This window comes from Klebsiella sp. R390 (genome assembly GCF_051131745.1).
Classification (GTDB): Bacteria; Pseudomonadota; Gammaproteobacteria; order Enterobacterales; family Enterobacteriaceae; genus Klebsiella.
Genome location: NZ_CP180445.1, coordinates 2,808,675 through 3,039,360, shown reverse-complemented (window position 1 = coordinate 3,039,360; position 230,686 = coordinate 2,808,675). Strand labels below are relative to the sequence as shown.

General features: G+C 56.6%; 207 protein-coding genes, 1 tRNA gene, 2 pseudogenes and 1 riboswitch (1 of these 211 running past the window's edge). Of the genes and pseudogenes, 121 read left to right on the top strand and 89 right to left on the bottom strand.

Annotated elements, in window-relative coordinates; genetic code table 11:
- Positions 1-259: 259 nt before the first annotated feature.
- From ACMYSP_RS14085 to acpT, 17 genes are read left to right on the top strand one after another with little or no spacing between them, the layout of a single operon-like run.
- On the top strand, positions 260-982 hold the full coding sequence (locus ACMYSP_RS14085) for a beta-ketoacyl synthase chain length factor (RefSeq protein WP_434582668.1): 723 nt from the start codon (positions 260-262) through the stop codon (positions 980-982).
- On the top strand, positions 979-1,794 hold the full coding sequence (locus ACMYSP_RS14080) for a lysophospholipid acyltransferase family protein (protein WP_434582667.1): 816 nt from the start codon (positions 979-981) through the stop codon (positions 1,792-1,794). The genes ACMYSP_RS14085 and ACMYSP_RS14080 overlap by 4 nt, the downstream gene beginning before the upstream one ends.
- On the top strand, positions 1,775-2,032 hold the full coding sequence (locus tag ACMYSP_RS14075) for a phosphopantetheine-binding protein (protein ID WP_123757266.1): 258 nt from the start codon (positions 1,775-1,777) through the stop codon (positions 2,030-2,032). Before ACMYSP_RS14080 ends, ACMYSP_RS14075 begins: the two co-directional genes overlap by 20 nt.
- 10 nt (positions 2,033-2,042) lie before the next feature.
- Entirely contained in the window at positions 2,043-2,294 is a 252-nt protein-coding gene (locus ACMYSP_RS14070) for an acyl carrier protein (protein ID WP_434582666.1), read from the top strand.
- A gap of 5 nt (positions 2,295-2,299) precedes the next feature.
- Positions 2,300-2,881: a hypothetical protein gene (locus ACMYSP_RS14065; protein WP_434582665.1), complete on the top strand. Its 582-nt coding sequence runs from the start codon at positions 2,300-2,302 to the stop codon at positions 2,879-2,881.
- Positions 2,878-4,236 (top strand): AMP-dependent synthetase, encoded by a 1,359-nt coding sequence (locus tag ACMYSP_RS14060; protein WP_434582663.1) that lies wholly within the window; start codon positions 2,878-2,880, stop codon positions 4,234-4,236. The genes ACMYSP_RS14065 and ACMYSP_RS14060 overlap by 4 nt, the downstream gene beginning before the upstream one ends.
- A complete protein-coding gene (locus tag ACMYSP_RS14055; protein WP_434582662.1) occupies positions 4,223-4,576 on the top strand; it encodes an ApeI family dehydratase in 354 nt (117 codons plus the stop codon). The genes ACMYSP_RS14060 and ACMYSP_RS14055 overlap by 14 nt, the downstream gene beginning before the upstream one ends.
- Entirely contained in the window at positions 4,567-6,258 is a 1,692-nt protein-coding gene (locus ACMYSP_RS14050; protein ID WP_434582661.1) for a glycosyltransferase family 2 protein, read from the top strand. Before ACMYSP_RS14055 ends, ACMYSP_RS14050 begins: the two co-directional genes overlap by 10 nt.
- A 3-nt stretch (positions 6,259-6,261) precedes the next feature.
- Positions 6,262-6,684: an acyl-CoA thioesterase gene (locus ACMYSP_RS14045; protein WP_434582660.1), complete on the top strand. Its 423-nt coding sequence runs from the start codon at positions 6,262-6,264 to the stop codon at positions 6,682-6,684.
- Positions 6,681-7,286 (top strand): LolA family protein, encoded by a 606-nt coding sequence (locus tag ACMYSP_RS14040; protein WP_434582659.1) that lies wholly within the window; start codon positions 6,681-6,683, stop codon positions 7,284-7,286. The genes ACMYSP_RS14045 and ACMYSP_RS14040 overlap by 4 nt, the downstream gene beginning before the upstream one ends.
- The gene (locus ACMYSP_RS14035; protein ID WP_434582658.1) at positions 7,255-9,579 is read left to right on the top strand and encodes an MMPL family transporter; all 2,325 of its coding nucleotides are present in this window, start codon (positions 7,255-7,257) and stop codon (positions 9,577-9,579) included. The genes ACMYSP_RS14040 and ACMYSP_RS14035 overlap by 32 nt, the downstream gene beginning before the upstream one ends.
- Positions 9,576-10,160, top strand: coding sequence for a DUF3261 domain-containing protein (locus ACMYSP_RS14030; protein WP_434582656.1), 585 nt, complete (start codon positions 9,576-9,578; stop codon positions 10,158-10,160). Before ACMYSP_RS14035 ends, ACMYSP_RS14030 begins: the two co-directional genes overlap by 4 nt.
- A gap of 1 nt (position 10,161) precedes the next feature.
- Positions 10,162-11,331: a beta-ketoacyl-[acyl-carrier-protein] synthase family protein gene (locus ACMYSP_RS14025; RefSeq protein ID WP_434582655.1), complete on the top strand. Its 1,170-nt coding sequence runs from the start codon at positions 10,162-10,164 to the stop codon at positions 11,329-11,331.
- A complete protein-coding gene (locus ACMYSP_RS14020) occupies positions 11,328-11,804 on the top strand; it encodes an ApeP family dehydratase (protein WP_434582653.1) in 477 nt (158 codons plus the stop codon). Before ACMYSP_RS14025 ends, ACMYSP_RS14020 begins: the two co-directional genes overlap by 4 nt.
- Positions 11,801-12,532: a 3-ketoacyl-ACP reductase FabG2 gene (locus tag ACMYSP_RS14015; RefSeq protein WP_434582652.1), complete on the top strand. Its 732-nt coding sequence runs from the start codon at positions 11,801-11,803 to the stop codon at positions 12,530-12,532. The genes ACMYSP_RS14020 and ACMYSP_RS14015 overlap by 4 nt, the downstream gene beginning before the upstream one ends.
- Positions 12,529-13,758 (top strand): beta-ketoacyl-ACP synthase, encoded by a 1,230-nt coding sequence (locus tag ACMYSP_RS14010; RefSeq protein WP_123757253.1) that lies wholly within the window; start codon positions 12,529-12,531, stop codon positions 13,756-13,758. The genes ACMYSP_RS14015 and ACMYSP_RS14010 overlap by 4 nt, the downstream gene beginning before the upstream one ends.
- A gap of 1 nt (position 13,759) precedes the next feature.
- Positions 13,760-14,329 (top strand): 4'-phosphopantetheinyl transferase AcpT, encoded by a 570-nt coding sequence (gene acpT, locus ACMYSP_RS14005; RefSeq protein ID WP_434582651.1) that lies wholly within the window; start codon positions 13,760-13,762, stop codon positions 14,327-14,329.
- Here the strand turns inward: acpT and arnF are convergent.
- The 8 genes from arnF to ACMYSP_RS13965 form a co-directional block, all read right to left on the bottom strand.
- On the bottom strand, positions 14,319-14,714 hold the full coding sequence (gene arnF, locus ACMYSP_RS14000) for a 4-amino-4-deoxy-L-arabinose-phosphoundecaprenol flippase subunit ArnF (protein ID WP_434582650.1): 396 nt from the start codon (positions 14,712-14,714) through the stop codon (positions 14,319-14,321). The two genes, acpT and arnF, sit on opposite strands and share 11 nt — an antisense overlap.
- Positions 14,714-15,052, bottom strand: coding sequence for a 4-amino-4-deoxy-L-arabinose-phosphoundecaprenol flippase subunit ArnE (gene arnE / locus ACMYSP_RS13995; RefSeq protein ID WP_434582649.1), 339 nt, complete (start codon positions 15,050-15,052; stop codon positions 14,714-14,716). The genes arnF and arnE overlap by 1 nt, the downstream gene beginning before the upstream one ends.
- Positions 15,049-16,704: a lipid IV(A) 4-amino-4-deoxy-L-arabinosyltransferase gene (arnT, locus tag ACMYSP_RS13990; RefSeq protein WP_434582648.1), complete on the bottom strand. Its 1,656-nt coding sequence runs from the start codon at positions 16,702-16,704 to the stop codon at positions 15,049-15,051. Before arnT ends, arnE begins: the two co-directional genes overlap by 4 nt.
- Entirely contained in the window at positions 16,701-17,603 is a 903-nt protein-coding gene (gene arnD, locus ACMYSP_RS13985) for a 4-deoxy-4-formamido-L-arabinose-phosphoundecaprenol deformylase (protein ID WP_434582647.1), read from the bottom strand. Before arnD ends, arnT begins: the two co-directional genes overlap by 4 nt.
- Positions 17,600-19,585, bottom strand: a complete 1,986-nt coding sequence (gene arnA / locus ACMYSP_RS13980; RefSeq protein WP_434582646.1) for a bifunctional UDP-4-amino-4-deoxy-L-arabinose formyltransferase/UDP-glucuronic acid oxidase ArnA — start codon at positions 19,583-19,585, stop codon at positions 17,600-17,602. The genes arnD and arnA overlap by 4 nt, the downstream gene beginning before the upstream one ends.
- Positions 19,582-20,565: an undecaprenyl-phosphate 4-deoxy-4-formamido-L-arabinose transferase gene (gene arnC, locus ACMYSP_RS13975; RefSeq protein WP_434582645.1), complete on the bottom strand. Its 984-nt coding sequence runs from the start codon at positions 20,563-20,565 to the stop codon at positions 19,582-19,584. Before arnC ends, arnA begins: the two co-directional genes overlap by 4 nt.
- Before the next feature lies 1 nt (position 20,566).
- Positions 20,567-21,706 (bottom strand): UDP-4-amino-4-deoxy-L-arabinose aminotransferase, encoded by a 1,140-nt coding sequence (gene arnB, locus ACMYSP_RS13970; RefSeq protein WP_434587098.1) that lies wholly within the window; start codon positions 21,704-21,706, stop codon positions 20,567-20,569.
- A gap of 393 nt (positions 21,707-22,099) precedes the next feature.
- Positions 22,100-22,606, bottom strand: a complete 507-nt coding sequence (locus tag ACMYSP_RS13965) for a phenolic acid decarboxylase (protein WP_174510213.1) — start codon at positions 22,604-22,606, stop codon at positions 22,100-22,102.
- A 96-nt stretch (positions 22,607-22,702) separates the two neighbouring features.
- On the opposite strand from ACMYSP_RS13965, the gene ACMYSP_RS13960 reads away from it, so the two are divergent.
- The 8 genes from ACMYSP_RS13960 to ACMYSP_RS13925 all read left to right on the top strand — a co-directional run bounded on the left by ACMYSP_RS13960 (position 22,703) and on the right by ACMYSP_RS13925 (position 30,425).
- Complete coding sequence (locus ACMYSP_RS13960; protein WP_434582644.1) at positions 22,703-23,563, top strand: LysR family transcriptional regulator; 861 nt, start codon at positions 22,703-22,705, stop codon at positions 23,561-23,563.
- A gap of 165 nt (positions 23,564-23,728) precedes the next feature.
- Positions 23,729-25,303: a nickel ABC transporter substrate-binding protein gene (nikA, locus tag ACMYSP_RS13955; RefSeq protein ID WP_434582643.1), complete on the top strand. Its 1,575-nt coding sequence runs from the start codon at positions 23,729-23,731 to the stop codon at positions 25,301-25,303.
- Positions 25,303-26,247, top strand: a complete 945-nt coding sequence (gene nikB, locus ACMYSP_RS13950) for a nickel ABC transporter permease subunit NikB (RefSeq protein WP_123757241.1) — start codon at positions 25,303-25,305, stop codon at positions 26,245-26,247. Before nikA ends, nikB begins: the two co-directional genes overlap by 1 nt.
- Positions 26,244-27,077 carry a nickel ABC transporter permease subunit NikC gene (gene nikC / locus ACMYSP_RS13945; RefSeq protein WP_434582642.1) on the top strand — a complete coding sequence of 278 codons (834 nt, stop codon included), beginning with the start codon at positions 26,244-26,246 and terminating at the stop codon, positions 27,075-27,077. The genes nikB and nikC overlap by 4 nt, the downstream gene beginning before the upstream one ends.
- A complete protein-coding gene (nikD, locus tag ACMYSP_RS13940; RefSeq protein WP_434582641.1) occupies positions 27,077-27,841 on the top strand; it encodes a nickel import ATP-binding protein NikD in 765 nt (254 codons plus the stop codon). Before nikC ends, nikD begins: the two co-directional genes overlap by 1 nt.
- Positions 27,838-28,629, top strand: coding sequence for a nickel import ATP-binding protein NikE (nikE, locus tag ACMYSP_RS13935; protein ID WP_434582640.1), 792 nt, complete (start codon positions 27,838-27,840; stop codon positions 28,627-28,629). Before nikD ends, nikE begins: the two co-directional genes overlap by 4 nt.
- A complete protein-coding gene (gene nikR, locus ACMYSP_RS13930; RefSeq protein ID WP_434582639.1) occupies positions 28,617-29,039 on the top strand; it encodes a nickel-responsive transcriptional regulator NikR in 423 nt (140 codons plus the stop codon). Before nikE ends, nikR begins: the two co-directional genes overlap by 13 nt.
- A 135-nt stretch (positions 29,040-29,174) precedes the next feature.
- A riboswitch (M-box (ykoK) riboswitch) is annotated at positions 29,175-29,356 on the top strand.
- Positions 29,357-29,411: 55 nt separating this feature from the next.
- A complete protein-coding gene (locus tag ACMYSP_RS13925; protein ID WP_434582638.1) occupies positions 29,412-30,425 on the top strand; it encodes a magnesium transporter in 1,014 nt (337 codons plus the stop codon).
- 33 nt (positions 30,426-30,458) lie between these two features.
- On the opposite strand, the pseudogene ACMYSP_RS13920 reads toward ACMYSP_RS13925, so the two are convergent.
- Positions 30,459-30,848 (bottom strand): annotated as a pseudogene (locus tag ACMYSP_RS13920) (nuclear transport factor 2 family protein); the annotation flags it as partial.
- Position 30,849: 1 nt separating this feature from the next.
- On the opposite strand from ACMYSP_RS13920, the gene ACMYSP_RS13915 reads away from it, so the two are divergent.
- A complete protein-coding gene (locus ACMYSP_RS13915) occupies positions 30,850-31,578 on the top strand; it encodes a LysR family substrate-binding domain-containing protein (protein WP_434582637.1) in 729 nt (242 codons plus the stop codon).
- Positions 31,579-31,598: 20 nt separating this feature from the next.
- Here the strand turns inward: ACMYSP_RS13915 and ACMYSP_RS13910 are convergent, their stop codons facing one another.
- Positions 31,599-32,792 carry an NAD(P)/FAD-dependent oxidoreductase gene (locus ACMYSP_RS13910; RefSeq protein ID WP_434582636.1) on the bottom strand — a complete coding sequence of 398 codons (1,194 nt, stop codon included), beginning with the start codon at positions 32,790-32,792 and terminating at the stop codon, positions 31,599-31,601.
- Between the two features lie 230 nt (positions 32,793-33,022).
- Between ACMYSP_RS13910 and pitA the strand changes: the two genes are divergently transcribed.
- From pitA to ACMYSP_RS13895, 3 genes are all read left to right on the top strand, one after another.
- Positions 33,023-34,522 (top strand): inorganic phosphate transporter PitA, encoded by a 1,500-nt coding sequence (pitA, locus tag ACMYSP_RS13905; RefSeq protein ID WP_434582635.1) that lies wholly within the window; start codon positions 33,023-33,025, stop codon positions 34,520-34,522.
- Between the two features lie 175 nt (positions 34,523-34,697).
- Positions 34,698-35,042: a polymorphic toxin type 44 domain-containing protein gene (locus tag ACMYSP_RS13900; RefSeq protein ID WP_434582634.1), complete on the top strand. Its 345-nt coding sequence runs from the start codon at positions 34,698-34,700 to the stop codon at positions 35,040-35,042.
- Positions 35,043-35,045: 3 nt separating this feature from the next.
- The gene (locus tag ACMYSP_RS13895; RefSeq protein WP_434582632.1) at positions 35,046-35,453 is read left to right on the top strand and encodes a hypothetical protein; all 408 of its coding nucleotides are present in this window, start codon (positions 35,046-35,048) and stop codon (positions 35,451-35,453) included.
- Between the two features lie 43 nt (positions 35,454-35,496).
- Here the strand turns inward: ACMYSP_RS13895 and uspB are convergent, their stop codons facing one another.
- Positions 35,497-35,832 (bottom strand): universal stress protein UspB, encoded by a 336-nt coding sequence (gene uspB, locus ACMYSP_RS13890; protein ID WP_123757229.1) that lies wholly within the window; start codon positions 35,830-35,832, stop codon positions 35,497-35,499.
- Between the two features lie 379 nt (positions 35,833-36,211).
- Here uspB and uspA point away from each other — a divergent pair, with 379 nt between their 5' ends.
- The gene (uspA, locus tag ACMYSP_RS13885) at positions 36,212-36,649 is read left to right on the top strand and encodes a universal stress protein UspA (RefSeq protein ID WP_004126268.1); all 438 of its coding nucleotides are present in this window, start codon (positions 36,212-36,214) and stop codon (positions 36,647-36,649) included.
- A gap of 335 nt (positions 36,650-36,984) precedes the next feature.
- The gene (gene dtpB / locus ACMYSP_RS13880; protein ID WP_434587096.1) at positions 36,985-38,433 is read left to right on the top strand and encodes a dipeptide/tripeptide permease DtpB; all 1,449 of its coding nucleotides are present in this window, start codon (positions 36,985-36,987) and stop codon (positions 38,431-38,433) included.
- Between the two features lie 36 nt (positions 38,434-38,469).
- Here dtpB and ACMYSP_RS13875 read toward each other — a convergent pair whose 3' ends face one another.
- On the bottom strand, positions 38,470-38,973 hold the full coding sequence (locus ACMYSP_RS13875) for an RrF2 family transcriptional regulator (protein ID WP_123757227.1): 504 nt from the start codon (positions 38,971-38,973) through the stop codon (positions 38,470-38,472).
- Between the two features lie 232 nt (positions 38,974-39,205).
- Here ACMYSP_RS13875 and ACMYSP_RS13870 point away from each other — a divergent pair, with 232 nt between their 5' ends.
- On the top strand, positions 39,206-40,408 hold the full coding sequence (locus tag ACMYSP_RS13870; protein ID WP_434582631.1) for an NAD(P)/FAD-dependent oxidoreductase: 1,203 nt from the start codon (positions 39,206-39,208) through the stop codon (positions 40,406-40,408).
- 177 nt (positions 40,409-40,585) lie between these two features.
- Here ACMYSP_RS13870 and rsmJ read toward each other — a convergent pair whose 3' ends face one another.
- The 3 genes from rsmJ to ACMYSP_RS13855 form a co-directional block, all read right to left on the bottom strand.
- Positions 40,586-41,335, bottom strand: coding sequence for a 16S rRNA (guanine(1516)-N(2))-methyltransferase RsmJ (gene rsmJ / locus ACMYSP_RS13865; RefSeq protein WP_434582630.1), 750 nt, complete (start codon positions 41,333-41,335; stop codon positions 40,586-40,588).
- Between the two features lie 139 nt (positions 41,336-41,474).
- Positions 41,475-43,517 (bottom strand): oligopeptidase A, encoded by a 2,043-nt coding sequence (gene prlC / locus ACMYSP_RS13860; RefSeq protein ID WP_434582629.1) that lies wholly within the window; start codon positions 43,515-43,517, stop codon positions 41,475-41,477.
- Positions 43,518-43,702: 185 nt separating this feature from the next.
- Positions 43,703-44,974 carry an acid phosphatase gene (locus ACMYSP_RS13855; protein ID WP_434582628.1) on the bottom strand — a complete coding sequence of 424 codons (1,272 nt, stop codon included), beginning with the start codon at positions 44,972-44,974 and terminating at the stop codon, positions 43,703-43,705.
- Between the two features lie 193 nt (positions 44,975-45,167).
- Between ACMYSP_RS13855 and ACMYSP_RS13850 the strand changes: the two genes are divergently transcribed.
- Positions 45,168-46,010, top strand: coding sequence for a 23S rRNA (adenine(2030)-N(6))-methyltransferase RlmJ (locus ACMYSP_RS13850; RefSeq protein ID WP_434582627.1), 843 nt, complete (start codon positions 45,168-45,170; stop codon positions 46,008-46,010).
- Positions 46,011-46,108: 98 nt separating this feature from the next.
- Positions 46,109-47,461, top strand: a complete 1,353-nt coding sequence (gorA, locus tag ACMYSP_RS13845; protein WP_434582626.1) for a glutathione-disulfide reductase — start codon at positions 46,109-46,111, stop codon at positions 47,459-47,461.
- 19 nt (positions 47,462-47,480) lie between these two features.
- Here gorA and ACMYSP_RS13840 read toward each other — a convergent pair whose 3' ends face one another.
- Both ACMYSP_RS13840 and ACMYSP_RS13835 read right to left on the bottom strand, forming a co-directional pair.
- Positions 47,481-48,614 (bottom strand): serine hydrolase domain-containing protein, encoded by a 1,134-nt coding sequence (locus ACMYSP_RS13840; protein WP_434582625.1) that lies wholly within the window; start codon positions 48,612-48,614, stop codon positions 47,481-47,483.
- A gap of 199 nt (positions 48,615-48,813) precedes the next feature.
- On the bottom strand, positions 48,814-49,437 hold the full coding sequence (locus ACMYSP_RS13835; RefSeq protein WP_434582623.1) for a glutathione S-transferase family protein: 624 nt from the start codon (positions 49,435-49,437) through the stop codon (positions 48,814-48,816).
- A 110-nt stretch (positions 49,438-49,547) separates the two neighbouring features.
- Here ACMYSP_RS13835 and ACMYSP_RS13830 point away from each other — a divergent pair, with 110 nt between their 5' ends.
- The 3 genes from ACMYSP_RS13830 (at position 49,548) to ACMYSP_RS13820 (ending at position 53,212) form a co-directional block, all read left to right on the top strand.
- Positions 49,548-50,696 (top strand): iron-containing alcohol dehydrogenase, encoded by a 1,149-nt coding sequence (locus ACMYSP_RS13830; RefSeq protein WP_434582622.1) that lies wholly within the window; start codon positions 49,548-49,550, stop codon positions 50,694-50,696.
- A gap of 259 nt (positions 50,697-50,955) precedes the next feature.
- Positions 50,956-52,608: an alpha,alpha-trehalase gene (locus ACMYSP_RS13825; RefSeq protein ID WP_434582621.1), complete on the top strand. Its 1,653-nt coding sequence runs from the start codon at positions 50,956-50,958 to the stop codon at positions 52,606-52,608.
- Between the two features lie 67 nt (positions 52,609-52,675).
- The gene (locus ACMYSP_RS13820) at positions 52,676-53,212 is read left to right on the top strand and encodes a GNAT family N-acetyltransferase (RefSeq protein WP_434582620.1); all 537 of its coding nucleotides are present in this window, start codon (positions 52,676-52,678) and stop codon (positions 53,210-53,212) included.
- Between the two features lie 61 nt (positions 53,213-53,273).
- On the opposite strand, the gene ACMYSP_RS13815 is transcribed toward ACMYSP_RS13820, so the two are convergent.
- Entirely contained in the window at positions 53,274-54,032 is a 759-nt protein-coding gene (locus tag ACMYSP_RS13815) for an SDR family NAD(P)-dependent oxidoreductase (protein WP_434582619.1), read from the bottom strand.
- Positions 54,033-54,151: 119 nt separating this feature from the next.
- On the opposite strand from ACMYSP_RS13815, the gene ACMYSP_RS13810 reads away from it, so the two are divergent.
- From ACMYSP_RS13810 to ACMYSP_RS13795, 4 genes are all read left to right on the top strand, one after another.
- Positions 54,152-55,051: a LysR family transcriptional regulator gene (locus ACMYSP_RS13810; RefSeq protein ID WP_434582618.1), complete on the top strand. Its 900-nt coding sequence runs from the start codon at positions 54,152-54,154 to the stop codon at positions 55,049-55,051.
- A gap of 321 nt (positions 55,052-55,372) precedes the next feature.
- Complete coding sequence (yhjD, locus tag ACMYSP_RS13805) at positions 55,373-56,404, top strand: inner membrane protein YhjD (protein WP_434582617.1); 1,032 nt, start codon at positions 55,373-55,375, stop codon at positions 56,402-56,404.
- A 270-nt stretch (positions 56,405-56,674) separates the two neighbouring features.
- Complete coding sequence (locus tag ACMYSP_RS13800; RefSeq protein ID WP_434582616.1) at positions 56,675-57,997, top strand: MFS transporter; 1,323 nt, start codon at positions 56,675-56,677, stop codon at positions 57,995-57,997.
- Between the two features lie 271 nt (positions 57,998-58,268).
- A complete protein-coding gene (locus tag ACMYSP_RS13795) occupies positions 58,269-59,198 on the top strand; it encodes a sugar kinase (RefSeq protein WP_434582615.1) in 930 nt (309 codons plus the stop codon).
- A 128-nt stretch (positions 59,199-59,326) separates the two neighbouring features.
- Here the strand turns inward: ACMYSP_RS13795 and ACMYSP_RS13790 are convergent, their stop codons facing one another.
- From ACMYSP_RS13790 to bcsR, 9 genes are all read right to left on the bottom strand, one after another.
- Positions 59,327-60,823, bottom strand: coding sequence for a M16 family metallopeptidase (locus ACMYSP_RS13790; protein ID WP_434582614.1), 1,497 nt, complete (start codon positions 60,821-60,823; stop codon positions 59,327-59,329).
- Positions 60,824-61,042: 219 nt separating this feature from the next.
- Entirely contained in the window at positions 61,043-62,329 is a 1,287-nt protein-coding gene (locus tag ACMYSP_RS13785) for a dicarboxylate/amino acid:cation symporter (RefSeq protein ID WP_154144294.1), read from the bottom strand.
- 155 nt (positions 62,330-62,484) lie between these two features.
- Complete coding sequence (locus tag ACMYSP_RS13780; protein ID WP_434587095.1) at positions 62,485-64,491, bottom strand: sensor domain-containing phosphodiesterase; 2,007 nt, start codon at positions 64,489-64,491, stop codon at positions 62,485-62,487.
- Between the two features lie 229 nt (positions 64,492-64,720).
- Positions 64,721-68,200: a cellulose synthase complex outer membrane protein BcsC gene (gene bcsC / locus ACMYSP_RS13775; protein WP_434582613.1), complete on the bottom strand. Its 3,480-nt coding sequence runs from the start codon at positions 68,198-68,200 to the stop codon at positions 64,721-64,723.
- Positions 68,182-69,291, bottom strand: coding sequence for a cellulose synthase complex periplasmic endoglucanase BcsZ (gene bcsZ / locus ACMYSP_RS13770; protein ID WP_434582612.1), 1,110 nt, complete (start codon positions 69,289-69,291; stop codon positions 68,182-68,184). The genes bcsC and bcsZ overlap by 19 nt, the downstream gene beginning before the upstream one ends.
- Before the next feature lie 3 nt (positions 69,292-69,294).
- A complete protein-coding gene (gene bcsB, locus ACMYSP_RS13765; protein WP_434582611.1) occupies positions 69,295-71,688 on the bottom strand; it encodes a cellulose biosynthesis cyclic di-GMP-binding regulatory protein BcsB in 2,394 nt (797 codons plus the stop codon).
- Positions 71,689-71,698: 10 nt separating this feature from the next.
- Positions 71,699-74,317 carry a UDP-forming cellulose synthase catalytic subunit gene (gene bcsA / locus ACMYSP_RS13760; RefSeq protein WP_434582610.1) on the bottom strand — a complete coding sequence of 873 codons (2,619 nt, stop codon included), beginning with the start codon at positions 74,315-74,317 and terminating at the stop codon, positions 71,699-71,701.
- Positions 74,314-75,051 carry a cellulose biosynthesis protein BcsQ gene (gene bcsQ, locus ACMYSP_RS13755; protein ID WP_434582609.1) on the bottom strand — a complete coding sequence of 246 codons (738 nt, stop codon included), beginning with the start codon at positions 75,049-75,051 and terminating at the stop codon, positions 74,314-74,316. The genes bcsA (ACMYSP_RS13760) and bcsQ overlap by 4 nt, the downstream gene beginning before the upstream one ends.
- Positions 75,052-75,062: 11 nt before the next feature.
- Complete coding sequence (gene bcsR / locus ACMYSP_RS13750) at positions 75,063-75,251, bottom strand: cellulose biosynthesis protein BcsR (protein WP_434582608.1); 189 nt, start codon at positions 75,249-75,251, stop codon at positions 75,063-75,065.
- A gap of 296 nt (positions 75,252-75,547) precedes the next feature.
- Between bcsR and bcsE the strand changes: the two genes are divergently transcribed.
- The 5 genes from bcsE to map all read left to right on the top strand — a co-directional run bounded on the left by bcsE (position 75,548) and on the right by map (position 80,154).
- A complete protein-coding gene (bcsE, locus tag ACMYSP_RS13745; protein ID WP_434582607.1) occupies positions 75,548-77,104 on the top strand; it encodes a cellulose biosynthesis protein BcsE in 1,557 nt (518 codons plus the stop codon).
- Positions 77,101-77,298, top strand: coding sequence for a cellulose biosynthesis protein BcsF (bcsF, locus tag ACMYSP_RS13740; protein ID WP_123757202.1), 198 nt, complete (start codon positions 77,101-77,103; stop codon positions 77,296-77,298). Before bcsE ends, bcsF begins: the two co-directional genes overlap by 4 nt.
- Positions 77,295-78,971 carry a cellulose biosynthesis protein BcsG gene (gene bcsG, locus ACMYSP_RS13735; protein WP_434582606.1) on the top strand — a complete coding sequence of 559 codons (1,677 nt, stop codon included), beginning with the start codon at positions 77,295-77,297 and terminating at the stop codon, positions 78,969-78,971. The genes bcsF and bcsG overlap by 4 nt, the downstream gene beginning before the upstream one ends.
- A 204-nt stretch (positions 78,972-79,175) precedes the next feature.
- Positions 79,176-79,394, top strand: coding sequence for a ParD-like family protein (locus ACMYSP_RS13730; RefSeq protein ID WP_123757200.1), 219 nt, complete (start codon positions 79,176-79,178; stop codon positions 79,392-79,394).
- Positions 79,375-80,154 carry a type I methionyl aminopeptidase gene (gene map / locus ACMYSP_RS13725; protein WP_434582605.1) on the top strand — a complete coding sequence of 260 codons (780 nt, stop codon included), beginning with the start codon at positions 79,375-79,377 and terminating at the stop codon, positions 80,152-80,154. Before ACMYSP_RS13730 ends, map begins: the two co-directional genes overlap by 20 nt.
- 21 nt (positions 80,155-80,175) lie before the next feature.
- Here the strand turns inward: map and ACMYSP_RS13720 are convergent, their stop codons facing one another.
- From ACMYSP_RS13720 to dppA, 12 genes and pseudogenes are all read right to left on the bottom strand, one after another.
- Positions 80,176-81,174 carry a glycosyl hydrolase family 8 gene (locus ACMYSP_RS13720; protein WP_434582604.1) on the bottom strand — a complete coding sequence of 333 codons (999 nt, stop codon included), beginning with the start codon at positions 81,172-81,174 and terminating at the stop codon, positions 80,176-80,178.
- Positions 81,175-81,185: 11 nt separating this feature from the next.
- Complete coding sequence (gene bcsD / locus ACMYSP_RS13715) at positions 81,186-81,662, bottom strand: cellulose biosynthesis protein BcsD (RefSeq protein ID WP_434587093.1); 477 nt, start codon at positions 81,660-81,662, stop codon at positions 81,186-81,188.
- Positions 81,662-85,714, bottom strand: a complete 4,053-nt coding sequence (locus tag ACMYSP_RS13710) for a cellulose synthase subunit BcsC-related outer membrane protein (protein ID WP_434582603.1) — start codon at positions 85,712-85,714, stop codon at positions 81,662-81,664. Before ACMYSP_RS13710 ends, bcsD begins: the two co-directional genes overlap by 1 nt.
- Entirely contained in the window at positions 85,711-88,182 is a 2,472-nt protein-coding gene (gene bcsB, locus ACMYSP_RS13705) for a cellulose biosynthesis cyclic di-GMP-binding regulatory protein BcsB (protein WP_434582602.1), read from the bottom strand. The genes ACMYSP_RS13710 and bcsB (ACMYSP_RS13705) overlap by 4 nt, the downstream gene beginning before the upstream one ends.
- On the bottom strand, positions 88,179-90,290 hold the full coding sequence (bcsA, locus tag ACMYSP_RS13700; RefSeq protein WP_434582600.1) for a UDP-forming cellulose synthase catalytic subunit: 2,112 nt from the start codon (positions 90,288-90,290) through the stop codon (positions 88,179-88,181). Before bcsA (ACMYSP_RS13700) ends, bcsB (ACMYSP_RS13705) begins: the two co-directional genes overlap by 4 nt.
- A gap of 19 nt (positions 90,291-90,309) precedes the next feature.
- Positions 90,310-91,102: pseudogene (locus ACMYSP_RS13695) on the bottom strand (cellulose synthase operon protein YhjQ/BcsQ).
- Position 91,103: 1 nt separating this feature from the next.
- On the bottom strand, positions 91,104-91,676 hold the full coding sequence (locus ACMYSP_RS13690) for a cellulose biosynthesis protein BcsO (protein WP_434582599.1): 573 nt from the start codon (positions 91,674-91,676) through the stop codon (positions 91,104-91,106).
- Positions 91,677-92,126: 450 nt separating this feature from the next.
- The gene (gene dppF, locus ACMYSP_RS13685) at positions 92,127-93,140 is read right to left on the bottom strand and encodes a dipeptide ABC transporter ATP-binding subunit DppF (RefSeq protein ID WP_123757191.1); all 1,014 of its coding nucleotides are present in this window, start codon (positions 93,138-93,140) and stop codon (positions 92,127-92,129) included.
- Positions 93,137-94,120 carry a dipeptide ABC transporter ATP-binding protein gene (gene dppD, locus ACMYSP_RS13680; protein WP_434582598.1) on the bottom strand — a complete coding sequence of 328 codons (984 nt, stop codon included), beginning with the start codon at positions 94,118-94,120 and terminating at the stop codon, positions 93,137-93,139. Before dppD ends, dppF begins: the two co-directional genes overlap by 4 nt.
- A gap of 10 nt (positions 94,121-94,130) precedes the next feature.
- Complete coding sequence (dppC, locus tag ACMYSP_RS13675) at positions 94,131-95,033, bottom strand: dipeptide ABC transporter permease DppC (RefSeq protein ID WP_434582597.1); 903 nt, start codon at positions 95,031-95,033, stop codon at positions 94,131-94,133.
- A gap of 9 nt (positions 95,034-95,042) precedes the next feature.
- Positions 95,043-96,062, bottom strand: a complete 1,020-nt coding sequence (gene dppB, locus ACMYSP_RS13670) for a dipeptide ABC transporter permease DppB (RefSeq protein ID WP_174510211.1) — start codon at positions 96,060-96,062, stop codon at positions 95,043-95,045.
- A gap of 107 nt (positions 96,063-96,169) precedes the next feature.
- A complete protein-coding gene (gene dppA, locus ACMYSP_RS13665; protein WP_123757187.1) occupies positions 96,170-97,777 on the bottom strand; it encodes a dipeptide ABC transporter periplasmic-binding protein DppA in 1,608 nt (535 codons plus the stop codon).
- A 672-nt stretch (positions 97,778-98,449) separates the two neighbouring features.
- Between dppA and ACMYSP_RS13660 the strand changes: the two genes are divergently transcribed.
- Positions 98,450-98,587, top strand: coding sequence for a hypothetical protein (locus tag ACMYSP_RS13660; RefSeq protein ID WP_434582596.1), 138 nt, complete (start codon positions 98,450-98,452; stop codon positions 98,585-98,587).
- Between the two features lie 3 nt (positions 98,588-98,590).
- On the opposite strand, the gene ACMYSP_RS13655 is transcribed toward ACMYSP_RS13660, so the two are convergent.
- The 4 genes from ACMYSP_RS13655 to ACMYSP_RS13640 form a co-directional block, all read right to left on the bottom strand.
- Positions 98,591-98,667 (bottom strand) — tRNA-Pro (locus ACMYSP_RS13655).
- 90 nt (positions 98,668-98,757) lie between these two features.
- Entirely contained in the window at positions 98,758-100,449 is a 1,692-nt protein-coding gene (eptB, locus tag ACMYSP_RS13650; RefSeq protein ID WP_434582595.1) for a kdo(2)-lipid A phosphoethanolamine 7''-transferase, read from the bottom strand.
- Between the two features lie 364 nt (positions 100,450-100,813).
- Positions 100,814-102,016, bottom strand: coding sequence for an L-lactate MFS transporter (locus tag ACMYSP_RS13645; RefSeq protein ID WP_434582594.1), 1,203 nt, complete (start codon positions 102,014-102,016; stop codon positions 100,814-100,816).
- A gap of 240 nt (positions 102,017-102,256) precedes the next feature.
- Positions 102,257-102,901, bottom strand: a complete 645-nt coding sequence (locus tag ACMYSP_RS13640) for an autotransporter outer membrane beta-barrel domain-containing protein (protein WP_434582593.1) — start codon at positions 102,899-102,901, stop codon at positions 102,257-102,259.
- A 229-nt stretch (positions 102,902-103,130) separates the two neighbouring features.
- Here ACMYSP_RS13640 and tag point away from each other — a divergent pair, with 229 nt between their 5' ends.
- Both tag and ACMYSP_RS13630 read left to right on the top strand, forming a co-directional pair.
- Positions 103,131-103,712: a DNA-3-methyladenine glycosylase I gene (gene tag, locus ACMYSP_RS13635; RefSeq protein WP_434582592.1), complete on the top strand. Its 582-nt coding sequence runs from the start codon at positions 103,131-103,133 to the stop codon at positions 103,710-103,712.
- Positions 103,690-104,130 carry an N-acetyltransferase gene (locus tag ACMYSP_RS13630; protein WP_434587091.1) on the top strand — a complete coding sequence of 147 codons (441 nt, stop codon included), beginning with the start codon at positions 103,690-103,692 and terminating at the stop codon, positions 104,128-104,130. Before tag ends, ACMYSP_RS13630 begins: the two co-directional genes overlap by 23 nt.
- Here the strand turns inward: ACMYSP_RS13630 and ACMYSP_RS13625 are convergent.
- Positions 104,099-106,429 carry a molybdopterin guanine dinucleotide-containing S/N-oxide reductase gene (locus tag ACMYSP_RS13625; protein ID WP_434582591.1) on the bottom strand — a complete coding sequence of 777 codons (2,331 nt, stop codon included), beginning with the start codon at positions 106,427-106,429 and terminating at the stop codon, positions 104,099-104,101. The two genes, ACMYSP_RS13630 and ACMYSP_RS13625, sit on opposite strands and share 32 nt — an antisense overlap.
- Before the next feature lie 167 nt (positions 106,430-106,596).
- On the opposite strand from ACMYSP_RS13625, the gene ACMYSP_RS13620 reads away from it, so the two are divergent.
- From ACMYSP_RS13620 to ghrB, 6 genes are all read left to right on the top strand, one after another.
- Positions 106,597-107,259: an OmpA family lipoprotein gene (locus ACMYSP_RS13620; RefSeq protein ID WP_154144305.1), complete on the top strand. Its 663-nt coding sequence runs from the start codon at positions 106,597-106,599 to the stop codon at positions 107,257-107,259.
- A gap of 125 nt (positions 107,260-107,384) precedes the next feature.
- Entirely contained in the window at positions 107,385-108,401 is a 1,017-nt protein-coding gene (locus ACMYSP_RS13615) for a LacI family DNA-binding transcriptional regulator (RefSeq protein ID WP_434582590.1), read from the top strand.
- A gap of 110 nt (positions 108,402-108,511) precedes the next feature.
- Entirely contained in the window at positions 108,512-109,261 is a 750-nt protein-coding gene (locus ACMYSP_RS13610) for a sugar phosphate isomerase/epimerase family protein (protein ID WP_434582589.1), read from the top strand.
- 3 nt (positions 109,262-109,264) lie between these two features.
- Positions 109,265-110,233, top strand: coding sequence for a sugar kinase (locus tag ACMYSP_RS13605; protein WP_434582588.1), 969 nt, complete (start codon positions 109,265-109,267; stop codon positions 110,231-110,233).
- 83 nt (positions 110,234-110,316) lie between these two features.
- Positions 110,317-111,597 (top strand): MFS transporter, encoded by a 1,281-nt coding sequence (locus ACMYSP_RS13600; RefSeq protein ID WP_123757176.1) that lies wholly within the window; start codon positions 110,317-110,319, stop codon positions 111,595-111,597.
- Between the two features lie 23 nt (positions 111,598-111,620).
- A complete protein-coding gene (gene ghrB, locus ACMYSP_RS13595) occupies positions 111,621-112,592 on the top strand; it encodes a glyoxylate/hydroxypyruvate reductase GhrB (RefSeq protein WP_434582587.1) in 972 nt (323 codons plus the stop codon).
- Positions 112,593-112,677: 85 nt separating this feature from the next.
- Here the strand turns inward: ghrB and ACMYSP_RS13590 are convergent, their stop codons facing one another.
- Positions 112,678-113,388 (bottom strand): DUF3053 domain-containing protein, encoded by a 711-nt coding sequence (locus ACMYSP_RS13590; protein ID WP_434582585.1) that lies wholly within the window; start codon positions 113,386-113,388, stop codon positions 112,678-112,680.
- A gap of 431 nt (positions 113,389-113,819) precedes the next feature.
- Here ACMYSP_RS13590 and ACMYSP_RS13585 point away from each other — a divergent pair, with 431 nt between their 5' ends.
- The 3 genes from ACMYSP_RS13585 to cspE all read left to right on the top strand — a co-directional run bounded on the left by ACMYSP_RS13585 (position 113,820) and on the right by cspE (position 116,185).
- Entirely contained in the window at positions 113,820-115,178 is a 1,359-nt protein-coding gene (locus ACMYSP_RS13585) for an MFS transporter (protein ID WP_154144310.1), read from the top strand.
- 242 nt (positions 115,179-115,420) lie between these two features.
- Positions 115,421-115,711 (top strand): HTH-type transcriptional regulator, encoded by a 291-nt coding sequence (locus tag ACMYSP_RS13580; protein ID WP_434582584.1) that lies wholly within the window; start codon positions 115,421-115,423, stop codon positions 115,709-115,711.
- Between the two features lie 261 nt (positions 115,712-115,972).
- On the top strand, positions 115,973-116,185 hold the full coding sequence (gene cspE / locus ACMYSP_RS13575) for a transcription antiterminator/RNA stability regulator CspE (protein ID WP_004868803.1): 213 nt from the start codon (positions 115,973-115,975) through the stop codon (positions 116,183-116,185).
- A 102-nt stretch (positions 116,186-116,287) separates the two neighbouring features.
- Here cspE and ACMYSP_RS13570 read toward each other — a convergent pair whose 3' ends face one another.
- The gene (locus ACMYSP_RS13570; RefSeq protein ID WP_434582583.1) at positions 116,288-117,907 is read right to left on the bottom strand and encodes an ABC-F family ATP-binding cassette domain-containing protein; all 1,620 of its coding nucleotides are present in this window, start codon (positions 117,905-117,907) and stop codon (positions 116,288-116,290) included.
- Positions 117,908-118,286: 379 nt separating this feature from the next.
- On the opposite strand from ACMYSP_RS13570, the gene ACMYSP_RS13565 reads away from it, so the two are divergent.
- Both ACMYSP_RS13565 and ACMYSP_RS13560 read left to right on the top strand, forming a co-directional pair.
- A complete protein-coding gene (locus ACMYSP_RS13565; protein ID WP_123757170.1) occupies positions 118,287-118,496 on the top strand; it encodes a YdgH/BhsA/McbA-like domain containing protein in 210 nt (69 codons plus the stop codon).
- A gap of 78 nt (positions 118,497-118,574) precedes the next feature.
- A complete protein-coding gene (locus ACMYSP_RS13560; protein ID WP_434582582.1) occupies positions 118,575-118,763 on the top strand; it encodes a hypothetical protein in 189 nt (62 codons plus the stop codon).
- Positions 118,764-118,860: 97 nt separating this feature from the next.
- Here the strand turns inward: ACMYSP_RS13560 and glyS are convergent, their stop codons facing one another.
- The 3 genes from glyS to ACMYSP_RS13545 form a co-directional block, all read right to left on the bottom strand.
- Entirely contained in the window at positions 118,861-120,930 is a 2,070-nt protein-coding gene (glyS, locus tag ACMYSP_RS13555) for a glycine--tRNA ligase subunit beta (RefSeq protein WP_434582581.1), read from the bottom strand.
- A 9-nt stretch (positions 120,931-120,939) separates the two neighbouring features.
- Positions 120,940-121,851 (bottom strand): glycine--tRNA ligase subunit alpha, encoded by a 912-nt coding sequence (gene glyQ, locus ACMYSP_RS13550; protein ID WP_004126458.1) that lies wholly within the window; start codon positions 121,849-121,851, stop codon positions 120,940-120,942.
- Between the two features lie 137 nt (positions 121,852-121,988).
- Positions 121,989-122,294 (bottom strand): YsaB family lipoprotein, encoded by a 306-nt coding sequence (locus tag ACMYSP_RS13545; protein WP_434582580.1) that lies wholly within the window; start codon positions 122,292-122,294, stop codon positions 121,989-121,991.
- Between the two features lie 179 nt (positions 122,295-122,473).
- Between ACMYSP_RS13545 and ACMYSP_RS13540 the strand changes: the two genes are divergently transcribed.
- Positions 122,474-123,469 (top strand): acyltransferase, encoded by a 996-nt coding sequence (locus ACMYSP_RS13540; protein ID WP_434582579.1) that lies wholly within the window; start codon positions 122,474-122,476, stop codon positions 123,467-123,469.
- A gap of 10 nt (positions 123,470-123,479) precedes the next feature.
- On the opposite strand, the gene xylB is transcribed toward ACMYSP_RS13540, so the two are convergent.
- Both xylB and xylA read right to left on the bottom strand, forming a co-directional pair.
- Positions 123,480-124,937 carry a xylulokinase gene (xylB, locus tag ACMYSP_RS13535; RefSeq protein ID WP_434582578.1) on the bottom strand — a complete coding sequence of 486 codons (1,458 nt, stop codon included), beginning with the start codon at positions 124,935-124,937 and terminating at the stop codon, positions 123,480-123,482.
- Between the two features lie 86 nt (positions 124,938-125,023).
- Positions 125,024-126,346, bottom strand: coding sequence for a xylose isomerase (gene xylA / locus ACMYSP_RS13530; protein WP_123757165.1), 1,323 nt, complete (start codon positions 126,344-126,346; stop codon positions 125,024-125,026).
- A gap of 375 nt (positions 126,347-126,721) precedes the next feature.
- Between xylA and xylF the strand changes: the two genes are divergently transcribed.
- The 4 genes from xylF (at position 126,722) to xylR (ending at position 131,781) form a co-directional block, all read left to right on the top strand.
- On the top strand, positions 126,722-127,714 hold the full coding sequence (gene xylF, locus ACMYSP_RS13525; RefSeq protein ID WP_434582577.1) for a D-xylose ABC transporter substrate-binding protein: 993 nt from the start codon (positions 126,722-126,724) through the stop codon (positions 127,712-127,714).
- A gap of 63 nt (positions 127,715-127,777) precedes the next feature.
- Complete coding sequence (locus ACMYSP_RS13520) at positions 127,778-129,319, top strand: xylose ABC transporter ATP-binding protein (protein ID WP_434582576.1); 1,542 nt, start codon at positions 127,778-127,780, stop codon at positions 129,317-129,319.
- Positions 129,297-130,478 carry a xylose ABC transporter permease XylH gene (xylH, locus tag ACMYSP_RS13515; RefSeq protein ID WP_434582575.1) on the top strand — a complete coding sequence of 394 codons (1,182 nt, stop codon included), beginning with the start codon at positions 129,297-129,299 and terminating at the stop codon, positions 130,476-130,478. The genes ACMYSP_RS13520 and xylH overlap by 23 nt, the downstream gene beginning before the upstream one ends.
- 124 nt (positions 130,479-130,602) lie before the next feature.
- A complete protein-coding gene (xylR, locus tag ACMYSP_RS13510) occupies positions 130,603-131,781 on the top strand; it encodes a D-xylose utilization transcriptional activator XylR (RefSeq protein WP_434582574.1) in 1,179 nt (392 codons plus the stop codon).
- A gap of 62 nt (positions 131,782-131,843) precedes the next feature.
- On the opposite strand, the gene ACMYSP_RS13505 is transcribed toward xylR, so the two are convergent.
- Positions 131,844-132,662, bottom strand: coding sequence for a protein bax (locus tag ACMYSP_RS13505; RefSeq protein WP_434582573.1), 819 nt, complete (start codon positions 132,660-132,662; stop codon positions 131,844-131,846).
- Positions 132,663-132,976: 314 nt separating this feature from the next.
- Between ACMYSP_RS13505 and ACMYSP_RS13500 the strand changes: the two genes are divergently transcribed.
- Positions 132,977-135,010, top strand: a complete 2,034-nt coding sequence (locus tag ACMYSP_RS13500; protein ID WP_434582572.1) for an alpha-amylase — start codon at positions 132,977-132,979, stop codon at positions 135,008-135,010.
- A gap of 173 nt (positions 135,011-135,183) precedes the next feature.
- Positions 135,184-136,443: a valine--pyruvate transaminase gene (gene avtA / locus ACMYSP_RS13495; RefSeq protein WP_434582571.1), complete on the top strand. Its 1,260-nt coding sequence runs from the start codon at positions 135,184-135,186 to the stop codon at positions 136,441-136,443.
- Positions 136,444-136,525: 82 nt separating this feature from the next.
- Here the strand turns inward: avtA and ACMYSP_RS13490 are convergent, their stop codons facing one another.
- Together ACMYSP_RS13490 and yiaJ are read right to left on the bottom strand one after the other, a co-directional pair.
- Positions 136,526-137,014, bottom strand: coding sequence for a 4Fe-4S binding protein (locus tag ACMYSP_RS13490; protein ID WP_434582570.1), 489 nt, complete (start codon positions 137,012-137,014; stop codon positions 136,526-136,528).
- 118 nt (positions 137,015-137,132) lie between these two features.
- A complete protein-coding gene (gene yiaJ, locus ACMYSP_RS13485) occupies positions 137,133-137,951 on the bottom strand; it encodes an IclR family transcriptional regulator YiaJ (protein ID WP_434582569.1) in 819 nt (272 codons plus the stop codon).
- Positions 137,952-138,174: 223 nt separating this feature from the next.
- Between yiaJ and ACMYSP_RS13480 the strand changes: the two genes are divergently transcribed.
- The 12 genes from ACMYSP_RS13480 (at position 138,175) to araD (ending at position 150,476) form a co-directional block, all read left to right on the top strand.
- Complete coding sequence (locus ACMYSP_RS13480; RefSeq protein ID WP_064359696.1) at positions 138,175-139,695, top strand: sugar ABC transporter ATP-binding protein; 1,521 nt, start codon at positions 138,175-138,177, stop codon at positions 139,693-139,695.
- A gap of 13 nt (positions 139,696-139,708) precedes the next feature.
- The gene (locus tag ACMYSP_RS13475; protein WP_044023579.1) at positions 139,709-140,779 is read left to right on the top strand and encodes an ABC transporter permease; all 1,071 of its coding nucleotides are present in this window, start codon (positions 139,709-139,711) and stop codon (positions 140,777-140,779) included.
- A gap of 63 nt (positions 140,780-140,842) precedes the next feature.
- A complete protein-coding gene (locus ACMYSP_RS13470; RefSeq protein ID WP_434587089.1) occupies positions 140,843-141,910 on the top strand; it encodes an ABC transporter substrate-binding protein in 1,068 nt (355 codons plus the stop codon).
- A 1-nt stretch (position 141,911) separates the two neighbouring features.
- On the top strand, positions 141,912-142,775 hold the full coding sequence (locus tag ACMYSP_RS13465; RefSeq protein WP_434582568.1) for an SMP-30/gluconolactonase/LRE family protein: 864 nt from the start codon (positions 141,912-141,914) through the stop codon (positions 142,773-142,775).
- 112 nt (positions 142,776-142,887) lie between these two features.
- Positions 142,888-143,886 carry a 3-dehydro-L-gulonate 2-dehydrogenase gene (gene yiaK, locus ACMYSP_RS13460; RefSeq protein ID WP_434582567.1) on the top strand — a complete coding sequence of 333 codons (999 nt, stop codon included), beginning with the start codon at positions 142,888-142,890 and terminating at the stop codon, positions 143,884-143,886.
- Between the two features lie 11 nt (positions 143,887-143,897).
- Complete coding sequence (locus tag ACMYSP_RS13455) at positions 143,898-144,365, top strand: YhcH/YjgK/YiaL family protein (RefSeq protein WP_434587086.1); 468 nt, start codon at positions 143,898-143,900, stop codon at positions 144,363-144,365.
- Between the two features lie 45 nt (positions 144,366-144,410).
- Positions 144,411-145,346 (top strand): DUF4862 family protein, encoded by a 936-nt coding sequence (locus ACMYSP_RS13450; RefSeq protein ID WP_434582566.1) that lies wholly within the window; start codon positions 144,411-144,413, stop codon positions 145,344-145,346.
- 53 nt (positions 145,347-145,399) lie between these two features.
- Positions 145,400-146,719, top strand: coding sequence for an MFS transporter (locus tag ACMYSP_RS13445; protein WP_434582565.1), 1,320 nt, complete (start codon positions 145,400-145,402; stop codon positions 146,717-146,719).
- Between the two features lie 47 nt (positions 146,720-146,766).
- Positions 146,767-148,272: an FGGY-family carbohydrate kinase gene (locus ACMYSP_RS13440; protein WP_434582564.1), complete on the top strand. Its 1,506-nt coding sequence runs from the start codon at positions 146,767-146,769 to the stop codon at positions 148,270-148,272.
- On the top strand, positions 148,269-148,931 hold the full coding sequence (ulaD, locus tag ACMYSP_RS13435; RefSeq protein WP_071359838.1) for a 3-keto-L-gulonate-6-phosphate decarboxylase UlaD: 663 nt from the start codon (positions 148,269-148,271) through the stop codon (positions 148,929-148,931). Before ACMYSP_RS13440 ends, ulaD begins: the two co-directional genes overlap by 4 nt.
- Positions 148,924-149,784 carry an L-ribulose-5-phosphate 3-epimerase gene (locus ACMYSP_RS13430; protein ID WP_004868862.1) on the top strand — a complete coding sequence of 287 codons (861 nt, stop codon included), beginning with the start codon at positions 148,924-148,926 and terminating at the stop codon, positions 149,782-149,784. Before ulaD ends, ACMYSP_RS13430 begins: the two co-directional genes overlap by 8 nt.
- Entirely contained in the window at positions 149,778-150,476 is a 699-nt protein-coding gene (gene araD / locus ACMYSP_RS13425) for an L-ribulose-5-phosphate 4-epimerase (protein ID WP_004868864.1), read from the top strand. Before ACMYSP_RS13430 ends, araD begins: the two co-directional genes overlap by 7 nt.
- 39 nt (positions 150,477-150,515) lie before the next feature.
- Here araD and ACMYSP_RS13420 read toward each other — a convergent pair whose 3' ends face one another.
- Positions 150,516-151,331, bottom strand: a complete 816-nt coding sequence (locus ACMYSP_RS13420; RefSeq protein WP_434582563.1) for a helix-turn-helix domain-containing protein — start codon at positions 151,329-151,331, stop codon at positions 150,516-150,518.
- Positions 151,332-151,583: 252 nt separating this feature from the next.
- Here ACMYSP_RS13420 and ACMYSP_RS13415 point away from each other — a divergent pair, with 252 nt between their 5' ends.
- Both ACMYSP_RS13415 and ACMYSP_RS13410 read left to right on the top strand, forming a co-directional pair.
- Positions 151,584-152,984, top strand: coding sequence for an MFS transporter (locus tag ACMYSP_RS13415; RefSeq protein WP_004868866.1), 1,401 nt, complete (start codon positions 151,584-151,586; stop codon positions 152,982-152,984).
- A 10-nt stretch (positions 152,985-152,994) separates the two neighbouring features.
- Positions 152,995-154,956, top strand: a complete 1,962-nt coding sequence (locus ACMYSP_RS13410; protein WP_434582562.1) for a glycoside hydrolase family 127 protein — start codon at positions 152,995-152,997, stop codon at positions 154,954-154,956.
- 177 nt (positions 154,957-155,133) lie between these two features.
- Here the strand turns inward: ACMYSP_RS13410 and selB are convergent, their stop codons facing one another.
- The 5 genes from selB to ACMYSP_RS13385 all read right to left on the bottom strand — a co-directional run bounded on the left by selB (position 155,134) and on the right by ACMYSP_RS13385 (position 160,881).
- A complete protein-coding gene (gene selB, locus ACMYSP_RS13405; RefSeq protein ID WP_434582560.1) occupies positions 155,134-156,975 on the bottom strand; it encodes a selenocysteine-specific translation elongation factor in 1,842 nt (613 codons plus the stop codon).
- Complete coding sequence (selA, locus tag ACMYSP_RS13400) at positions 156,972-158,360, bottom strand: L-seryl-tRNA(Sec) selenium transferase (RefSeq protein ID WP_434582559.1); 1,389 nt, start codon at positions 158,358-158,360, stop codon at positions 156,972-156,974. The genes selB and selA overlap by 4 nt, the downstream gene beginning before the upstream one ends.
- A 106-nt stretch (positions 158,361-158,466) precedes the next feature.
- Positions 158,467-159,075, bottom strand: coding sequence for a glutathione S-transferase (locus ACMYSP_RS13395; protein ID WP_434582558.1), 609 nt, complete (start codon positions 159,073-159,075; stop codon positions 158,467-158,469).
- A 310-nt stretch (positions 159,076-159,385) separates the two neighbouring features.
- A complete protein-coding gene (locus ACMYSP_RS13390) occupies positions 159,386-160,522 on the bottom strand; it encodes an HlyD family secretion protein (RefSeq protein WP_434582557.1) in 1,137 nt (378 codons plus the stop codon).
- 2 nt (positions 160,523-160,524) lie between these two features.
- Entirely contained in the window at positions 160,525-160,881 is a 357-nt protein-coding gene (locus ACMYSP_RS13385; protein ID WP_434582556.1) for a DUF3302 domain-containing protein, read from the bottom strand.
- A gap of 665 nt (positions 160,882-161,546) precedes the next feature.
- Between ACMYSP_RS13385 and ACMYSP_RS13380 the strand changes: the two genes are divergently transcribed.
- The 3 genes from ACMYSP_RS13380 (at position 161,547) to mtlR (ending at position 165,313) form a co-directional block, all read left to right on the top strand.
- Positions 161,547-163,466 carry a PTS mannitol transporter subunit IICBA gene (locus ACMYSP_RS13380; protein ID WP_434582555.1) on the top strand — a complete coding sequence of 640 codons (1,920 nt, stop codon included), beginning with the start codon at positions 161,547-161,549 and terminating at the stop codon, positions 163,464-163,466.
- A 102-nt stretch (positions 163,467-163,568) separates the two neighbouring features.
- Positions 163,569-164,717: a mannitol-1-phosphate 5-dehydrogenase gene (mtlD, locus tag ACMYSP_RS13375; RefSeq protein ID WP_434582554.1), complete on the top strand. Its 1,149-nt coding sequence runs from the start codon at positions 163,569-163,571 to the stop codon at positions 164,715-164,717.
- A complete protein-coding gene (gene mtlR / locus ACMYSP_RS13370) occupies positions 164,717-165,313 on the top strand; it encodes a mannitol operon repressor MtlR (RefSeq protein ID WP_434587085.1) in 597 nt (198 codons plus the stop codon). Before mtlD ends, mtlR begins: the two co-directional genes overlap by 1 nt.
- On the opposite strand, the gene ACMYSP_RS13365 is transcribed toward mtlR, so the two are convergent.
- The gene (locus ACMYSP_RS13365) at positions 165,302-165,526 is read right to left on the bottom strand and encodes a hypothetical protein (protein WP_434587084.1); all 225 of its coding nucleotides are present in this window, start codon (positions 165,524-165,526) and stop codon (positions 165,302-165,304) included. The genes mtlR and ACMYSP_RS13365 overlap by 12 nt on opposite strands.
- Positions 165,527-165,802: 276 nt before the next feature.
- On the opposite strand from ACMYSP_RS13365, the gene ACMYSP_RS13360 reads away from it, so the two are divergent.
- From ACMYSP_RS13360 to trmL, 5 genes are all read left to right on the top strand, one after another.
- Positions 165,803-166,165 carry a YibL family ribosome-associated protein gene (locus ACMYSP_RS13360; protein WP_434582553.1) on the top strand — a complete coding sequence of 121 codons (363 nt, stop codon included), beginning with the start codon at positions 165,803-165,805 and terminating at the stop codon, positions 166,163-166,165.
- A gap of 279 nt (positions 166,166-166,444) precedes the next feature.
- Positions 166,445-168,100, top strand: a complete 1,656-nt coding sequence (lldP, locus tag ACMYSP_RS13355; protein ID WP_434582552.1) for an L-lactate permease — start codon at positions 166,445-166,447, stop codon at positions 168,098-168,100.
- Positions 168,097-168,870, top strand: a complete 774-nt coding sequence (gene lldR, locus ACMYSP_RS13350) for a transcriptional regulator LldR (RefSeq protein WP_434582551.1) — start codon at positions 168,097-168,099, stop codon at positions 168,868-168,870. Before lldP ends, lldR begins: the two co-directional genes overlap by 4 nt.
- Positions 168,870-170,054, top strand: a complete 1,185-nt coding sequence (gene lldD / locus ACMYSP_RS13345; RefSeq protein WP_123757131.1) for an FMN-dependent L-lactate dehydrogenase LldD — start codon at positions 168,870-168,872, stop codon at positions 170,052-170,054. Before lldR ends, lldD begins: the two co-directional genes overlap by 1 nt.
- A 94-nt stretch (positions 170,055-170,148) precedes the next feature.
- Positions 170,149-170,622 carry a tRNA (uridine(34)/cytosine(34)/5-carboxymethylaminomethyluridine(34)-2'-O)-methyltransferase TrmL gene (gene trmL / locus ACMYSP_RS13340; protein WP_123757130.1) on the top strand — a complete coding sequence of 158 codons (474 nt, stop codon included), beginning with the start codon at positions 170,149-170,151 and terminating at the stop codon, positions 170,620-170,622.
- Positions 170,623-170,734: 112 nt separating this feature from the next.
- On the opposite strand, the gene cysE is transcribed toward trmL, so the two are convergent.
- The 5 genes from cysE to ACMYSP_RS13315 all read right to left on the bottom strand — a co-directional run bounded on the left by cysE (position 170,735) and on the right by ACMYSP_RS13315 (position 173,969).
- A complete protein-coding gene (gene cysE, locus ACMYSP_RS13335) occupies positions 170,735-171,556 on the bottom strand; it encodes a serine O-acetyltransferase (protein WP_094326422.1) in 822 nt (273 codons plus the stop codon).
- 80 nt (positions 171,557-171,636) lie between these two features.
- A complete protein-coding gene (gpsA, locus tag ACMYSP_RS13330; RefSeq protein ID WP_174509562.1) occupies positions 171,637-172,653 on the bottom strand; it encodes an NAD(P)H-dependent glycerol-3-phosphate dehydrogenase in 1,017 nt (338 codons plus the stop codon).
- Positions 172,653-173,120 (bottom strand): protein-export chaperone SecB, encoded by a 468-nt coding sequence (secB, locus tag ACMYSP_RS13325; protein WP_041143201.1) that lies wholly within the window; start codon positions 173,118-173,120, stop codon positions 172,653-172,655. Before secB ends, gpsA begins: the two co-directional genes overlap by 1 nt.
- A gap of 58 nt (positions 173,121-173,178) precedes the next feature.
- Positions 173,179-173,430: a glutaredoxin 3 gene (gene grxC, locus ACMYSP_RS13320; RefSeq protein WP_123757127.1), complete on the bottom strand. Its 252-nt coding sequence runs from the start codon at positions 173,428-173,430 to the stop codon at positions 173,179-173,181.
- 107 nt (positions 173,431-173,537) lie between these two features.
- Positions 173,538-173,969 (bottom strand): rhodanese-like domain-containing protein, encoded by a 432-nt coding sequence (locus ACMYSP_RS13315; protein ID WP_123757126.1) that lies wholly within the window; start codon positions 173,967-173,969, stop codon positions 173,538-173,540.
- 245 nt (positions 173,970-174,214) lie between these two features.
- Here ACMYSP_RS13315 and gpmM point away from each other — a divergent pair, with 245 nt between their 5' ends.
- The 3 genes from gpmM to ACMYSP_RS13300 are packed head-to-tail and all read left to right on the top strand — an operon-like array spanning position 174,215 to position 177,985.
- On the top strand, positions 174,215-175,759 hold the full coding sequence (gene gpmM, locus ACMYSP_RS13310; RefSeq protein WP_434582550.1) for a 2,3-bisphosphoglycerate-independent phosphoglycerate mutase: 1,545 nt from the start codon (positions 174,215-174,217) through the stop codon (positions 175,757-175,759).
- Between the two features lie 9 nt (positions 175,760-175,768).
- Positions 175,769-177,040, top strand: coding sequence for a murein hydrolase activator EnvC (gene envC / locus ACMYSP_RS13305; protein ID WP_434582548.1), 1,272 nt, complete (start codon positions 175,769-175,771; stop codon positions 177,038-177,040).
- A gap of 3 nt (positions 177,041-177,043) precedes the next feature.
- The gene (locus ACMYSP_RS13300) at positions 177,044-177,985 is read left to right on the top strand and encodes a divergent polysaccharide deacetylase family protein (protein ID WP_434582547.1); all 942 of its coding nucleotides are present in this window, start codon (positions 177,044-177,046) and stop codon (positions 177,983-177,985) included.
- On the opposite strand, the gene ACMYSP_RS13295 is transcribed toward ACMYSP_RS13300, so the two are convergent.
- From ACMYSP_RS13295 to kbl, 3 genes are all read right to left on the bottom strand, one after another.
- On the bottom strand, positions 177,982-178,791 hold the full coding sequence (locus ACMYSP_RS13295) for a glycosyltransferase family 2 protein (RefSeq protein WP_434582546.1): 810 nt from the start codon (positions 178,789-178,791) through the stop codon (positions 177,982-177,984). The genes ACMYSP_RS13300 and ACMYSP_RS13295 overlap by 4 nt on opposite strands.
- Positions 178,792-178,980: 189 nt before the next feature.
- The gene (gene tdh, locus ACMYSP_RS13290; protein WP_434582544.1) at positions 178,981-180,006 is read right to left on the bottom strand and encodes an L-threonine 3-dehydrogenase; all 1,026 of its coding nucleotides are present in this window, start codon (positions 180,004-180,006) and stop codon (positions 178,981-178,983) included.
- 9 nt (positions 180,007-180,015) lie between these two features.
- Positions 180,016-181,209: a glycine C-acetyltransferase gene (gene kbl, locus ACMYSP_RS13285; RefSeq protein ID WP_434582543.1), complete on the bottom strand. Its 1,194-nt coding sequence runs from the start codon at positions 181,207-181,209 to the stop codon at positions 180,016-180,018.
- A 212-nt stretch (positions 181,210-181,421) separates the two neighbouring features.
- Here kbl and rfaD point away from each other — a divergent pair, with 212 nt between their 5' ends.
- From rfaD to ACMYSP_RS13265, 4 genes are all read left to right on the top strand, one after another.
- Entirely contained in the window at positions 181,422-182,402 is a 981-nt protein-coding gene (gene rfaD / locus ACMYSP_RS13280) for an ADP-glyceromanno-heptose 6-epimerase (protein ID WP_434582542.1), read from the top strand.
- Positions 182,403-182,481: 79 nt separating this feature from the next.
- Complete coding sequence (rfaF, locus tag ACMYSP_RS13275; protein WP_434582541.1) at positions 182,482-183,540, top strand: ADP-heptose--LPS heptosyltransferase RfaF; 1,059 nt, start codon at positions 182,482-182,484, stop codon at positions 183,538-183,540.
- Positions 183,541-183,543: 3 nt separating this feature from the next.
- Positions 183,544-184,515 (top strand): lipopolysaccharide heptosyltransferase RfaC, encoded by a 972-nt coding sequence (gene rfaC, locus ACMYSP_RS13270; RefSeq protein WP_434582539.1) that lies wholly within the window; start codon positions 183,544-183,546, stop codon positions 184,513-184,515.
- A complete protein-coding gene (locus ACMYSP_RS13265) occupies positions 184,515-185,432 on the top strand; it encodes a sugar glycosyltransferase (protein WP_434582538.1) in 918 nt (305 codons plus the stop codon). The genes rfaC and ACMYSP_RS13265 overlap by 1 nt, the downstream gene beginning before the upstream one ends.
- Positions 185,433-185,450: 18 nt before the next feature.
- On the opposite strand, the gene ACMYSP_RS13260 is transcribed toward ACMYSP_RS13265, so the two are convergent.
- The 3 genes from ACMYSP_RS13260 to ACMYSP_RS13250 form a co-directional block, all read right to left on the bottom strand.
- Positions 185,451-186,677, bottom strand: coding sequence for an O-antigen ligase family protein (locus tag ACMYSP_RS13260; RefSeq protein WP_434582537.1), 1,227 nt, complete (start codon positions 186,675-186,677; stop codon positions 185,451-185,453).
- Between the two features lie 6 nt (positions 186,678-186,683).
- Positions 186,684-187,325, bottom strand: coding sequence for a hypothetical protein (locus ACMYSP_RS13255; protein ID WP_154144337.1), 642 nt, complete (start codon positions 187,323-187,325; stop codon positions 186,684-186,686).
- A 116-nt stretch (positions 187,326-187,441) separates the two neighbouring features.
- Positions 187,442-188,404, bottom strand: a complete 963-nt coding sequence (locus ACMYSP_RS13250) for a polysaccharide deacetylase family protein (RefSeq protein WP_434582536.1) — start codon at positions 188,402-188,404, stop codon at positions 187,442-187,444.
- Positions 188,405-188,515: 111 nt separating this feature from the next.
- On the opposite strand from ACMYSP_RS13250, the gene rfaQ reads away from it, so the two are divergent.
- The 7 genes from rfaQ to coaD all read left to right on the top strand — a co-directional run bounded on the left by rfaQ (position 188,516) and on the right by coaD (position 195,448).
- On the top strand, positions 188,516-189,592 hold the full coding sequence (gene rfaQ / locus ACMYSP_RS13245; RefSeq protein ID WP_434582535.1) for a putative lipopolysaccharide heptosyltransferase III: 1,077 nt from the start codon (positions 188,516-188,518) through the stop codon (positions 189,590-189,592).
- On the top strand, positions 189,589-190,716 hold the full coding sequence (locus ACMYSP_RS13240; protein WP_434582533.1) for a glycosyltransferase family 4 protein: 1,128 nt from the start codon (positions 189,589-189,591) through the stop codon (positions 190,714-190,716). Before rfaQ ends, ACMYSP_RS13240 begins: the two co-directional genes overlap by 4 nt.
- Positions 190,717-190,718: 2 nt before the next feature.
- Complete coding sequence (locus tag ACMYSP_RS13235; RefSeq protein ID WP_434582532.1) at positions 190,719-191,813, top strand: glycosyltransferase; 1,095 nt, start codon at positions 190,719-190,721, stop codon at positions 191,811-191,813.
- Positions 191,814-191,843: 30 nt separating this feature from the next.
- A complete protein-coding gene (locus ACMYSP_RS13230) occupies positions 191,844-192,833 on the top strand; it encodes a glycosyltransferase (RefSeq protein WP_434582531.1) in 990 nt (329 codons plus the stop codon).
- Between the two features lie 91 nt (positions 192,834-192,924).
- A complete protein-coding gene (waaA, locus tag ACMYSP_RS13225) occupies positions 192,925-194,199 on the top strand; it encodes a lipid IV(A) 3-deoxy-D-manno-octulosonic acid transferase (RefSeq protein WP_434582530.1) in 1,275 nt (424 codons plus the stop codon).
- Complete coding sequence (locus tag ACMYSP_RS13220; RefSeq protein ID WP_434582528.1) at positions 194,199-194,969, top strand: glycosyltransferase family 2 protein; 771 nt, start codon at positions 194,199-194,201, stop codon at positions 194,967-194,969. The genes waaA and ACMYSP_RS13220 overlap by 1 nt, the downstream gene beginning before the upstream one ends.
- A 2-nt stretch (positions 194,970-194,971) precedes the next feature.
- Positions 194,972-195,448, top strand: coding sequence for a pantetheine-phosphate adenylyltransferase (gene coaD, locus ACMYSP_RS13215; RefSeq protein WP_100682896.1), 477 nt, complete (start codon positions 194,972-194,974; stop codon positions 195,446-195,448).
- Positions 195,449-195,519: 71 nt separating this feature from the next.
- Here coaD and mutM read toward each other — a convergent pair whose 3' ends face one another.
- The 4 genes from mutM to radC all read right to left on the bottom strand — a co-directional run bounded on the left by mutM (position 195,520) and on the right by radC (position 197,898).
- Positions 195,520-196,329, bottom strand: a complete 810-nt coding sequence (gene mutM, locus ACMYSP_RS13210) for a bifunctional DNA-formamidopyrimidine glycosylase/DNA-(apurinic or apyrimidinic site) lyase (RefSeq protein WP_434582526.1) — start codon at positions 196,327-196,329, stop codon at positions 195,520-195,522.
- A gap of 149 nt (positions 196,330-196,478) precedes the next feature.
- The gene (gene rpmG, locus ACMYSP_RS13205; RefSeq protein WP_003024094.1) at positions 196,479-196,646 is read right to left on the bottom strand and encodes a 50S ribosomal protein L33; all 168 of its coding nucleotides are present in this window, start codon (positions 196,644-196,646) and stop codon (positions 196,479-196,481) included.
- A 20-nt stretch (positions 196,647-196,666) separates the two neighbouring features.
- Positions 196,667-196,903, bottom strand: coding sequence for a 50S ribosomal protein L28 (rpmB, locus tag ACMYSP_RS13200; RefSeq protein WP_002436699.1), 237 nt, complete (start codon positions 196,901-196,903; stop codon positions 196,667-196,669).
- 329 nt (positions 196,904-197,232) lie between these two features.
- Positions 197,233-197,898, bottom strand: coding sequence for a RadC family protein (gene radC / locus ACMYSP_RS13195; RefSeq protein ID WP_123757105.1), 666 nt, complete (start codon positions 197,896-197,898; stop codon positions 197,233-197,235).
- 174 nt (positions 197,899-198,072) lie between these two features.
- Between radC and coaBC the strand changes: the two genes are divergently transcribed.
- From coaBC to ACMYSP_RS13175, 4 genes are all read left to right on the top strand, one after another.
- Positions 198,073-199,284 carry a bifunctional phosphopantothenoylcysteine decarboxylase/phosphopantothenate--cysteine ligase CoaBC gene (gene coaBC / locus ACMYSP_RS13190; RefSeq protein ID WP_434587083.1) on the top strand — a complete coding sequence of 404 codons (1,212 nt, stop codon included), beginning with the start codon at positions 198,073-198,075 and terminating at the stop codon, positions 199,282-199,284.
- Entirely contained in the window at positions 199,262-199,720 is a 459-nt protein-coding gene (gene dut / locus ACMYSP_RS13185) for a dUTP diphosphatase (protein ID WP_434582525.1), read from the top strand. The genes coaBC and dut overlap by 23 nt, the downstream gene beginning before the upstream one ends.
- A gap of 125 nt (positions 199,721-199,845) precedes the next feature.
- Positions 199,846-200,442, top strand: coding sequence for a nucleoid occlusion factor SlmA (gene slmA, locus ACMYSP_RS13180; RefSeq protein ID WP_434582523.1), 597 nt, complete (start codon positions 199,846-199,848; stop codon positions 200,440-200,442).
- Positions 200,443-200,602: 160 nt separating this feature from the next.
- Positions 200,603-201,619, top strand: a complete 1,017-nt coding sequence (locus ACMYSP_RS13175) for an SMP-30/gluconolactonase/LRE family protein (protein ID WP_434582521.1) — start codon at positions 200,603-200,605, stop codon at positions 201,617-201,619.
- 37 nt (positions 201,620-201,656) lie between these two features.
- Here the strand turns inward: ACMYSP_RS13175 and pyrE are convergent, their stop codons facing one another.
- The 6 genes from pyrE to ACMYSP_RS13145 form a co-directional block, all read right to left on the bottom strand.
- A complete protein-coding gene (pyrE, locus tag ACMYSP_RS13170; RefSeq protein WP_123757102.1) occupies positions 201,657-202,298 on the bottom strand; it encodes an orotate phosphoribosyltransferase in 642 nt (213 codons plus the stop codon).
- A 59-nt stretch (positions 202,299-202,357) separates the two neighbouring features.
- Positions 202,358-203,074 carry a ribonuclease PH gene (gene rph, locus ACMYSP_RS13165; protein ID WP_004868954.1) on the bottom strand — a complete coding sequence of 239 codons (717 nt, stop codon included), beginning with the start codon at positions 203,072-203,074 and terminating at the stop codon, positions 202,358-202,360.
- Positions 203,075-203,240: 166 nt separating this feature from the next.
- Positions 203,241-204,380 carry an ABC transporter permease gene (locus ACMYSP_RS13160; protein ID WP_434582520.1) on the bottom strand — a complete coding sequence of 380 codons (1,140 nt, stop codon included), beginning with the start codon at positions 204,378-204,380 and terminating at the stop codon, positions 203,241-203,243.
- Entirely contained in the window at positions 204,361-205,284 is a 924-nt protein-coding gene (locus ACMYSP_RS13155) for an ABC transporter ATP-binding protein (RefSeq protein ID WP_434582519.1), read from the bottom strand. The genes ACMYSP_RS13160 and ACMYSP_RS13155 overlap by 20 nt, the downstream gene beginning before the upstream one ends.
- Positions 205,277-206,242, bottom strand: a complete 966-nt coding sequence (locus ACMYSP_RS13150; RefSeq protein ID WP_434582518.1) for an HlyD family secretion protein — start codon at positions 206,240-206,242, stop codon at positions 205,277-205,279. The genes ACMYSP_RS13155 and ACMYSP_RS13150 overlap by 8 nt, the downstream gene beginning before the upstream one ends.
- A gap of 70 nt (positions 206,243-206,312) precedes the next feature.
- Positions 206,313-208,016: a lysophospholipid acyltransferase family protein gene (locus tag ACMYSP_RS13145; protein WP_434587082.1), complete on the bottom strand. Its 1,704-nt coding sequence runs from the start codon at positions 208,014-208,016 to the stop codon at positions 206,313-206,315.
- Positions 208,017-208,253: 237 nt separating this feature from the next.
- Here ACMYSP_RS13145 and ACMYSP_RS13140 point away from each other — a divergent pair, with 237 nt between their 5' ends.
- On the top strand, positions 208,254-209,117 hold the full coding sequence (locus tag ACMYSP_RS13140; protein ID WP_434582517.1) for a YicC/YloC family endoribonuclease: 864 nt from the start codon (positions 208,254-208,256) through the stop codon (positions 209,115-209,117).
- A gap of 205 nt (positions 209,118-209,322) precedes the next feature.
- The gene (locus tag ACMYSP_RS13135) at positions 209,323-209,940 is read left to right on the top strand and encodes a trimeric intracellular cation channel family protein (RefSeq protein ID WP_434582516.1); all 618 of its coding nucleotides are present in this window, start codon (positions 209,323-209,325) and stop codon (positions 209,938-209,940) included.
- A 5-nt stretch (positions 209,941-209,945) separates the two neighbouring features.
- On the opposite strand, the gene ligB is transcribed toward ACMYSP_RS13135, so the two are convergent.
- Positions 209,946-211,622 carry an NAD-dependent DNA ligase LigB gene (gene ligB, locus ACMYSP_RS13130; RefSeq protein ID WP_434582515.1) on the bottom strand — a complete coding sequence of 559 codons (1,677 nt, stop codon included), beginning with the start codon at positions 211,620-211,622 and terminating at the stop codon, positions 209,946-209,948.
- A 258-nt stretch (positions 211,623-211,880) separates the two neighbouring features.
- On the opposite strand from ligB, the gene gmk reads away from it, so the two are divergent.
- From gmk to fpr, 7 genes are all read left to right on the top strand, one after another.
- Positions 211,881-212,504 carry a guanylate kinase gene (gene gmk / locus ACMYSP_RS13125; RefSeq protein ID WP_123757098.1) on the top strand — a complete coding sequence of 208 codons (624 nt, stop codon included), beginning with the start codon at positions 211,881-211,883 and terminating at the stop codon, positions 212,502-212,504.
- A 54-nt stretch (positions 212,505-212,558) separates the two neighbouring features.
- On the top strand, positions 212,559-212,834 hold the full coding sequence (gene rpoZ, locus ACMYSP_RS13120; protein WP_004868966.1) for a DNA-directed RNA polymerase subunit omega: 276 nt from the start codon (positions 212,559-212,561) through the stop codon (positions 212,832-212,834).
- 18 nt (positions 212,835-212,852) lie between these two features.
- A complete protein-coding gene (gene spoT / locus ACMYSP_RS13115; RefSeq protein WP_123757097.1) occupies positions 212,853-214,976 on the top strand; it encodes a bifunctional GTP diphosphokinase/guanosine-3',5'-bis pyrophosphate 3'-pyrophosphohydrolase in 2,124 nt (707 codons plus the stop codon).
- Positions 214,977-214,986: 10 nt separating this feature from the next.
- On the top strand, positions 214,987-215,760 hold the full coding sequence (trmH, locus tag ACMYSP_RS13110; protein WP_434582513.1) for a tRNA (guanosine(18)-2'-O)-methyltransferase TrmH: 774 nt from the start codon (positions 214,987-214,989) through the stop codon (positions 215,758-215,760).
- Position 215,761: 1 nt separating this feature from the next.
- Positions 215,762-217,843, top strand: a complete 2,082-nt coding sequence (gene recG, locus ACMYSP_RS13105; protein WP_434582512.1) for an ATP-dependent DNA helicase RecG — start codon at positions 215,762-215,764, stop codon at positions 217,841-217,843.
- Between the two features lie 68 nt (positions 217,844-217,911).
- Positions 217,912-218,922, top strand: coding sequence for a class II fructose-bisphosphatase (glpX, locus tag ACMYSP_RS13100; protein ID WP_434582511.1), 1,011 nt, complete (start codon positions 217,912-217,914; stop codon positions 218,920-218,922).
- 153 nt (positions 218,923-219,075) lie between these two features.
- Positions 219,076-219,822, top strand: a complete 747-nt coding sequence (gene fpr / locus ACMYSP_RS13095) for a ferredoxin--NADP(+) reductase (RefSeq protein ID WP_434582510.1) — start codon at positions 219,076-219,078, stop codon at positions 219,820-219,822.
- Here fpr and ACMYSP_RS13090 read toward each other — a convergent pair whose 3' ends face one another.
- Positions 219,823-220,251: a DUF805 domain-containing protein gene (locus ACMYSP_RS13090; RefSeq protein ID WP_434582509.1), complete on the bottom strand. Its 429-nt coding sequence runs from the start codon at positions 220,249-220,251 to the stop codon at positions 219,823-219,825.
- 112 nt (positions 220,252-220,363) lie between these two features.
- Here ACMYSP_RS13090 and ACMYSP_RS13085 point away from each other — a divergent pair, with 112 nt between their 5' ends.
- Entirely contained in the window at positions 220,364-220,963 is a 600-nt protein-coding gene (locus ACMYSP_RS13085; protein ID WP_434582507.1) for a DUF1454 family protein, read from the top strand.
- Between the two features lie 109 nt (positions 220,964-221,072).
- Positions 221,073-221,840 carry a triose-phosphate isomerase gene (tpiA, locus tag ACMYSP_RS13080; RefSeq protein ID WP_434582506.1) on the top strand — a complete coding sequence of 256 codons (768 nt, stop codon included), beginning with the start codon at positions 221,073-221,075 and terminating at the stop codon, positions 221,838-221,840.
- A 67-nt stretch (positions 221,841-221,907) separates the two neighbouring features.
- On the opposite strand, the gene ACMYSP_RS13075 is transcribed toward tpiA, so the two are convergent.
- The 4 genes from ACMYSP_RS13075 to zapB all read right to left on the bottom strand — a co-directional run bounded on the left by ACMYSP_RS13075 (position 221,908) and on the right by zapB (position 225,527).
- Positions 221,908-223,212 (bottom strand): SLC13 family permease, encoded by a 1,305-nt coding sequence (locus ACMYSP_RS13075; RefSeq protein WP_434582505.1) that lies wholly within the window; start codon positions 223,210-223,212, stop codon positions 221,908-221,910.
- Between the two features lie 73 nt (positions 223,213-223,285).
- Complete coding sequence (locus ACMYSP_RS13070; protein WP_434582504.1) at positions 223,286-224,041, bottom strand: CDP-diacylglycerol diphosphatase; 756 nt, start codon at positions 224,039-224,041, stop codon at positions 223,286-223,288.
- Between the two features lie 92 nt (positions 224,042-224,133).
- Complete coding sequence (locus ACMYSP_RS13065) at positions 224,134-225,123, bottom strand: sulfate ABC transporter substrate-binding protein (protein ID WP_434582503.1); 990 nt, start codon at positions 225,121-225,123, stop codon at positions 224,134-224,136.
- 158 nt (positions 225,124-225,281) lie between these two features.
- Positions 225,282-225,527, bottom strand: a complete 246-nt coding sequence (gene zapB / locus ACMYSP_RS13060) for a septal ring assembly protein ZapB (RefSeq protein WP_095102595.1) — start codon at positions 225,525-225,527, stop codon at positions 225,282-225,284.
- A gap of 558 nt (positions 225,528-226,085) precedes the next feature.
- Between zapB and ACMYSP_RS13055 the strand changes: the two genes are divergently transcribed.
- Entirely contained in the window at positions 226,086-226,931 is an 846-nt protein-coding gene (locus ACMYSP_RS13055; protein ID WP_434582502.1) for an MIP/aquaporin family protein, read from the top strand.
- 21 nt (positions 226,932-226,952) lie between these two features.
- Entirely contained in the window at positions 226,953-228,461 is a 1,509-nt protein-coding gene (gene glpK / locus ACMYSP_RS13050; RefSeq protein WP_434582501.1) for a glycerol kinase GlpK, read from the top strand.
- Between the two features lie 433 nt (positions 228,462-228,894).
- Here the strand turns inward: glpK and gltS are convergent, their stop codons facing one another.
- Positions 228,895-230,097, bottom strand: coding sequence for a sodium/glutamate symporter (gene gltS, locus ACMYSP_RS13045; protein WP_123757085.1), 1,203 nt, complete (start codon positions 230,095-230,097; stop codon positions 228,895-228,897).
- A gap of 287 nt (positions 230,098-230,384) precedes the next feature.
- On the opposite strand from gltS, the gene ACMYSP_RS13040 reads away from it, so the two are divergent.
- On the top strand, positions 230,385-230,686 hold the start of the coding sequence (locus ACMYSP_RS13040) for a nucleobase:cation symporter-2 family protein (protein WP_434582500.1). The gene runs 1,090 nt beyond the window's last position; only the first 302 of its 1,392 coding nucleotides appear in the window; its start codon is at positions 230,385-230,387; its stop codon lies off the right edge, out of view.

Below are 230,686 nucleotides of genomic sequence, written 5' to 3'. Positions count from 1 at the left end.
GGCATGCGAAAATAATGAAAATACGCGCTGACTTCACCACCTAATTTGCCAGGCGGTGAATATGCTTGCCAGTATGCCCTCACTCTGCACTGAGCAGCAGATACCCGTTCGGCAGAAAAAGCCGAGCGCTAAAAATCCTGGCTGGTAACACGCCGTTGGTTCAGACGTTAGCCATACTGTATTCGCGGGCCAGAAGAAAATACAAAGCGGCGTTCAAAAAACGTAGCTGGAATCACCGGTTTATCGCGGATGCGCGTTGATGAAATTCTCACTAAACATAGTTGACTGGCAGGGCAGAGCCCCTGGGCTTAGCGAAACGGCGCAGTGGCAGCAATGGTCACGGCAGCCGCACGCCATCGATCCGGCAGCGCCGCAGGCAAAATTAAGTGAATTACCGATGATGGCCGCCAGACGGCTCAGCTCGGGGAGTAAGCTCGCCGTGGAGTGTGGGCTGGCGATGCTGCGCCGCCATCATATCGACGCCGTGCTGTACACCAGCCGCCACGGTGAGCTGGAGCGCAACTATCGCCTGCTCCACGCCCTGGCGACGGGGCAGGATATCTCCCCTACCGACTTCGCGCTTTCGGTACACAACTCGGCGGTGGGCAATCTGACCATTACCGCTCAACAGCCGATAACCTCCTCTTCACTCTCTGCCGGGCGGGACTCCTTCCAGCAAGGGTTATGTGAAGTAATGTGCCTGCTGAGTGCCGGCTATCAACGGGTGCTGATGGTCGATTTCGATGGCCACCTGCCAGAGTTTTATCATCCTCAGTTGGCTCCCACCATGCCCACCTGGCCCTACGCGCTGGCGCTGGTGATCGAGGCCGGCGATGCGTGGCGCTGTACCACGGTAGGGGCCGCGCGCGACGATGAGCCAGAACTTCCGCAAAGCCTGCTGTTTTTACAGCACTACTTGCAAGACCACACCGACTTCACCCTCCCGGGCGAACGCCTGCAGTGGCGCTGGAGTCGCGCATGAGCGGCATTATGCAGGGCGTAAACCGGGTCTGGCGAGGCGCCATGACCGGCGTCTGTTTCGCCCTGTTTGGTCTCGGTGGATTAGTGCTGTCTCTTATCTGGTTCAACCTGCTACTGGTGGTGGTGAGGAATAAAACCCGCCGTCGTCGCCTGGCACGACGCAGCATCGGGGCCAGCTTCCGCCTCTTTTTAACGGTGGTCCGAACCGTCGGCGTGCTGGACTACCGTATTGAGGGCGAAGCAGTTCTGCGTCAGGAACGCGGGTGCCTGGTCGTCGCCAACCATCCCAGCCTGATTGATTATGTGATGCTGGCGTCAATCATGCCCGAGACCGACTGCCTGGTGAAAAGCGCCTTACTCAACAACCCTTTCGTCAGCGGCGTGATCCGCGCGGCGGACTATTTGATCAACGACCAGGCTGATTCACTACTGCCCGCCAGCCAGCAGCGACTGCAGCAGGGCGATACTATCCTGATCTTTCCTGAGGGCACCCGTACCCGCCCCGGCGAGAAAATGACATTACAACGCGGCGCGGCCAATATTGCCGTGCGTTGTGCCAGCGATGTACGGATCGTGACGATCCGCTGCAGCGAGCACATGCTTGGTAAGCAGTGCAAATGGTACGATGCGCCGCCAACTAAACCCCTGTTTACCATTGAGGTACGCGAGCGGGTAGATATAAGCCAGTTTTACGATGCCAACCTGCATGAACCGTCCCTGGCGGCCAGGCAGCTCAACCGGCATCTTTTGCTCCAGTTACAATCAGGTACTACGCCTGGCTCAGGAATTAATGATGCAAGCGCTCTATCTTGAAATTAAAAAACTCATAATAACTACGCTGAATCTGGACGAACTGTCGCCTGACGACATCGATACCGATGCGGCACTCTTTGGTGATGGACTCGGTCTGGATTCGATTGATGCCCTGGAGCTGGGGCTGGCGGTGAAAAACCAGTATGGCGTCGTGCTCTCAGCCGAAAGCGACGAGATGCGCCAACACTTTTTCTCCGTTGCTACCCTGGCCGCTTTTATCCACGCTCAACGAACCTGAGGCACGTACCATGACTGAACCACAAGATATTTACGCAGAAGTCTCGGCACTGCTGGTCAAACTGTTTGAGATCGATCCCCAGGACATCACGCCGCAGGCGCGCCTGTACGAAGATCTCGAGCTGGACAGCATTGACGCGGTCGACATGATCGTCCACCTGCAAAAGAAAACCAGCAAGAAGATTAAGGCCGAAGAGTTTAAAGCCGTGCGCACCGTGCAGGATGTCGTTGATGCGCTAGAACGTCTCTCCCGAGAAGCCTGATCCGCATGTCGGAGGCCTTTTCGCGTCGGGGGATACCGCTGCTGACGAATCTGCTGCTGCTCGCCTGGCCCGTGTTAATCTGGCTGGGTCTGGCGCATAACAGTCTGCACTGGCTGCTTCCGCTGATGGCGCTGCTGCTGTTTTTACGCTTCTATCAGACCCGGCGCCAGGCCGGGCCTCTGCGCATCGTCACCCAGGTCGTAGCGCTGGCCGGTATCACGCTGTGCGCGGCCAGCTATGTGCTGAAAACGCACCAGCTACTGCTATTTTACCCGGTGGTGGTCAACGCCGTGATGCTGACTATTTTCGGCGGTTCGCTGTGGTCGGCGATGCCGATCGTTGAACGCCTGGCACGTATTCAGGACCCTCAGCTTCCCGCCGCGGCTATCTGCTATACCCGGCGGGTCACCCAGATCTGGTGTCTGTTTTTTATCGGTAACGGCAGTATCGCCCTGTTCACCGCACTGCATGGCGATATGGCGCTGTGGACCGCCTGGAATGGCATGATTGCCTACCTGCTGATGGGGACGCTGATGGCCGGAGAGTGGCTGGTACGCCGCCGGGTCATAAAGCGGGACGCCACATGAACGCGCCTCTGCCCATCTCCCGCTGGCTGAGCGCCCCGCGTCCGGCCGATACCCTCATCGCCTGGCAAGGCCAGCAACGCTGGACGGTCAACCATCTGCGCCACGATGTCGCGCGCTGGGTAACTTACCTGGACCAGCAGCAGGGCCAGCGCTGGGCGCTGTGCTTCGACGACAGCTACCTGTTTCTGGTGGCGCTGCTGGCCACCCTGCACGCTGGAAAAACGCCGGTGATGCCGGGGCACAGCCGGGTTTCGCTGCTGAATGAACAGCGAGCACTGTTTGATGGTCTGCTCAGCGATAAAACTCTCGGCTGGAACGGCCCTGCGCTGACCATCAGCAGTTCGCCGCAGGACCCAACACAATCCATCGCGCTACGCGATATCGCCGATGACGCCCGCGTGGAGCTGTTCACCTCCGGGTCAACAGGACAACCGAAGCGGGTGATCAAGCCGCTGGTGTGCCTCGACCGCGAAGCCGCTCTGCTGGCCGCGCACTTTGGCGAACGGCTGGCCGGCTGCCGCATTATCGCCTCGGTGGCGCCCCAGCACCTGTACGGCCTGACGTTCCGTCTGTTTTTACCGATGGCGCTTGGTCTGCCGCTGCACGCCACCACGCTGAACTACGCCGAGCAGCTCAGCGCCCTGAATCCGCAACATCGCTATGCGTTTATCAGCAGTCCGGCCCTATTAAAACGCCTGGACGCCCGGCTGACGCCGCCGCCGGTCGGGCTCATTATCTCCGCCGGGGGCCTGCTCGCCTGGCAGGATGTCACCCGCACGTTTGGCTGGCTTAAACGTTGGCCGGATGAGATATACGGCAGCACCGAAACCGGCGTTCTGGCCTGGCGTTTTCGCGATCGGCCAGACGGCGACTGGCAGCCGCTGCCCGGCGTCAGATTTATGCCACAAAACCAGGCATTTCGCGTTTTTTCACCGCTGATAGCCGAAGAAGACGGCCTGTTGCTCGATGACAGCCTGCAGTTCACCGCCAACGGTCATTTCCAGCTGGCAGGCCGCCGTGGACGGGTCGTGAAAATTGAAGAAAAGCGCATTTCGCTCAGCGACATTGAACAGCGCCTTCTGGCGCTGGAGGGCATTCGCGACGCCGTCGCGCTGCCCGTGACCCGCGGTGGTCGCCAGAATATCGGTGTCCTGCTGGTGCTGGATGAACACACCCGGCAGAAGTGGCAACACGCCAGCAAAGCCCTTGAGCAAACGTGGCGACGGGCGCTGCGCCCGACGCTGGAGCCGGTCGCCATCCCCCGCTACTGGCGCGTTATCGACGACATTCCGGTCAACAGCATGAACAAGCGTGTCTATGCGCAGTTACAGGAGTTGTTTCTTGAAACCCCGTGAGATTGAACGCCATCAGGCACAACCCCAACAGGTGGAGATTGTTCTGCATCTCGACCCGGACCTGCCGTGGTTTCGCGGTCATTTTGCCGTCCAGCCGCTGCTGCCCGGCGTCGCGCAACTGGACTGGGTGATGCATTATGCCACCACGCTGCTGGCGCCAGGCTGGCGGTTCCAGGGCATTCAAAACGTTAAATTTCAGGCGCCGCTGCTGCCGGAGACCACCGTCACCCTCAGCCTCAGCTGGCAGCCCGAACGCCAGATTCTGGCCTTCAGCTATCAACGCCACGATGGTGAGGCGCGCCATACCGCCAGCAGCGGGAAGATCCGCCTATGTCGCTAATCGTCAATCCCTGTGTGGTGATCCCTTGCTACAACCACGGCGCCATGATGGCGCAGGTCATTGCCCGCCTGCGGCCTTTCGCGCTGCCCTGCATCGTCGTCGATGATGGCAGCGACGCGGCAACCCGCGAGGTCCTGGCGCAGCTGGACTTGCAGGAACCTGACCTGATGCTGATCCGCCTGGCGGAGAACGCCGGCAAAGGTTGCGCCGTGATCCGCGGACTTCAGGCCGCCGCGGATGCCGGGTTCAGCCATGCCGTGCAGGTAGATGCCGACGGCCAGCACGCCATTGAGGATATTCCCCGGCTGCTCGCGCTGGCACAGGCGCACCCCACCGCGCTGATTTCCGGCCAGCCCATTTACGACGATTCCATTCCTCGCTCGCGGCTGTATGGCCGCTGGATAACCCACATCTGGGTATGGATTGAAACCCTCTCGCTGCAGCTGAAAGACAGCATGTGCGGCTTTCGCGTCTACCCGATTGGCCCGACGTTGCAGCTGGCGCAGCGCGTGGCGCTGGGTAAGCGAATGGATTTCGATACCGAAGTCATGGTGCGCCTCTACTGGCAGGGCCATGACAGCTATTTTGTCCCGACCCGGGTCACCTATCCCACCGACGGGCTGTCTCATTTCGACGCCCTGAAGGACAACTGCCGCATCTCGTGGATGCACACCCGCCTGTTCCTTGGCATGTTGCCGCGTATCCCTTCCCTGTTGCTGCGTCGCCGGGCGACCCACTGGGCGCGCCAGGATGAGGTCAGGGGATTATGGGGAATGCGTCTGATGCTGCTGGTGTGGCGTCTCCTGGGCCGCAACGTATTTTCATGGTTGCTCTACCCGGTGGTCGGCGTTTACTGGCTGACGGCGCATCGTGCCCGTCGCGCCTCACAGAACTGGCTGGCCCGGGTGCGAACGCAGTTGGCCGCCTGCCAGCAGCCGCTGCCGGCGCAGCTCACCAGCTACCGCCATTTCCTGCGTTTTGGCGACGCAATGCTCGATAAAATCGCCAGCTGGCGCGGGGAGCTACGTTTCGATCGCGATGTTGTGTTCGCTCCCGGAGCCGAAGCCGCGCTCAATAGCGGCGCCCCTACCGGCAAACTGCTACTGGCCTCGCACCTCGGCGATGTCGAAGCCTGTCGGGCGCTGGCGCAGCTGCAGGGCGGTCAGGTCATTAACGCGCTGGTGTTTAGCGAGAACGCCCGCCGCTTTAAGCAGATCATGGAAGAGATGGCGCCGCAGGCCGGGGTGAACCTGATACCGGTCAACGATATCGGCCCGGATACCGCCATGTTGCTGCAAGAGAAGCTGGAGCGTAACGAATGGGTGGCTATCGTCGGCGATCGCATTGCCGTGACGCCCCAGCGCGGCGGCGAATGGCGCGTCTGCTGGAGCGAATTTATGGGCCAGCCGGCCCCCTTCCCGCAGGGGCCGTTTATTCTGGCCGCCATTCTGCGTTGTCCGGTACAGCTTATTTTTGCACTGCGCCAGCAGGGCAAGCTGCGTATTCACTGCGAACCCTTTGCCGATCCGCTGGTGCTGCCCCGGGCTGAACGCCAGGCGGCCCTGCAGGAGGCGGTCGATCGCTACGCGCAGCGCCTGGAACACTATGCGCTCCAGTCACCATTGGACTGGTTCAATTTTTTCGATTTCTGGCAGTTGCCGGATGCCAAAGAGAAGGAGTAAAGGGTGCTTAACGATCCCCGTTTTACTACCGAAGTAGAGCTGACCATCCCGTTTCACGACGTCGATATGATGGGTGTGGTGTGGCACGGCAACTACTTTCGCTACTTCGAGATTGCCCGCGAGGCGCTGCTCAACCAGTTTAACTACGGCTACCGCCAGATGAAGGCGTCCGGCTACGTCTGGCCGGTGGTGGACACCCGCGTGAAGTACCGCGATGTGCTGACCTTTGAACAGCGTATCCGCGTGCGTGCGCGGCTCGAAGAGTACGAAAACCGGCTGCGCATCGGCTATGAGATTTTCGCCGCCGACAGCGGGAAACGCACCACCACAGGCTACACCATTCAGGTGGCGGTCCATGAGCAGAGCCGCGAGATGAGCTTTGTCAGCCCGGATATTCTGTTTGAGCGCATGGGGGTGAAGCCATGAGATGGTGGCCTCTGCTGGCGCTGCTGCTCAGCCCGCTGGTCAGCGCCCTGACGCTGGACGATCTTCAGCAGCGCTTTACCGAACAGCCGGTGATCCGCGCCCACTTCGATCAAACCCGCACCATCAAGGATCTGCCGCAGCCGCTGCGATCCCAGGGCTCGATGTTGATCGCCCGCGACACCGGCCTGCTGTGGGATCAAACCGCGCCGTTCCCGATGCAGCTGCTGCTGGATGATAAACGGATGGTCCAGATGATCAACGGCCAGCCGCCGCAAACCATCACCGCCGAAAACAACCCACAGATGTTCCAGTTCAACCACCTGCTGCGCGCCCTGTTCCAGGCCGACCGCCGCGTGCTGGAGCAGAATTTCCGCGTCGAATTTAGCGATAAAGGCCAGGGACGCTGGACCCTGAGCCTGACGCCGCTCACCACGCCGCTGGATAAAATCTTCGCCACCATCGATCTGGCCGGGCAGACCTATCTCGACCACATCCAGCTCAATGATAAACAGGGCGATCGCACCGACATCACGCTATCGCAACATCAACAGACTCCCGCGCACTTGACCGATGACGAACGCCAACGATTTACCGCACCGTAACCGTCGAAGCATTGCGCTGCTGTGGGGACTGGTCTGCCTGCTGATGCTGGGCGTATTGTTGACGCTGCTGCCGCAGTCACGCATCAACAGCAGCGTGCTGGCTATGCTGCCGAAACAGACCCTCGGCGCCATTCCACCGGCCCTCAACGAGGGCTTTACCCAGCGCCTTGACCGGCAGCTGGTCTGGCTGGTGAGCTCCGGCAAGCAGGCCGATCCTCAGGTGGCGCAAGCGTGGCTCAGCCTGCTGCAACAGTCCCACGCGCTGGCAGAGGTCAAAGGCCCGATGGATGCCGCCAGCCAGCAGGCCTGGGGCAGCTTCTTCTGGCAACACCGCAACGGGATGATCGATCCCGAGACCCGCGCCCGCCTGCAAAACGGCGGCAGCGCGCAGGCGCAGTGGGTTCTCTCCCAGCTCTATTCCGCCTTCTCCGGCGTCAGCGGCAAAGAGCTGCACAGCGATCCGCTGATGCTGATGCGCGGCTCGCAGCTGGCGATGGCGAAAAGCGGCCAGCGCCTGCAGCTAAAAGAGGGCTGGCTGGTCACCCAGGACCCCCAGGGAAATCACTGGTACCTGATCCACGGCGAACTGGCCGGATCCTCTTTCGATATGCAGCAGACGCACCACCTGGTGACCACTCTCTCCGGGCTGGAACAGACCTTCAAAGCACGCTACCCGCAAGCGCAGCTGCTGTCGCGCGGGACGGTCTTTTACAGCGACTACGCCAGCCAGCAGGCGAAGCAGGATATTTCCACGCTCGGCATCGCCACGATACTCGGCGTGATGCTGTTAATTATCGTGACCTTCCGCTCGCTGCGGCCACTGGTGCTGTGTCTGATTTCCGTAGGCATTGGCGGGCTGGCGGGTACCGTCGCCACGTTGCTGCTGTTCGGCGAGCTACATTTGATGACGCTGGTGATGAGCATGAGCATTATCGGCATCTCCGCCGACTATACGCTCTACTATCTGACGGAACGGATGGTCCACGGCCACGAGAGCACGCCGTGGCAAAGCCTGACCAAAGTACGCAGCGCGCTGCTGCTGGCCCTGCTGACCGCGGTGGTGGCCTATCTTATTATGATGCTCGCCCCGTTCCCCGGTATTCGCCAGATGTCGGTGTTTGCCGCCGTCGGCCTGAGCGCCTCCTGCCTGACGGTCATTTTCTGGCACCCGCTGCTGTCCCGCGGGTTGCCGGTTCGCCCGGTTCCGGCAATGGTGCCGATGCTGCGCTGGCTGGCGGCATGGCGGCGCAGTAAAAAACTGTACCTCGGCCTGCCGCTGGCGCTGGCGATGGTATCGCTGGCCGGGATCGCCACGCTGCGTATCGATGACGATATCTCTCAGCTGCAGGCGCTGCCGCCGCAGATCCTGGCCCAGGAAAAGGCCATCGTGGCCTTAACCGGCCAGAGCGTCGACCAGAAATGGTTCGTTGTCTACGGGGCGACCCCACAGCAAACCCTGGAACGGCTGGAGACCTTTGTCCCGGTACTAGAACAGGCCAAAAAACAGGGAACGATCGCCGGGTATCGCCCGCTGCCGCTTAATTCGCTGGCCCGCCAGCACCAGGACCTGGCGCTGTTAAAATCAGCAGTACCGACGGTCAGCCAGGCGCTGCAGCAGGCCGGCGTGCAGACGGTTAATGTCGATCTTAACGCCATGCCGGTCACGGTTGAGGAGTGGCTTGCCAGCCCGGCCAGTGAAGGCTGGCGCCTGCTGTGGCTGACCCTGAAAGGCGGGGAAAGCGGCGTTCTGATCCCGGTTGACGGCGTAAAAGATAGCGCGGCATTGCAGGCGCTGAGCGAACAACAGCCCGGCGTGGCGTGGGTTGACCGAAAAAGTACCTTTGACGGCCTGTTCGCCCTTTATCGCCATATTCTGACGGGGCTACTGGCGGTGGCGCTGGCGGTGATCGCCTGCGGCGCGATGCTGCGCCTCGGCTGGCGTAGCGGGTTGAAAAGCCTCGTGCCGTCGGTGCTGTCGTTAGGCTGCGGGCTGGCGGCGCTCAGCCTGAGCGGCCATTCTGTGAATCTGTTTTCCCTGCTGGCGCTGGTGCTGGTGTTAGGGATAGGCATCAACTACACCTTGTTTTTCAGTAACCCTCGCGGTACGCCGCTGACGTCGCTGTTGGCGATTATTCTGGCCATGATGACCACCCTGCTGACCCTGGGCATGCTGGTCTTCAGCGCCACTCAGGCCATCAGCAGTTTTGGCATTGTGCTGGTCAGCGGTATTTTCACCGCCTTCCTGCTGTCACCGATGGCGATGCCCGGTAAAAAAGAGAAAAAAAGACGATGATCACGCACAGACTGTGGCGCGCCGCCGCGCTGGTTGCCACCCTAATCCTTGCCGGGTGCAGCCACTCACAAAAACCGCAGGACGGCCGCCCCCAGGCCTGGCTGGAGCCGGGGACCCGCGTCACCTTGCCGCCGCCGGGGATCGCGCCGCCGCTGAGCGCGCAGCAGCTGCTGACCGGGCGTTTTCACGGCCAGACCCAGTCGCTGCTGGTGATGCTCAATGCCGACGACCAAAAAATCACCCTCGCCGGTCTCTCGTCGGTGGGGATCCGTCTGTTTCTCGTCACCTACGATCATCGCGGGCTGCGCGCCGAACAATCCATCGTGGTGCCGCAGTTGCCGCCCGCCAGCCAGGTGCTGGCGGATGTGATGCTCAGCCACTGGCCGATCGCCGTCTGGCAGAAACAGCTGCCGGCCGGCTGGACCCTGACCGACAGCGGCGATCGCCGGGAACTACGCAATGCGCAGGGCAAGCTGGTCACGGCTATCGTCTATCTGAACCGCCAGGGGAAACGCATGCCCATCAGCATCGAGCAGCTGGCCTTCAAATACCACATCACCATTCAATATCTGGGTGACTGAGATGATCTATATTTCTGCAGTCGGCATGATCAATGCGCTCGGCAACGATGCCAATGAGATCGCTGCCAACCTGACGCGTGGCGTGGCTCCCGGGATGCAACCGCGCGCCGGCTGGCTACGGGGAGTCCCCGAGGCCGTGCTCGGCGGCGTTGATGCCACCCTGCCAACGATCCCCGACCGCTTTGCCGCCCATCGCTCGCGCAACAACCAGCTGCTGCTGGCGGCACTGGCGCAGATTCGTCCCCAGGTTGACGAAGCCATCACGCGTTTCGGCCACGACAGAGTGGCGGTGGTGCTCGGGACCAGTACCTCCGGGCTCGACGAGGGGGATATTCACGTTGATCGCACCCTCAACGGCCACGCCAGCACCGACTGGCAATACCCACAGCAGGAGCTGGGCGATCCTTCGCGCTTCCTGAGCCACTGGCTGGCGTTAGACGGCCCGGCATTTACCCTCTCCACCGCCTGTTCTTCCAGCGCCAGGGCATTGATCAGCGGACGCCGGCTGATTGACGCCGGGCTCGCCGACGTTGCTATCGTCGGCGGCGCCGATACCCTGAGCAGAATGCCGGTGAATGGTTTTCACAGCCTCGAGTCGCTCTCCCCCACGCGGTGTCAGCCCTTCGCCCGCGACCGCAGCGGGATCACCATCGGTGAAGGGGCGGCGTTGATGCTGCTCACCCGCGAGCCGCAGTCCATCGCGCTACTGGGGGTCGGCGAATCAAGCGACGCTTACCATATTTCGGCCCCGCATCCACAGGGCGAGGGGGCGATCCGTGCAATTACCATGGCCCTCGACGATGCCGGTATCCGCGCGGATGACGTGGGCTATATCAACCTGCACGGCACCGCGACTCCGCTAAACGATCGGGTGGAGTCGCAGGTCGTCCAGGCGCTGTTCGGGGATCGCGTACCGTGCAGCTCCACCAAACACCTTACCGGGCACACCCTCGGCGCCGCCGGGATTACCGAAGCGGCAATCGCCATGCTGATTTTGCAGCGCGACCTGCCGTTACCGCCCCAGGACTTCACGCTGTCGCCGCGCGACCCGGCGCTGGCAGACTGTGGTCTGATGACCACCGCGCAGCGCCTTGAACGCCCGGTGATCCTCTCCAACTCATTTGCCTTTGGCGGCAATAACGCCAGCATTCTGCTCGGGAGATGTTCATGAGCCACTATCTGCCCCCCGGCAACTATCTGCCCCATGACGCGCCGATGCTGCTGCTCGAAGAGGTGCTGGACGTCACCGAAGAGACGGCGACCTGCCGCGTCGGGGTTAACACCTCAGGCGTGCTGGCGCCGTTTCTCGATAGCGACGGCAACCTGCCCGGCTGGTTTGCGCTGGAGCTGATGGCACAGACCGTCGGCGTCTGGTCGGGCTGGCATCGCCATCAACACCAGCAGGAGAGCATCGCCCTCGGGATGGTGCTCGGTGCCCGGGAGCTGGTCTGCGCCGCCGGTATTTTCCCCGCCGGACACACGCTGACGATCGCCGTCACGCTGTTAATGCAGGATGACCGTTTTGGCAGTTTCGACTGCGTCATCGCTAGCGGGGATAACCCCCTGGCGACGGGCCGCGTCAACACCTTCCAGCCCACGCCAGACGAGCTAAAGACGTTATTTAATCAGGGAGAGAAACCATGAGCCGTTCCGTATTAGTGACCGGTGCCAGCAAGGGTATCGGCCGCGCTATCGCCTGCCAGCTGGCGGCTGACGGCTTTGTCGTCGGCGTCCATTACCATCGCGATGCCCAGGGGGCGCAGGAGACGCTGGAGACGATCCTCGCCGCCGGCGGCAAGGGCCGACTGTTAAGCTTTGATGTCGCCGAGCGCGAGCAGTGCCGCGAGGTGCTCGAGCAGGATATCGCCGTCCACAGCCCGTGGTATGGCGTGGTGAGCAACGCCGGTATCACCCGCGACGGTGCCTTCCCCGCGCTGAGCGACAACGACTGGGATGCGGTGATCCACACCAATCTCGACAGCTTTTATAACGTCATTCAGCCCTGCATTATGCCGATGATTGGCGCCCGTCAGGGTGGGCGGATCATCACGCTGTCATCGGTATCCGGGGTGATGGGCAACCGCGGTCAGGTAAACTACAGCGCCGCAAAAGCGGGCATTATCGGTGCCACCAAAGCGCTGGCTATTGAGCTGGCAAAACGCAAAATTACCGTCAACTGCATTGCCCCAGGCCTGATTGACACCGGCATGATCGCCATGGAAGAGACCGCCCTCAAAGAGGCGATGTCGATCATCCCCATGAAACGTATGGGCCAGGCCGCAGAAGTGGCCGGACTCGCCAGCTATTTAATGTCGGATATTGCAGGCTATGTTACCCGCCAGGTGATTTCCATCAACGGAGGCATGCTATGACTCGCCGCGTCGTGATTACCGGTATGGGAGGCGTAACCGCCTTTGGTGAAAGCTGGCAGGCGGTGTCTGCCCGGCTACGTGCCTACAAGAACGCCGTACGCGCCATGCCGGAGTGGAAAATCTATGACGGCCTGCATACCTTGCTCGGGGCGCCAATCGACGATTTCAGCCTGCCGGAGCACTATACCCGCAAGCGGATCCGCGCCATGGGCCGCGTGTCGTTGATGTCCACCCGCGCTAGCGAACTGGCGCTGGAGCAGGCCGGGCTGATTGGCGATGCGGTGCTCACCAACGGCGAAACCGGCATTGCCTACGGTTCCTCCACCGGCAGCACCGGCCCGGTCAGCGAGTTCGCCACCATGCTGACGGAAAAGCACACCAATAACATCACCGGCACCACCTACGTGCAGATGATGCCGCACACCACCGCGGTCAACACCGGCCTGTTCTTCGGCCTGCGCGGCAGGGTGATCCCGACCTCCAGCGCCTGCACCTCCGGCAGCCAGGCGATTGGCTACGCCTGGGAAGCAATTCGCCACGGCTATCAGACAGTGATGGTCGCCGGCGGCGCGGAAGAGCTGTGCCCGTCTGAAGCCGCGATCTTCGATACTCTGTTCGCCACCAGCCAACGCAACGACGCCCCGGCCACCACGCCGTCGCCGTTCGATGAACAACGCGACGGGCTGGTGATTGGCGAAGGGGCCGGCACGCTGATTCTCGAAGAGCTCGAGCATGCCAAAGCCCGGGGAGCAACCATTTACGGTGAAATCGTCGGCTTCGCCACCAACTGCGATGCCGCGCATATTACCCAGCCACAGCAGGAGACCATGCAAATTTGCATGGAGCAATCGCTCAGGATGGCCGGTTTAGACGCCCGGGATATCGGCTACGTCTCCGCGCACGGTACGGCAACCGATCGCGGCGATATCGCCGAAAGCCAGGCCAGCGCCGCGGTGTTTGGCAACAACGTGCCGATCTCGTCGCTGAAAAGCTATTTTGGCCATACCCTCGGGGCCTGCGGGGCGCTGGAGGCATGGATGAGTCTGCAAATGATGCGCGAAGGCTGGTTTGCCCCGACGCTCAACCTGCGCCAGCCGGATCCGCAGTGCGGCGAGCTGGATTACATCATGGGAGAAGCCCGTCCGCTGGACTGCGAGTTCCTGCAGAGCAATAACTTCGCCTTTGGCGGGATCAATACCTCCATCATCATTAAGCGCTGGCCCTGATATGTATCAACTGTACCTGCGGAAAATCTCGCAGCTCAGCGCCTGCCCCCTGCCGCCTGAGATCGTGGCTCAGGCGCCACAGGGTGTGCGCCGCGCAAGCTGGCTGGCCGGTCGCGTCCTGCTGGCGCAGGCGGTCACTCCGCTGCCAGAAATCATCTACTCCGCGCAGGGTAAACCGGGCTTCGCCGGCACTGTCACGCGCTGGTTTAACCTCAGCCACAGCGGCGATGAGATTGCGCTATTGATTAGCGACGAAGGAGAAGTGGGCTGCGATATCGAAGTGATTCGCCCGCGCCAGAACTGGCGTCGGCTGGCGAATGCGGTTTTTAGCACCGATGAGCATGCGGAGGTGGCAGCAGAACCGCCGGCGCAGCAGCTCAACGCATTCTGGCGGATCTGGACGCGGAAAGAGGCCATGGTGAAGCAACGCGGCGGTAGCGCCTGGCAAATCGCCAGCGTCGACAGCACTCGCCACGCGACGCTGTCGGTCAGCCAGATTCAGTTGGGCAACCTGAGCCTTGCGGTCTGCACGCCGACGCCGTTTGTGGTGGATGCCGCGCTTATTCGCTGAGAGATCCCGGGCGTTTAAGCGGCCAGAAGATGGTCAGTACCCCGGCGATGATCAATAGCACCCCCGCCAGCGCCCGCCAGTGGAACGGTTCATCCCAGCCGGGCAGCCAGATGGCGGCGGCCCACACGACAATGTAGCTGAGGCTGAGCAGCGCGTAGGCTTTGGCGAGCGGCAGTCGGTGCAGGGCAAAGTACCAGCAGACCATCGACAGTAAATAGCCGCTCAGCCCGAGCAGCAGGCTCCACGTACCGCTACACAGATGGAAAAGATGGCTGAGAAACGCCATCAGGTCGTTCAGCGGCGGCAGTTCGACCATGGCGCCGCGCAGCAGCAGCTGCGCTACGCTGACCAGCCCAACGCTGAATAGTGCCCAGATTAACCCCATCAGACGCTGCTCCCCAGGATCACAATGCCGACGACAATTAATCCCACGCCTACCCAGTGGCGCCGGGCCACCGGCTCACGCCAGAGTCCCCAGGCCGCTAACGTCACCCAGACAAAATTGAGGCTCAACATGGGATAGGCCACGCTCACCGGAATAGCTTGCAGGACGCTCAGCCACAGCAGCATACCGCCACCGAGCGCCAGCAGCGCAAGGCCAAGCCAGCCGAGAATATGGCGACCGCGCCGCCGGGATTTCGACGGACGCGTCGCCTGTTTCTGGCACAGTTGCCCGGCGCAGCTTAACAGGCTCGCCAGCGCCAGACAGATCCAGATGCTCATTGCGGCAAATACTGAAGAAACACAACCCGCTCTAACACATATACATTGTCAGGTTTCGGGAGGGGTAAATCAGCCATGTTTTCTCCTTTATCCATCAACAGCACCAGAGACACCGGGCCTTCCTGACGGTGCGTCGCCAGCCAGCCGGCAAACTCACTCTGGCTCACAAAGCTATTTTTGGCATCCGGCCAGTTCAGGCCGTACTTCAGCTCACCCTGCTTATCAAACATGATGATATCGTTACGCTTGAGCTCCCACGCCAGACCGGCAGCAATCCCGACGTTATTACTCAGCACGTAGCGGCTGGGCGCCAGCGATTCACCAATAATATCAACCATGAACTGCGGCTGTTTACTATCAATCACCCGGTCAGGAATCGCAAAGCCTATCAGCAGCGCCAGCCCTAGCGGGCAGCAGGCGGCTAAGGTCCAGCGACGACCGTTATCTTTCATCGCCAGCCAGCCCATCAGCGCCCAGACCGCAAACGCGACCGCCGCCAGCAGGCATTTATACAGCTCAATCTGGCTCCAGACCGGCTTATGCATGACGCCCCACGGCGACACCACCAGCACCGCCACCAGACCCGTCAGGCCGAAAATCAGGTTGATGAGGCCGTTGATCCGTAGCGCTTTGGCCCCGGCTTTCGCCGCATCCAGCGCATAGCGCGCCATCAGTATCGACAGCGGTGCGAAACACGGCAGGATATAGGTTGGCAACTTGCCTTTCGCAATGCTGAAAAACAGGAACGGCATCGCCACCCAACCGAGTAAGTACAGCGCCCCACGCGCATCATCGCGCTCGGTCCAGCCGCGCTTCAGCGCACCGGGCAGCAGCGCCAGCCACGGCAGGCTACCGGCAATCAGGAACGGAAGGTAATACCAGAAAGGTGCCTTATGCTGGGCATCTTTCTCGGCAAAGCGTTGAATATGCTCTACCCAGAAGAAGTAGCGCCAGAAATCCGGCTCGCGGTTAGCGATAGCCAGGCCCCACGGCAGCACCATCAGTATGCACACGCCCACCGCCAGCCAGCCGTAGAGAAGCACTTCACGCCAGCGTTTCTGGGCAATCACCCACGGCAGAACCCCGATAACCGGCACCGCCAGCGCAAGAAAGCCTTTGGTCATTACCCCCATGCCGCAGGCCACCCCCAGCAGCGCATAGCCGGCGATTTTGCCGCCTCGGGTCTGCGCCTGAGTTGCGCCCCAGAAACTGCACATCGCCAGCGCCATCCACAAGGTGATCATTGGATCCAGCACCGCATAGGTGCCAATGCTGTACACCAGCAGCGCGGTCAGGAAGATAACGCCAGACAGAATCGCAACCCGCTTATCCCGCCAGATGCGCCACGCCAGCCACGCCACCAGCAACGCGGTGACGCTAATCGAAAATACCGACCCAAAGCGTACGCCAAAGTTATTGTGACCAAACAACCACTGCCCGATGCTGTTCATCCAGTATCCGGCAATGGGTTTTTCAAAATAGCGCAGCCCGAGAAAATGCGGCACCACCCAGTCGCCGGAGGCCAGCATTTCACGACTGATCTCCGCATAGCGCGTTTCATCAGGCTGCCAGAGCAGCCGGAAATTCAACGGCAGTAAATAATACAGCGCAAATAACACCACTAAAGAGACGCTATAACGAATGCTTTTCATACGTCCTGACTCAATAATTGTTCACGCCCAAGCCAGCCTTCCCGGCCAGCCAATTCACCGCGAACCACTTTACCCAGCGGCAGCTCGCTAAAGTCAGCGGGCAGCAGTTGGCTCAGCGGGCAAAACTGGATTTCCTCTTGCGCAGCCATGGTCAGCAGTTCATCAAACTGCTGTGCAAAGGCAATGCCTTCGACTTCTGCATGAATGGTGTAGACCGGCGTGCCGCTATCCTGGTGAATCCTGTCCAGCAGATAGCGATTGAAGCCACCGGCATCGACGCGGCTGCCGACCACTTCATCCCAGGTAGGCAGCGTCACCGGGATCTGCACGGTACCCGGCGCCTTGTCGCCTAACAGCGGCAGGAAGGGACGCGTGCCCCGGCAGTCGCTGTTGTAGAGGAAATTGAAAGACTCTTTGGCTTTAATCACCCGCTGATCTGCGCGCCAGCCCGCCACGGCGGAACAGGTGACCGAACGACCGATGATCCGTTCCAGCTCCAGCAGGCCACGTTCGACCTCCAGCGCCAGTCGCTCCTGTGGCCAGACGCCGCTCCATGCCTGCCAGCTGTAATGATCCCAGGCGTGCAGACCCACTTCATGGGTCTGCGCCGTCGCCCGGATAACCTCTTCATTACCCGCGCCAATCCGCCGCCCGGGCCAGGCAGTACCGGCCAGCAAGATATCCCAGCCGTATAGCGAAGCCGCGTTTGAACGCAGCATCTTCCACAGAAACTTCGGTTTTATCAGGCGCCATAAATGGCGCCCCATATTGTCCGGCCCCACGCTGAAAAAGAAGCTTGCCTGAACTCCATGCTGGCCCAGCAGGCTCAGCAGGCGCGGCACCCCGTCCCGGGTACCGCGAAAGGTATCGACATCTATGCGTAAGCCGACCTGTTTCATGATGTCTTGTCGTCCACCAGCTCAACCGTGCGCAGGAAGAAGTCGAGCGTATGTTCTACGGTTTCTTCCATCGGAACCGTCGGCGCCCAGTTCAGGCAGCGCTTCGCGTTGCGAATGCTTGGCTTACGATGCTCCACATCCTGATAGCCTTTACCATAGTAATCGCTGCTCTCAACGTCGCGGAAACCGGCGAACGGCGGGAAGTTGCCGCGCAGCGGATGGCGTTCGAAACAGTCCAGCAGCATCTCCGCCAGCTCTTTGATACTGGCTTCGTTGTCCGGGTTACCAATGTTGATAATCTGCCCGTCGCAGTGGCCGTCTTTGTTCTCGATAATGCGGAACAGCGCTTCGATACCATCGCTAATGTCGGTGAAGCAACGCTTCTGCTTACCGCCTTCGATAAGCTTAATCGGCGAGCCTTCAACCAGGTTGAGGATCAGCTGAGTAATCGCACGGGAGCTGCCGATACGCGCAGCATTCAGGTTATCGAGACGCGGCCCCATCCAGTTGAACGGACGGAACAGCGTAAAGCGCAGACCGGACTTGTCGCCGTAGGCCCAGATAACGCGGTCAAGCAGCTGCTTCGAGACCGAGTAAATCCAGCGCTGTTTATTGATCGGGCCAACCACCAGATTGGAGGTGTCTTCGTCGAAGTTTTTGTCGGTGCACATGCCGTACACTTCGGAAGTCGACGGGAAGATGATGCGTTTATCGTATTTCACGCAATCGCGAATAATCTTCAGGTTCTCTTCGAAGTCCAGTTCGAACACGCGCAGCGGGTTACGGGTGTATTCAATCGGCGTCGCGATAGCCACCAGCGGCAGTACCACGTCGCATTTCTTAATGTGATATTCGATCCACTCGGAGTGAATGCTGATATCGCCTTCAACGAAGTGGAAACGCGGGTTGCCGAGGAAACGGCTGATGGCATCAGACCCGATATCCAGGCCGTAGATTTCATAGTTGTCGTCGGCGAGCAGGCGTTCGGTCAGGTGGTTACCGATAAACCCGTTCACGCCGAGGATCAGCACGCGGGTACGGCGTTTAATCGCCACCACCGGTTTGCTACTCAGCACCGCACCGGCTACCAGGCCCAGCGCCTGCGCCAGCTGCGTACCCTGCATGTAAACGCCGCGCTCGGTTTGACCGGTAACGATCTCCAGCGCACCATCCTGACAGGCTACCACCAGCGGAGAGGTGGAAATCACCGTCCCCGGCTTCGCCGCCGCCAGATCGTGGCGCACGCGGGATTTCCAGACGATAAATTTGTTTGCCCCGGCGTAGCCGAAGGCACCCGGCCACGGGTCGGAGACGGCACGCACCAGGTTATGCAGCGTCAGCGCGGGTTTATCCCAATCGAGACGGCCATCTTCCGGCGTGCGGCGACCAACATAGGTGGCCTCGCTCTCGTCCTGCGCGCGGTCCTGAGTTTTACCATCACGAATCGCCGGTAGCGCCTGCCCCAGCAGGTCTGACGCGGCGGTGCACAGTTTGCGGTGCAGGGTCAGCGCAGCGTCATCGGCGCCAATCGCCACCGTCTGCTGCGCCACGATATCGCCGGCATCCGCACGGCTGACCATGCGGTGCAAGGTCACGCCAGTTTCCGTTTCCCCGTTCACCAGCACCCAGTTCAACGGTGCGCGGCCGCGGTATTTCGGCAGCAGAGAACCGTGCAGATTAAAGCCGCCTTTTGGCGCCAGGCTGAGGATTTCGTCGCCCAGAAGATTGCGATAATAGAAAGAGAACAGCACGTCCGGCTTCATGTCGCGAATGCGTTCAATCCACAGGGGGTGGTTAACATCTTCAGGTGCCCACACCGGGATACCTTGCTCAGCCGCAATACGCGCCACCGAGCCAAAGAAGTGGTTTTCGCCAGGGTTATCCGGATGGGTAAAAATAGCGGCGATGTCATAGCCAGAATCCAGCAGCGACTGAATACCTGCACACCCCATATCGTGATAAGCGAAGACTACAGCTTTCATGAACGATCTTCCTCTTGAGACGCCGTTTCCGGCTGACGAACAACACGTTGAATAAAATAGCGGGGACGGGCGCGGACATCGTTATAGATGCGGCCGATATACTCCCCGAGCAGGCCCATGCCGACAAACTGTGCGCCAATAAACATAAACAGGACGGCAAACAGCATGAACACCCCTTCCGCTGCCCACTGCGGGCCGAAGACCAGTCGCAGGAGAACCAACAGGAAGGCAAACGCAAAGCCCAGCAGGGCAATCACGCTGCCAAAGACGCTGAGCAGACGCAGCGGCGTGGTGGTTAAACAGGTCACCAGGTCGTACATCAGGTTAATCAGGCGCATAAAGCTGTATTTCGAATCGCCAAATTCACGTTCCGCGTGCATCACCGGGATTTCGACCGCCCGGCGCGCAAAGGTATTGGCCAGAATCGGGATAAAGGTACTGCGCTCATGGCAGTTGAGCATCGCGTCGATAATGTGGCGGCGATAGGCGCGTAGCATGCAGCCATAGTCGCCCATCGCTTTACCAGTAGTGCGCTGAATCAGGCGGTTAATCATCTTCGACGCGCTTTTGCGGAAGAAGGTGTCCTGGCGGTTCTGCCGAACGGTACCGACGACGTCGTAGCCTTCATCAGCCTTCGCCACCAGCCGCGGGATCTCTTCCGGCGGGTTTTGCAGATCGGCATCAAGGGTAATAATCAGGTCGCCGGTCACATGGCTGAAACCAGCCATAATCGCCGAGTGCTGGCCGTAGTTGCGGTTAAGCAACACCGCCACCACGTGGCTGCCTTCAGCTTCGGCGGCGTCGGTCAACATGCGGGCAGACTCATCGCTGCTGCCATCGTCTACCAGTAAAATTTCATACTGGCGGCCCAGCGTCGCGCAGGCGGTATCCGTACGGCGAATCAGTTCGGGCAGGCTTTCCTGTTCGTTATAAACCGGAATGACGACCGAGACTTTTTTCACGGGAGGGTAAGTAAACATATCAACATCCTGACAGCTGGTGCAGCGCGGAAATGACGCGGGTGACATCGTCATCGGTCATATCCGGGAACAAAGGGAGTGAACAGATGCGCGCGCTGTTCCATTCCGTATTCGGTAAGGACAGCGTCGGGAAACGCTCGCGGTAGTATTTTTGGGTATGCGCGGCGCGAAAGTGCAGCCCGGTACCGATGCCCATGGCCTTCAGTTTTTCCATTAACGCATCGCGGCCGATCCCGCAGGTGGCTTCATCCACGCGGATAATAAACAGATGCCAGGCGTGCTGGTGTTGCCACTCAGGTACCGTCAACGGCTTAAATGGCGTATCGGCCAGCTCGCGCAGGTAGCGTTGGGCAATCTCGGTACGACGCTGGTTGGCATGGGCCAGTTTATCCAGCTGCACCAACGCCAGCGCGGCATTGATATCGGCCAGGTTGTATTTAAAACCGGGGGAAATGACCTCAGCCTGCGGCGCCCGACCATGAGTCTGGCGGTCATAGGCATCGACGCCAAGACCGTGGAATTTCAGGCTACGAATACGCGCGGCCAGTTGCTCATCATCGGTGACGATCAGCCCGCCTTCGGCGCAGGTCATGTTCTTAATGGCATGGAAGGAGAAGATCGCGCAGCCGCTCGCGCCCACATGGCGACCTTTGTAGTAGGTCCCCGCCGCGTGCGCAGCATCTTCAATCACCGGAATGCCGTGACGTTCTGCCACGGCGCGAATCGCGTCGATATCCGCAGGAGCGCCCGCATAATGCACGGGAATAATCGCTTTGGTGAGCGGGGTAATCGCCGCTTCAACCGCGTCTGCGGAAATCATCAGATTGTCGCGATCGACGTCAATCATCACCGGGGTCGCCCCCAGCAAACAAATCATGTTCAGCGTGGAAACCCAGGTCTGTGACGGGGTGATCACTTCATCACCCGGGCCAATACCCAACGCCATCAGCGTGACGTGCATACCGCCGGTCGCTGAACTGACCGCTACCGCATGCTGGTTACCGGTCAACGCACAGAAAGCCTCTTCCAGAGCCTGATTTTTCGGCCCGGTAGTGATCCAGCCCGATTGCAAAACTTCACGCAGCGCAGCCAGCTCTGCGTCACCCATTGACGGGCGCGAAAACGGCAAAAATTCGCTCATCATTTTCCTGTTAGGTATATGACCCATTGCTGATTGCGGGTCTGATAGAAAAAATATCCTGCGCCAGCGGACTTAAACAAAATGAAAATGGACGCACTGCAATGTCACATTTCATTCCAGGGTATTTGACGCTATTAAATTTAGACGGGGTTGCTTAGGATAATATTAAGAAATTAATATTATTTAACGGGGTGTGATTAACATCATGTTTATAAAGTATATTTATAAATTAAGCAGATGCAAAGGAACGAAAAAATGCCCCCATTCACATCTAAAACAGGGGCATGCTGGTATAAAGTAAACAAACATTAAACGACAAAACAATCGTTGCCATTTACTCTGCAAGCGATAAAGAATAAATCCGACTCAGATCACAAATTTATTTCCAGAAGATTACAAGTTTGCAGGAAAATCAGCAGGTAATTCACTCGCCGGGCAATTAATCACGCTGTCATTATCTGCACCGCAGTCGCGTACAAAGGTAATGGTGGCGAACTCATCAATCACTTCGGTCGGGTAGGCCGGGCCGGCGGCGCGATATGATTCCATCAGTGGAATGTGATCGTTCTGGAAGCAGACGGTTTTTTCCGGGTTGTTGATCACCCAACGTGGGAAAAAGATGGTGCCGTGGAACAGTTTATCACCGAGGTTAACAATCAGACTGACGTCGGTACCGGTCGGCTCGGTCCACGAAATTTTATAAATGCTCGCCCCCACCCGCACGATGTACGCCTGCTGGTCTTTTACCCAACGATTCGCGACGATACCGCTGTGAATACGGTAATCCAGAGTGTGGCCGTTTTTGACATAAATCTCGTAGTTCCAGCCATTATCGTAGGTATAAACCAGATGTTTGCCGATAAAGCCGCTCAGGTCGTGTTTATCAAATGTGTTCATAATGTCTTCTCCTTTGCTGTTGAGACTCAGCATACGGCTTTAAAAAATGAATGAATAACGCTATGTTTGGATAAAATACATTCATTTTTTAGATGAGTTATGCACAAAACAACGCTGGAACAATGGGCCTTGCTGGAGAGAGTGACCGCGCTGGGCAGCTTCGCCAAAGCGGCGGAAGAGACGCACCGTAGCCAGTCGTCGGTCAGCTATAACCTCGCCCTGCTGCAGGAAAGGCTCGGCGTCGCGCTGCTGCAACCCGCAGGCCGCCGCGCGGTTCTGACGCCTGCCGGAGAGCTGCTGCTAAGCCAGGTAAAACCGCTGCTGCAGGCGTTTTCTTATGTGGAAACCCGCGCCGCCACGCTGCATAACGGCGCGCGCACCCGGCTGGATCTGGTGGTGGACAGCATTTTTCCCCGCGAACGACTGTTTGCCATTCTGCGTCAGTTCCAGCAACAGCATCCTCAGACCCAGGTCCGGCTGACCGAAGTGCTGGAGAACAGAAAAGAGGAGAGCGAGACCCTCAGCGAAGCCGATGTGATGGTCTTAACTCGCCGTCAGGATATTACCGGACGCGGCGAGTGGCTGATGAACATTGATTTTGTCGCGGTCGCCCATCAGCATCATCCGCTTGCCGCACTGGACGGCCCGCTGGATGACAGCGCGCTGGCCCCCTGGCCCCTCGTCCGCATCGCCGATCGCAGCGACGACCCGCAGGCCAACCGGGATGCCTGGACCTTCTCCACCATCGATGCGGCCATAGACGCGGTGCTGTACCAGGTTGGTTTCGGCTGGCTCCCGGAAGAACGCATCCGCGACCGGCTGCAACAGGGGACGTTGAAGATTCTGCCTCTCGCCCATGGCACCCGCCGCGCCACGCCGCTGCACCTGATCGTCAAACGCGATCTGGCCCCCATTGATAAGCCGCTCGCAACATTACTGGCGCTGTTCAGAACGCCGTGATCGCCCGTACGTGACTCGCTGCGCGGGCGCAGCCAACGCCTGTGCCGCTTGAAACAGCACGGTTATATAGGATTTTCTTATACTTTCCAGCCCTACATTGATCCAGATTACTCCTTAAGTATGATGAATTATTAAAATCATCATACTTTCCTGTCCGTTGAGATAATGACCTTGTCTATTTTCCGCTCCACGCTGCTGGCGGTGCTCGCCTGTGTTCCTCTGCTGGCCCCCGCAGCCTCACATACCATCACAACCGCCTGGCCGGTGAATGTTGGTCCTCTGAATCCCCATCTGTACACGCCGAACCAGATGTTTGCCCAAAGCATGGTGTATGAACCGCTGGTGAAATATCAGACTGATGGCTCGGTCAAACCGTGGCTGGCAACCCACTGGAGCCACTCCGCGGACGGAAAAGTCTGGACCTTTACCCTGCGTGACGATGTGCAGTTTTCTAACGGTGAGCCGTTTAACGCCCAGGCGGCGGTCGCCAACTTTCAGGCGGTGCTGGCAAATCGCCAACGCCACGCCTGGCTGGAGCTGACCAACCAGATCACCGACGTTCGCGCCCTGAGCGATACCCAACTGCAAATTACCCTCAAAGGCGCCTACTACCCTTTCCTGCAGGAGCTGGCCCTGCCGCGGCCGTTCCGGTTTATCGCCCCGTCGCAGTTTGTCGAGGGAGGCACGCTGCACGGCATCAAAGCGCCGATCGGCACCGGGCCGTGGGTGTTAAAAACGTCGAAGCTTAATCAGTACGATGTGCTGGTGCGCAATGAGCACTACTGGGGAGAGAAGCCGACGATCGACCAGATCACGGTGAAAGTTATTCCGGACCCGATGACCCGCGCCGTCGCCTTTGAGACCGGGGATATCGATCTGCTGTATGGCAACGAGGGCCTGCTACCGCTGGATACCTTCGCCCGGTTCAGCCACAACCCGGCTTACCGCACCCAGCTTTCGCAACCGATTGAGACGGTGATGCTGGCGCTGAACTCCGCCAAAGCCCCGACCAACGAACTGGCGGTGCGCGAGGCGCTGAACCACGCGGTCAACAAAAAATCGCTGATCGACAATGTATTATACGGCACCCAGCAGGTTGCCGACACGCTGTTTGCCCCGAGCGTTCCCTACGCCAACATTGGCCTGACGCCTCGTCAGTACGATCCGCAGCAGGCCAACCAACTGCTGGAAAAAGCCGGCTGGATCCATCCGGCGGGCAAAGAGATTCGCGAGAAGAATGGCCAGCCGCTGCGCATTGAACTGTCGTTTATCGGTACCGATGCCCTGAGCAAATCGATGGCGGAAATTATTCAGGCGGATATGCATCAGGTCGGCGTCGATGTGACGCTGGTCGGTGAAGAAGAGAGCAGTATTTATGCCCGCCAGCGCGATGGCCGTTTTGGCATGATCTTCAACCGTACCTGGGGCGCACCGTACGACCCGCATGCGTTTATGAGTTCCATGCGCGTGCCCTCCCACGCCGATTACCAGGCGCAGCAAGGGCTGTCAGACAAGCCGCTGATTGATAAGGAGATTGGTCAGGTACTGGAGACCAGCGACGAGACCCGGCGCCAGGCGCTGTATCGCGATATTTTAACCCGTCTGCATAATGACGCGGTTTATCTGCCGATTAGCTACATCTCGATGATGGTGGTGGCGAAACCTGAGCTGGGGGTCATCCCCTACGCCCCGGTCGCCGCAGAAATCCCGTTCGAACAGATCCAGCCGGTGAAACCCTGATGCGACGTTATCTGCTACGACGCATTTTGCTGCTGATCCCGATGATTTTTGCCGCCTCGGTGATTATCTTTTTGATGCTTCGCCTCGGCACCGGCGATCCGGCGCTCGACTACCTGCGGCTCTCGAACCTGCCGCCGACGCCGGAGATGGTGGCGTCCACCCGGATCATGCTCGGCCTCGATCAGCCGCTGCTGGTCCAGTACGGCAGCTGGTTGTGGAAGGCGCTGCACCTGGATTTTGGCCTCTCATTTGCCACCCAGCGCCCGGTACTGGATGACGTACTGCACTTTCTGCCGGCGACGCTGCAGCTGGCTGGTGCGGCGCTGGTACTGATCCTGCTGACCTCCGTGCCGTTGGGGATCTGGGCCGCCCGCCATCGCGAGCAACTGCCGGATTTCATCGTGCGCTTGATTGCGTTTCTTGGCGTATCGATGCCGAACTTCTGGCTCGCCTTCCTGCTGGTGCTGTTTTTTTCAGTCTATTTGCAGTGGCTACCCGCGCTGGGCTACGGCGGCTGGCAGCATATCGTTCTGCCCGCCGTCTCGATTGCGTTTATGTCGCTGGCTATTAATGCCCGCCTGCTGCGTGCCAGCATGCTGGACGTTGCCGGGCAGCGCCATGTCACCTGGGCGCGCCTGCGCGGCCTGAACGACAAGCAGACCGAGCGTCGCCACATTCTGCGCAATGCCTCTCTGCCGATGATCACCGCCGTGGGGATGCATATTGGCGAGCTGATCGGCGGCACGATGATTATCGAAAATATCTTCGCGTGGCCGGGCATCGGACGCTATGCCGTCTCCGCCATTTTTAACCGTGATTACCCGGTGATTCAGTGCTTTACGCTGATCATGGTGGTGGTGTTCGCCCTCTGTAATCTGGCGGTTGATCTGCTTAACGCCGCGCTGGACCCCCGTATTCGTCGCCACGAAGGAGCGCATTCATGAACCTCTTCTGCTCCGCTCGCGGGTCGGTGCGTGTGGCGATGGTCATTATCGGTCTACTGATGCTGATCGCCCTCACCAACCCGTGGTGGCTGCCGTACGATCCGCAGGCCATTAATTTGCCCGCCCGCCTGCTGTCGCCGGACGCACAGCACTGGCTGGGCACCGACCACCTGGGGCGCGATATTTTCTCCCGCTTGTTGGCGGCGACGCGAGTTTCGCTGGGGGCAGTGATGGCCTGTTTACTGCTGGTGTTGGCGATGGGAATTATCGTCGGCGGCTGCGCCGGATTGCTTGGTGGACGTGTCGACCAGTTCACAATGCGGGTGGCCGATATGTTTATGACCTTCCCCACCTCGATCCTGTCATTCTTTATGGTCGGCGTGCTGGGTACCGGATTGACCAACGTTATTATCGCCATCGCCCTGTCACACTGGGCATGGTATGCCCGAATGGTCCGCAGTCTGGTGGTGTCGCTACGCCAGCGCGAGTTTATTCTCGCCGCCCGACTCAGCGGAGCCAGCCGCTGGCGGCTGTTTGTCGATCATCTGGCCGGGGCGGTGATGCCATCGTTGCTGGTCCTCGCGACGCTCGATATCGGGCACATGATGCTGCACGTCGCCGGGATGTCGTTCCTGGGCCTTGGCGTCAGCGCGCCGACGGCAGAATGGGGCGTGATGATAAACGATGCGCGCCAGTATATCTGGACCCAGCCTCTGCAGATGCTGTGGCCTGGCCTGGCGCTGTTTATCAGCGTGATGGCCTTTAATCTGGTGGGCGATGCGCTACGCGATCGTCTCGATCCACACCTGATCGCGGAGCACAACCACTGATGCCTCAGAAGATCCAGTTAGAGCAGTTAACCCTGTGCGCCGGGCAGCCACTGGTCACGGACCTGTCGTTAACCTTACGCCGTGGGCAGGTGCTGGCGCTGCTGGGCAGCAGCGGCTGCGGCAAGTCGCTGACCTGCGCGGCGGCCCTCGGCGTGCTGCCGCCTGGCGTGCGGCAAACCGCCGGCCGTCTGCTGCTGGACGGTATTCCGGTACATGGCGAGCAGCTGCGCGGCGGCACCGTCGCCACCATCATGCAGAATCCACGTAGCGCCTTTAATCCGCTGTACACCATGGCCACCCACGCGCGGGAGACCTGCCGCGCCAGCGGCCAGCCTACGGACGAGGCGACGCTTATTAACGCCATGAAAGCCGTGGGGCTGGACAATCCCTCACAGTTGCTCAAGCGCTACCCCTTCGAGATGAGCGGCGGCATGCTGCAGCGCATGATGATCGCCCTCGCCCTGCTGAGCAAAGCACCGTTTATTTTTGCCGATGAACCCACCACCGATCTCGATGCCGTCGCTCAGGGCCGTATCCTTGACCTGCTGGAAGAGATTGTCGCCACCCGCGGCCAGGGTTTGCTGCTGGTGACGCACGATATGGGGGTGGTTGCGCGGCTGGCACATGAAGTGGCGGTGATGGACGGCGGGCGCATTGTCGAGCGTTGTGACGTCGACACCCTGTTCAGCGCGCCGCAGCATCCCGTCAGCCAGCGGTTACTGGCAGCGCATCTGGCGCTGTATGGCATGGAGTCCCCAGTATGAATCTTCTGAACGTCACTAACGTCAGCCACGATTATCCACATCACTCAGGCGTGCTGCGCGAGGTCAGTTTCAGTATCCAGGCCGGCGAGACCATGGCGCTGCTTGGCCGCAGCGGCTGCGGTAAAAGCACCCTGGCACGCATGCTGGCCGGTCTGGAAACCCCTGTTCGCGGCGACATCCGCTGGCAGCAGACCCCGCTGAACGCCTTAAAAGGCGAGGCACTGCGGGCGTTTCGCCGCGATATTCAACTGGTGTTTCAGGATGCGCACAGCGCCGTGAACCCACGAAAAACGGTGAACGAGATTATCAGCGAGCCGCTCCGCCATCTGTTTCGCTACTCGCGCGACGAACGCCAGGCCCAGGTAGAGACGATGATGCAGGCGGTGGACCTTTCCCCGACATTGCGCGATAAGCGCCCGGTGCAGCTCAGCGGCGGGCAGCTTCAGCGCGTGTGCCTGGCGCGGGCGCTGGTGGTGCAACCGCAGCTGTTAATTCTCGATGAAGCGGTGTCGAACCTTGACCTCGTGCTGCAGGCAGAGATCGTTGCGCTACTCAAGCGTCTGCAGGTACAGTTTTCTACCGCCTGCCTGTTTATCACCCATGACCTGCGGCTGGTCGAGCGTTTTTGCCAGCAGGTTATGGTGATGGAGAACGGGCAGATTATCGAGACGACGCCGGTCCACGCACCGTTGCGTCTTCAGTCAACGGCGGGCCGGGCGCTGCAGCGCGCGGTGCTTCCCGCTTTTCCGGCCTCCCTTGCTAAAGAGAAACGACCATGCAGCGCGTAACCCTGACTCTTGATGACGATCTTCTGGCGACCCTCGACGCGTTAAGCGCCCAACGTGGCTATCACAACCGCTCAGAGGCGGTACGCGATATCCTGCGTAACACCTTGATGCATGAACATACCCAGCAGGGTGGGCAGCACGGCTACGCGGTGCTCTCCTACGTGTACGAACATGAAAAACGTGAGCTGGCAAGCCGGCTGATCGCCACCCAGCACCACCATCACGACCTGTCCGTCGCCACGCTGCATGTGCATATCAGTCATGACGACTGCCTGGAGATCGCGGTGCTGAAAGGTGAAATGGGCGAGGTGCAGCATTTCGCCGATGAGGTGATTGCCCAGCGCGGAGTCCGCCACGGCCATCTGCACTGTTTAACGGCACAGGAAGGGGACGATCACCACCATGCGTGACGCTCGCCCGATGCCATAGCCTCCGCTTAAACCCGCTTATCTGCCGTGGTTTATCAATCGTTTATCAACGATTGATAAACCACGTAAATGATACGCTTTCACAACAATTTCACCTCCCTATAATGGCCGCTCATTTAACGATCTCGTTATGGCGAGGCTCCTGCATAAACATAAGTTACCGCCCTGCTGGTATCGAGAGAGACCACTCAGGGAAATACAGGCATCCATCGAATCAAGGTGTTGCCAAGGTAACTTCTGGCGGTATTTTCCGTTCAGATACGTTGTGCAGTGCTAAAACCAGGACGTAGGGATCTGCCTGTGCGCACCCTGTCTTGTTCGCCCCTATGAGTGATTTTTTATAGGGTATACCTCATGTCAACTATTCAGCACTGCACCGCGCACCTGCCCGCTGCCAATTTTGACGGCGACGCTATCGCGCAATACATGCGTACCGATTTTATCACCCTGCCTGAGCACCTCAGCGTCTCTGAGGCACGGGAACTGTTTATCTCCCGACTCACCAGCGATGAGATCCCCGGCCAGGTCTTTGTGATGGCCGGCAAGAAACTGCGCGGGAGTTTATCGATTAAAAAACTGCTCCAGGAGAACGAAACGGCGCAGCCCATTCGCTACCTGATGGACAGCTGTCTGTTTCGCGTCAGGCCCGATGACGAGCGCCAGCAGGTGGTGGCGGAGTTGACCGAACGCGGGCTCGATCTGGTGCCAGTGGTCGACAAGGGCGAGCTGGTGGGCTGCCTGATGGAAAAAGAGATTGCCCATCTGCTGGAGGATGACGTCACCGAAGATGTTCATCGCCAGGGGGCAACGCTGCCGCTGGATCAGCCCTATCTGGAGATCAGCCCGTGGACGCTGTGGAAGAAGCGAGCGGTATGGCTGCTGCTGCTGTTCGTGGCGGAGGCCTATACCAGCAGCGTGCTGCAACACTTTGGCGAGGCGCTGGAGTCCGCCATCGCGCTGGCCTTTTTCATCCCGCTGCTGATTGGCACCGGCGGCAACAGCGGTACGCAGATCACCTCCACGCTGGTGCGCGCCATGGCGCTGGGGGAAGTCCGACTGCGTGATATGGGACGGGTGATTCGCAAAGAGGTGACCACATCGCTACTGATTGCCATTACTCTTGGGCTGGCGGGATGCATCCGCGCCTGGATGATGGGCATCGGCATGGAAATCACGATGATCGTCAGCCTGACGCTGGTGTGCATTACCCTGTGGAGCGCGGTGGTGTCGTCGGTGATCCCGATGGTGCTCAAACGCGTCGGGATTGACCCGGCGGTGGTCTCCGCACCGTTTATCGCCACGCTGATTGACGGTACCGGGCTGATTATTTACTTCAAAATCGCCCAGCACTTTCTTGGCCTGAATTAATCACCTCGGGGGGGCGCCAGCGCGATGCGACAACTATGCCGAGAGCCAGCGCATTCCTGCGGCTTTCATCTCTCGCTCCTGGTCGCTGCCCCGGGTAGCAAACACGCGTTGTACCGGAAAACCACTCTGCTCTAGCAGATAACCAAGCGCGGCGTATTCACGCGGGTATTTTGCGACCAACGAGGCGTCAATCTCCGTGGGTCCCTGCGGGAAAGTGAAGGTCCCCATATCGTAGATACTCTGACGATGGAACAACCGCCACACGCCGTCGCGCTTTTCAGCCATATCATAAAAACGGTTATGGCACTCACAGCCGATATTCAGCCGGGTGTTTTCAGCAATAATCACCGCGCAGGTTTCGAGAATGGCCCGGCTGCCGTCATCGCTAAACTGCACGACGGGGGAAGCGATAAGGTGACGGGTGATGCTGACTGAAGCCGGGAAACTGCTGCAGATTCAGGCGCAAAATATCCTCGCCCAGACTGAGCATAGTCGCTTAATGGTAGAACGCTCTCTCAAAGGGGAGATGGGTCGGGTACGAGTCGGTTTTGCCGGCAATGCGGTGCTCAGTGGCCTGCTAATTGCCGATATGCGGCTTTTTCACCAGCGTTATCCGCTGGCCGAACTGACGGTGCAAGAGCTGGAACCGCATCAGCAAATTGATGCGATTCTTCATGACCAGTTGGATATTGGCTATTTGCCGGACTTTCAGGGAGCAAACCACCCGGCGCTGCACTGCGAAGCCGTCGGCAGCTGGCAACGGTTTGTGGCAATGAGACAGGATAACCCGCTGGCCGTGTACCCGCAGCTGACCGTGGCGATGCTGGCGGAGGAGCCGCTGATCCTCTATGCCAGCCACGATGCGGATGCGCAGCTGACGTCTGTTCTGCAGACGCTCAACGGAGGGAATGCCCAGCGTATATCCCGCGCGTCAGGAACGCTGAGCGTGCTGGCGATGGCCGGCGCCGGACTGGGCGTGGCACTGGTCCCCGAACCGGTAGTGCAGGTCGGCATTCCGGGGATTGTCTATCGTCCCCTGAATGACCCGGCGCTTTGCGCCAGTCTGCTCCGGGTGAGCCGTAAAGAGGAGATTAACGGCGCTGCGCGTGCCTGGCAGGCGCTATTCCGCCACGATTCAGAGGCAGAAAGCTAACCCGACAGACGGCGTGATTGTCACTCGCCCGCCAGCGCCTGTGCGCAGGCCCAGGCGGAAGACCACGCCCACTGGAAGTTATAGCCGCCCAGCCAGCCGGTCACATCCATCACTTCACCGATAAAGTAGAGTCCCGGCGCCTTCCGGGCTTCCATCGTGCGCGACGACAGTTCGTTGGTATCCACGCCGCCGAGGGTCACTTCTGCGGTACGGTAGCCTTCAGTGCCGTTCGGCTGGACGCGCCAGGCGGTCAGCGTTTCCACCAGCAACTCCTGATCGCGCAGGTTCAGTTGTTTCAACGTGACGTCCGGTATCTGTCCCAGCAGCTGCAGGCACTCCACCAGGCGCTTCGGTAACTGCATAGCGAGAGTGTTTTTCAGGCTCTGGTTCGGGTGCTCGCGGCGCTGCTCGTTGAGAAAATCATCAAGATGGCAATCCGGCAGCAGATTGATACTGACAAACTCACCCGGCTGCCAGTAGCTGGAAATTTGCAACACCGCTGGCCCGGAGAGGCCACGGTGGGTAAACAGCAGATTTTCACGGAACAGCGTGCCGTCCTGCGCCGTGATGGTCGATGGTACCGAGACGCCGGAAAGAACCTGCAGCTGTTCCAGCAGCGGTTTGTGCAGAGTGAAGGGCACCAGGCCCGCACGAGTGGGCAGCACCTTGAGGCCAAACTGCTCGGCAAGCTTATAGCCGAACGGCGAGGCGCCCAGCCCCGGCATCGACAGGCCTCCCGAGGCCACCACCAGTTTTTTCGCCGCTACCGCGTCGCCATTCAGCTGCAGGGTGTAGCCCTCATCATCGCGCTCAACGCTGATAATCTCGCTGCGCAGGCGGATCTGCACCGCCCCTTTTTCGCATTCGGCCAGCAGCAGGTCGACAATTTGCCCGGCGGAGTCATCGCAAAACAGCTGGCCGAGGGTCTTCTCGTGCCAGGCAATGCCGTGTTTGCCGACCAGCTCGATAAAATCCCACTGGGTGTAGCGCGCCAGCGCAGATTTGCAAAAATGCGGATTTCGGCTCAGATAAGCCGCCGGCTCAATATACATATTGGTAAAGTTGCAGCGCCCGCCGCCGGACATCAGGATCTTACGCCCCGGCTTTTTGCCATTATCCAGCAGCAGCACACGTTGCCCTGCCTGGCCCGCCAGTGCTGCACAAAACATTCCCGCCGCACCGGCGCCGATTACAATGGCATCAAACCTTTCCACACAACTTTCCTCATATCCCGATTGTCGGGAATTGTAAATTTTTCACTCTGGTCGCACCAGCACGAAAATCCATGTATTTAGATACATCATTGAAAGATATAAGATTAATCTCAAGCGAGTGAAAAACAGACAGGAAGAAAATCAAAAAAAGTCTATATTTCACTTTGCCCGCGCCGCTAAAGTCCCTGATAATGCGCCGCGTTCATGTCCTCAAAATGGCGTAACGTCCTATGCTACATTTATTTGCCGGTCTGGATTTACATACCGGGCTATTACTATTGCTTGCTTTAGCTTTCGTGCTGTTTTACGAAGCGATTAACGGCTTTCATGATACCGCAAACGCGGTTGCAACTGTGATTTACACACGCGCAATGCGGTCGCAACTTGCTGTTGCGATGGCGGCCCTCTTCAACTTCTTCGGCGTGCTGTTAGGTGGCCTTAGCGTCGCTTATGCCATCGTGCATATGCTGCCGACCGACCTGCTGCTTAATATGGGTTCCGCACATGGCCTCGCCATGGTGTTCTCTATGTTGCTAGCCGCGATTATCTGGAACCTCGGCACCTGGTATTTTGGTCTGCCAGCCTCCAGTTCACATACGCTGATCGGCGCTATCATCGGTATTGGTTTAACCAATGCGCTGATGACGGGCACCTCAGTGGTTGACGCGCTGAATATCCCGAAAGTGCTCGGCATTTTCGGTTCGCTTATCATCTCGCCGATCGTCGGCCTGGTGGTAGCAGGCGGGCTGATTTTCATTCTGCGTCGCTACTGGAGCGGTACTAAAAAACGCGCCCGTATCCACCTGACCCCGGCTGAACGTGAAAAGAAAGACGGTAAGAAAAAGCCGCCATTCTGGACCCGTATTGCGCTGATTCTGTCGGCTATTGGCGTATCGTTTTCGCACGGTGCCAACGATGGTCAGAAAGGCATTGGTCTGGTCATGCTGGTACTTATCGGCGTCGCTCCGGCGGGCTTCGTGGTCAACATGAATGCCTCCGGTTACGAAATCACCCGGACTCGTGATGCGGTCAACAACGTGGAAACCTTCTTCCAGCAGCGCCCTGAGCTGTTGAAGAAAGTCACCGGCGTTGACCAACTGGTACCGTCTCCGGATGCCAGCGCGACGCCAAACGGCGGTGAATTCCATTGCCACCCGGCGAACACCATCAACGCCCTGGACCGTGTGAAGACCGCGTTGACCGGTATCGAAAGCTATGACGCCCTTTCGGTCGATCAGCGTGCTCAGCTGCGCCGCATTATGCTGTGCATCTCCGATACCACCGACAAAGTCGCGAAGCTTCCGGAAGTGAATGCAGACGATCAGCGCCTGCTGAAGAAACTGAAAACCGATATGCTGAGCACCATCGAGTACGCGCCAATCTGGATCATTATGGCGGTTGCGCTGGCGCTGGGTATCGGCACCATGATCGGCTGGCGCCGCGTGGCGACCACTATCGGTGAGAAAATTGGTAAGAAAGGCATGACCTACGCACAAGGTATGTCAGCCCAGATGACCGCCGCCGTATCGATTGGTCTCGCGAGCTATACCGGTATGCCGGTTTCTACCACTCACGTGCTCTCCTCCTCTGTTGCGGGGACGATGCTCGTCGATGGCGGTGGCCTGCAGAGAAAAACCGTCACCAGCATTCTGATGGCGTGGGTTCTCACCTTACCGGCCGCGATTCTGCTCTCCGGCGGATTGTACTGGCTCTCGCTGAAGCTTATCTAATCGGTTGAGTGCGACAAAAAAGCGGGTCAGGAAACTGACCCGCTTTTTTTATGGTTGCTATTTGCCATGAGGTATTTGATAACATGAGGATTTTCTGAACATTTTTTGTTCAACGTCAAAACACAGAAAAAACTATCTTGGCGGCCAGAAGAAAAATCCAAACAAAGGAGAATGTATGGCTTCTGTCCCGATTCCAGGACCGGGTTCAACCGTTATAGCGAACAATATGCGTGAGGCACGCCTTAACGGAATGTCACGCAATATGGCCACGCCCTCAACGTATTATTGGTTCTACCAAAAAGTCCGAAATGGCGGTCCCTGGGATTATAAAAAATTCGACCCATATTTTGCTGCATTTGGTAACTTCAACTTCGGATCCGCTGGTACTGCGGCAGGTATCCCTGCAAACATCCTTCTTATGGGTGCAGGCTGGGCTCAAGGCCGGCATGGGGAAAATGGTACGAAAAGCCGCCTTACGGAGATGACCCGACGGATCAACGTAACATCAGAGAAGGAATAGAGTATGCCATTCAAAACGGCTATTAAATGGATTCATCGCCTTGTTACCGTTTCGCTTCTGGCTGTAGTCATTGGATTCCTCTGGTTAAACCATCAGCCCAATCAGCGAAATAGCGATGAGCTACAGCGCGTTTATAAATTATCCGATAGCGTCTGGCTCTATATGACCGTGAACAATCAGGGTGGTACAACCGTACCCACAATCTACCGTTACTATCTCTCAGAGTCGATCGCAGGGAAAGATACCGACATTATCCATCAGCTTGCTATGAAGCATCCTGTCATTGAGGGTACCGGCACGATTACCTCGGCTAGTCTTGATACAAACGGAGAAGTGAAAATTGCCTATAGCGGGAAGGTTACTTCGATTGAGAACAATATCTCCAGTCTCCGGTTCTCAGTTAAACCCTGAGCCAGATGAAAGAAGGCGGGGCTTTCCCCGCCTGCTGTGATGCTCAGTGCCAGATTAACAGCGCAATCAGACTCACCACCACCAGGCCACAGAGCGCGCTGGTCAGAATAAATTGCCGCCGTACCCGCTCGCAGCGACGAATAAACTCATCATCATGATGATCGCGATAACGTTGGCCGTAGATATACCAAACCAGACGCATCTGTTTACCCGGCTGCCCATGCGAGGTGAAAAAGCCGCCACCATCGACATATTGATAAAGCAAGGGATCGCAACCACGTAGCACAACCAATAACGCACGCAGTGAAGAGAAGTAGCGTGCCATATTCACCACACAAACGATACACAGGGCCCAAAACAGCGCAATAGTGCTGATCATACGTCCTCCCCGGCGACCCACCCTCGGAGACGTCTCCGGGGCTAGCGCTCCCCAATACCCAACCCAACATACAATACAAGAGTGCGATACCGATCACGTTTATTTATCCGATCGGCTCATTAAATAGTGTAGGAGATCAGTCAATTTTTTTACCACAAGGTTAATCGTTATCAATACGTAAGACGGATATATTTGTTTAACTTTTGGTGGACCAGGTGCATTGACGGAGCGCGAGGGGCGCTATAAGGTAGAAATATCTTCTACAATTAAGTCCTTAACAAGCTGAACCCCCGCGGATTAGCGCGCAGGACGCGGGCGAAGCGACAGCACCAGCTGTCTGGTCCAATGGTCATCGACAACTTATGGAAGGAGTAACACTATGGCTTACAAACATATTCTTATTGCAGTAGACCTCTCCCCGGAAAGCAAAGTGCTGGTAGAAAAAGCCGTTTCAATGGCGCGACCTTACAATGCCAAGGTTTCTCTGATTCACGTAGATGTGAATTACTCCGACCTCTACACCGGTCTGATCGATGTCAATCTGGGTGACATGCAGAAACGCATTTCCGAAGAGACCCACCACGCGCTGAGCGAACTGTCCACCAATGCGGGCTATCCGATTACCGAAACCCTGAGCGGCAGCGGCGATCTCGGTCAGGTGCTGGTTGATGCGATTAAAAAATACGATATGGACCTGGTGGTCTGCGGTCACCATCAGGATTTCTGGAGCAAGCTGATGTCCTCCGCACGCCAGCTGATCAACACCGTTCATGTCGATATGCTGATTGTTCCGCTGCGCGACGAAGAAGACGAATAACCGTCGCTCTGTAGACCAGCAGAATGCCAACGCCCGCGATTGCGGGCGTTGTTGTTTTTACGGGGTGTGAATCGCCCTGAACGTTATTTCTCATGGTATCCCTCCCTTGCCTCCCCTCACAATTACTCCAGAACATCAATCCATAAAATTATTAATGATTAGTGTGATAAACCAATTATAAGAAATATAATTCGTATAATAATCTACAAACACAGCAAATGACCGAATCATTGCGCTTAAGAATACTTTTTCAGCGCGTTCTGGCATACGCGTTCATACTTTTTTGGGATAGAACTTTAAGGCGAAGGAATATGAAAACTACTGCACCTACTGGGTTGTTGCAGCAACCACGGCCGTTCTTCATGATTTTTTTTGTGGAGTTATGGGAGCGATTTGGCTATTACGGCGTCCAGGGGATTCTGGCCGTCTTCTTTGTTAAACAGCTTGGATTTTCTCAGGAACAGGCGTTTATTACCTTTGGTGCCTTTGCGGCGCTGGTGTATGGCCTGATCTCTATCGGCGGGTATGTCGGCGACCATCTGCTCGGCACCAAACGCACGCTGGTTCTCGGTGCAGTGGTGCTGGCGCTGGGCTACTTTATGACCGGGATGTCGCTGCTCAAGCCCGACCTGATTTTTATCGCTCTGGGGACTATCGCCGTCGGCAACGGCCTGTTTAAAGCCAACCCCGCCAGCCTGCTGTCAAAATGCTACCCGCCCAAAGACGCGCGTCTTGATGGGGCCTTCACCCTGTTTTATATGTCGATTAATATCGGCTCGCTGCTGTCGCTGTCGCTGGCCCCGGTGATCGCCGAAAAGTTTGGCTATGCCGTCACCTATAACCTGTGCGGCGCGGGGCTGATTATCGCGCTACTGGTCTATTTCGCCTGTCGGGGAATGGTCAAAGATATCGGTTCTGAGCCGGACCATCGTCCCTTAGTGCTGCGTAACCTGCTGTATGTCCTGGTGGGTACGGTGGCGATGGTGTTCCTCTGCGCCTGGCTGCTGCATAACGTCAAAATTGCCAACCTGGTGCTGATTGTGCTCTCCATTGTGGTGATCATTTTCTTCTTCCGCGAGGCCTTCAAACTCGATAAGACCGGGCGCAATAAAATGTTTGTCGCCTTTATCCTGATGCTGGAGGCGGTGCTGTTTTACATTCTGTACGCGCAGATGCCGACCTCGCTCAACTTCTTCGCCATTAATAACGTCCATCACGACATTCTCGGCATCACCATTAACCCGGTGAGCTTCCAGGCGCTGAACCCATTCTGGGTAGTGGTAGCCAGCCCGGTACTGGCGGCGATATACACGCGCCTGGGCAATAAAGGCAAAGACCTGACCATGCCGATGAAGTTTACCCTCGGGATGTTTTTATGTTCGCTGGGATTCCTGACCGCGGCGGCGGCAGGGATTTGGTTTGCCGATGCCCAGGGGCTGACGTCACCGTGGTTTATCGTGCTGGTGTACCTGTTCCAGAGCCTCGGTGAATTGCTGATTAGCGCCCTCGGGCTGGCGATGGTCGCCGCGCTGGTGCCGCAGCATTTGATGGGCTTTATTCTGGGGATGTGGTTCCTGACTCAGGCGGCCGCTTTCCTGATGGGCGGCTATGTTGCGACCTTCACCGCCGTGCCGGAAAACATCACCGACCCGCTGCAAACCCTACCGATCTACACCAACGTCTTCGGCAAAATTGGCCTGGTGACGCTGGGAGTGACAATAGTGATGGCAATTCTGGTGCCGTGGCTCAACCGGATGATCAATACGCCGACCAGCGACCAGTAACGCTATGGTTAACCTCAGCGGGCAACACGGCTGGGGTTAACCTTTGCGCGCGGCAATCCAGTCCTGTACTTCGATAACAAACTCGTCCGGCGCTTTGCGGTACATCTTACGCGCCAGGTCCAGAATCGTATGCTGTCCCAGGGCCTCTTCCATGCGCTGCTGGGCCATATCCATCACCGATCGCACGCCGCAGATCCCTTCGCAGGCCCATTCCGGCGGACGTTCGTCAAACACCGCCAGCCGCTGGCGAATTTCCCGACACTCAAAAATGCGCTTATCGCCATCAATGGCGTTCACCACATCGAGTACCGTGATGTGTTCCGCCGGCTTCGCCAGCTGGAATCCGCCGCCCTTACCTTCCGTGCTGCGCACCAGGCCGGCCTTCGAGAGGCGGGTAAAGATTTTGGCCAGGTAATCGTAGGGCACGCTTTGCAGATCGGCGATTTCGCGCACGCTCATATCGCGGGCGTCGCCTTTGCTGTCCACCATACACATCAGGCTATGAATGCCGTACTCAACACCGGAACTGTAGAATGCCATGCTCTTATCTCAGCCAAAATAAATCTGAGTTATTGTAGCTTTTTCGCCATAGCCTTGCCACAAGGATAAAAGTTCCCGCCGGCCATAAAATTTTTAAACTTTTTATTATCAATTAGATAAATACAAATACCCCCACCCAAACCGCTTCGCGTCACAAATCAGATTGCAATCACATACTACGACAAATAAAATCCGAGTAAACATATCGTCGTTAACAGTGAGTGAAACCATCATGGGTAAACAAATTCTGGTTGTCGGTGCCGGCTTTGCAGGAATGTGGGCCGCGCTTAGCGCCGCTCGCCTGGCCGATCAACATCAATCACAGGCCGTAGAGGTAACGGTGATTGCGCCGCAGCCTGAACTGCGGGTGCGTCCGCGCTTTTATGAAAATGCCGTCGAGACCCTGGTGGCGCCGCTGCAGTCGTTGTTTGATGTAACCGGCGTGCGCTTCCTGCGCGGGACGGTTTCCCGGATCCTTCCGGCCAGCAAAACCGTGACCTGGACCGATGCCAACGGCGTCACGCAGCAGCAGAGCTACGACCGGTTAGTTCTGGCCAGCGGCAGCCACGTCAACCGTTCACTGGTGGCCGGCGCCGATACCCACGCCTTCGATCTCGATCAGCTGGAGAGCGCCAGCGTGCTGGAATCGCACCTGAAATCCCTCGCCCATGAGGCTGACAGTGAGTCACGCAATACCGTGGTCGTGTGCGGCGGCGGCTTCACCGGTATCGAGATGGCGCTGGAGCTACCCGGCAAATTGCGGGCGATCCTCGGCTCGAATGCTAAGACCAGAGTAGTCGTAGTTGAGCGCGGCCCGCAGCCGGGTTCACGCTACAGCGAAGCATTGCGCGAGGTTATCGTCCAGGCCTCTGCAGAGCTTGGCGTTGAGTGGCGGGTGAACACTGAAGTAGAGCGTGTCGATGCCGACGGCGTGATGCTGAAAGACGGCCAGAGAATCGCCTCCCGGACTGTTATCTGGACCGTTGGCGTCGAGGCTAACGGCCTGACGGCGCAGATTGATGCCCCGCGCGATCGCCTGGGCCGCCTGCATGTGAATACGGCGCTTCAGGTGGTGGGTTATGACGATATCTATGCGACCGGTGACGTGGCCTATGCCGCCACCGATGACAAAGGTAACCATGCGTTGATGACCTGCCAGCACGCGATCTTGCTGGGTAAGTTTGCCGGGAATAACGCGGCTGCCAGCCTGCTCGACGTAATGCCGCTGCCCTATCGTCAGGAAAACTATGTGACCTGTCTCGACCTCGGCGCGTGGGGGGCGGTTTATACCGAAGGCTGGGATCAGCAGGTGAAGCTGACCCGGGAAGAGGCGAAAAAGCTGAAGATGTCCATTACCCAGGAGTTGATCTATCCGCCAAAGGCCGAGAAAACCGCCGCCTTTGAGATGGCCGACCCGCTGGCACCGTTTGTTTAATCCGTACCCCTCAGGGGATCTCCCGGAGGCGGTGCTACGCACCTGTCCGGGCTACAACATCTCAAACCGCATGGACCCGTAGCCCGGTCAGCGCAGCGCCACCGGGGAGTTTCCCGCAGGCGGTGCTACGCCCCGTCCGGGCGACAACATACTAAACCGCACGGACCCGTGGCCCGGTCACGCCGTTCCAGCGTAGATATCGAAACGGTGGCCTTTGGTGACCACCGCGTTCGGCGTGGCGACCTCGGCCAGCGGCGGTGCGTAATCCGGGCGTTTCACCACCACCCGCTTGGTCGCCAGCAGTCGTGCCGGCGCCAGCAGCCCGTCGGCGTCCAGGTCCGGCCCCACCAGCGACTGAAACACGCGCATCTCTTTCTTCACCAGCGCACTTTTCTGCTTGTGCGGGAACATCGGGTCCAGATAGACCACCTGCGGACGCGGCGTAATATCCGTCAGCGCCGTCAGGCTGGAAGCATGAATCAACTGCAAACGCTCGCGTAACCACGGGCCGATTTCCGGGTCGGCATAGCCGCGTGTCAGCCCGTCATCGAGCAGGGCCGCCACCACCGGATTGCGCTCCAGCATCCGCACCCGGCAGCCGACTGCCGCCAGCACGAAGGCATCTCGCCCCAGCCCCGCAGTCGCATCCACCACCTCTGGCAGGTAGTCGCCTTTCACGCCAACGGCCTTCGCCACCGCTTCACCGCGACCGCCGCCAAATTTACGCCGGTGGGCCATGGCCCCGCCGACAAAATCAACGAAGATCCCGCTGAGCTTCGGCTCATCGCGTTTGCGCAGTTCCAGATGCTCCGGAGTCATCACCAGCGCCATCGGGTTGCCATCATCCTGTTCCAGCCCCCAGCGGGCTGCAAGAACAGATAAGGCGCCGTCTCCGGCGCCTGTTTCATCTACTAAGCAGATTTTCACGTCCACTTTACCCTAAGTAATTCAAGTTGCATCGAGACAACAAAGGAATGAATCCCTGGGAACGTACAGCACGTACGCGACCAGGGTGAGTGAGTGTCGTTGCCGAAGAGGCAGCTTTACTTTAAGAAGGACGGGGAAATTAGCCCTTGATCCCGTAATGATCGAGCATGGCGTCCAGCTGCGGCTCGCGCCCACGGAAGCGTTTGAACAGCACCATTGGCTCTTCGGAGCCGCCGCGGCTCAGGATGTTATCGAGGAACGACTGACCGGTTTCGCGGTTGAAAACCCCCTCTTCTTCAAAGCGAGAGAAGGCGTCTGCCGCCAGTACGTCGGCCCACAGATAGCTGTAGTAACCTGCCGCATAACCACCGGCAAAGATATGGCTGAAGGCGTGCGGGAAGCGGCCCCATGACGGTCCCGGCACCACGGCCACCTGCTTTTTGATTTCCGCGAGGGTCTCGAGAATTTTCGCCCCTTGCTCCGGCTGGTATTCCGCATGCAGACGGAAGTCGAACAGGCCGAACTCCAGCTGACGCAGGATGAACAGCGCCGCCTGGTAGTTTTTCGCGGCCAGCATTTTGTCCAGCAGCGCCTGCGGCAGCGGCTCACCGGTTTCATAGTGGCCGGAGATAAACGCCAACGCTTCCGGCTCCCAGCACCAGTTTTCCATAAACTGGCTCGGCAGTTCGACCGCATCCCACGGCACCCCGCTGATGCCGGAGACCCCGGCGGTATCAATGCGGGTCAGCATATGGTGCAGACCGTGACCGAACTCGTGGAACAGGGTGATCACTTCGTCGTGGGTAAACAGCGCCGGCTTGCCGTTCACCGGGCGGTTGAAGTTACAGGTCAGATAGGCAACCGGTTTTTGCAGCGAACCGTCGAGTTTACGCATCTGGCCAACGCAGTCATCCATCCACGCCCCGCCGCGCTTGTGTTCACGCGCGTACAGGTCGAGATAGAAGCTACCGCGCAGCTCGTTGCTCTCGTCATACAGTTCGAAGAAACGAACCTCAGGGTGCCATACGTCAATGTCCGTGCGCTCTTTGGCAGTGATCCCGTAAATGCGCTTAACCACTTCGAACAGGCCATTAACGGCTTTGTTTTCCGGGAAGTACGGACGCAGTTGCTCATCGCTGATGCTGTAGAGATGCTGCTTCTGTTTTTCGCTGTAGTAAGCAATATCCCACGGCTGCAGCTCGTCAACGCCATATTCGGCTTTGGCGAAGGCACGCAGCTGGGCCAGCTCTTTCTCGCCCTGCGGACGTGCGCGTTTTGCCAGGTCGGTCAGGAAGTCGAGCACCTGCTGCGGGTTTTCGGCCATTTTGGTCGACAGCGATTTAAAGGCGTAGCTTTCAAAGCCCAGCAGCTGGGCCAGTTCGTGGCGCAGCGCGAGGATTTCCGCCATCACAGGGCTGTTATCCCATTTACCGGCATTCGGGCCCTGGTCTGACGCACGGGTAGAATAAGCCCGGTACAGCTCTTCGCGCAGTGACTGGTTGTCGCAGTAGGTCATCACCGGCAGATAGCTCGGGATATCCAGGGTCAGCAGATAGCCTTCCTGCTCTTTCGCCTGGGCCTGGGCCTGAGCCGCCGCTAGCGCGCTTTCCGGCATCCCGGCCAGCTCGGCTTCGTCGGTCACCAGCTTGCTCCAGCCCATGGTGGCGTCGAGGACGTTGTTACTGTACTGGTTGCCAAGCTCAGACAGACGCGCAGCAATCTCGCCGTAACGTTGCTGTTGCTCTTTGGCAAGACCAATACCGGACAGTTCGAAATCACGCAGCGCGTTATCGACCGCTTTCTTCTGGGCAGTATTCAGGGTGGCGTAATGGTCGCCATCACGCAGATCGCGGTAGGCTTTGTACAGGCCTTCGTGCTGGCCGACCCAGGTGCTGTATTCCGACAGCAGCGGCAGGGTTTGCTCGTAGGCTTCACGCAGTTCAGGGCTGTTTTTCACCGAGTTCAGGTGGCTGACCGGGGAGAAGATACGTCCCAGTACGTCGTCCACTTCAGCCAGCGGCTGGCAGAGGGTTTCCCAGCTGTACGGCGCGCCTTGCGCCACCACGCTTTCTACCGATGCCCGGCAGTCGTCCAGCGCTTTGCTGACCGCAGGGACCACATGTTCCGGCTTGATCGCAGAAAAAGGCGGCAAAGAAAAAGGCGTCAGTAATGGATTGGTCATAAGCGCAGTCCTGTTGAAAAGGGTAAATGAAGCGCGCGTTCCGGCGCTTTAGCATGAGATCTAGAATGGGGGATAGTTGGGTGAATTTCAATGTCGTGCAATGCTCAGCGCCGGGTATTGCTGTAATAAGCCCGGCCGTTGAGCAAATTCCCGGCTGGCGCGATGCTTCGCCGGGCTGTGTGAGATCAATGCGCTTTCTGCGCCATCTGATACGCCGCCGGTAGATTCAGGCGTTGCCAGAACTGCTGGTCGGCGGTCTCGCCCGACAGCGGGTAGCCCGCCGGAAGCGCGGTTTTCACCATCAGCGCCCGACGCTGTGCCCCTGAAAGATGCGGCAGCGCAGTCTCCAGCAGCACCTCCGCCCCTTCAGGCACTGCCAGCCCTGGCTTTTCGCCCTTCTGCTGCGCCAGGTTATAGGTCATGGTGAACAGGTAAAAGGCGTTCATGGCCGGGTCGCGATAGGGATCGTCTTTCCCGGCGGATTTGGCGCACTCGGCAAGCGACGTGCCGCACTCTTTTTCCAGCGCCGCGCGCAGCTGATCGCGCGCCTCATTGAATAGCGCGTGATACTTCGCGTCGTTGAGGTAGTGTGCGACGTTACGTTGCGCCACCATCCGCGACCCCATCACATCCAGCGGGTAGTGTACGCCAAGCACAATGCGGGAGTAGCCGTAGCGCGCACCGCGCGTCACCAGGGCATCAAAGCGCTCGGGGATCATCTCGGCCATCAGCAGGGCATCGGTATAGCCGGTGTTGGTATGTCCGCTGGGGAACGAGCCACCGTCGGCGGTATAGGGCTGGTTATCCTTGACCACCACGTCGTCCGGCACCAGATGAATAGTATTGCCCTGAATCAGGAACGGGCGCGGATTGTTAAAATGCTTTTTCGCCGCCCCGGTGCTGACTTCACTGGCCTTAATCAACGCCGCCGCTTTGCCCAGCTCGCCTTTATCGTAGGCGGTGAGGAAGGCTTTCCCCAGCCGCGGGCCCAGCGCATCGCTGAGGAAGTAGAGATAGCTAATCCCTTCCGCGTCCGCCAGCGCCTGATGACGGGCCGACTGAGTGGCATCGCGGTTAATGGCGGTGACGGTAGCAAGGTTATCTTTCACCACCGAATCAGGGAGTTTGCTGAACGCCGAGAGCAGCTCAATCCCCGCCTGCTGGTTCGCTTTAGCCTGAAAATCGTAGCCGCTGGCCTTCAGCCAGGCCTTGTCTGCCTGAGTTTTACTCTGTTTCGCGTGCTCCAGTTGGTCGCGGGTGAGCGTGGCGGCATCCCCTTTCAGCGCCGCGCGTAGCCGGGTCAACGTCTGACTTTCGAGGTCGTCAAAGGCCGGGCTGGCAGCCGCGGGGGTGACGCTGCTGGCGATCGCCGCCGCCTGGTTCAACGGAATCTCTTTTGCCAGTGCCGGTAGTGCCAGGATCAGTGCTGATGTCAAAAGTGTGATTTGCAGTTTCATTATTTTTCCTTTTATTCAAACAATTACCTTGCCTGCAGGCGACGCTAGCGCGGATTTTTGACACTTTTATGACCCATTCACGTTTTGCAACCCTTTCATCACGATTGAAACAGCGTGGCGCCGCAGCGGTAATCTGGGCGGATCTGCGGTAAACTATCGGTTATCTTGTTCAATTCCCGGAATCTCTGCATCCATGCTCAGTTATCGCCACAGCTTTCACGCAGGCAACCACGCCGACGTCCTTAAACACACCGTTCAGAGTCTGATCATTGAATCACTGAAAGAGAAAGAAAAACCGTTTCTCTATCTGGACACCCACGCTGGCGCGGGTCGCTATCAGCTGAGCGGCGAGCACGCCGAACGCACCGGTGAATACCTCGAAGGGATCGCGCGTATCTGGCAGCAGGACGATCTGCCGGCCGAAATGGAAGCCTATATTTCCGTGGTCCAGCATTTCAACCGCAGCGGTCAACTGCGCTACTACCCGGGCTCTCCGCTGATTGCCCGCCAGCTGCTGCGCGAGCACGACAGCCTGCAGATGACCGAACTGCACCCGAGCGACTTCCCACTGCTGCGTTCTGAATTCCAGAAAGATGCCCGCGCGCGAGTGGAAAAAGCTGATGGCTATCAGCAGCTGAAGGCGAAGCTCCCGCCGGTATCGCGTCGTGGTCTGGTGCTTATCGACCCGCCATACGAAATTAAAAGCGATTACCAGGCCGTGGTGGCCGGGATCCATGAAGGCTATAAACGCTTTGCCACCGGCACCTACGCGCTGTGGTATCCGGTGGTCCTGCGTGCACAAATTAAACGCATGATCAAAGAGCTGGAAGCCACCGGGATTCGCAAAATCATGCAAATTGAACTCGCCGTGCGCCCGGATAGCGACCAGCGCGGCATGACCGCTTCCGGGATGATCGTTATCAACCCGCCGTGGAAGCTGGAACAGCAGATGAACAACGTGCTGCCGTGGCTGCATAAGAAGCTGTCGCCGACGGGAAATGGCCATGCCACCGTCAGCTGGATCGTCCCTGAGTAATCGCAACCATCGGTGGAACCTTTTACGCCTCGCGCTACAATCGCGGTCAATCAACGATTAAGGGCCTGCTCGGACAGGCTCTTCTAAGGATATACGCTATGAGCAAACATTATGACTACATCGCTATCGGCGGCGGCAGCGGCGGTATCGCCTCCATTAACCGTGCGGCAATGTATGGCCAAAAGTGCGCGCTGATTGAAGCTAAAGATCTGGGCGGCACCTGCGTGAACGTCGGCTGTGTACCGAAGAAAGTGATGTGGCATGCGGCGCAGATTCGCGAAGCGATTCATCTGTACGGTCCGGATTACGGTTTCGACGCCACCATCAATCACTTCGACTGGGATAAGCTGGTCGCCAGCCGCAGCGCGTATATCGATCGTATTCATACTTCCTACGACAACGTGCTGGGCAAAAACAAGGTCGATGTGATCAAAGGCTTTGCCCGGTTTGTCGACGCGCATACCGTGGAAGTGAACGGCGAGACCATCACCGCCGATCATATCCTGATTGCTACCGGTGGCCGTCCGAGCCATCCGTCGATTCCGGGCGCTGAGTATGGCATCGACTCCGACGGTTTCTTCGAGCTGCCGGCACTGCCGAAGCGCGTTGCTGTGGTCGGCGCGGGCTACATCGCCGTTGAGCTGGCGGGCGTAATCAATGGTCTGGGTGCCGAAACCCACCTGTTCGTACGTAAACACGCGCCGCTGCGCAGCTTCGATCCGCTGATCGTCGACACGCTGGTTGAAGTCATGAACGCCGAAGGGCCGCAGCTGCACACGGCTTCAATCCCGAAAGCGGTAGTGAAAAACGCGGACGGCAGCCTGACGCTGACGCTGGAAGATGGCCGTAGCCAGACCGTCGATTGCCTGATCTGGGCCATCGGTCGTGAACCGGCGAACGACAATATCAACCTGGCAGCCGCTGGCGTAAAAACCAACGACAAAGGCTATATCGCGGTAGATAAATTCCAGAATACCAACGTGGCAGGTATCTACGCCGTGGGCGATAACACCGGTGCGGTCGAGCTGACGCCGGTGGCGGTAGCCGCGGGTCGTCGCCTGTCCGAACGTCTGTTCAACAACAAACCGGACGAGCATCTGGACTACAGCAATATCCCAACCGTAGTCTTCAGCCACCCGCCGATCGGCACCGTCGGTTTAACCGAACCGCAGGCGCGCGAGCAGTATGGCGATGACGCCGTGAAGGTCTATAAATCCTCCTTCACCGCCATGTACACCGCCGTGACTTCACACCGCCAGCCGTGCCGCATGAAGCTGGTTTGCGTCGGCCCGGAAGAGAAGATTGTCGGCATTCACGGCATCGGTTTCGGCATGGATGAAATGCTGCAAGGCTTCGCGGTAGCGCTGAAAATGGGCGCAACCAAGAAGGACTTCGACAACACCGTGGCGATTCACCCGACCGCAGCGGAAGAGTTCGTCACCATGCGTTAATCCTCCCGGCCCCGTGTTCTCACGGGGCTTTTTTTATGGTCGTCGGCGGCACCTGATACGCCGGGGTCGGCGCCTGGTTTTGCAGGATCGCGTGGCCGATGTAGTTACTCCAGTTAAAGCTGTTTTGCAGCACTACCACCGCATTCTGATGCGCTTTATCGAAACCGATATAGCTGGCATAGCCACCGATATACCCCACCTGATAGGTAATTTTCTGCTCGCCAAGGGTATCGGTCACCCAGGCGATATTGGCCGCCTCTTTCTCCCGCGGATAGTACACGGCGCTGACGTCGGCGAAAGCGTTATCCAACGCAGCGTGATGGGTCGGTGAAAAATGGGCGCGGGCGTATTCAATCAGGTCGCGGGCGTTGCTGTACAGGCTCGCTGCCCCCACCATGTTGTTGCTGAATTGCCAGTCCGGGGTCAGCGCGCCGCGAGATTTAAACTTCGGCTGGTCGCCCGCATGGCCAAGCGCCCGCTGCGGATAGCCGCGCAGCGTCTGCGGCGCATAGCTGGTATTGCGCATTGCCAGCGGCTGAAAAATCATCCGCGACGCCAGGGTTTCCACCGACTCTCCGGTCTGATAGTTGAGGATGTAGCCGAGGATCGCGTAGCCCAGATTGGAGTATTCGGGTTCACGGGTCGCAGGAGCGTTAAAGGTGCGCAGATAGCTCAGCACCTTGTTGCTATCCAGTTCATGGTAGAAGTTTTCGCCGTCGCTCAGGTAGGCCAGCAGATGTTCCAGCGATAGCAGGTTCATTGGCTGACGCGGCAGGCCGGAAGTGTGGGTCACCAGCTGTAACAGGGTGATTTTTTTAGCGTCATTGCTCAGCGGCGTTCCCGGAGGCAGCAACGTGAGCAGCGTATCATCCCAGTGCAGCCGCCCCTCGTTCACCAGCAAGGTTATCACTTCGGCGGTGGTCCCTTTGCTCAGGGAGCCCAGCGCAAACAGCGTGTCCGGGGTAATTGGGTTCTGGCTTTTGCTGTCGGTTACCCCATAGCAGTGAAATTCTGCCGGGCCATTGTGATGGATAATTGCCACCACCACGCCGCTGACCTGCTTTTGCTGCATATAGCGGGTGACGAAGGCATCGACGGGCATCGGTTGTCCGTTTTGCGCAACCAGGGTGGTCGCATCAGAAGGAACGCTCATTTGCGAGAGCGTTCCGGAGCATCCTACAAGCAGCAGTGACGCCAATAACACAGGGCTCAGCTGCCTGTTCAAACCACACCTTCCTGCCGTACTGAAACCAATGGGGAGAAGCCAAGAGGCCTGGATCGTAACGGCTGTCAACGCTCATTGCAAAGCGAACAGGCTGAAAATATCGCCGTTTTTATCCAATTATGGATAATCACGCCGTACCATTATTGCCATGACGCATAAATGCCGGACGTTGGTTCAGCGCCATATACCAGTGCTCCACTGCCGGCATCTCCGGATGGGCAAACGGGGTCATTTTCCAGCGATGCACCGACAGGCCAAGCACAATATCCGCGAGCGTAAAATGCGCCCCCGTGACCCAGCCACCGGTATGCTGAAGCTGAGACTCAACGATCTGTACGCAGCGGGTCCACGCCGCAATGCTCTCTTTGAGCGCCGCCGGATCCTGAAAACGCGGGTCTTTGCGCACCAGGCCCATAAACGCGTAGCGCCAGGCATTGTTGAACTCGGTGGCCTGCCAGTCCATCCAGCGTTCAACATCCGCTGCCTGGCGTGGCGCCACGGGCAGCAGATCTTCCCGCCCGGCTTTGCGTGCCAGATAGCGGCAGATACTGTTGGACTCCCACAGTACAACGTCGTCATCGAGCAGCACCGGCACCAGACCGTTGGGGTTGAGGGCGAGAAACGCCGCCGTGTCGGTCGGCTGGAAGCCGCTGCCGTAATCCTCCTGCTGATACTCCAGCCCTGCTTCCTCGCAGGTCCATAACACTTTACGCACGTTAATTGAGGTGCGTTTGCCCAGTATGCTTAGCATTGTGAATTCCTTTAGCTATGAGACGTCTCTTTCACCCTACACTAACAGGCAGCTTGAAGTATTTCGGGTATAGTTGATTTCAGCCTTTTTTGCTGACACAGGAACCCGCCATGCTGACTCCGTTTAACGTTTTAACGCCGGGCAATATCCGTTTTGGTCGCGGTCTTGCCGGGAGCGCCGCCCCCTGGCTGGCGCAGCATACCGCACAGGTCCTCCTGATCCACGGCGCCAGCCCGCAGCGGGCGCAGTTTTTACTCGACGCCCTCCATGCCCACGCAATCCACGTTGTGACCCTGTCCGTCACCCGAGAACCATGCCTGGAAGATATCGAACAGGGAGTACGTCTGGCGCGTGAACAGGGCATCGGCGCGGTGGTTAGCCTCGGCGGCGGCGCGGTAATCGACGCGGGGAAAGCCATTGCCGCGCTGGTGCCAGCATCCGGGCCGGTGATTGATTATCTGGAAGTGGTGGGCAACGGGCGGCAATTAGAAGCGCAGCCGCTGCCGTTTGTTGCGATCCCAACCACCGCCGGCACCGGCGCGGAAGTGACGAAGAATGCGGTGATTAACGTCACGCAGCAGCAGCGCAAAGTCAGCCTGCGCGACGACCGTATGCTACCGGACCTGGCGATTGTCGACCCGGCGCTCACCGATAACGCCCCGCGCGCGGTGACGCTCGGCTCCGGCCTTGACGCCATTACCCAGCTCATCGAACCCTGGCTGTGTACCCGGGCGAATCCCTTTACCGATGCGCTGTGCCGGGCGGCCATTCCGCGGGGGATCGGGGCGCTCAATACGCTGATGACAAAAGAGTGTCCGGACAGCCGCGATGAGATGGCCTGGGTCAGCCTGTGCGGAGGCCTGGCGCTGGCCAATGCCGGGCTTGGCGTGATCCACGGGCTGGCTGGCCCTTTGGGTGGCCTGAGTCCTGCCTCACACGGTGCGCTCTGCGGCAGCCTGCTGCCTTACGGGCTTGCGCTCAATGAGTCGCAGATTAACGATCCGGTCATACTCGGGCGCTTTGCCGAGGTCCGGCAGTGGCTGGCCGACGGCTTGAACATCGAGGCGGAGACGGCCTGGGATAGCCTGCGCGACTGGAGCCGTCGCGCCGGGCTAGGGAATCTGCGCGATCTGGGAGTGCCGCACGAGGCCCTGGAACCCGCGGCGCTGGCCGCCAGCAGCTCTTCATCAATGAAAGCCAACCCAGCACGCCTCGATAGCGAACAGCTGCTGGAGATGCTGGAGGCGGCCTGGGACTGATTTCCCCATTCCATTCGCCATAATTAGATTTTGTTGCAAAAACGATGGCGCCGCAGCCGGATGCTTACGGTGGCGCCATTGCGAATATTTTATCTTTAAAATCAGTAAACTATAAAATCATCGTTGCCTTCTCGCGCTGATAACTGTGACGCGACGCACAGTTTTTCTCCCGAACACCGAAGCGAATGACTACGCTTATTAATCAGGCCGGGAGAGGCCCGGCGTCCTGAACTGACGCGATCCGGAGGTCCGTATCACTATGTCCAGCCAGACATTACGCAACGATAATGGCAACGCGCTACCGATCGAAGACGAACTGCGCTACGGCGTCGATCCGTATGAGTTAAAACTGGATGAAATGTTCGATGCTGAACCGGAGCCGGAGATCATCGAAGGCTTTCCGGCCTCGGATGCCCTGACGCCCGCCGACCGTTATCTGGAGCTGTTTACCCACGTTCAGCGCTCGCGCATCTTTGCCGACAGCAAAACCTTCCCCGACTGCGCGCCCAGGCAGGATCCGCTGGATATTTTGATCGCCTATCGTCGGCAAAAGCAGGTGCCGGGGTTCGATCTGCGACAGTTCGTCGAAGATCACTTCTGGCTGCCGGATCATCGGGCGGAAGATTACATCTCCGATCCAGATCGATCGCTGAAAGAGCATATCGATCACCTTTGGCCGTTCCTCACCCGCGAGCCGCAGGACCATATTCCCTGGTCGTCGCTGCTGGCGCTGCCGCAGTCCTATATCGTGCCCGGCGGGCGTTTTAGCGAAACCTACTACTGGGACTCCTATTTCACCATGCTGGGGCTGGCGGAAAGCGGCCGCGAGGACCTGCTGAAATGCATGGCGGATAACTTTGCCTGGATGATCGAGACCTACGGGCATATCCCCAACGGCAACCGCACCTATTATCTCAGCCGCTCGCAGCCGCCGGTCTTTGCCCTGATGGTGGAGCTGTTTGAGGAAGATGGCGTGCGCGGCGCGCGGCGTTATCTCGATCATCTGAAGCTGGAGTACCAGTTCTGGATGGACGGCGCCGAATCATTAATCCCCAACCAGGCCTATCGCCATGTGGTGCGTATGCCGGACGGCTCGCTGCTGAACCGCTACTGGGACGACCGGGATACGCCGCGCGATGAATCCTGGCGAGAAGATGTCGAAACCGCAAGGCACTCCGGACGCCCGGCCAATGAGGTCTATCGCGATCTGCGCGCCGGTGCCGCTTCCGGTTGGGACTATTCCAGCCGCTGGCTACGCGAAATGACCCGGCTGGCGAGCATCCGCACCACCCAGTTCATCCCTATCGATTTGAACGCGTTCTTGTTCAAACTGGAAAACACCATCGCCAATCTTAGCGGACTCAATGGCGACCGGGAGGCGGAAGCCGCTTTCCGCCACAAGGCCAGCGAGCGTCGGGCCGCGGTAAACCGCTATCTGTGGGACGAGGAGAGCGGTTGCTTCCGCGACTACGACTGGCGACGTGAGCAGCTGGCGCTGTTTTCCGCCGCCAGCATCGTGGCGCTGTATGTCGGGATGGCCACCCACGAACAGGCGAACCGGTTGGCCGCGGCGGTCCGCGCCCGCCTGTTAACCCCCGGTGGGATTATGGCCACCGAGTACGACAGCGGTGAGCAGTGGGATAAGCCTAACGGCTGGGCGCCGTTGCAATGGATGGCGGTGCAGGGCTTTAAAATGTATGGCCAGGACGCGCTCGGCGACGAAATCGCCCACAACTGGCTGCGCACTGTGAACCATTTCTACAAGCAGCACCATAAGCTGATTGAGAAATACCATATTGCCAGCAGCGTTCCCCATGCCGGTGGCGGTGGCGAATATCCGTTGCAGGATGGCTTTGGCTGGACCAACGGCGTGGTGCGCCGGCTGATCGGGCTTTACGGCGAACCCTTATAACCAGGTGCTATTCGGCCCGCTCAGCTCCTGTTATCGTCATACAACAACTCCCCGCAGGAATCGTTGTATGACCGAACTGATTACGCCACGACTGCACTGCTCACCGCTGAAGCTGGAAGACTGGTCTTTTTTTCTCACGCTGCAGCGGGATCCGCAGGTGATGCTCTATATCGCCGATACGCGCCCGCTGTCAGAAATCCGGGAGGCCTTTGATTCACGCATTCCACCGTGGTCACCAGGCGCAAAGCAGTGGTTATGTCTGGTCGTGCGCAATCTGGAAACCGGCGTACCCTTGGGCCTGACCGGTTACCGGCACCTGGAGGGCGATTGCGCGGAAGTCGGGTTTTTATTTACCCCCACGGCGCAGGGTCGCGGTTATGGCTATGAATCCCTGCGTGCCCTCAGTGATTTCGCCTTTCACACCGGCGGTATACGGCGCCTGACCGCCACCGTCACCGTCGGAAACATTGCCTCACGCAACCTGCTCCAGAAGATGGGCTTCCTGCAGGAAGGCGAGCTGCGCGAATGCTACTGGCTGAACGGCCGCTGGCACAATGACTGGCTGTTTGGCCTGCTGCGCCGCGATTACCATCCGCCGGAATGAACGGCGGCTCCACGCCGCCGCCAGCCCAGCTCCGGGCGCCTCTCAGCCACACTGGCCGTGATTACAGGAACATCCCGCCGGAAACCTCCACGCGCTGGGCGTTCATCCATCCCAGGTCGTCACTCAACAGCGCGGCAATAGCATCACCAATATCGTCCGGTAAACCGACCCGTCCGAGGGCGGTCTGCGCCGCAATATGCTGATTAAGCTGCGCATTATCACGTACCGCACCGCCGCCAAAATCGGTCTCTATCGCGCCAGGGGCAATAATGTTCACCGAAATACCGCGCGCCCCAAGCTCCTTCGCCTGATAGCGGGTCAGCACCTCCATCGCCCCTTTCATCGCGGCATAGGCGGAATAACCCGGTAGGGCAAAACGGGCCAGCCCGCTTGAGACATTGAGAATGCGTCCCTTATCCGCGATCAGCGGCAGCAGGCGCTGGGTCAGGAAGAACGGGCCTTTAAACTGGATATTCATCAGCTCATCAAACTGCGCTTCGCTGGTCTCGGCAAAGGGGACGTTTAACCCTATACCGGCGTTGTTCAATAAATAATCAAAGGTGTCACGCTGCCACTGTTGCTTCAGCACATCCGCCACATTTTGCGCAAAGCTTTCGAAGCTCGCCGTATCACCGACGTTTAGCGCTAATGCCGCCGCTTTTACCCCTTTTTGTTCAATTTCCTGCACCACTTCCAGCGCAGCCTGCTGGTTACTGTGGTATGTGAGAATAATGTCGGTTCCCTTCGCCGCCAGCTTCAGCGCTGCATTTTTTCCCAGTCCACGGCTGCCACCGGTCACTAAAGCAATACGTTGTGTCATCAGAAAACCCCTTCTCAGTTACGTTTGTCTGGTTACAGAGCTTATTACCTGCAAATAAATCAATAAATACGCTAAATTACGTTTTACTGTTTCAATTACGACAACAATAGAGTATCGGCATGGATAAAATTCACGCAATGCAGCTGTTCATTCGGGTGGCAGAACTGGAGAGTTTTTCTCGCGCCGCCGATACCCTGGGCCTGCCGAAAGGCAGTGTCTCGCGCCAGATTCAGGCGCTGGAAAACCACCTTGGCGTCCGCCTGCTGCACCGCACCACGCGCCGGGTACAGCTCACACAGGATGGCATGGTCTACTACGAGCGCGCCAAAGACCTGCTGAGCAATCTCGACGAGCTGGACGGCATGTTTCAGCACGATCCCTCCAGCATCAGCGGCCGCCTGCGGGTAGATATGCCGGTCGGGGTGGCCAAAAAGCTGATTATCCCGCGCCTGCCGGCGTTTTTGCAGCAGTACCCGGGGATTGAGCTGGAGCTCAGCAGCAGCGACCGGCTGGTGGACGTGATTCGCGAAGGTTTTGATTGCGTGGTGCGCGTCGGTACCCTGAAAGATTCCGGCCTGGTCGCCCGCCCGTTGGGCAAGCTGACACAAATTAACTGCGCCAGCCCGCAATACTTATCGCGCTTCGGTTACCCGACCACGCTCGAGGATCTGGCCGATCATGCCCTGATCCACTATGCGAGTACCCCCGGCGCGCGGCCGATGGGGTTTGAAGTGGTGGGTGACGGCGTGGTCCGCTGGGTGAAAACCGGCGGGGTGCTCACCGTCAACAGCACCGAAACTTATCAGGCCGCCTGTCTGGCAGGCCTGGGGATTATTCAGGTTCCGCGCACCGGCGTGCGTGAGACGTTACGCACCGGCGAGCTGATTGAAATTCTGCCGCAGTATCGCGCAGAGCCCTTGCAGGTGTCGCTGATCTACCCTCACCGCCGCAACCTTTCCCGGCGGGTGCACCTGTTTATGGAGTGGCTGGGGGGCGTCATGAAAGAGTACGTCGATTAAGCGCCACAGCGCTTTATGCTGTGGTCTGACGGTGCCGGATTGGGTGCAAGGCAAGCCCCTCGCAGGTTTTACGTATATATACCCGTCATACTTCAAGTTGCCTGGGTGTTGGCTGTAACCGTTATTCGGCTCATCCATGAGCCTCACCCTTATCAGGGCCGCTGCTTGCAGCGTTCAAATCTGTTCCAGACAGATTTGTCACCCCAGTCACTTACTTGAGTAAGCTCTTGGGGATTTACGGTCTTGCCGCCTACAAGCAACTCGAATTATTTAGGGTATAATTTTGTAGAACCTCGTTGTAAAAAAAGGAAGAAATAACGAATGACACCGGAAAACGACAGTAAACGCCCACCCCAGGAGCCGGGCCAGTCGCCAGAAAAAAGCAAAAGTAAGCTGGCCGCCATCAACGATTCCGCCGTGGCACAGAAGGCCAATCAGGCGTTGAAGAGCGTGACCGGGACCGCCGGGAAGGTGCAGCGCAACCCGATTATTGCGCACCTGCTGCGTGCCGCCGAACGCTTCAATGACCGCATGGGCAACCAGTTCGGTGCGGCCATCACCTACTTCTCGTTCTTGTCGATGATCCCCATTCTGATGGTCTCCTTCGCCGCTGCCGGTTTTGTTCTGGCCTGGCACCCAACGCTGCTGCAGGATATTTTCGATAAAATTCTGCTCAACGTCAGCGATCCCACCCTGGCGGCAACCCTGAAAAACACCATTAATACCGCCGTGCAGCAGCGTACCGCCGTCGGACTGGTCGGTCTGCTGGTGGCGCTGTACTCCGGGATCAACTGGATGGGTAACCTGCGTGAGGCCATTCGCGCCCAGTCGCGCGACGTGTGGGAGCGCACGCCGCAGGACCAGGAAAAAATTTGGGTGAAATACTTCCGTGATTTTATCTCGCTGATTGGCCTGCTGGTGGCGCTGGTCGTCACGCTGTCGATCACCTCCGTGGCCGGTTCAGCGCAGCAGATGATTATCTCGGCGCTGTATCTCGATTATATCGAGTGGTTAAAACCAGCCTGGCGGCTGATCGGCCTCGCCATTTCTATCTTCGCTAACTATCTGCTGTTTTTCTGGATCTTCTGGCGTCTGCCGCGCCACCGCCCACGGCGTAAAGCGCTGATTCGCGGCACCCTGATTGCGGCCATCGGCTTTGAGATCATCAAGATGATCATGACCTGGACGCTGCCTGCCCTCGTGAAATCGCCGTCCGGCGCGGCATTTGGTTCGGTGCTGGGACTGATGGCCTTCTTCTATTTCTTCGCCCGCCTGACGTTGTTCTGTGCGGCCTGGATTGCCACCGCCGAGTACAAAGATGACCGGCGGATGCCGGGAAAAACTCACGATTAGCGATACCATCGGACTGAGTAAAGACGCAAAATTCAGTCCGATTCATCATTTCAGCAGATAAATCCAACGTGTAACTTTTATTTAACTTAAAACTGGTTTTATCTGCTATTTTTTTATTTGTGTTAAGTGTTTCATAGAAGTTATTTTTCTGGCGTAAAAATTATCCGCTTTTTGCCTGTTTTTTAGCCTCCGGCAGGCTCTGTTACAGATTGAAATGTCCCTTTTGCTGTGGCTATATGACCTTTCGTCCGCAAAAAATAAGAAAGATTTATGCAAGCCACAGCCACCACACTCGACAACTCGCAGGAAACCGCACCGGTTAACTCGCGCAACAAGGTCGTCGTCGCGTCACTCATCGGTACCGCCATTGAGTTCTTCGACTTTTATATCTATGCCACCGCCGCGGTGATCGTATTCCCGCATATTTTCTTCCCGCAGGGCGATCCTGCTGCCGCGACGCTCCAGTCGCTGGCGACATTCGCCATTGCCTTCGTCGCTCGTCCGATTGGTTCCGCGCTGTTCGGCCACTTCGGCGATCGCGTCGGGCGTAAAGTCACGCTGGTAGCCTCTCTGCTGACCATGGGGATTTCCACGGTCATTATCGGCCTGCTGCCTGGCTACGAGAGCATTGGCATTCTGGCACCGATGCTGCTGGCGCTGGCGCGTTTTGGTCAGGGTCTGGGCCTCGGCGGTGAGTGGGGAGGCGCTGCGCTACTGGCGACCGAAAACGCCCCGCCGCGTAAACGTGCGCTGTACGGCTCTTTCCCACAGCTGGGCGCGCCTATCGGCTTCTTCTTTGCCAACGGTACCTTCCTGCTGCTCTCCTGGCTGCTGACCGACCAGCAGTTTATGGAATGGGGCTGGCGCGTGCCGTTCATCTTCTCCGCCGTGTTGGTCATTATTGGGCTGTATGTCCGTGTTTCGCTGCATGAAACGCCGGTCTTCGCCAAAATCGCCGCGGCGAAGAAACAGGTCAAAATCCCGCTGGGTACCCTGCTGACCAAGCATGTGCGCGTGACCGTGCTGGGCACCTTCATCATGCTGGCTACCTACACCCTGTTCTATATCATGACCGTCTATTCCATGACGTTTAGCACCGGCGCGGCGCCGGTCGGCCTTGGCCTGCCGCGTAATGAAGTGCTGTGGATGTTGATGATGGCGGTGATTGGTTTCGGCGTGATGGTGCCGGTTGCCGGCCTGCTGGCTGATGCGTTTGGGCGTCGTAAGAGCATGATCGTCATTACCTCGATGATTATCCTCTTCGCGCTGTTCGCCTTTAAACCGCTGCTGGGTTCCGGCGAACCGATTCTCGTCTTTGCCTTCCTGCTGTTGGGCTTAAGCCTGATGGGGCTGACGTTTGGCCCGATGGGCGCCCTGCTGCCGGAGCTGTTCCCGACCGAAGTCCGCTACACCGGTGCCTCGTTCTCCTATAACGTGTCGTCGATTCTCGGCGCCTCCGTTGCACCGTACATTGCGGCCTGGTTGCAGGGTCACTATGGTCTGACGGCGGTAGGCATCTACCTCGCGGCGATGGCCGGACTGACGCTGATCGCACTGCTGTTAACCCACGAAACGCGCCACCAGTCACTGTAATCCCCTGCTGCCCGGCGCATGTCGTCGGGCAGCACATTCTCACTCCAGCTCACGTCTTCCCCCGTTGCTCCCCACCATGGCGGCTTTTACCTGCATCTCCCGTCGATGAACAACCCTGTCAGGATCGCCATATTGCACTGACAAATGCGTTTTTCGTCACATTACGCGCGTCAGGTCAAAAAAATAATGGAACATTGTTTTAATATAATTGACCATAAAAACGGCACAGCGCACACTAGCGTTAAATTCGATTCCATCTCAGGTCATGACTATGTCTAAAAAAATTGCCGTCATTGGCGAATGTATGATTGAGCTGTCAGAGAAACACGCGGCGGTAAACCGCGGATTTGGCGGCGATACCTTAAACACTTCCGTCTATATTGCGCGTCAGACCGATGCCAGCGATCTCGCCGTACACTACGTGACCGCGTTAGGTACGGATGCATTCAGCCAACAGATGCTTGACGCCTGGCAGCAGGAGAACGTGCAGACTGACCTGATTCAGCGCATGGCTGACCGCCTGCCGGGGCTGTACTACATCGAAACCGACGATACCGGCGAGCGTACCTTTTACTACTGGCGCAACGAAGCCGCCGCGAAATTCTGGCTGGAGAGTGAGCACTCCGCCGCCATCTGCGAAGAGCTGGCAACCTTTGATTACCTCTATCTCAGCGGGATCAGCCTGGCGATCCTCAGCCCGACCAGCCGTGAGAAACTGCTGACCCTGCTGTGCGAATGCCGCGCTAACGGTGGCAAGGTCATTTTTGACAATAACTACCGTCCGCGTCTGTGGGCCAGCAAGGAAGAGACACAGCAGGTCTACCAGCAAATGCTGACCTGCACCGATATCGCCTTCCTGACGCTGGATGATGAAGATGCGTTGTGGGGTGAAAAGCCGGTTGATGAAGTGATTGCCCGGACGCAGGCCGCAGGCGTGAGCGAAGTCGTGGTAAAACGCGGGGCGGATTCCTGCCTGGTGGCCGTTGCGGGTCAACCGCTGCTGGACGTACCGGCCGTGAAGCTGCCAAAAGAGCAGGTGGTGGATACCACGGCGGCCGGGGATTCCTTCAGCGCCGGTTATCTGGCGGTACGCCTGACCGGTGGCGATGCCGAGTCAGCTGCCAGACGTGGGCACCTGACCGCCAGCACGGTGATTCAGTATCGTGGGGCGATTATCCCACGTGAAGCGATGCCGCTGTAACTCACGGACGCGCATGGTGCGATTCGGGGATACTCCCCGGTCGCGCTGGGTTAGCCAGGGCTACCTGTGATGTTGCATATGTGATATTGCATGTGGCCCGGGAAACCTCTCCCGGGCCTGCGGAGACATTACTGTGCCGGTGGAATATCCGTGACCTCGCTATGCGCTTCCCCGGCGCTGTCCGCGCTGGTTGTCGCAGCCGGAGGCGGCATCATCAACCGTTCCCACGTCGCTTTCAGATCCTTCATGTCGTATTCCGGTTCGCCCTGCGGCTGCTGCAATACCAGCGCCATATCCTGCGACAGCTGCTGACGCAGATACTGGTTCAGCATGTCGACGGTCAGCGAATCAAGGAACTCCTGACGCAGTTTCTGATACTGCTCCGGCGCGATATCTACCACCTGATTTTGCAGCGAACGCGTACGTTGGCTAATCAGGATATCGGTGTCGGTACGCGCATAGGTGGCAAACAGTTTCTGCAGCTCCAGATTTTTCTGGGCGATCAGGGCATCAAACTCTTCTTCCGGCAGGCCGTTATCACGGACCTTCGCCAGCTCACGAGAGACCGCGCTCAGGTTAGCGTTGAGTTTATTACCCGGTGATTCGATATTGATGGCGCACTGCGCGCGCTGATAGAGCACCCGGCAGTCGAAACCAAGGTTCACATCTTTGACGTTGCCACGACTCAGGCTCTGCTGAACATGCCAGAACAGCGCCTCACGCGCCAGGTCATCGCGCCAGTAGCGTTGCAGCGCAACCGAATCACGGATCGGCTGCCACGGTGAATCCCACATGATCGACAGCTTATCCTGACGCACCGAGTTGCTCATGATACTAACCGGTGTCGTCGGCAACGGCGCCAGCGTCGGCACCGCTGCCGGTGTTTCGCGCTTGCCCTGCAGCTCACCGAAGGTTTTATTGATTTGCTCCGCCACGCTGCGGCTATCGACGTTCCCCACCACGATCAGCGTCATAGCGTCCGGGGTGTACCACTTCTTATAAAACGCCTTCAGCTGCGCCGTATCGACAGGCTGTTTGAGCGGTGCGGCCGGGTCATGGCCGAGCATCGTGGAGCCTTTCAGGCGATAGCGCCACCAGCCATCTTTGGTGTCAAGCGGCCAGGTCGCCACCATATCATCACCCTGCAGGGCGTGATTCACCGATTCCGGCGTGATCACCAGTTTACCGCTGGCATCGGAGAGCCAGTTTAACGCCTCTTTGAGCAGGTCGTTTCGGTTGTTTGGCAGGCTGAGATTAAACATGGTGTAGCTATACGAGACCAGCGCCGGCGGCATAGGACGATTAGGATCGATGCTTTGCTGCCACAACGAGCGCGCCTGCATAGTCGGCAGACTGCCGCTTTGTGTCAACGCCAGCCGCGGGATAAAGCGGGTGAAGCCGCTCTGCTGAGTGCTTTCACTCAGCGAGCCAATATTCACGAACAGACGGACTTCAATACGATCGCTGGGACGCTGCGGAGTGGCTAAAACCTGCCACTGGAGTCCGTTGGCGAGAGTCCCCTGTTGCCAGGCCGGGTCCGGCTGGAGCGCTTCTGCTTGCACATAACCGGCCGCTGCCATCATCAGCAAACCACCCGTTAACAGTCGAATTTTTGTGCCCTGCATGTGAACCCCTGATGAACATTCCTGGTTACAAAAGCAACCCGCTCGCGGGTCGCCAAAAAGAGAGTGAGCAAAGTACGTCGTTTAGACCACGTGGAGATGAAAATGTCACACGGAGACGTAAAATAAACATAAGGCATCGTCCCCCGCTGCCGGGGAAGGATGCCTAATTATGCGCAGGAGCCCGGAGTCCAGCAAGGACAACGGGCTTAACAGAAGGATTTAAGAGGATAATTCGTGCGATTTGTTCGCTGGCGTACGGTTATTCAGGACATCATCCAGCTGTTGGGTGTCCAGCTCTTTGACCCATTTTGCCACCACAACGGTTGCAACGCCGTTACCCACCAGGTTGGTCAGCGCACGCGCTTCTGACATAAAGCGGTCAATCCCGAGAATCAGCGCCAGACCGGCAACCGGTAAATGGCCCACCGCCGAAATCGTCGCCGCCAGTACGATAAAGCCACTTCCCGTCACGCCCGCCGCCCCTTTAGAGGAGAGCAGCAGCACCACCAGCAGGGTGATTTGATGGAAGATATCCATATGGCTGTTGGTCGCCTGGGCAATAAAGACCGCCGCCATCGTCAGATAGATCGAGGTACCATCAAGGTTAAAGGAGTAGCCGGTTGGAATGACCAGGCCGACCACCGATTTACGACAGCCCAGCTTTTCCATTTTATCCAGCATGCGCGGCAATGCCGATTCAGACGACGAAGTCCCGAGAACAATCAGCAGTTCTTCGCGGATATAGCGGATAAATTTGAAGATGCTGAAGCCGGTTATCCGGGCGATAGAACCCAGTACCACCACCACAAAGAGAATACAGGTGATGTAGAAGCAGATGATCAGCTGCCCCAGTTGCACCAGGGAGCCCACGCCATATTTACCGATGGTAAAGGCCATCGCCCCGAAGGCACCGATCGGCGCCAGGCGCATGATCATATTGATGATGCCAAAGATCACCTGCGAGAAGCTCTCAATGACGTTGAAAATGAGCTGCCCCTTGCTGCCGAGGCGATGCAACGCAAAGCCGAACAGCACCGCAAACATCAGCACCTGCAGGATGTTCCCACTGGCAAACGCGCCAATCACGCTGCCGGGAATGATATCCAGCAGGAAGGCGACAATCCCCTGTTCTTTGGCCTGCTCGGCGTAGACCGCCACAGCATGTGCATCGAGCGTAGCCGGGTCGACGTTCATCCCCGCGCCGGGTTGCACAACGTTAACAATGATCAGCCCGATAATCAGCGCGATGGTACTCACTACTTCAAAGTAAAGCAGCGCCACCGCACCGGTGCGGCCAACGGCCTTCATGCTTTCCATCCCGGCAATCCCTGTCACGACCGTACAGAAGATAACCGGGGCGATCACCATTTTAATCAGTTTAACGAAGGCGTCGCCAAGGGGTTTCATCTGCGCGCCAAGTTCCGGGTAGAAATGGCCCAACAGAATACCGATCGCGATGGCAGACAAAACCTGCACATAGAGGCTTTTGAACAGAGAGGTTTTCATAGGGTGTCCTTAGGTATAACCACAGACATTGAGGGGTCATATGGCGTCTGTGGCCTAAAAGTAACACCAAGGAAACATTTCAGAAATAACTAACCGCAATAATGCAACGGAATTGTTAAAAACTTTGAACTGACACGCACAAGTTTACTCTGGTTTTACAAACTTGCACCCTCTTCACCCTGACGGAGATACTGCGCGGTAAACGTCTCCTGCGCCACCGCATCGCCGGAAAGTGCCCCCTGAACAACATCGACACCGGATGTCTGCAACCAAAGGTACTGCTCTTGCTTTTCGACCCCTTCGGCGACAATGCGCAGATTCAGGCCGCGCGCCAGCTGGATAATTGCCGGGACCATGCTGGTGTCCTCGGGCAACATATCAATAAATACCTTATCGATTTTCAGAATGTCGACCGGCAGCGATTTCAGGTGCTGAAGCTGACGCAGCCCGGCGTACCCCATACCAAAATCATCCATCGCGATACGCACGCCGGCATCACGCAGCGGGCGCAGCAGCGAAACCACCATCTGTGGGTCATCCAGACGACGGCTGTCGGTAATCTCGAGGATCAGCGTACCCGGCGCAATACGGTAGCGTTCGAGTAACGTCAGCATTTCGGCGCCGCGGTCATGATGCAGCAGCTGCAGGAGCGAGACGCTCACCGACAGCGGCAACATCATGCCCGCACTTTGCCACGCGGCGAGCTGGCGACAGGCGGCTTCCAGCACCCAGTAGCCCACCGGCACCGTCAGGCCGCAGGCGTCGATGCGCTCAAGCAGGCCTGGCGGCAGCGACCAGCTGCCATCGGCCTGATGCTGGCGCAACAGCACTTTCGCCCCACAGACCTCGCCGCTGGCGGTATTCACCTGCGGCTGAAGCCAGATAGCAAATTGATGGTTATCCAGTGCTGCCAGGATATCGTGCTCTTCCATCAGCCGGCGCTGGGCTTTTTCCATCTGGGCGGGATCGAAAAACTCAATCTGGTTTTTCCCTTTATGCCGCGCGGCAACGGCGGCGGAAAATGCCCGGCGGTAGAGTTGCTCCGCCGTCAGTTCGCCATTGAACATCGCAATCCCTACGCTGGCACAAGGGCGCAGCTGGATACCGTGCAGCGGCAGCCGTTCATTAATAACAGTGAGCACTTGCTTACTTAATGTCACCGCATGCCAGGGCTCGCTCATTCCCTGGGCCAGAATCGCAAAGTCATAACCGCTGATTTGGGTCAGCACCATCCGCGGCGGGATAATACCGCGCAGTTTTTCCACCAGCGTCAGCAGCAGGATCTCGCGCTGGGTCTCTTTCAGCACTCCAGCCGTGTCCTGCAGGGTTTCACAGGCAATCACCAGCAGGGCTGAGGTTTGCGGTCGGGCCACCGTCTGCTCAAGTAGTGCCATCAAGAAGGCTTTATTGGGCAGGTCGGACACCGGGAAACGGGTGGATTGCAATGCCAGCTCGTCGTGCTGACGCAGCAGGGTTTGCTGGTTGCGGTTATAGCTGCGCACCAGCAGGCCCAGCTCATCATCGTGGTGCAACCGCGGCAGCGTTAACTGATGCCCCAGCCGGTCCTGCTGCGCGACTTCATTGAGTTCGCGCGCAATTTTGCGCAGCGGGCGCACTATCAGGCGGTTGATACACCATGTAATGGCGACCGTCAGGATGAGCACCAAAAGGAAGTAAGCGGTCACTAACGTAGAGAGCACGCTCATGATGAATTTGTAGGTCTGCCAGGAATCAGCCTGCAGCACCAGGTAGGCAATCGGCTGTGGGTTAGCCGGTCTTTCCAGCGAATAGACCGGGAGCGAGATCTGGATTGGCAGTTCGAAAATACGGGTGATGGTCACCGGCACCGGACGTTCGGGGATAAAGCGCATCCGCAGCGCCTGGAATTGATTCGGCAACACCACATCGGCCCGGCTGACAATGCCAGCAGGCTGAATACGGCTGAGGATGGTTTCCGCTTCCGGAATATCCCCCTTCAGGATGGCCGAAGACAGCGGTTCACGAACCGCACGAGCGATACTTTCTAAGTGCGTGGCCGTCGAAAAGCGATTCTGTTGCACAAAGTGAAACAGCAAAATAGAGCAGAAGACCAATACAAATGCCATGGACACGCCCGCGACCATCGCCATTTGTTTAATTGTTAGTGAACGGCTGACGCGCAACTGGGTTCTCCACTGATACACTGATACCTGATACATACCCGGTTTAGATCCATCAAACCGGTCTTTTTCAGGCTGATTATATACTCAACGCCCGCCAGCCTGTAGCCCGGTCAGCGTAGCGCCGCCGGGGGAACGAATGCCCCACGTAGCCAAAGACGGACGAAGTGTGACGAGTATACGCGAACGGACGGGTGGAGTGACGTCCGAAAGCGTAATTCAGGCGATTCTGTTACCAGTCAGCATAGGGAACGAGCGGCTGCGGCGGCATGTCCATATCGCCCTGCCAGCCGGCCGCCGAGTAGCGGACGTAGAGTAACGCATGGCTCGGGGTATAATCTTTCGCCTGCTGGATATCCACCGCCGCGCCGACAAACCAGTTTCCGGTGACCCGACGCTCAACCAACGCCCGGGCGGTGTAACCAAAGCCCTGGCTGCTGCTGCCTTCTTCCGTCAGCTGACTGGCGTCAGCACGGTATTCTGAGGGGATCAAATTCAACAGCGGATAGCGCGCCTGGGTTTTGGTCCGTGAATGCGACCAGGAGACTGAACCACCCAACTCCCATGACCAGTTTTCCGTGCGCTGACGCCAGGTCACCGGCACTGCGAACGAGATATACTCCTGCGGGCTGTAGTAACCGCCTTGCCCCAGGGTATAACCGCTCAGGTCCTTGTCGTAGTGCCAGAGCATATTGTTCAGGCCTACCGTGACGCGGCGATTGTCTTCATTGATAACTTTATAGTAATAGCCGGTCATCCAGCGCACGCGCCAGTTGTCCTCGACATTTTTGCCCGTGAGCTGATCGACGCCCAGCGAAGACCAGACTCCGTTGGCTTCACCTTTGTCGTAGCTCAGGCTAACGCCACCGCCGTCAGCACGCACGCCGCCCCAGGTTGTCCCGGTATGGCTGCTGCTGTCTTTCTGTCCGCCAAAGGCCAACAGCGAACTGGAAATCGGTCGACGATGCATATTGACGGTATAACCGATCGGCCCGAGGTCGTTGCTGTAGCTCAGTCCACCCACGACATCGACGACGTTAAAGCCCATCGGCGTGGTGCCAATATCGCCGCTCCAGGTATCGTTCTTCCAGCCCACCGCAATACTGGCCCCGCCGTCGCTCTGGTTCTTACTGCCGCTGGTACAGGCAATTTCGCCACAGGTCCCCCAGCTCGGCGAGTAGCTGCCGTCGCTGTTGGTGGAGAAACTCCCGGCGTCCATATTGACGAGGTCGGTACGGAAGAACATCCGCCCGTCGGCAAGCGGCGCATCCACGTGCAGCATGGTGGTATGCGCTTTCAAATCGGAATAGCCGCCGGTACCGCTGGAGCCCCAATAATCATGCTCCAGGGTCACGTTGAGATCCTGCTGACGATAGAGATCGGCAGCGTCGCTGCGAACCCCACGTTTCAGCCAGTCATCGCTGCTGTCGTTGCGAGTTAAGCGGGTAAAGGTGTCGTTATCCTGCGGGCGGACAGGCGTCACGCCCGCGGCCACCATCGCATCTTTGTAACTTTCCAGCGCCTGCTGCGGCTCGCCGTTTTCCGTCTGGAAACGGGCCGCATCACGCAGCACCAACGCACTGTCCATCGACGGCGGCTGGGATTTCGCCTGCGGGATAATGCGCTCAAAAATCTGCTGCGCCTGGGCAGTATCACCAAATCCGGCCGTCGCCAGGGCAATCCGCCGCTGCATATTGAGGGAGTCGGTTTCGTCGTCCTTCAGCTTGCTGACCTGCGCGCGAGCGGCATTTTTATCGCCCTCGGCAAGATACACTTCCGCCAGACCCAGGCGCGCATCGCCGTTGTCCGGCTCTTTACCCAGGGCATCATTGTAGCGGGCGATCGCCGTCTGGTTGTCGCCACGCTGCTGCGCCCAGTCCGCCAGCGTCAGATCGTAACGGACCAGCGGCGGTTGCTGTTTGATCAGGGCAATTGCCTGCGCTTCCTGGCCACTATCGCGTAGCTGGTTGGCCTGGCGAATCACTTTATCGCTTTGCAGGCGCGCATCCAGCTCCCGAATATTATCCGTCCATTGACCCCGCGGCAGCGCGTTAATCTGCGCCAGCGCCCTGTCATCCTGGTTATTGCCGGATAAATAGAGCCCGTAGGCATAGACGCGGTCGGCATCGCCAGGTTTACGGTTGACCATATCGCGCATCAGCGTATCGGCTTCCGTCTGCTGGCCTGCGCTGACTAAATCGCGAGACAGGCGGTAGGTGATCCACACGCTGTCCGGGTCAAGTGCCAGACGCCGGCGCTGAACTTCCGCCGCCTGCGCCCAGTTCCCCTTGCTCTCCAGAGCTTCGGCCTGTTTTTCTAACCGTTCATTGGCCAGGCTGCGTTCAATATCGTCAATGCTGCGGCGCTGGCTCGGCGACAGCGTGGCAATATAGGCGCTGGCTTTCTCCGGTGATTCGCTACGATAGAGGTTAGCCAGTCCGCGAACCGCCAGGCTGTTACCGCGATCCATCCGCAGGGTGCGCTGATAATAACGCTCCGCCGCAGCCGTATCTTTGCGCGCCGCCGCCACATCGCCGAGTCCAAGAACCGCATAGCTATCGGTATTGTCGACCCGCTGCGCCTGGGCATAGGCGTTTTGTGCCTGATCCAGCTGCCCGGCTTTCAGCGCGTTATCGCCCTGCTTGATCAACAGCCAGTAGCGGTTGGTCTGTAGCAGGCTGTCCCATTTATCGCGGTTCGGGCTTTTGGGATCCATCGCGATCGCTTTGTTCAGCTGTGCGACGGCCCGGGCTCTGTCACCGCGTTGGGAATAGGCCTGACCCAGCGCCCCTACCGCGTCGCTGTCCCTGGCATCAGCCCGGACGGCCTGTTGTAAACTAGCAATGGCCTGTGCCGGGTTGTCGTTTTTCACCGCCGCCAGCCCTTCGGATCGTTCGCGGAACGCTGGATCCTGTAGCTGTGCCTGCTGCTGAGCCAGCAGCACCCGGGCATTTGCCGCCGATTCACCGGTGCTGAACAGCGTCAGAAAACGCTGCAGCTCCTGTACGCTGCTTTTGCTGACCGGCATGTCTTTGATTTCGCTGAGCCACATATCCGCCGCGGTTCCCCGACCGGCGGCCGAGCGCGACATCTGCTCTAAATAGGCAAAGCCTTCCGCGAGCTTGTTATCAGCAAACATCTGCTTGGCGAGTGTGGCCTGAAGATCGGGGTTGCCAGGCGCGCTGGCATCCAGTTTTTTCAACTGGGCAACCGCTTCTGCATGGCGGGCCGGAAGCCGTGCCACCAGCGCCCAGTATTCGATCGCCAGCGATTGATCGGGCGGCACGCCGCCGAACAGTTTGTCAAAAGCGGCAATGCCCTCTTCCACCCGCCCTGAGACCCCTAGCAGGCGTGCTTGCTGTAGCTCCTGACGCCCGTCACTGGTGCTAAGGCTCATCTCGCTACGCGATGATTTCAGTTCCGCAGAGTCCGGGGCCAACTTGGCTAATTTTTCGAGCTGTTTTTTCGCGCCGGAGGTGTCGCCCTGGCGCAACAGATAACGCATGTGCGCCGCAATATAGGCGGGATTATTCGGGTCAATCAGCTCCAGTCGATATAAGGATTGCTTCACCAGATCTTCACGATGGCTCGCTTCACCCAGCCGGACCTGCTCCAGCAGATGTTCCTGGGCGGGCGTCGTCGCCGCCTGTACCGCTGGCAGCAGCACGATGCCCAACGACAGCGTGATAACATTTAGTCTGAACTTGCGCATTCCTTGTTCCAGTCAGGTCGTAATTCGCCTTCCACAGAGAAGCGAAAACGATGTTGATCCCATCCCTGGCCAAAAAGAGTCAGGACCGCATTATAGTAGGCATCTGCGCCGGGATAGTGGTCTGCGACGCGTTGGCGTTGCACGGCCCGGATGTCATCATTTTGCAGGAACGGCAGCAGCGACGCCGAGAAGCCAACCGGACCGTTTCCGGTCGTTTTCCCGGTAGCAATATTCACTTTCTCCGGCGGTACGCCGAGGTGAATCGTCTGAGCTTCCATCGGCGCAAAGCGGGACAGCAGCTGTGCTTTCTGTTTATCGCCGTCATCCAGCATCCCGGCCCATAAATAGACCCGAATCGCGTCATAGCTGCCAATAATCGGTTTGTCGGCTTTCAGCTGCCAGCCTTTGCCTTTTTCATAACGCACCCAGTCAGGGGAGAAACCTTTCGGCGCCGTCTCCAGCAGCAAACGTAAGTTGCTGTCGCGCAGCGCCGGCCACGGGGCGTCAAAACGGGCAAAGTAGCTGGCCAGCTGTGGTGGAAGATAGCTGGGGTTAAAGCGCCAGCCTTTATCGTCAGCAAAGCCGACTTTTCCCGGCAGCACCATCGGGCCCAGCCCTGGCACTTCCACCACTTCTTCATCGGCAATCCGAGACAGCAACGCCTTGCCCACTTCCGTGTACTGCGGCACCTGCCACAAACGCCCGGCCTCCAGTAGCGACCAGGCTATCCATAAATCGGAGTCAGAGGCCGAGTTGCTGTCCAGTAACGTCCACTGCTCCTCGCTTTTCTTGCCCCACAGCCAGCCAGGCAAATGCGCACGCAGGTCGCCCTCTGCCAGGTTGTTCTGCGTCCACTGAAAGAGCGTATCGAAGCTCTTACGATCGTTGGCCGCCAGCGCAAAGAACAGCGCATAGCTTTGCCCTTCAGAGGTCGTTATTTTCCGGGCATCGCTGGGATCAACCACCCGTCCTTCGGCGGTCACAAAATCTTTTTTAAACTGATCCCAGGCCGGCCACTGGCAAGCGGCATTCACCTGCGCCGCCGCCAGCATTAACACCGACATGATTGCTCCACGTACTGCTTTCATCATGGTTTACTCGTCATCAAGATGGAGGCGACGACGGCTGACAATACGCAGCATCCGCCACAGCACCCACGCCAGCAGCACGATACTCACGGCCGCCAGAATCGCCAGCAGCACCGGATGGCTCGACAGCGCAAACCAGATGCGTTCAAACCACGGCAGGTGGCCGACATAGTAAATATCGCCCACGCGCAGGCTATTAACGCCCGACTCACGGATCACCGCGGCGGAACCAAACATCGCCGCCCGCTTACCGGTATCGTTCAGGGCGCCGTTCAGCAGCTCGTTACCACGCGCACTATCCGCCAGCAGCGCTATCACGCTACGTTGATCATAGTACGGCGACTGGAAGCTGATAATGGCCGCCATTGGTCCGGAAGAGGTGATATCCGTACGGGTGTTCGGCGTTCTGGCTTCGTCATCCGGGTAAATGCTCGGCAGGTCGTAGTGACGCATCGGCATTTTCACCCAGCTTTTGGTCGCTTCGACCAGCAGGTTAATTTTACTTTCGTCTTTCAGCTCGGCTGGAATCGCGCCAATCAGCAGCAGATCGGCATCTTTGTCCTTAATCTTGCTGCCATCATCAGTAACCTGCATGTTGATCGCAGCGAGGCCCGTCTGGGCGCCAATCCCACCAACAGAGCTCAGCAGCGTCGCCACCTGACCCTCGGTCGGGGTTTTTGGTACCACGATCAGAGTGTCGGTGAGGTCGGCCATCCGGCTATACGGGAAGCCGGCGTTGGCAAAGACGCGCAGGTCCGGCATCGCGATAAAGTGGTAATACTTCGAGAAGTCGATCGTCGAGTCATCACCAATCACCACGTGGTTGCTCACCGGCTGGAAGGTAATACAGTTATCGATAGACCCACCCGGCATCGGGTTCATGTACTGGAAATCAAAGCGCAGTTGGTTCATCGCGCCAAGGCGCAGGGCCGGAATCGTCATCTCCGACTTGCCGTCCAGCAGCCCTTGCAGCACCGGCAGACGCAATATCAGGTTACTCACTTCCTGGGTACTGCTGAGGCTGAACGATTGCAGGAACTGGTCGTTGAGGCTGACATCCATGCGCGAACTGTCTTTGATCGGCGGCATGGTGTAGCGATAGTTCAGATTCATATCAATGCCGTTGGCGCGCAGCAGATAGAGATCCGGCGGCAAATTCAACGCCACGTTAATGGAGTCCGGCACCAGACCACTGGACTGCAGCTGCTGCTCATAGGTTTTCAGCTCGCCAAAGGTCACTTTACGGTCAGTACGCACCCAGTTCGGCGCATCGTACGGTTTACGCTCCTGCAGCTCTTTGACGCCATCCACTTCGACGCTGCTGCCACGGAACAGAATATTACCCTGGGCGATGCCCTTGGCTGCCAGTAACAGGTCTTTGTCATCGCGCCCGAAGACCACCAGCAGTTTGACGTAAGGGTTATTCGGGTGGTCGATCATTTCGATGGTCGGCGCCTTCACCGGCGGATGTTCACGCAGGAAGTCCGGGCGCTTGTCGTTGGTCGCAAACACAATGGCGTTGCGTTCCGGCAGCTGGTTGAACAGCACCGGGAAGTTCTGGCCACGCCAGCCGGCTTTGCTACCAAACCATGAGGCCACAATCGCCGCTGCATGCTGCTGCTGCGCATCCGGCGAGGAGGCAAAGACCATCGGCAGGGTCAGCGGGCGGTTGTCACGCGGATCGTAGAACGGGACCGGGAAGTGGGACAGGTCGTTACGCACCGCCAGGGCCTGGTAGGTCAGATCGAGGTTACTGTTACGCCCGACGTCCAGCCACAACGTACTGCTGGCCGGGTTTTCACAGACATCGCGATAATGGCCAACAAACTCCAGACGCACGCGGTTGAAGTCGGTGATATACAGCGGGTCGATTGGGATCTGCGCGTTGATTTTTTTACCCAACTGCTCTTTGGTGACCGGCAGGACGCCCATTAGCTCATCGTTGAGATATACCTTCAGCTGCGACTGTACCGGCAGTAACGAAGGCGACGGCGTGTAGTCGAGATTAAGCACCGCTTTAGTCACCACTTCATCACTGCGCATACCAAATTCAACTGCACCGTCAGGATGCGCGCCGCGCAGCACCATGCTGCCCGGTGCCGGGGCGATGGTGGCAAATGACAGCTTCACGTCGCGGCTCGGCACGTTTTCCACCACTACGGGTGCTGCTGCGGGGTCAGCCACGGTGGCCGTCGGTTGACCTTCGGCGACAACCGGCGCAGGGATCGCCAGCGGATCCGTTGCCGTAGCGCCCGGCGCTGCTGGCGTTACCGGAGCGGCAGGCGCCGTCGGGGTCGGGGCTGCCGCAATCGCGGTCGTCGGTTCCGAAAAAGTCGCTAAGGGATACCAACCAGCTATTCCCACCGCTACTGCACAAATTAAAGAGAGTTTTCTTTTCATCGCATTATCATCATTGTTGAGCCATTTCTGGTTCTGAAGAGAGTATCGCTGCGGCGCGTTCAGGCCGGCGAGGAACAAACGAAACTATCCAGGCAACCAGCATGGTGAGCGAGCGGAAAATAACCTTCACCGACGGCGGTGAGAACTCCGCCAGGTGACGATATCCACGGAACCCCAGTTTCAGGATATCCAGCAGGCTTTCCATCGGCTTATCTTCCGGGAAGCTATCCTGCCAAAGCGCCCACGTATCAGCGCGGGCAAACGTACACTGTACAAAATCAATATGTTGTTGGTTGGTCAACGGCATTAACTGTAAACCAACCTCACTGCCATTCACGCGCGCGACCCGTACCGGGAAGGCATACTCCTGTTGCCCGCGTTTCAGCAGCAGATTTACCTGCTGCCCTTCCAGCACCTGCGCCTTACCGTGAATTTTGATCCCCAGCCCGCCATCAGAATAGTCATGAACGGTACAGGAGAACAGGTGGCCATCTTCGCGGGCAATCGCGGCCGGCATGCTCATTTCCACACGGTGCGAGCGTCGAACCTGCTTACTCTCGACCGATACCGCCACCGCGCCGCCGAGGATAATCAGGTTGTAGAACACCCAGACAATACTGACCCAGACGGTAAGAACTTCGTTTTCCGGTCCATAGAAATGACGCCAGATCCCCACGGCAACCCCCACCAGGTTCAACAGAACCAGGTAGATATAGGGCCGCGAGATCACCCAGTCGACATATTCGTCCTCGACCAGTCCGCCCTTCGCCGTCACGTTGAACTTGCCTTTATGCGGGTTAATCAGCGCGACAAAGGTCGGCGGCGCGATATACCAGGCCAGCGTGGTTTCGTAGATTTCACTCCAGAAAGAGTGGCGATATTTGCCCTGGATCTTCGAGTTCGTCAGACTCGCGTGAATCATATGCGGCAGGACGAACAGCGCGATCATCAATGCCGGGGCATAGATGATATAGGCGTGCAGCAGGAGAAATGCCAGCGGGGCTATCAGGAAGATCAACCGCGGAATACCAGACAGGAAGTGCATCATCGCATTGACATAACAAATCCGCTGCGCAAACTTCAGTCCCTTACCAAACAACGGGTTATCAAGACGGAAGATCTGTACCATCCCGCGCGCCCAGCGAATACGCTGGCCGATATGAGCCGACAAACTTTCGGTTGCCAGCCCGGCGGCCTGTGGAATACGCATATAGGCCGAAGTGTAACCGCGACGGTGCAGACGCAGGGAGGTGTGGGCATCTTCGGTGACCGTCTCAACGGCGATGCCGCCAATTTCATCCAGTGGACCGCGACGAATCACCGCACAGGAGCCGCAGAAGAAGGTGGCGTCCCACATATCGTTACCATCCTGCACCAGACCGTAAAACAGCGTGCCTTCGTTTGGCGTTTTGCGGAATCGACCGAGGTTACGTTCAAACGGGTCCGGGGAGAAGAAGTGGTGCGGCGTCTGCATCATCGCCAGCTCTTTCTCCTTCAGGAACCAGCCCATGGTCATCTGCAGGAAGGAGCGCGTCGGGACGTGGTCACAGTCAAAAATGGAGACGAATTCGCCTTTGGCGTATTTCAGGGCATTGTTGATGTTACCGGCCTTCGCATGTTCATGGGTCGTACGGGCGATATAGTGCACCCCGACATCTTTGGCGAACTGACGAAACTCTTCACGACCGCCGTCATCGAGGATCCAGATATTGACCTTATCTTTCGGCCAGTCGATACCCTGCGACGCATAGATAGTGTTTTTCACCACATTAAGGTCTTCGTTGTACGTCGGCACGAAGATATCCACGGTTGGCCAGTCGGCCATATCTTTTGGCAGCGGCACCGGTTGGCGATTGAGCGGCCAGACCACCTGGAAATAGCCCAGCACCAGCACCAGCCAGGCATAGGTTTCAGCAAACAGCAGCACCAGCCCGCACACCAGACTGACCGGATCGTTCCAGTTCAACGTCGAGGTATAGCGCCACCAGATATAACGACAGGAGACGGTCAGCGAGAGGACAATCAGCATCAGAGCGGAAAAACGCCCCGGAATACGGCGTACCAGCAGCGCCACGCCCCACAACAGCAGCAGGAAAATAAACTGCGACAGCGGGTTAAACGGCTGCGTGATACAGAGCAGAGCCAGTATCAGCGAGAAGACCACCACCACGCCGAGGATAGCCTTACGCAGTTTCGGATTCAGGTGTGCCAGCTCTTTCTGTTTATTCAGGTGGCTGGTACGGGTGTTGACCCGTTCCGGGAGCGTCTCCATCCATTGCGTATAGCGCCCGTGAACGCCTTCGAGGGCGACAAAGGTCCGCCAGTTCGCCTTTTTCTCAGGTTCCGGCACCCGCGTCACCAGCAGCCACAGAGACTGCAACAGATAACGTAGCGGATCCAACAGACGCGGGCGATGGGGATTAATATGCGGGAAATAGTCGCGATGGTTATTCAGAATGGCCTGCCAGCGTGGGGTTTCCAGCGGCATCAGCGCCCAGACGATTGACGCCCACAGGCAGCCCATCGCCGCAGACAGCCACGAGGCGCCGTGCTGACGATAATCACGGTAGCGTTCGCTCAGTCGTTCCGCCACCGGAGGCGCCAGCAACAAGGCGCTCAGGCGTATCATGGTGCCTCCACGCGGGAATAGTGCAGTAAACACCAGCTGGCAAGGGTCAGTATCTCTTCTGCAGCCAGGGAGTCCTGGCGATATTCACCGAGCGGCTGCTTCGCCGCCAGGCACTCCGCCATCGCCTCATCACGATGAATGGTGATGGGCAGAATACGGCGCTGGCTCTCCAGCCACAGCTGGTATAAATCTTCCTGCAGCTGGCTACCAACACGCAGATCGTTGATCAGCACATCGCCGTTGACCGGGAGCGCCTGCTGGTGCAAGCGAATATGGCAATTGCCATCGGGATGTACCACCACCAGCGTGCGGTCGCAGGCGCTAATCAGCGCGCTGGACAGCGGGGAGTACCCTTCGGGTAAATCCAACAGCACCCAGCGATGGTCGCCCTGCCTGACCAGTTTTTCGACGATGTCGGCGATCGGTTCCAGCGTCGGATAGAGCGAATCAACATGCTCTCTCTCACCGGGGGTGAGCTGACCAAACGGCAGAATATCGATATGCGAGGTATAGCGAACACCGGCATCACGCCAGTCACGCCCGTCAAGCAATGAACGCGCCCAGCCATCCTGATGGGATGCCTCGACGTTAAAGAAAAAACGCAGCATATTGTCCGGGCTGGCATCGACCACCAGAACCGTTTCACCAAGGAGCTGTAACGCCCAGGCCAGCGCGGCGGTAATCGACGTGGTGCCCACGCCACCGCGTATACCCTGTAATCCTAGAATAGCCATCGGCAGCGTCCTTACTTTTTCTCTGCGAATTCAGCCAGGAGTGGCCAGCGTTTCAGCGCCGCGGCTAACTGCTCGCGCCGGGAAATGTCATGGTAGTCAATTTCAGGCAAAGAAAATGCCCGGCTTAGCGCCAGGAAATCATTTTGAAAGGTATAGCCTAATGTGGCATCAGAAGGTACTGCAGGCTCTTTTCCCGGCATTTCACTTTCCATTCACAAATAACACATAAATAAAACCCGAGGTACAAAAGGCTCAATCTCAAATCACCTATGCCCAAAATAATTCGAGTTGCTTGTAGGCGGCAAGGCCGTTAATACCCAGGAGCTTACTCTAGCTAGTGACTGGGGTGAACGGTTGCAGCCAACACCCAGGCAACTTGAAGGATGAAGGGTATATATATGCTAAAACTGATACCCTTTAATTTCAATGTTAGGTTTACTCTGCCGCTTTCGCTAGTAAACTATTCTAGTGTAAATCAGTTCTCACGAGGGACGCCGTGGAAAACGTATATACTTTGGGTATTTCATCATTGTGGGATGAGGTCTGCCATATGCCCGTGGGTGGCGTATGGTGGCTTAACCTCGATCGCTATGAAGATGCGGTAAGCCTGCTCAATCAGACGCTGGCGGCACAAGATAAAGACTGCAAAGTTGCGGCCATCGTGATGGGTAATACCCCAGGTAAAATCATTTCAGTCGATCCTCACCGTGGTCCTGAAAAGATTGCTGTGTTCACCATGCCGGATAGTACAGAAGGGCTGGAGGAACTGCATCGCGATTTACTTTGTAGCCTCGACCCGGACAACTACCTCTTTATTCTGCTGACCTCAGAAAATGCCTGGCAGAATATGAAAAAAGAACAATTATGCCTTTGGGCTGAAAAATCACACCGGTGGACCAAATATCATCATTGTTCATTGTTAGTGCTTAATTCCGGTCAAAATGTTGATAAGCAACTTTCCCCCCTGTTAAATGAATACCGCTCGCTTTCCGGGCTGGCTAGCCTGCGCTACCAGGGCGATAGTTTTTTATTTGATATTGCATTCTGGGGCAGCGAAAAGGGAATGAGCGCGCAGCAGCAGCTGGCGGTTTTACACGGTGACGACGGCTGGCATCTGGCGCAAAACGAAGAGACGCTGGTGCAACCGCGCAGCGATGAAAAAGTGGTACTGAGCAACCTCCGGGTGCTGGAAGGCGCGCCTGCCCTTTCCGAATACTGGACGCTGTTCGATACCAACGATGGCGTCTTTAACGCCGCACGCAAATCTCAGGCGGCCACCCTGCTGTTTTCCGTCACTCAAAACGAGCAGATCGAACAGCTGGGCCGCTATATCCATATCTTGCGTAAGCAGCGCGGCAGCGCCTTGAAAATTGTCGTGCGCGAGCAGACCCCAAGCCTGCGCACCACCGATGAACGACTGCTGCTAAGCAGCGGTGCGAATATGGTTATTCCTTCCAGCGCCCCGCTTTCCCGCTGCCTGACCTTAATAGAAAGCGTGCAGAAGCAGAAATTCACCCGCCATATTCCAGAAGAGTTTGACACCCTGCTGAGCTGGAGCCAGCCGCTCAATCTGCGCGGTTTCCAGAAGTGGGGGGATTTCTGTACGGCGGTGCACAACATCATGACAAACACCATGCTGCCTGAAGACGGTAAAGGTGTGATGGTAGCGTTACGTCCTGCGCCAGGCCTGCGTGTCGAGCAGGCGTTAACGCTGTGTCGTCCGAATCGCATGGGCGATATTATGACCATCGGCAATAACCGATTAGTGCTTTTTCTGTCGTTTTGTCGCGTGAATGACCTGGACACCGCGTTAAACCATATTTTCCCGTTACCCACCGGCGATATCTTTTCTAACCGTATGGTCTGGTTCGAAGATAAACAGATCACCGCCGAAATTTTACTGATGCGCGGAATCGATCCATCTCAGTGGAATACCCCGCTTCCGGTCTCGGTTGAGAAAAACGTCACCATCAATGCCACCCATGATGGACGCCACTGGCGACGGTTCCCTGAACCGCATCGGCTGTCCACTGACAGGGAGAAAACGTCATGATGTCCATCAGCGATATTATTCAGCTGGTCGTACTATGCGCCCTGCTTTTTTTCCCGTTGGGATACCTGACACGCCACTACCAACGCCGTATTCGCACCACCTTACGGTTGATGTTCTTTAAACCCCGCTATGTCAAACCGGCTGGCGTCTTACGCCGGGAAGCAACAACTCAGCAAGGCAAACTGAATAAATGACGAATGAAAAAACTAACGCTACGCCGCTTCCGCTCTGGCAGTACTGGCGTGGACTGGCCGGTTGGAATTTTTACTTTCTGGTAAAGTTTGCGCTGCTTTGGGCGGGGTATCTTAACTTTCACCCGATGCTAAACCTGGTGTTCCTCGCCTTTTTGCTGGTTCCTCTGCCAAAGTACAAGCTCCACCGCCTGCGCCATTGGATTGCCATTCCCATTGGCATCGGGCTGTTCTGGCATGATACCTGGCTGCCGGGACCGGAAAGTATCTTTAGCCAGGGTTCACAGCTGGCCGGCTTCAGCGCCGATTACCTCTGGGACCTGGTGACCCGCTTTATTAACTGGAATATGGTCGGCGCCTTCTTCCTGCTGCTGGTGCTGTGGCTGTTCATCAGACAGTGGCTGCGCGTCACGGTACTGGTTTCCGCCATCATGATCTGGCTGACCATCAGTCCGCTGCTCCCGGCCTTTACGCTGTGGCCCGCCGGCCAGCCGACAACCGCAGCAGCCACGACCGCGCGGACCGCAAATACCTCCGCTTCGGCCGCCAGCACGACGGCTGCCAACGGCGATATTCCCGCGCAGACCGAACCACCGACCTCCGCCAATTTAACCAACTGGCTGAACACCTTCTATGCCTCGGAACAGAAGCGCAAAACGCCGTTCCCGGAACAACTGCCGGCAGATGCTCAACCGTTTGACCTGCTGGTGATCAATATTTGCTCGCTGTCGTGGTCAGATATTGAAGCGGCAGGGCTGATGGACCATCCGCTGTGGAAGCATTTTGATATTGTGTTCAAGAACTTCAACTCGGCGACCTCCTACAGTGGCCCGGCGGCGGTACGTCTGCTGCGCGCCAGCTGCGGTCAGCTGTCACACTCGAACCTGTATCAACCGTCGGGCAGCGACTGCTACCTGTTCGAAAACCTGGCAAAACTCGGCTTTACCCAGCAGCTGATGCTCGGGCATAACGGTCTGTTCGGCGACTTCCTGAAAGAGCTGCGTAGCTTAGGCGGCATGCAAAGCCCGCTGATGGATCAAACCGGGTTGCCGGTCAGCCTGCAGGCTTTCGATGGTTCGCCGGTGTATGACGACTTAGCGACCCTGAACCGCTGGCTGGAGAAAGAAAACAAAGAGGGCGACGCGGCCCGGAGCGCCACCTTCTACAACATTCTGCCGCTCCACGACGGCAACCACTTCCCAGGTCAGAGCAAGACGGCGGACTACAAAGTACGTGCGCAGAAACTGTTCGACGAGCTGGATAACTTCTTTACCGAGCTGGAAAAATCGGGTCGGAAAGTCATGGTTGTGGTGGTTCCGGAACACGGCGGCGCGCTGAAGGGTGACAAAATGCAGGTGTCTGGCCTGCGCGACATCCCAAGCCCGTCGATCACCAACGTACCGACGGCCGTGAAATTCTTCGGCATGAAGGCACCGCACCAGGGTGCTCCGGTGATTATTGACCAGCCGAGCAGCTATCTCGCGGTGTCTGAACTGGTGGTTCGTGCGCTGGATGGCAAGATGTTCACCGAAGACAACGTTGACTGGCAGCAGTACACCGCTGGCCTGCCGCAAAGCGCGCCGGTGTCAGAAAACGCCAACGCCATTGTTATGCAGTATCAGGGTAAACCGTACGTTCAGCTGAACGGCGGAAGCTGGGTACCGTACCCGCAATAACTTGCCCCGCGGCCGCAGGGGAAACCCTGAGGCCGCGCTTTCGCTGCACCGTAGCGTCTCGCCCCCCTGTTTCTCCCCCCTCTTTTCTCCGTTACTTCGCCGTCTTTTGCAGGACTCCCTTCACTGTTGATGCTGGCAAAAACGTCGTGACAGCCGTCGTTTCAAAATATACGATATATATATGAATCATTACGGAACATATATATGGGCATTGTAAAAATCACTGACCTGCTGCACGACGACATTCGCGATGCCAGCAAGGCCATGTCACGTTCGGTGAACGCGCAGGCGGAATACTGGATCCGGCTGGGGATGATGAGCGAGCTCTATCCGGAGCTGAACCATCAACAAATTAAGATGATGATGCTGAAATCCGGTTCCGACCGTTTGCTGGAGGTGATCAATGCCATCAATTCGCATTAAAACCGCCGATGAGCTTGCCAGACAGCGCCACGCCGGAGAGCTGCTAGCCTCGGTATTTGACATGCTGGACACCTTTATCCAGCCCGGCGTCACCACCATGGCGATTAACGATCGGGTGGAAGATTTTATCGTTAATCAACTGCACTCCCGCCCCGCCAGCAAAGGGCAATATGATTTTCCCTACGTGTTAAACACCTCCATCAACGAGGTGGTCTGTCACGGAATACCGAAAGAGACGGAGCACCTGAAATCCGGGGCCATTGTTAACGTCGACATCACGCTGGAAAAAGAGGGGATGATCGCCGACTCCAGCAAAATGTACCTGATTGGCGAAGTCTCGCCGCTGGCCCGCCGGCTGGTGAAGAAAACCTACGAAGCCATGTGGAAAGGTATTAAGGCCGTTAAGCCCGGCGCGACCCTGGGCGATATCGGCCATGCGATTCAGAGCTATGTTGAAAGCCATGGCTACAGCGTGGTACGCGAGTATTGTGGGCACGGGATCGGTCAGGAGATGCATGAAGATCCGCAGGTACTGCACTACGGCAAAGCGGGTGAAGGCACCGTCCTGAAAGAAGGGATGGTCTTTACCATCGAACCGATGGTCAACCAGGGTGACAGCCGGACCAAAGTCAAAAAGGACGGCTGGACCGTGGTGACCCGCGACAAGAAATTGTCCGCGCAGTGGGAGCACACCGTGGCCGTTACCGCCGACGGCGTTGAAGTCCTGACCCTACGCCAGGGCGAAATTATTCCGCAGTAATCCTGGCGAGACACCTGACGGTTAACGCGACTGGTCGTGACTGGCCAGCCAGACCAGCAGTTTCAGGCTGGCGGAGTAGTAATCATCCTGCGCGGTGATTTGCGGGTCACCCTGTGGCTCACCCATAGTCAGATCGCGCACCGCCAGCAGGCCGCCGGTCATAAACCACGACGGAACGTTGTCGTTGCTGACGTTGATCCAGGCCGGCGTCTGCAGCCGCGGATAGCTGTTGAACCAGTTTTTCCATGGCGTCAGCAGGGCGCTTTGCGGGTCGGCCCAGGAGAGATACAGCGGGATGCGGATCGCGTCATAGCTCATGCGCGGCGGCCACTCTTTCGCCGGCTCCATCTTGCCGTCCGCTTTTAACGCCACCCAGTCAGTAGGCAGTTTTGATTTCCCCCAGCCCATTTTCCCCAGCAGCGCCAGACCATCGGTTTGCAGCTTGCGCCAGGCGGTCAGATGGGTGTGCTCGGCAAATGCCTGCCACGCCGGGAAGATAAAGTAGGATGGGTTAATATTGAGATGATCGTTGCGGTTGAAGCCTTTCGCGCCGGGCAGCATCACCTGGTAGCCGGCGAAGGTTACCACCGTGTTTTTCAGCAGTGACGCGGTAATGGCGTCGGAGGCCGCACCGTAGGACTTGTCGCCCCACTGCTTCTGGGCGCGCAGCAACGCCCAGGCAATCATGGTATCGCCATCGGTGGCGTCGTTCTTATCCGCAATCGGGTTCGGCGCGACGGGATTATAGCGCCAGTAAAACAGGCCATTGTCTTTATTGCGCAGCGTTTTATCGGTCCATTGCCACAGCTTGTCAAAGGCAGGGCGATCGTTTTTCGCCACCGCCAGCAGCATCGCAAACCCCTGCCCTTCGGTATGAGAGATACTCCCATTACCGGTATCAACGATTCGCCCGTCGGCCATCATAAAACGTGATTTATAGCTTTCCCACGCGGTGTCGGCCCACGCGCGAGGAAGAACCATCATCGTCACTATGACCGCTATTACTGCACGCAAAGACATAAGGTCACCCGTTATGGATGGAAGTAGAGGAACTGAACATCCGAGACCGAAAACAGCCGCTCACGTTGCAACACCACGTGCGTACTGCCTCCTTGTCCCTGTAGCCAGCGAGAATAAAGCCCCTCGAGTATGGCACAAAATGCATTGCACCAGCGCACCCGATGCGTATCATCGCGGCTCACCGGGAGCGCGCGATGGCGCAGTCGTAACCCGTCCTCGCCCACATCGACGCTAACCACACCCCATTTAAAGCGGCTCAGCCACTGGTTGATATTGGCTTCCAGCTGGCCCACGGTTTCTGACTCTGGCAGCGGGTAGCGATCTGCCAGCATCTCCCCCATCTGGCGTAAGAACGGCTGACTTTCCAGCTCACCGGCGTTGTTTAACATGCCATCGACCATGATCAACAGCAGGTCAAACCATCCGGCTGGCGTCTGCTGCTGTTGAAACCAGGCCATGACTTCCGCGTTGTTATTGTCCGTCATGATCAGTTGTCTCCCAACATATAGCGGATGTAGAGACCCGCGGTGCTCTCGTTATAGTCACCGAAGGTGTCGTAGCCAATCTGGCCGCCTAGCGTCATCTGTTTGTTCACTTTGTAATCAGCACCGGCGCGCAGCGTATAGCCAATGCCGCTCTTCGAGGTTGCCGAATAGTAAGCTTCTTTCGCAAAACCATTGCTGACCGCAGTCTCCAGGGTTTGCTGCCATTCAGAGTTGGTCGGGAAGTAAGCACTCTTATCCTGGCTGTAAGATTGATAACCCACCGAGCCACCCAGCTTCATCGTCCAGTTGTCATATTTCTCGGTCAGGTTAACCGGCAGCGAGACGCTCACGTAGTTCTGCGGGCTGAAGTAACCCCCCTGGCCATAGGTGAAGTAGCTGAGGTTTTTCGAGTAATCCATATAGCTCATACTCAAACCGGCCTGCAGCTGGCGATAATCATCATGGTAAGGCCGCAGATAGACCCCGGCGTTGGCGTTAATACTGGTGTTGCTGGCAACGTTTGTGCCGAGATAACTGTAGCCGCCGCCGCCCACGTAGAAGCCAGCATCGCCATCGTCATAGCTTAACTGGAGGGTACCGCCGTTTTTGGTCACCTGCCCCCAGGTTTTCCCGGAGTAGGAATCTTTCAGGCCCACGTAGGAGAGCAGGCTATCGGTCAGTGAGCGGCGCTCACCGGTGAAGATCAGCGACAGGTAGTTGGTCAGCTTCGGTGACCATTTCACCCCCCCGACCACGGTATTCAGATCCTGACCCAGCGGGGTACTGCCGATGTCGACACGATAATTGTCGCCGCCCAGAGCCATGGCCAGCTCAACGCCATTGGCCTTCTGAGAATCCGTTGATCCGCTCGCCTGATCGACGTTCGGTTTCAGGCTCGATGACGCCAGATAGCTGGCCACCTGGCCGGAATCGTAGGCGCCAAGTTTCGCCAGGTTTTCCATCCCGCTGCTGGTGGTAGCGTTATAGTCGGAGGCATTCAGCGTCCCCAGCTCACTTAACGCCTCAGCCCCAGGATTGCTGGCAAAATAGGTTTCCTTTTCCGTATCGGTCATCGCGGCAATCGCCGCCTGCTCGCTGGTGGCGGTGGAGATCATATTGGAAACCGCGTTGGAGAGCGGGTTCGCACCATATCGCCGCCAGGCATCGCCGGTGGCGGTACCGGCATTCAGGGTGATCGGCGTGACGGTAAAGTCAAAGCGCGAGTCGCCAAACGGCGATGAGGACCACGTCAGCGGGGTTTTCATCTCCGTCAGCTTGCTGGTACCGGATTCGCCATCACGACCGCGCACTTCCATGCCACCCTGTAACCAGGTGCCGGTTTTTTCCTGTAGCGTCTCCATCATGCTATCCACTTGACGCAGCGTACGGGTTTGCGCGGTCTCTACCGGCAGGTCCGGACGTTGGATCCCCGGCAGAGTTGTCCCGGGCCCGGTCGACACCTGGGCGACCTGCCACGGCATATACTGCCCGTAGGCCGACGCCGTCCGCGTCGGGGTGGTGGTGCGGGAGACGCCCACAAAGGGGTTGTCCGCCGCCAGCACGCCACCAACAGTTGGCGTCTGGGCGCTGTTGCTGCTCTGCAGTCCCAGCAGTTTGCCGCGCGCGCTGCGCAGATACGTCATCGCCTGCTGGTGATGCCCCTGCGATTCCGCGACGCGCGCCAGCAGTACTAAGCGATCCGGCGAATTATCCGGACGCAGTCCACCAGCCAGCTGTTCGGCCCGGTCGTTGTTGCCTTCCGATAACGCAATGTCAATCGCGCCGGTACGTGCCGCCTGGTCCGGCGTGTCGCGGGTCATCAGATAGTCATAGACCACGCCCGCTTCTTTGTTCATTTTTCCGCTCTGATAGAGTCGCGCCATGGCGAACATCAGGTCGGTATTTTGTGGGTCGCTTTGCATCGCCCCCATCAGTTTGTCGTAAGCCCCGGCATAGTTGCCCTGCTCGCGCAGCCGGTCCGCTTCGTTGATCACGTAGCCGTTGCGGATGCTTGCCAGCTGCGTCGGCGTACTGGTGGCCTGCAGCTGCGGGTTGCTCAACAGCGCCTGGGCTTCATTGGTCAGCCCCGCCTGATTAAGCACCGAGACCTGATCGGCGTAATCGCCGGCATTGCCGGTGATACCGCCGCTGATATTGTTGCGCACCAGCGTAACGGCCCCGCCGACATCGCCGCTCTGGGCCAGCATGCGCGCCAGCTTGCCGACATCCGCCGGCGATTTAGGCGGCGTCGCAGCCATCGCTTTCAGGGTATTCGATGCCGCCACCGTATTCCCTTGCGCCAGGTAGTTCTGCGCGGTGACCAACTGCAGGTTGTAGTTCACCCGCTGGCGTAAATCGCGCATCTGGCTGGTCTGACTGGCTGCGGGGATCCGCCCCAGCAGCGTCTGCGCCTGCTGCCAGGCACCATTTTCGCTGGCAAACAACGCGGCGGCATACAGCGAATTGCTGCTGGCGCCAGGCCGATAGGCGGCCGCCATCGTCGACGCGGCTTCGCTCTCATTGCCCGATTTTTGCAACAGTCGCGCGAGATCCAGGCGCATCCAGGCATCGTCCGGGTAACGCGATACCCCCTGACGCAAGGTGGCGATTGCCGCCGTGACGTTGCCGCTGTTGGCTTGTTCTTGTGCCTGACGACGCAGCGAATCCCCCGGCATACCGGTGACCACGCGAGGCTGTAGTTTCTGCTGCATGCTGGCCGGCAGCGTACGCAGCATCTCCTGCGCCTCCGCCGATTTATTTTGCTCGCGCAGGACGTAGTACAGGTTCTCACGCGCCGGGCCGTTTTGCGGCTGATCGTTGAGCAGCGAGCGCAACGTTTGCTCTGCCTGAGGGAGGTCTTTGTTATGGCGCAACACATCGGCCCGGAACAGTTTTGCCGACGCGCCACGCGTGCCGCTCTGCTGAGCCAGCGGCGCGGACAGCGCCAGCGCCTGGCTGATGTTGCCCTGTTTGTAGGCCTGCTGCGCCTGCGCCAGTTGGCCGTAGAATAAGGCATCTGCCGCCTGCTCGCGGCGGGCGGCGGAGTCAGCGCCGCCAAGATCCGCGGCCCGACTTAAATATTGCGACGCGGCCTGAAAGTCGCCGTTACGTTGCGCGATGTAGCCCATCCCAGCCAGCGCATCGGCATCCTGCGGGTTAGTCTGGAGTACCTGTTCAAACTGCTCTTTCGCGGCGGTGGTATTGCCGCTATTGAGGTTCACAAACCCCTGACCGCGCGCCTGGCCGCTTATCCGCTGACGGTAGTAATTCTGGACTTCAGTATCCTGCGGGTGACGCTGCATCCAGGTATCGTACATCGCCTCATCGCCAGCCTGCGGACCCAGCCACAGCAGCGCCTGACGCAGGCCGCTGTCGGCCTCTTTGCTGCCGCTGGCCATCGATTCCAGCATCGAGATCCCTTCCCGACGCGTGTCTTCCCGCCAGGTCAGCGCTTTACCTAACGCCACGCGTGCGGCGTTTTCCTGCGGATGCTGCGCCACGTACTGGCGCAGCTCGCCGACCGCCTGCGGGTAGAGCGATTTGTCGCTGGCCATCGTCATGTAATATTCGGCAGCCAGGCTTGATGGCGGGGTATTGCCATTAAACATGCCACGCCAGGTGGTTAATGCCGCCGGAATATTACCGCTTCGCGCCTGCTGCCTTGCCAGGCTGAGCTGCCCCTGCGGGACCTGGGCCATTTTCTTGGCGTTATCCAGCTCCTGCAAATTCGGGCTATTGGGCGAGACCTTCGCCAGTCGGGCACGCCACTGCGCTGCCGCCTGAAGATTCCCGCCCTGCTGGGACCACAGCGCCATCAGATACATGGCCTGGGTATTATTGGCATCGACCAGCAGCACTTTTTGCAGCGATTCCATCGCCAGCTCATCGTGCGATTTCTCATGCCAGTAATTTGCCTGAGCAAAAAGCGCCTGGAGTGCGGCGTCGTTACCGGCAGCGAGGGCATCACCGAGTGCGCCAAATGTCAGCACGCCTGACAGGCAAAGGGTGGACAATTTTCGGGTCGACCGGCGATTCATTTTGATAACTCGTTTCATTGGCTTTCCCCCGAACTCAGACGCTTGCGAGCATGGCGTTTAAACATAGCGGTGAGCGCCAGGCCGATTATCGAGGTGGCAAGCAGCCCCAGCAATGCCAGCAGGCCCGAGTGCTGGCTGGCATACCATACCGCTATCATGTACCACGGCATCTGACCGCTCGGGAACGGCGTATTGACCTGGAAGCTGCGCACGCCATTGTCGCTAGTGATAATCGCCGTATCGCCCCGAATCCCGGCGTTGATACGCGGTGAATCAAGGTCGACTTTTAGCCTGGCCAGTTGGTCATCGTTGCTGGCCATCGCTACCACCACCGTGCGCTGTGAACTCCATGGAGAGCGGTAGCTGATAAAACCACGCCAGGCGTTGCTGGAAGAGAGATAGCGATCGGCGTCAACGCTGGCGGACGTCCAGTCGCCGCTCAGCCAACGCTGCACTTTTTCTCCCAGCCCCGACTCACGCACGCCCAGTTGGTTATCCGCCTGATAATAGGGCGAGTCTGCCAGCAGGCTTTGGTTAAATGCTTTTTGATCGAGGCCGCTGACCGCAAGGACATCGCGGTCGCGCAGATACTGCAGGCCCGCTCCGCCACTCGGGACACCCAGGACCACCCGGTTGTTGGCCAGCGCCGTTCCGGTCGCATTCCCCGAACGTGCCGCCAGGTTGAGCAGCGTCGCCACCTGTGTTTCTGACGGTTTTTCTGCCAGCAGCAGCACGGTTTGCGAGTAATCCGCCAGCCGCGAGAACGGGAACGAGGCACCGACGAAGTAGGAGAGGTTTGGCAACAGCGAGAAATGGCGCGTATTGCTTAGATCAATCCATGAATCATCGGTAATTCGGCTCTTGATGTTGTTATTCATCACCACCGAGCAGGGCGCGTTGTCTTTCGGGACCACGTTAAAATAGAGCGACAGCTGGTTATCCCCGTAGATCAGGTAGGGTGCCAGCGGGATGGTAAACTGCTCCTGACGCGCATCGCCTCCCAGGCGGCGCCACAGCTTCTCCAGCGGCCCCTGCTTGTTCAGCGGTAAATTGTGCAGGAAGGTGTTGTTGAGCGTGACGCTCAATAACGACTTATCTTCGTTGATCCAGTTTTCCGACGGGAAGCGGTAGCCAATCTGCAACGGGATAGTTTCGCCATCCCAGAGGTACAGGTCCGGGGCCGCGCGGAATGCCACCCGCAGCGGCTCATGCCAGACGCCGTTGACCGTCATACTTTGATCTTTACGCAGCAGCTCGCTGATTTTTACCGGCCGATCGGTCGGGATCCAGCGCGGCGCATCATACGGTTTTCCAACCGGGATCGCCTGCGGATCTACGCTCAGGCTGGCGGTCTGCGGGGCAATGTTGCCACGCGTCAGACGCCAGGCCGCAGCCCGCAATGCCGCATCGTTTTGCCCGACGATCAACAGCAGTTTGTAGGTCGGATTCCCCGGGTTATCAACAATCTTCAGCAGCGGTTTGTCGGTTTGCGGCAAAGTGATCCCGCCCACCTGGTCGCCCGGATGACCGATAATAATGCCGTGGCGCTCCGGTAAACGATCGCGCAGCGCATTAAAGGAGATGCCGCGATAGTCAGCCTGAATCCCTAGCCAGGAGGAGATTAATGCCGCGGCGCTATAGACATCCGCCCCAGCGTTTTCCGGGAAGGCCACCGCGATATCTGCAGGGGTCATCTGCATATTGTCGAAGAACGGTCGCGGGAAATGGCTTAAATCATTGCTGAGATTCAGCGGCTGGCTTTCCCAGCTAAAGCGCGACGCCGCTAAAATGGTGACGCCCGATGTATCCTGGCTATTGAGCAGACACTGCATGTTGTCGCCATCATTCACCTTAAAGCTCAGGTTATTGCTGGAGACCATCAGCGCCGCCGGAATATCCAGCTGATAGTGGGAAATATCGGCCCCGTCGGTACCCAGCGGCACCGTGCCCAGCGGCTGGCCATTAAGCATCAGCTGCAGCGTAGCGTTACGGGTTGCCATTTCTGGTGACACCCGCACATCCAGCATCAGTTCGGCATGGGTCACGACCTGGTCAGACGGCAGCGTAAAATCAGCGCCCCCCTGACGTTGCCCGCCGCTGAGAATAACGCCGTCCGGCATCCCCATTTGCGCCAGATTCAGCGTGCCGCTAACGACCGGCGTTAACGGTACGGCCACCGGCGCAGCGTTATTAACCGGCGGCGGTAGATCGGGCAGCGAGGCAGCCGGATCCGCTGCGGGCGTGGATTCGGCTGCCGTCGTCGCGTCGGTTGCTGGCGTTGCAGCACCCGCGGTAGTCGATTCTGGCGTAGCCGTCTGGTTCGGTGCAGTCGTCGTCGCGGCGTCATCGGCGGTCGTCCCGTCGACGGCGGCGCCCGGCAGCGGGAAGTTCAGCGTCGCCGTCGGTTCGGCAGGCGTCTCTTCACCGTGCAGCGCAGGCACGGAAAAGATCCCAGCCAGCAACGCAAGCGTGGTCAGTCGCTTCATAGTTGGCCATCCTCCTGCGCGGTACTCGCAACAGGTTTCTGCCGACGGCGGGCACCCCGGGTTTTCCAGGACAGCCAGAACAGTTCAAACACGCAGCGTAAGATGGTCACAAACGAGCGGAACGGATTGTCCTGCGGACGCGGCGGGTTAATCCAGGCATCCGCACGCGCCAGCACCACGCGCACCAGTTCGCGGCGCAGCGACAGCGGGATATTTTCATCAAACTTCAGACGAATAAACTGCTGGTCGGCGGTCACCTGCTCTGCCGGAATACAAATGGCCCCGGATTGCAAAATCAGTTCAATCTCTTCAATGTCGTCCTGCAGATGACGGTCATCCGGCACCGCAATACGACAGCCGCCCATCGACAGGTCAGCGGTATGGCTGCGTGAAACCACGCCGCTGGCGTAGTGAATCAGCACCGGAATATCGACATCAATACGGATAGTCTTACGTACCTGCCGGGTTTCGCGCGCCACGGCAATCGCTGCCAGCAGGAAGATCAGGCTGTAGAGCCCCCAGCCAACGTTCAGGGCGATAACGTTGGGGTCAGAACCGAAGTAGTCATGTCCAATGGCGCGAACAATACCGACAATCACGCCGACGCCCAGCAAACAGGCCACCACCAGATGCGGCCTGACGACGGTAAAGTCGAAGTAACCGACATCCAGCAGCCCGCCTTTATCGGTCACGTTGAATTTGCCGCGTTTCGGGAAAATCATCGTCACCAGCGTCGGCAGCACCAGATGGAAGGCCAGCACGATGTCGTAAATTTCGCCCCAGAAGCTGTAACGATAGCGGCCGTTCATCCGCGAACCGACGTAGATCGCGAGGAACAGGTGCGGCAAGGCATACGACACGATCAGGCTCGCCGAGGAGTAGATAATATTCAGGTTAAACAGCAGATACGCTAACGGCGCGGTGACGAACACCACCCTCGGTAACGCAAACTGGTAGTAGAGCATGGCGCTGAGGTAGCACAAGCGCTGCTGGAACGTCAGCCCCCGGCCCAACAGCGGGTTATCGAGGCGGAAAATCTGGGTCATGCCGCGCGCCCAGCGGGTTCGCTGAATCACGTGTACCACCAGACGCTCGGTCGCTAAACCCGCCGCCAGCGGAATATCGAGAAACGACGATTTCCAACCCAGACGCTGGAACTTCAGCGCGGTGTGCGCATCTTCGGTGACGGTTTCCACCGCAAAACCACCGATATCTTCCAGCGCTTTACGGCGGATCACCGCACAGGAGCCGCAGAAAAAGGTCGCATTCCAGTTATCGTTACCCTGCTGAATCGGGCCGTAGAACAACATCCCTTCGTTGGGAATATTGCGTCCCACGGAGAGGTTACGTTCAAACGGGTCAGGCGAGTAGAAGTAGTGCGGCGTCTGGACCAGCGCCAGCATAGGATCCTTAAGGAAACCACCCACCGTTGCCTGCAGGAACACGCGGGTTGCCACGTGATCGCAATCGAAGACGCAAATCAGCTCGCCCTTGGTGAGGGTCATCGCATGGTTCAGGTTACCTGCTTTGGCGTGTTTATTGTCGTTTCGGGTGATATATCCCACCCCGACATCGGCGGCAAACACCGCAAACTCGCTGCGTTTACCATCATCCAGCAGATAAATTTTCATCTTATCCGCTGGGTAATCAATACACTGCGCGGCCAGCACGGTATCACGGACCACGTCCAGCGGTTCGTTATAGCTAGGAATATAGATATCGACCGTCGGCCAGGTGCTCATATCATCCGGCAGCGGGACGATTTCGCGCTTAAGCGGCCAGACCGTTTGCAGGTAGTTCAGCAGCAACATCACCCAGATATAGACTTCCGCCAGAAACAGTCCCATCCCCAGAACCGTCTCGATACCGGAGTTAAAATGCAGGGTTTGCGTCAAGCGGAAATACATATAACGGGTCGACATCAGCAGCGAAGTCACGACCATAATGACCGAAATACTGCGTTTTTTGCTAAACCCCATTAAAAACAGAATACCGATACTCAACAGACCAAAAAGATACTGCTTTTGGCTGTCCATCGGCGTAATAATCACCAGAACGGCAACGGGCGACAGCACCAGTGCCAGCAACCAGAAAAGAGACTTTTTCATTCAGCAGCCCTGCAATAAGTTAAAGCCCTGACATGCGAGGCTGGCTGTGCACCGTGCCGTCGCCAATTTTGATACCCAACAGCGCAGAGATTTTTTTTGCAATTATTTCAATATCAAAAGCGGCTGCAGAGGAGGAGCTAAAGTCGAGAACCGACTTCTGCGACGCATTTGCCTCCACCACGCTTTCGTCACGGTGGATAATGCCCAGTAGCCGATCGCCCAGTTTGTCCTCCATCAGCGCGGTCACGTCGCGACTGACCTGGCGGCGGTTATCACTCTGATTCAGCACAAAATAATGCCCGAGTTTGTTGTTTAGCTTACCGCCAGTCAGGCGCTGTTTTTCCACGTGCGACAGGGTCGACATCGACGCCGTATCCGCCAGCAGCGGCACCAGGTGGAGATCCGCCAGTGACGTCAGCGCGGTAAGCGCTGGTGAGGGCCCCGGTGGCAGGTCGGCGATGATAATAAGCCCGGGATAATTCAATAACGCCGCCAGACCACGGGTCAGAAAGTGAGGATCGGTGGCCAGGTGTTGATCAAACGCCTGATGCTGCGCCTCGCTGACATCGCCATATGGCAGGACAAAAATATTGCTGCCGGCGCTGAGTACGCACTGGCTCCAGTCATGAAGTTCCAGCGCTTTCGCGACATAGCCGCGTTCATCGCTAAGCGGGACGCCAAAATGCAGGCGCAACGCATTCTGAACGTCAAAATCGACAACCAGAACTTTGCTGCCCGCGCGCGCCAGAGAATAGGCAAGATTAGCCGCGAGGGTCGTTTTGCCTACGCCGCCTTTTGGAGAACACACGCAGATCAACGGCATGTCGCAATCCTTTCTAAAAGTGATTTCAGCGGCTGATCTTTATTTTTTGCCGCCGGTTCAGCGGCTTTTGCCGCAAATAAATGTGCAAAGCCGTCGCTGGCCTGCGCAGGTGTCACGGCCGGACGAGGTGCGACCCGCGGTGCCGGTGCTGCTGCGATAGCCGGAGCAGGTTCCGCCATGACCGGAGGTGTCGTTGGCGGCGTCACCAACGGAGGTGGTTCGACTGGTGCAGCGGCAACAATGGGGGATGTAACCGGTTCAGACACTGGGGGCGTCACCACCTGCTGTGCCACAGGCGTCGGCGCAACTGTTGGCACAGGTGTGTGCTCAGGTTCTGTTTCTACCCAATGGAACATATCTGCTGGCACGGGTTGTGGTATCGGTAACGATACCGATCCCCCCATCGCCAGAGAAGAATCTTTCTCTTCCCCAGGGGTTAGCTGATTGAGAATAATCCAATCGCCCTGTTCCCGGGTGGGTGCCTGTGATGAGAGGTCCTTGAAATGTAGACTTTGCGTACGAGTCTTTTCCTTGAAGCGCTGCAAATCATCATAATGGTTCATGGATAACCTCATGATTTTAAATACATAATATTTAATCTGTTTTTATTTTGACACTACGCCTTTAGAGCATAGTTTATTTTATTGTTTATCATCAGCTTAAGTTGATCAGCATGACCAACAATACAATGACTATGTATAGGGATATTGGTCAAGGCGGCGTAATTTATTGATAGCTTTGGGATTACCCTACCATTTCTAATACTAAATGATAGCTCCATTTTTTAGGAGGTATCTGTATGCAAAACCTGAAACCACCTTATTTCTAAATAAAACCAGCATTTTATCTGGTGATATTTCCAAATAATGAAGTAAAAAAATAATGTTTCGCGCGACTGGAATAGATTTTATCTCTTTTTTTATCGTTATATAAATAGGCCAAACTGCTTATTTAAGTGACAAAATATCAGGATGAAATTGCGGCCGCTGTCTCATCGACAGCGGCGCAAACGATCAGGCGGGGTGTTTTTCCGGGTTTTCGTCCTGGTCAACGGCAAAGCAGGCCACCAGTTGGCCACCGTAGTTCTTCAGCTGCGGCTGCAGCTGAGTGCAGGGGCCAAAGCGACGACGGCAACGGGCGTTGAATGCACAACCCGGCGGCGGGTTCAGCGGGCTCGGCAGCTCGCCGGTCAGCTTAATACGCTCGCGGCGATCGTCCGGATTCAGGCGCGGAGTCGCCGACAACAGAGCCTGGGTGTACGGATGCTGCGGGTTGTTGAAGATCTGATCCTTGGTCCCTTTTTCCACGCAACGTCCGAGATACATCACCATCACTTCATCGGCAATATGCTCTACCACCGACAGGTCATGGGAGATGAACACGTAGGACAGCCCCATATCCTGCTGCAGGTCCATCATCAGGTTTAACACCTGCGCGCGCACCGAGACATCCAGCGCGGATACCGGTTCGTCGGCAATGACCACGTCCGGGTCCAGCATCAGGCCGCGGGCGATGGCGATACGCTGGCGCTGACCGCCAGAGAACATATGCGGATAGCGATCGTAGTGCTCGGTTTTGAGCCCCACCTTCGCCATCATCGCCAACGCTTTCTCCCGGCGCTGCTCTTTGTTCAGCGTGGTATTGATCTGCAGCGGTTCCTCGAGAATCTGCCCCACTTTCTTACGCGGGTTTAACGACCCGTAGGGGTTCTGGAAGACGATCTGGATTTTCTGACGACGTAGCTTTTGCGCGTGCGGATCGTGCTTAAGCAGGTCTTGTCCCTGGTAGTAAAGCTCACCCCCGGTCGGGATTTCAATCATCGTCAACAGGCGACCCAGCGTGGATTTCCCACAGCCGGATTCACCCACAACCGCCAGCGTTTTCCCGCGTTCAAGGGTAAATGAGACGCCGTCCAGCGCTTTCACCAGGCGCTCAGGTGCGAACAGCCCCTTCTTCACCGGGTAATATTTTTTCAGGTCGATGGCCTGCAACAAAAGCTGTTGCGTGGTGGCCTCATGGGTACTCATAGCGTAGGCCTCCCGGCATCATCCAGTGGGTAGTGACATTTCGACTGACGGCCGCCGTCAACGTGGTTCAGCGTCGGCTCCTCGCTGCGGCACCGGTCGGTGGCATACGGGCAGCGCGGGTTTAACAGGCAGCCGTTGGGACGGTCATATTTCCCAGGGACTACACCAGGCAGAGAAGCCAGCCGCGCTTTATCCTGAGCAAACTCCGGCAGCGCACGCAGCAATGCCTGAGTATACGGATGCCGCGGGGCGCGGAAGATATCTTTCGCATCGCCCGCTTCGACGACCTGGCCGGCGTACATCACAATAATCTTGTGCGCGGCCTCAGCCACCAGCGCCAGATCGTGAGTGATCAGCACCAGCGCCATATTCTCTTTTTGCTGCAGTTCCAGCAGCAGCTCAATGATCTGCGCCTGAATCGTCACGTCCAGCGCCGTGGTTGGCTCATCGGCAATTAACAGCTTCGGCCGACAGGCGATCGCCATGGCAATCATTACGCGCTGGCTCATCCCGCCGGAGAGCTGGTGCGGATAGACGTCAAGCCGCGATGCAGGGTCCGGAATACCCACCAGCGTCAGCAGGTCGATCGCCCGCTGGATGCGGGTTTTCTTATTGCCGCCCTGGTGCACCTTAATGGCCTCCATGATCTGGAAGCCGACGGTGTAGCACGGGTTAAGGCTGGTCATCGGGTCCTGGAAGATCATCGCCACTTCTGCGCCCACCAGCTGGCGGCGCTCTTTTTCTGAAATACGTTTCAGATCGCGACCATTAAATTCCAGCTTATCCGCCATTACGCGGCCGGGATAATCAATCAGGCCCATAATCGCCAGCGAGCTGACCGATTTACCGGAACCAGACTCACCAACAATCCCGACGACTTCGCCCTGGTTAACGCTGTAGCTCACGCGGTCTACCGCGCGAAACGGGGTGCCTTCATCACCGAAGTGCACCGATAATTTATCAACATTCAATAACGCCATCTCGAACCTCTTACTGCTTCAGTTTGGGATCGAGCGCGTCACGCAGACCGTCACCCATCAGGTTAAATGCCAGCACCGTGAGCAGAATGGCCACTCCCGGGAAGGTGACCACCCACCAGGCACTCTGCGCGAACTGCAACACGTCGGAGAGCATCGTGCCCCACTCCGGTGTCGGCGGTTGCGCCCCCATGCCAAGGAAGCCAAGAGCGGCCATATCGAGAATGGCGTTAGAGAAGCCCAGCGACGCCTGAACGATCAGCGGCGCCAGACAGTTAGGCAGAATATTGACGAACATCTGACGCAGCGCGCCCGCGCCCGCCACTCGTGAGGCAGTCACGTAATCACGGTTCACTTCCACCAGCACCGCCGCGCGCGTCAGACGCACGTAGTGCGGCAAGGCGACAAAGGTCAATGCGATTGAGGCGTTCACAATCGACGGGCCGAAGATGGCCACCAGCACCAGCGCGAGCAGCAGGCTCGGCAGCGCCAGCATAATATCGACGATACGCATGATGATGGAGTCAATGACGCCGCCGAAGTAGCCGGCCACCAGGCCAAGCACCACGCCGAGGATCAGCGACAGCACCACCACCAGACAGCCTACCAGCAGCGATAAACGGGCGCCGTACATCAGTCGCGACAGAATATCGCGGCCAACGTCATCGGTGCCCAGCAGGTGCGCAAAGCTTCCCCCTTCCTGCCAGGCAGGCGGTGCCAGCAGTACGTCGCGGAACTGATCCGCCGGGTTGTAAGGTGCGAGGAAGTTCGCGAACACGGCGATAATAATCATGATCGCCACGTAGACCAGGCCAACGACCGCCCCTTTATTGCGTTTGAAATAGTGCCAGAACTCCTTCATCGGGGTCATTGGCACCGGTGCGGCGACAACTTTATTTTCAGTAACTTGTGACATGATGGCCCCTTACTTCTTATGCCGAATACGCGGGTTCACCACGCCGTACAGCAGGTCGACCAGCAAATTGACGAGGATAATCATCGTCGCGACCAGCAGTACCCCACTCTGCACCACCGGGTAATCACGGCGTTGCAGCGCATCGATCAGCCAGCGCCCTAAGCCTGGCCAGGAGAAGATAGTCTCGGTCAGGATGGCGCCAGCCAGCAGCGTCCCCACCTGTAAGCCGATCACCGTCACCACCGGCAGCATGGCGTTGCGCAGCGCATGGACCACAATCACGCGCATGCGGGTCAGCCCCTTGGCGCGCGCGGTACGAATGTAATCTTCACCCAGCACTTCCAGCATCGACGATCGCGTCATACGGACGATCACCGCCAGCGGAATAGTGCCCAGCACCACGGCTGGCAAAATCATGTGCATCACCGCGTCAATAAAGTCGCCGGGTTCACCCCAGATAGCGGTGTCGATCAGCATAAAACCGGTGAGCGGTAGCGTGTCGTCGAGGAATACCGTGTCGCTGATTCGCCCGGAAACCGGGGTCAGGTTCAGCTGCACTGAGACCAGCATAATCAGCATCATGCCCCACCAGAAGATAGGCATGGAATAGCCGGTCAGCGCGAGGCCCACGGAGGTGTGATCGAAGATAGATCCGCGTTTTACCGCAGCCAGCACCCCAACCGGGATACCGACGGCGACGGCGAAAATCATCGCGCACACGCCCAGTTCCATCGTCGCTTTAAAGCGCGGCACGAACTCCTGCCACACGGGAATACGGCTTTTCAGCGAAATACCTAAATCGCCATGCAGGACGCCCCAGATATAGTGGACATACTGCTGCCACATCGGCTTATCAAGGCCCATTTCAGCCAGCAGCTGAGCATGACGTTCAGGGGAAATACCACGTTCGCCCGCCATAATCATCACCGGGTCACCGGGGATCATATGGACAAAGGCAAAGGTGAGAAGGGTAATACCGATAAATGTCGGGATGACAAGTCCCAAACGTCGGAGAATGAACTGCAACATAACCCGGATTCTCTCTAGTGACGACCCGCCTGGTGACGGGGCGTCTGTATTGCTCACAAATGTCAGTTCCCTCTCCCCAAGGCGGGGAGAGGGGAAACACGCTGTTATTATTCGATAGAGACGTTATCGAAGTGGTGTTTGCCTAATGGATCGACCACGTAGCCTTTGACTTCTTTACGCACCGGCTCATAAACAGTGGAGTGCGCGATGATCAGAGCCGGAGCCTGGTCATGCATTACTACCTGCGCCTGTTTGTACAGCTCGATACGCTTGTTGTGGTCGTCAGTAGCACGTGCCGGCTGAATCAGATCTTCAAACGGCTTGTAGCACCAGCGAGAGTAGTTAGAGCCATCTTTTGCCGCCGCGCAGCTGAACAGAGTCGCGAAGAAGTTATCCGGATCCCCGTTATCACCGGTCCAGCCCATCATGACGGTCTGGTGTTCACCGGCTTTCGCACGCTTGAGGTATTCGCCCCACTCGTAGGTTACGATCTTCGCCTGGACGCCAACTTTGGCCCAGTCGGCCTGGATCATCTCAGCCATACGGCGTGCGTTCGGGTTGTACGGACGCTGTACCGGCATAGCCCACAGGTCGATCGAGAAGCCTTTTTCCATTCCGGCTTCTTTCAGCAGCGCTTTCGCTTTTTCCGGATCGTATGTGTAGTCTTTAACGTCGTCGTTATAGCCCCACATGGTCGGCGGAATCAGGTTTTTCGCGGACTGACCGGCGCCCTGATAAACGGCTTTGATAATCGCTTCTTTGTTCACCGCGTAGGTCAGTGCCTGGCGGATCTTCACGTTATCCAGCGGTTTTTTCTCGGTGTTGAACGACAGGTAACCGACGTTCAGGCCCGGCTGCTCCATCAGGTTAATGCTCTTATCTTCCTTCATGCGCGCAATGTCGGCCGGGTTCGGGTACGGCATTACCTGGCACTCGTTTTTCTGCAGCTTGGCATAGCGCACGGACGCATCAGGAGTAATAGAGAAGACCAGACGATCGATCTGCGGCTTGGTGCCCCAGTAGCCCGGGAAGGCTTTATAGAGAATACGGGAGTCTTTCTGGTACTGCAGCAGCTGGAACGGACCGGTGCCGATTGGGTTCAGATCCACTTTTTCCGGCGTACCGGCTTTCAGCATGTTGTCAGCATATTCTTTGGACAGAATAGAGGCGAAGTCCATCGCCAGATCTGCGAGGAACGGCGCTTCCGGGCGAGTCAGAACGAACTGGACGGTCTTATCATCCACCTTCTTCACTTCGCTAATCAGGTCCGGCAGGCCCATGCCTTCGAAGTATTCGTAGCTCCCGCCAGAGACTTTATGGTACGGGTTTTGAGCATTTTTCTGGCGATCGAACGAGAACACGATGTCATCGGCGTTCAGGTCACGGGTCGGTTTAAAGTCTTTATTGTCCTGCCACTTCACGCCCTGACGCAGGTGGAAGGTATAGGTTTTTCCGTCAGCGCTGACTTCCCACTTTTCGGCCAGGCCAGGAATAACTTCGGTGGTACCGGTTTTGAACTCGACCAGGCGGTTATAGATTGGCACCGAGCTGGCGTCATAGGTGGTACCAGAGGTGAAAAGCTGTGGGTTAAATCCTTCCGGCGAACCTTCAGAACAATAAACCAGGGTTTTCGCCTGAACGCTTGCGGCAACAGTCAGGGCGACCAGGCTCAGACCAAGCTTCAGCATCCCTGACTTTTTCAAGGAAATACTCATTCTTCTGCTCCAAATGTGATGATGTTGTTTTGCATATATCCGCCAGGCCTTTATTTATTTTTATTCGTCATATTTCGGGCTACGAATGCGTTGGCTGAGCTTGCCAGCTTCAGTCACATCATTATCTGTGCGTCTGGAGATTCACAAGCTTGCCGCGTGCCCGCAGCTCGAACTATTTAGAATATACCCGGTCCGGTCGGTGGTGCCCGAAGGCGTAGAGAGAGATGGGGATTCCTTTCACAAAAACGACTGAGTTGCAGTGCGGATTCTCCATGAAATGCCCCTCATGCCCTACAATCTGTCAACAGAATGCGTAAACGTCAATACAGCCAACCTGGTTTTACATCCGGGGTGAGAATCCGCAGGCAAAGATTAAAAAAACTTCATGCCGGTATTTTCAGCAGAGAAATTTATGCTACCGGCAATTTTGCAGCATAAGCGTCTTAATACCTTGCAACATCTAGTGATAAGCAATTCTGGTAAATGGTGAAAATTTATTGCGATATGGCCAATATGTGAGCGATTAATAGCGCGAACGTTAAAACGCACAGCGTAAAATGCTGAAGTTATCCATAAGCTTCGCGAAATAAGAACTAACCAGAGATAAAAAAATACAATGGAAGATGTCACAAAATGGTTAACAGGCGCTTGAAAACGGGGAGAAATGGTTTTTTGGTAACTTTGGTTAACGGGCTGCGAGGCATTCCCGGCGTCGCGCTGCTCGGCCGGGCTACCGGGATCGTGCTGCAGCAAGATGCTGGAGCCGGGCTACAGGCGAAAAAAAACCTGCTCGTTGAGCAGGTTTTTTAAATTTGGTCGGTGATAGAGGATTCGAACCTCCGACCCCTTCGTCCCGAACGAAGTGCGCTACCAGGCTGCGCCAATCACCGAATGCGGGGCGCATCTTACTGCTGAGATACACACCCGTCAATGGCTTATTATGAAAAAATCACTCAAGCGGCGAGAAACTCGCCACCCGACTATTTCTTCGGCGCCGCAGCGGCGTCAGGAACGTGGCACCAGTTGTTATGCTGGTTAATCCCACCGTCCGGCGAAGTATAACCAAGGCACCCCATAATAGTGTCATACAGCTCCACATGACGACGCGGTACCTTCATCGCCGCCTGTTCTTTAAGGCGGGCGAAAGAGGCTGCATGGTCAGGTGATTCCAGATACTTATCCGACATCCATACCATCATCGGCACGCGGAACTGCTCCGGCGGCGCCATCTTACGCGGCGTACCGTGCAGGTGCTCGCGCTCGTTGATCGACTCACCGTGATCGGCAGCATAGAACACAATCGCCTTCTTATCCCGCAGCTGATCCAGCACGCTCACGATAAAGTGATCGACATAGGTCACGGTGTTGTCGTACGAGTTAATCAGCTCGGCCTTAGAGCACTTGTTATCCACGCCCACGCACTCCGGCTGCCATTTGGCAAAGCTGCGCGGATAACGCTGGGTGTAGTTAAAGTGCGACCCTTTCGTATGCAGAATAATCAGATGCTTACCATGGGTATTCTTCGCCAGCGAGCGCTGAACCTCATCCACCAGCAGCATGTCATCCACGCTCTTGCCACGGTTACGCGGCTCGGCGCCAATCTGCTCACGATAGGCAATGTTGTTCACCATGGTATTGCTGTAGAACCACATCTCGCTCTGCATCGCGTACAAATCGCCACTAAAGCCCATCTGATGCAGAACCGAGAACACGTTTTGCTCTTTCAGCGTCCGCTGTGGGTTATCATCCGCCCCGCCTTCCCGCACGAACATACAGCGCAGAGAAAGTTTGGTAGCCGTATCGCAGGAATAACCGCGGAAGGCGACCAGGTTTTTCTCCTGCGCCAGCTTCGGCGTGGTATTTCGGCTATAGCCTAAAATCCCCATATGATCCCAGCGGGTCGTCTCCCCGATAATGAACACCACGTAGGTATCATCCAGCCCTTCAGGCGCCACATAGGTGAACTTCTTTGCCGGGTTGATTAACGACTTGTTGTCGGAGGATTCATCCACCTGTGCCCAGGCATACAGCCCCAGCGCAGAAAGCCAGTTCGACGGCAGATACGAGTTGGCCATAACCCCGCCGTAGCTTGGCATATCCACCTCAGAGCTGCGCTCAACGTTCTTCTGCCGCAACTCCAGCAGACGAATGGGCCCCCAGACCATTAACCCGGCCAGCACCACGATAGTAATGTTTTTCAGCCGCTGACCCGGCGTGCGAATTTGCCGCAATAGCGTATGGCGACAGCGGTTATTCCAGATAAGCAGGAGCGGAGGCGCACTGACCAGTACCATCCACAGAATCAGATACCAGCCCACCACTTCCTGGGACAGGTCGATATCGGTCGTCATGACCGAAGCAATAATGCCGTAACCAATGACCACGTTCAGGAAGGTCATGTAATAGCTGGCGGCGGCAGAGAAAATCACGACCAGCGTGGCTAATATTCGCCAGACACGCCTGCCCAGCAGCGACAGCAGACGCAGCAGGAAAAACGTCACCAGTACGGTTGCAACCAATTCCACAATCCCGGAAAGCCCTTTCCAGAGGGTAAACTCCTGCGCATAACCATCAAGACGACGGTAAAGCACAGCGACGTTCATAAACCAGCCGATGTACAGCGCCAGCCAAAAACTGAGCTTCTGCTGTGTCATCGTTCTAATATATTTCATGCATGAAACCTGGAAAAAGAAGAGATAAAACCGCCTTGCTTACGCAATATAAGTGGGCAGGTTAATAGGGTGCGTTCAGGTTGTTTAACTACTCAAACCCATTCGAGATGCCTTGCGGCGACGGGCTCGCGAATCCTCCGGAACTGACTTAAGTCAGTGACTGAAACACGCGAGCGCAGTCAACAATAAGGTCATTTGAAGGACGGAGAGTATAAGAAACCTCTTTAAAGCGCGCTAAGTAGACCACAGAGAGAGGAAAAAGTACCGGGAGGGAATGTGATCCAACCAAACATTTACAAAACATTTGGTTGGACTGGCACAATTTGCTTAGGAGGTAACGACTTCATGTCGTGAAAGCGCGTCTTCAGGCATGCGCTTCGCTATACACCTCGCCTTTCGGTTGGCGAATGGTGGTGGACAGCGCCAGCGAAAGAATCAGCAGCGCGAATATAACGCAGAAGGTGACATAGAACCCGCCGAACAGCGAGGCAATCAGCGACCCACAAATACTGCCGATACCAAAGCCCAGATAAATCACACCGTAGTTTTTCGCCAGATTGTTCAGACCGAAGAATTCACTAATTAACGACGGGAACACGGTAATGGTGCCGCCGAAGTTAAAGGCCACACAGGCGATAGCGGCAAAGAAAGTCATCGCGTTCAACGGGGCGAACAGCAGCGCCGCCATCCCGATCAGGGAGACCACCTGGCCAATCGTAATCACCCGGATGCGGGAGATTTTATCCGACAGGATGCCCAGCACCAGGCGTCCGCTCAGGTTGGCGATAGAGATAACGGTGACCGCATTCGCCGCCGTCGCAACATCCAGATGCACCATCCCCTGAGCGATATCTTTCGCCACGCCAATCACATACAGACCACTCATGCAGGCGGTCAGGAACATCACGGCTAACATCCAGTACTGCGGTTTGCGCATCGACTCAGCCAGCGTGAAGTCATTTTCCACCACGCCGTTGTGGGAAGTCGCGGTATGTTCTGGCGCATCTTTCATTAATGTCGCACCGAAGACAATCATCACCAGGACGATAGCACCCCAGATAATGAAGGTTTTCTCCAGCCCGACGGTGGCCAGCAGGTGGGTATCAATAAACTTAAATCCGAGGCTGCCGAGACCGTAAGAGCCAATAGAGAAGGCAGAGATCAGCCCCTTACGTTCCGGGAACCATTTCACACAGTTGGAGAGTGTCAGCAGGTAACCCGCGCCGTCCGCCAGCCCCACCAGCAGACCCGCGCTCAACCAGAGCATTAACAGGCTATTGGAGTGGGCGGTGAGGAAAAAGCCGAGGCCCAGCAAAATCCCGGACGCCATTGTGACGCGTTTGACGCCAAAACGTTCCTGTAATTTACCGGCAACGGAAGAGGATAGCGCCAGACCGAGACTTAACAGACCGAAGGAGAAAGCCACCTGGCTGACCGGTTCATCCAGTTTTGCGGAAAGGGAACTGTTGAACAAACTCCATGTATAAACCGATCCCAGCGCGAATTGTGTAACGATCGTGCCGGCTAGCGTAAGCCAGCGGGTATATTGACTGTTTGCAGCGTTCATAGCAGATATCCTGAAGAATTAACTGCCGCCACAATAGCGAAGTCCCCTGGCCGCCAGGCTAAAAAAGGCATGAAATGCCATCAGCATGGAATGAAATGCATGCAGGCAGGAATGAATGACATAGGAAAAGCGATGGCGCATGAAACCCACAGCAGTAAGTTAGTGACCGCTATCTTACAAACCTGCGCCATTACTGTATTTTTTAGGTAACAACTACGTTTCCAGGATGCTACAAAAACGCTAAAAATTCGCGCTGACACCCATCACGTAGAGATAATTTGCACCCGTCGTCGGATTCTCTGCCTGGGATAATGCCGCCCATGCCGCGAGGTGTGAATTGAGCGACATGTCCGCTCCAAACGTCACATCGCGCCAGGCACCGTCCTGCCCGCGGTTTGGCCCAATCAGTTCCGACGAAATAGGTTGGTTATAGCTCACCTGCGCCCACGGATGCACGCCCCACAGCTCCTGATAGTCCATGCGCCAGCCGAGCGTATTGACCCATGGATTATCCGTCGCCCTGCGCGCTGGCGGAGTCGATACCACATCGCTCCGCAGGCTCGCCACCGGCCCGGAGGTGACGCCGTTGGCCAGGGTAAAATTCCAGCCCACGCTCATCCCGTGGCTGCTGTCCGGCGGGGCGACAGCCTGATTCAGCACCATACCGGGAAGATCGCCGGAAGCATTCATCCGCTCAGCCAGAATATCTTCATAACGTGGTTGGTGATCGCTATCCCACGTATAGCGTTCAGAGGTATTACTTTTAGTATCGTTAGCGATATATTCCTGTTGCCAGGCATACGCTCCAGTAACCAATGAGGCCCAGACGACCACACACGCCGGAAGCAAGCGCCCCCGAATGCCATAGCTTTTCTTTATTATCATTAATGCGACTCCAGAGAAGAGCCCAACCGATATTATTGCTGTGTTTTTATGGGATGTGCTTCCCGTGAATACCCTGAATAATGTGACTGGACAAGCGAATGCTGCCACTGCACATGCAAGCTGAATAATGGCGGGTATATTTGAGAGCGGTATCCCTGTATTAACTATTATCTTTATCTTTCAGCCGTCAAGGTGAACGCGTAAGTTTTATTGCTAAAGGGAGAGAGACATGCAACGTTGCGGATGGGTAAGCCAGGACCCGCTTTATATCGATTATCATGATACCGAGTGGGGCGTTGCGCAAAGAGATGCCCATAAACTGTTTGAAATGATCTGCCTTGAGGGCCAACAGGCCGGGCTGTCATGGATCACGGTACTGAAAAAACGCGAAAATTATCGCCAGGCCTTTCATCATTTCGACCCCGTTCGCGTTGCTGCCATGGACCAGGCCGATATCGAACGGCTGGTGCAGGATGCCGGTATTATTCGCCATCGTGGGAAAATTCAGGCCATTATTGGCAATGCGCGCGCCTTCCTGGAGATGGAGCAAAATGGCGAGTCTTTTAGCGATTTTGTCTGGTCTTTCGTCGACAATCAGCCACAAATCTCCCATGCTGCCACCCTTGCGGAAATCCCAACCACCACGCCAGCTTCCGATTCGCTCTCAAAAGCGCTGAAAAAACGCGGCTTTAAGTTTGTCGGTTCCACGATCTGCTACTCCTTTATGCAGGCCTGCGGTCTGGTCAACGATCACGTGACGAGCTGTTTCTGCCATCCGGGAGGCGATGATGATCCGCAAGTGGGACGATAACAATACCGCTCCGCTGCTCACCCTGTGGCTGGAAAGCACGATTCACGCGCACCCGTTTATCCGCGAAACGTACTGGCATGAGAGCCTTGCGGTGGTTCGCGATGTCTACCTGCCCGCAGCCAACAGCTGGGTGTGGGAAGAACATGGCGTGGTCAAAGGGTTTGTCAGCGTCATGGAAGCACGCTTTATCGGTGCGCTGTTCGTCGCCCCGGATGCCATTCGGCGGGGCATCGGCAGCGCGCTACTGGACGAGGTCAAACAGCACTATCTCTGGCTGAGTCTGGAGGTGTATCAGAAAAACGTTGAGGCGGTGAATTTCTACCATGCGCAAGGCTTCCGGATAGAAGACTGCGCATGGCAGGATGATACCTTACAGCCGACCTGGATTATGCATTGGCCGGCGGATCAAACGCTGTAAGCGTCAGCGCGGGACCGTCATATTTCTCCAGCCATGCCAGCGCCGTATTTCCGGCGCAGCCGTTGCCCAGCCGCGAGGTCGGGATATCTTTGGTCAGCATATTCACCGCGCCGTTTTTGCAGATGCCCACCTGTGGATCAATATCAGGCCAGGCCCCTTCATGCAGGCAAATAACCCCCGGACGAATACCGTCGGTCACCACCGCACCGGCCAGCACCTGGCCTCGCGAGTTCCAGACCCGCACCACGTCACCGTCGGCAATATTGCGCGCCTGCGCATCCTGCGGGTGAATGGTCAGCGGTTCACGACCGGCAACGGCGTAAGTTTCACGCAGCGTCGTGTGGTTAAGCTGACTGTGCAGACGGTGCGCCGGGTGCGCGGAGAGCACCTGCAGCTGACCGGTCTGCGCGTTACCGTGCCACTCATCCGGTGCCAGCCACATCGGGTGGGGCGGGCAGTCGGGATAGCCAAAACCGGCGATTGTCGGAGAGTGGATCTCAATTTTTCCGCTGGCGGTTTTCAACGGATGGGCCAGTGGATCGGCGCGGAATTCGGCAAAACGGGCAAAGCGCGCATTCTCCGGGTTCTCCGGCATCTCTATCAGCTGGTTAGCCTGCCAGAACTCCTCGAACGGCGGTAGCGTAACCTGCTGGCTCGCGCCGCGTTGCGCCGCAATCTGGTAGAAGCTTTCCAGCCACTGTAGATCACTTTTTCCTTCCGTAAAACGCTCACGCCCCCCGGTTTCCCAGCGTTCGCTGAGATCGGCAAAGACGTCAAAATCATCCCGGGCCTCATCGCGCGGTGCCACGACTCGCTTCATGGGTACCAGATGCTGATTGCTGTAATCCCCGGTCATCGTCAGATCGTGACGTTCAAACGAGGTGGTCGCCGGCAAAACGATATCGGCATGACGGGCGGCGGCGGTCCAGAAGCATTCGGAGATCACGATAAGCTCCGGCTTCTGCCACGCCTGAATCAAGCGGTTGGTATCCTGATGATGGGTAAAGTTCGCCCCACCGCACCACCAGACAAAGCGAATATCCGGGAAATGGCGGTCCATTCCGTTGTGCTGATACGCGGCGCCGGGGTTTTCCAGCGCTTCGACAATGCGCGCCACCGGGATTTTATCGACGGCATCAGTGCCGCCCGCCACGCTGCCCTGCATCGAGGCCAGCACCGCCGCCCGCCGGGTGGGGTTGCCGCCATTGGAAAAGTGGTAAGAAAGCCCGAAGCCGCCGCCAGGGGTGCCAATCTGCCCCAGCATCGCGGCGAGGGTCACCAGCATCCAGTGTTTTTGCTCGCCGTACTGCTGACGCTGCATGCCCCAACCGGACATCAGCATAGTGGTATTTTCGTGGAATAATGCTGCCAGTTCGCGGATCTTAGCTGCGCTAACCCCACAGATATCGGCGGCCCACTCGGCGCTTTTCGGCGTACCGTCGCTCTCGCCGGTCAGGTAGCGGGCGAAAATGTCATAACCACTGGTGTAGCGCGCAAGAAACGCCGTTTCCTGCCAGCCGTTTTCTACCAGCGTATGGGCGATACCCAGCATCATCGCCACGTCCGTGCCCATGTGCGGCGCAATCCACTCGCCCTCCTGGCCAAAGAAATCCACGGTTTCCGATCGCATCGGATCGATACAGATCACCCGCTTGCCGCTTTTGCGCAGTCGGTCAAACCATTCGATCCCCTGCTCATCGGAAGCGTTCCAGGCAATTTTAAGCGTATTCAGCGGGTTGGCGCTCCACAGCACCACCACATCGCTGTGCTCCAGCACCATCGGCCAGCTGGTTTGCTGCTGATAAACCTCATTGCCACCCACGACATACGGCATAATCGCCTGCGCCGCCCCGGTAGAGTAGTCACCCAAGTGTCCGGTGTACCCCCCCGCCAGGCTCATATAGCGCTGCAATAACGTCGCCGCTTTGTGCAGGACGCCGTTAGAGCGCCAGCCGTAGGAGCCGGCAAAAATCGATGCGGGCCCGTAACTTTCCCGGATCCGTCGATGCTGGGTATGGATAAGATCCAGCGCCTGCTGCCAGCTCACCCGAACAAACTCATCCTGACCGCGGACACCCTGCGGGCGCCCCGGCGAGTCCAGAAAACCTTTTCGTACCATCGGATAACGCACGCGGGTTTTGCTATGCACTTGCTCGCGCACGGCGGTTTGCAGCGAGTTGGCGAAAGAGGTCTCCAGCGCGCCGCGAGACGAGAGGACATTTTCTCCATCCGTTTCAACCAGCATTGGCCCCCAGTGGGCTGCGGTTAAGATGGTTTCGGTTGCAGATGAGGTTGGCAAAGCAGGCTCCTGGTCAGCGAATGCAGGTGTGGTGACGGTCTGTTACGCGACCGTTCAATGTTATTTACAAAAAGAGATGTTATCCGGGGAATTTTCTACGCTTTTGGACGTCATAATCAACCGTCACGCGCGCTGTGACAAAGAATAAAAAGGATTAAGGAAATAACATGAAAAAAAGCGTACTCATGATTGCGGCGGTAGTTAGCGGCACTCTGGCCATTTCGGGCTGTACCACCAATCCCTACACCGGCGAACGCGAAGCGGGCAAATCCGGGATCGGAGCCGGCATCGGTTCACTGGTCGGCGCGGGCGTAGGCGCCCTCTCCTCGTCGAAAAAAGATCGCGGCAAAGGTGCGTTGATTGGCGCAGCGGCCGGTGCGGCGCTGGGCGGCGGTATCGGTTATTACATGGATGTGCAGGAAGCAAAACTGCGCGAGAAAATGCAAGGAACTGGCGTAAGCGTGACGCGAAATGGCGATAATATCGTGCTGAACATGCCGAATAACGTCACCTTCGACAGCAGCAGCGCCAACCTGAAACCTGCCGGCGCAAATACCCTGACCGGCGTGGCAATGGTCCTGAAAGAGTACGAAAAAACCGCGGTGAACGTTGTGGGCTATACCGACAGCACCGGCGGTCAGGATCTGAATATGCGGCTGTCACAGCAACGTGCCGACAGCGTCGCCAGCGCCTTGATCACCCAGGGCGTTGCTGCAAACCGCATCCGCACCAGCGGACTGGGCCCGGCGAACCCGATCGCCAGCAACAGTACGGCAGAAGGCAAAGCGCAGAACCGTCGCGTGGAAATCACCCTCAGCCCGCTCCAGTAAATCCGCCGGTCATTGCACCGATTGCGGTTTCCTCCGCCCGGCAACGCTCATCTGCCGGGCAAAATGCTTGATATAGCCGAATTTCGCGCTAAGGTGTTCTCCAGATTTCAGCAAAGGATGCCATCATGGCGAAAGCGGTGCGAGCAACGATTAGCGATGTGGCGAAAGCCGCAAAGACCGGAAAAACCAGTATTTCACGCTATCTCAATGGCGAAAAGCACCTGCTTTCCGATGACCTGCTGGCCAGAATTGAAGCCGCAATTGCTGAACTCAACTATCACCCCAGCCTGATGGCACGCGGGCTGAAGCATGGCCGGACCCGGCTCATTGGCCTGATTATCGCCGACATCACCAACCCCTACTCCGTCAATGTCCTTAGCGGTATTGAAGCGGCCTGTCGGGAGAAAGGCTTCACCCTGCTGGTGTGTAATACCAACAACCAGCTCGACCAGGAGCTGCACTATCTCGACCTGCTGCGCAGCTATCAGGTTGAAGGCATCGTCGTCAATGCGGTGGGGATGCGTGAAGAGGGGCTGAATCGCCTGCAGCAGTCGGCGCTGCCGATGGTGCTTATCGACCGCAAAATCCCTGATTTCGCCTGTGACGTTGTGGGTCTGGACAACACTCAGGCCGCCACGACGGCAACGGAGCATCTGGTGGAGAAAGGCTTCGAAGCCCTGCTGTTCCTGAGCGAACCGCTGGGATCGGTGAACACCCGCCGCGAGCGCCTGAGCGCGTTTCGCGCCACGATCCAGCGCCACACCGGCATCGTCGCGGAGAACGCCGAAGTCCAGCTTAACGACGGCGCGATGCTGGATACGGTGCTGCGCCAGTTCCACTCCCGCCACCGCGGAATGCGCAAGGCGCTGATTTCCGCCAACGGCGCGCTGACGCTGCAGATTGCGCGCGCGCTCAAACGGGTCGACCTGATTTGGGGCAGCGATATTGGCCTGCTCGGCTTCGATGAGCTGGAGTGGGCGGAGCTGGCTGGCGTGGGTATCACCACCCTGAAACAGCCCACGTGGCAGATTGGCTATGCCGCCGTTGAGCAGGTGGTACGGCGCATTGAAGGCAGCAACGACCCCATCTGCGAGCGAGTATTTTCTGGCGAGCTGATCGTGCGTGGCTCCACCTCCCGGTAATCAACCTTCGTGATGGTGATCATAAATCAGACATCCTTCGCTTTCCTTTGGAACCGGTACCATCTAGCGTTATAGAAAGATTCGCTACAGTGCTACCGGGAGTTTGTCAGATGGCCAGAAAGATCATTGTCGTGACCGCCGCCTATGGTCACGATCGCATTAAAGAACTGGGTGGGCAATCCGCCGTGCTACCGTTTATCGCCGGATCCGGCGCTGACGGCGTGGAAATCCGCCGTGAATTATTCAGCGCTGACGAGCTCAATCAGCTGCCCGCGCTGGCGGCTGACATCGAGCGCCATAGCCTGTTAGCCTGCTATTCCGCGCCGGAAGCCCTGTTTGAAGCCAATGGCGCCCTCAACCCGTGCCTGCCGGCGCTGCTGCAAGAGGCGCAAACCCTCAACGCCCTGTGGTTAAAACTGTCGCTGGGTCACTTCTCCCACCACCACGATCTGGAAACGCTGCGCCACACTCTGCAGGAGAGCGGCATGGCGCTGGTGGTGGAAAACGACCAGACCGACTGCGGCCAGCTGGCGCCGATGCTGCGCTTTCAGTCCGCCTGTCGGGTGAACCATCTGCCCGTCACCCTGACCTTCGATATGGGGAACTGGCTGTGGGTCGGCGATTCGCCTGAAGAGGCCGCCCGTCATCTGGCGCCCAGCGTCAGCTATATCCATGTCAAAGCCGCAGAGCCCCACCGGGAAAACTATCGCGCCGTTCCCCCTGATGAAGCGCCGACGCGCTGGCTGGCCCTGCTCAATAACCTGCCCGCCGATGCCCCGCGCGGTATCGAATTTCCGCTGGTTGGCCACGATCTGACGACCGTGACCCGCCGCTACGTCAATTTGCTACGCGAGGAGTAAGCCATGGAAAACAAGGTGATAGAAACCACAGGCAGGGAAACCGCATTAGATGTCATCACCATTGGCGAAGCGATGGCGATGTTCGTCGCCACGCAAACCGGCGATCTGGCGGACGTTGAGCACTTTATCAAACGCGTGGCTGGTGCGGAGTTAAACGTCGCCACCGGCCTGGCACGTCTGGGGCTGAAAGTTGGCTGGGTCAGCCGCATCGGCAAGGACAGCTTCGGCCGTTTTGTCCTGCGCTCGCTGGCAAAAGAGGGCATTGATGCCAGCGGTGTTAGCGAAGACAGCCGTTACGCCACCGGCTTTCAGCTGAAATCAAAAGTCGAAAATGGAACCGATCCCATTGTGGAATACTTCCGCAAAGGCTCCGCAGCCAGCCACCTCTCGACGGAGGATTTCCACCCCGATTACTTCACCAGCGCCCGCCACCTGCACCTCAGCGGGGTGGCAGCAGCCCTGTCAGAAAGCTCGTATGCCCTGCTGGATCATGCAGCCAGGACGATGAAAGCCCAGGGAAAAACGATCTCTTTCGATCCTAACCTGCGCCCGGTGCTGTGGAACAGCGAAGCCGAAATGGTCGAGAAGCTCAACCAGCTTGCCTTCCAGGCCGACTGGGTTCTGCCGGGACTGAAAGAAGGGATGATCCTCACCGGCCAGCAGACGCCGGAAGGTATCGCGGATTTCTATCTGACGCGCGGCGTGCAGGCGGTCATCATTAAAACCGGCTCCGACGGCGCCTGGTTTAAAACCGCCGCGGGTGGCCAGGGGGCAGTCGCCGCCGTCACCGTCGACAACGTCGTTGATACCGTTGGCGCCGGCGATGGCTTTGCCGTCGGGGTGATCAGCGCCCTGCTGGAAGGTCACTCGCTGCATCATGCAGTACAGCGCGGGAACCATATTGGCGCACTGGCGATTCAGGTCCAGGGCGATAGCGAAGGATTACCAACTCGCGAGGCACTGGGCGAATAGCCCGGGCTGGCGAACCATAACAGCCACCTCTGTACCCTACATACAGCGGCGGCATCATAAACCTCAACTTTAGAGGCAAGCCTATGAACAGCTCCACCAATGCAGCAAAACGTTGGTGGTACATCATGCCTATCGTGTTTATCACGTATAGCCTGGCGTACCTTGACCGCGCAAACTTCAGTTTTGCTTCGGCAGCGGGCATTACTGAAGATTTAGGCATTACCAAAGGGGTGTCGTCGCTCCTGGGCGCGCTTTTCTTCCTCGGCTATTTCTTCTTCCAGATCCCGGGAGCGATTTACGCCGAGCGCCGCAGCGTGCGCAAACTGATTTTTATCTGCCTGATTCTGTGGGGCGCCTGCGCCTCGTTAACCGGCATGGTGCACAATATTCCGGCGCTGGCGGCAATCCGCTTTATTCTGGGCGTCGTGGAAGCGGCAGTGATGCCGGCCATGCTGATTTATATCAGTAACTGGTTTACCAAATCTGAGCGCTCGCGGGCCAATACCTTCTTAATTCTGGGTAATCCGGTCACGGTACTGTGGATGTCGGTGGTATCCGGCTACCTGATTCAGTCCTTCGGCTGGCGCGAAATGTTCATTATTGAAGGCGTTCCGGCGGTACTGTGGGCTTTCTGCTGGTGGGTGCTGGTAAAAGACAAGCCCTCACAGGTCAACTGGCTTGCCGAAAGTGAAAAAGCCGCGCTGCAGGCGCAGCTGGAAAGCGAACAGCAGGGCATCAAAGCCGTGCGTAACTACGGTGAAGCCTTCCGTTCACGTAACGTCATTCTGCTGTGCATGCAGTATTTTGCCTGGAGCATCGGGGTGTACGGTTTCGTCCTGTGGCTGCCGTCTATTATCCGCAGCGGCGGTGTCAATATGGGCATGGTGGAAGTCGGCTGGCTCTCTTCCGTACCGTATCTGGCCGCGACTGTCGCGATGATCGTCGTGTCGTGGGCATCCGATAAAATGCAGAACCGTAAACTGTTCGTCTGGCCGTTGCTGCTGATTGGCGGACTGGCCTTTATCGGTTCCTGGGCGGTTGGCGCCAACCATTTCTGGGCCTCGTATACGCTGCTGGTGATTGCCGGTGCGGCGATGTATGCCCCTTATGGTCCGTTCTTCGCCATTATCCCGGAAATGCTGCCACGTAACGTCGCCGGCGGCGCTATGGCGCTTATCAACAGCATGGGCGCGTTAGGCTCGTTCTTTGGCTCGTGGTTTGTGGGTTACCTGAACGGCAGCACCGGCAGCCCCTCCGCCTCATACATTTTCATGGGGGTGGCGCTTTTCGTCTCGGTATGGCTTACTTTAATTGTTAAGCCTGCTAATCATCAAAAACTTCCGCTTGGCGCTCGACACGCCTGACCTTTATCACCAGGGAGATCCGCATGAAGCCGTCCGTTATTCTCTACAAAACGCTTCCCGACGACCTGCTACAACGTCTGGAAAAACACTTTACCGTGACTCAGGTTAAGAATCTGAGCCATGACACTATCCAGCAGCATGCCGATGCCTTTGCCAACGCGGTAGGGCTGCTGGGATCGAGCGAAAAAGTTGATGCCGCGTTACTGGAGAAAATGCCCAGGCTTCGTGCTACCTCGACCATCTCAGTCGGCTATGACAACTTCGATGTTGAGGCGCTGAACGCACGTAAGGTGCTCCTGATGCATACGCCGACCGTGCTCACCGAAACGGTGGCCGATACGGTAATGGCGCTGGTGCTCAGCACGTCACGTCGTGTTGTCGAAGTGGCGAATCGCGTAAAAGCCGGGGAGTGGACCAAAAGTATTGGCCCGGACTGGTTCGGTACCGATGTGCACCACAAAACGCTGGGGATCGTTGGCATGGGCCGCATTGGCATGGCCCTCGCACAGCGGGCACACGCCGGTTTCGGCATGCCGATTCTGTACAATGCCCGCAGCCGACATCCGCAGGCGGAGGAACGCTTTAACGCGCGTTACTGCGATCTGGATACGCTGCTGCAGGAGGCCGACGTGGTCTGTCTGATCCTGCCGTTGACCGCAGAAACGCACCATCTGTTCAACGCCGACAAATTTGCCCGCATGAAATCCTCCGCCATCTTTATTAATGCCGGACGCGGTCCGGTTGTTGATGAACAGGCGCTGATCGCGGCATTACAGCAGGGCGAAATTCACGCGGCGGGGCTGGATGTTTTCGAGCAGGAACCGCTGGCGAAAGACTCTCCGTTGTTGAGTCTGCCGAACGTCGTCGCGCTGCCGCATATCGGTTCAGCCACCCATGAGACCCGCTACAATATGGCGGCCTGTGCGGTGGATAATCTGATTGATGCGCTGAATGGTCAGGTGGAGAAAAACTGCGTCAACCCGCAGGTGAAGTGAGGGAAAAGCTGATACTACCCGGCTGCGTTCAGACCGGGCAGTCTCCCGGGTCGGCGTCAGAGCCAGACCCGGGGTGGCAAACCGATTAACGCGTGGCGTTAACTGCCGCCGTCCACGCCTGATTGAAAGCCTGATGCTGGGCAGCCAGCGGGCCAATCAGGGTGTTGTACTGGCTGGCCTGCTGCGACGTCGGGAACTGGATCCCGTTCGCCACGAAGCTCACCTGAGTATTTTGCTGAGCGATGAAATCACCCACCTGTACCAGCTGCTGCGTGAAGACCTGCGCGGCAGGGATCAGCGGCTGCAATGCATTGGCCGGGGTGGTCACGACTTTATTGTACACCTGGTCAAAGACCGGCTTCAGATCGTCACCCTGCTTCAGCGCGCTATGCGCGCCATCGGCCTGCATCTTCGCATTTTCCAGCTGCTGGCTCAGCACGCCCAACGCGCCGTTTGCCTGGCGCAGCGGTTCACGCTGAGTCACATAATCCTGAGGAACGCGAATCGCGCTCACGCTATCTACGACCGGACGCAGACCTGCATCCATCGCCTGACTTACCTGCTGTGAATAGCCGTAAATCACCGCATAATCGGAGACAAAAGGACCGAACTGTTTTTTCTGATCGGCAGTCAGCGTCGGCAGACGTTCGCCGCTACGCATTGCCGTATTTTGCAGGAAATCGATAAACGCTTTGCGCTGATCGCCTTCTTTATCAAAACACCCACTCAGGCTCACCACCATCAATAAGGCCGCAATAGCCGCAAACCAGCGAGAGCAGGACTTTCCTGTCGCCATTTTTTTACTCCTTTCAGCCAAAAAAGCGCACACAGGCACACACGTGCCAGACGCTGACAAGGATAGTCCAGGTCGGCCCGGCAGGATACTCTTTCCTGACAATCTGAGCAGGAAAAGCACGGTTCCCGGCGTTTTATCACCACAGGCCACCGTTTGTTAAGCCCATCACAATTACCGCCATCCTTCATCGGCCAGCAAAAACCAGCAACACCATGATTTAATTAATATTTAAAAAACGCGCTTTCTGCCAGACGGCGAAAGCGAACGATAATCGCACGCTTCCTGGCGTGCCTGCGTTGCCTGGGTTGACGTTCGGTGATTTGATAAACGAGCGATTAACGGCAACTCGTTCGATTATCGCACAAATTATCTTAACGACAGCGAGGGAGTGAGTCATCACCCTGCCCCGCTCTGGCTGCCAGGAATGCCGTATGAATAAGACAACCATCGATATTCAGGCTTTTATTAATGAACATCCGTTTACCAGATATCAGTGGATGATTCTGGCCTTATGTTTTATCACCGTCGCGCTGGACGGGTTCGATACCGCCATTATCGGCTTTATTGCCTCTGACCTGGTGCAGGAATGGGGCGTAGAGAAATCGGCCTTAGGCCCGGTGATGAGCGCCGCGCTGGTTGGCCTGGCAGTTGGTGCGCTGACCGCCGGCCCGCTGGCTGACCGCATTGGTCGTAAGAAAGTCCTGCTCATGTCGATCGTGGTTTTCGGCAGCTTTAGTTTGTTGACCGCTTTCGCCACCAGCCTTAATCAACTGGCGCTGTTACGCTTTTTGACTGGCCTTGGACTCGGTGCCGCGATGCCTAATGCGGCCACGCTGATGAGCGAATACGCCCCTGAACGCCGTCGCGCGTTGCTGGTGAATCTGATGTTCGTCGGCTTTCCGATGGGCTCATCGCTGGGCGGCTTTCTCTCGGCCTGGATGATCCCCCATTACGGCTGGCAAAGCGTCCTGATCCTTGGCGGCGTCATGCCCCTGCTGCTGGCGGTGGCGTTGGTGTTCTTATTGCCAGAGTCGGCGCGCTACATGGTCGTCAAACGCCAGCCCGCACCGCGTATTGCGGCGATTCTTCGGCGTATCGCGCCGCTGCCGGAGCAGGTTGACTTTACGCTGCATGAAGCCGACCAGGTGAAAGAAAAATCGGCACTGGCGGTGATTTTCTCGCCGCGCTATATCGTCGGTACCGTGATGCTGTGCATGACCTACTTTATGGGGCTACTCATTTTCTATTTACTGACCAGCTGGCTGCCGCTGCTGATTCGCGAAACCGGCGCATCGATGAGCCAGGCATCAATCATCACCGCGCTGTTCCCGCTGGGCGGCGGTATCGGCGTGCTGATCCTCGGCGCGCTGATGGACAAGATAAACCCCAATAAAGTGGTGGCTGTGGGCTGGCTGTTGACCGGTATTTTCGTCTGCCTAGTGGGCTTCTCTACCAGCAGCCTGGTCTTGATGGGGGTGATGGTGTTTATTGCCGGCAGCATCATGAACGGCGCGCAATCCTCAATGCCCGCACTGGCCGCCGGATTTTATCCGACGCAAGGTCGGGCGACCGGCGTGGCCTGGATGCTGGGCATCGGTCGATTTGGCGGCATCCTTGGCGCCTTCAGCGGCGCGTTCCTGATGCAAGCCCAGCTCTCCTTCGAGACCATTTTCACCCTGCTGTCGATTCCAGCGTTCTTATCTGCCGGTGCGCTGCTGGTGAAATATAAGATGAGCAAGCAGCAACAGGCATCGCCTCAGACCCAGGCGAAAAGCATGCAAAAAGCCTGATCCTCAGGCCGGCGGGACGCCGCTGGCCTGAGCGTTTTCATCAGCGTTTACAAAAATTTTCCATTCCCACTCGTCTGATGATTAATCATTACCTTACCTGCTGTTTTCCTCTGCGTATCGCCGCTCAAGCGATAGCCTGCATGCACATAATCACCCACGTGATCATTATTTGCCTTTTTTCTGACTATTCTTAATAGGCTAAATAAATCTACCCTTTTGCTGTGTGATAAAAGGAGTTCTCAATGGAATATAAAGATCCCGTGTTTGAACTGCTTAGCAGCCTGGAACAAATTGTTTTTAAAGATATTTCTCAGACTAACGCCCAGCCCAGGAAGCCGACCGCATTCAGCGAGTTTGAGCGACTTCGTCAAGGCAGCGGCCTGCCAATTGATGATTTTGCCAATGCCATGGGCGTCAGCGTGGCGATGGTACAAGAGTGGGAATCAAGACGGGTGAAGCCCTCTTCCACCGAGCTCAAATTAATGCGCCTGATTCAGGCAAACCCTCAGCTTTCAAGGCAACTTCTTGACTAAAGTTCTATAATAAAGCGAGGGTCTGACTACGGTCCTGTTACGGGACCGTTTTTATTTGTGTGAAAAAAAGGTTTGCTATCGCTGCGCAAAAATGAGTTAATGCTCGCAGGTTTGATGTACAGACCACAGAGCATTGGTATAGAGTAGTCCTTGAGCGGTTATCATAGATACCCCGGTAGTGAACTTTCCCTTTATAGCTTCAAATCTGTAGTCCAGACCTTATCGCCGAAAGGTTCATTTATTATTTAAAGGTATTTCGCTATGTCCGGTAAAATGACTGGTATCGTAAAATGGTTCAACGCTGACAAAGGCTTCGGCTTCATCACTCCTGATGACGGTTCTAAAGACGTGTTCGTACACTTCTCCGCTATCATGAACGATGGCTACAAATCTCTGGATGAAGGTCAGAAAGTTTCCTTCACCATCGAAAGCGGCGCTAAAGGCCCGGCAGCTGGTAACGTAACCAGCCTGTAAGCTTAAATTAAGCTCAGAATTCAAGATCCCTGCCTTACGGCGGGGATTTTTTTTATCTGCTGATCAAAACCGCCGTCTTCACAGAGGGCGGTTTTTTTGTTTTTACAGCGCTGAAAAATGCCAGCCTTCCCTGCGCCACTCCAGCGAGTGGGTCAGCCGTAATCCTTGCAGAAAATCATCGTCATGCGACACGACAATCATCGCCCCAGGAAACGTCGCTAATGCCGACTCGATAGCCCGGGTGGACGCTAAATCAAGATGGTTAGTTGGCTCATCCAACAACAGAAGCTGCGCCGCTTCACGCCGCCACAGCACACAGGCCAGCGCGGCTTTTAATCGCTCGCCGCCGCTTAATGCCGACAGCGGCAGATTTATTTTATCCGCCCCCAACTGCAGTCGGGCAAGACGGCTGCGTAATGCACCCGCCTCCAGCGGCGTATCATCAAGATTAAGGTGCGCCATGACCGACAGCGACAAATCCAGCTGCGACAAGTTTTGATCCAACCAGGCCGTATGCACCGATACCCGACACTCGCCAGATAACGGTGCCGCCAGGCCAATCAGCGTTTTCAGCAGCGTGGTTTTCCCACAACCGTTAGGACCCCGCAACGCAACGCGCAACGGTCCGTCAAGTCGCCAGTCCAGCGGCGGCGCGTCAGAAAAAGCCAGCCGTAAAGCATCGAGGACGAATACCTGTTTGCCGGCGGCAACCTGGCTTCCCGGCAGGGTAAACATCACCGCAGCATCTTCTTCAACCCGCTCACGTGCCTGAGCAACCGCAGCGTTCAGGGCACTATTTTGTTCCCGGTGCTGGCGCTGCAATGTACCCGGGCGCTCCTTCGCCGCCCCTTTGTATTTCACCCGCTCAAAGGAGGCGATGTTCAGCGTATCAACCACACGCAGTGTCTGAGCAGAGCGTCGCTGGCTGGCATCATGCTCCTTTTGCATCCGGGCACGCGTGCGACGGCGCTCGGTCGCAGCATGTTCCAACGCCGAACGCGCCGCCTGCTGTTCTACTTCACGCTGTTGCTGATAATCGGCGTAGTTGCCACCGTAGCTGCGCAGCGCGCCGGGTGTGAGCTCAAGTATGCGCGGCATGTTGGCCAACAGCGCGCGATCGTGACTGGCTATCAGCGCCCCGCCGGGCCAGCGTTCAAGCTGCTGATACAGCCAATCGCGTCCCTGCCTGTCCAGGTGGTTAGTTGGTTCGTCCAGCAATAAGTAGTCCGAGCCTGACAGAAAGGCCCCGCACAGTAACGCTTTTACCCGTTCCCCACCGCTCAGTGACGACGCGAGTCGATCGGGGGAAAACGCAGGCAGATCAGCATCTTCAAACGCCGTGCTCAGGCGATCGCGCAGATCCCAGAAACCTTCCAGACTATCGACGTCGTCAGGCAGTCCTTCACCGCACTCAAGGCGCCGCAAAGCAGAAAATATGGGCTCATAGCCCAACAGGGCGGCCAGCGATGTGCGGGAGGTGATAGCCGGCTGTTGAGCAACATAGGCCAGTGAGGCAGCGCGTTCGATGTGTCCACCTGAGGGCGAATCTATGCCCGCCAGCAGGCGCAGCAGCCGGGTTTTCCCGACGCCATTTCGCCCGACCAGGCCGCAGAGTGAACTCTCCAGCGCGATATTCAGCGGACCAAAAAGCATTTCTCCCGTCGCAAACTGACAGGTAACCTGATGCAAAATAAAAGAGGGGGATTGGGCACAATGGGCCATAAGCACTCCTGAATGAAATCAATACATCCCCTGCTGACGCAGTGCGTTAGCAAGGATCCGAATTCAGCAGGCGTGTTGGTCCATTTCAGTGTGCTCTCAGTGAGACGAGGGATTCGTCGGGGAACAGGATAGCCATACCCACCCCCTCATGACAAGATTAATTTTCCAACAACCGCTTTCAGGCCAATCGACTCTCCCCCGCCAGCAGACGCAAAACACTCACAATATCGCTTGATTTTTATCGCTCAATTATCATTCTATTTTTTTGAATGAGATGCGCAAATTGTTCCAATTTTAATCAATCACTTTTCGCTCTATTATTTATCACATCAGAGCAACAACGCGCTCTTCCACACAAAATCACTTAAGGAATATGACCATGAAATCTATCAAAACTTTAGCTGTAGTTTCCGCTCTCTCACTGATGTCCTTCGGTGCATTTGCCCAGAGTATCAGCACCACCGCCTCCACGCTGGACCGCGCAGAAGCGAAAATTGCCGCTCAGGCAGCTGAACAAGGTGCGTCATACAAAATCACCAGCGCCCAGTTTAACAACCGCGTGCATATGACTGCCGAACTGACTAAATAAGTCGTCCCCATTTTTGCCGGGCCGCCGGACGTGAACCAGACAGGCGACAACGACAACACGATGAAGAAGGAATACAGAATGAAAAATATCAGCGTGATCACCGCCCTGTTGCTGGCTGCTTCACTTTCCTCTGGCGTGATGGCCGCAGAGCGTCAACCTGCACAGCCGGAAGCCGGTTCAAACATTGATACCTCAGTGCATCAGAATCGTATCAACGTCAGCCACGCGTTTGATAAAGAGAACCTGACTGCAGGTAATCTGCAGTAAAACAGAAGGGCCGAACGCCCTTTCGATGAGCGAATACATCGCTTAGCGCATAAAAAAACCTGCCATCGGGCAGGTTTTTTATTATGCAGACGAACCGTTACTGCAGCAGAGAGATATCCGCAACCTGCAGGAACAGATCGCGCAGCTTCGACAGCAGCGTCAGACGGTTGATACGCACGTCTTTATCTTCGGCATTCACCATCACGTTCTCAAAGAACTCATCCACCGGCTCACGCAGAGCAGCCAGTTCGATCAGCGCTTCCTGATAACGACCTTCGGCAAAGTACGGCTGCAGCTTATCGCGCAGTACGACCAGGTTTCTGGCGAGGTTCATCTCAGCAGGTTCCTTCAGCACCGAGGCGTGAACGATGTCGTTCAGCACTTCATCGGACTTCGCCAGGATGTTGGAAACACGCTTGTTGGCCGCAGCCAGTGCAGATGACGCTTCCAGAGTGCGGAAGTGTGAGACCGCCTTCATACGGGCATCGAAATCTGCCGGACGGGTCGGACGACGCGCCAGTACCGCCTGAATGGTGTCAACGGTGTAGCCTTCATCCTGATACCAGGCGCGGAAACGACCGAGCATGAAGTCGATAACATCATCAACAACCTTCGCGTTGGTCAGCTTGTCGCCGTACAGACGCACCGCTTCTTCCGTCAGCGTCTGCAGATCCAGATTCAGGTTCTTCTCAACGATGATGCGCAGCACGCCCAGCGCGGCACGACGCAGCGCAAACGGGTCTTTATCGCCTTTCGGATGCTGACCGATACCAAAGATACCTGCCAGAGTGTCCATCTTGTCGGCAATCGCCACCGCACAGGCAACCGGGTTGGACGGCAGATCATCACCGGCAAAGCGCGGCTGGTACTGCTCGTTCAGCGCGACGGCAACGTCTTCGGCTTCGCCGTCATGGCGTGCGTAGTGCATCCCCATGACGCCCTGCGTATCGGTGAACTCGAAGACCATATTGGTCATCAGGTCGCACTTCGACAGCAGGCCCGCACGGGTCGCGTGGTTAACATCTGCGCCGATCTGACCGGCAATCCAGCCCGCCAGGGCCTGAATACGGTCGGTTTTGTCGCGCAGCGTGCCCAGTTGCTGCTGGAACAGCACGGTCTGCAGACGCGGCAGATGATCTTCCAGACGCTTTTTACGGTCGGTGTTGAAGAAGAACTCCGCATCCGCCAGACGCGGACGAACCACCTTCTCGTTACCGGAGATGATCTGCTGCGGGTCTTTAGATTCGATGTTAGCCACGAAGATAAAGTTCGGCAGCAGTTTGCCGTCCTCGGCGTACACCGGGAAGTACTTCTGGTCACCTTTCATGGTGTATACCAGCGCTTCAGACGGTACCGCGAGGAATTTTTCTTCGAATTTCGCCGTCAGGACTACCGGCCACTCGACCAGCGAGGTGACCTCTTCCAGCAGGCTTTCGCTGAGATCGGCTTTACCGCCAATCTTCTGCGCCGCGGCTTCTGCGTCGGCTTTAATCATCGCTTTACGCGTTGCGTAATCCGCCACCACTTTGCCGCGCTCCAGCAGAATCTGCGGATACTGATCGGCATTGTCGATGGTGAATTCCGGTTCGCCCATAAAGCGGTGACCACGAATCACGCGGTCAGACGCGATACCCAGAATCGTTGCCGGGATCACTTTATCACCCAGCAGCAGCGTCACGGTGTGGACCGGACGAACGAAGTGGACGTCAGAGTCGCCCCAACGCATCAGTTTCGGGATCGGCAGTTTCGCGAGTGAGGTTACTACCATGTTTGGCAGCAGCGCTTCGGCGCTTTCGCCCGTCACATGCGCACGATACAACAGCCATTCACCTTTATCGGTAGCCAGACGCTCGGCCTGGTCGACGGTGATCCCGCAACCACGCGCCCAGCCTTCGGCCGCTTTGCTCGGTTTGCCTTCTGCATCAAACGCCGCAGAGACTGCCGGGCCGCGTTTTTCAACTTCACGATCCGGCTGAGACGCGGCCAGGTTAGCCACTTTCAGCGCCAGACGACGCGGTGCAGCAAACCATTCAACGGCGCCGTGGGCGAGGCCAGCAGCATCCAGTTCCGCGGTAACATTCGCAGCAAAGGATTCAGCCAGGCTGCGCAGGGCTTTTGGTGGCAGCTCTTCGGTGCCGATTTCCACCAGGAAAGTTTTATCAGACATGGCCGCCTCTTATTTATTTTTGTTGCACATCGGGAAGCCGAGGGCTTCACGGGAAGCGTAGTAGGCTTCCGCCACTGCTTTGGTCAGGGTGCGAATGCGCAGGATATAGCGCTGACGCTCGGTGACGGAAATGGCTTTACGTGCATCCAGCAGGTTGAAGCTATGGGCGGCCTTCAGAATACGCTCGTAGGCAGGCAGCGGCAGCGGGTTTTCCAGCGCCAGCAGCTGCTGTGCTTCTTTCTCATACTGCTCGAAGCAGGAGAACAGGAAGTCGACATCCGCGTATTCAAAGTTGTAGGTCGATTGCTCGACTTCGTTCTGATGGAACACGTCGCCGTAGGTAGTTTTACCCAGCGGGCCGTCGCTCCAGACCAGGTCATAAACGCTGTCTACGCCCTGAATGTACATTGCCAGACGTTCCAGACCGTAGGTGATCTCACCGGTAACCGGTTTGCATTCCAGGCCACCCACCTGCTGGAAGTAAGTGAACTGCGTCACTTCCATGCCGTTCAGCCACACTTCCCAGCCCAGACCCCAGGCACCCAGCGTCGGGTTTTCCCAGTTGTCTTCCACGAAGCGAATGTCATGAATGGTCGGATCCATACCCAGCTCTTTCAAAGACCCAAGGTACAGCTCCTGAATGTTGTCCGGCGATGGCTTAATGACCACCTGGAACTGGTAATAGTGCTGTAAGCGGTTCGGGTTTTCGCCATAGCGACCGTCGGTCGGACGGCGGGAAGGCTGCACATAGGCGGTCGCCATCGGCTCCGGCCCTAGCGCACGCAGGCAGGTCATCGGGTGAGAGGTGCCGGCGCCGACTTCCATGTCCAGTGGTTGAACAATGGTGCAGCCCTGACGAGCCCAGTAATCCTGTAAGGTCAGGATCAGGCCCTGGAAGGTCCTGGTATCAAACTTTTGCATATTATTTCGTGCTGGATACGTGTGGATTTAAAGGAAGGGATCAGTATACCCGCTGGATGCGAGATATACAGTACGAAACGGTGTTGTTTAAACAAAATTGCGGAAATTAGCGCCATCATGGGGCATCAAAGCCCGATTTAACGCATAGAAAGATGTAAAAACTGCCCGTCTGGGTCAAAAGAACAGATAAAGTGCTCATTCTTCGAGGTCAGGCCTGAGAGCTCGTAGCTCCCCTGGAACTGCTCAAAACGGCTGACGTCAACCATTCTGGTTCCGGTACTATAGCGTTTTGCGGCCTGATCCTTGCACAGTTGCTCCATATTAAGGGTAATTTGCGGCGTAATACGCGCACGCTGCGCTTTTTGCACCGGCTGAGCTGGCGACTGGCTGCAGCCCGCGAGCAGGAGCACGAACAGACCAGAAAATAAATATTTCATCACCATTTTTCCCAACCGTGTTGTTAGCAAATTGTTATCTTGCAGGCTACGTGAAATCACCGGACCATTGTGCGAATCTCTCCACATCCCGACAAGAGTATTGCGGGAAACTCGGAATATTCCATTGCGACACCCTCCGGTAAGGGAAGTCAGACTCTCTTTAAGCAGGAGCAACTGAGGCACTGATGCAGGAAAAAATACGCTGGATTACACATTTGCGCGGTATTGCATGCATGATGGTGGTGATGATCCACAGCACCACCTGGTACATCACCCATCCCCATGCGATTAACCTGCTGGACTGGGATATCGCTAACCTGCTTAACTCCGCGTCCCGGGCCAGCGTCCCGCTGTTTTTCATGATGTCAGGCTATCTGTTTTTCGGCGAACGCAGCGCCCAGCCGCGGCATTTCCTGCGCATCGTCCTGTGTGTACTGTTCTATAGCGCGCTGTCGCTGCTCTACATCACCTTGTTCACCCATATCAACGTACTACTGTCGCTGAAGAATCTGCTGCAAAAGCCGGTGTTCTACCACCTGTGGTTCTTCTTCGCGATCATTGTCATTTACCTGCTTTCTCCGCTGCTGCAGGTGAAACAGGTGTCAGCCAAAATGTTGCTGGCCCTGATGCTGGTCATCGGCCTGCTGGCGAACCCCAACATGGTGTCGATCAAAGCCGGCGGCATCGAATGGCTGCCGCTCAACCTCTACATCAACGGCGATACGTTTTACTACGTCCTGTATGGCGTGCTGGGCCGGGCAATAGGCATGATGGAGACGGAGAAAAAATGGCTCACGCTGCTGTGCGCCGGGCTTGTTGCCACGGCGATCTGGGTGATTTCACGCGGGACCCTGCACGAGCTGTCGTGGCGGGGCGACTTCGGCGATACCTGGTATTTATACTGCGGACCGGCGGTGTTTATCTGCGCGATAGCCCTGTTTACGCTAGTGAAAAATACGCTGAATCAGCGCAAGATCCCTTTGCTGGCCCTGATTGCCCGCCACTCGCTGGGGATCTACGGCTTTCATGCGTTGCTTATCCATGCGCTACGGGCCAGCGGTCTGACGCTAACGCGCTGGCCGCTGCTGGATATTTTGTGGGTGTTTGGTGCGGCGTTGTCGGGCAGCCTGCTGCTGTCGATACTGCTACAGCGTCTGGATACCCGACGTCTGGTCACCTAATTCCCCAGAATTATGACGACATCAGCGGCAGCAGCTGTTGATAAATCTGCCGGAAGGTTTCCCGGCGCGGCGCATAGCGGGCAAAACGCTCAGCGTCGGGTCGGTGCGCCTGTTCCAGCGGCAATTGCGGCAGCAGGTCGGAGAACGCCACACCTTTATGCAGCGCCAGCTGCGCCAGGCGAGCGGCGCCAAGGGCTGGCCCGACGTCACCGCCGGTGCGAAAATCAAGCTGCTGGCCGCTGATATCCGCCAGCATCTGCCGCCACCAGGGGCTGCGCGCTCCGCCGCCAATCAGGGTAATACGCTCCGGTTTCACGCCGCAGGCATGTACCACATCCATGCCGTCCGCCAGCGCATAACCCACCCCTTCCAGCACCGCACGTGCCAGTTCCGCCGGGCCGTGCTGATGGGTCAGACCAAAAAAGACGCCTTTGGCGTGCGGGTTGTTGTGCGGCGTGCGTTCACCGGAGAGATAGGGTAAAAACCAGACCGTATCGCTATTCTCATTCGCCGATTCCGCCGCGGCTATCAACGCAGGCACCGTGCCGAGGCCGGTCAGTTTTGCGGCCCAATCCAGGCAGGAAGCGGCACTCAGCATCACCGACATCAAATGCCAGCGACCCGGCAGGGCGTGGCAAAAACTGTGCACCGCGCTTTCAGGCTTGCTAAGAAAGCCGTTGCTAACCGCAAAATAGACCCCGGAGGTTCCCAGGGAGAGCATGGCCTGGCCCGCATCCGCCATCCCCACGCCGACCGCACCGGCTGCGTTATCGCCCCCACCAGCCACCACCAACGCCTGCGGCATATTCCAGGCCTGAGCGACCTCGGCACGCAGCGTACCCGTCACTTCACAGCCCTCGAACAGCGCGGGCATGTTATCGCGACTCAGGCCGCAGGCGGCGAGCATCTCGTCGCTCCAGTCGCGTTTTTCGACATCCATCCACAGGGTACCGGCGGCATCAGACATATCACTGGCATAATCGCCGGTCATCCGCAGACGGAGGTAATCTTTCGGCAACAGAACTTTATCAACTTGACGGAAAACCTCAGGTTCATGGTGCTGAACCCAGAGTAATTTCGGCGCGGTGAAGCCCGGCATCATCAGGTTGCCGGTAATCTGCCGCGAGCGCCCCACGGCCTGTTCCAGCTCGGCACACTCGTCTCCGCTACGACCATCATTCCACAGAATCGCCGGACGCAGGACCCGCTGCTGTTTATCCAGCAACGTGGCACCGTGCATCTGTCCGGCGATACCGATGGCTTTGACGTCGTGCAGAGCGTGCTGTGCGCCCAACGCCTGCATGGCGCAGTCTGTCGCCTGCCACCAGTGCTCGGGGTCTTGTTCAGACCACAGCGGGTGTGGGCGCGATACGTTGAGGGGCGCGGTGTGCGACGCCAGGAGCTCACCCTGCTCATTGAGCAGAATGGCCTTCACGCCCGAGGTGCCTAAATCAATCCCGATGTACATACGGACTCTCCTTAACCGCGCGCCACGGCTAACCGTGGCGCGTGCATGCATGCGAGTGCAACGCCCGGCAGAGCCGGGCGTCATCATTACTTATCAAAGAGATAATAGTTAACCAGATTCTCCAGCTGTTCCTGATGGCCGCTCTGATGCTGCGGCGCCAGATTATGCTGCGCCGCGTACTGGGCGATCTCCGTCAGGGTCATTTTCCCGGACAGGATTTGCTGGCCCAGATCGCCGTTCCAGCCGGCGTAGCGTTTCGCGACGCGCTTATCCAGCTCGCCCTCTTCAATCATACGCGCCGCCACTTTCAGCGACAGTGCCATGGTATCCATCGCCCCAATATGACCATAGAACAGATCGTATTTGTCGGTACTCTGGCGACGCACTTTGGCATCAAAGTTCAGCCCACCGGTGGTAAAGCCGCCCGCTTTCAGGATTTCATACATCACCAACGCATTCTCTTCCACGCTGTTCGGGAACTGGTCGGTGTCCCAGCCCAGCTGCGGGTCGCCGCGGTTAGCGTCAACGGAACCGAACAGCCCCAGCGCAATGGCGGTGGCAATTTCGTGGTGGAACGAATGGCCGGCCAGGGTTGCGTGGTTAGCTTCAATATTCAGCTTGATCTCTTTTTCCAGGCCGAACTGCTTAAGGAAGCCGTAGACGGTAGAGGCATCGTAATCGTACTGATGCTTGGTCGGCTCCTGCGGTTTAGGTTCAATCAGCAGCGTGCCCTGGAAACCGATTTTATGTTTGTGTTCAACCACCAGCTGCATGAAACGACCAATTTGCTCACGTTCCTGGCGCAGGTCGGTATTCAGCAGGGTTTCGTAACCTTCACGACCGCCCCACAGGACATAGTTTTCCCCGCCCAGTTTGTGGGTCGCATCCATGGCGGTCACGACCTGAGTCGCCGCCCAGCTGAAGACTTCCGGATCCGGATTAGTCGCTGCCCCGGCACCGTAGCGCGGGTTAGTGAAGCAGTTTGCCGTGCCCCACAGCAGCTTCACGCCGCTTTGTTCCTGCTTCGCCGCCAGCACATCCACCATCCGGGAGAAATTCTCCAGGTACTCTTTCAGCGAGGCGCCTTCCGGAGAGACGTCAACATCGTGGAAGCAGTAATAGGGGACGTTCAGCTTGTGGAAAAACTCAAAGGCGACATCGGCTTTACGTTTGGCCATTTCCAGCGCATCGCCCGGCTGCTGCCACGGACGGTTAAAAGAGCCCACGCCAAACATATCGGCCCCGTTCCAGCAGAACGTGTGCCAGTAGCAGGCGGCAAACCGCAGATGCTCTTCCATACGTTTGCCCAACACCAGCTCATCCGGGTTGTAGTGACGGAATGCCAGCGGGTTAGTGGTCTTCGGGCCTTCATAACGAACGCGATCGAGTTGATCGAAATAGGTCTGCATAATGAACTCCATATTCAGAGATGCGGCGGGTAATTCGTCTGACCTCAATATAGAATCGCTGTTTTACTTTCCTCAATTACGTTATTTCACACCACCATTGAGAGAATCCACAAACGTGCGCCAGATCCCATAACGCAATATTAATAATCGCGCCGTCATTTTCTCTTCAGAGTCATATCAATGATATAGCGCAAACCATCATTTTTAAAAATAAGATCGTGGTCATAAATCAGCAAACAAACGAAATTTCGTAACCGCAAAATAAGCACAGATAATTGCCAGCAGTCCTCTGGCTGTTAAGAATCTACTAAGTATCAGGCCGTTTCTTTACCCCGTTCGTCTTATCCTGCACCCTACAAAAAAGGCGTTATTATTATGAAGATAAAGAACCTTTGCCTCACGCTCTGTGCTTCACTCCTGCTCACCAGCATGGCGGGTATTGCTAAAGAAGTTAAGATTGGCATGGCCATTGACGATCTCCGTCTTGAACGTTGGCAGAAAGATCGTGATATTTTTGTCAACAAAGCCGAATCATTAGGTGCGAAAGTATTTGTGCAGTCCGCCAATGGTAATGAAGAAACACAAATGTCGCAAATCGAAAATATGATAAACCGCGGCGTTGATGTTCTGGTTATTATTCCCTACAACGGTCAGGTATTAAGTAATGTTATTAAAGAAGCGAAACAGGAAGGGATTAAAGTCCTGGCTTACGACCGCCTGATCAACAACGCCGATATCGATTTCTATATTTCATTTGATAACGAAAAAGTCGGCGAAATGCAGGCCCAGAGCCTGGTGGATAAAACCCCGCAGGGGAATTATTTCCTGATGGGCGGATCTCCGGTCGATAACAACGCCAAACTGTTCCGTGCCGGGCAGATGAAAGTCCTCAAGCCGTATATCGATGAAGGCAAAATTAAAATTGTCGGCGACCAGTGGGTTGACGGCTGGCTACCGGAAAATGCGCTGAAAATTATGGAAAATGCGCTCACCGCCAACAATAACAAAATTGATGCGGTCGTCGCGTCTAATGACGCCACCGCCGGCGGCGCCATTCAGGCATTAAGCGCCCAGGGCCTGGCAGGCAAAGTGGCGATATCCGGTCAGGATGCCGACCTTGCCGGCGTGAAACGTATCATTGCCGGTACCCAGACGATGACCGTCTACAAACCGATCACGACCCTGGCCACAACCGCGGCGGAGATTGCCGTTGAGTTAGGCAACGATAAGCAACCGAAGGCCGATACCACGCTGAATAACGGGCTGAAAGATGTCCCGGCCCGGCTGTTAACCCCGGTTGAAGTGAATAAAGACAACATCGAACAAACGGTGATTAAAGACGGGTTCCACAAAAAAAGCGAATTATAACCCCCGACGCCCCTGCCGGGGCGTTATTTCTGTCCAGCCGGATATCGCTTATGCGGAGCATCTATGTCCTGGTTACTCGAAATGAAAAACATCACCAAATCCTTCGGCACCGTCAAAGCGCTGGATAATATCAGCTTGCGGCTCAATGCCGGGGAAATTGTCTCTTTATGTGGTGAAAATGGCTCGGGTAAATCCACCCTGATGAAAGTCTTGTGCGGCATTTATCCCCACGGTAGCTATCAGGGGGAGATTGTTTTTGCCGGTGAAACGATCACCCCTCACCATATTCGTGACACCGAACGCAAAGGGATTGCCATTATTCATCAGGAACTCGCGCTGGTGAAACACCTGAGCGTCCTGGAGAATATTTTTCTTGGTGCGGAAATATCCCGCCATGGTTTTCTCGATTATGAAACCATGACCCTGCGCTGTCAGAAACTGCTGGCCCAGGTTAATTTAGCCATTTCACCTGATACCCGCGTCGGCGATTTAGGCCTTGGTCAACAGCAACTGGTTGAAATTGCTAAAGCGCTCAATAAGCAGGTCCGCTTATTAATCCTCGATGAACCGACGGCGTCATTAACCGAGCAGGAAACGGCGATTCTGCTGAATATCATTCGCGATCTCCAGGCTCACGGGATCGCCTGTATTTATATCTCCCACAAGCTGAATGAGGTGAAGGCCATCTCCGACACCATCTGCGTCATTCGCGACGGTCAGCATATTGGCACCCGTGACGCCAGCGGTATGAATGAAGATGACGTGATCACCATGATGGTGGGCCGCGAACTCACCGCCCTTTACCCCAACGAACCACACGAGCGCGGCGACGAAATTCTACGCGTCGAGCATTTAACCGCATGGCACCCGGTGAATCGCCACATCAAGCGGGTCAACGATGTTTCCTTCTCTCTGCATAAAGGCGAAATTCTTGGCATTGCCGGGCTGGTCGGTGCCGGGCGCACCGAGGCCGTGCAATGCCTGTTTGGCGTCTGGCCGGGGCGCTGGCAGGGAGACATTTTCATTGACGGGCAACAGGTTGCCATTCACCACTGCCAGCAGGCCATCGCCCACGGTATTGCCATGGTGCCGGAGGATCGCAAGAAAGATGGCATCGTTCCGGTAATGGCGGTCGGGAAGAACATCACCCTGGCGGCGTTAGACCAGTTTACCGGCCCGCTGAGCAGCCTGGATGATGCCGCCGAACAGCACTGCATTCAGCAATCCATCCAGCGGCTGAAAATCAAAACTTCCTCGTCGGAGCTGGCCATCGGCCGTCTGAGCGGCGGAAACCAGCAGAAAGCGATTCTGGCCCGCTGCCTGTTGCTGAACCCACGCATCCTGATCCTCGATGAGCCAACCCGCGGCATCGATATCGGCGCGAAATACGAAATCTACAAACTGATTAATCAACTGGTGCAGCAAGGTATCGCCGTTATTGTCATCTCATCCGAACTCCCCGAGGTGCTGGGGTTAAGCGATCGGGTGCTGGTGATGCATGAAGGCAAGCTGAAAGCCAATTTAGTCAACCACGATCTGACCCAGGAACAGGTGATGGAAGCCGCGCTGAGGAGCGAACCCCATGTCGAAAAACACGTCGTCTGAGATTAAAGTTATCCCGCCCGCCCCTGCTGGTCTGCCTGGACTCAAGGGACTGAACCTACAGGTTTTCGTCATGCTCGCCGCGATTGTGGTGATCATGCTGTTCTTCACCTGGGCCACCGAAGGCGCCTATTTAAGCGCACGTAATATTTCCAACCTGCTACGGCAGACGGCGATCACCGGGATTCTGGCGGTCGGCATGGTCTTCGTGATTATTTCGGCGGAGATCGACCTCTCCGTGGGCTCCATGATGGGCTTGCTCGGCGGTGCGGCAGCGATTTTTGACGTCTGGCTTGGCTGGCCGCTGCCGCTGACCATCGTGGTCACGCTGGTCATGGGGCTGCTGCTGGGCGCCTGGAACGGTTGGTGGGTTGCCTATCGCAAAGTCCCGTCGTTTATCGTGACCCTCGCCGGGATGCTGGCGTTCCGCGGTATTCTGATCGGTATCACCAACGGCACCACCGTCTCCCCCACCAGCCCGGCGATGTCGCAAATTGGCCAAAGCTATCTGCCCGATGGCCTGGGCTTCGGTATCGGGGTGGTTGGCATGGCAGCCTTTATTGTCTGGCAGTGGCGCGGTCGCCTGCGTCGCCAGTCGCTGGGGTTAACCACGCCGGCCCCCACCTCAACGGTGGCGCGTCAGAGCATTACCGCGGTTATCGTGTTAGGCGCCATCTGGTTATTAAACGATTATCGCGGCGTCCCGACGCCGGTGCTGATTCTGGCGGCCCTGCTGCTGGCGGGCATGTTTATGGCGACCCGCACCGCGTTTGGCCGCCGGATCTACGCCATTGGCGGTAACCTGGAGGCCGCTCGTCTGTCCGGTATCAGCGTCGAGCGCACCAAACTGGCCGTCTTTGCTATCAATGGCCTGATGGTGGCTATCGCCGGTCTGATTCTGAGCTCACGTCTGGGGGCCGGCTCACCTTCCGCCGGAAACATTGCCGAACTGGACGCCATCGCCGCCTGCGTGATCGGCGGTACCAGCCTGGCTGGCGGCGTCGGGAGCGTCGCCGGGGCGGTCATGGGGGCCTTTATTATGTCGGCGCTGGATAACGGCATGAGCATGATGGACGTCGCGACCTTCTGGCAGTACATCGTCAAAGGCGCCATTTTGTTGCTGGCGGTATGGATGGATTCAGCAACTAAACGTCGCGGATAGGCCCGTTAAGAAAATAATGCCCGAATTTTTTGCGCTACCACCAGATTTGCGCATAAGACGCTTGTCATGATTCGGGCATTGGCCGGTATTGTATGGCCAGTCAGAGAGACCAGGGAACAACACTATGTTTGCAAAGCGCCACCGTATTACGCTGCTGTTCAATGCCAACAAAGCCTATGACCGGCAGGTTGTCGAAGGGGTTGGTGAATATTTACAGGCATCGCAACAGGAATGGGACATCTTCATTGAAGAGGATTTTCGGGCGCGAATTGAGAACATCAGGGAGTGGTTGGGCGACGGCGTTATTGCCGATTATGACGATCCGGAAATTGAAAAACTGCTCGCGGGGGTCGAGGTCCCGATTATCGGCGTAGGCGGATCCTATCACCATCCCGACGACTATCCTCCGGTGCACTATATCGCGACGGATAACGCCGCGCTGGTTGAGAGCGCCTTTCTGCATTTGAAAGAAAAAGGCGTGCAGCGTTTCGCGTTCTACGGCCTGCCGACCTCCAGCGGCAAGCGCTGGGCGGTGGAGCGCGAGCATGCGTTCTGTCAGCTGGTCGCGAAAGAGAAATATCGCGGTGTGGTCTATCAGGGGCTGGAGACCGCACCGGAAAACTGGCAGCACGCCCAGAACCGCCTGGCCGACTGGCTACAGACGCTGCCCCCGCAAACCGGCATTATCGCGGTGACCGACGCCCGGGCCCGCCATGTGTTACAAGCCTGCGAACTGCTGCATATTCCGGTACCAGAGAAGCTGTGCGTTATTGGGATTGATAACGAAGAGCTGACCCGTTACCTGTCGCGCGTCGCGCTCTCCTCAGTGGCCCAGGGAACCCGCCAGATGGGCTACCAGGCGGCAAAACTGCTGCATCGCCTGCTGGATAATGAGCCGCTGCCGCTTCAGCGCCGGCTGGTTGCGCCCATGCGGGTCGTAGAGCGCCGTTCAACGGACTATCGCTCATTGAGCGATCCCTCGGTTATTCAGGCAATGCACTACATCCGCAATAACGCCTGCAAAGGCATTAAGGTCGAACAGGTACTGGATGCTGTCGGCATCTCCCGCTCCAACCTCGAGAAGCGCTTTAAAGAGGAGGTGGGCGATACGATTCACAGCATCATTCATAGCGAGAAGTTAGAAAAGGCCCGCAGCCTGCTGGTCTCCACCACGCTGTCGATTAACGAAATCTCACAGATGTGCGGCTATCCGTCACTGCAATATTTCTATTCGGTATTTAAGAAAGAGTACGACGTCACGCCGAAGGAGTACCGGGACCGGCACAGTGAAGTGATGATGTAGGGCAGTCGCAAGGAAAAGTGCAGAAACAAAAATGCCCGGGCTTACGCACCGGGCATTTTCAATTACATATGAGCAGCGATTAAGCGCTGATTGTCCTGATACATCGCGAAGAGATAGTTGTTGTAGCTCGACCCTTTGGTCGAATAGCCCTTCAGCTTATGAATCATGGTGCTGGCCGTCACTTCCTGATCCGTTTTACGCAGCTGCGCGCGGGATTTGCGGAAGGATTTGTACGCCGGGTGCGTGTTCAGGTTAGTCACGTAAGCCTGAACCGACTGCTCTACAGAATCAAACTGCGAATAGCCTTTCATGGCACCCTGGCAGTTACCGCCGCCGCATTTCATACCAAACAGGTTGTTGTTCACACGCGCCAGTTTGGACGTGCCCCAACCGCTTTCCGCTGCCGCCATCGTCGCGACCATACTGTTCGGAATGATATCAACGCGTTCCATCAGCGTGTTCCATGGAATGTGTCGGGTATTACCAGACCATTTCACTTTATAGCGTGACGCAATGTCCTTCAGGCGTGAACGCTCTGTCGGTGACCAGCGCGAGTCGTACTGCTTAGTAACAAGCCAGTTGCGATCGGCGGTAATCACCTGATTTTGTTTAGTAATATAAGGCATTACCGTCCGGAGAAACGCTTTTTTCCTTGGTGTCCCGGAAGGGTATTTTCGCAAATCAGGAAGTGAACTGCTCTTTACACTATTGCGAGAATACTCTTGTTTACTGCTTACCTTAACTTGACTACTTTTTGTAACTTTTGAGGCTTTATGACTCGTTGTTGCTGTGTGGGTTGTTGCCAACACACTACCTGAAAATATGCAGGTAAGTAACATGAGTATCGCCGCCCCATATCGTCGCATGGGAATCGATATCATTAGATCTCCTGGTCGGATTTAATCATTCCAACACCTTGTTTTACGCAAAAAAACGTTAATTGAGTCGCGAATAGTATCAAAAATACCCAGTGAGAGCACTAACAGAAATAGTCCAATTCCTAAATGCTGTCATCTGAAATCGGTTTCGGTGCCGTTACGAGGGTACGAAAATGCTAGCGCCGTCTCATTTTTTGTCTATTTTTTGACCTCTGTCACTCACCCCTTTTCGTCATCCCTGCAAAAGCCTCTACGGGATGAGTTCATCCCTGAATTTGCCGGGCACACTAGACAAAAACCGCTCACAGGACTCCGGAATGAAACTCGCTGCGCTTGCATCGTTGTTGTTGCCTGGGATGGCGTTCGCCGCCTGGACCACCACTGATTTTCCTGCCTTCACCGAAGAGGGCAGCGGCCGATTTATCAGTCAAAATGAGGTGGCGAAGGGTACACGTCCTTTGCAGATTAATTTTGACCAACAGTGCTGGCAGCCCGCCGGAGCCATAAAACTCAACCAGATGCTGTCGATGGAACCCTGCCACGGGACCCCTGCACAGTGGCGGGTATTCCGCGAAGGTCTGTACACCCTGGCGGTGGACACCCGTTCAGGTACGCCGACGCTGATGATCTCGCTGGAGGAAAAAGAGCCGGCGACGGCATCGGCCACGCCGCTGCGCCAGTGCCCTAAATGGGACGGCAAGCCGCTGACGCTGGATGTCAGCAAAACCTTTGCCGAAGGCAGCCAGGTCCGTGATTTCTACAGCGGCAACATCGCCACGGTCAGCGGCGGCAAAATCACCCTGCAGCCGGCCCCTAACAGCAACGGCTTACTGCTGCTCGAGCAGGCAAAAACCGCCGCCGATGCCCCTTTCAACTGGCATAACGCCACCGTCTATTTTGTCCTGACCGATCGCTTTGTAAACGGCAATCCGGCGAACGACAACAGCTACGGGCGCCACAAAGACGGCATGCAGGAAATTGGCACCTTCCACGGTGGCGACCTGCAGGGGCTAACCAGTAAACTGGATTATCTGAAAACATTAGGCGTTAACGCGCTGTGGATAAGCTCGCCGCTGGAGCAAATACACGGCTGGGTCGGCGGCGGAACCAAGGGCGATTTCCCCCATTACGCTTATCACGGCTACTACGCCCAGGACTGGACTAAGCTGGATGCCAACATGGGCACCGAGGCAGATTTACGCCGCCTGGTCGATGAGGCCCACAAACGCGGTATTCGCATTCTGTTCGACGTGGTGATGAACCATATCGGCTACGCCACGCTTGCCGACATGCAGGAGTTCAAATTCGGCTCCCTGTACCTGCAAGGCGACGAGCTGAAAAAGACGCTTGGGCAACACTGGACCGACTGGAAACCCGGTCCTGGCCAGAGCTGGCACAGCTTTAACGACTACATCAACTTCAGCGATAAAGCCGGCTGGGAAAAATGGTGGGGGAAAAAGTGGATCCGCACCGATATTGGCGACTACGACAACCCCGGCTTTGACGATCTGACCATGTCGTTGGCCTTCCTGCCGGACCTGAAAACCGAATCGACCACCGCCTCCGGGCTGCCAAACTTCTATCAACAGAAGCCGGACACTGCGGCAAAAGCGATCCCCGGCTACACGCCGCGCGATTATCTGACCCACTGGCTGAGTCAGTGGGTACGTGACTATGGCATCGACGGCTTCCGGGTTGATACCGCTAAGCACGTTGAACAGGCCGCATGGCAACAGTTGAAAACTCAGGCCACCGCGGCGCTGGCGGAATGGAAACAGGCCAACCCGGACAAAGCGCTGGATAACGCCCCGTTCTGGATGACCGGCGAAGCCTGGGGCCACGGCGTGATGCAGAGCGATTACTACCGCCACGGCTTTGATGCGATGATTAACTTCGACTATCAGGACCAGGCGGCGAAGGCGTCAGGCTGCCTCTCCGGGATTGACCTGACCTGGCAGCAGATGGCGGATAAACTGCAGACCTTTAACGTCCTGAGCTACCTCTCCTCCCACGATACCCGCCTGTTCCGTGAAGGCGGCTCGTCGGCGGCGGAGCTGCTGCTACTGGCGCCAGGAGCGGTACAGATCTTCTACGGCGATGAATCTGCCAGGCCGTTTGGCCCTACCGGATCCGATCCGCTGCAGGGAACCCGTTCCGATATGAACTGGCAGGATGTCGAGGGTAAAGCCGCCCTCAGCGTCAGCCACTGGCAGAAGCTCGGCCAGTTCCGCGCCCGCCACCCGGCGATTGGCATGGGTAAACAGACCACGCTCTCGATGCCGCAGGGCTACGGCTTCACCCGCGAAAGCGGCGATGACAAAGTCATGGTGGTGTGGGCAGGCCAGCGCTAACCCGCCTTCTGAAGGCTCCTCCGTTCCCGGCGGAGCCTTAACAGAACAAATAACTGTAAAACAAAACAATAAAAGAATAATCACAATATCTTTGTCACTCCTGCCGATTTGCACCGCGCTAACGCTGGCGTTATGGTTACCCACTTTCCAGGAAGACCGATAGATTATCCGCGATGACATTTTCACTTTTCGGCGACAAATTCACCCGTCATTCGGGCATTACCCGCTTGATGGAAGACCTCAATGACGGCCTGCGCACGCCAGGTGCCATCATGCTGGGCGGCGGCAATCCCGCACAGATCCCAGAGATGAACGACTACTTCAACAATCTGCTGGCCGATATGCTGAGCAACGGCAAAGCCCTTGATGCGCTTTGCAATTACGACGGCCCGCAGGGGAAAAGCGAGCTGCTGACTCTGCTGGCGGAGATGCTGCGGGACGAACTGGGCTGGGAGATTGAACCACAGAATATTGCACTAACAAATGGCAGTCAGAGTGCATTTTTCTACTTATTTAACCTCTTTGCCGGGCGCCGTGCGGATGGCACCACCCGTAAAGTCCTGTTCCCGCTGACGCCGGAGTATATCGGCTACGCTGACTCGGGCCTCGAAGAGGATCTGTTTGTTGCCACCAGGCCGAATATCGAACTGCTGCCGGAAGGCCAGTTTAAATACCACGTTGATTTCGAGCACCTGCAGATAACCGAAGAGACCGGCATGATTTGCGTCTCTCGCCCGACCAACCCCACCGGCAACGTCATCACCGATGAAGAGCTGATTAAGCTCGATGCGCTGGCCCATCAGCACGGAGTGCCGCTGGTCATTGATAACGCCTATGGCGTGCCGTTCCCGGGCATTATCTTCAGCGATGCCAGACCGCTGTGGAACCCCAATATCGTGCTGTGCATGAGCCTGTCAAAACTGGGGCTGCCGGGCAGCCGCTGCGGCATCATCATCGCCAATGAAAAGATCATCACCGCCATCAGCAATATGAACGGGATTATCAGCCTGGCACCAGGCGGAATGGGCCCGGCGATGATGTGTGAAATGATCAAACGCCATGACCTGCTGCGGCTGTCAGAAACGGTGATTAAGCCGTTCTATTACCAGCGCGTACAGGAGACGATCGCCACCATTCGCCGCTATCTTTCCGAAGAACGCTGCCTGATCCATAAGCCGGAAGGGGCGATTTTCCTTTGGCTGTGGTTTAAAGATCTGCCGATCTCCACCGAGCTGCTGTATCAGCGTTTGAAAAAGCGTGGCGTGCTGATGGTGCCGGGCGATTACTTCTTCCCGGGGCTGGATAAACCCTGGCCGCACACCCATCAATGTATGCGTATGAACTACGTACCGGACCCGGAAAAAATCGAAGCGGGAGTGAAAATCCTCGCCGAAGAGATTGAGCGCGCCTGGAGTGAACAGGGCGCCGCGTAACCGGCTCATCGCCATCGGCCAACCCGTAGCCCGGAGAGGCGCGCCAGCGCCGCTTCCGGGGAACACGCCGCAAGCATCATCGCTACATCGCCAGCGCCATGCGCTGGCGACGCTCGGCGCTAAGTCTTTCCAGCTCGATCGGTTCCATGCAGCGCAGCGCCTGGGTCGGACAGGCCGCCACGCAGGCCGGGCCTTCGTCGGTGTGGCTGCATAAATCGCATTTCAGCGCCTGCACCCCTTCCCCGGTCATCATCACGCTCATCGCCCCGTACGGGCAGGCCACCATACAGCTTTTACAGCCGATACAGCGCCGCTGGTCGACGCGCCAGACCCCACGGTCGCGCTGGATAGCCTCAACCGGACAGACATTGGCACAGGGGGCGTCTTCACATTGCCGGCACAGGGTGGCCGTAGACAGCGCATCGCTTTTCACCACGCGAATGCGTGGCGCAAACTGAGTCGCAGAAACCGTCGAACAACTTTGGTCGTGCTGATGGGAGACCACGCAGGCCACTTCACAGGTACGGCAGCCAATACACTTCTGCGCATCGGCGATGATAAAACGGTTCATCCACTGCTCCATTGGGGATAAAACGGCAGCGTGCCAGAAATATCCTCCTGCGCGCCTTGATCCTGAATGGAGTCAGCGGTTTTTTTTCCGTTACGTCAGCGGAATTTGGTCATCTGCCTTAGCTTTCCCGTACGGCAAAACCCAGCTCACGTGAAATCGCCTCTGCGGTATCGCGCAGCGGTTTCAGCAAGTTCTTTTCGCCCACCTGCTTCAGGCGCGAGGTCGACAGGGAGATAGAAATTGCATAAGGCACCCGACGATGGATATCAAACACCGGGACCGCCAGACAGGAGACGCCTAGTTCGTTCTCTTCCCGGTCCATCGCCATATTGCGCTCGCGGATCTGCGCCAGCTCATCATGCATTGCGGGCAGCCCGGTGATGGTATTTCGGGTCAGTGGTTGAATAATATCCTGGTGAGTGTCCCAGTAGTTCTCGACATAGTCAGGGTGCCCAAAGGCCATGTAGATCTTGCCCATCGCCGAGCAGTACAGCGGCATATGCTGGCCGATATAGGCCCGCGTGCGCAGCATCCCGGTGGTGGGTTCCAGCTTGTAAATCAGGATGGCGTGGTCATCTTCCCGACTGGAGAAGTTCACCGTTTCGCCGGTAACCAGGTTCAACGTCTCGAGGTGCGGCGCGGCAACGTGGATGATATTCAGCGAGGAGAGCGCCTTTTGCCCCACCGCAATGAACTTGGTGGTCAGCCGATAGCTACCGGCAGCGGGTGCGGGCGTCACATAGCCGCAGGATTGTAGCCCCTGCAACAGGCGATGGACGGTGCTTTTGTTCAGACCCGCCAGCTCCGAAAGGTGCGCCAGCGGGCAACCGTTCGGATAGTTACTGAGGATTTCAATCAGCATCAACCCGCGGAACAGGCTCTGGCTTCCCGCAGGCCTTTCTTTGTCTTGCGTCATTTCTCTCTCTTTTGTGTCCATCGCGTCAGCTCCCCTTTTCGACCCGCACTGATGGTAGCGCAAAGTGTGTTTCACTTCACGATCTGAACAGAAATTTTGTAATTGACTGATTTTATTGAATTTCAAAAACAACCTCTTCGATTGCTTTGTGAAATCATGATCGATATATTTGAAATCAGATTTCGCATAGTGAAATTTATAGCGTGCAAAACGTTCTTTCCCACACGGCGGGAGGTCACCTTAAATGGCAGAAGCAGCAGTGTTGTCTCCGTTGTTATCCATGCGCCACATTATCAAGCGCTTTGGTGGAAATGTGGCAGTCAATAACGTCAGTCTGGATATTTATCCGGGCCAGGTTGTGGCACTGCTGGGAGAAAACGGTGCCGGTAAATCGACGCTGATTAAGGTGCTGGCGGGCGTCTATTCCCGCGATGGTGGCGAGATCCTGTTTCGCGGTCAGCCGGTGGATTCCGCCGCCGCGTTACGTCAGGGTAACGAACAGCCTATCGCCTTTATTCATCAGGATTTAGGCCTGGTAGAGTGGATGACCGTCGCCGAAAACATGGCGCTGGTGATGGGTTTCCCCCGTCGCTTCGGCCTGATTGACTGGGCGGCCACCAAACGCCAGGCGCAAAAAGCGCTGGAAGATATCGGCATTCAGCTCGACCCGGATGACCGCGTGTTTGACCTTTCCCGCACCGAAAAATCCCTGCTGGCGATTGCCCGCGCGGTGGCAGTTGACGCCTCGGTGCTGGTGCTCGATGAACCGACAGCCTCGCTGCCTGCCGACGATGTCCGCCACCTGTTCCGCGTGATGAACATCCTGCGCGAGAAGCAGGTTGGCATGATTTACATCACCCACCGCCTGGATGAGGTGATGGAGATGGCGGATACCGTTTGCGCGATGCGCGACGGCTGCTACGCCGGGGGCGGCGATATCGCTCGCTATAGCCTGCGTGGTCTGGTCGAACTGATTGTGGGCGAAAGCCTCGGCGGCGATCGGCGTCAGGCCTTACCCGATGCCAGCGCGCCGGTGCTGTTGAAAATGGACAACGTCAAAGTGGGCGATACCGGGCCGGTCTCCTTTGAGCTGCGTGCCGGTGAGATGGTGGCACTCGCCGGTCTGCGGGGCGCCGGTCAGGAAGAGATTGGACGTTTACTGTTTGCCTGCAGGCCGCAGGAGAGTGGACAAATCACGTTAAGTGGCGTGCCGTTTACGGCGACAACACCAGGGGAAGCAATGTCCGCAGGCATCTCTTTTGTCGCCGGCGACCGTCTTCATGAAAGCCTGATTCCGGGCATGATGGTGCGTGAAAACCTGTTTATGAACCCTTGTAAACACGGCCATGCGCTGTTTTCCCGCTATAACGAAAAAAGCGAAGCGCCGCTGAGCTGGGAGAAAATCCGCCAGTTCGACGTGCGCCCTGCGCAGATAAATATTGAAATCAGTGCGCTGTCGGGCGGCAACCAGCAAAAAGTAGTCATGGCACGCTGGCTCTCGCTCAATGCCCCGCTGCTCATCCTGGAAGATCCTTCTGCTGGCGTTGATGTAGGCGCACGCGCAGAAATTTACGATTTACTCAATCAGGCGCTGCAAAACGGCGTTGCCATTCTGGTCATCTCCAACGACCTGGAAGAGGTAGCGCACATCTGTAACCGGGCATTGGTGTTTAACCGCGGGCAGATCGTCGGCGAACTTCTCAACCAGGATGTCACCTTTGCCAGATTGCTTGAGCTGGCATCAGGCAGCGGCACCATACATTAAGTCGGAGTGCGTTATGGCTAAAACATCAATGAAATCGACGGCCCTGGAATCACGCGTATCACTTCATGAACACGGTGCGGCTACCTGGCTTGGACAATTGACCACGCGTTACGGTTTACCCGCGATCTGCGTGGTGCTGGTTATCGTTTTTTCACTGACAACGCCTTCGTTTGCTTCCCTTTTGACGCTGCAGGCCATTCTCGATAGCAAATCGAAAATTGCCCTGCTGGCGCTGGCAGCAACCATCCCGATGATTGTTGGCAAAATCGACCTGAACGTCGGCTTCGGCATCGTGCTCTGGCACATCCTCGCCATTACTTTACAGGTTGAATATGGTTTCTCCTGGCCCGTCGCTGTGGCGATCGTGCTGGTGCTCTCTGCGCTCTACGGTTTGCTGAACGGTATTCTGGTGGCGCTGGCGGATATCGACAGCTTTGTTGCGACCCTGGGTTCTGGCACGGTGCTGTACGCCATCGCGCTCTGGCACTCTGGCGGCCGGCAGATCGTCGGGGACTTACCGGACGCCTTTATCGCCCTGCATCACTCCGACCTGTTCGGCATTCCGGTGGTGGCCTTCTACGTCCTTTTTGCCGCCGTGGTGCTGTGGATCATCACCGAACATACCCCGATTGGTCGCTGCATGTATGCGGTGGGCGGCAACCCCGTCGCCGCAGCGCTCAACGGCATTTCCGTTAATCGTTACATCATCGGGGCATTTATGACTTCCAGCACCTTAACCGGCTTTACCGGGGTGATCATCGCCGCCGAGCAGGGTGTGGGCCAGGCCAGCGTCGGAATGGATTATCTGCTCCCGGCTCTGGTGGGTGCCTTCCTTGGCAGCACCACCATTCGTCCTGGCCGGGTGAACGTCTGGGGCACGGTGGTCGGTATTGCGGTGCTGGCGATAGGGATTGCGGGTATCCAGCAGTTCGGCGGTGCGTTTTGGGTCGAACCACTGTTTAACGGCGCGACGCTGCTGCTGTCGATTACCCTGGCAGGCTACGCCCAACGCCGTCGGGCATTAAATAAAAAACTGGTGCAGCGGGCACAATCGCCAGCATCAGGCTCCTCCGTTACCCAATGACTCTCGCGTAAGGAACTGAAAATGAATAAAAAAATAGTTCAGTGCTGTCTGGCTGCCGGGTTGATGATGGCAAGTGGTTTCAGCCTCGCCGACGATGCCTTTGTTCAGCAAGCGAAAACGGCGATTGCCAAAGCGACCGCACCAGTCACCACATGGGACGGCCCAACCCAAGGTCCGGCGCTGCAGCCGAATAAGAAGATCATTTTCATCGCCTCGGACATGAAAAACGGCGGCGTGCTGGGCGTTAAAGAAGGGCTGGAGGAAGCGGTGAAAGCCGCAGGCTGGCAGCTGGATGTACTGGATGGTGCAGGTTCGGTGAAAGATCAACTGGCGGCGCTAAACCAGGCGATCGCCCGTAAACCGGACGGTATCGTCATTGGCGGCTGGAACCCGAACGTCGCCAAAATTCCGCTGAAAAAAGCCGTGAAAGAGGGCATCGTGCTGACCGCATGGCACGCGGTTCCCGCGCCTGGCCCGGTTCCGGCTTACAACATTTTCTACAACGTGACCTCCGACTCGAATGAAGTCTCGCGTATGGCGGCGCTGTATGCGGTGGCGAAATCCAACGGCACCGCCAGGGTGCTGATTTTCACCGACTCGCTGTACCAAATCGCGCTGGATAAAGCCAACGCGATGAAGAAGGTGATTGAGCAGTGCAGCGGTTGCCAGGTGGTGGAGTTTATCGATACCCCGCTGGCCGATACCTCCAACCGCATGCCGGGCATGACCTACAGCCTGATCCAAAAATATGGCGATAAATTCGAATACTCGCTGGCGATTAACGACCTGTACTTCGACTTTATGGCCCCTGCCCTGCAAACCGCGGGCAAAGGCAGCGGAGATAAACCACCGTACAACATCTCCGCTGGCGACGGTTCCGTCACCGCCTACCAGCGCGTGCGTGAAGGCAAAGCGCAGATCGCAACCGTACCAGAACCGTTGAAACTGCACGGCTGGCAGCTGCTGGATGAATTTAACCGCGCCTTCGCGGGCAAAGCGCCGTCTGGTTATGTCACCCCGGCGCATCTGGTAACCAAAGAGAACATCGCCGCCGATGGCGGCCAGAACAACGAATTCGACCCGGACAACCATTATCGCGATCGCTACAAAGCCATCTGGGGCGTGAAGTGAAATGTTAGTCGTCACGGGAAGTATTGAACGCCTGTGCTCACCGGCGATCTGGGCGGAAGGCCCGGTGTGGCTGGCAGACCAGCAGTGCCTGATTTTCAGCGATGTGAAAGGCAACAGAATGTTCCGTTGGGATGGGCAAAATGGCGTCAGCGTGTTTCGTGCCGAATCCCACTTTGCCAACGGCAACGCGCGGGACTTACAAGGGCGCTTGTTAACCTGCGAGCACGGTCGGCGCGGGATCAGCCGCACCGACGCCGCTGGCAATCACACCCTACTGGTGGATAAAGTCGATGGGCTGCGTTTTAACTCCCCTAACGATATCGCGGTGCGCCAGGACGGGTCGATTTGGTTTACCGATCCGCCCTACGGCATCGTCAGTGACGAAGAGGGCTATCGCGCCGCCAGTCAGGTCATTGGCTGCTACGTCTATCGCTTTGATGAAGCGCGTCACCAGGTCGCTATTGCCATCAGCGATACCCAGCGCCCCAACGGGCTGGCCTTTTCGCCAGATGATAAATGGCTATACGTGGCAGATATGTCGGTTATTGATTTTCCGAGCCAGGGTCGCCGGGAAATTCGTGCTTACCGTCTTGAAGGCGATAACGCGCTATTTTCCCACGTCGTCACCCAGGTCAAACCGGGTATTCCGGACGGATTCTGCGTCGACCAGGACGGGAATATTTACTGCAGCTGCGAGACGGGGATTTTGATTTTCTCCGCCGCAGGCGAATTACTGGACACCATTGCGGTCCCCGAGCGCGTCTCTAACTGCACCTTTGGTGGCCCCGACGGGAATGCGCTTTTTATTACGGCGACGACATCGCTGTACCGGGTGACCTTCACCCCATCCCGCCTTCAGGGATAAACCAGAATCACACCGACACGCACCGGTCCTGCCGGCGTGTTTTTGCAACCGGACACTATTTAGTGGAATCACATTCCACTATGTGAAACATAAGATGTAATGGAGAAAACGTATGTTATTGAGTTTTTCTGACCTTAAAAATGAGTTTACCCGTGTCCTGCTGGCACGCGGCGTGGCGGCTGAAACTGCCGATGCCTGTGCAGAAATGTTCGCTCGCACCACCGAGTCAGGGGTCTACTCACACGGCGTAAACCGTTTCCCGCGCTTTATTCAGCAGCTGGAAAACGGCGATATCATCCCGGAGGCCCTGCCAAAACGTACCGCTTCATTGGGGGCAATTGAGCAGTGGGATGCCCAGCGTTCAATCGGTAACCTGACGGCGAAAAAAATGATGGACCGGGCCATTGAACTGGCTTCTGACCACGGTATTGGCCTGGTTGCTGTGCGCAACGCCAACCACTGGATGCGCGGCGGCAGCTACGGCTGGCAGGCGGCGGAAAAAGGCTACATCGGTATCTGCTGGACCAACTCCATTGCCGTGATGCCGCCGTGGGGCGCCAAAGAGTGCCGCATCGGGACGAACCCACTGATCGTCGCTATTCCGTCGACGCCGATCACCATGGTGGACATGTCGATGTCGATGTTCTCCTACGGCATGCTGGAAGTGAACCGTCTGGCGGGCCGCCAGCTGCCGGTTGACGGCGGCTTCGATGACGAAGGCAACCTGACCAAAGACCCGGCGCCCATCGAGAAAAACCGCCGTATTCTGCCGATGGGCTACTGGAAAGGTTCAGGCCTCTCCATTGTGCTGGACATGATCGCCACCCTGCTCTCCGATGGCGCTTCCGTTGCTGCAGTAACTGAAGACAACAGTGACGAATTCAACATTTCGCAAGTCTTTATCGCTATCGAAGTGGACAAGCTGATCGACGGAGACACCCGCGACGCCAAGCTGCAACGCATCATGGATTACATCACCAGCGCCGAACGTGCCGACGAAAACGTGCCGGTCCGTCTGCCCGGTCATGAGTTTTCCCGTCTGCTGGAAGAGAACCGCCGCAACGGCATCACCGTTGATGACAGCGTGTGGGCAAAAATCAAAGCGCTGTAAGGAATATCATCATGATTTATGGACATATTTATCAACCCAACGCCTGCCGGTATCCGGCGGCGATTGAAAAAGCACTGGAATTTTTGCGCACCACGGACTTCGGCAAGCTGGAGACCGGGGTGGTCGAAATCGAGGGGCGCACGATCTTCGCGCAGATCCTCGACCTGACCACCCGTCCGCATGATGAGCTGCGCCCGGAAGTGCACCGCCGCTACCTGGATATCCAGTTTTTATATTCCGGTGAAGAGCAGATCGGTGTCGCTATCGATACCGGCAATAATGTTGTCAGTGAAGAATTACTTGAGCAGCGGGATATTATTTTCTATCACCACAGCGAAAATGAATCGTTAATAGAAATGAGGCCGGGGAACTACGCCATATTTTTCCCGCAGGATGTTCACCGCCCAGCCTGTAATAAACACCGGGCAACGGCAATCAGGAAAATAGTGGTTAAAGTTGCTATTTCCGCTTTAGATTAATCCGTAATTTATTTGTCGCACGGCGATAAATAAAAGGAGTGAAAAATGGAAAGAAATGACGCCGGTTATATCATCGGCGCATACCCTTGTGCGCCCTCATTTCACCAAAAGAGCGAACAAGAAGAGACGGAATTCTGGCGCTTACTCGCGGACACGCCCCACATCCGTGGGCTCGAGCAGCCATGCCATGAGAACTTTCACCCCTATGGCGATGAGTGGTTGCTCCAGCATACGCCGCAGGAGTGGCAGATGGTGGTGACTGCCATCCCGGAAACCATGCGTCGCCGTGGCGGCGGCAACAAGGCTTTCGGCCTGGCCTCCAGCGATGAAGAACAGCGCCTGGCATGCGTCGAATTCCATCGTCATTTACACAACAAAATCAATGCGCTAAACAAACGTTTTGCTGGCAAGGTCATCTCCCTGGAACTGCAGGCAGCGCCCCTTGCAGGCAATGCGAACGTAGAGCAGGCAACCGATGCTTTCGCCCGCTCAATCAAAGAGATTGCGGCCTGGGACTGGTCATGCTCACTCGTACTGGAACATTGTGATGCCATGAACCAGCCGGCGCCACGCAAAGGCTTTTTGCCGCTGGAAAACGTGCTGGAGGTCCTGGCAGGTTACCGCATTGATATCTGTATCAACTGGGCGCGGTCGGCGATTGAAGGACGTAACGCCACCCTGCCGCTGACGCACGCTCAGGCGGTACATGCCGCAGGAAAACTGGGGGCGCTGATGTTCTCTGGCACCGCGACTGAAGGGCCGTATGGCGAATGGACTGACCTGCACACACCGTTCGCCCCGTTCTGCCCGCACAGCCTGTTAACGGCGGCGCACGCCAAAGAATTATTTAATGTGGCTGATTCAGCAAAATTACAGTTTGCCGGTATTAAGTTACTGGAAATTGATGAGAATGCTGATGCGAATCATCGCATAGCCATATTACGCGATGGCATTAACGCGTTAAACATAGCCCAACAATAAATATAAAGCGTCAATTTAATCGCAACGTCAGTTACTTTAAACACGAGATTAATATGAACACTTCCTCTTACGCTACAACCGCGGATATTCCGCGCCAACGCTGGTTAAGAATTATTCCCCCTATTCTTATCGCGTGTATTATTTCCTATATGGACCGGGTCAACATTGCCTTTGCTATGCCCGGCGGGATGGATGCCGAACTCGGTATTTCCGCCACCATGGCCGGGCTTGCGGGCGGGATATTCTTTATCGGCTATCTGTTTTTACAGGTGCCGGGCGGAAAAATCGCGGTCCACGGCAGCGGCAAGAAGTTTATTGGTTGGTCGCTGGTCGCCTGGGCGGTCATTTCGGTCCTGACCGGGTTAATCACCAACCAGTATCAGCTGCTGGTCCTGCGTTTCTTACTGGGCGTCGCCGAAGGAGGCATGCTGCCCGTGGTGCTGACGATGATCAGCAACTGGTTCCCGGATGCTGAACGTGGCCGCGCCAACGCGATTGTGATTATGTTTGTCCCGATTGCCGGCATTATCACCGCCCCGCTCTCCGGGTGGATCATTACCATCCTCGACTGGCGCTGGCTGTTCATTATTGAAGGCTTGCTCTCGGTGGTGGTGTTGGCGTTGTGGGCCTATACCGTCTACGACCGTCCGCAGGAAGCCCGGTGGATTTCTGAAGCCGAAAAGCGCTACCTGGTCGATACCCTCGCCGCCGAACAACGCGCCATCGCCGGAACCACCGTCAAAAATGCGTCTCTCAGCGCTGTACTGGCCGACAGAACCATGTGGCAACTGATCGCCCTGAATTTCTTCTATCAGACCGGTATTTACGGCTACACCCTGTGGCTCCCCACCATTCTCAAAGAGCTGACGCACAGCAGCATGGGGCAGGTTGGGATGCTCGCTATCCTGCCGTACGTCGGGGCGATTGCTGGGATGTTCCTGTTCTCTTCCCTCTCTGATCGTACCGGAAAACGCAAACTGTTCGTCTGCCTGCCGCTGGTTGGCTTTGCCCTGTGCATGTTCCTGTCGGTGGCGTTGAAAAACAACGTCTGGCTGGCCTATGCCGCGCTGGTGGGCTGCGGCTTCTTCCTGCAGTCCGCGGCGGGGGTGTTCTGGACCATTCCGGCCCGCTTGTTCAGCGCTGAAATGGCCGGCGGCGCCCGTGGCGTCATCAACGCCCTCGGCAACCTCGGTGGCTTCTGCGGTCCCTACGCGGTGGGCATACTGATCACCCTTTATAGCAAAGACGCCGGCGTTTACTGCCTGGCGATCTCCCTGGCGCTGGCTGCGCTGATGGCCCTTCTGCTGCCGTCGAAATGCGATACCGGCGCGGCCCCGGTAAAGACGATGAGCCCACGTAAACACGCGGCGTAACCCCTGCCGGGGGGTCTGCGCCTCCCGGCAACAAAGAGAATGCAAAGATGAGTGAGAAAAAGACCTTCTGGCTCGGTATCGACTGCGGTGGTACCTATCTGAAAGCCGGTTTATATGACGCCAAAGGTCATGAGCATGGCATTCATCGGCAATCGCTGCAGACGGCGTCGCCCCTGCCGGGCTATGCCGAACGCGACATGCACCAGCTCTGGCAACAGTGCGTGGCGACCATTGCCGGGCTACTGCAACGCACCGGCGTCGTGGGCGAACAGATTGCCGGGATCGGTATTTCGGCGCAGGGCAAGGGGCTGTTTCTCCTGGATAAACAGGATCGGCCACTGGGTAATGCCATGCTCTCTTCCGATCGCCGGGCGCTGGACATCGTCCAACGCTGGCAGCAGGACGGCATCCCTGAGCAGCTGTATCCGGTCACCCGCCAGACGTTGTGGACCGGGCATCCGGCCTCGCTGCTGCGCTGGGTAAAAGAGCATGAACCTCAGCGTTACGCGCAAATCGGCAGCGTCATGATGGGCCACGACTACCTGCGCTGGTGCTTAACCGGCGTTAAAGGCTGCGAGGAGAGCAACATCTCCGAGTCCAACCTCTACAACATGGCAACCGGCCAGTACGACCCACAGCTGACCCGCTGGCTGGGCATCAGTGAAATCGATAACGCCTTACCGCCCATCGTCGGTTCAGCAGAAATATGCGGGGAAATCACCGCTCAGGCAGCCGCTATCACCGGTCTGGCGGCGGGAACTCCCGTCGTCGGCGGTCTGTTTGATGTGGTTTCCACCGCACTCTGCGCGGGTATCGAAGATGAGTTTATCCTCAATGCGGTAATGGGGACCTGGGCGGTGACCAGTGGAATAACCCACGGCCTGCGCAATCACGAAGCCCACCCTTACGTCTACGGTCGCTACGTCAATGACGGGCAGTACATCGTTCACGAAGCCAGCCCGACCTCTTCCGGCAATCTTGAATGGTTTACGGCCCAATGGGGCGATCTCTCTTTCAATGAGATCAACCAGGCCGTCGCCGGGCTGCCGAAAGCCGGCGGCCAGCTCTTTTTCCTGCCGTTTCTCTATGGCAGCAACGCCGGGCTGGAGATGACCTGCGGGTTTTACGGCCTGCAGGCGCTGCACACCCGCGCCCATCTGCTGCAGGCAGTCTACGAAGGAGTGGTCTTCAGCCATATGACCCACCTGAACCGCATGCGTGAACGCTTTACCGATGTTCACGCCCTGCGCGTCACCGGCGGCCCGGCGCACTCTGACGTCTGGATGCAGATGCTGGCCGACGTCAGCGGTCTGCGCATCGAACTGCCGCAGGTCGAGGAGACCGGGTGCTTCGGCGCGGCGCTTGCCGCCCGCGTGGGGACCGGCATCTACCGCACCTTCCACGACGCCCAGCACGATCTACACCATCCGGTACGCACGCTGCAGCCCGACATGGCCGCGCACGCGCGTTACCAGCACAAATACCAGCAATACCAACATTTGATTCAGGCACTACAGGGCTACCACGCCCGCATTAAGGAGCACGCACTATGAGCCGTCCATTACTGCAACTGGCGCTCGACCATACCCATCTTCAGGCGGCACAGCACGATGTCGCCCTGTTACAGGACCACGTCGATATCGTCGAAGCCGGCACGATCCTGTGCCTTGCCGAAGGGCTGCGCGCGGTGACCGCCCTGCGCGCCCAGTGTCCGGACAAAATTATCGTCGCCGACTGGAAGGTGGCCGATGCCGGCGAAACCCTCGCACAGCAGGCGTTTAACGCCGGCGCCAACTGGATGACTATCATCTGCGCCGCCCCGCTCGCCACGGTAGAGAAAGGCCACGCCGTGGCGCAGGCCTGCGGCGGAGAAATTCAGATGGAGCTGTTCGGCAACTGGACGCTGGAGGATGCCCGTGGCTGGTATCGCACCGGGGTTCGTCAGGCGATCTACCACCGCGGACGCGACGCCCAGGCCAGCGGGCAACAGTGGGGTGACGCCGATCTGACGCGCATGAAGGCGCTGTCGGATATTGGCCTGGAACTGTCGATTACCGGCGGGATCACCCCCGCTGACCTGGCGCTGTTCCGTGATATTAACGTTAAAGCGTTTATTGCCGGACGTGCATTATCAGGCGCCGCCCACCCGGCACAGGTTGCCGCCGAATTCCACGCACAGATTGACGCCATCTGGGGAGAACAGCATGCGTAATCATCCGTTAGGTATCTATGAGAAAGCACTGGCCAAAGATCTCAGTTGGCCGGAGCGGCTGGTGCTGGCAAAAAGCTGCGGGTTTGATTTTGTCGAAATGTCGGTAGATGAGACTGACGAACGCCTGTCACGCCTCGACTGGAGCCCCGCTCAGCGCGCCTCGCTGGTGACCGCCATGCTGGAGACCGGAGTAGCCATTCCGTCAATGTGCCTCTCCGCCCACCGCCGCTTCCCCTTTGGCAGCCGCGATGAGTCCATCCGCCAGCGGGCGCGGGAGATCATGACCAAAGCCATCCGTCTGGCGCGCGATCTGGGCATCCGCACCATTCAACTGGCGGGCTATGACGTCTACTACGAGGAGCACGATGAAGGCACCCGCCAGCGCTTTGCCGAAGGGCTGGCGTGGGCGGTGGAACAGGCCGCAGCCGCGCAGGTGATGCTGGCGGTGGAGATCATGGATACCGCCTTTATGAACTCCATCAGCAAGTGGAAAGCGTGGGATGAGATGCTCTCTTCCCCATGGTTCACCGTTTATCCGGACGTCGGCAACCTCAGCGCCTGGGGCAACGACGTGGCCGCCGAACTCAAACTGGGGATCGATCGCATCGCCGCCATCCACCTGAAAGATACCCAGCCGGTCACCGCACACAGTCCCGGACAGTTTCGTGACGTGCCGTTTGGCGAAGGCTGTGTCGATTTTGTTGGCATTTTCAAAACCCTGCACGAACTGAACTATCGCGGATCGTTTCTGATTGAAATGTGGACGGAGAAAGCCAGCGAACCGGTGCTGGAAATTATCCAGGCACGTCGCTGGATTGAATCGCGGATGCAGGAAGGAGGATTTACATGTTAGAACAACTCAAAGCCGAGGTCCTGGCTGCCAACCTGGCGCTGCCGGCCCACCAGCTGGTGACGTTTACCTGGGGCAACGTCAGCGCGGTCGATGACACGCGCACGCTGATGGTCATCAAACCATCCGGTGTCGAATATACGGTAATGACCGCCGACGATATGGTGGTGGTGGAGTTAGCCAGCGGCAAGGTCGTTGAAGGCAGCAAAAAACCGTCGTCCGATACCCCGACCCATCTGGCGCTCTATCGCCGCTATCCGCAGATCGGCGGGATCGTGCACACCCATTCCCGCCACGCGACGATCTGGTCGCAGGCGGGCATTGACCTGCCGGCATGGGGCACCACCCATGCCGACTATTTCTACGGCGCCATTCCCTGTACCCGTCTGATGACCGTGGACGAAATTAACGGCGAATACGAATATCAGACCGGCGAAGTGATCATTAAAACCTTTGAAGAGCGCGGGCTGGATCCGGCGCAGATTCCGGCGGTCCTCGTCCATTCACACGGCCCATTTGCCTGGGGCAAAGATGCCGCCGATGCCGTGCATAACGCGGTAGTGCTGGAAGAATGCGCTTACATGGGGCTGTTCTCGCGCCAGCTGGCCCCGCAACTGCCGGATATGCAGTCTGAACTGCTCGATAAACACTATTTGCGTAAACACGGCGCCAATGCCTACTACGGGCAAAACTGACCCTACCACCACGCCTTCTCCGCCCGGAGGAGGCCGTTCCTACGCCGAATTCACATGCTCCTTACAGTAGCGACGCTTCCAGGCCGCCGGGGTCAGACCGGTGTGCTTGCGGAAAATTTTGCGGAAATAGCCCACATCATTAAACCCGCATTTCGACGCCACGTCGGTCAACGACAGCGAATCGCTGATCAGCAGCTTTTCCGCCGCCCTCACCCGCTGGCGATGCAGCGCTTCGGTTAGCGTCAGCCGGAAAGCATGGCGATAGACGCGCCCGAGGTAGTCCGCGTTGCAGTGCAGCTCCTTCGCCATCGTGGAGGCAGAAATGGGCAGATGAAACCGGGTCAGGATGATTTGCTGCGCTTTCCACGCCAGCGCGTTGCCGGGACTATCAGCAGGCTGTTCGCTGGCCGCCGCCGCAATCTGCTGCAAAATCAGCAGCAGGATCAGCTCCAGCGCGACGCTACGATGAATATTTTCCTGTTCGTGTAAGAATTGCCTGAACAGGGAGATAATATATTGCGGCTCACTCACCCGCGTGTGCTGGGGCACCGCCAGCAGCGCTTCGGGCAGCGAGGCGGCCTCGTCTGCTACCACTTCGAAATGCAGCCAGTAGAATTTTAAATCCGCCGGAAATTGCCCTACCCCGACATGCAAGCGCTCTGGCCACAGCAGCAAACTTTCCCCGGCATTCACGCTAAATACCTCGTTATCTTCGCGAATCGTTAATGTCCCTTTTTCAACGAAGATAATTTCCCAGGAGCGAAGCTGTCGTGCCGGATGGCTACCAATACCGCGAGAAATAAATAACCCGCCATTTTGGACTTTAATCGGTAAAGACATGGATAATTCAAGCATAGATATGAAAATTCCCGCTATTTGCATCACCAGATATTCGCTTTACCTTTGATTATTCACGATAAAACCGCATGATTCAGGATCGCAATCACACTTTTATCATGAAGTCGGAATCGTCACCTTTTTATACTTTTCCCTTCCCTTGTTAGCCCAGGTATTTAGTGCAGAATAAATAACGTACTTTGCAAATGACAAATAAAATCCCGCACTTCAGCGGGATATTATTCCGCACATCATCTCCGGGAGTTATTTATGACTTCGGCTCCGATTACCACAAGTGATTTAGCACAACGCACTCAGGACGATTCCCTCACGCTCCGTGAAAAAATCGGTTACGGCCTGGGCGATGCGGGCGGGACAGTCATTACCTGCCTGATCATGAACTTTTTAACTTTCTTCTATACCGACGTGTTTGGACTGACGCCGGCGCTGGTCGGGACGCTATTCCTGGCGCTGCGCGTGTTTGATGCCATCTCCGACCCGATCATGGGCGTGCTAGCCGACCGCACCCAAAGCCGCTGGGGACGCTTTCGCCCGTGGCAGCTATGGATAGCGTTGCCCATCGGCATTATCGGCGTACTGACCTTTACCGTGCCGGATGCCGGTATGGGCGTAAAAATCGCCTGGGCTTTCGGCACGTATCTGCTGCTGTCGGTGAGCTATACCGCGATTAACGTGCCCTACTGCGCGCTGATTAACACTATGACCACGCGCCACAGCGAAGTGATCTCGTGCCAGGCGTGGCGTTTTGTCTTGTGCGGCGTGGCAGGATTCCTGGTATCCGTTGGGCTGCCGTGGCTGGTGAAGGCGCTCGGTCAGGGCAACACCGCACAGGGCTATCAGTATGGCGTCGGCGTACTCTGCGCCATTGCGGTGGTGATGTTCCTGTGCTGCTTCTTCTGGGTTCGCGAACGCGTCTCGTTGGACATGATGGGGAAATTCACCCTGCGCGAACATATCGCCGGGCTGCGCCAGAATGACCAGCTGCTGCTGATGCTGGTGATGTCGTTCCTGCTGATCAACGTCTTTAATATCCGCGGCGGCGGCTACATGTACTTCATCACCTACGTGTTGGGCGGCTCGACCGGCTATACCTCGCTGTTCTTCACCATGGTGACCTTCGCCTCGATTGGCGGCTCGGTGATTATCAACCTGCTGTCGCGCCGCTTTGATACCGTCAAACTCTATTACTACACCAACCTGGTGTTAGCCGCGATCGCCTTCGCGATGTGGTTTTTACCGACCGGCCCGGCCTACCAGACCTTATGGCTGGTGGTGATCCTCAGTAACGGCATCATTCTCGGCTTCACCCTGCCGCTGCACTTCTCGCTGATGGCCTTCTCCGACGACTACGGTGAATGGAAAACCGGCGTGCGCTCTTCCGGCATGAACTTCGCCTTTAACCTGTTCTTCATCAAGCTGGCATGGGCCTCCAGCGCCGGCATTATCAGCCTGGTGTTTATCTATGTGGCCTATCAGCCGGGCGCGGAAAACCAAACGGCATCATCGCTGGCCGGCATCTCCAGCATGGAGACCCTGTTGCCGGCCCTGTTCCACCTGCTGCTGGCCTTCACCATTCGCGCCTGCAAGCTTAATAATCCTATGATGGCGCGCATTGCCAGCGACCTGCGCACGCGTCACGTCCAGTCTTAAGGAGTCCGTTATGTCTGTTATGGAAGTCGATCTGCACAAACTGAAAATCAACGACCCGTTCCTCGGCCAGTACCAGCAGCTGGTGCGCGATGTGGTGATCCCGTATCAATGGGATGCGCTGAACGACCGTATTGCCGAGGCGGATCCGAGCCATGCAATCGAAAACTTCCGGATTGCCGCAGGGCAGCAGGAAGGAGAATTTTACGGCATGGTCTTTCAGGACAGCGACGTGGCGAAATGGCTGGAAGCCGTTGCCTGGTCGCTATGTCAGAAGCCGGACGCCGAACTGGAAAAAACCGCTGACGAGGTGATTGAACTGGTGGCGGCCGCCCAGTGCGAAGATGGCTACCTGAACACCTACTTCACGGTCAAAGCCCCGGCGGAACGCTGGACTAACCTTGCGGAATGTCATGAGCTGTACTGCGCGGGCCACATGATTGAAGCGGGCGTCGCCTTCTTCCAGGCCACCGGCAAACGCCGCCTTCTGGAGGTCGTCTGCCGTCTTGCCGACCATATCGACAACGTGTTCGGCCCCGGCGACAACCAGCTGCACGGCTACCCTGGCCACCCGGAGATCGAGCTGGCGTTAATGCGCCTGTACGACATTACCCAGGAGCCGCGTTATCTGGCGCTGGTGAACTATTTCGTTGAAGAGCGCGGCACGCAGCCGCACTTTTACGATATCGAATATGAAAAGCGTGGCAAAACCTCCTACTGGAATACCTACGGCCCGGCCTGGATGGTGATGGATAAGCCCTACAGCCAGGCGCACCAGCCGATTTCCGAACAGCCTGTCGCCATCGGCCATGCGGTACGTTTTGTCTACCTGATGACCGGCGTCGCCCATCTCGCCCGCTTAAGTCAGGACGAGGGCAAACGTCAGGACTGCCTGCGCCTGTGGAACAATATGGCTCAGCGCCAGCTGTATATTACCGGCGGCATTGGTTCGCAGAGCAGCGGCGAAGCCTTCAGCAGCGACTATGACCTACCAAACGACACGGTCTACGCGGAAAGCTGCGCATCTATCGGACTGATGATGTTTGCCCGTCGGATGCTGGAGATGGAAGCCGACAGCCAGTATGCCGATGTAATGGAGCGTGCGCTGTATAACACCGTGCTGGGCGGGATGGCGCTGGATGGTAAACACTTCTTTTACGTTAACCCGCTGGAAGTGCACCCGACATCGTTAAAATTCAACCATATCTATGACCACGTGAAGCCGGTGCGTCAACGCTGGTTTGGCTGCGCCTGCTGCCCGCCAAACATAGCCCGCGTACTGACCTCGCTGGGGCACTATATCTACACGCCGCATCAGGATGCGCTGTACATCAACCTGTACGTGGGTAACAGCGCGGAGATCCCGGTGGGTGATGAAACCCTGCGCCTGCGGATCAGCGGTAACTATCCGTGGCAGGAGCAGGTGAAGATCGCTGTCGACTCACCGACGCCGATCAATCACACCCTGGCGCTGCGCCTGCCGGACTGGTGCGATAACCCGCAGGTGACGCTCAACGGCAAGCCAGTGGCCCAGGATGTGCGTAAGGGGTATCTGCATATTAGCCATCGCTGGCAGGAAGGCGACACGCTTCTGTTAACGCTGCCGATGCCGGTGCGCCGCCTTTACGGTAATCCGCTGGTGCGTCATCAGGCCGGCCAGGTCGCTGTCCAGCGCGGTCCGCTAGTGTACTGCCTGGAGCAGGCGGATAACGGCGAGCAATTGCATAACCTGCAGCTGCCGCGCAACACCGGGTTCAGCGCCTTTGAAGGGAAAGGGATTTTTGCCCACAAGGTGATCCTGCAGGCGCCAGGTTATAAGCAGACAGCGGAAGACGCCGGCCAGCAGGCGCTATGGCATTATGATCGTGCGCCGACAACCCGCCAGCCGCAGACCCTGACCTTTATTCCGTGGTTTAGCTGGGCCAACCGTGGCGAAGGCGAGATGCGCATTTGGGTGAAAGAAGCAGAGGAATAAGCGCGAAGGCTGTCGCTGAACCACTGGCGGATTCCGATTTCCCGGTGGCGCTACGCTGACCGGGCTACGGGTCAGTGGCCTGGGCTGGTTTCCCGGTAGCGCTGCGCTGAGCAGGCTACCGGGTCGGTCTGGTAGCCCGGACTGGCGGGTCAAGCACCGCCTCCGGGATTTCCCTGGCTACAGGAACAGTGCCTTATCGCGCAGGATATGGTCGTTGCCACGTCGGCGGGTAAAACCAATCCGGTCGAAATATTCCAGGATCTGAATCGCCAGCTTGCGCCCGACGTTCAGGGTATCGCGGAAATCGGCCGCACAGGTGGATCCACGAGCCAGATCCAGTTCGCGGATCATCCTGGCAAACGCCACAATCCGATCGTTACGGTAATAACGATCTTTGACGATCGCGGTAATCATCCCCTGCTGCGCGGCCTGGCGTAACACCGCGCGCATAACAGGCTCTTCGACACGGGCCTCCCGCGCCAGATCGCGCACCCACCAGGGCTCATCGGCAAACAGCCCGGCAACCCGCAGCCAGATGGCCTGCTGTTCATCGGTAAAGCCTGCGGTATGCTCCGGCAGATGCAGCCAACCGTGATGACTGCAGACCATCCCGCTGTCGCGCATCTGTTCAATCAGCAGCAGTACCAGCGCTTCGTCTTCCATCGGTAACGCGATACGTCGCAAACGCTCGCGGCCCGGACCCGGCTCATCGCGATGCTGGTCATGATAACGCGCCAGGGCATCAAGCAGCTTGCGCTGCCAGCGCGCGGCCAGCGGGGCGCTGAGCAGACTGTTGCCCGCCTGCAGGTAATCCGGGCGATTGATCAAGGCGTTCAGGCCTTCATCGCTGAGCTGGCGCGCCCAGGCAAAATCATCGAGACGGACGGCATCGCGTTGCAGATGAATATCCAGCGCCTGAGCATCATCCCCCTGCGACGCGGCTAACGCCGCCAGCCATTGTAAATATTCAGGCTTACGCTTGCCGCGACGGGGTGGATCCAGCGCCACCACCCGTGCACCGGCCAGCGTGACGCGGGCGGAAATATCGCGCAGCACCAGGCGGTCGTTATCCGCTAACCACAACGGCGTATCCAGCACCAGCTCCGCCAGCGCACCCTCCAGCAGCGATACGCGGCCGGTAATATGACTGGCAGCATGGTGAATATGCAGCGGCTGCCACTGGCTCAGCGGCGTGTGGCACTGCAGCTCAACGATCACCCGTTCAGAAGCCTCCGGCGGCCGCACCGAGAGCAGCCAGTCGCCGCGATTCAGCGCCTCTTTTTGCGCATCGCCAACAATATTCAGGGCGATACGCTGGCCCGCCCAGGCCTGCCCGACGGCCTGGTTCTGGGCGTGCAGACCGCGCACGCGCATCGGTTTATCGACCCCGGTCAGCCACAGCGTATCACCCACATTGACCTCGCCCGACAGCGCCGTTCCGGTCACCACCAGCCCGGCCCCCTTAACCGTAAAGGCCCGGTCGATCGCCAGGCGAAAACGCTGGTGCTGCGGGTGCGCACGGGCGGACAGCTGCAGTAAATGCTCGCGCAGTTCGGCGATCCCCTGGTTTTCAGTGGCCGCGGTGGCAAACAACGTGGCGTCGGTAAAACCAAATTCTGCCAGCACCGCCGTCACGTCGCCACGCACCTCTTCAACGCGCTGCGCCTCGACGCGGTCCGCTTTGGTCAGCGCGACGGTCAGCGTCGGCTTGCCCGTAAGCTGGAGGATCGCGAGATGCTCGCGGGTCTGGGCCATGACGCCGTCGTCACAGGCCACCACCAACAGCGCGTGATCGATACCGCCCACCCCCGCCAGCATGTTGGACAAAAACTTTTCATGACCGGGCACGTCGATAAATCCCAGTACCCGCCCATCGGGCTGCGGCCAGTAGGCGTAGCCGAGGTCTATCGTCATGCCGCGTGCTTTTTCTTCCGGCAGGCGATCGGCATTGATGCCGGTAATGGCCTGCAGCAGCGTGGTTTTGCCGTGGTCAACGTGCCCGGCGGTGGCAATAATCATCTCAGTAGCATCTCCATAAACCCGGATTCATCATCAAGACAGCGTAGGTCCAGCCACAGGCGCCCCTCATAAACTCTGCCGATAACCGGCACCGGCAGCAGACGCCAGCGGGCCGCCAGCGCGTCAAGTTGGCTACCGCGGCCGTCGCGCGGGGTAAACGTTAGCGCCGCGCTGGGTAAACGGTCCACCGGCAGCGAACCGCTGCCGATCTGCGACAGACAGGGCTCTACCCGCAATGCAAAGTCAGGATAATGTGCCGTCAGCGCGCTCAGCATGCGCTGGCCCTGCTCGCCAATGTCTTCCGCCTGGCGGGTCAGCAGACGCAGCGTCGGTAGACGGGCGGCCAGTTTTTCAGGGTGCAGATACAACCGCAGCGTGGCTTCCAGCGCCGCCAGGGTCATCTTATCGACCCGCAACGCGCGTTTCAGCGGGTGGTTCTGCAGGCGGGCGATCAGCGCTTTCTTGCCGACAATAATCCCCGCCTGAGGGCCACCTAGTAATTTATCGCCGGAGAAGCTCACCAGGCTGACGCCAGCGGCAATCATCTCCTGCGGCATCGGCTCTTTCGGCAGGCCATACTCGCTTAAATCGACCAGCGAACCGCTGCCCAGGTCAACCACAACCGGCACATTCATCTCCTGCCCGAGGGCGGCCAGTTCAGCTTCATCGACCGCCTTCGTAAAGCCCTCAATGCTGTAGTTGCTGGTGTGAACTTTCATCAACAGTCCGGTGTTGTCATTCACCGCCTGGCGATAATCTTTCGCATGGGTGCGGTTGGTGGTGCCGACTTCATGCAGCACACAACCGGCCTGACGCATCACGTCGGGAATGCGGAACGCGCCACCGATCTCCACCAGTTCACCCCGCGACACGACCACCTCTTTGCCCGCCGCCGTCGCCGCCAGCATCAGCAGTACCGCCGCCGCATTATTGTTAACGATACAGGCATCTTCCGCACCGGTGATCCGGCACAATAGCTCCGCCAGCGCGCGATCGCGGTGGCCGCGCCCGGCATCATCGAGGCTGTATTCCAGCGTCACCGGGGCCCGCATCGCCCGCACCACCGCCTCGACCGCCGCGTCGGCCTGCACGGCACGCCCTAAATTGGTATGCAGTACGGTGCCGGTCAGGTTGAATACCGGACGCAGCGCGCTTTGCCCGGTGTGCGCCAGCCGCCGTGCGGCCTCCTGTGACCAGTCGTTGCTCCAGGCCGGCAGCGCCTGGGCCTGACGAACAGATTCACGGGCCTCTTCCAGCATCTGGCGCAGCAGCGCCACAACCTGAGCATGGCCATACTCGGCCAGCACGGCGGAAAATGCGGGGTCGCGGAGCAAACGGTCGGTAGCCGGAAGACGGGTGTAAAGCGCACGAATATCGGTAGTCATGAATGGACCTGGCGGTAGGTTATTTTCCCCCCTCCCGACGGGAGAGGGAGTCAACAAATCAGCAGTGATTGTAACGTCTCCAGGGGGAAACTGTTACCTGTCTGGGTCAAGTCCTTGGCGGTTCGGTACGGGCAAAACTGGCGCGCTGGAACAACGTGTCGACCAGTTTAATGAGTCTGGGCCGCGTCGCGCACCAGCCGGGCGCCACCCGACGGAAATTAAGGTAGGCAATGGCGCACGCCGCCGAGATCGAGGCCAGATTGACCTCATCGGTACGCAGGCTGCCGTCGGCAACGTGAGCCTCGAGGGCATCGAGACCCCGGGCCACCTTCTCCCGCTGACGCAGCAGCTCGCTTTCCGACTGCTGCGCCGGAGGACGGGCCTTTTCACGTACCAGCGCCTGTGCTGCCTCCATCACGCCATCGGCCAGCGCTTCCATCTGGCGCATTTTCAGCGCCGCCAGCGGGTCTGAGGGCACCATCGCCGGTGCGGCGCTGAGCAGTTCAAGATATTGCGCGATAATGGGCGAGTCGAACCAGCACTCGCCGCCGTCGGTGACCAGCACCGGCACTTTGCCTAACGGATTGAATTTACCGACCCCGTTGACCTCCTGGTAGGGAAATTCATTGACGAATTCAAAGGGGAGATTTTTCTCCAGCAGAATGACGGAGATTTTTCGCACAAAGGGACTGGTGTAGCTGCCGATCAGTTTCATTGCCTGCTCCTTTCGCCAACAAAAAAGTAGAAGCCTAATGAGATAGGTTCTATACCCTAAATAATTCGAGTTGCAGGAAGGCGGCGACGCAGAGAATCCCCAGGAGCTTACTCAAGTAAGTGACTGGGGTGAACGAGGACAAATTCGTCAGGAACGAATTTGAACGCTGCTCGCAGCGCCCGTAGGGCGAGGCCCAGGGATGGGCCGAGTATTGCCAACGCCCATGCAACTTGAAGTATAACGGGTATAAGTATGGTTCAGGCACAGACAAATGGCAGACTGACGTTGCGCCAGCCTGCCATGGTCGGAATTAATGATCGAGATAGAGGTAGTGCATCCAGCTGGTCATGCGCAGCAGCACCTTCCTCATCACCGAGACATGGCTGAAGTGATCGGAGTAGACCGCCACCTGGGCATAGATGCCATCCGGCAGCGAATCCACATCGGCATTGGCATCCAGCTCGATGGTCGCCAGCACGCCATCGGTCCCCGGCAGAACGCTCAGCGACTGCAATGCCCCCTGCGCCTGATAGGAACCGCCGGGCACCACCGGAAGAATACTGGTCAGCTTGCCATGAAATACCTGGCCTGGCAGGGCGTTAAAGACGGCTTCGGCATCATCTCCTGGCTTAAGTCGCAGCAAAGAGTTCTGGCGGAACTGGGCCACAATCTGGCGTTTTTGTTCCGGAATAAAGACCATCACCGGACGCAGCGGCAGCGCCGCCGCATAGGTGCCGGGGCGGATCAGCACCTGAGTCACGTAGCCGTTGCTCGGGGCACGAATGACCGTCTGATCGAGGTTATATTTCGCCTCTGCCAGCTGCGCTCGCAGGCTGACAACCTGCGACTGTTCGCCGCCCACCGTACTGTCTAACTGACTCTGGACCTGCGCCTGATCGGCGATCGACGCTTTCACTAACGCATCCTGCGCCAGATAGTTTTGCCGGGCGTTATCGATATCGCTCTCAGAGAACGGATTGACTCTCGCCTGGCTGCCTTTCAGGTAACGCTGGTAATCTTTGTAGAGCCGATCGCGCTCGGCGGAAACGCGAACCGTGTTGGCCTGTGCTTCAGAAAGCTGCGCCTTCAGCGTATTGATGTTGTGCATGGCGGTCACCAGGTCAGCCTGCAGCCGATCGACCCGGGCCTGGTAACGTACCGGGTCGATGGTAAACAACACCTCCCCTTTGTTAACCCGCTGGTTAGTTTTATCCGTCACGCTGCTGACAATACCGGTCACCTGCGGCGTAATAGGAATAGAAATAACCGCTTTTTGTGCCGTAAAGGTATAAGGGTGGTTATAGTTCATTAATAAAATGAGGGCGCCGACCAGAAATATACCGCCCAGCGTTGCCGTGGCCAATGTCCACTGATTAACCGGAATACGAAATATTTTAAAAACGGCCCACGCGAGCGCGACATAGGTCAATACAATGAGCAGATCCATGATTAGCGCTCCGGAGTCTCTTTATCTGTGGAGGGCGACACCGCCCCTAGTCGTTTTTCTAGTTCGGCAACGCGTTGCGATAGTTGCTCAACGCTGGGATCGCGCTCGGCAGGCGGGATATGTGATTTCATTCCCCACCCGCGTTCAGGTTGATAGAGCGTGGCCCAGATCCACAGAAATGGCCAGATAACATGCAGCGTAAACAGGCTTACCCACCCGGCAGTATGGATGGCGTCAGCGTGGGGGTGATTACGTTTTTTAGCCATTAAATATGGAATATCGTGAATCGCGATGATGCCATAGAAAAGAACCAGAAAAACAAAAATCAATACACCCAGTGCAAAGTAGTTGAGAAACATATGTGCCTCACTAAATACGATGTCAAATCGTCAATGATTTAAAATGCTAAGCAATCAAATTAATTAATTAAATTAAAGTACAAACGGCGTGTATTTATAATTTAAGGCCGGGGAGTATTGTTTTTCGCTATTCTCCTTGCAAGTTTTTAAGCGTGACAAAATATATCTTGAATAACAACATACTTAACTTTACACGTTGAGCTTAAGACAGATCTTTACTTTTTTCCATGTCGGCTTTCGATGATGTTTTTTCATTCAGTTCATCAGCCGTTGCTGACGGAAGCGGCGACAGCGAGGTGGAGTTTGTGGTGGATCACAGTCGCAAAAAACAGCGCACTTTTTATTGTGATTAACATCACATTATCAAAACAAACAACAAACCACATTTCGTGACATATCTCACATTAATTATTCGAAATGGCGTATTTTTGACCTCATGCATTTTTTTTGCACAGCCATTTTGTGACGCACATCACTACAAATGACCGTCGAATGCCTATATTCACGTGATCCAAATCACATAAAAACCCACTGACTGGACAGTTTTACGATTCGGTGCCAAATTCGCTTCATCAAACAGGGTCCGGCGACCTCTGCCGCCATATTAACAACAAGCCTCAGGCTTTTAGCCTACGCGATAAGCTCAACAGAAGAAGGGGTGTTTTATGTCATCCGATATCAAGATCAAGGTGCAAAGCTTTGGTCGTTTCCTCAGCAATATGGTGATGCCCAACATCGGCGCGTTTATCGCGTGGGGTATCATCACCGCACTTTTCATACCAACGGGATGGTTACCAAGCGAAACGCTGGCGAAGTTAGTCGGTCCAATGATCACCTACCTGCTGCCGCTGCTGATCGGTTATACCGGTGGTAAGTTAATTGGCGGTGAGCGCGGTGGCGTGGTCGGTGCGATTACCACCATGGGCGTCATTGTCGGTGCCGACATGCCGATGTTCCTCGGGGCGATGATCGCAGGTCCGCTGGGCGGCTGGGCGATTAAACACTTTGATAGCTGGGTAGACGGTAAGATCAAATCCGGCTTCGAGATGCTGGTCAACAACTTCTCCGCCGGTATTATCGGGATGATCCTCGCCATCCTGGCCTTCCTCGGCATTGGCCCGGCGGTTGAAGTCCTGTCCAAAATTCTGGCAGCGGGCGTTAACTTCATGGTTGTCCATGACATGCTGCCGCTGGCATCCATCTTCGTCGAGCCGGCGAAAATCCTGTTCCTGAACAACGCGATTAACCACGGTATCTTCTCACCACTGGGTATTCAGCAATCTCACGAACTGGGCAAATCCATCTTCTTCCTGATTGAAGCGAACCCGGGTCCGGGGATGGGCGTCCTGCTGGCCTACATGTTCTTTGGCCGCGGTAGCGCGAAGCAATCTGCAGGCGGTGCGGCAATCATCCACTTCCTGGGCGGTATCCACGAAATCTACTTCCCGTACGTACTGATGAACCCACGTCTGATCCTCGCCGTTATTCTTGGCGGTATGACTGGCGTGTTTACCCTGACTATCCTCAACGGCGGTCTGGTCTCTCCAGCTTCCCCGGGTTCTATCCTGGCAGTACTGGCGATGACCCCGAAAGGTGCCTACTTCGCAAACATTGCAGCGATTGTTGCGGCGATGGCGGTCTCGTTTGTGGTCTCCGCTATCCTGCTGAAAACCAGCAAAGTGAAAGAAGAAGATGATATCGATGCCGCGACCCGTCGCATGCACGATATGAAAGCCGAATCCAAAGGCGCAGCAACGCCGCTGTCTGCCGGGAATGTCGCTAACGACCTGAGCCACGTACGCAAAATCATCGTTGCCTGTGATGCCGGTATGGGCTCCAGCGCCATGGGTGCCGGCGTACTGCGTAAGAAAGTGCAGGATGCAGGACTGAGCGCTATCTCCGTTACCAACTGTGCGATCAATAACCTGCCGCCGGATGTCGACCTGGTGATTACCCACCGCGACCTGACCGAGCGGGCAATGCGCCAGGTACCGCAGGCCCAGCATATTTCGCTGACCAACTTCCTCGACAGTGGCCTGTATTCCAGCCTGACCGAACGTCTGGTTGCCGCACAGCGTCATGAAGACAACGAAGTGAAAGTACGCGACAGCCTGAAAGACAGCTTTGATGCTAAAGACACTAACCTGTTCAAACTCGGTGCCGATAACATCTTCCTCGGCTGCAAAGCGGCAACTAAAGAAGAAGCTATCCTTTTCGCCGGTGAGCAGCTTGTCAAAGGGGGCTACGTTGAGCCGGAGTATGTGCAGGCGATGCTGGACCGTGAAAAACTGACCCCGACTTACCTGGGTGAGTCCATTGCGGTACCGCACGGCACCATTGAAGCAAAAGACCGCGTACTCAAGACCGGCGTGGTGTTCTGCCAGTATCCGCAGGGCGTCCGCTTCGGTGAAGAAGAAGATGACATTGCCCGTCTGGTCATCGGTATCGCGGCCCGCAATAACGAGCACATCCACGTAATCACCAGCCTGACCAATGCGCTGGATGATGAATCAGTCATTGAACGCCTGATTCATGCCACCAGCGTTGACGAAGTACTGGCGCTGCTGGCGGGGAATAAAGCGTAATCTGACCCAGGCCCTCTCTTCCTGAACGGGAGAGAGGGTTCCGGTGAGGGACAAGCCTCACCCGAACCCTCTCAGGTAAAAACATTAATGAAGGTTAATACTATGAATGCATTACATTTTGGCGCAGGTAATATCGGACGTGGCTTCATCGGCAAACTGCTGGCTGATGCGGGGCTCGCATTAACATTCGCCGATGTGAATCAGGTTGTCCTGGATGCCCTGAATGCCCGTCATAGCTATCAGGTCCATGTTGTCGGCGAGAACGAGCAGGTGGATACCGTTTCCGGCGTCAATGCTGTCAGCAGCATCGGCGACGAGGTGATTGACCTGATTGCCCACGTCGACCTGATCACCACCGCCGTTGGCCCGGTAGTTCTGGAACGCATCGCACCGGCTATCGCGAAGGGGCTGACGCAACGCAAAGCCCAAGGGATCGCCACCCCGCTGAACATCATCGCCTGTGAGAACATGGTGCGCGGCACCACTCAGATCAAAGGTCACGTGTTTAACGCCCTGGCAGAAGAAGACAAAGCCTGGGTCGAGGCCAACGTCGGGTTTGTCGATTCTGCCGTTGACCGGATTGTGCCGCCGTCCGCCTCTGCGACTCACGATCCGCTGGAAGTCACGGTGGAAACCTTCAGCGAGTGGATCGTCGATAAAACCCAGTTTAAAGGCGCGCTGCCCGAGATCCCAGGAATGGAATTAACCGACAACCTGATGGCATTTGTCGAGCGTAAGCTATTCACCTTAAACACTGGACATGCTATAACCGCCTACCTTGGAAAACTGGCCGGTCACCAGACAATCCGCGACGCGATTCTCGATGAGCGTATTCGCGCGGTGGTCAAAGGGGCCATGGAGGAGAGCGGTGCGGTGCTGATCAAACGCTACGGCTTTGATGCACAGAAACACGCTGCCTACATCCAGAAAATCCTCGGTCGTTTCGAGAACCCGTACCTGAAAGATGACGTTGAGCGCGTAGGCCGTCAGCCGCTGCGTAAACTGAGCGCCGGCGATCGCCTGATCAAACCGCTGCTGGGCACGCTGGAGTATGCACTGCCGCACGTTAATCTGGTGAAAGGGATCGCTGCCGCCATGCACTTCCGTAGCGAAGACGATCCGCAGGCGCAGGAACTGGCTGCGTTAATTGACGAGAAAGGTCCACAGGCTGCACTGGCAGAAATTTCTGGCCTCGATGCGACAAGCGCCGTGGTGACGGAGGCCGTTCTCGACTATAACGCGACCAAATGATGCAAGATCTGGCGCGGTATGAACCGCGCCCATTACCACCCCTGTCAGATATGCAGGCAATAATGGAAGAAACACAGGCATTTGAAAACCGCGTGCTTGAGCGTCTGAATGCTGGCAAAACCGTACGAAGCTTTCTGATTGCGGCCGTCGAATTACTTACGGAAGCGGTCAATATCCTGGTGCTTCAGGTCTTCCGCAAAGACGATTACGCGGTGAAATACGCAGTGGAACCGTTGCTGGATGGCGACGGGCCGCTGGGCGATCTTTCCGTACGCCTGAAGCTGATCTACGGCCTTGGGGTGATAAGTCGCGCCGAATACGAAGACGCTGAGCTGCTGATGGCCCTGCGGGAAGAGCTGAATCACGATGGTAATGACTACGGTTTTACCGATGATGAGATTCTTGGGCCGTTTGGCGAACTGCATTGCGTTTCCGCCCTGCCACCGTTGCCGCTGTTTGATGACAGCGACGATGAGCTGCTGGCAATGCAGAAACTGCGTTACCAGCAGGTTGTGCGTTCAACGATGATGCTGTCTCTGACTGAGCTGATTTCCCGAATCAGCTTAAAAAAAGCCTTCCAGAAATCAACGCTCTGATCCGGACTCTACCTGTTCATCAACAGGCCGGTAAAGCTGCCGGTAGTACTCCAGACGACTCAGATACAGCGCCTCTTTATTCTGCGGAATATCGCGCGGCACGCGCTGTATGCGCGGGGATTTTTTCAGATACTCCATAAATGCCTGGCTTGAAGCCATAAAATCAACCGTCTTGTCGATAATACGCGGTACGCCGTCACCGATTTTTGCCATCATGCCCTCCTCTTTTCATGGATAAATCTGATAAAGGATCGGCTAAAAGCAGGACAGTGTTTGAGGAAAACGTGCGGTATTACCGACGAACTTCACAGAGATGAAATTCAGGCAAACATTAGCCATAATACTATTTACATTCAAATAATTAGGATTCATCACTTCTGATAGTCACGCGGAAAAAACGCGGCATTTTTGATAAATAACTACCCACAATACCCGCCACAGCCCATACTATATGTCGTCGAAATCCCTTTATTAATAGATTAAGTCACCATGAAAGAAGTCGAAAAGAATGAAATTAAGCGTTTGAGCGACCGTCTCGACGCCATCCGCCACCAGCAGGCGGACCTGTCCCTGGTTGAAGCGGCAGATAAGTACGCCGAACTGGAAAAAGAAAAAACGACCATCGAAGCTGAGCTCGTTCGCCTGCGCGAAGTGCAGGGCCAGAAACTGAGCAAAGAAGCGCAACAGTTGATGAACCTGCCGCATCGCCGCGCGATCACCAAAAAAGAGCAGGCCGATATGGGCAAGCTGAAGAAAAGCGTGCGCGGGCTGGTGATTGTTCATCCGATGACCGCACTCGGCCGCGAAATGGGCCTCAAAGAGATGACCGGCTTTTCAAAAACCGCGTTCTGATCTTTTGCGCCTGAGCATACCCCCGGTGGCGCCACGCTTACCGGGGCTAGCCGATCCTTCCCCTGCATTATTGGCCCTACCAATTATTTCTTAAACCGTCCCGCAGTTCACATATCCATCATTTTTGGTCACAGATATATTGCCTGGCAATAACATTTGGTTAACCATTCGTTGTCGTTAATCCTACAACTGAATTTGGCTGGGCCAATTTTACAAAAGATGTGACCTGCAAGGAGCGCAGACTCAGCACCGCATCTTTGTGGCCCGATGGAGACCTGCATGAACCTCTGGCAACAAAATTACGATCCGGCCGGTAATATCTGGCTCTCGAGTCTTATCGCATCGCTACCGATTCTGTTTTTCTTTTTTGCCCTGATTAAACTCAAACTCAAAGGGTACGTGGCGGCAACCTGGACCGTCGCCATTGCGCTGTCGGTGGCGCTGCTGTTCTATAAAATGCCGGTTGACCGCGCGCTGACTTCCGTGGTCTACGGCTTCTTCTACGGCCTGTGGCCTATCGCGTGGATTATTATCGCCGCGGTGTTCGTCTATAAAATCTCGGTCAAAACCGGGCAGTTCGACATTATTCGCTCGTCGATTCTCTCGATTACCCCCGACCAGCGTTTGCAGATGCTGATTGTCGGCTTCTCCTTCGGGGCATTCCTGGAAGGGGCCGCGGGCTTTGGCGCTCCGGTGGCGATTACCGCCGCACTGCTGGTTGGCCTGGGCTTTAACCCGCTCTATGCCGCCGGACTGTGCCTGATCGTCAACACCGCACCGGTAGCCTTCGGGGCGATGGGGATCCCGATTCTGGTTGCCGGCCAGGTGACCGGGATTGATAGCTTCGCCATCGGCCAGATGGTAGGTCGTCAGCTGCCATTCCTGACCATTATCGTGCTGTTCTGGATTATGGCGATTATGGACGGCTGGCGCGGGGTCAAAGAGACCTGGCCGGCCGTGATGGTCGCCGGCGGCTCTTTCGCTATCGCCCAGTATCTCAGCTCCAACTTCCTCGGGCCGGAACTGCCGGACATTATCTCTTCGCTGGTGTCGCTGGTCTGTCTGACCCTGTTCCTCAAACGCTGGCAGCCGGTGCGTATTTTCCGCTTCGGCGATATGGGCGCGGCGCAGGTCGATCAAACGCTGGCCCGTACCCACTACAGCGCCGGACAGGTGGTTCGCGCCTGGTCGCCCTTCCTGTTCCTGACCGCCACGGTGACCTTATGGAGCATCCCGCCGTTTAAGGCCCTGTTCGCCCCCGGCGGCGCAATGTATGACTTCGTCATCAATATCTCCGTGCCGTTCCTCGATAAGATGGTGGCCCGCATGCCGCCGGTGGTCAGCGCAGCGACCCCTTACGCAGCGGTGTATAAGTTCGACTGGCTGTCCGCTACCGGCACCGCCATCCTGTTCGCGGCGTTGCTCTCCATTGTCTGGCTGCGCATGAAACCAAAAGATGCGCTGGTCACCTTTGGCAGCACGCTGAAAGAGCTGGCGCTGCCGATTTACTCCATCGGTATGGTGCTGGCCTTCGCCTTTATCTCTAACTACTCCGGACTCTCCTCGACGCTGGCGCTGGCCCTGGCGCATACCGGCCACGCGTTTACCTTCTTCTCGCCGTTCCTCGGCTGGCTGGGGGTATTCCTGACCGGTTCGGATACCTCATCCAACGCCCTGTTCGCCGCGCTGCAGGCCACCGCTGCCCAGCAAATCGGCGTCTCCGATATCCTGCTGGTCGCGGCTAACACCACCGGCGGCGTCACCGGTAAGATGATTTCACCGCAGTCCATCGCCATCGCCTGCGCAGCCGTCGGCCTGGTAGGTAAAGAGTCGGATCTGTTCCGCTTTACGGTGAAGCACAGCCTGATCTTTACCTGTATGGTTGGCGTCATCACCACGCTGCAGGCCTATGTATTAACCTGGATGATCCCATGATAGTGATGCCCCGGCGCCTTGCAGACGATGTCGCTCGTCGTGTGCGTGCGCTGATTGAAGAACAACATCTGGAGGCGGGCATGCGATTGCCCGCCGAGCGCCAGCTGGCCGCACAGCTTGGCGTTTCGCGTAACTCACTGCGTGAAGCGCTGGCGATGCTGGTCAACGAAGGTCTGCTTGTCAGCCGTCGCGGCGGCGGGACCTTCCTGCGCTGGCAGCATGAGGCGTGGTCGGAACAAAACATCGTTCAGCCGCTGAAAACCTTGCTCGCCGATGACCCCGATTACAGCTTTGATATTCTGGAAGCCCGCCATGCCATCGAAGCCAGCACTGCCTGGCATGCGGCACTGCGGGCTACCGAGGCCGAAAAAGAGCGCATTCGCCTGTGCTTTGAAGCTACCCAGAGCGAAGACCCGGACCTGGCCTCACAGGCCGATGTTCGCTTCCACCTGGCGATTGCCGAAGCCTCACATAACGTTGTACTGCTGCAAACCATGCGCGGCTTTTTCGACCTCTTACAATCCTCGGTTAAGCAAAGCCGCCAGCGGATGTACCTCGTCCCGCCGGTATTCGCCCGCCTCACCGAACAGCACCAGGCCGTGATGGAGGCCATTTTTGCCGGTGACGCCGAAGGTGCGCGACAGGCAATGATGGCGCATCTCGGTTTTGTCCACGCTACGATTAAACACTTTGATGAAGACCAGGCCCGTCAGGCGCGAATTACCCGCCTGCCCGGTGACCATAATGAAAATGCCAGGGAGAACCCGTGATGATTATTTCAGCCGCCAGCGACTATCGCGCCGCCGCCCAGCGGATCCTGCCGCCGTTTCTGTTCCATTACATCGACGGCGGTGCCTATGCTGAACACACGCTGCGCCGTAACGTTGAAGACCTCTCAGACGTCGCGTTACGCCAGCGGATACTGAAGAATATGTCGGATCTGAGCCTGGAGACCTCGCTGTTCAAAGAGACCCTCTCCATGCCGGTTGCACTGGCGCCGGTCGGGCTGTGTGGCATGTACGCGCGCCGCGGTGAAGTGCAGGCGGCGGGGGCGGCGGACGATAAAGGCATTCCGTTTACCCTCTCTACCGTTTCCGTCTGCCCAATCGAAGAGGTTGCGCCAACCATTAAGCGCCCGATGTGGTTCCAGCTGTACGTGCTGCGCGACCGTGGCTTTATGCGCAACGCGCTGGAGCGCGCCAAAGCCGCGGGCTGTTCAACCCTGGTGTTTACCGTGGATATGCCGACGCCTGGCGCGCGCTATCGTGATGCCCATTCCGGCATGAGCGGTCCGAATGCCGCCATGCGCCGTTACTGGCAGGCGATGACCCATCCGCAGTGGGCATGGGATGTCGGCTTAAACGGCCGCCCGCATGACCTCGGTAATATCTCAACCTATCTGGGCAAACCGACCGGTCTTGAGGACTATATTGGCTGGCTGGCGAATAACTTCGATCCGTCGATTTCGTGGAAGGACCTCGAATGGATCCGCGAATTCTGGGACGGTCCGATGGTGATCAAAGGGATCCTCGACCCGGAAGATGCGCGCGACGCGGTGCGCTTCGGCGCCGACGGGATTGTGGTCTCCAACCACGGCGGCCGCCAGCTCGACGGCGTCCTCTCTTCCGCCCGCGCCCTGCCGGCTATCGCCGATGCGGTAAAAGGCGATATCACCATTCTTGCCGATAGCGGCATCCGTAACGGCCTTGATGTGGTGCGGATGATTGCGCTGGGTGCCGACAGCGTACTGCTGGGCCGCGCCTACCTGTATGCGCTGGCAACGCACGGCAAACAAGGGGTGGCTAATCTGCTGAACCTGATTGAGAAAGAGATGAAGGTGGCGATGACCCTGACCGGTGCGAAGAGCATCGGCGAAATCAGTCGTGATTCACTGGTGCAGAGCGCCGACGCGCTTCAGACCTTCGCGGCCCTCAAGCAGGGTAACGCGGCGTAATCCGCCCGCCCGGCGCGCGCCCGTGAGGGTGAGCACCGGGCAAATATCTGCTATTCTGCCCCCCGCGATCAAGAGCCTAATGAGACAGGGCAGCATGCTTAACATTGTATTATTCGAACCAGAAATCCCGCCGAATACCGGCAATATTATCCGCCTGTGTGCCAACACCGGCTTTCGCCTGCATATCATCGAGCCGATGGGATTCACCTGGGATGATAAGCGCCTGCGCCGCGCCGGGCTGGATTACCATGAGTTCACCGCCGTTCAGCGCCATCACGATTATCACGCCTTTGTCGAAAGTGCGAAACCACAGCGCCTGTTCGCCCTGACCACTAAAGGTACGCCGGCCCACAGCGCGGTCAGCTATCAAGAAGGTGATTTTTTGATGTTTGGCCCGGAAACGCGCGGCCTGCCGGCCAGCATTCTTGATGCGCTGCCCGCAGAGCAGAAAATCCGCATCCCGATGATGCCGGACAGCCGCAGCATGAACCTGTCAAACGCCGTATCGGTAGTGGTGTATGAGGCATGGCGCCAGCTGGGGTATGCTGGCGCAGTATTGCGTAGTTGAGCCCCGGAGGCGGTGCTAAGCGCCTGTCCGGGCTACCGGACAGCACGCAATTTTCGGGCATTATCGGTGTTGCCAGGCTGGGTATCGACTGGCAAGCAAGTTAGCCCGATGGTTAAATCCCGTCACCGTACTCAAACGTATGGTGAATACCATTAAAGTGCTGGTCCATATCCATCGCCGGTTTGTCGCTCTCCGGCTTCCCGACGATACGCGCCGGCACGCCCGCCGCGGTGGTGTGCGGTGGCACGGGCTGAAGCACCACAGAGCCGGCACCAATTTTCGCGCCGCGCCCGACTTCGATATTGCCGAGGATCTTCGCCCCGGCGCCAATCATGACCCCTTCGCGAATTTTCGGATGGCGGTCACCGCTGGTTTTACCGGTACCGCCCAGGGTCACAGACTGCAGAATAGAGACGTCATCCTCGATCACCGCCGTTTCGCCGACAACAATGCCGGTGGCATGATCGAGCATAATCCCGCGGCCAATTTTAGCCGCCGGGTGAATATCAACCTGGAACGAAACCGACACCTGGTTTTGCAGGAAAATCGCCAGCGCACGGCGCCCCTGCGCCCACAGCCAGTGACCAATACGATAGGCCTGCAGCGCGTGGAAGCCTTTCAGGTACAGCAATGGGGTTGAATATTTATCGACTGCCGGGTCTCGGGTGCGCACGGCCTGAATATCACAGGCGGCAGAGGCAATCATTTCCGGGTCAGCGGCATAGGCCTCTTCCACCACTTCGCGAATGGCGATGGCGGGCATAATCGGTGATGCCAGCTTGTTGGCCAGCATGTAGCTCAGGGCGCTGCCCAGATTTTCGTGCTTGAGTAGCGTGGCGTGGTAAAAACTGGCGAGCATTGGCTCACAGTCAGCTAAAGCCCGAGCTTCGGCTTTAATATTATTCCAGACGATATCCAGTTCTTCACACGGCATTGCTGACTCCAGACGATATAATAATGACCGGCCAGTTCTGTGCTGGCCGGGTCATTCAGGTGATCCAGGTTCCATCGCAGTTAGTTGCTACGCTCGTCCTTGCGTGCACGACCTAATAAGCTCAATGCTGCCTCGCGCGCATTTTTTCCGCAATACAATACCTGATAAATTTGCTCAGTTATTGGCATTTCGACACCTAACCGCTGTGCCAGAACGCGAACTTCCTTGGTATTGCGATAACCTTCAACCACCTGCCCAATCGTATCCTGCGCACCCTGCACATCCATGCCCTGACCGAGCATCATGCCAAAGCGGCGGTTACGCGACTGGTTATCGGTGCAGGTCAGCACCAAATCGCCGAGTCCTGCCATGCCCATAAAGGTTTCCGGGTCTGCGCCCAGCGCGGCGCCGAGGCGAGACATTTCCACCAGGCCACGGGTAATCAGCGCGGTACGTGCATTGGCGCCAAAGCCGATGCCGTCAGACATCCCGGCGCCGATAGCGATGACGTTTTTCACCGCGCCGCCAAGCTGTACGCCGATAAAGTCCGGGTTGATATATACCCGGAAGCTTTTGCCACAGTGCAGCAGGCGTTGCAGATCGTCAGCAAACTGCGGATCTGTTGCGGCCAGCGAGATAGCAGTCGGCAGTCCCGCCGCCAGTTCTTTGGCGAAGGTCGGGCCCGAAATCACCGCCAGCGGGATAGTGTCGCCCAGCGCTTCGCGCGCGACATCCTGCAGTAAACGGCCGGTTTCCGCCTCAAGACCCTTGGTCGCCCAGACCAGACGCGCATCAGAGCGCATCAGCGGTTTAATCTGGCGCAGGACCTGGCCAAATACATGGCTCGGCACCACCACCAGAATGTCGCGGCTGGCGGCCAGTGCAGCAGCAAGGTCGCTTTCAAGATGCAGCGTGTCGGGGAACGGAACGTCAGGGAGGAACGCCGCGTTGCAGCGGTCATGCTGCAGCGTCGCGATATGTTTCGGGTCATGGCCCCAGAGTACGACATCGTGGCCATTTCTTGCCAGGGTGATGGCAAGAGCGGTGCCGTAAGAGCCGGCACCGATCACAGTCATTGCAGCATTAAGTGCGTTCATCAGGCATCCTGATGTTGTTCGGCACCTTCGCCAGCCTGCTGCTGCAGATAGTTCATAAACAGCGCATCGAAGTTCACTGGCGCAAGGTTCAGTTGCGGGAAGGTACCGCGAGAAACCAGGCTGGTGATGCACTCACGCGCATACGGGAACAGAATGTTCGGGCAGTATGCACCGAGGCAATGTGCCATCTGGTTGCCGTCAATGCCTTCGATGGAGAAAATACCACCCTGCTGTACTTCGCACAGGAATGCAGTTTCTTCGCCCAGCGCGGCGGTTACGGTCACGCGCAGCACCACTTCATAAACGCCTTCAGCCAGCTGGCTGGAAGCGGTATCCAGATCAAGTTTAACCTCTGGCTGCCAGTCTTTCTGGAAAACTTGCGGCGCGTTCGGCGCTTCAAAGGAGATATCCTTGGTATAAATACGTTGGATCTGGAACGTCATTTCGGTGCTGTTTTGTTCTGACATAGTAAAACCCTTTAGTGTTGTCCTTAAATACGTCTACCCGAATTGAGTGGACGCAAAATTAGCGCAGCAGGGGATCAAGTCCACCACGTGAATCAAGCGCATACAAGTCGTCACAGCCGCCAATGTGCTGTTCATCAATAAAAATCTGCGGAACCGTCGTCCGACCGCTGCGCTGAATCATCTCTTCACGCTTTGCGGCATTGCCATCGATCGGCAGTTCATTGAAGGTTACGCCTTTGCTGTTCAGCAGCGCTTTAGCACGCACGCAGAACGGGCAGGTCGCTTTGGTATAGATATCAATATTGGCCATGACTTCACTCCTGTTTTTACCCTGAGGATTTTACGCCGCAGACAAGGCGCCCCCCAGCGGTTGTGCGCAATGGGGGACCTGGTCACGCCATAAAGACGCGGGGTAAATTATTTGCCGCGTACCAGCGGAAGGTTCTCGCCGCTCCAGCCAGCGATGCCTTCTTTCAGTACAAAGACTTTCTCGAATCCGGCTTTATTCAGTGAGCTGGCTGGATCTTGAGCCTGCATACCGGAACCGTCTACCACTATAATGGGTTGTGCTTTGTGCTTTTCCAACTCACCGACGTTATTTGCCTTGATATCGCTCGGCAGCAGGTTGATGGAGCCAGCAATATGGCCTTTACGGAAATCGTCACGCTGACGCAGGTCGACGACAACGGCATCTTCTTTGTTGATTAGGCGCGTCGCTTCACCACGGGTAATGACTTTAACTTTCGACATCAGCCCTTTAAAGGTAGTGAACAGCACCGCCACCAGCAGCGCGATCCACGCGATGCTCAGGACGGGATGACGGCCGACGAATTGCATAATTTCTTGCATGGGGGGTTACAACTCCCGACTAAGTGATAAAAAAACCAGGGAAGGAGTATACCTGTGCATTGCGGCAAATACAGCCAGTGAGCGCGATGTAATGCATTTTCTGCGGTCCGTCACGAAAAAATAATCGCCACGTGACTTTCGTTGACGATTGCCGCTCTCTTTCTTTGATCTTTTACGGTGCTTTGATCGATTCAGCTGTAGTAAAATTACGCAAATTTTCTGTCTTTGAGCATGAGGTTGTCGCAATGTCGAATTCTAAAAAGCCAATGGTACTGGTCATTCTTGATGGCTATGGCTATCGTGAAGACCAGCAGGATAACGCGATTTATAGCGCGAAAACCCCCGTCATGGACGCATTGTGGGCCAAACGTCCCCATACGCTGATTGACGCTTCAGGCCTGGAAGTAGGCCTGCCGGACCGCCAGATGGGTAACTCTGAAGTGGGTCACGTTAACCTCGGCGCCGGTCGTATCGTGTATCAGGATCTGACCCGTCTCGATGTCGAAATTAAAGAACGTACCTTCTTCGCCAACCCGGTGCTGACCGCCGCGGTCGATAAAGCCGTTGCTGCGGGTAAAGCGGTTCACATCATGGGCCTGATGTCTGCTGGCGGCGTTCACAGCCACGAAGACCACATCATGGCGATGGTGGAACTGGCCGCAGAACGCGGTGCAGAAAAAATCTACCTTCACGCTTTCCTTGACGGCCGCGATACCCCGCCGCGCAGCGCTGAAAGTTCCCTGGCCAAATTTGAAGAGAAATTTGCTGCCCTGGGCAAAGGTCGTGTCGCCTCTATCATTGGCCGCTACTACGCGATGGACCGTGACAACCGTTGGGATCGCGTTGAACAGGCGTATGACCTGATGACCCTGGCGAAAGGCGAGTTCCAGGCTGACAGCGCGGTAGCCGGTCTGCAGGCCGCTTACGCCCGTGATGAAAACGACGAATTCGTGAAAGCAACCGTGATTCGCGCCGCAGGCCAGGCCGATGCCGCCATGGCAGATGGCGACGCGCTGATCTTCATGAACTTCCGTGCCGACCGTGCGCGTGAAATTACCCGCGCTTTCGTGAACGCTGATTTCGACGGCTTCGCCCGTAAGAAAACCGTCAAACTCGACTTCGTGATGCTGACCGAATACGCCGCCGACATCAAAGTCGCCTGCGCCTATCCGCCGGCCTCACTGGCCAACACCTTCGGCGAGTGGATGGCGAAGAACGACAAAACTCAGCTGCGCATCTCCGAAACCGAGAAATACGCGCACGTAACCTTCTTCTTCAACGGCGGTGTCGAAGAGCCGTTCCAGGGCGAAGAACGTATTCTGATCAATTCCCCGAAAGTGGCGACCTACGATCTGCAGCCAGAAATGAGCTCTGCCGAGCTGACCGAAAAACTGGTCGGCGCCATCAAGGGCGGTCAGTACGACACCATCATCTGTAACTACCCGAACGGCGATATGGTCGGTCATACCGGGGTAATGGAAGCGGCGATTAAAGCCGTTGAAACCCTGGATAACTGCATCGAGCAGGTCACCAAAGCGGTAGAATCCGTTGGCGGCCAGCTGCTGATTACCGCCGATCATGGTAACGCTGAACAGATGCGCGATCCGGCAACCGGCCAGGCCCATACGGCTCACACCAACCTGCCGGTTCCGCTGATCTACGTTGGCGATAAAAACGTCAAAGTTGCTGAAGGCGGCAAGCTTTCCGATATCGCGCCAACCATGTTGTCGCTCATGGGAATGGAAATCCCGCAAGAGATGACTGGCAAGCCGCTGTTCATCGTGGAATAATCCTTCCCCATGAGGGGAAAGGCGACTTATTCAAACACATGGATCGCAACGGCTGTTCGATCCGTCCTTTACGCCAGCGCACTCAGCGCTGGCGTATTGCTGTGCGCCGCACCCGCTCAGGCGGACGATCGTGACCAGCTAAAATCAATTCAGGCTGATATTGCCGCGAAACAGCAGGCGATCAAGCAACAGCAACAGCAGCGCGCTTCCCTGCTCGCCCAGCTCAAGGCCCAGGAAGAAGCCATTTCCGCCGCCGCCCGTAAACTCCGTGAAACCCAGGACACGCTTAATCAGCTGAATAAGCAGATTAACGAGATGAACGCTTCTATCGCAAAGCTGGAGCGCCAGCGCGCCTCGCAGGAGCGCAACCTCTCTGCTCAGCTCGATGCCGCGTTCCGCCAGGGGCCGCATACCGGGATGCAGATGATCCTCAGCGGTGAAGAGGGGCAGCGTAACCAGCGCATGCAGGTCTATTACGGTTACCTGAATCAGGCACGTCAGGAAACCATTGCCCAGCTGAAACAGACCCGCGAAGAGGTCGCCGCCCAAAAGGCCGATCTGGAAGAGAAGCAGAGCCAGCAGCAGACGTTGGTCTATGAACAGCGGGCACAGCAGGCGAAGCTGGAACAAGCACGCAACGAACGTAAGAAAACCCTTTCAGGCCTTGAATCTTCCATTCAGAAAGGCCAGCAGCAGCTTGGCGAAATGCGGGCCAACGAATCGCGCCTGCGTGGTCGCATCGCCCAGGCAGAAGCCGCGGCGAAGGCCCGTGCCGATCGAGAAGCCCGCGATGCGCAGGCCGTGCGCGATCGCCAGCAGGATGCATCCCGTAAAGGCACCACCTACAAACCAACGGAAAGCGAGCGTTCGCTGATGTCCCGTACCGGTGGTCTGGGCTCTCCGCGCGGTCAGGCCTACTGGCCGGTTCGCGGAACGCTGCTTCATCGTTATGGCGAACAGCTGCAAGGTGAACTACGTTGGAAAGGGATGGTTATCGCTGCGTCTGAAGGTACCGAGGTCAAGGCCATTGCCGATGGCCGGGTCATTCTCGCCGACTGGCTGCAGGGCTACGGCCTGGTAGTCGTGGTCGAACACGGTAAAGGTGACATGAGCCTTTACGGCTATAACCAAAGCGCGCTGGTCAGCGTCGGCACACAGGTCCGGGCGGGCCAGCCGATTGCTCTCGTAGGCAGCAGCGGCGGTCAGGGCCGTCCGTCGCTCTATTTCGAAATTCGTCGCCAGGGTCAGGCGGTCAATCCACAGCCGTGGTTGGGAAGATAAGTTTTGCTTCAATTTCGCAGAATTGCATTCGCGGTAGCCGGTACGCTGGCTATGGCATCGCCCGCATTTGCCGGCAAACTCTCCATTGTTATCGACGACTTTGGCTACCGCCCCCAGACTGAAAGTCAGGTGCTGGCGCTGCCAGCGACTATCTCTATCGCCGTTTTACCGAACGCGCCCCATGCGCATGAAATGGCGACCCGGGCACACAATCTCGGTCACGAAGTGCTGATTCACCTACCGATGGCGCCAATCAGCAAACAGCCGCTGGAAAAAGATACCCTGCGCCCTGATATGAGCAGCAGTGAGATCGAACGCATTATCCGCGATGCCTATGGCAAGGTGCCCTACGCCGTTGGCCTGAATAACCATATGGGCAGCGCGATGACCTCCAGCCTGTTTGGTATGCAAAAGGTGATGCAGGCGCTGGAGCGCTACAATCTCTATTTCCTCGATAGCGTCACCATCGGCAATACCCAGGCTATGCGCGCCGCGCAGGGGACCGGGGTCAAGGTTATCAAGCGCAAGGTGTTTCTTGATGACACGCAGAATGAAGCTGATATTCGCGTCCAGTTCAATCGGGCGATCGCCCTGGCACGCCGCAATGGTTCCGCCATCGCCATCGGTCACCCGCACCCCACCACGGTGCGTGTGCTGCAGCAGATGGTCTATAACCTGCCGCCGGATATTACCCTCGTTCGCCCCAGCAGCCTGTTGAACGAGCCTCAGGTCGATACCTCAACGCCAGATCGCGGGCTGCCGCCGGCGAAAAATACGCCGCCGCGCAATCCGTTCCGCGGCGTGAAAGTCTGCAAACCGAAGCGTCCGCCTGAGCCGGTTTCTGCCAGTCGTTTCTTCACTATCCTGAGCGAAAGCATCAGCCAGAGCACCCTGGTGCAGTACTATCAGCTGAAATGGCAGGGCTGGGATAATCCCAATAACTAAGAGCCTGTCCCAGTCGAGCGGGAATCTGTCTGCTTTTCCACGGCCGGTTCCCGTTTTTCATCATCGGCATACCAGGCTTTAAAATATTTCAGAAAACTGTACAGGGTCGCATACAGCCCGGTGACCACCCCAACCTTTCCCTGACGCCACGCGCCGCTGAACAGATACCACTTAAAAAATGCGCCAATTGCGCTGACGATCCCGCGACATAACGACGGCCTGATCTTCTGGTTTTTAACCAGCCGGGTGGTGTAGCCATTAAGCTTATTAAACACTTCATGCAGCGAATAGAACGTATCATGGCGCACGTGGCCCGGCAGCTTGAGTGAACGCTTGTGACCCACGACCTGATCGTCGACCGGTCGATCATTAAAGGCGGCGGTCGTGCGGTTGAACAAACGGACCGGATAATCCGGCGAGGAGACGGGGTAGATAGTTCTGACCGCCTCGCCAAGCACATACCAGTAGCGCGGCAGGCGCCATGCGCAGGCCGGATCGGGCGCTTCGCCGGCTTTCAGTTTCAGGATCGCATCGACGACGTCGCTATCAAGAATTTCATCACTATCCATGCACAGCACCCAGTCATGACTGGCCAGGGCCGTGGCGTAGTTCATCTGATCGCCGTGGGCGCTATAGGGGTGATGATGAACCGTTAAGCCAAACTGCTGGCAGATATCCAGCGTCGCATCGCTGCTTCCGGAATCAACGACAATACACTCATCCGCCACGGCGAGCAGCGGGGGCAAAACCTGTCGTAGCAGGCGGGCAGAATTACAGGTCAGCAAGCAAACAGAGAGTTTAAACATGGTTTTATAAAGTTAAACGGTGATTAAACGACTGTATAAACGAATAGGCCAAAAATCGATTTAGAAATAGTGCGTTTGCGATGAAGATGCGTTGAAATGTTATCCAAATCTAAATAAAAAAAAAGCGCCCGCAGGCGCTCAGTGGATCGCGACATGACGCCGACCATCGCCGGCGGCAGTCGTTGCGGCTTAATCCCAGCTCAGAATCACTTTGCCGGACTGGCCGGAGCGCATTGCATCAAAGCCCTGCTGGAACTCATCAATGCTGAAACGGTGGGTGATGATCGGCGAGAGATCCAGACCAGACTGGATCAGTGCCGCCATCTTGTACCAGGTTTCAAACATTTCACGGCCGTAAATCCCTTTGATTAACAGCCCTTTAAAGATGACCTTGGTCCAGTCGATCGACATATCCGACGGCGGAATACCGAGCATCGCAACGCGACCACCGTGATTCATGGTATCCAGCATGGTGCGGAAGGCCGGCGGCGCGCCGGACATTTCCAGCCCAACGTCGAACCCTTCGGTCATGCCCAGCTCCGCCATCACGTCGGTCAGGCTCTCCTGCGCGACGTTGACCGCACGGGTGACGCCCATCTTACGCGCCAGGCTGAGGCGGTATTCGTTGACGTCGGTGATGACGACGTTGCGAGCACCGACGTGCTTAGCCACCGCCGCCGCCATGATGCCGATAGGACCCGCGCCGGACACCAGCACATCTTCACCCACCAGATCGAAGGAGAGTGCGGTATGCACGGCGTTACCAAACGGGTCAAAAATGGACGCCAGATCGTCAGAAATGTTGTCCGGAATTTTGAAGGCGTTGAAGGCCGGGATCACCAGGTATTGCGCGAAGCAGCCCGGACGGTTGACGCCCACGCCGATGGTATTGCGGCACAGGTGAGTACGCCCGGCACGGCAGTTACGACAGTGGCCGCAGGTAATATGCCCTTCACCGGAAACGCGGTCGCCAATCTTAAAGCCACGCACTTCCTGACCGATACCCACGACTTCACCGACGTATTCATGCCCTACCACCATCGGTACCGGGATGGTTTTTTGCGACCATTCATCCCAGTTATAGATGTGTACGTCAGTACCGCAAATCGCGGTCTTGCGGATTTTGATCAGCAGATCGTTATGGCCGACTTCCGGTTCCGGTACGTCGGTCATCCAGATGCCTTCTTCCGCTTTCAGTTTGGATAACGCTTTCATCTCACACCCTCAGGCAATAACGCCCAGTTGTTTGCCGATGCGGGTAAAGGCTTCCACCGCACGTTCAATTTGTTCAGGGGTATGCGCCGCCGACATCTGGGTGCGAATACGCGCCTGGCCTTTTGGTACCACCGGATAGAAGAACCCGGTGACGTAAATGCCTTCTTTTTGCAGTTCACGCGCAAAGTTCTGCGCCACCACGGCTTCGCCCAGCATCACCGGGATAATGGCGTGGTCGGCACCGGCGAGGGTAAAGCCCGCAGCGGTCATTTTTTCACGGAACAGGCGTGCGTTGGACCACAGGCGATCGCGCAGCTCGCTGCCGGTCTCGACCATCTCCAGCACTTTGATGGAAGCGGCGACAATCGCCGGCGCCAGTGAGTTGGAGAACAGGTACGGGCGCGAGCGCTGACGCAACCACTCAACCACCTCTTTGCGTGCAGCAGTGTAGCCACCAGACGCGCCGCCCAGCGCTTTGCCGAGCGTACCGGTGATGATGTCCACACGGCCCATCACGTCACAATATTCATGGGAGCCACGACCGTTGTCGCCGACAAAGCCGACGGCGTGAGAGTCATCGACCATCACCAACGCATCGTACTGATCTGCCAGGTCGCAGACGCCTTTCAGGTTGGCAATGACGCCATCCATCGAGAACACGCCGTCGGTGGCAATCAGCACGTGACGCACGCCGGCTTCACGGGCCTCTTTCAGACGCGCTTCCAGCTCCTGCATATCGTTATTGGCGTAGCGATAGCGTTTCGCTTTGCACAGGCGTACACCGTCGATGATTGAGGCGTGGTTGAGGGCATCAGAAATAATGGCATCTTCCGGCCCCAGCAGGGTTTCAAACAGGCCGCCGTTGGCATCGAAGCAGGAGGAGTAGAGAATCGCATCTTCCATGCCGAGGAACTCAGCCAGCTTCTTCTCAAGCGCTTTGTGGCTGTCCTGGGTCCCACAGATGAAGCGCACGGAAGCCATACCGAAGCCGTGGCTGTCCATGCCGTCTTTTGCCGCGGCGATCAGTGCCGGGTGGTTCGCCAGGCCCAGGTAGTTATTGGCACAGAAGTTAATAACGTTGCTGCCGCCGACGGTGATATCCGCCTGCTGCGCCGATGTGATAATGCGTTCTTCTTTAAACAACCCCTCTGAACGAGCGGTCTCCAGGTCATTGGTTAACTGTTTGTAAAAATCACCACGCATTGCAACTCTCCAGATTCGGCAAAATTTGGCACATATTACCCAAAGCTATACGCTGATACGAGATGATGCATGCCTTAATGAATTATTTGCAGCATTAATCACGCTCAACCCCCCCTTTTCGGCGAATGGCTGAAGCCTTCTCCATGTGGTGATATGATATGAATATTCGCGTCCGGATTGTCTCTGGACGCCACACTTCAAAGGTTACAGTTATGATCATCGTTACCGGCGGCGCAGGGTTTATCGGCAGCAACATCGTTAAGGCCCTGAACGACAAAGGCATTACCGACATTTTGGTTGTAGACAATCTGAAAGACGGCACCAAATTTGTGAACCTGGTTGACCTGAACATCGCGGATTACATGGATAAAGAAGACTTCCTGATCCAGGTGATGGCCGGCGAAGAGTTTGGTGAAATCGAAGCGGTGTTCCATGAAGGCGCCTGCTCTTCCACCACAGAGTGGGATGGCAAGTACATGATGGATAACAACTATCAGTACTCTAAAGAGCTTCTTCATTACTGCCTGGAGCGCCAAATCCCGTTCCTGTACGCCTCTTCAGCGGCAACCTACGGCGGTCGCACCAGCGACTTTATCGAATCCCGCGAATACGAGCAGCCGCTCAACGTCTACGGCTACTCGAAATTCCTGTTTGACGAATACGTCCGCCAGATCATGCCGGAAGCAGACTCGCAGATCGTTGGCTTCCGTTACTTCAACGTTTACGGGCCGCGTGAAGGCCACAAAGGCAGCATGGCGAGCGTGGCATTCCACCTCAACACCCAATTAAACAATGGTGAAAGCCCGAAATTGTTCGAAGGCAGCGACGGCTTCAAACGCGATTTCGTTTACGTGGGTGACGTGGCCGCGGTAAACCTGTGGTTCTGGGAAAACGGCGTCTCCGGGATTTTCAACCTGGGTACTGGCCGTGCGGAATCCTTCCAGGCTGTGGCGGACGCGACGCTGGCATATCACCAGAAAGGCAGCATCGAATACATCCCGTTCCCGGATAAACTGAAGGGCCGCTATCAGGCATTTACTCAGGCAGATCTGACCAACCTGCGCGCAGCAGGCTACGATAAACCGTTTAAAACCGTTGCCGAAGGCGTAACGGAATATATGGCCTGGCTCAACCGCGACAGCGATACAAATTCACAAAATCATTCGAGCGGTAACAAGGCGGCATCTAAGTGAATCTCCGGGAGCTTACAAAAGTAAGTGACCGGAGTGAACGCAAGTAGCCAACGCAGAGACCGTTTGAAGGATGAAGTGAATGAAAATATTGGTGGTTGGCCCGTCCTGGGTGGGCGACATGATGATGTCGCAAAGTCTCTATCGCACGCTCAAGGCGCGCTATCCCCAGGCCATTATCGACGTGATGGCGCCCGCGTGGTGCCGTCCGTTGTTGTCGCGTATGCCGGAAGTCAACGAAGCCATCCCGATGCCGCTCGGCCACGGTGCGCTGGCCATCGGTGAACGTCGAAAGCTCGGGCACAGCCTGCGCGAACGTCGTTACGACCGTGCCTACGTGCTGCCAAACTCGTTTAAATCAGCGCTGGTCCCCTTCTTCGCCAACATCCCGCACCGTACCGGCTGGCGGGGTGAGATGCGCTACGGTTTGCTGAACGATGCGCGGGTGCTGGATAAAGACGCCTGGCCGCTGATGGTCGAACGCTATGTGGCGCTGGCTTACGATAACGGCGTCATGCGCAGTGCCAAAGATCTACCTCAGCCCCTGCTCTGGCCACAGCTGCAGGTGTTCGACGGTGAAAAATCGCAGGTCTGTAACGCGTTTTCTATTCCGGCCGATCGACCCATCGTCGGCTTCTGTCCCGGCGCGGAATTTGGCCCGGCAAAACGCTGGCCGCATTACCACTATGCTGAACTGGCAAAGCAGCTCATCGATACCGGGTACCAGGTTATCCTGTTCGGTTCGGCCAAAGATCATGAAGCCGGCAACGACATTCTTGCCGCGTTGAATACCCAGCAGCAGGCGTGGTGCCGTAACCTTGCTGGCGAAACCCAGCTTGAGCAAGCGGTAGTACTGATTGCCGCCTGTAAAGCGGTGGTCAGCAATGACTCTGGCCTGATGCACGTTGCCGCGGCACTCAATCGCCCGCTGGTAGCGCTGTATGGCCCGAGCAGCCCAGATTTCACCCCACCGCTGTCGCACCAGGCGCGGGTTATCCGCCTGATTAGCGGCTATCACAAGGTTCGCAAAGGCGATGCCGATCAAGGCTATCACCAGAGCCTGATCGATATTACGCCGCAGCGCGTGCTGGAAGAGCTGACCGCGCTGCTGCAGGAAAAACCGGAAAAAGAGGAAGCGTAACGGATGCGGGTATTGATCGTGAAAACCTCGTCCATGGGCGACGTCCTGCATACGCTGCCCGCGCTGACCGACGCCGCGCAGGCTATTCCCGGCATTCGTTTTGACTGGGCGGTGGAGGAAGGATTCGCGCAGATCCCCTCCTGGCATAATACCGTCGACCGCGTGATCCCGGTCGCCATTCGCCGCTGGCGTAAAGCCTGGTTCTCCGCCCCGATTAAAGCGGAACGCGCAGCCTTTCGTCAGGCCATACGCGCGCAGCGCTATGATGCCATTATCGATGCCCAGGGCCTGGTCAAAAGCGCCGCGTTAGTGACCCGCCTGGCGCAGGGCGTCAAACACGGTATGGACTGGCACAGCGCCCGCGAGCCGCTGGCGAGCCTGTTCTACAATCGCCGCCACGCAATTGCAAAACAGCAACACGCCGTCGAACGTACCCGGGAACTGTTTGCTAAAAGCCTCGGTTATACCCGACCGGCGCAGCAGGGTGATTATGCCATCGCCCGTCACTTTACGGATTCGTCAGCCGCGACGGCTGCACCGTACCTGGTTTTCCTGCATGCTACGACTCGCGATGATAAACACTGGCCCGAAAGCCACTGGCGGGCGCTGATCGCTCTGCTGGCCAACAGCGGTCTGCACATTAAGCTACCGTGGGGCGCACCGCACGAAGAAGCGCGGGCTAAACGACTGGCCGCGGGCCACGACTTTGTCGAGGTGCTGCCGCGGATGAGCCTGGAGCAGGTCGCTCAGGTTCTGGCGAGCGCCAGAGGCGTGGTATCCGTCGATACCGGCCTGAGCCATCTGACCGCAGCACTCGATAAGCCGAACTTTACGCTGTATGGCCCCACCGATCCGGGGCTGATTGGCGGCTACGGTCAAAACCAGTTTGTCGTCCGTCCGGACAGCGGCAACAGCACCGGGGATATCGCCGCGGAGCAGGTAGCGCAGTTGCTGAAATCACAAGGACTGCTGTAATGGGTTCACTGTTTAAGCAATTTTATCGCTACACCCGCCCAAGGGCCTTTCGCCATAACGAAAATCTCTGGCCGTGGACGAAAATCACCCGCGGGGCAGGCGGAGAAATTAGCGCACTGGTTTATAAGGGCCACCCGGTGCCACTGTGTCGCCTGAGCGATCTCAAAAATACCGTTTCCGGGCCGCTGCTGCTCACCGCAACCGGCCCTTCAGTGAAAGAGATCGATTTTTCCGTTATGCCCGCTTCGGTGCCGGTGATGGGCGTCAACGGTGCTTATTTTCTGACGGGGCAGGTCAATTTCTCTTTCTATTTGATCGTTGATATGGAGTTTTTCGACCGAAAGCCCGAGATCATCGCCGCCATCGTCGCCAATCCCAATATTCTGTTTTTTACGACCATACACGGCATTGCCAAAATAATAGATCGCCTGGGTTTCGACCATATCCAGTGTCGCCTCGCAGCGATCGAAGATGCGTGCTACCGCATTTACCAGGCCCGTATTCCTTGTACCAATATTAAAAAGACGTTCTGCGAGACTGATACCGTCGTCCTGCATCAATATTCTGATGAGATTGGGTTTGCCATTGATATTCGTCAGGGGATATTTGATGCAGGCACCGTCGCCTACTGGGCGTTACAGATTATTGCCTGGCTGGGGTTTGATAAAGTACTTATTGCGGGCCTGGACATGACCAACTTTGAGCAGCCAAGATTTTATGAAAGCAGCAGCAATAAGCTCCCTTCTTACCTGGCAAGCAAAGTCGAATCGCTGATTTTCCCGGCATTTGAACTCGCCAGTACCTATATGCGTAGCGCGGGTATCGACATTATCAATACCTCAACAGAGAGCGCTGTTCCTGAGCATATATTCAATAAAGCACCGTTTAGCCAGGCAATGAAAGCAGTGACCCGCTAGGCCACTGCTTTTCCTGCATCACGCTTGTGCCTGTTTTACGCGCTGTAATCCGGCACAGATAACCAGGCAGACGATAAACATAACAATAAACCGGTCATGAATAAAAAGCGTATCGACTAAACCAAACAAAATAACCGGCGCGCATACAAACATCGTTGCACATGACAGCACCCGCTTCTTATGTACATAGAATAGCATTGCGGCATACAGCCCCAGTAGAATCACGCCACCGATAACCCCCTGCAGCGACATCGTCTCTATCAGGTCGTTATGCAGGTGATAGACCATATTGCGGATCCCTTCCGGATTCCCCTGCTCTTTCTCCTGCATCAGCTGCAACAGAATGTCATAGCGCTGCTGTGAACTCACCCCGCCCGGATGGCGATATATTTCGTAGAGACCCGTATGCCACATACTCAATCTGGCACCTAATGATGTGTTGTTATCGCTTTGATATTCTGAAAGTTCCGCCACCGCATCCACCGCACGCGTTTTGATAGAGGGAAACGCAATATCAATAATCACCACGGAAACCAAGACGGATACCAGGCACAGGGCAATCATTTTGGACTTCGACATGAAGTTACTGTTCAGCAAGGTGTATATCAAAATGGCGGGGTAAAAGAGCAGCACTGAACGCGTTTGCGTTAAAAAGATAACCCAAAAAGAGAAAACAATGACACCAAATATAATATATTGCCGATAGCGTATGTTGACACACGCTAAAGCATACAGCGTCACCATCGTGTAAAGTGCATACAGATAAGCGCTCAGGGTTGCAGAGTTACCAATTCTCAAGCGATCGTCAGAGACAAAAAAGTGGAAATGTAAGGCATACAACGTTAAATATGTAAAACCAAACAACAGCAGAGCATTAATAAACTTACCCTGCCACGCTGGTATAAGTCTTAAGATCGCAGAAACTAACGGCACCATTACCGCACCGATGATCAAATAGCTCCCCGTGCGCCCGTAACTCACATCCGCCATATAGATTTCCGCGGCATTTGCAGGAAACCGATATGCCCACAGCAGTTGCGAACTTCCCATCAAAAACAAGAACAGCGCCAGGATCAGCTCTTCTTTTTTGAAACGAAGAGCTTTGGCGTGACACAGGGCATAACCGACCGTCATTAGCGCAGAAAGGTAGAAAAGATTTCTCCCCATGATTTTTTCTGGCATCACGGAAGCGGCAGCCAGAATGGCTGCCAGAAATATAAGCAAGGGGAACTTATCTTTGATCATGAATGATTAACTTCTCACAAATGGGGGAACCCATACCTCACCGCAATCCCACGGTCTTGGTTTCCCGTGGAAGCATACGATGCGCGTCCCGGGTGGAACGGAACCATTCCCGGTGGCATGTTCATTTTTTTTCTTACTGACCACATGCTTTTTGTAGCTCACGATTTGTCCCGGGAGGATATCCTGCCAGATAGCAGCATGGGGATAAATCTTACTAATAAACTCCTGATCGCCACCGCTCTGATAACGTGACATAAACAGTTCAGGATAACGTTTGAATGCCTCCCAGACCTTATATTTCTCTTCATGCGGAATGCGCATAATGGCCGAGTTTTTTGTTTTCTGCGGGAAGAAGAAATCGCTGAGCATGGTCAGTCGGGTATTTTGCAAAATATCGGAAATATCGCCCACAACAACAATATCCAGATCAATATAAAAAATATCGTCGTCAATTTTTTGCGGATCAAATATTTCAATCTTTGACCACCAGCCAGGCAGATTTTCCGTCAGCTTAATTGTCTGCACGCCAGGAATAGTCAGATCGGTAAAGCACACTTTTTCGATGTCATCCGGTAATTGCTTATACAACCACTGAACATGATCATGATTATAATCACCACCAGAACGCAATACCGTTACAATTTTCATACATGCCTCATAAATGAAAACACAGTGCATCGAAAAATAAAGACCAGCAGGCCGATGTGGAATCGGCGCTAATATTACACCAGAAAACCTATGTATCTCTATGATACACGGTTATTTTATGTAAGATTTCTCCGGAATTGATAGTATTCCGCCAGGGTCATTCCCTTCACCTGCGGGGCCAGCCAGCTGAAAAACGCTTCCAGGTCAGCATATAAGCGCTCGATATCCTGTTCGTTTTTAAACGTTGGGCTGCCGCCAGGCATGTACTCAGAAGAGTGGAGCATATATTCGACGTAGTCATTCCCCTGCGCCAACGTCTGGGTCACGACTTTTTTCATCGTCTCGACGTTGCCACCCATCGGACGCAGCCAGTGCACCGACGGCGAGCGGACTTTGCCGCGCAGGCGGTCGTAGCCCTGCTTCACGCTGTTCATCCAGCCCGAGTGCTTATACTGGATGCTCATCGGCACTTCCAGCAGTGCAGAATGTCCCTCGCGGCTGATGTCGTTCTCATCGAGGAAATAGGCATGCTGCGGGAAGCGACGATAATCGGTACCGCCATCGCCCTGCGGTGCGCCTTTCGCCGTCTTCCAGTTAACCCGCGGGGTCACCGAACAATCCACCAGATAGCCATGCTCCACCAGCAGGCGAGCGTAGCGCTCGTCGAACGCCCAGCGCCCGGCGCGATGGCTGACCATTTTGGTCTGGAAGGTATCTTCCAGCAGTTGGGTCATAAAGGCGACTTTCTCACGCATTGCCGCATCGGAATATTCAATCAGGTAGGGCTTATGACGCCAGTCATCATCGGTCAACGGGTCCGTCGGCGGGCTATTCCAGGCATGCAGGTGCATACCAATCTCCGCCGTACCGCGGGCAATCACATCCTTGGCGAAGTCGATATAGAAGGGGTCGATCGCCATTTCATAGTTGGTCAGATAGACGGGCTTAAAACCATACTTTTCGCAAAGCTGCTGAAAACGCGGTAAATAGCGCGCATTCTCGGTGGTAATGCTGTCGTGTTTTTGCCAGAGGTTATCGCCCTCTGTATCAATCGTGATGAGAAATGCGGGTTTGTGCACGAAAACGTCCTCAGACCATACGTATCGGGTCATGGTAGAGCAATACAACGCTTCTCTCAATCTGTCTGATCCCCTAGAATCGGAAACCTGATACTGAATGAAGAACAGAGAATGACGCCTGAAACCCGCTCTCCCGGTACCGTGACCCCGGCGCGAATCCTGGTCATCAAGCTGCGCCATCATGGCGATATGCTATTGATCACGCCGCTCATTCACGCCCTCAAACAGCACTATCCCGCGGCCAGCGTCGATGTGCTGCTTTATGAAGAAACCCGGGACATGCTCGCGGCCAATCCTGATATCCAGCAGATTTTTGCCATTGACCGGCGCTGGAAAAAACAGGGGAAAGGGCATCAGCTCAAGATGGAATTCAGACTGATCCGCACCTTGCGCCAGCAGCACTACGATATGGTGCTCAATCTTGCGGACCAGTGGCCCAGCGCCATCATCACCAGACTGACCGGTGCGGCAACGCGTATCGGCTTTGACTTCCCGAAGCGCCGCCATCCTGCCTGGCGTTTCTGCCACACCGCGCTGGCCTCAACCCAGGCACACCAGCGCCTGCACACGGTGCAGCAGAACCTGTCGATTCTGGCTCCGCTCGGCTTCACTCTCGATGATGCCCCGGCGCGAATGGGCTACAGTGAACAGGACTGGGCCACCAGCCGTTCACTGCTGCCAGAGGGGTTTGAAAATCACTATATCGTGATCCAACCGACCTCCCGCTGGTTCTTTAAATGCTGGCAGGAAGATCGCATGAGCGCCGTGATTAACGCGCTGTCTGACGCCGGCTACGCCATCGTCCTGACCTCCGGACCGGATGCCAAAGAGAAGCAGATGGTAGAAACCATTATCGCCGGCAGCCCGCAGGCGCGCCTGCATTCGCTTGCCGGTCAGCTGTCCCTGCGTCAGCTGGCGGCGGTCATCGACCATGCCCGCCTGTTTATCGGCGTGGATTCCGTGCCCATGCATATGGCAGCCGCCCTCGGCACGCCGTTGGTAGCCCTGTTTGGCCCGTCGAAACTGACCTTCTGGCGCCCGTGGCAGGCACAAGGCGAAGTCATTTGGGCCGGCGATTTCGGTCCCCTGCCTGATCCTGACGATATCGATACTGGTACCACCGAACGGTATCTCGATTTAATCCCCACCGACGCGGTGATCGCGGCGGCGAAAAAGGTACTGGCATGAGTACATTCAGGCTGGCCCTGGTGCGACAGAAATATCGCCCGGACGGCGGCGCAGAGCGTTTCGTCTCTCGTGCGCTGGAAGCCCTTGATAGCAGCAATATTGAACTGAACGTCATCACCCGTGAATGGCAAGGGCCGGTCAAACCTGACTGGCAGATCCACATCTGCAACCCACGCAAATGGGGCCGCATCAGCCGCGAGCGTGGTTTCGCCGATGCTGCGCGCCAGCTGTGGCAGCGCGAACGGTTCGATCTGGTGCAGAGCCATGAACGTATCCCTGGCTGCGACCTCTATCGCGCCGGTGACGGCGTCCACCAGCGCTGGTTGCATCAGCGTTCGCGAATTCTGCCCGGCTGGAAAAGCCGTCTGCTGTTTGCTGACCGCTATCATCGCTATGTCATGCAGGCTGAACGGGAGATGTATCAGGACCCGCATCTGCGGGGAGTTATCTGTAATGCCGCGATGATCAAGCAAGAGATCATCGAGGATTTTGCAATTCCGGCAGAGAAGATCCACGTTATCTACAACGCCATTGACCATCAGCGGTTCCTGCCGCCCACCGCCGAGGCCTTTACGGCCCTGCGCGCCCAGTGGGATCTCCCGCTGCAGGCGACCTGCCTGGTATACGTCGGGTCTGGTTTTGAGCGTAAAGGGCTGGAGGCGGCGATTCGCGCCATTGCGCCCACCGACCGCTATCTGTTGGTAGTGGGCAAAGACAAAGATCAGAACCGCTACCAGTCTCTGGCAAAAACGCTGCACTGTGAAGACCGGGTACGCTTCTTCGGGATGCAGTCGGAAACCCTGCCGTTTTACCAGATGGCCGACGGCCTGCTGCTGCCAACGCTGTATGACCCGTTCCCTAACGTCATTCTGGAAGCCATGGCCTGCGGTCTGCCGGTGATCACCACCACCGGCTGCGGTGGTCAGGAGTTTATCGTTCAGGGTCACAACGGATATGTCTGCGACGCGCTGGATATTCCGGCGCTACAGCAGGCGGTGGTCGCGCTTCCCGCGCGTGCACTGGGCTCCAGCGAAGGCCAGCGCGCCCGGGAACGTATTATGGACTGCACCAGCGAACGCTTGTCGGCGCAGCTGCTCTCCCTCTATCAGGATCTGGTGAAATAGCGATGCGCATACTGTTTGTCATTGATGGCCTGCCCGGCGGAGGCGCCGAAAAAGTGGTGCTGACTCTGGCAGAACACTTTCTAAGCCAGGGTGAACGAGTATCGCTGTTTTCCCTGCGCGACGTCTGCGAATATCCGCTGCCGGAAGGGCTGGATTACCAGGTCATTCGCGACCGTTGCCGCGCCCCGTGGCGCAAGCTCACCGAACTGTCGCGCCGCGCCCGCCAGCTGGATGCAGCCATCGCGCAGGCCGAGCAGCAGGGCGAGTTCGATCTGGTGCTCTCCAGCCTGCATAAAACCGACCGCATCGTCGCCCGCAGCCGTCAGCTCGCCCACCGTAACCTCTGGTTCTGCCTGCATGGCGTCTTCTCCACCTCATACCTCGGTCACCGCAGCGGTGTTGACCGGTGGATGAAGCAGCAGAAGATTAAGCGCGTCTACCAGGGACGCAACATCGTGAGCGTCTCCAGTGCGGTAGGCCAGGATCTGGTCGAACAGTTCGCAGTGCGCCCGGCGCAGTTAAAAACGATTTATAACCCGTTCGACATCGTCGCGCTACGTGCCGCCGCCGATGCCCCCAGCGACCGGCCCGATGGCGACTATATTATTCACGTCGGCCGGTTTCATCCCGGAAAACGCCACGATCGCCTGATCGAAGCCTACGCACAAAGCGGCATTAATGCGCCGCTGGTGCTGCTGGGCCAGGGAAAACCCGAGCAGGAACAACGCCTGCGCCAGCTGGCGCAACAGCACCAGGTAGCCGACAGGGTTCTGTTTAAAGGCTTTCAGCAAAACCCGCTGCCGTGGATCAAACAGGCGCGGATGCTGGTGCTCAGCTCCGACAGTGAAGGTTTTGGCAACGTGGTGGTTGAAGCGCTGCTGCTGGATACGCCCGTTGCCAGCACCCGCTGTCCTGGCGGGGTCACGGAAATCCTCACTGGCGAATTAGCCCGCGGTCTGGCCGATCTGAACAGCCCGGCACTGGCCCGGACGATGCAAAGCATTTACCATAGTCCGCCGGCCATCGAACCGTCGACGCTGGAAAAATTCAGCGTCGATACGATTTGTCAGCAGTACCGTCAATTGCGTCGCGACTGACGCCGCTATTTAACCAGGATCGAATGATTTATGAGTCAAACGCCTTTACTGAGTATCGTGGCCGCCGTCTATAACGGTGAAAAATTCCTTGCGCAATTCTTCGAGTGCCTTGAGCAACAGCAGCTGGAAAGCTATGAACTGATCCTGGTGAACGACGGCTCGACGGACGGGAGTCTGGCGGTTATCGAGGCGTGGAAAGCGCGCCTGCAAAACGTGAGGGTGCTGGAACAGGAAAACCAGGGCGTCTCGGTCGCCCGCAACACCGGTCTGGCAGTGGCGACCGGTAAGTACCTGGCCTTTCCGGATATTGACGATAAACTGTATCCCGGCATGTACCGCACGTTGCTGGAGATGGCAGAAAAAGGCAACCTGGATATCGCCACCTGCAACGGCCGTTATGTTTACGAGACCCGCCAGGATATTCATCCGATTCTGCCACCGGACCGTCTACCCTCGACCGGGGTTCTGCCCGGCCATGTCTGGCTCAAACAGGCGCTGGACTCACGCAAGTTCCTGCATGTCACCTGGCTGAATATCTATCGCCGGGAATTTATCATGCAGCACCACTTCCACTTTGAGCCAGGACTGCGCCATCAGGACATTCCCTGGACCACGGAAGCGCTGCTGGCGGCAGAGCGCGTGCAGTACACCAGCGAACAATTCTACGATTACTATATTCACTCGGAATCGGTATCGCATAAGCCGGACAACGACGACACGCTGATGCGCTCGGCACGCCATTACATGAAGATTCTGGAGATGCTGGACGCCATCAACGAGCGCTATCCGGACAAGGTGCGCCACATTTCCGCCTGCCGCTGGCAAATCGCCAAAGAGGGGCTGGGAATTATTCATACCTTCGATAGCATGAAAGATGAGTCAAAAAAGCATATCATCATTAAAGAGTTCTTTGACCGCGGCATCTGGCGCCTGATCTGGAAAAATGCACGGACCTTCCGTTTACGCTGGCGCCTTGGCCGGCGCTACCTGCGGATTAAACGTTATCGCGAAGCGGCCTGACTCACAATCCCGTTGTTTCCGCCAAAGAGATAGCTTTACGCGGGCTAAATGCTTAGAATTTGCACGCTAAAACATAAAACGGATAAATCGCTTGGAATTGCTTTATACCACCCTACTCTACCTTATTCAGCCGCTGGTATGGCTGCGATTGCTGCTGCGCAGCCGTAAGGCGCCGGCCTATCGAAAGCGCTGGGCTGAACGTTATGGCTATTGTCAGAACAAGGTAGCACCGGATGGGATTCTGCTGCATTCCGTTTCCGTCGGTGAGACGCTTGCAGCCATCCCGTTAGTGCGTGCGCTGCGCCACCGCTACCCTTCCCTGCCGATTACCGTCACTACCATGACGCCGACCGGCTCCGAACGCGCCATGTCCGCCTTCGGTAAAGATGTCCACCACGTCTACCTGCCGTATGACTTACCCTGCGCGATGAACCGCTTCCTCAATACCGTCCAGCCGAAGCTGGTTATCGTGATGGAAACCGAGCTGTGGCCCAATATGGTCGCCGCGCTGCATAAACGTAAAATCCCGCTGGTCATCGCCAACGCCCGCCTGTCGGAGCGTTCAGCAAAAGGCTATGCCAAACTCGGCAAGTTTATGCGTCGCCTGCTCAGCCGCATCACCCTGATTGCCGCGCAGAACGAAGAAGACGCCAATCGTTTTCTGGCTCTGGGCCTGAAGCGCAACCAGCTGGCGGTAACCGGTAGCCTCAAATTCGATATCTCCGTGACGCCAGAGCTGGCGGCACGAGCCATTACTCTGCGTCGCCAGTGGGCGCCGCACCGCAAAGTGTGGATCGCCACCAGCACCCACGATGGCGAAGAGCAAATCATCCTGCAGGCGCACAAAAAGCTGCTGGAAACCTTCCCTGATTTACTGCTGATTCTGGTTCCTCGCCACCCCGAGCGCTTCGGCGATGCGCGAGACATGGTGCAGAAAGCAGGCATGCGCTTCACGTTGCGCAGCACCGGCGAAATCCCATCGAACGATACCCAGGTGGTGATCGGCGATACCATGGGCGAACTGATGCTACTGTACGGCATTGCCGACCTCGCCTTTGTTGGCGGCAGCCTGGTTGAACGGGGCGGCCATAACCCTCTGGAACCGGCGGCGCACGCGATCCCGGTCCTGATGGGCCCGCACACCTTCAACTTTAAAGACATCTGCGCCAAGCTGCAGCAAGACGACGGCCTGATTACGGTGACCGACGTGAGCTCACTGGTCACCCAGGTTTCCAACCTGCTGACCGACGAAGACTACCGTCTGTGGTACGGCCGCCATGCGGTGGAAGTACTGCATCAAAACCAGGGAGCGCTTTCGCGTCTGCTGCATTTGCTGCAACCCTATCTTCCGCAGCGGAGCCACTGATGGCCCCCCGACTGTCCGTCGTGCTGATCGCGAAAAACGCCGCGGACCTGCTGGCGGATTGCCTCGCCTCAGTGAGCTGGGCCGATGAAATTGTGCTACTGGACTCCGGCAGCAGCGATAACACCGTCGAACTGGCCCGTCGCCTCGGCGCCACGGTCTACATAGACACCGACTGGCAGGGCTACGGCATTCAGCGCCAGCGCGCTCAGGACTACGCGACCGGTGAATATGTGTTGATGCTTGATACCGATGAGCGCGTCACGCCGGAGCTGGAGCAATCCATTCGACAGGTCCTGGAAGCGCCTGACAGCACAGCTGTCTACAGCATTGCCCGCCGCAACTATTTCCTTGGTCGCTTTATGCGCCATAGTGGTTGGTACCCCGACCGCGTGATGCGTTTGTACGAACGCCGCCGTTTCCGCTATAACAATAATCTGGTGCACGAATCCCTTGATGCCAAAGGGGCGCAGGTTATCGAACTGTCAGGTGATTTACTGCATCTGACCTGCCGCGACTTTTCTGGCTTCCAGCAAAAGCAGCTGGCCTATGCCACCGCCTGGGCGCAGGAACGCCACCAGAAGGGGAAGAAGACCTCTCTGGCGAGCATCTTTGGTCATACGCTGGGCGCGTTCGTCAAAACGCTGCTGCTGCGCGGGGGCGTGCTGGATGGTAAACAGGGCTGGCTACTCGCCGTGGTCAACGCGCAGTATACGTTTAATAAATACACCGAGCTGTGGGCGCTAAGCCGCGGCTACTCAGAGAAAGTGTAATTATGAGCACAAAAGCGATCTATCCTGGGACCTTCGACCCCATCACCAATGGCCATATCGATATCGTCACCCGGGCGGCCAGCATGTTTGACAAGGTGCTGTTGGCCATTGCCGCCAGCCCGAGCAAGAAGCCGATGTTCACCCTCGATGAACGTATCGCGCTGGCAGAACAGGCGACGGCGCATCTGGTCAACGTCGAGGTGATTGGCTTTAGCGATCTGATGGCGAATTTTGCCCGCGCTCAGCAGGCGAATATTTTGATTCGCGGCTTACGCGCGGTGGCAGATTTCGAATATGAGATGCAGCTGGCGCACATGAACCGCCATCTGATGCCGACGCTGGAAAGCGTCTTTCTGATGCCGTGCAAAGAGTGGTCGTTTATCTCTTCCTCGCTGGTGAAGGAAGTGGCACGCCACCAGGGCGATGTCTCCCACTTTCTTCCTGCCAACGTACACCAGGCGCTGCTGAAGAAGCTGTAGGACGCGCTTCCCGGCTACCTGTCCACAGACAGCCGGGAACCTGTAGCCGGGATCAACGTAACCACCACGCTTTACTTCTGGCACTGACGACAATAAAACGTCGCCCGCTGCGCATGTTTGCTGGCGATAATCGGCGTACCGCAGATACGGCAAGGCTCGCCTTTGCGGCCATACACCTGTAGTTCCTGGGCAAAATATCCCGGCTTACCGTCACTTTGCAGGAAATCCTTCAACGTCGTTCCACCCTGCTCAATCGAGCGTAACAACACCGCTTTAATCACCTTGACCAGCCGTTCACACTCTTCGCGCGACAGCGACGAGGCCAGCCGATCGGGATGGATCCCCGCGGAGAACAGCGATTCGCTGGCGTAGATATTGCCGACGCCGACCACCAGCTTGTTGTCCATCAGCCACGGCTTAATAGGCGCTTTCTTCTTCGCACACTTCTGCTGGAGATACTCCGCAGTGAAGGCATCGCTCAGCGGTTCCGGTCCCAGATGGGCCAGCGCCGGATGGCCCTCCAGCGCTTTGGTCCACAGCCAGGCGCCAAAGCGACGCGGGTCGGTATAACGCAGCACGTAGCCGTTGCTCATCACCAGATCCACATGGTCATGCTTTTCGGCGGGCAGGTCGTCCTTGAGGATGCGCAGGCTCCCGGACATCCCCAGATGGATGATGATCCAACCATCGGGCAGCTCCAGCAGCAGATATTTGGCGCGTCGGCGTACGCTCAGTACCGGTACGTCGCTCAGGCGATAGATTTCGTCACTGACCGGCCAGCGCAGGCGTCCGTTGCGAATCACGGCGTGCTGGATGGTCGCGCCCACCAGATAGGGTTCAATACCGCGACGGCTGGTTTCTACCTCAGGTAATTCAGGCATTTATTTTCCTCCGTTAACCTAACGTATTGTGATTCAGCAGCAGGCGTCTGGGAAGCAAATTCCCGGTAGGGGGTTGTCCGCGACTTTCCGCAGGGTAAAAAACAGAAAACCCCGCCGGGGCGGGGTTTTCTTTACATCGAAAACTAAAATTATTTGATTTTAGCTTCTTTGTATAAAACGTGCTGACGGACAACTGGATCGAATTTTTTCAGTTCCAGTTTTTCCGGCTTAGTACGTTTGTTCTTCGTGGTGGTATAGAAGTGACCAGTACCAGCAGAAGAAACCAGCTTGATTTTCTCACGAATACCTTTAGCCATGATTTATTTCCTCTTAGTACTTAGTACTTTTCGCCACGGGCACGCAGTTCGGACAGAACTGTATCGATGCCTTTCTTATCAATAACACGCATACCTTTAGCAGATACACGCAGGGTGACAAAACGCTTTTCGCTCTCAACCCAGAAACGGTGAGAGTGCAGGTTCGGCAGGAAACGGCGTTTGGTCGCGTTCAGTGCGTGGGAACGGTTGTTACCGGTCACCGGACGCTTGCCAGTAACTTGGCAGACTCGGGACATGTCTATTCTCCAAAAATCAAATTAGCTCGAGCTTCGTATGGGGTATTGGCGCCTCGTCAGGCTTTACAGCCCGGTCATCGCAGTTCTACACGTCATCTTTCAAGCTGCTTCAGCGTTGGCTCACCCAGGTCATGTACAGAGTACGTTCCCAGGGATTCACTCTCTTGCCGACTTGATGCAACCTGAATGATTGGGTGTCTAAGTGAACCATCGATTGCCAGGCCCAAATGCCAAACCCGAGATTCTCAAAGGTGGCGTAGTATACGCTGACTCGGCGATGTGCTCAAGTCCCGAACAGACAAAGATCCCGCGGGATCGCGTGATCGGGGCTAAATCCAGCCGCGTTCGGCAAAAGATACGTACGCACCGCGGCCGATTACAAGATGATCGAGCACTCGTATCTCCATGAAACCACAACACTTTACCACTCTTTCGGTAATCAGTCTGTCAGCCTTACTCGGCTCAGGACTACCGGACGGATGATTATGTGCAAGGATCACCGCAGCGGCGTTCACTTTGATGGCTTCGCGTACAATTTCTCGCGGATGCACCTCTACGTGGCTAAGAGTACCAGAAAAAAGCCGGCTATGTTTCAATACCCGGTTCTGATTATCTAAAAAGATCACGATAAAGATCTCCCGTTCTTCGTGGGCCAGATGGCTTTGTAAAAACTCCAGCGTCATCATCGGCGTTTCCAGGGAGGGTTCTGCAATCAACCGCAGGCTAAAATAACGCCGGGCCAGTTCGGCAATCCCCTTCAGCTGAGCATATTTTGCCAGGCCAATCCCTTCGACCTCATTAAACCGGGCTTTATCCGCCGACAGCAGGCCATGGAGAGACCCGAAGTGCTTTAGCAGGTCTTCCGCATAGACCATGACATCTTTCTGCCGCGTGCCGGTGCGTAAAAACAGCGCCAGCAGCTCAATATCCGATAACGCTTCAATGCCATAAAGCGACATTTTTTCCCTCGGCATGAGGGCTTCGTCGGCATCCATAGGGCCTCTCCTTTCCAGTCCCGTCTATCCTGGCACAGCCCGCTGGCGCTGCCGACCACCGCGTCGCCCGCTTGCGTAGCGTCTCGCAAAGTGAATGCCTGGTAGCCGCACGACGGCGACAGGATTGTGGTAAGATGCGCGGATTCTGGTGTACTGCAACAGGAAAGAATCATGATGAGTCTGGCTGGTAAAAAGATCGTTCTGGGCGTGAGCGGCGGCATTGCTGCTTACAAAACACCAGAGCTGGTGCGCCGCCTGCGTGACCGTGGCGCGGAAGTCCGTGTCGCCATGACCGAAGCCGCGAAAGCCTTCATTACCCCGCTGAGCCTACAGGCGGTATCCGGGTATCCGGTATCCGATAGCCTGCTCGACCCGGCCGCAGAAGCGGCGATGGGCCATATCGAGCTGGGTAAATGGGCGGACCTGGTTATTCTCGCACCGGCCACCGCCGATCTGATTGCCCGTGTCGCCGCCGGTATGGCGAATGACCTGGTCTCCACCATCTGCCTCGCGACGCCTTCTCCGGTTGCTGTCGTACCGGCGATGAACCAGCAAATGTACCGTGCCGCAGCCACCCAGCATAACCTGACCGTCCTTGCCTCACGCGGCCTGCTGCTCTGGGGCCCGGATAGCGGCAGCCAGGCCTGTGGCGATATCGGCCCGGGACGCATGCTGGACCCAATGACCATCGTCGATATGGCAGCAGCGCATTTTTCGCCTGTCAAAGATTTGCAACATCTCAATATCATGATTACCGCTGGCCCTACCCGTGAGCCGCTGGATCCGGTGCGCTATATCACCAATCACAGCTCAGGTAAGATGGGGTTCGCCATTGCCGCCGCCGCCGCCAACCGCGGGGCGAACGTGACCCTGGTCAGCGGACCGGTCGCTTTACCCACGCCGCCGCGAGTACAGCGTATCGATGTCACCACCGCGCTGGAGATGGAATCAGCAGTTCAGCAGGGCGTTCAGCAACAGCAGATTTTTATTGGCTGCGCCGCCGTAGCCGACTATCGTGCCGTAGCGATTGCTGAAGAAAAAATTAAAAAGCAAGGTGACGAACTTACTATCAAGATGGTCAAAAATCCGGATATCGTGGCCGGGGTAGCCGGGCTGACGATTAACCGACCGTTTGTCGTTGGGTTTGCTGCCGAAACGAATAATGTGGAAGAATACGCGAGACAAAAACGCGCTCGTAAAAATCTCGACCTGATTTGCGCTAACGATGTTTCGCAGCCTAATCAAGGTTTTAACAGCGACAGCAATGCATTACACCTTTTCTGGCAGGATGGAGATAAGCGCTTACCACTTGAGCGCAAGGAACTCCTGGGCCAATTATTACTCGACGAGATCGTGACCCGCTATGATGAAAAAAATCGACGTTAAGATTCTGGACCCGCGTGTTGGCCAGCAATTTCCGCTGCCAACCTATGCCACCTCCGGTTCTGCCGGACTTGACCTGCGAGCCTGTCTCGATGACGCCGTAGAGCTGGCACCGGGAGCCACCACGCTGCTGCCGACCGGTCTGGCAATCCATATCGCCGACCCTGCTCTGGCGGCGGTAATTCTGCCGCGTTCCGGGCTGGGCCATAAGCATGGCGTGGTACTGGGAAATCTGGTCGGGCTTATCGACTCTGACTATCAGGGACAGCTGATGGTTTCCGTGTGGAACCGTGGTCAGCAGAGCTTTACGATTGAGCCCGGCGAGCGCATCGCTCAGATGGTGTTTGTACCCGTCGTCCAGGCGGAATTTAACCTGGTGGAAGATTTTGACGCCACCGAACGTGGCGAAGGTGGCTTTGGCCACTCAGGGCGCGCATAAGCCCGACCACAGTACATCCGCATCCCGAAGTGCATTAATGCAATAACATCGCCGCAAACGACCGTTTGCGGTCACTTCGTGGATGCCTGCCTGACTAGTGCTTATTTTCAGGGGTATTTTAAAACATGGCAGAAAAACAAACTGCGAAAAGGAACCGTCGCGAAGAAATACTTCAGTCTCTGGCCCTGATGCTTGAATCCAGCGATGGTAGTCAGCGTATTACCACCGCGAAACTGGCGGCATCCGTGGGGGTATCCGAAGCGGCGTTGTACCGTCATTTCCCGAGTAAAACCCGCATGTTTGATAGTCTGATCGAGTTTATCGAAGACAGTCTGATTACGCGCATCAATTTGATTTTAAAAGATGAAAAGGATACATCGGCCCGTCTTCGCCTGATTGTGTTACTGATTCTTGGGTTTGGTGAGCGTAATCCTGGGCTGACGCGGATTTTGACCGGCCATGCGTTGATGTTCGAACAGGACCGCCTGCAAGGACGGATTAACCAGCTATTCGAACGCATCGAAGTGCAGCTGCGCCAGGTGATGCGCGAAAAGAAAATGCGTGAAGGTGAAGGCTATACCGTCGATGAAGCCCTGCTGGCCAGCCAGCTGTTGGCGTTCTGCGAGGGCATGCTGTCACGTTTTGTGCGTAGCGAGTTTAAGTATCGTCCGACGGATGACTTTGACGCCCGTTGGCCGCTGGTTGCCGCCCAGTTGCAATAATCCGCACCTTTCACTATGCAGCCCAAAAGGCTGCATCTCATTTTTGATTTTTCTGTCATAAAGCCCATAACAATTCGTTGAATTGCCAGATGTTTTCGGCTCTGTCTCTCTCATAACATCCTTTGATTGTATCTTTTTTCAATGGACAAGGAGAAAGCTGATGGCGACATCACGGCGGGAATTGCTCAAACTGGGCGGTCTGGCGACCGCATCACTATTGCTCAGTCAAAAAAGTTTCGCGACCTGGGCGCCATCTGCACGCTATCCCGACCCACGCATTATGGCGGTGGATGACAGCTTTCGTCGCTATATGCTTGCCAGCGCAAAAGTCGAGCAAATCGCTACAGGTTTTCGCTGGGCAGAAGGACCGGTATGGTTTGGCGATACACGAATGCTGCTCTGGAGTGATATTCCCAATAACGCCATCATGCGCTGGGATGAAGCCACCGGTGCAACCAGCGTCTTTCGTCAACCGGCAAACTACGCAAACGGCCACGCCCGCGACCGGCAGGGACGGCTGATTAGCTGTGAGCACGACACCCGCCGTATTACCCGCACCGAATACGACGGTACCCTCACCGTCCTGGCCGACAGCTTTGACGGCAAGCCGCTGAACTCGCCAAACGATATTGTCGTGAAGTCAGACGGCAGTATCTGGTTTACCGATCCGCCTTTCGGTATCAGTGGGTTCTATGAAGGGCACAAAGCCACACCGCAGTTGCCGCAGAACGTCTATCGGCTGGATCCAGAAAGCCGCAAGCTGAGCGTTATGCTGGGCGACGTGAAAGGTCCAAACGGACTCTGTTTCTCCGCAGATGAGAAAACGCTGTACGTCGTGGAGAGCCGCGCGACGCCAAACCGCCTCATCCTGGCGTGGGATGTTGTCGATAACACGTTGAAAAACAAAAGAGTACATATTGACTGCGGTAACGGGACCGCGGACGGCATCGCCTGCGACATGGACGGCAATCTCTGGTGTGGTTGGGGAACCGGCAGCGAGGAGCTGGATGGGGTGCGCGTCTTCAACCCTCAGGGGAAAAACATCGGCATCATTCAGTTGCCGGAGCGCTGCGCGAACCTCTGTTTTGGCGGTGAGCAGCGCAATCGCCTGTTTATGGCCTCCAGCACCTCAATCTATTCGCTCTACGTTAATGCCCAGGGGGCAAAACTGGTCTGAAACCTTCCCGGCAGGTGATGGCCTGCCGGGCTGATGCTTATACCCCGTAGGCTTCGCGGTAAGCCCGAACCGCTGCCAGATGTTCTGCCATCTCCGGCTTCTCTTCCAGGTAGGAGATCAGCTCTTTCAGGGTGACGATGGAGATCACTTTACAGCCGTAATCCCGCTCAACTTCCTGAATCGCGGAGATGTCGCCACGACCGCGTTCCTGACGATCAAGGGAAATCAGGACGCCCGCCAGTTCAGCACCGTGCGCCTGGATAATCTCCATCGACTCACGGATCGCAGTGCCGGCGGTGATGACGTCATCGACCAGCATAACTCGTCCCTGCAGGGTGCTGCCGACCAGGTTCCCGCCTTCACCATGGGTCTTCGCTTCTTTGCGGTTAAAGCAGTATGGCAAATCCAGATCGTGGTGCTCCGCCAGCGCCACCGCGGTAGTGGTGGCGATAGGAATACCTTTATAGGCCGGGCCAAACAGCAGATCGAAATCGATACCGGAATCAACCAACGCCTCAGCATAGAAACGGCCTAACAGTGCCAGATCGCGCCCGGTGTTAAACAGGCCGGCGTTGAAGAAATAGGGGCTCTTACGCCCGGATTTCAACGTAAATTCGCCAAACTTAAGGACCTGCTTGCTAAGCGCAAACTCAATAAACTGGCGCTGATATAATTTCATGGAATAGCCCCTTACTATTTTCAGACAAAAAAAAGGCGACTTCTCAGTCGCCTTAAAAACTAGTTTTCTAACGCCGCTTTCTGCGTCGCCACAATGGATTCGATTCCCCCTCGGGCCAACGCCAACAGGGTGAGCAGCTCTTCGTGGGTAAACGGCTCGCCTTCCGCCGTGCCCTGCACCTCAATGATGCGACCATCTTCGGTCATCACCACGTTCATATCGGTTTCTGCTGCCGAATCTTCAACATACTCCAGATCGCACAGCGCTTCGCCGTTGACGATGCCTACCGAAACCGCCGCTACCATTCCTTTCATCGGGTTGCTTTTCAGCTTGCCGGCAGCAACCAGCTTATTCAACGCATCGGCCAGCGCCACGCAGGCACCGGTAATGGATGCGGTACGGGTGCCGCCGTCCGCCTGCAGAACATCGCAGTCGAGAGTAATGGTGAATTCGCCGAGTGCTTTCAGGTCTACCGCCGCGCGCAGTGCACGCGCAATCAGACGCTGGATTTCCATCGTACGGCCGCCCTGTTTACCTTTCGCCGCTTCACGCGCGTTACGGGTATGGGTTGCGCGCGGCAGCATGCCGTATTCTGCGGTGATCCATCCTTGTCCCTGACCTTTCAGGAAACGTGGCACACCTTCGTCGATCGACGCGGTGCACAACACTTTGGTGTCACCAAATTCGACCAGCACGGAGCCTTCTGCGTGTATTGTATAGTTACGGGTCAGGGTGACGGGACGCACCTGATTAGCGCTACGACCTGCTGGACGCATAATGTTAACTCCGGCTTGAAACGAATGTGGCGCGCATTATACGGAATTTACAGCTATACCCAAAATTATTCGAGTTGCTTGTAGGCGGCAAGGCCGTAACAAATCGGTATTAACCGATTTTGAACAGCGCTTGCGCTGGCCCGTAGGGTGAGCCTCGTCGACGGCCTCAGTCCAGTGTTTTACGGTAAGATGTCAGGCTAACGGCAATAACAAATACCGCCAGCGCGATGAGCGGTAAAAGATCCGGCAGTAATGCTGTTGCAGAGTATCCCTTCAACATAATTCCCTTCATCAGCCGTATGAAGTAGGTCAGCGGCAAGCAGGAGCCGATAGCCTGCGCCCAGCCAGGCATACTGATAAACGGACTAATAAATCCGGAGAGCATGATGGAAGGGATAAAATAAAACGAAGACATCTGTAGCGCCTGTAACTGATTTTGGGCTAATCCGGAGATACCGATGCCGATCGACAGGCACAGGAAAACATAAATCACCAGCACCAGAAACAGCAAGACCAGGCTTCCCTGCAATGGGATATTGAACAACAGGATCGCCGCAACCAGAATGATGGTAGCCTGAAACAGACCAATCAACACAAAAGGCGTTATTTTTCCAACAATCACCTCGAGTCCGGAAAGAGGCGAAACCAGTATGTTTTCTAAGGCGCCATTTTCACGTTCCCGAGTAATAGATAATGCCGTCATTAATATCAGTGTCGTGCTTAATATCGAGCCCATAATACCTGGAATTGTATTGAACTGAGTGATGCCTTCCGGATTAAACATACGATGAATAATTAGTTCAAAGTCATCATCTGCTTGTATTTTTCGCATCTCTCCGGGCAGATCCTTCTGGAACATTGACTTAGCGACATGAACCAGTGCGCTTATCGCATTACCTGTAGTCATCGGATCGATTGCATCCCCCTGAACCAGCAACTGAGGCTTCTCACCGCGAAGCATTTTTTGAGTAAAACCTTCAGGAATGGTCACGATGAATACCACATCACCCTGGACAAACGCTTTCTGCGCCGCCTCTTCAGAACCAACAGGCACCATCGAAAAATAGCCTGTATTTTGAGCACTGGTGACAAAGACCTGGCTCATTCGTTCTGTATCGTAATTTAATAATGCGGTGGGGATATTACGTGGATCCATATTAACAGCATAACCCAGGACAATTAACTGAAAAATAGGGGTCAGAATAACCATGGCGATGCTGACTTTATCGCGCCGTAACTCATGGATTTCCTTAATAACCACGCCAATCCAGCGTGTCAACGAGAATTCAATATTTAGACGTTTCACATTCATTCTTCATTAAATAGGTAAAAGCATCCTCCAGGTTGGTATCAACCTGGACAAATTCATAGCCTTTCTGCGTAAACTCAAAAAGAGCTGATTTTAATTTATCCTCATTGCGGGAGGTAATATAAAGCTGGTTACCGAAAATAACCGTTTGCTCAATATCAGGTGAACACTGTAAAAGACGTTCAAGCGCAGTCAGGCCGGAACCACTGGTTTTAACCGTAATGAGGTTCTGTGCTGATATAATCGATGAAATGGTCCCATTGGCGAGCAAGCGGCCATATGACAGATAAGCGACTTTGTGGCAACGTTCAGCTTCATCCATATAATGGGTACTCACCAGTATCGATATTCCTCTGTCAGATAATTGATGTAACATTTGCCAGAACTCTCGGCGCGCCTTTGGGTCCACGCCTGCGGTAGGTTCATCAAGGAACAACAAAACCGGCTCATGGAGCATGCATGCTGCTAATGCCATTCTCTGCTTCCAGCCACCGGAAAGCACCTTCGCCAACTGATGCTGCCGTGAGCTCAGGCCCAGTTCTGACAGCGCCTCGTCAACCCGACTTTTACGGCGATCGAGGCTATATAATCGGGAGATAAAAAGTAAATTCTCACGAATCGTTAAATTTCCCCACATAGAAAAATACTGGGTCATATAACCAATTTTTCTTTTTATTTTTTCACGCTGAGTAAATATATCCATCCCAAGGCAATTACCACTCCCGGAATCTGGTGTGATTAAACCACACATCATTCGAATTGACGTGGTCTTTCCACTGCCATTAGGCCCAAGAAAACCATAAATTTCACCTTTAGCAACCTGCAGAGAAAAATCCTTAACCGCATGATTCTCGCCAAAATATTTATTAAGGTTTTTAACATCGATGCACAACTCATTCATCGAAGAGAGTCTCCACACTAAATGGCTGACCGACTCTCAACTGCATCGCATACTCTCGATCAGGCACAGCTTCAACCATGTAAATCAATTTCTCCCGGCGACTGGTGCTGTAAATAACCGGAGGCGTAAACTCAGCCTCCGGGCTGATATAATTAATAGTCCCTGGAATTGCCGTTGAGCAGCCGTCACATAAAAGCTTTACGCTCATGCCAGTTTTAAATTTCCCAAGAATTGCCTCAGGGACAAAAAAACGGACTTTAATATTATCGGGTGGCAACAGGCTAATGATTGGCCGCCCCACGGTAGAACGCTCCCCGGCTCTGTATATAATGTCAAAAACCTGGGCATTTAACGGTGAAAAAATCGTCGTTTGCTGTACATCCCAGCTGGCCTTGTCACGCTCAAGCTGTGCAGATTTGACCTGTGATTGCTGTTTTTCAATTTCATCCTGACGAGCAGGCAGCTGACGGGCCTCTAACTGGTGAACCAGCTCTTCAACCTGGGCGCTTTTTTGCACGAATTCATCTCTGATATTCTCCCATTCAGCGACCGATATCGCCTGCTTAGCATAAAGATCACGATATCGCTCAAGCTGGCGCTTTACCTGAGATTCCGAAGAGCGGGCCTGTTTAAGCTGAGAGCGTATAATATTTAACTGTTCAGGCCGCTCTCCAGACGCCAGATTCCTTAATAACGCGTGCTCCGCCTTAAGCTTTTCTTCGGCGCGCTGTAAAATATTCAGCGCGTCAAAAGACTCTAACTTCACCAGCGCCTGACCATCTTTAACAAGATCGCCTTTTTTAACTAATACATCTTCAATTTTCGCATTACTGGAAGAGGACAGATAAACGAAGTTACCATGCGAGTATCCTGAAAAGATGTTATCCGGTTTGTTATCACAGCCTAAAACAAGAAATATATTGGCACCAAGGAAAAAACCAATAATTAATTTATACATTATAATACATCCATGTTCATCATTTTATTCCCTGCATCATCGATGCTTTGGCCTGAATGTCATAATTGCATTAATTATTTTTGAGGTAATGGTTGCTGTAAATTTTATTTAACTTATCAATAGATGACAGATTCAACCCTGCTATTGAATTAAATGACCTGTCTTGAGTAAAAGAGTTAATCGATGAGCCCCCAGGTGAAAACCATTTTGCCGCTTGTTTATAAGGCCAGGGCAGTTCATAGCCCTTTTCTTTAAGAAGGCCATTAAGCACTAACCAGTCATCACTAAAATTTTCGGAAGAAAAAACATTATAAATATTTTCATCTTCGACTAAAAATGGTTCTACTGGAGAACAAATTTCATTCTCTGCTGGGAAATAAATGTTATAGAACGCCACAATAAGTTGCTGAACATCTGTAGGGTAAGTCGCCGGAATGGTCAACACCCCTAACAGGTACTTACACTCAGGAAAGCATGTCAAAAAACAAAATATTCCCTGCCACAAATAATCCAGCGCATTCGTTTTTTGATATTTTTTCTGAATAAATCCACGCCCCAGCTCCATACTTTTTTCTAAATATTCATATGCACTATCATGATACGTAAACAAAGTATTGCTATACAGCCCTGTGATGCCTTGTTGTGCCAATAACTCAGCGACCGGAATAACACGATATGCCCCAATAATTTCTGCCTCACAAGGATCCCATAATAAGATATGATAGTAGTTATTATCATACACGTCATTATCGGCTAACTTCCCTGTTCCGGCACCAATTTCTCGATAGCACTTTTCACGTAAGATCCCCAGTTCATTAATGACAGGTGAACTCTCTTCATTTGCATAGCGATAAACAAGTATTTTTTTACCGTCACTAAACTCCTTCAGGACCTTACAGGGTTTTAACGCTGTGATTAATTGGCTTCTGCTGTCATCGCATTTCTCCGGCGGGATTGTACCAACTAATGCTGGCCCGAGATTGCCCATACTCTGGAGGTGTTTCAGACAGTGACTCGCGATAAATTGATGATCCTCATCTTCCAGATGAAGCGAACGTAAGTCAATTTGCTGTCCAATCTTTATCTGTAAGGTTTTACCTCGATGCCTCAACGATTCCCGAATGATCATTAGATTGGATAACTGCCGCCAAAAAGTTGCCGTTAAATAATACCTCATGCTATTTCTTCCGGAGATATATAACGGTACCAGTGCAGCATTATTACGGATTGCCAGCTGCAGGAACCCCGGCTTCCAGTCGTGCTCCTTCAACCCTGAGAGCGACCAGCTAGCAAGTTTTCCAGCAGGGCAAATTATTAATACCCCGCCATTTTTCAGATGTTCATTCATTTCTTTGAATTTTTTCAGGCCCACCTTCCCGGCCATATTTTGAATTCCAATAGTCAACTCAGAAATTTGCGGAAAAATCATTGGTAGAAGATGATTCGAAACAATCTTTATGTCTTTCCTGACGCTGGCTACAGTATGAACTAACGCCATCCCGTCCATAACGGTAGGATGATTTGCGATGACAATAACCGGGCCACGAGCTGGAATATTTTTAAAATCATGCGGGTGTGTTTCACAACGAAAGTGAAGAACACTGAGCATGCGAGCAACCCAGGTGGTCCCCTTTTCTTTCATAAAATCATCTTGGGGAACGACCCGAGAGAGCCGACTATAGCCAAATGCCCATTTCATTAAGCGTCGCTTCCAGAAGGGTAACTCTACATTAGGAAAAAGCCCCCTAATAATTCGTTCAAACACATCATCCATCATTATATTAATATCCCTTTAATATCTTTTATTATTTTAATTATCAGCGAAACAACCTTAAAGACAACCTACAAAGATAAAAACCAAGTAAAAATAAGAATATGACTCGAACACCCAATCGCACGAAAACAATCAACCGTAAAATAGGCTATTTTGACGATGTTATTAGTATTCCTGTTAAGTTTTGACGGGCAAAGCTATAATCCACCTCACTCTCCTTTAAAAACAGGAACGTCTATGATCCGCAGTATGACCGCCTATGCCCGGCGAGAAATCAAGGGTGACTGGGGCAGCGCCGCGTGGGAACTGCGCTCGGTAAACCAACGATACCTGGAAACCTATTTCCGCCTGCCGGAACAGTTCCGTAGCCTGGAGCCCGTTGTACGTGAGCGCATTCGTTCGCGCCTGACTCGTGGCAAAGTAGAATGTACCTTACGTTTTGAACAGGACCCCAGCGCTCAGGGCGAGCTGATTCTGAACGAAAACCTCGCAAAACAGCTGGTCAATGCTGCCAACTGGGTCAAAATGCAGAGCGACGAAGGCGAAATTAATCCAGTGGATATTCTGCGCTGGCCTGGGGTGATGGCAGCCCGCGAGCAGGACCTTGACGCGATTACCGCTGAAATTTTGTCCGCGCTGAACGGTGCGCTGGATGACTTTATCGTCGCCCGCGAGAGCGAAGGCCAGGCGCTGAAAACCCTGATCGAACAGCGTCTCGACGGCGTGACCGCCGAAGTGACAAAAGTCCGCGCTCATATGCCAGAAATCTTACAGTGGCAGCGTGACCGCCTGGTCTCGAAGCTGGAAGATGCAGAAGTACAGCTGGAAAATAACCGCCTCGAACAAGAGCTGGTTCTGATGGCGCAGCGTATCGATGTGGCAGAAGAGCTGGACCGTCTGGAAGCGCACGTTAAAGAAACCTGGAACATCCTGAAGAAGAAAGAGGCCGTTGGCCGTCGTCTCGACTTTATGATGCAGGAGTTTAACCGCGAGTCGAATACTCTGGCGTCAAAATCCATCAATGCGGAAGTGACCAAATCCGCCATCGAACTGAAAGTGCTGATCGAGCAAATGCGCGAGCAGATTCAGAATATCGAGTAATCACTTTTGCTGGCTCTCCAATGGCGAGCCAGCATTATTTTTTCTTATCTGTTTTTTGCCACCGTTCCACAACTATCCCTGAATGGCTCACTATATCCAACCTCATGCATTAGTTTTTCCTGGGGAAAATGCTTCGCCTTAGAAAATCTCAATCGTGATCTTGCGCACAAATCGCTAATCTGCCCGGCATCATTGTGGGGGATTTATGCTGCTTCATATTCTTTATCTAATTGGTATCACTGCCGAAGCGATGACCGGTGCTCTGGCCGCCGGGCGCCGCCGGATGGATACCTTTGGCGTCATTATCATTGCGACCGCTACCGCACTGGGCGGTGGTTCAGTCCGGGATATCCTGCTGGGACACTACCCGCTCGGATGGGTCAAGAACCCGGAATACGTTATTATTGTTGCCGTTGCCGCGGTACTCACCACCATTGCCGCGCCGGTTATGCCCCATTTGCGCCGCCTGTTTCTGGTCCTCGACGCCCTCGGCCTGATTGTCTTCTCTATCATCGGCGCACAGATTGCGCTGGATATGGGTGAAGGGCCGGTAATTGCCTCCATCGCGGCAGTCGTCACCGGGGTATTTGGCGGCGTATTGCGTGATATGTTCTGCAAACGCATCCCGCTGGTGTTCCAGAAAGAGCTGTATGCCGGCATCTCATTTGCCGCCGCTATCCTCTATATCGCCCTGCAGCACTACGTCAGCAGCCACGATGTGGTGGTTATCTCTACCCTGCTGTTTGGCTTTACCGCTCGCATGCTGGCACTACGCTGGAAGCTGGGACTACCCGTCTTCAACTACAACCATAGCCCTCACTGATCGCGTCAAAACCCCGAAATACCTTGCCCGCTGAGCCAGTGCGCCAGCGCGGCAACCTCCGGGTGCTGAAGAAAAATAACCAACTGCCGGGCACGCTCTGCACCCACCCCAGGCAGACGCTGCCATTGTGCTTCATTACGCGCCTGGAGCTGCTGCCAGTTCTCTCCCGTCAGACCGGCAAGTGCTACCTGAGGAATCGGTATTCCCATTGCCTGTATCCAGCGCAGAAACGGCTGCTCGCGAGCCAGATTAAACTGATGCCATAGCCGCTGCCCCCGTACCGCGGACATCCCTGGGACCCTCACCAGCTGCGAGGGTGTTAATGCCAGCCAGGAGAAAAGATGCTCCAGCGGGTGCGCAAGCTGGATGGCTCGCCACACCGACTCCCCGACGCCATCAAGATTCAGTATCGGTTTTGACGACAGCCAGACCAGCCGGGAGAGAAACTGTTCGCTGCAGCCAGGCGTCAGGAAATAACAGCTCAGTGGCGTAAAGCGCTCCGCTGGCGGCTGCGGTTTATTGCGTGGATTCACCCGCCACGCCACACGGTCGATGCGCGGAATGCCCTGGCCTGCCAGGCTAATTTGCAGTTGGTCGCCGCGGCCGATATCCAGACGCTTCCAGCGAGACAGCGACCCGACACTGACTCGCTGAACCAGCTTGTCATCCAGGCGCTCCGGTTCCAGCCGGGCCACCACCGCGATGTTTCCGCTGCGCCCAACGCGAAACAGGATGTCGCGCACTTCCATCAGCTGCGATGCTGGGGGATATTTCCATGCGGCCACCCACTCTCCCTGCCCTGGCGACCAGTATCGCCCGGCGGGCTCCTGCCCACGGCGTACAACCACGCCATCAGTGGCAAAAGGCATCGCCGCGGTTAACCAACGCCCACGCCACTGCTCAACCTGCTCCACCGTGGTGACCGGCTGAGAAAAACGAGTGCTATGGCGAAATCCGCCCTCTTCCAGCAGCCTCAGGCGTTGGCGCATGTCCTGGGGGCCATCTGGCCACGCCCAGATAAAAATACCCAGCTCCGCCAGTTGGGCAGGTGACTCCCGGCGCATCATCATCCCGGCGACTTTCGCACGGGCGTTCATTCCCCCCATCTGCTTCTGCACATGCCCGGTATGCTGTAGGAAAATCTCGCCCTGCAGTACGCTGTTCGCCAGCTCGCCTTGCGTAACCACGGGAATCGCCGGGATCTGCCGCACTTTGTCCGTCCACGCCTCGCCGCTGCGCCCGTCCCCGCGGCTGATGGCCTGAGCCAGACGCCCGTCGCGGTACACCAGCGTCACGGCCACGCCATCGACCTTCGGCTGTACCCAGAGATCCGTTTTGCCATGCATCCACCGGGCAACGTCGACCTTATCCGTCAGTTTACGCACGCCGGTATGCGCGACCGGATGGCTGGCTGATCCAGCTGGCAACGGCGGATTATCGTCACGAGGAGAGCCTATTGACGCGCAGCGCTGCCACTGCCGCAATCGCGCCAGCAGCTGATCGTAGACATCATCGCTGACCTCACTGCGCCCTTCCCGCCAGTAAGCATTATTCCAGTCTGTGATCTGCTGGTTCAGACGAGCGATTTCCTGCTCGGCCAGCGCCTGCGGCCACTCAGGGCACGCCGCCTGTCCGTATCCCATCACCAGCCACAGAGCGATTGCCCAGAGCCCTTTCTGCATGATCCCGCCTCCTGTTTTTGCTCGTGGCCATTGTGTCGAAGAAGGTATTTTGCAGGCGATGGGCGATTTTTCAGGTTGCGATCGGGCTTCCTGACTTTGTCCTTCGGCACTGCAAGACGCAGCGAAATCAGGGAAACGGCAGGCAAAATGAAAGAAACAGAGGCAAAATGTGTGACAGGGACTGCGTCACGGTGCGGCGCCGTGTATAATAGGCTCGTATGTAGTTTCTCTTTCGATCATCACATACAAAAGACTCTCATGGCTCAAGGCACGCTTTATATTGTTTCCGCCCCAAGTGGCGCGGGTAAATCCAGCCTGATTCAGGCTTTATTGAAAACCCAACCGCTGTACGACACCCAGGTTTCTGTTTCTCATACCACGCGCGCGGCGCGTCCGGGTGAAGTGCACGGTGAACACTATTTCTTTGTTAATCACGACGATTTCAGAGCGATGATTGCCAGAGATGCATTTCTTGAGCACGCAGAAGTTTTTGGCAACTATTACGGCACCTCGCGCGAGACTATCGAGCAGGTACTGGCAACCGGCGTCGACGTCTTCCTTGATATCGACTGGCAGGGTGCTCAGCAAATCCGTCAAAAAATGCCGGGCGCGCGCAGCATTTTCATTCTGCCGCCGTCAAAAGATGAGCTTGACCGTCGCCTGCGTGGCCGCGGTCAGGACAGCGAAGAGGTGATCGCAAAACGTATGGCGCAGGCTGTTGCAGAAATGAGCCATTACGCGGAATATGATTACCTTATTGTGAATGATGATTTTGATACCGCCCTGAGCGATCTGAAAAACATTATTCGCGCCGAACGTCTGCGCATGAGCCGCCAAAAGCAGCGACATGGCGCTTTAATCACCAAACTGTTGGCAGACTGAACCCACATTCAGTATCATGCCCAGTCATTTCTTCATCTGTGGAGCATTTTAAGTATGGCACGCGTAACTGTTCAGGACGCTGTAGAGAAAATTGGTAACCGTTTTGACCTGGTACTGGTCGCCGCGCGTCGCGCTCGTCAGATGCAGGTAGGCGGAAAAGATCCGCTGGTTCCGGAAGAAAACGATAAAACTACCGTTATCGCCCTGCGCGAAATCGAAGAAGGTCTGATCAACAACCAGATCCTCGACGTCCGCGATCGTCAGGAACAGCAAGAGCAGGAAGCCGCTGAATTACAGGCTGTTACCGCTATTGCTGAAGGTCGTCGTTAATCACGCAGTGGGTCGCCCTTGTATCTGTTTGAAAGCCTGAATCAGCTGATTCAACACTACCTGCCGGAAGAGCAAATCAAGCGTCTTCGGCAGGCCTATCTCGTTGCACGTGACGCTCACGAGGGCCAGACACGTTCAAGCGGTGAACCCTACATCACGCACCCGGTGGCGGTAGCCTGCATTCTGGCCGAGATGAAACTCGACCACGAAACGCTAATGGCTGCGCTGCTGCATGACGTGATTGAAGATACCCCTGCCACCTACCAGGACATGGAGCAGCTCTTTGGCAAAAGCGTTGCCGAGCTGGTAGAAGGGGTATCGAAACTTGATAAACTCAAGTTCCGCGATAAGAAAGAGGCGCAGGCCGAAAACTTCCGCAAAATGATTATGGCGATGGTGCAGGATATCCGCGTCATCCTCATCAAACTTGCCGACCGCACCCACAACATGCGTACGCTGGGCTCACTTCGCCCGGATAAACGCCGCCGTATTGCCCGTGAAACGCTGGAGATCTACAGCCCGCTGGCTCACCGTTTAGGTATCCATCACATCAAAACCGAGCTCGAAGAGCTGGGCTTTGAGGCGCTGTACCCCAACCGTTATCGCGTGATCAAAGAAGTCGTCAAAGCGGCACGCGGCAACCGTAAAGAGATGATTCAAAAGATCCTCTCCGAAATTGAAGGGCGTTTACAGGAAGCGGGAATCCCCTGTCGCGTCAGCGGTCGCGAAAAGCATCTGTACTCCATCTACTGCAAAATGGTGCTGAAAGAGCAGCGTTTTCACTCGATCATGGACATCTACGCCTTCCGCGTGATCGTGCATGATGCTGATACCTGTTATCGTGTACTTGGCCAGATGCACAGCCTTTACAAGCCACGTCCCGGTCGTATGAAAGATTACATCGCCATTCCGAAGGCGAACGGCTATCAATCTTTGCATACCTCGATGATCGGCCCACACGGCGTTCCGGTTGAGGTACAAATTCGTACCGAAGACATGGATCAGATGGCAGAAATGGGGGTTGCGGCACACTGGGCTTATAAAGAGCACGGTGGCGAAAGCAGCACCACCGCACAAATCCGCGCGCAGCGCTGGATGCAGAGCCTGTTGGAACTGCAGCAAAGTGCCGGTAGCTCATTTGAATTTATCGAGAGCGTCAAATCCGATCTGTTCCCGGATGAGATTTACGTTTTCACCCCGGAAGGGCGTATTGTCGAACTGCCCGCTGGCGCCACGCCGGTGGACTTCGCCTATGCAGTGCATACCGATATCGGCCATGCCTGCGTCGGGGCGCGCGTCGACCGCCAGCCGTATCCGCTGTCGCAGTCGCTCTCCAGCGGCCAGACGGTGGAAATTATCACCGCACCGGGCGCACGTCCGAATGCCGCGTGGCTGAACTTTGTTGTTAGCTCGAAAGCGCGCGCCAAAATTCGCCAGTTGCTGAAAAACCTCAAGCGTGATGACTCCGTCAGCCTTGGCCGCCGCCTGCTCAACCATGCGCTGGGTGGCAGCCGCAAACTGGCTGAAATCCCGCCGGAGAGCATTCAGCGCGAACTCGAGCGCATGAAGCTGGCGAGTCTTGATGACCTGCTGGCAGAAATTGGCCTCGGCAACGCCATGAGCGTGGTGGTAGCGAAAAACCTGCAACAAGGCGAAACCACCGTCAGCGCACCGGCACAAGGAAACGCTTCAGGTCACGGTCATCTGCCGATTAAAGGCGCCGACGGGGTTCTGATTACCTTTGCCAAGTGCTGTCGTCCAATTCCTGGCGACCCGATTATCGCCCACGTCAGCCCTGGTAAAGGCCTGGTCATTCACCATGAGTCCTGTCGTAACATTCGTGGCTACCAGAAAGAGCCCGAGAAGTTTATGGCCGTCGAGTGGGATAAAGAGACCGCGCAGGAGTTTATTACCGAAATTAAGGTGGATATGTTTAACCACCAGGGTGCACTGGCGAATCTCACCGCGGCGATTAACACCGCCTCCTCCAATATTCAGAGCCTGAATACGGAAGAAAAAGATGGCCGCGTGTACAGCGCCTTTATCCGCCTCACGGCGCGCGACCGCGTGCATCTGGCGAATATCATGCGCAAAATTCGCGTCATGCCGGATGTGATAAAAGTCACCCGTAACCGTAACTAGAACTCGTTTTATGAATATTCAACGTTATGCACGTATTTGTGAGATGCTCGCCAGGCGTCAGCCCGACCTGACGGTCTGCATGGAGCAGGTCCATAAACCTCATAACGTGTCGGCGGTGGTTCGTACTGCAGATGCCGTTGGTGTCCATGAAGTACACGCTGTCTGGCCCAGCAGCCGTATGCATACCATGGTCTCTGCCGCCGCCGGCAGCAATAGCTGGGTTCAGGTCAAAACCCACCGCAGCATTGGCGATGCCGTCGACCATTTAAAGGGCCAGGGCATGCAAATCCTTGCGACGCATCTCTCAGATAAAGCCGTTGATTTTCGCGAGATCGACTACACCCGCCCCACCTGCATCCTGATGGGCCAGGAGAAAACCGGCATCACTCAGGAAGCCTTAGCGCTGGCTGACCAGGATATCATCATCCCGATGACGGGCATGGTGCAATCGCTCAACGTCTCCGTTGCCTCTGCTCTGATCCTCTACGAAGCGCAACGTCAGCGGCAAAATGCGGGCATGTATAAACGCGAGAACAGCATGCTGCCGGAAGAAGAGCAGCAGCGCCTGCTGTTTGAAGGGGGCTATCCGGTTCTGGCCAGAGTCGCCAGACAAAAAGGGCTGCCTTACCCACACGTAAACGCGCAAGGCGAAGTCGAAGCCGATGCGCAATGGTGGGCCACCATGCAGGCTGTCGGCACGGTCGAATCGCAAAGCCGTCGTCGTATCCCGCGCCCTACCCCTGGAGCAGACCAGCAAAAGCACAACCTGATGGATGACGAGTAACATGGCAGGCCGCCTGTTAGATGCAGTGCCGCTCAACTCGCTCACCGGCGTAGGGGCAGCACAAAGCAGCAAACTGGCGAAAATCGGCCTGCATACGGTGCAGGATCTCCTGCTACACCTGCCGCTACGCTATGAAGACCGCACCCATCTTTATCAGATAGGAGAACTGCTGCCCGGGGTATATGCCACCGTCGAGGGCGAAGTCCTCAGCAGCAACATCACCTTTGGCGGTCGCCGGATGATGACCTGTCAGATCAGCGACGGCTCCGGCATCCTCACCATGCGCTTCTTCAACTTCAACGCCGCCATGAAAAATAGCCTGGCGACCGGTCGGCGCGTGCTGGCCTACGGTGAAGCCAAACGCGGTAAATACGGGGCGGAGATGATCCACCCAGAATACCGCGTACAGGGTGATATGAGCACTCCCGAGCTTCAGGAAACCCTGACGCCGGTCTACCCAACCACCGAAGGCATCAAGCAGGCTACGCTGCGTAAGCTTACCGATCAGGCGCTGGAACTGCTGGAAACCTGCGCTATCGCCGAGCTGCTGCCGCCCGAACTGGCACAGGGAATGATGAGCCTGCCAGAGGCGTTGCGCACCCTGCATCGGCCACCGCCATCGCTGCAGCTCAGCGATCTGGAAAGCGGTAAACATCCGGCACAGCAGCGCTTAATACTGGAAGAACTGCTGGCGCATAACCTGAGTATGCTGGCGCTGCGCGCCGGTGCACAGCGCTATCACGCTCTGCCGCTGAGCGCCAACGACACCTTAAAACACCAGCTGCTTGCCGCCCTGCCCTTTAAACCAACCGGCGCACAAGCGCGGGTCAGCGCTGAGATCGAGCGCGATATGGCGCTCGACGTGCCGATGATGCGCCTGGTACAGGGCGACGTAGGCTCCGGCAAGACGCTGGTTGCCGCCCTTGCCGCGCTGCGGGCTATCGCCCACGGCAAGCAGGTGGCGCTGATGGCGCCGACCGAACTGCTGGCGGAACAGCACGCGACCAACTTCCGACAGTGGTTTGCCCCGCTAGGCATCGAGGTGGGCTGGCTGGCGGGCAAACAGAAAGGGAAAGCACGGCAGGCCCAGCAGGAAGCTATCGCCAGCGGTCAGGTCCAGATGATCGTCGGCACCCATGCCATTTTTCAGGAGCAGGTGCAGTTCAACGGCCTGGCGCTGGTGATTATCGATGAGCAGCACCGTTTCGGCGTCCACCAGCGGCTGGCGCTGTGGGAAAAAGGCCAGCAGCAGGGCTTCCATCCCCATCAGTTGATCATGACCGCCACGCCGATTCCGCGTACCCTGGCGATGACCGCCTATGCCGATCTCGATACCTCGGTTATTGACGAACTGCCTCCGGGACGAACGCCGGTCACCACGGTCGCCATCCCCGATACCCGCCGCCACGATATTATTGACCGGGTGCGCAACGCCTGCACTCAGGAAGGCCGCCAGGCCTACTGGGTTTGCACGTTGATTGAAGAGTCCGACCTGCTGGAAGCGCAGGCGGCAGAAGCCACCTGGGAAGAGCTCAAACTCGCGCTGCCGGAGCTGAATATTGGCCTGGTGCACGGCCGTATGAAACCCGCCGACAAACAGGCAGTCATGCAGGCCTTTAAATTGGGTGAGCTGCATCTGCTGATCGCCACCACGGTTATCGAAGTCGGGGTGGATGTCCCCAACGCCAGCCTGATGATCATCGAAAACCCTGAACGCCTGGGGCTGGCGCAGCTGCACCAGCTCAGAGGGCGCGTCGGCCGCGGCGCGGTCGCCTCTCACTGCGTGCTACTCTATAAATCTCCGCTGTCGAAAACGGCGCAAAAACGGCTGCAGGTTCTGCGCGACAGCAACGACGGTTTCGTCATTGCCCAAAAAGACCTGGAAATTCGCGGTCCAGGCGAACTGCTCGGTACCCGGCAGACGGGGAGCGCCGAATTTAAAGTCGCCGATCTACTGCGCGATCAGGCCATGATCCCCGACGTTCAGCGCATCGCCCGCCATATTCACGAACGTTATGCCCAGCAGGCCCAGGCGCTTATCGAGCGCTGGATGCCGGAAACCGAACGCTATTCCAACGCCTGACGTCCCGTCTGCGCCCGCAGGGTCGGGCCGTGACGCCTGGCACAATGTATCTTCACAACGAGTGGATTATGAAACGAGAACTGGCCATCGAATTTTCGCGTGTCACCGAAGCTGCCGCCCTGGCAGGCTATAAATGGTTGGGTCGTGGCGATAAAAACACCGCCGATGGCGCTGCGGTCAACGCCATGCGCATCATGCTCAATCTGATCAATATCGACGGCACCATCGTGATTGGCGAGGGTGAAATTGATGAAGCGCCGATGCTGTTTATTGGCGAGAAGGTCGGCACCGGCAACGGCGATGCGGTGGATATTGCCGTGGACCCGATCGAAGGGACCCGTATGACGGCAATGGGCCAGGCAAACGCCCTGGCGGTGATGGCGGTCGGCGACAAAGGCTGCTTCCTCAACGCGCCGGATATGTACATGGAAAAACTGATTGTCGGTCCCGGGGCCAAAGGGGCCATCGACCTCAATCTGCCTCTGGTTGAAAACCTGCACAATATCGCCGCGGCGCTGCAGAAACCACTGGGTGAGCTGACCGTGACCATTCTGGCCAAACCGCGCCACGATGCGGTCATTACCGAGCTGCAACAGGCCGGCGTCCGGGTCTTCGCGATCCCGGATGGCGACGTCGCAGCGTCGATTCTGACCTGCATGCCGGACAGCGAAGTCGACGTGCTGTATGGCATCGGCGGTGCGCCAGAAGGGGTAGTCTCTGCGGCGGTGATCCGCGCGCTGGATGGCGACATGCAGGGCCGTCTGCTGGCACGCCATGTCGTCAAAGGGGATACCGAAGAGAACCGTCGCATCGGCGAAAATGAGCTGGCGCGCTGCAAAGCGATGGGCATCGAAGCGGGCAAAGTGCTGCGCCTGGACGAGATGGCCCGCAGCGATAACGTCGTGTTCTCCGCCACCGGCATCACCAAAGGCGATCTGCTGGACGGCATCACCCGCAAAGGGAATATGGCCACCACCGAAACGCTGCTGATCCGCGGCAAATCCCGCACCATTCGCCGTATTCAGTCCATTCATTATCTCGACCGTAAAGATCCGGATATCCAGCTGCACATTCTGTAAGGCTGGGTGAAAAACGGCGAGCGGGCTTCCCCCCGGCTCGCCTGTTCCGTCACGGGAATATTTGATCAATAGAGCTTTTCTACCCCGTCGGGCTGGAAATCTTTGCCGTGTGCAACGAAGATAAGGCAACGCTTCGCGCAACGGGAGAAGAAGATGGCGGACTGGGTTAGCGGCAAAGTAACAAAAGTGACGTTCTGGACCGATACGTTGTTCAGCTTGTACCTCCATGCGCCGGTTCAACCGTTTACCGCCGGGCAGTTTGCCAAGCTCGGACTGGAGATCGACGGGGAGCGTGTACAGCGTGCCTACTCTTATGTGAATGCGCCAGGCAATCCCGATCTTGAGTTTTACCTGGTCACCGTGCCGGAGGGCAAACTCAGCCCTCGCCTGGCGGCCCTGAAACCGGGCGATGAGGTGCTAATCGTCAGCGAAGCCGCAGGCTTTTTTGTCCTCGAAGAGGTGCCGGATTGCGACACCCTGTGGATGCTGGCAACGGGCACCGCTATCGGCCCCTATCTGTCCATTCTGCAGGAAGGCAAAGACCTTGAGCGCTTTAAAAACCTGGTGCTGGTCCACGCCGCTCGCTATGAAGCCGACCTCAGCTACCTGCCATTGATGCGTGAGCTAGAACAACGCTATGGCGGAAAACTGCGGATTCAAACCGTCGTAAGCCGCGAGGCCGCGCCGGGTTCACTGACCGGGCGACTGCCCTTCCTGATTGAAACCGGCGCACTCGAAGAGGCCGTCGGCCTGCCGATGACGGCGGACACCAGCCACGTGATGCTGTGCGGTAATCCGCAGATGGTGCGTGACACTCAGCAGTTGTTGAAAGAGACCCGAGAGATGACCAAACATCTGCGTCGCCGGCCGGGCCACATGACTGCCGAGCATTACTGGTAATCAGGACGCCGCTTTCCAGCGCACATCCAACGTCTCTTTGCCAAATTTATTCTCGCCCTGGGTGCCCACAAACGCCCCCAGGTCGATAAGCATCATGACGATAATTAAGGTCGGGATAAACCGCCCTACGCCCCATTGCCAGACGCCGGGCAGCATCGCCCAGTTGCCGGCCAGCAGCATCCACGCCAGCACCATCAGCAACGCCCACAGCCCCGATTTTCCCCGGTCATGCAGTCGCTTAATGGTTACCGCCGCCGTCGGCCATAGCAGACAGACCAGCATGAATGCCGCAGTCTGCAAATTGAGTAAGTTGGTGCCGGCCAGGGTAAACAGCACGCACATGGCCAGGACCCAGATCCCCATCCAGATCCAGAAATCACGGCGTCCGATACGCCCTTTTATTGAGAACATCCACTGCTGTAGGGTCATGTTTTATTCCTTACCATCATCATTCGCGTAGTTTACCCTGAAGCCGCCACTTTTTGACAAGCGCGACGGTTCCCGTTTTAATCGTCAGCAGATAAAAAAAGGAAAGACTGACATGAAGATGTGGACGACATTGTGTTTTATAGGGCTGACAGCGTTATCTGTCGGCCAGAAGGCATTGTCCGCAGAGCCAGAATCTTCCGCCACAGCCCCCTATCTGCTGGCGGGCGCCCCCACCTTTGACATGTCCATCAGCGAGTTTCGGGAAAAATTCAACGCCGACAATCCAAAGCTCCCGCTGAATGAGTTTCGCGCTATCGCCTCTAACCGCGACCGGGAAAACCTGACGCGAGCGGCAAGCAAAATTAATGAGAATCTCTATGCCTCCGCGGCACTGGAGCGCGGGACGCTGAAAATAAAATCAATGCAGATCACCTGGCTGCCTATTCAGGGGCCGGAGCAGAAAGCCGCCAAAGCCAAAGCGCAGCTCTATATGAGCGCCGTATTGTGCGCCTTTGTCCCCACCATAAGCCTGGCGCAGAGCCAGCAAAAATTGCAGAAAATACTTGCCGCTGGCAAAGGCAAACGCTACTTCTCCGAAACGGAAGGCGCGATACGCTATGTGGTGGCAGACCACGGCGAAAAGGGGCTGACCTTCGCTGTTGAACCGATTAAGCTGGCGCTATCTGAATCGCTCGAGAGCAATAATAAATGACAAAAAGCAAAGCCTTTCCAGCGATGAATCTCTATACTGTTTGACAGACCATGCTGCCCTTCCGGGCGGCTATATTCCTTAATTCGCTTAAGTAGCGTGGAGAATTAAAATGCGACATCCTTTAGTGATGGGTAACTGGAAACTGAACGGCAGCCGCCACATGGTAAACGAACTGATCGCGAACCTGCGTACCGAACTGGCTGGCGTTTCTGGCTGTGCCGTTGCGATCGCTCCGCCAGAAATGTACATCGACCTGGCTAAGCACGCAGCAGAAGGTAGCCATATTCACCTGGGCGCGCAGAACGTAGACCTGAACCAGTCCGGCGCATTTACCGGTGAAACCTCCGCTCAAATGCTGAAAGATGTCGGTGCTGAATACATCATCATCGGTCACTCTGAGCGTCGTACTTACCACAAAGAATCTGACGAGTTCATCGCCAAGAAATTCGCCGTGCTGAAAGAGCAGGGTCTGATCCCGGTACTGTGCATTGGTGAAACCGAAGCGGAAAACGAAGCGGGCAAAACTGAAGAAGTGTGTGCACGCCAGATCGACGCCGTTCTGACCACTCAGGGCGCAGCTGCCTTCGAAGGCGTGGTTATCGCTTACGAACCAGTATGGGCTATCGGTACCGGCAAATCCGCGACTCCGGCTCAGGCTCAGGCCGTGCACAAATTCATCCGTGATCACATTGCTAAAGCCGACGCAAAAATCGCTGAGCAGGTCATCATCCAGTACGGCGGCTCTGTTAACGCATCCAACGCCGCAGAGCTGTTCACTCAGCCGGATATCGACGGCGCGCTGGTTGGCGGTGCATCCCTGAAAGCAGACGCTTTCGCGGTGATCGTGAAAGCAGCAGAAGCAGCGAAAAAAGCGTAATTCAATACGCCGGGAAACCCCGACGAGATGGATTCGTAACCCGGCTTAGCCTGCTAAGCCGGGTTTTTTATAGTTTCCCCAACGCCTGATACCACAGATAATCCAGCGGCAGCAGGATCAGATAGCTCACCATTGCCAGCGCAATACACAGCAGCATGCCGGAACGCGCCGGAACTTTCCCCAACGCCATCGCCACCACAATCGGTGAAGCCTGATACGGCAGCAGCGGTGTTGAATAGCCCAGCACCTGAATCATAATCACGCTTAACAGCGGGAAGCCGGTGGCATCGGCAAAACTCTGCGCAAACGTAGTGTACAGCGCGGGAACACCGTTGGCGGTCATAATGAAGTTCAGGGCGCTGGTGATGCCTGTTAAAGCGAGGAAGCTGGTAAACGGACTCTCCTTATCGAGCGGCATCACGTGCAGCAGCGCATTGCCCACCACCTCGCCGATGCCGGTTTGGGTGACGGTAATCGCCAGCCCGAGGATCCCGGCGACGTAAATGCAGGTGCGAATATTCACGCCGCTGGAGAACTCTTCCCCGCTGATAAACCCGACACGCGGCAGCAGCGTCACCACCGCGGCCGCCAGCCCGGTCCAGGCCGGACCGATGCCGTGCCAGCTCTCACTCACCCATAGCACCAGCACCACCGCCAGCAGCCACGCCAGGCGCTTCTCATCGCGACTCATCGGCGGCAAAGGTGTCAGATCGCGCGGTGGATGGGGTTTTCCAGGAAACAGCCAGCAAATCAGGGCAATCAATGCAGCGCCTTTCAGCCAGCCCAGCACCGGGGTGTGCAGCAGTAAATAGGGCAGATAGTTAAGGTGGATCCCGTAGGAGCCTTCTGCCGCCCCGCTCATCACCAGGTTCGGGACGTTGGCGGGCAGAATTGTGGCTGATAGCTGGAACGTCCCAAAACCCACCGCTAACGCCAGCCCGAACCAGGGGCGGGTGCCCTCCTCAATGCCCGCCCGCTTCGCCATCGCCGCAACAATCGGCATCAACAGGGCAATACGCCCCATGTTCGAGGGCATCACGAAGGCCAGTGCATAGCTCAGCAGCACCACGCTGGCGACCATCAGCGGCCAGGAGTCGGTTAATCGCGCCGACAGCGCCCGCGCCGCTCTGTCTGCCAGACCGGTTTTACGAATCGCAATGCCCAGGACAAAGCCGCTGAACACCAGCCAGAACGCCGACGAGGCAAAACCGCCAAAAATCACTTCCGGCGGAGCGATTTTGGCCATCATGGCGGCGGCGAAAAACAGCAGTGCGGTCATAAACTCCGGCAGCAGCGAGGTCGCCCACAGCAGGATGGTGATGCCAACAATGATAGAGGGAATGAACAGAGGATGGGAAAACCAGAGCGACATACCTGTCTCCTGTCGTTTTTTTCAGCAAGGATACGACGGACAGTAAGACAGGTAAATGCCAGATATAGTGGGGTTATCGCAGGATTGCGCAGCTATGATCCTGAATCTCTTCCGCCGAGGCACGATTGAGCGTCAGCAGGTTACGCTCGGTCGCCAACAGCACCAGCGAGCCGTCGCTCTGCTTCGCCATCGCCAGTGCAAAGCGCCCCATATGTTCGCGCGCTTCCGGCACCTCTTCCGCCAGCATCAGAAAAGGGCTGCGCTGCGCCAGCTCCGTCTCGGTGACCCGACGGGCCAGATATTCGTGGCCCATTAATCCGCCGGGCAGCGGCAGCCAGCGGCTACTAATGACCGCGGCTTCTTTATCCAGTTGCGTGCGGACATCGGGCCGTAAGCAGGAAATATGGATATGGAAATGATTTTGCGTACGCCCGCTGCGCGAATTAATTGTCAATGAGACCGCTTCATCCGAAACAGCAGAGCCACGACGCTGGCTCATGATTTCGCGCCCCTGCCAGGCCTGCCAGAAGAAGTTCGGCGTCAGTGGGTCAAGCAGAAGAGGGCTTTCGGTGCCGTTAATACGGTAAGTCGGCATCAGCAGATACTGGAGCGGGCCATTACGGTCTTTAAACAGGACATAGCCGCCCTTCAGGTTCACTTCCGCACAGGGCGCGGGATTCTGGTGCTGCTGTTGATTGGGAACACATTGTTGCAGAACAATTTTGCGCAACGCATCCGGATTGCCGGAATGGAGCCAGTAGTAACCGCCCGCAATCGCCGCCAGAACCACTACCAGCAGCACTAATAAAAGGTATCGCACTCTTCGCATTATGTTTTCCTGTCTCAGCCAGAACCGGAAGAGTAGCGCAGTTTGATGACTAAAAGATAACGCCCGGTGAGGAAACCGGGCGTTGGGGGAGATTAACGCTGACTGATTTGGTCGAAAGTACCGCCGTTAGAGAAGTGGGTTTTCTGTGCCTTGGTCCAACCGCCGAACTCATCATCGATGGTAAACAGCTTCAGTTTCGGGAACTCACTCGCATATTTCTTCGCCACTTCCGGGTCACGTGGGCGATAGTAGTTCTTCGCCGCGATCTCCTGGCCCTGCGGTGAGTACAGGTACTTCAGGTAGGCTTCGGCCACCTGACGAGTGCCTTTTTTGTCCACCACTTTGTCCACCACTGAGACGGTCGGCTCTGCGAGAATCGATTCGCTCGGGGTGACTATCTCAAACTTATCTTTGCCCAGTTCATTCGCCGCCAGCAGCGCTTCGTTTTCCCACGCAATCAGCACGTCGCCGATACCGCGTTCAACAAAGGTGTTTGTCGAGCCACGAGCGCCGGAATCCAGCACTTCAACATTCTTATACAGGGCCTTCACAAAGTCCTGAGCCTTAGCCTGGTCGCCGTTATTCTGGTGCAGGGCATAGCCCCATGCGGCCAGGTAATTCCAGCGCGCGCCACCGGAGCTTTTCGGGTTTGGCGTAATGACCGACACGCCCGGTTTGATCAAATCGTTCCAGTCATGGATCTGTTTCGGGTTACCCTTGCGCACAAGGAACACGATGGTTGAGGTATAAGGTGCGGAGTTATCCGGCAGGCGTTTCAGCCAGTTTTTATCGATACGACCGCGTTCGGCGATCGCGTCAACGTCATAGGCCAGTGCCAGGGTGACCACATCGGCTTCAATACCGTTGATGACCGACGTCGCCTGCTTGCCTGAGCCGCCGTGCGACTGACGAATAATCACGTTGTCGCCCGTCTCCTGTTTCCAGTGCGCGCTGAACGCTTTGTTGTACTGTTCGTACAGTTCGCGCGTTGGATCATAAGATACGTTTAATAACTGAATGTCTTTTGCCAGAACGCTGGCGGATGCCAGCAACAGAGTTAACCCAACGCCCCACTTATTCATCGCACCGCTCTCTTTATGTCGTGTTGTGATGGGATAAGCGTGCCAGAAAGCGAACCAATGATTAAAGAATAAAAAAAGATTGGCTATAACTTGAGAGTATATATAACGCGGGGAAATGCTTACCCTCCCCCGAACAGGAGAGGGTGAGGACGAGAGGGTTACACTTCTTCCATGCGACCCAGCAGTGCCTGCAGACGATCCTGCCAGCCCTGCTGTTGTTCTCTCAGCTGACCGTTTTCACGTTCCAGCTCTTCACGGCTGTGCTGTGCGCCCTGAACTTCCTGCGCCAGCGTGTTGTTTTTTTCTTTCAGCTCTTCGATTTCCATCTGTAACAGAGTGATGGTATCAATCGCCTGCTGTACTTTTGATTCTAATTTCTCAAACACTTCTAATGACATCGTCATACCTCTCCTGAACTTGCAAGGCGTTGATAGAGTACTATCCCGTACACGCCGTCTTTCAAGCTGCTTCTGCGTTAGCGGGTTCGCCCCGGTCGCTTACTACAGTAAGCGGCTGAGGATTCATTCGCTGGCCGTTTTGACGCATCCCGAATGATGTTGTGTACCTACGCGGTGACGCCTTAACGAAAATAAGCGCGCTACAGTGATCATGCTGTCGATTGTATGAATCCCCGCCGTCCCTGTCCAGCGACAACCCGCGTAGATCGCGGTTTGCAACACTTTTCAGTCTTTACCTGGCGCATTCGGCGCTTTTCCCCGGAACTTCTCCCGCAATTGTTAATCAATGGGTTAACAAAAACCGCCATCAAAGCGTCTTTGATGTGTCACAACACGCGTTTATAGCGCGAAATCGCTCATTTTCTTGACGCAGTACACACATTTATATTTCGATATTTCTCGTTTTTGTTCGTTAACGATAAATTAACACTATGCCTACATGGCAGCGTGGTCGCTTGCGACCTTCATACATACCATAATCACCACTTCGCTTCAGGATTCGATATGAGCCAAACATCAACATTAAAAGGCCAATGCATCGCAGAGTTCCTAGGTACCGGGTTGTTGATCTTTTTCGGGGTTGGATGCGTTGCCGCATTAAAAGTGGCAGGTGCCAGCTTCGGTCAGTGGGAAATCAGCATCATCTGGGGTCTGGGGGTGGCCATGGCTATCTATCTGACCGCGGGTGTTTCCGGTGCACACCTCAACCCTGCCGTCACGATCGCACTGTGGCTTTTTGCCTGCTTCGACGGGCGTAAAGTTGTACCCTTTATCTTTTCTCAATTTGCCGGCGCCTTTTGCGCTGCAGCGTTAGTTTACGGGCTTTACTACAATCTTTTCTTCGATTTCGAACACAGCCACAATATGGTGCGTGGCAGCGTCGAAAGTCTTGAGCTGGCCGGTATCTTCTCCACTTACCCGAACCCACATATCAATTTTGTGCAGGCATTCGCGGTAGAAATGGTGATTACCGCTATCCTGATGGGCGTGATTCTGGCGCTGACCGACGACGGCAACGGTATACCGCGTGGCCCGCTGGCGCCGCTGTTGATTGGTCTGTTAATCGCCGTCATCGGCGCATCGATGGGGCCGCTGACCGGTTTTGCCATGAACCCGGCGCGTGACCTGGGACCGAAAACGTTCGCCTGGCTCGCCGGCTGGGGTGACGTCGCCTTTACCGGCGGCAAAGATATCCCTTATTTCCTGGTGCCGCTGTGTGCACCGGTGGTGGGCGCCGCGCTGGGCGCGTTCAGCTACCGCAAGCTGATCGGCCGCCATCTGCCATGCGACACCTGCGTCGAGGAAGAGAAAGAGACCACCTCGACCACGCAACACAACGCTTCGCTGTAATCTGACTACGGGACACATACTATGACCGACAAAAAATATATCGTTGCGCTCGACCAGGGCACCACCAGCTCCCGGGCCGTTGTGATGGATCATGATGCCAATATCGTCAGCGTATCGCAGCGCGAATTTGAACAAATTTATCCGCGACCAGGCTGGGTTGAGCACGACCCGATGGAAATCTGGGCTTCCCAAAGCTCCACGCTGGTTGAAGTACTGGCAAAAGCCGATATTAGCTCCGATGAGATTGCCGCTATCGGCATCACCAACCAGCGCGAAACCGCTATTGTGTGGGAGCGTGAGACGGGCAAGCCGATTTATAACGCGATCGTCTGGCAGTGCCGTCGTACCGCCGAAATCTGTGAGCAACTGAAGCGTGACGGGATGGAAGAATACATCCGTAAGGCCACCGGACTGGTGGTTGACCCGTACTTCTCCGGGACCAAAGTAAAATGGATTCTGGACCACGTTGAAGGTTCACGTGAGCGCGCAAAACGCGGCGAGCTGCTGTTTGGCACCGTGGATACCTGGCTGGTATGGAAAATGACCCAGGGCCGTGTCCACGTGACCGACTACACCAACGCCTCGCGTACCATGCTGTTCAATATTAACGATCTGGACTGGGACGATAAGATGCTCGACGCGCTGGATATTCCGCGCGCCATGCTGCCGGAAGTGCGCAAGTCTTCCGAAGTGTACGGTCAGACCAACATCGGTGGTAAAGGCGGTACGCGTATTCCTATCGCCGGCATCGCGGGCGACCAGCAGGCGGCGCTGTTCGGCCAGCTGTGCGTTAAAGAGGGGATGGCGAAGAACACCTACGGTACCGGCTGCTTTATGCTGATGAATACCGGTGAAAAGGCGGTGGCGTCGACCCACGGTCTGCTGACCACCATCGCCTGCGGTCCGCGTGGTGAAGTGAACTATGCGCTGGAAGGTGCGGTGTTTATGGCCGGCGCCTCTATTCAGTGGCTGCGCGACGAAATGAAGCTGATTAACGACGCGTTCGATTCCGAATATTTCGCCACCAAGGTGAAGGATACCAACGGGGTGTATGTCGTCCCGGCGTTTACCGGCCTCGGCGCACCATACTGGGACCCGTATGCACGCGGCGCGATCTTCGGCCTGACCCGCGGAGTGAATGCCAACCACATTATCCGTGCCACCCTGGAATCTATTGCCTATCAGACACGTGACGTGCTGGAAGCGATGCAGGCGGACTCTGGTATTCGTCTGCATGCACTGCGTGTCGACGGTGGTGCGGTCGCCAACAATTTCCTGATGCAGTTCCAGTCAGACATTCTGGGCACCCGCGTAGAGCGCCCGGAAGTCCGTGAAGTCACCGCGTTGGGCGCCGCTTACCTGGCAGGCCTGGCCGTCGGCTTCTGGCAAAATCTGGATGAGCTGCAGGAGAAAGCCGTTATTGAACGCGAGTTCCGTCCGGGGATCGAAACCACCGAGCGTAACTACCGCTACAGCGGTTGGAAAAAAGCGGTGAAACGCGCCCTGGCGTGGGAAGAGCACGAAGAGTAAGTTCTCTCAGTCCCCGGTGGCGCTGCGCTGACCGGGCTACAAGCCAGCACAAACCGTTGGAGTAGCCCGGACAGGTGCGCAACACCGCCTCCGGGAAATCCTGCCGAACAATGCAGTCCCGGTGGCGCTGCGCTGACCGGGCTACTGGCCAGCACAGACCGTTGGAGTAGCCCGGACAGGTGCGCAACACCGCCTCCGGGAAATCCTGCCGAACAATGCAGTCCCCGGTGGCGCTGCGCTGACCGGGCTACTGGCCAGCACAGACCGTTGGAGTAGCCCGGACAGGTGCGTAGCACCGCCTCCGGGAAATCCTGCCAGTCAATGCAGTCCCGGTGGCGCTACGCTGACCGGGCTACAAGCCAGCACAAACCGTTGGAGTACCCGGACAGGTGCGCAACACCGCCTCCGGGGAGGCCTGAAAGACGACGGGGATTCAGCCAAAGATCGGCAACAGCAGATACAGCTTAATCACCAGCGCGTTCACAATATCGATAAAGAACGCCCCCACCATCGGCACCACCAGAAACGCCATATGCGACGGGCCAAAGCGGTCAGTAATCGCCTGCATATTGGCAATCGCCGTCGGCGTTGCGCCCAGACCAAAGCCACAGTGACCGGCAGCCAGCACCGCGGCATCATAGTTTTTGCCCATCATGCGGTAGGTGACGAAAATCGAATACAGCGCCATCGCCACCGCCTGCACCGCGAGGATCGCAAGCATTGGCAGCGCCAGCGAAGCCAGCTCCCACAGCTTCAGGCTCATCAGCGCCATGGCAAGGAACAGCGACAGGCTGACGTTACCCAGTATCGATACCGCCCGATCAAACACGCGATAGAAGCCCGCCAGCGCCAGACCATTGCTGAGGATCACGCCGATGAACAACACGCAGACAAAGGTCGGTAATTCCAGCACGGTTCCCATCAGCAGTTGCGCAACCACCTTCCCGAGCGTCAGACAGATTGCGATTAAGGCAATACTTTCGATCAGCACCAGCGAGGTGATCATTCGGCCCATCTCAGGCTTTTCAAACGCGGTAGGCGCCAGCTGATCGTCCGGCGTTCCGTCCGGAGAAGAGGAGTGTTTAACCAGATAACGTGCGACCGGGCCGCCAATCAGGCCGCCCAGCACCAGACCGAAGGTGGCGCAGGCCATTGCCACTTCGGTGGCGTTGGCAAAACCGTAACGTTCTACAAACAGCTTACTCCACGCCGCCCCGGTACCGTGGCCGCCGGAGAGGGTGATCGAACCGGCCAGCAGGCCCATCAGCGGGTCCAGGCCAAGCAGCTTCGCCATACCAATGCCGAGGGCGTTTTGCAGCAGCAGCAGACCCACCACCACAATCAGAAACGTCCCCAGAACTTTACCACCTGCCCGCAGGCTGGCCAGGTTCGCGTTAAGCCCGATCGTCGCAAAAAACGCCAGCATCAGCGGGTCTTTCAGGCTCATATCAAAATCGATTTCCCAACCCATGCTTTTTTTCAGCACCAGTAGCGCCAGCGCTACCAGCAGGCCGCCAGCAACAGGTTCAGGGATAGTGTATTTTTTCAGGAAGGGGACTTTCTGGACAAGCTGTCTGCCCAGAAGCAGCACTAAGGTTGCGGCAACGAGCGTCGATAAGGTATCGAGGTGAAACATAAAAAAGAGCTCCTTATTTGCGCATGATTCATTCACACGCGACGGTATTCCCGGTGTCGATAGATTCTCGTCTTGAGAAATCGGAGCCAGATTTTAAGCAGAAGCACGTAGCAAATAACAGGAAAAGATAGTTTGTTTTGATATTGATGCGATCAAGCATACAAAATGTTAATAAAATTTCCGGACTGGTTTTTTGTATAAAAATTTCCCGCCAAAGAGTGGCAAACGTTTGCTTTTGTACTACAGTCCGATAAAATTCCCGCTTTGATACTTTGGGAATGCTTGTGATGTCCGTTAATACCGCCGAGTCAGAAGTTGCGCAACCGGTTGCGTCGAAAACAACCAGCGAATTAATCTACCGTCTCGAAGACCGCCCGCCTTTACCACAAACCCTGTTTGCCGCCTTTCAGCACCTGCTGGCAATGTTTGTCGCGGTCATCACACCGGCGTTACTCATCTGCCAGGCGCTGGGCCTTCCGGCTCAGGATACCCAGCACATCATCAGCATGTCGCTGTTCGCTTCCGGCGTGGCATCTATCATCCAGATTAAAGCCTGGGGCCCGGTCGGCTCCGGCCTGCTCTCCATCCA

Coding starts and splice junctions, on each gene's coding strand:
- yiaK (WP_434582567.1), top strand. CDS start 142,888: ATGTTATTGAGTTTTTCTGACCTTAAAAATGAGTTTACCCGTGTCCTG.
- ACMYSP_RS13505 (WP_434582573.1), bottom strand. CDS start 132,662: ATGATATCGATTCCCATGCGACGATATGGGGCGGCGATACTCATGTTA.
- ACMYSP_RS13295 (WP_434582546.1), bottom strand. CDS start 178,791: ATGTTTAAACTCTCTGTTTGCTTGCTGACCTGTAATTCTGCCCGCCTG.
- cysE (WP_094326422.1), bottom strand. CDS start 171,556: ATGCCGTGTGAAGAACTGGATATCGTCTGGAATAATATTAAAGCCGAA.
- rfaD (WP_434582542.1), top strand. CDS start 181,422: ATGATCATCGTTACCGGCGGCGCAGGGTTTATCGGCAGCAACATCGTT.
- trmL (WP_123757130.1), top strand. CDS start 170,149: ATGCTTAACATTGTATTATTCGAACCAGAAATCCCGCCGAATACCGGC.
- rpmB (WP_002436699.1), bottom strand. CDS start 196,903: ATGTCCCGAGTCTGCCAAGTTACTGGCAAGCGTCCGGTGACCGGTAAC.
- ACMYSP_RS14070 (WP_434582666.1), top strand. CDS start 2,043: ATGACTGAACCACAAGATATTTACGCAGAAGTCTCGGCACTGCTGGTC.
- ACMYSP_RS13540 (WP_434582579.1), top strand. CDS start 122,474: ATGCAGGAAAAAATACGCTGGATTACACATTTGCGCGGTATTGCATGC.
- lldP (WP_434582552.1), top strand. CDS start 166,445: ATGAACCTCTGGCAACAAAATTACGATCCGGCCGGTAATATCTGGCTC.
- arnB (WP_434587098.1), bottom strand. CDS start 21,706: ATGAGCGAATTTTTGCCGTTTTCGCGCCCGTCAATGGGTGACGCAGAG.
- avtA (WP_434582571.1), top strand. CDS start 135,184: ATGACATTTTCACTTTTCGGCGACAAATTCACCCGTCATTCGGGCATT.
- ACMYSP_RS13820 (WP_434582620.1), top strand. CDS start 52,676: ATGACCGAACTGATTACGCCACGACTGCACTGCTCACCGCTGAAGCTG.
- xylF (WP_434582577.1), top strand. CDS start 126,722: ATGAAGATAAAGAACCTTTGCCTCACGCTCTGTGCTTCACTCCTGCTC.
- ACMYSP_RS13600 (WP_123757176.1), top strand. CDS start 110,317: ATGAACAGCTCCACCAATGCAGCAAAACGTTGGTGGTACATCATGCCT.
- dppC (WP_434582597.1), bottom strand. CDS start 95,033: ATGTCACAAGTTACTGAAAATAAAGTTGTCGCCGCACCGGTGCCAATG.
- rpmG (WP_003024094.1), bottom strand. CDS start 196,646: ATGGCTAAAGGTATTCGTGAGAAAATCAAGCTGGTTTCTTCTGCTGGT.
- bcsG (WP_434582606.1), top strand. CDS start 77,295: ATGACGAATGAAAAAACTAACGCTACGCCGCTTCCGCTCTGGCAGTAC.
- cspE (WP_004868803.1), top strand. CDS start 115,973: ATGTCCGGTAAAATGACTGGTATCGTAAAATGGTTCAACGCTGACAAA.
- ACMYSP_RS13475 (WP_044023579.1), top strand. CDS start 139,709: ATGGCTAAAACATCAATGAAATCGACGGCCCTGGAATCACGCGTATCA.
- ACMYSP_RS13840 (WP_434582625.1), bottom strand. CDS start 48,614: ATGAGCGTTCCTTCTGATGCGACCACCCTGGTTGCGCAAAACGGACAA.
- bcsA (WP_434582610.1), bottom strand. CDS start 74,317: ATGATACGCCTGAGCGCCTTGTTGCTGGCGCCTCCGGTGGCGGAACGA.
- tpiA (WP_434582506.1), top strand. CDS start 221,073: ATGCGACATCCTTTAGTGATGGGTAACTGGAAACTGAACGGCAGCCGC.
- ACMYSP_RS13785 (WP_154144294.1), bottom strand. CDS start 62,329: ATGAAAACCTCTCTGTTCAAAAGCCTCTATGTGCAGGTTTTGTCTGCC.
- nikB (WP_123757241.1), top strand. CDS start 25,303: ATGCGACGTTATCTGCTACGACGCATTTTGCTGCTGATCCCGATGATT.
- ACMYSP_RS13450 (WP_434582566.1), top strand. CDS start 144,411: ATGGAAAGAAATGACGCCGGTTATATCATCGGCGCATACCCTTGTGCG.
- ACMYSP_RS13085 (WP_434582507.1), top strand. CDS start 220,364: ATGAAGATGTGGACGACATTGTGTTTTATAGGGCTGACAGCGTTATCT.
- nikR (WP_434582639.1), top strand. CDS start 28,617: ATGCAGCGCGTAACCCTGACTCTTGATGACGATCTTCTGGCGACCCTC.
- dppD (WP_434582598.1), bottom strand. CDS start 94,120: ATGGCGTTATTGAATGTTGATAAATTATCGGTGCACTTCGGTGATGAA.
- ACMYSP_RS13390 (WP_434582557.1), bottom strand. CDS start 160,522: ATGGATCTGCTCATTGTATTGACCTATGTCGCGCTCGCGTGGGCCGTT.
- ACMYSP_RS14035 (WP_434582658.1), top strand. CDS start 7,255: ATGACGAACGCCAACGATTTACCGCACCGTAACCGTCGAAGCATTGCG.
- eptB (WP_434582595.1), bottom strand. CDS start 100,449: ATGAAATATATTAGAACGATGACACAGCAGAAGCTCAGTTTTTGGCTG.
- grxC (WP_123757127.1), bottom strand. CDS start 173,430: ATGGCCAATATTGATATCTATACCAAAGCGACCTGCCCGTTCTGCGTG.
- dut (WP_434582525.1), top strand. CDS start 199,262: ATGATGAAAAAAATCGACGTTAAGATTCTGGACCCGCGTGTTGGCCAG.
- arnD (WP_434582647.1), bottom strand. CDS start 17,603: ATGAAACAGGTCGGCTTACGCATAGATGTCGATACCTTTCGCGGTACC.
- ACMYSP_RS13710 (WP_434582603.1), bottom strand. CDS start 85,714: ATGAAACGAGTTATCAAAATGAATCGCCGGTCGACCCGAAAATTGTCC.
- ACMYSP_RS13645 (WP_434582594.1), bottom strand. CDS start 102,016: ATGAACGCTGCAAACAGTCAATATACCCGCTGGCTTACGCTAGCCGGC.
- ACMYSP_RS13835 (WP_434582623.1), bottom strand. CDS start 49,437: ATGCTAAGCATACTGGGCAAACGCACCTCAATTAACGTGCGTAAAGTG.
- ACMYSP_RS13230 (WP_434582531.1), top strand. CDS start 191,844: ATGAGTCAAACGCCTTTACTGAGTATCGTGGCCGCCGTCTATAACGGT.
- ACMYSP_RS13790 (WP_434582614.1), bottom strand. CDS start 60,823: ATGCAGGGCACAAAAATTCGACTGTTAACGGGTGGTTTGCTGATGATG.
- bcsZ (WP_434582612.1), bottom strand. CDS start 69,291: ATGATGAAAGCAGTACGTGGAGCAATCATGTCGGTGTTAATGCTGGCG.
- trmH (WP_434582513.1), top strand. CDS start 214,987: ATGAATATTCAACGTTATGCACGTATTTGTGAGATGCTCGCCAGGCGT.
- ACMYSP_RS13605 (WP_434582588.1), top strand. CDS start 109,265: ATGGAAAACAAGGTGATAGAAACCACAGGCAGGGAAACCGCATTAGAT.
- ACMYSP_RS13520 (WP_434582576.1), top strand. CDS start 127,778: ATGTCCTGGTTACTCGAAATGAAAAACATCACCAAATCCTTCGGCACC.
- ACMYSP_RS13410 (WP_434582562.1), top strand. CDS start 152,995: ATGTCTGTTATGGAAGTCGATCTGCACAAACTGAAAATCAACGACCCG.
- map (WP_434582605.1), top strand. CDS start 79,375: ATGCCATCAATTCGCATTAAAACCGCCGATGAGCTTGCCAGACAGCGC.
- nikA (WP_434582643.1), top strand. CDS start 23,729: ATGACCTTGTCTATTTTCCGCTCCACGCTGCTGGCGGTGCTCGCCTGT.
- ACMYSP_RS13800 (WP_434582616.1), top strand. CDS start 56,675: ATGCAAGCCACAGCCACCACACTCGACAACTCGCAGGAAACCGCACCG.
- arnC (WP_434582645.1), bottom strand. CDS start 20,565: ATGTTTACTTACCCTCCCGTGAAAAAAGTCTCGGTCGTCATTCCGGTT.
- ACMYSP_RS13900 (WP_434582634.1), top strand. CDS start 34,698: ATGGCTTCTGTCCCGATTCCAGGACCGGGTTCAACCGTTATAGCGAAC.
- ACMYSP_RS13455 (WP_434587086.1), top strand. CDS start 143,898: ATGATTTATGGACATATTTATCAACCCAACGCCTGCCGGTATCCGGCG.
- gpsA (WP_174509562.1), bottom strand. CDS start 172,653: ATGAACGCACTTAATGCTGCAATGACTGTGATCGGTGCCGGCTCTTAC.
- selB (WP_434582560.1), bottom strand. CDS start 156,975: ATGATTATTGCCACCGCCGGGCACGTTGACCACGGCAAAACCACGCTG.
- ACMYSP_RS13240 (WP_434582533.1), top strand. CDS start 189,589: ATGAGTACATTCAGGCTGGCCCTGGTGCGACAGAAATATCGCCCGGAC.
- ACMYSP_RS13480 (WP_064359696.1), top strand. CDS start 138,175: ATGGCAGAAGCAGCAGTGTTGTCTCCGTTGTTATCCATGCGCCACATT.
- ACMYSP_RS13850 (WP_434582627.1), top strand. CDS start 45,168: ATGCTCAGTTATCGCCACAGCTTTCACGCAGGCAACCACGCCGACGTC.
- rph (WP_004868954.1), bottom strand. CDS start 203,074: ATGCGTCCAGCAGGTCGTAGCGCTAATCAGGTGCGTCCCGTCACCCTG.
- gpmM (WP_434582550.1), top strand. CDS start 174,215: ATGTCGAATTCTAAAAAGCCAATGGTACTGGTCATTCTTGATGGCTAT.
- araD (WP_004868864.1), top strand. CDS start 149,778: ATGTTAGAACAACTCAAAGCCGAGGTCCTGGCTGCCAACCTGGCGCTG.
- ACMYSP_RS13220 (WP_434582528.1), top strand. CDS start 194,199: ATGGCCCCCCGACTGTCCGTCGTGCTGATCGCGAAAAACGCCGCGGAC.
- tag (WP_434582592.1), top strand. CDS start 103,131: ATGCAACGTTGCGGATGGGTAAGCCAGGACCCGCTTTATATCGATTAT.
- ACMYSP_RS14060 (WP_434582663.1), top strand. CDS start 2,878: ATGAACGCGCCTCTGCCCATCTCCCGCTGGCTGAGCGCCCCGCGTCCG.
- ACMYSP_RS13255 (WP_154144337.1), bottom strand. CDS start 187,325: ATGAAAATTGTAACGGTATTGCGTTCTGGTGGTGATTATAATCATGAT.
- nikD (WP_434582641.1), top strand. CDS start 27,077: ATGCCTCAGAAGATCCAGTTAGAGCAGTTAACCCTGTGCGCCGGGCAG.
- ACMYSP_RS13810 (WP_434582618.1), top strand. CDS start 54,152: ATGGATAAAATTCACGCAATGCAGCTGTTCATTCGGGTGGCAGAACTG.
- pitA (WP_434582635.1), top strand. CDS start 33,023: ATGCTACATTTATTTGCCGGTCTGGATTTACATACCGGGCTATTACTA.
- ACMYSP_RS13640 (WP_434582593.1), bottom strand. CDS start 102,901: ATGATAATAAAGAAAAGCTATGGCATTCGGGGGCGCTTGCTTCCGGCG.
- ACMYSP_RS13925 (WP_434582638.1), top strand. CDS start 29,412: ATGTCAACTATTCAGCACTGCACCGCGCACCTGCCCGCTGCCAATTTT.
- ACMYSP_RS13420 (WP_434582563.1), bottom strand. CDS start 151,331: ATGCTTGAATTATCCATGTCTTTACCGATTAAAGTCCAAAATGGCGGG.
- yhjD (WP_434582617.1), top strand. CDS start 55,373: ATGACACCGGAAAACGACAGTAAACGCCCACCCCAGGAGCCGGGCCAG.
- arnE (WP_434582649.1), bottom strand. CDS start 15,052: ATGAGCATCTGGATCTGTCTGGCGCTGGCGAGCCTGTTAAGCTGCGCC.
- slmA (WP_434582523.1), top strand. CDS start 199,846: ATGGCAGAAAAACAAACTGCGAAAAGGAACCGTCGCGAAGAAATACTT.
- ACMYSP_RS13465 (WP_434582568.1), top strand. CDS start 141,912: ATGTTAGTCGTCACGGGAAGTATTGAACGCCTGTGCTCACCGGCGATC.
- ACMYSP_RS13585 (WP_154144310.1), top strand. CDS start 113,820: ATGAATAAGACAACCATCGATATTCAGGCTTTTATTAATGAACATCCG.
- rfaC (WP_434582539.1), top strand. CDS start 183,544: ATGCGGGTATTGATCGTGAAAACCTCGTCCATGGGCGACGTCCTGCAT.
- nikE (WP_434582640.1), top strand. CDS start 27,838: ATGAATCTTCTGAACGTCACTAACGTCAGCCACGATTATCCACATCAC.
- yiaJ (WP_434582569.1), bottom strand. CDS start 137,951: ATGGACACAAAAGAGAGAGAAATGACGCAAGACAAAGAAAGGCCTGCG.
- ACMYSP_RS13055 (WP_434582502.1), top strand. CDS start 226,086: ATGAGCCAAACATCAACATTAAAAGGCCAATGCATCGCAGAGTTCCTA.
- dppF (WP_123757191.1), bottom strand. CDS start 93,140: ATGAGTACCCATGAGGCCACCACGCAACAGCTTTTGTTGCAGGCCATC.
- ACMYSP_RS13580 (WP_434582584.1), top strand. CDS start 115,421: ATGGAATATAAAGATCCCGTGTTTGAACTGCTTAGCAGCCTGGAACAA.
- ACMYSP_RS13545 (WP_434582580.1), bottom strand. CDS start 122,294: ATGGTGATGAAATATTTATTTTCTGGTCTGTTCGTGCTCCTGCTCGCG.
- zapB (WP_095102595.1), bottom strand. CDS start 225,527: ATGACGATGTCATTAGAAGTGTTTGAGAAATTAGAATCAAAAGTACAG.
- ACMYSP_RS13155 (WP_434582519.1), bottom strand. CDS start 205,284: ATGAATGAGTTGTGCATCGATGTTAAAAACCTTAATAAATATTTTGGC.
- gltS (WP_123757085.1), bottom strand. CDS start 230,097: ATGTTTCACCTCGATACCTTATCGACGCTCGTTGCCGCAACCTTAGTG.
- mtlD (WP_434582554.1), top strand. CDS start 163,569: ATGAATGCATTACATTTTGGCGCAGGTAATATCGGACGTGGCTTCATC.
- ACMYSP_RS14085 (WP_434582668.1), top strand. CDS start 260: ATGAAATTCTCACTAAACATAGTTGACTGGCAGGGCAGAGCCCCTGGG.
- ACMYSP_RS14020 (WP_434582653.1), top strand. CDS start 11,328: ATGAGCCACTATCTGCCCCCCGGCAACTATCTGCCCCATGACGCGCCG.
- ACMYSP_RS13415 (WP_004868866.1), top strand. CDS start 151,584: ATGACTTCGGCTCCGATTACCACAAGTGATTTAGCACAACGCACTCAG.
- ACMYSP_RS14075 (WP_123757266.1), top strand. CDS start 1,775: ATGCAAGCGCTCTATCTTGAAATTAAAAAACTCATAATAACTACGCTG.
- ACMYSP_RS13265 (WP_434582538.1), top strand. CDS start 184,515: ATGGGTTCACTGTTTAAGCAATTTTATCGCTACACCCGCCCAAGGGCC.
- radC (WP_123757105.1), bottom strand. CDS start 197,898: ATGGATGCCGACGAAGCCCTCATGCCGAGGGAAAAAATGTCGCTTTAT.
- ACMYSP_RS13365 (WP_434587084.1), bottom strand. CDS start 165,526: ATGGCAAAAATCGGTGACGGCGTACCGCGTATTATCGACAAGACGGTT.
- bcsC (WP_434582613.1), bottom strand. CDS start 68,200: ATGCGCAAGTTCAGACTAAATGTTATCACGCTGTCGTTGGGCATCGTG.
- acpT (WP_434582651.1), top strand. CDS start 13,760: ATGTATCAACTGTACCTGCGGAAAATCTCGCAGCTCAGCGCCTGCCCC.
- ACMYSP_RS13075 (WP_434582505.1), bottom strand. CDS start 223,212: ATGTCGCTCTGGTTTTCCCATCCTCTGTTCATTCCCTCTATCATTGTT.
- tdh (WP_434582544.1), bottom strand. CDS start 180,006: ATGAAAGCGTTATCCAAACTGAAAGCGGAAGAAGGCATCTGGATGACC.
- ACMYSP_RS13315 (WP_123757126.1), bottom strand. CDS start 173,969: ATGCAAGAAATTATGCAATTCGTCGGCCGTCATCCCGTCCTGAGCATC.
- ACMYSP_RS14025 (WP_434582655.1), top strand. CDS start 10,162: ATGATCTATATTTCTGCAGTCGGCATGATCAATGCGCTCGGCAACGAT.
- ACMYSP_RS13825 (WP_434582621.1), top strand. CDS start 50,956: ATGTCCAGCCAGACATTACGCAACGATAATGGCAACGCGCTACCGATC.
- coaBC (WP_434587083.1), top strand. CDS start 198,073: ATGAGTCTGGCTGGTAAAAAGATCGTTCTGGGCGTGAGCGGCGGCATT.
- xylA (WP_123757165.1), bottom strand. CDS start 126,346: ATGCAGACCTATTTCGATCAACTCGATCGCGTTCGTTATGAAGGCCCG.
- ACMYSP_RS13630 (WP_434587091.1), top strand. CDS start 103,690: ATGATCCGCAAGTGGGACGATAACAATACCGCTCCGCTGCTCACCCTG.
- ACMYSP_RS13720 (WP_434582604.1), bottom strand. CDS start 81,174: ATGTCTTTGCGTGCAGTAATAGCGGTCATAGTGACGATGATGGTTCTT.
- arnA (WP_434582646.1), bottom strand. CDS start 19,585: ATGAAAGCTGTAGTCTTCGCTTATCACGATATGGGGTGTGCAGGTATT.
- rfaF (WP_434582541.1), top strand. CDS start 182,482: ATGAAAATATTGGTGGTTGGCCCGTCCTGGGTGGGCGACATGATGATG.
- bcsB (WP_434582602.1), bottom strand. CDS start 88,182: ATGAAGCGACTGACCACGCTTGCGTTGCTGGCTGGGATCTTTTCCGTG.
- recG (WP_434582512.1), top strand. CDS start 215,762: ATGGCAGGCCGCCTGTTAGATGCAGTGCCGCTCAACTCGCTCACCGGC.
- bcsQ (WP_434582609.1), bottom strand. CDS start 75,051: ATGGCTATTCTAGGATTACAGGGTATACGCGGTGGCGTGGGCACCACG.
- ACMYSP_RS13430 (WP_004868862.1), top strand. CDS start 148,924: ATGCGTAATCATCCGTTAGGTATCTATGAGAAAGCACTGGCCAAAGAT.
- ACMYSP_RS14015 (WP_434582652.1), top strand. CDS start 11,801: ATGAGCCGTTCCGTATTAGTGACCGGTGCCAGCAAGGGTATCGGCCGC.
- gmk (WP_123757098.1), top strand. CDS start 211,881: ATGGCTCAAGGCACGCTTTATATTGTTTCCGCCCCAAGTGGCGCGGGT.
- ACMYSP_RS13440 (WP_434582564.1), top strand. CDS start 146,767: ATGAGTGAGAAAAAGACCTTCTGGCTCGGTATCGACTGCGGTGGTACC.
- selA (WP_434582559.1), bottom strand. CDS start 158,360: ATGACTACCGATATTCGTGCGCTTTACACCCGTCTTCCGGCTACCGAC.
- ACMYSP_RS13875 (WP_123757227.1), bottom strand. CDS start 38,973: ATGGCATTCTACAGTTCCGGTGTTGAGTACGGCATTCATAGCCTGATG.
- ACMYSP_RS13135 (WP_434582516.1), top strand. CDS start 209,323: ATGCTGCTTCATATTCTTTATCTAATTGGTATCACTGCCGAAGCGATG.
- fpr (WP_434582510.1), top strand. CDS start 219,076: ATGGCGGACTGGGTTAGCGGCAAAGTAACAAAAGTGACGTTCTGGACC.
- xylH (WP_434582575.1), top strand. CDS start 129,297: ATGTCGAAAAACACGTCGTCTGAGATTAAAGTTATCCCGCCCGCCCCT.
- uspB (WP_123757229.1), bottom strand. CDS start 35,832: ATGATCAGCACTATTGCGCTGTTTTGGGCCCTGTGTATCGTTTGTGTG.
- ACMYSP_RS13470 (WP_434587089.1), top strand. CDS start 140,843: ATGATGGCAAGTGGTTTCAGCCTCGCCGACGATGCCTTTGTTCAGCAA.
- dppA (WP_123757187.1), bottom strand. CDS start 97,777: ATGAGTATTTCCTTGAAAAAGTCAGGGATGCTGAAGCTTGGTCTGAGC.
- ACMYSP_RS13490 (WP_434582570.1), bottom strand. CDS start 137,014: ATGAACCGTTTTATCATCGCCGATGCGCAGAAGTGTATTGGCTGCCGT.
- ACMYSP_RS13500 (WP_434582572.1), top strand. CDS start 132,977: ATGAAACTCGCTGCGCTTGCATCGTTGTTGTTGCCTGGGATGGCGTTC.
- ACMYSP_RS13445 (WP_434582565.1), top strand. CDS start 145,400: ATGAACACTTCCTCTTACGCTACAACCGCGGATATTCCGCGCCAACGC.
- ACMYSP_RS13590 (WP_434582585.1), bottom strand. CDS start 113,388: ATGGCGACAGGAAAGTCCTGCTCTCGCTGGTTTGCGGCTATTGCGGCC.
- ACMYSP_RS13795 (WP_434582615.1), top strand. CDS start 58,269: ATGTCTAAAAAAATTGCCGTCATTGGCGAATGTATGATTGAGCTGTCA.
- ACMYSP_RS13730 (WP_123757200.1), top strand. CDS start 79,176: ATGGGCATTGTAAAAATCACTGACCTGCTGCACGACGACATTCGCGAT.
- rfaQ (WP_434582535.1), top strand. CDS start 188,516: ATGACGCCTGAAACCCGCTCTCCCGGTACCGTGACCCCGGCGCGAATC.
- lldR (WP_434582551.1), top strand. CDS start 168,097: ATGATAGTGATGCCCCGGCGCCTTGCAGACGATGTCGCTCGTCGTGTG.
- rpoZ (WP_004868966.1), top strand. CDS start 212,559: ATGGCACGCGTAACTGTTCAGGACGCTGTAGAGAAAATTGGTAACCGT.
- uspA (WP_004126268.1), top strand. CDS start 36,212: ATGGCTTACAAACATATTCTTATTGCAGTAGACCTCTCCCCGGAAAGC.
- arnT (WP_434582648.1), bottom strand. CDS start 16,704: ATGAAAAGCATTCGTTATAGCGTCTCTTTAGTGGTGTTATTTGCGCTG.
- ACMYSP_RS13960 (WP_434582644.1), top strand. CDS start 22,703: ATGCACAAAACAACGCTGGAACAATGGGCCTTGCTGGAGAGAGTGACC.
- ACMYSP_RS14010 (WP_123757253.1), top strand. CDS start 12,529: ATGACTCGCCGCGTCGTGATTACCGGTATGGGAGGCGTAACCGCCTTT.
- ghrB (WP_434582587.1), top strand. CDS start 111,621: ATGAAGCCGTCCGTTATTCTCTACAAAACGCTTCCCGACGACCTGCTA.
- glyQ (WP_004126458.1), bottom strand. CDS start 121,851: ATGCAAAAGTTTGATACCAGGACCTTCCAGGGCCTGATCCTGACCTTA.
- mtlR (WP_434587085.1), top strand. CDS start 164,717: ATGCAAGATCTGGCGCGGTATGAACCGCGCCCATTACCACCCCTGTCA.
- ACMYSP_RS14080 (WP_434582667.1), top strand. CDS start 979: ATGAGCGGCATTATGCAGGGCGTAAACCGGGTCTGGCGAGGCGCCATG.
- ACMYSP_RS13065 (WP_434582503.1), bottom strand. CDS start 225,123: ATGAATAAGTGGGGCGTTGGGTTAACTCTGTTGCTGGCATCCGCCAGC.
- ACMYSP_RS13145 (WP_434587082.1), bottom strand. CDS start 208,016: ATGGATGATGTGTTTGAACGAATTATTAGGGGGCTTTTTCCTAATGTA.
- ACMYSP_RS13175 (WP_434582521.1), top strand. CDS start 200,603: ATGGCGACATCACGGCGGGAATTGCTCAAACTGGGCGGTCTGGCGACC.
- ACMYSP_RS13570 (WP_434582583.1), bottom strand. CDS start 117,907: ATGGCCCATTGTGCCCAATCCCCCTCTTTTATTTTGCATCAGGTTACC.
- coaD (WP_100682896.1), top strand. CDS start 194,972: ATGAGCACAAAAGCGATCTATCCTGGGACCTTCGACCCCATCACCAAT.
- prlC (WP_434582629.1), bottom strand. CDS start 43,517: ATGACCAATCCATTACTGACGCCTTTTTCTTTGCCGCCTTTTTCTGCG.
- bcsB (WP_434582611.1), bottom strand. CDS start 71,688: ATGAAAAGAAAACTCTCTTTAATTTGTGCAGTAGCGGTGGGAATAGCT.
- ACMYSP_RS13150 (WP_434582518.1), bottom strand. CDS start 206,242: ATGTATAAATTAATTATTGGTTTTTTCCTTGGTGCCAATATATTTCTT.
- ACMYSP_RS13690 (WP_434582599.1), bottom strand. CDS start 91,676: ATGAACCATTATGATGATTTGCAGCGCTTCAAGGAAAAGACTCGTACG.
- ACMYSP_RS13610 (WP_434582589.1), top strand. CDS start 108,512: ATGGCCAGAAAGATCATTGTCGTGACCGCCGCCTATGGTCACGATCGC.
- dppB (WP_174510211.1), bottom strand. CDS start 96,062: ATGTTGCAGTTCATTCTCCGACGTTTGGGACTTGTCATCCCGACATTT.
- ACMYSP_RS13235 (WP_434582532.1), top strand. CDS start 190,719: ATGCGCATACTGTTTGTCATTGATGGCCTGCCCGGCGGAGGCGCCGAA.
- arnF (WP_434582650.1), bottom strand. CDS start 14,714: ATGGGGTTAATCTGGGCACTATTCAGCGTTGGGCTGGTCAGCGTAGCG.
- ACMYSP_RS13815 (WP_434582619.1), bottom strand. CDS start 54,032: ATGACACAACGTATTGCTTTAGTGACCGGTGGCAGCCGTGGACTGGGA.
- ACMYSP_RS13260 (WP_434582537.1), bottom strand. CDS start 186,677: ATGATCAAAGATAAGTTCCCCTTGCTTATATTTCTGGCAGCCATTCTG.
- ACMYSP_RS14040 (WP_434582659.1), top strand. CDS start 6,681: ATGAGATGGTGGCCTCTGCTGGCGCTGCTGCTCAGCCCGCTGGTCAGC.
- bcsA (WP_434582600.1), bottom strand. CDS start 90,290: ATGAAAAAGTCTCTTTTCTGGTTGCTGGCACTGGTGCTGTCGCCCGTT.
- secB (WP_041143201.1), bottom strand. CDS start 173,120: ATGTCAGAACAAAACAGCACCGAAATGACGTTCCAGATCCAACGTATT.
- pyrE (WP_123757102.1), bottom strand. CDS start 202,298: ATGAAATTATATCAGCGCCAGTTTATTGAGTTTGCGCTTAGCAAGCAG.
- lldD (WP_123757131.1), top strand. CDS start 168,870: ATGATTATTTCAGCCGCCAGCGACTATCGCGCCGCCGCCCAGCGGATC.
- ACMYSP_RS14065 (WP_434582665.1), top strand. CDS start 2,300: ATGTCGGAGGCCTTTTCGCGTCGGGGGATACCGCTGCTGACGAATCTG.
- ACMYSP_RS13565 (WP_123757170.1), top strand. CDS start 118,287: ATGAAATCTATCAAAACTTTAGCTGTAGTTTCCGCTCTCTCACTGATG.
- glpK (WP_434582501.1), top strand. CDS start 226,953: ATGACCGACAAAAAATATATCGTTGCGCTCGACCAGGGCACCACCAGC.
- gorA (WP_434582626.1), top strand. CDS start 46,109: ATGAGCAAACATTATGACTACATCGCTATCGGCGGCGGCAGCGGCGGT.
- ulaD (WP_071359838.1), top strand. CDS start 148,269: ATGAGCCGTCCATTACTGCAACTGGCGCTCGACCATACCCATCTTCAG.
- ACMYSP_RS13380 (WP_434582555.1), top strand. CDS start 161,547: ATGTCATCCGATATCAAGATCAAGGTGCAAAGCTTTGGTCGTTTCCTC.
- ligB (WP_434582515.1), bottom strand. CDS start 211,622: ATGCAGAAAGGGCTCTGGGCAATCGCTCTGTGGCTGGTGATGGGATAC.
- ACMYSP_RS13560 (WP_434582582.1), top strand. CDS start 118,575: ATGAAAAATATCAGCGTGATCACCGCCCTGTTGCTGGCTGCTTCACTT.
- ACMYSP_RS13615 (WP_434582590.1), top strand. CDS start 107,385: ATGGCGAAAGCGGTGCGAGCAACGATTAGCGATGTGGCGAAAGCCGCA.
- ACMYSP_RS13830 (WP_434582622.1), top strand. CDS start 49,548: ATGCTGACTCCGTTTAACGTTTTAACGCCGGGCAATATCCGTTTTGGT.
- ACMYSP_RS13620 (WP_154144305.1), top strand. CDS start 106,597: ATGAAAAAAAGCGTACTCATGATTGCGGCGGTAGTTAGCGGCACTCTG.
- ACMYSP_RS13395 (WP_434582558.1), bottom strand. CDS start 159,075: ATGAAACTGATCGGCAGCTACACCAGTCCCTTTGTGCGAAAAATCTCC.
- ACMYSP_RS13915 (WP_434582637.1), top strand. CDS start 30,850: ATGCTGACTGAAGCCGGGAAACTGCTGCAGATTCAGGCGCAAAATATC.
- envC (WP_434582548.1), top strand. CDS start 175,769: ATGAGGGGAAAGGCGACTTATTCAAACACATGGATCGCAACGGCTGTT.
- ACMYSP_RS13090 (WP_434582509.1), bottom strand. CDS start 220,251: ATGACCCTACAGCAGTGGATGTTCTCAATAAAAGGGCGTATCGGACGC.
- ACMYSP_RS14050 (WP_434582661.1), top strand. CDS start 4,567: ATGTCGCTAATCGTCAATCCCTGTGTGGTGATCCCTTGCTACAACCAC.
- mutM (WP_434582526.1), bottom strand. CDS start 196,329: ATGCCTGAATTACCTGAGGTAGAAACCAGCCGTCGCGGTATTGAACCC.
- ACMYSP_RS13360 (WP_434582553.1), top strand. CDS start 165,803: ATGAAAGAAGTCGAAAAGAATGAAATTAAGCGTTTGAGCGACCGTCTC.
- glpX (WP_434582511.1), top strand. CDS start 217,912: ATGAAACGAGAACTGGCCATCGAATTTTCGCGTGTCACCGAAGCTGCC.
- xylB (WP_434582578.1), bottom strand. CDS start 124,937: ATGTACATCGGGATTGATTTAGGCACCTCGGGCGTGAAGGCCATTCTG.
- bcsR (WP_434582608.1), bottom strand. CDS start 75,251: ATGCCGGGAAAAGAGCCTGCAGTACCTTCTGATGCCACATTAGGCTAT.
- xylR (WP_434582574.1), top strand. CDS start 130,603: ATGTTTGCAAAGCGCCACCGTATTACGCTGCTGTTCAATGCCAACAAA.
- ACMYSP_RS13070 (WP_434582504.1), bottom strand. CDS start 224,041: ATGCGAAGAGTGCGATACCTTTTATTAGTGCTGCTGGTAGTGGTTCTG.
- ACMYSP_RS14030 (WP_434582656.1), top strand. CDS start 9,576: ATGATCACGCACAGACTGTGGCGCGCCGCCGCGCTGGTTGCCACCCTA.
- ACMYSP_RS13140 (WP_434582517.1), top strand. CDS start 208,254: ATGATCCGCAGTATGACCGCCTATGCCCGGCGAGAAATCAAGGGTGAC.
- ACMYSP_RS13385 (WP_434582556.1), bottom strand. CDS start 160,881: ATGTTTCTCAACTACTTTGCACTGGGTGTATTGATTTTTGTTTTTCTG.
- ACMYSP_RS13855 (WP_434582628.1), bottom strand. CDS start 44,974: ATGAAACTGCAAATCACACTTTTGACATCAGCACTGATCCTGGCACTA.
- bcsF (WP_123757202.1), top strand. CDS start 77,101: ATGATGTCCATCAGCGATATTATTCAGCTGGTCGTACTATGCGCCCTG.
- kbl (WP_434582543.1), bottom strand. CDS start 181,209: ATGCGTGGTGATTTTTACAAACAGTTAACCAATGACCTGGAGACCGCT.
- glyS (WP_434582581.1), bottom strand. CDS start 120,930: ATGTCTGATAAAACTTTCCTGGTGGAAATCGGCACCGAAGAGCTGCCA.
- nikC (WP_434582642.1), top strand. CDS start 26,244: ATGAACCTCTTCTGCTCCGCTCGCGGGTCGGTGCGTGTGGCGATGGTC.
- ACMYSP_RS13895 (WP_434582632.1), top strand. CDS start 35,046: ATGCCATTCAAAACGGCTATTAAATGGATTCATCGCCTTGTTACCGTT.
- ACMYSP_RS13870 (WP_434582631.1), top strand. CDS start 39,206: ATGGGTAAACAAATTCTGGTTGTCGGTGCCGGCTTTGCAGGAATGTGG.